The sequence below is a fragment of the Paenibacillus sp. JL3B1040 genome (genome assembly GCF_057063165.1).
Map to the genome: position 1 here is coordinate 5563873 of NZ_CM169317.1, position 230686 is coordinate 5794558.

At 53.0% G+C, this 230686-nt stretch carries 216 protein-coding genes, 4 pseudogenes and 1 riboswitch (2 of these 221 running past the window's edge); of the genes and pseudogenes, 85 read left to right on the forward strand and 135 right to left on the reverse strand.

Annotated features, from left to right (window positions below):
- From ACZF99_RS25490 to ACZF99_RS25510, 5 genes are all read right to left on the reverse strand, one after another.
- Nucleotides 1-269 carry the beginning of a Ger(x)C family spore germination protein gene (locus ACZF99_RS25490; RefSeq protein ID WP_483607667.1) on the reverse strand. The gene continues 967 nt to the left of window position 1, outside the view, so the window shows 269 of its 1236 coding nt (coding positions 1-269); its start codon is at nucleotides 267-269; the stop codon falls past the left edge of the window.
- Entirely contained in the window at nucleotides 266-1843 is a 1578-nt protein-coding gene (locus ACZF99_RS25495; RefSeq protein WP_483612978.1) for a spore germination protein, read from the reverse strand. Before ACZF99_RS25495 ends, ACZF99_RS25490 begins: the two co-directional genes overlap by 4 nt.
- Before the next feature lie 87 nt (nucleotides 1844-1930).
- Nucleotides 1931-3154 carry an MFS transporter gene (locus ACZF99_RS25500; RefSeq protein ID WP_483607668.1) on the reverse strand — a complete coding sequence of 408 codons (1224 nt, stop codon included), beginning with the start codon at nucleotides 3152-3154 and terminating at the stop codon, nucleotides 1931-1933.
- A gap of 4 nt (nucleotides 3155-3158) precedes the next feature.
- Entirely contained in the window at nucleotides 3159-4208 is a 1050-nt protein-coding gene (locus ACZF99_RS25505; protein ID WP_483607669.1) for an ROK family transcriptional regulator, read from the reverse strand.
- 150 nt (nucleotides 4209-4358) lie between these two features.
- A complete protein-coding gene (locus ACZF99_RS25510; RefSeq protein WP_483607670.1) occupies nucleotides 4359-4895 on the reverse strand; it encodes a hypothetical protein in 537 nt (178 codons plus the stop codon).
- 117 nt (nucleotides 4896-5012) lie between these two features.
- Here ACZF99_RS25510 and ACZF99_RS25515 point away from each other — a divergent pair, with 117 nt between their 5' ends.
- A complete protein-coding gene (locus tag ACZF99_RS25515) occupies nucleotides 5013-5930 on the forward strand; it encodes a phosphatidate cytidylyltransferase (RefSeq protein WP_483607671.1) in 918 nt (305 codons plus the stop codon).
- Nucleotides 5931-6220: 290 nt separating this feature from the next.
- Here ACZF99_RS25515 and ACZF99_RS25520 read toward each other — a convergent pair whose 3' ends face one another.
- The 4 genes from ACZF99_RS25520 to ACZF99_RS25535 form a co-directional block, all read right to left on the reverse strand.
- The gene (locus tag ACZF99_RS25520; RefSeq protein ID WP_483607672.1) at nucleotides 6221-7318 is read right to left on the reverse strand and encodes an MBL fold metallo-hydrolase; all 1098 of its coding nucleotides are present in this window, start codon (nucleotides 7316-7318) and stop codon (nucleotides 6221-6223) included.
- 444 nt (nucleotides 7319-7762) lie between these two features.
- Entirely contained in the window at nucleotides 7763-9253 is a 1491-nt protein-coding gene (locus ACZF99_RS25525) for a protein adenylyltransferase SelO (protein ID WP_483607673.1), read from the reverse strand.
- A gap of 62 nt (nucleotides 9254-9315) precedes the next feature.
- Nucleotides 9316-10482, reverse strand: a complete 1167-nt coding sequence (locus ACZF99_RS25530; RefSeq protein ID WP_483607674.1) for an MBL fold metallo-hydrolase — start codon at nucleotides 10480-10482, stop codon at nucleotides 9316-9318.
- An 82-nt stretch (nucleotides 10483-10564) separates the two neighbouring features.
- Entirely contained in the window at nucleotides 10565-11554 is a 990-nt protein-coding gene (locus ACZF99_RS25535; protein ID WP_483607675.1) for an SseB family protein, read from the reverse strand.
- A 129-nt stretch (nucleotides 11555-11683) separates the two neighbouring features.
- Between ACZF99_RS25535 and ACZF99_RS25540 the strand changes: the two genes are divergently transcribed.
- A complete protein-coding gene (locus tag ACZF99_RS25540; protein WP_483607676.1) occupies nucleotides 11684-13069 on the forward strand; it encodes a helix-turn-helix domain-containing protein in 1386 nt (461 codons plus the stop codon).
- 371 nt (nucleotides 13070-13440) lie between these two features.
- Here ACZF99_RS25540 and ACZF99_RS25545 read toward each other — a convergent pair whose 3' ends face one another.
- From ACZF99_RS25545 to ACZF99_RS25620, 16 genes are all read right to left on the reverse strand, one after another.
- Nucleotides 13441-13725 (reverse strand): hypothetical protein, encoded by a 285-nt coding sequence (locus ACZF99_RS25545; protein ID WP_483607677.1) that lies wholly within the window; start codon nucleotides 13723-13725, stop codon nucleotides 13441-13443.
- Between the two features lie 20 nt (nucleotides 13726-13745).
- Nucleotides 13746-15110 (reverse strand): tail fiber protein, encoded by a 1365-nt coding sequence (locus ACZF99_RS25550; RefSeq protein ID WP_483607678.1) that lies wholly within the window; start codon nucleotides 15108-15110, stop codon nucleotides 13746-13748.
- Nucleotides 15110-15397 carry a ketopantoate hydroxymethyltransferase gene (locus tag ACZF99_RS25555; RefSeq protein ID WP_483607679.1) on the reverse strand — a complete coding sequence of 96 codons (288 nt, stop codon included), beginning with the start codon at nucleotides 15395-15397 and terminating at the stop codon, nucleotides 15110-15112. Before ACZF99_RS25555 ends, ACZF99_RS25550 begins: the two co-directional genes overlap by 1 nt.
- Nucleotides 15394-15981, reverse strand: coding sequence for a putative phage tail protein (locus ACZF99_RS25560; RefSeq protein WP_483607680.1), 588 nt, complete (start codon nucleotides 15979-15981; stop codon nucleotides 15394-15396). Before ACZF99_RS25560 ends, ACZF99_RS25555 begins: the two co-directional genes overlap by 4 nt.
- Nucleotides 15974-17053 (reverse strand): baseplate J/gp47 family protein, encoded by a 1080-nt coding sequence (locus ACZF99_RS25565; protein WP_483607681.1) that lies wholly within the window; start codon nucleotides 17051-17053, stop codon nucleotides 15974-15976. Before ACZF99_RS25565 ends, ACZF99_RS25560 begins: the two co-directional genes overlap by 8 nt.
- The gene (locus tag ACZF99_RS25570; RefSeq protein ID WP_483607682.1) at nucleotides 17046-17444 is read right to left on the reverse strand and encodes a DUF2634 domain-containing protein; all 399 of its coding nucleotides are present in this window, start codon (nucleotides 17442-17444) and stop codon (nucleotides 17046-17048) included. The genes ACZF99_RS25565 and ACZF99_RS25570 overlap by 8 nt, the downstream gene beginning before the upstream one ends.
- Nucleotides 17441-17755, reverse strand: coding sequence for a DUF2577 domain-containing protein (locus tag ACZF99_RS25575; protein ID WP_483607683.1), 315 nt, complete (start codon nucleotides 17753-17755; stop codon nucleotides 17441-17443). Before ACZF99_RS25575 ends, ACZF99_RS25570 begins: the two co-directional genes overlap by 4 nt.
- Nucleotides 17756-17760: 5 nt before the next feature.
- Nucleotides 17761-18717, reverse strand: coding sequence for an XkdQ/YqbQ family protein (locus ACZF99_RS25580; protein ID WP_483607684.1), 957 nt, complete (start codon nucleotides 18715-18717; stop codon nucleotides 17761-17763).
- 15 nt (nucleotides 18718-18732) lie between these two features.
- Complete coding sequence (locus ACZF99_RS25585) at nucleotides 18733-19398, reverse strand: LysM peptidoglycan-binding domain-containing protein (RefSeq protein WP_483607685.1); 666 nt, start codon at nucleotides 19396-19398, stop codon at nucleotides 18733-18735.
- A complete protein-coding gene (locus ACZF99_RS25590) occupies nucleotides 19395-21467 on the reverse strand; it encodes a phage tail family protein (RefSeq protein ID WP_483607686.1) in 2073 nt (690 codons plus the stop codon). The genes ACZF99_RS25585 and ACZF99_RS25590 overlap by 4 nt, the downstream gene beginning before the upstream one ends.
- A 192-nt stretch (nucleotides 21468-21659) precedes the next feature.
- Nucleotides 21660-22079 (reverse strand): phage tail assembly chaperone, encoded by a 420-nt coding sequence (locus ACZF99_RS25595; protein ID WP_483607687.1) that lies wholly within the window; start codon nucleotides 22077-22079, stop codon nucleotides 21660-21662.
- A 35-nt stretch (nucleotides 22080-22114) separates the two neighbouring features.
- Nucleotides 22115-22591, reverse strand: a complete 477-nt coding sequence (locus tag ACZF99_RS25600; protein WP_483607688.1) for a phage tail tube protein — start codon at nucleotides 22589-22591, stop codon at nucleotides 22115-22117.
- A gap of 13 nt (nucleotides 22592-22604) precedes the next feature.
- Nucleotides 22605-23933, reverse strand: a complete 1329-nt coding sequence (locus ACZF99_RS25605; protein WP_483607689.1) for a phage tail sheath family protein — start codon at nucleotides 23931-23933, stop codon at nucleotides 22605-22607.
- Nucleotides 23926-24132 carry a hypothetical protein gene (locus ACZF99_RS25610; protein WP_483607690.1) on the reverse strand — a complete coding sequence of 69 codons (207 nt, stop codon included), beginning with the start codon at nucleotides 24130-24132 and terminating at the stop codon, nucleotides 23926-23928. Before ACZF99_RS25610 ends, ACZF99_RS25605 begins: the two co-directional genes overlap by 8 nt.
- Nucleotides 24122-24556 (reverse strand): phage tail terminator family protein, encoded by a 435-nt coding sequence (locus ACZF99_RS25615; RefSeq protein ID WP_483612980.1) that lies wholly within the window; start codon nucleotides 24554-24556, stop codon nucleotides 24122-24124. Before ACZF99_RS25615 ends, ACZF99_RS25610 begins: the two co-directional genes overlap by 11 nt.
- Nucleotides 24557-24936: 380 nt before the next feature.
- A complete protein-coding gene (locus ACZF99_RS25620) occupies nucleotides 24937-25107 on the reverse strand; it encodes a hypothetical protein (RefSeq protein WP_483607691.1) in 171 nt (56 codons plus the stop codon).
- Between the two features lie 96 nt (nucleotides 25108-25203).
- On the opposite strand from ACZF99_RS25620, the gene tatB reads away from it, so the two are divergent.
- Genes tatB through ACZF99_RS25640 form a run of 4 tightly spaced genes read left to right on the forward strand, consistent with a single transcriptional unit; the run spans nucleotide 25204 to nucleotide 28353 of the window.
- A complete protein-coding gene (tatB, locus tag ACZF99_RS25625) occupies nucleotides 25204-25494 on the forward strand; it encodes a Sec-independent protein translocase protein TatB (protein ID WP_483607692.1) in 291 nt (96 codons plus the stop codon).
- A 51-nt stretch (nucleotides 25495-25545) separates the two neighbouring features.
- Nucleotides 25546-25725, forward strand: a complete 180-nt coding sequence (gene tatA, locus ACZF99_RS25630) for a twin-arginine translocase TatA/TatE family subunit (RefSeq protein WP_483607693.1) — start codon at nucleotides 25546-25548, stop codon at nucleotides 25723-25725.
- A gap of 52 nt (nucleotides 25726-25777) precedes the next feature.
- Nucleotides 25778-26542, forward strand: coding sequence for a twin-arginine translocase subunit TatC (gene tatC / locus ACZF99_RS25635; protein WP_483607694.1), 765 nt, complete (start codon nucleotides 25778-25780; stop codon nucleotides 26540-26542).
- A gap of 47 nt (nucleotides 26543-26589) precedes the next feature.
- Entirely contained in the window at nucleotides 26590-28353 is a 1764-nt protein-coding gene (locus ACZF99_RS25640) for an FAD-dependent oxidoreductase (protein WP_483607695.1), read from the forward strand.
- Nucleotides 28354-28541: 188 nt separating this feature from the next.
- Here ACZF99_RS25640 and ACZF99_RS25645 read toward each other — a convergent pair whose 3' ends face one another.
- Both ACZF99_RS25645 and ACZF99_RS25650 read right to left on the reverse strand, forming a co-directional pair.
- The gene (locus ACZF99_RS25645) at nucleotides 28542-29243 is read right to left on the reverse strand and encodes a response regulator (protein WP_483607696.1); all 702 of its coding nucleotides are present in this window, start codon (nucleotides 29241-29243) and stop codon (nucleotides 28542-28544) included.
- A 17-nt stretch (nucleotides 29244-29260) separates the two neighbouring features.
- The gene (locus ACZF99_RS25650; protein ID WP_483607697.1) at nucleotides 29261-30787 is read right to left on the reverse strand and encodes a sensor histidine kinase; all 1527 of its coding nucleotides are present in this window, start codon (nucleotides 30785-30787) and stop codon (nucleotides 29261-29263) included.
- A gap of 227 nt (nucleotides 30788-31014) precedes the next feature.
- Here ACZF99_RS25650 and ACZF99_RS25655 point away from each other — a divergent pair, with 227 nt between their 5' ends.
- The 4 genes from ACZF99_RS25655 (at nucleotide 31015) to ACZF99_RS25670 (ending at nucleotide 35534) form a co-directional block, all read left to right on the forward strand.
- The gene (locus tag ACZF99_RS25655) at nucleotides 31015-32307 is read left to right on the forward strand and encodes an ABC transporter substrate-binding protein (RefSeq protein ID WP_483607698.1); all 1293 of its coding nucleotides are present in this window, start codon (nucleotides 31015-31017) and stop codon (nucleotides 32305-32307) included.
- 103 nt (nucleotides 32308-32410) lie between these two features.
- Complete coding sequence (locus ACZF99_RS25660) at nucleotides 32411-33301, forward strand: carbohydrate ABC transporter permease (protein WP_483607699.1); 891 nt, start codon at nucleotides 32411-32413, stop codon at nucleotides 33299-33301.
- Between the two features lie 18 nt (nucleotides 33302-33319).
- Nucleotides 33320-34153, forward strand: coding sequence for a carbohydrate ABC transporter permease (locus tag ACZF99_RS25665; protein ID WP_483607700.1), 834 nt, complete (start codon nucleotides 33320-33322; stop codon nucleotides 34151-34153).
- Between the two features lie 37 nt (nucleotides 34154-34190).
- Entirely contained in the window at nucleotides 34191-35534 is a 1344-nt protein-coding gene (locus tag ACZF99_RS25670) for a glycoside hydrolase family 5 protein (RefSeq protein WP_483607701.1), read from the forward strand.
- Nucleotides 35535-35589: 55 nt separating this feature from the next.
- Here ACZF99_RS25670 and ACZF99_RS25675 read toward each other — a convergent pair.
- A pseudogene (locus tag ACZF99_RS25675) lies at nucleotides 35590-36114 on the reverse strand (GrpB family protein); the annotation flags it as partial.
- Between the two features lie 302 nt (nucleotides 36115-36416).
- On the opposite strand from ACZF99_RS25675, the gene ACZF99_RS25680 reads away from it, so the two are divergent.
- Complete coding sequence (locus tag ACZF99_RS25680; protein WP_483607702.1) at nucleotides 36417-37184, forward strand: class I SAM-dependent methyltransferase; 768 nt, start codon at nucleotides 36417-36419, stop codon at nucleotides 37182-37184.
- 119 nt (nucleotides 37185-37303) lie between these two features.
- Here ACZF99_RS25680 and ACZF99_RS25685 read toward each other — a convergent pair whose 3' ends face one another.
- Nucleotides 37304-37753: an alpha/beta hydrolase fold domain-containing protein gene (locus tag ACZF99_RS25685; protein WP_483612983.1), complete on the reverse strand. Its 450-nt coding sequence runs from the start codon at nucleotides 37751-37753 to the stop codon at nucleotides 37304-37306.
- Nucleotides 37648-37923 carry a hypothetical protein gene (locus ACZF99_RS25690; protein WP_483607703.1) on the reverse strand — a complete coding sequence of 92 codons (276 nt, stop codon included), beginning with the start codon at nucleotides 37921-37923 and terminating at the stop codon, nucleotides 37648-37650. Before ACZF99_RS25690 ends, ACZF99_RS25685 begins: the two co-directional genes overlap by 106 nt.
- Nucleotides 37924-38121: 198 nt before the next feature.
- Here ACZF99_RS25690 and ACZF99_RS25695 point away from each other — a divergent pair, with 198 nt between their 5' ends.
- From ACZF99_RS25695 to ACZF99_RS25725, 7 genes and pseudogenes are all read left to right on the forward strand, one after another.
- Complete coding sequence (locus tag ACZF99_RS25695) at nucleotides 38122-38832, forward strand: lantibiotic protection ABC transporter ATP-binding protein (RefSeq protein ID WP_483607704.1); 711 nt, start codon at nucleotides 38122-38124, stop codon at nucleotides 38830-38832.
- Nucleotide 38833: 1 nt separating this feature from the next.
- The gene (locus ACZF99_RS25700) at nucleotides 38834-39565 is read left to right on the forward strand and encodes a lantibiotic immunity ABC transporter MutE/EpiE family permease subunit (protein ID WP_483607705.1); all 732 of its coding nucleotides are present in this window, start codon (nucleotides 38834-38836) and stop codon (nucleotides 39563-39565) included.
- A gap of 1 nt (nucleotide 39566) precedes the next feature.
- Nucleotides 39567-40325 (forward strand): lantibiotic immunity ABC transporter MutG family permease subunit, encoded by a 759-nt coding sequence (locus ACZF99_RS25705; RefSeq protein WP_483607706.1) that lies wholly within the window; start codon nucleotides 39567-39569, stop codon nucleotides 40323-40325.
- Nucleotides 40326-40354: 29 nt separating this feature from the next.
- Complete coding sequence (locus ACZF99_RS25710) at nucleotides 40355-41014, forward strand: response regulator transcription factor (protein ID WP_483607707.1); 660 nt, start codon at nucleotides 40355-40357, stop codon at nucleotides 41012-41014.
- Entirely contained in the window at nucleotides 41005-42396 is a 1392-nt protein-coding gene (locus tag ACZF99_RS25715; protein ID WP_483607708.1) for a HAMP domain-containing sensor histidine kinase, read from the forward strand. The genes ACZF99_RS25710 and ACZF99_RS25715 overlap by 10 nt, the downstream gene beginning before the upstream one ends.
- Nucleotides 42397-42581: 185 nt before the next feature.
- A pseudogene (locus tag ACZF99_RS25720) lies at nucleotides 42582-43040 on the forward strand (RICIN domain-containing protein); the annotation flags it as partial.
- A 69-nt stretch (nucleotides 43041-43109) separates the two neighbouring features.
- Nucleotides 43110-43682: pseudogene (locus tag ACZF99_RS25725) on the forward strand (pectate lyase); the annotation flags it as partial.
- Between the two features lie 172 nt (nucleotides 43683-43854).
- On the opposite strand, the gene ACZF99_RS25730 reads toward ACZF99_RS25725, so the two are convergent.
- On the reverse strand, nucleotides 43855-44730 hold the full coding sequence (locus tag ACZF99_RS25730; protein WP_483607709.1) for a LysR family transcriptional regulator: 876 nt from the start codon (nucleotides 44728-44730) through the stop codon (nucleotides 43855-43857).
- Between the two features lie 132 nt (nucleotides 44731-44862).
- On the opposite strand from ACZF99_RS25730, the gene ACZF99_RS25735 reads away from it, so the two are divergent.
- Nucleotides 44863-45852, forward strand: coding sequence for a zinc-binding dehydrogenase (locus ACZF99_RS25735; protein ID WP_483607710.1), 990 nt, complete (start codon nucleotides 44863-44865; stop codon nucleotides 45850-45852).
- A 321-nt stretch (nucleotides 45853-46173) separates the two neighbouring features.
- Here the strand turns inward: ACZF99_RS25735 and ACZF99_RS25740 are convergent, their stop codons facing one another.
- Both ACZF99_RS25740 and ACZF99_RS25745 read right to left on the reverse strand, forming a co-directional pair.
- Complete coding sequence (locus tag ACZF99_RS25740; protein WP_483607711.1) at nucleotides 46174-46437, reverse strand: hypothetical protein; 264 nt, start codon at nucleotides 46435-46437, stop codon at nucleotides 46174-46176.
- Nucleotides 46438-46654: 217 nt separating this feature from the next.
- Nucleotides 46655-48055: a helix-turn-helix domain-containing protein gene (locus tag ACZF99_RS25745; protein ID WP_483607712.1), complete on the reverse strand. Its 1401-nt coding sequence runs from the start codon at nucleotides 48053-48055 to the stop codon at nucleotides 46655-46657.
- Nucleotides 48056-48241: 186 nt separating this feature from the next.
- On the opposite strand from ACZF99_RS25745, the gene ACZF99_RS25750 reads away from it, so the two are divergent.
- The 3 genes from ACZF99_RS25750 to ACZF99_RS25760 all read left to right on the forward strand — a co-directional run bounded on the left by ACZF99_RS25750 (nucleotide 48242) and on the right by ACZF99_RS25760 (nucleotide 51937).
- Entirely contained in the window at nucleotides 48242-48586 is a 345-nt protein-coding gene (locus tag ACZF99_RS25750) for a helix-turn-helix domain-containing protein (protein WP_483607713.1), read from the forward strand.
- A gap of 226 nt (nucleotides 48587-48812) precedes the next feature.
- Nucleotides 48813-49652 carry a DNA adenine methylase gene (locus ACZF99_RS25755; RefSeq protein ID WP_483607714.1) on the forward strand — a complete coding sequence of 280 codons (840 nt, stop codon included), beginning with the start codon at nucleotides 48813-48815 and terminating at the stop codon, nucleotides 49650-49652.
- Nucleotides 49649-51937 (forward strand): DGQHR domain-containing protein, encoded by a 2289-nt coding sequence (locus ACZF99_RS25760; RefSeq protein ID WP_483607715.1) that lies wholly within the window; start codon nucleotides 49649-49651, stop codon nucleotides 51935-51937. Before ACZF99_RS25755 ends, ACZF99_RS25760 begins: the two co-directional genes overlap by 4 nt.
- 149 nt (nucleotides 51938-52086) lie before the next feature.
- On the opposite strand, the gene ACZF99_RS25765 is transcribed toward ACZF99_RS25760, so the two are convergent.
- Both ACZF99_RS25765 and ACZF99_RS25770 read right to left on the reverse strand, forming a co-directional pair.
- A complete protein-coding gene (locus ACZF99_RS25765) occupies nucleotides 52087-52365 on the reverse strand; it encodes a hypothetical protein (protein ID WP_483607716.1) in 279 nt (92 codons plus the stop codon).
- A gap of 12 nt (nucleotides 52366-52377) precedes the next feature.
- A complete protein-coding gene (locus tag ACZF99_RS25770) occupies nucleotides 52378-52710 on the reverse strand; it encodes a nucleotide pyrophosphohydrolase (RefSeq protein ID WP_483607717.1) in 333 nt (110 codons plus the stop codon).
- Nucleotides 52711-53016: 306 nt separating this feature from the next.
- Between ACZF99_RS25770 and ACZF99_RS25775 the strand changes: the two genes are divergently transcribed.
- Nucleotides 53017-53997, forward strand: a complete 981-nt coding sequence (locus ACZF99_RS25775; protein ID WP_483607718.1) for an Abi family protein — start codon at nucleotides 53017-53019, stop codon at nucleotides 53995-53997.
- A gap of 108 nt (nucleotides 53998-54105) precedes the next feature.
- Here ACZF99_RS25775 and ACZF99_RS25780 read toward each other — a convergent pair whose 3' ends face one another.
- Genes ACZF99_RS25780 through ACZF99_RS25790 form a run of 3 tightly spaced genes read right to left on the reverse strand, consistent with a single transcriptional unit; the run spans nucleotide 54106 to nucleotide 55744 of the window.
- Nucleotides 54106-54618: a DoxX family protein gene (locus tag ACZF99_RS25780; protein WP_483607719.1), complete on the reverse strand. Its 513-nt coding sequence runs from the start codon at nucleotides 54616-54618 to the stop codon at nucleotides 54106-54108.
- Between the two features lie 43 nt (nucleotides 54619-54661).
- Entirely contained in the window at nucleotides 54662-55123 is a 462-nt protein-coding gene (locus ACZF99_RS25785; RefSeq protein ID WP_483607720.1) for a DUF2269 family protein, read from the reverse strand.
- A 6-nt stretch (nucleotides 55124-55129) separates the two neighbouring features.
- Nucleotides 55130-55744 (reverse strand): TetR/AcrR family transcriptional regulator, encoded by a 615-nt coding sequence (locus tag ACZF99_RS25790; RefSeq protein ID WP_483607721.1) that lies wholly within the window; start codon nucleotides 55742-55744, stop codon nucleotides 55130-55132.
- A gap of 258 nt (nucleotides 55745-56002) precedes the next feature.
- On the opposite strand from ACZF99_RS25790, the gene ACZF99_RS25795 reads away from it, so the two are divergent.
- Nucleotides 56003-56659, forward strand: a complete 657-nt coding sequence (locus ACZF99_RS25795; protein ID WP_483607722.1) for a hypothetical protein — start codon at nucleotides 56003-56005, stop codon at nucleotides 56657-56659.
- Between the two features lie 536 nt (nucleotides 56660-57195).
- Nucleotides 57196-57714 carry a ClbS/DfsB family four-helix bundle protein gene (locus tag ACZF99_RS25800; protein WP_483607723.1) on the forward strand — a complete coding sequence of 173 codons (519 nt, stop codon included), beginning with the start codon at nucleotides 57196-57198 and terminating at the stop codon, nucleotides 57712-57714.
- 97 nt (nucleotides 57715-57811) lie between these two features.
- Here ACZF99_RS25800 and hprK read toward each other — a convergent pair whose 3' ends face one another.
- Together hprK and ACZF99_RS25810 are read right to left on the reverse strand one after the other, a co-directional pair.
- On the reverse strand, nucleotides 57812-58729 hold the full coding sequence (hprK, locus tag ACZF99_RS25805) for an HPr(Ser) kinase/phosphatase (RefSeq protein ID WP_483607724.1): 918 nt from the start codon (nucleotides 58727-58729) through the stop codon (nucleotides 57812-57814).
- A 19-nt stretch (nucleotides 58730-58748) separates the two neighbouring features.
- Nucleotides 58749-59543: an AAC(3) family N-acetyltransferase gene (locus ACZF99_RS25810; RefSeq protein WP_483607725.1), complete on the reverse strand. Its 795-nt coding sequence runs from the start codon at nucleotides 59541-59543 to the stop codon at nucleotides 58749-58751.
- Nucleotides 59544-59766: 223 nt separating this feature from the next.
- Here ACZF99_RS25810 and ACZF99_RS25815 point away from each other — a divergent pair, with 223 nt between their 5' ends.
- Genes ACZF99_RS25815 through ACZF99_RS25830 form a run of 4 tightly spaced genes read left to right on the forward strand, consistent with a single transcriptional unit; the run spans nucleotide 59767 to nucleotide 63741 of the window.
- The gene (locus tag ACZF99_RS25815; protein WP_483607726.1) at nucleotides 59767-60852 is read left to right on the forward strand and encodes an iron-siderophore ABC transporter substrate-binding protein; all 1086 of its coding nucleotides are present in this window, start codon (nucleotides 59767-59769) and stop codon (nucleotides 60850-60852) included.
- Nucleotides 60849-61886 (forward strand): FecCD family ABC transporter permease, encoded by a 1038-nt coding sequence (locus ACZF99_RS25820; RefSeq protein ID WP_483607727.1) that lies wholly within the window; start codon nucleotides 60849-60851, stop codon nucleotides 61884-61886. Before ACZF99_RS25815 ends, ACZF99_RS25820 begins: the two co-directional genes overlap by 4 nt.
- The gene (locus ACZF99_RS25825; protein ID WP_483607728.1) at nucleotides 61883-62914 is read left to right on the forward strand and encodes a FecCD family ABC transporter permease; all 1032 of its coding nucleotides are present in this window, start codon (nucleotides 61883-61885) and stop codon (nucleotides 62912-62914) included. The genes ACZF99_RS25820 and ACZF99_RS25825 overlap by 4 nt, the downstream gene beginning before the upstream one ends.
- Nucleotides 62914-63741, forward strand: a complete 828-nt coding sequence (locus ACZF99_RS25830) for an ABC transporter ATP-binding protein (protein ID WP_483607729.1) — start codon at nucleotides 62914-62916, stop codon at nucleotides 63739-63741. Before ACZF99_RS25825 ends, ACZF99_RS25830 begins: the two co-directional genes overlap by 1 nt.
- Here the strand turns inward: ACZF99_RS25830 and ACZF99_RS25835 are convergent.
- From ACZF99_RS25835 to ACZF99_RS25925, 19 genes are all read right to left on the reverse strand, one after another.
- The gene (locus ACZF99_RS25835; protein ID WP_483607730.1) at nucleotides 63725-64567 is read right to left on the reverse strand and encodes a sugar phosphate isomerase/epimerase family protein; all 843 of its coding nucleotides are present in this window, start codon (nucleotides 64565-64567) and stop codon (nucleotides 63725-63727) included. The genes ACZF99_RS25830 and ACZF99_RS25835 overlap by 17 nt on opposite strands.
- A 238-nt stretch (nucleotides 64568-64805) precedes the next feature.
- Nucleotides 64806-65708, reverse strand: coding sequence for a methyl-accepting chemotaxis protein (locus tag ACZF99_RS25840; protein WP_483607731.1), 903 nt, complete (start codon nucleotides 65706-65708; stop codon nucleotides 64806-64808).
- Nucleotides 65709-65946: 238 nt separating this feature from the next.
- Complete coding sequence (locus ACZF99_RS25845) at nucleotides 65947-67875, reverse strand: FAD-dependent oxidoreductase (RefSeq protein ID WP_483607732.1); 1929 nt, start codon at nucleotides 67873-67875, stop codon at nucleotides 65947-65949.
- Between the two features lie 314 nt (nucleotides 67876-68189).
- Complete coding sequence (locus ACZF99_RS25850; RefSeq protein WP_483607733.1) at nucleotides 68190-68987, reverse strand: MurR/RpiR family transcriptional regulator; 798 nt, start codon at nucleotides 68985-68987, stop codon at nucleotides 68190-68192.
- 15 nt (nucleotides 68988-69002) lie between these two features.
- Nucleotides 69003-69797: a MurR/RpiR family transcriptional regulator gene (locus tag ACZF99_RS25855; RefSeq protein ID WP_483607734.1), complete on the reverse strand. Its 795-nt coding sequence runs from the start codon at nucleotides 69795-69797 to the stop codon at nucleotides 69003-69005.
- Nucleotides 69798-69991: 194 nt separating this feature from the next.
- Nucleotides 69992-73105: an alpha-mannosidase gene (locus ACZF99_RS25860; RefSeq protein WP_483607735.1), complete on the reverse strand. Its 3114-nt coding sequence runs from the start codon at nucleotides 73103-73105 to the stop codon at nucleotides 69992-69994.
- Nucleotides 73106-73120: 15 nt separating this feature from the next.
- Nucleotides 73121-73372, reverse strand: a complete 252-nt coding sequence (locus ACZF99_RS25865; protein ID WP_483607736.1) for a NifU family protein — start codon at nucleotides 73370-73372, stop codon at nucleotides 73121-73123.
- A 35-nt stretch (nucleotides 73373-73407) separates the two neighbouring features.
- Entirely contained in the window at nucleotides 73408-74247 is an 840-nt protein-coding gene (locus tag ACZF99_RS25870) for a carbohydrate ABC transporter permease (protein WP_483607737.1), read from the reverse strand.
- Nucleotides 74248-74321: 74 nt separating this feature from the next.
- On the reverse strand, nucleotides 74322-75242 hold the full coding sequence (locus ACZF99_RS25875) for a carbohydrate ABC transporter permease (protein WP_483607738.1): 921 nt from the start codon (nucleotides 75240-75242) through the stop codon (nucleotides 74322-74324).
- 18 nt (nucleotides 75243-75260) lie between these two features.
- On the reverse strand, nucleotides 75261-76688 hold the full coding sequence (locus tag ACZF99_RS25880) for an extracellular solute-binding protein (RefSeq protein ID WP_483607739.1): 1428 nt from the start codon (nucleotides 76686-76688) through the stop codon (nucleotides 75261-75263).
- On the reverse strand, nucleotides 76615-76950 hold the full coding sequence (locus ACZF99_RS25885) for a hypothetical protein (protein WP_483607740.1): 336 nt from the start codon (nucleotides 76948-76950) through the stop codon (nucleotides 76615-76617). The genes ACZF99_RS25880 and ACZF99_RS25885 overlap by 74 nt, the downstream gene beginning before the upstream one ends.
- A 41-nt stretch (nucleotides 76951-76991) precedes the next feature.
- Nucleotides 76992-78140 (reverse strand): CdaR family transcriptional regulator, encoded by a 1149-nt coding sequence (locus ACZF99_RS25890; RefSeq protein WP_483607741.1) that lies wholly within the window; start codon nucleotides 78138-78140, stop codon nucleotides 76992-76994.
- 113 nt (nucleotides 78141-78253) lie between these two features.
- Complete coding sequence (gene dapA, locus ACZF99_RS25895; protein WP_483607742.1) at nucleotides 78254-79150, reverse strand: 4-hydroxy-tetrahydrodipicolinate synthase; 897 nt, start codon at nucleotides 79148-79150, stop codon at nucleotides 78254-78256.
- Nucleotides 79151-79421: 271 nt separating this feature from the next.
- Nucleotides 79422-80309 (reverse strand): 2-hydroxy-3-oxopropionate reductase, encoded by an 888-nt coding sequence (gene garR / locus ACZF99_RS25900; RefSeq protein ID WP_483607743.1) that lies wholly within the window; start codon nucleotides 80307-80309, stop codon nucleotides 79422-79424.
- A 43-nt stretch (nucleotides 80310-80352) separates the two neighbouring features.
- Nucleotides 80353-81720, reverse strand: coding sequence for a glucarate dehydratase (gene gudD / locus ACZF99_RS25905; RefSeq protein ID WP_483607744.1), 1368 nt, complete (start codon nucleotides 81718-81720; stop codon nucleotides 80353-80355).
- Between the two features lie 31 nt (nucleotides 81721-81751).
- Nucleotides 81752-82936, reverse strand: a complete 1185-nt coding sequence (locus ACZF99_RS25910; RefSeq protein ID WP_483607745.1) for a glycerate kinase family protein — start codon at nucleotides 82934-82936, stop codon at nucleotides 81752-81754.
- Between the two features lie 429 nt (nucleotides 82937-83365).
- Nucleotides 83366-85924, reverse strand: a complete 2559-nt coding sequence (locus ACZF99_RS25915) for an ABC transporter permease (protein WP_483607746.1) — start codon at nucleotides 85922-85924, stop codon at nucleotides 83366-83368.
- A gap of 3 nt (nucleotides 85925-85927) precedes the next feature.
- Nucleotides 85928-86629 carry an ABC transporter ATP-binding protein gene (locus tag ACZF99_RS25920; protein ID WP_483607747.1) on the reverse strand — a complete coding sequence of 234 codons (702 nt, stop codon included), beginning with the start codon at nucleotides 86627-86629 and terminating at the stop codon, nucleotides 85928-85930.
- Nucleotides 86630-86647: 18 nt separating this feature from the next.
- The gene (locus tag ACZF99_RS25925) at nucleotides 86648-87217 is read right to left on the reverse strand and encodes a TetR/AcrR family transcriptional regulator (RefSeq protein WP_483607748.1); all 570 of its coding nucleotides are present in this window, start codon (nucleotides 87215-87217) and stop codon (nucleotides 86648-86650) included.
- Nucleotides 87218-87405: 188 nt separating this feature from the next.
- Between ACZF99_RS25925 and ACZF99_RS25930 the strand changes: the two genes are divergently transcribed.
- The 3 genes from ACZF99_RS25930 (at nucleotide 87406) to ACZF99_RS25940 (ending at nucleotide 90971) form a co-directional block, all read left to right on the forward strand.
- Nucleotides 87406-88884, forward strand: coding sequence for a DHA2 family efflux MFS transporter permease subunit (locus tag ACZF99_RS25930; protein ID WP_483607749.1), 1479 nt, complete (start codon nucleotides 87406-87408; stop codon nucleotides 88882-88884).
- A gap of 236 nt (nucleotides 88885-89120) precedes the next feature.
- Complete coding sequence (locus tag ACZF99_RS25935; RefSeq protein WP_483607750.1) at nucleotides 89121-89981, forward strand: EAL domain-containing protein; 861 nt, start codon at nucleotides 89121-89123, stop codon at nucleotides 89979-89981.
- A 42-nt stretch (nucleotides 89982-90023) separates the two neighbouring features.
- Nucleotides 90024-90971: a GGDEF domain-containing protein gene (locus ACZF99_RS25940; RefSeq protein WP_483607751.1), complete on the forward strand. Its 948-nt coding sequence runs from the start codon at nucleotides 90024-90026 to the stop codon at nucleotides 90969-90971.
- A gap of 117 nt (nucleotides 90972-91088) precedes the next feature.
- Here ACZF99_RS25940 and ACZF99_RS25945 read toward each other — a convergent pair whose 3' ends face one another.
- The 8 genes from ACZF99_RS25945 to ACZF99_RS25980 form a co-directional block, all read right to left on the reverse strand.
- The gene (locus tag ACZF99_RS25945) at nucleotides 91089-91574 is read right to left on the reverse strand and encodes a pyridoxamine 5'-phosphate oxidase family protein (RefSeq protein WP_483607752.1); all 486 of its coding nucleotides are present in this window, start codon (nucleotides 91572-91574) and stop codon (nucleotides 91089-91091) included.
- A 231-nt stretch (nucleotides 91575-91805) separates the two neighbouring features.
- Nucleotides 91806-94190, reverse strand: a complete 2385-nt coding sequence (locus tag ACZF99_RS25950; RefSeq protein ID WP_483607753.1) for a phosphoketolase family protein — start codon at nucleotides 94188-94190, stop codon at nucleotides 91806-91808.
- Between the two features lie 74 nt (nucleotides 94191-94264).
- A complete protein-coding gene (locus ACZF99_RS25955) occupies nucleotides 94265-94732 on the reverse strand; it encodes a helix-turn-helix transcriptional regulator (RefSeq protein ID WP_483607754.1) in 468 nt (155 codons plus the stop codon).
- A 135-nt stretch (nucleotides 94733-94867) separates the two neighbouring features.
- Complete coding sequence (locus tag ACZF99_RS25960; protein WP_483607755.1) at nucleotides 94868-95596, reverse strand: GntR family transcriptional regulator; 729 nt, start codon at nucleotides 95594-95596, stop codon at nucleotides 94868-94870.
- A gap of 376 nt (nucleotides 95597-95972) precedes the next feature.
- Nucleotides 95973-96908, reverse strand: coding sequence for an SMI1/KNR4 family protein (locus ACZF99_RS25965; RefSeq protein ID WP_483607756.1), 936 nt, complete (start codon nucleotides 96906-96908; stop codon nucleotides 95973-95975).
- Nucleotides 96909-97003: 95 nt separating this feature from the next.
- Entirely contained in the window at nucleotides 97004-97927 is a 924-nt protein-coding gene (locus ACZF99_RS25970; RefSeq protein ID WP_483607757.1) for a PadR family transcriptional regulator, read from the reverse strand.
- Between the two features lie 66 nt (nucleotides 97928-97993).
- A complete protein-coding gene (locus ACZF99_RS25975; protein WP_483607758.1) occupies nucleotides 97994-99850 on the reverse strand; it encodes a heavy metal translocating P-type ATPase in 1857 nt (618 codons plus the stop codon).
- Nucleotides 99834-100073: a heavy-metal-associated domain-containing protein gene (locus tag ACZF99_RS25980; RefSeq protein WP_483607759.1), complete on the reverse strand. Its 240-nt coding sequence runs from the start codon at nucleotides 100071-100073 to the stop codon at nucleotides 99834-99836. The genes ACZF99_RS25975 and ACZF99_RS25980 overlap by 17 nt, the downstream gene beginning before the upstream one ends.
- A gap of 917 nt (nucleotides 100074-100990) precedes the next feature.
- Here ACZF99_RS25980 and ACZF99_RS25985 point away from each other — a divergent pair.
- The 8 genes from ACZF99_RS25985 (at nucleotide 100991) to ACZF99_RS26020 (ending at nucleotide 110037) form a co-directional block, all read left to right on the forward strand.
- Nucleotides 100991-102244, forward strand: coding sequence for a saccharopine dehydrogenase family protein (locus ACZF99_RS25985; protein WP_483607760.1), 1254 nt, complete (start codon nucleotides 100991-100993; stop codon nucleotides 102242-102244).
- 1 nt (nucleotide 102245) lies between these two features.
- Entirely contained in the window at nucleotides 102246-103373 is a 1128-nt protein-coding gene (gene nspC / locus ACZF99_RS25990) for a carboxynorspermidine decarboxylase (protein ID WP_483607761.1), read from the forward strand.
- Between the two features lie 241 nt (nucleotides 103374-103614).
- Complete coding sequence (locus tag ACZF99_RS25995; protein WP_483607762.1) at nucleotides 103615-107595, forward strand: carbohydrate-binding protein; 3981 nt, start codon at nucleotides 103615-103617, stop codon at nucleotides 107593-107595.
- Between the two features lie 117 nt (nucleotides 107596-107712).
- Nucleotides 107713-107961 (forward strand): spore gernimation protein GerQ, encoded by a 249-nt coding sequence (locus tag ACZF99_RS26000; RefSeq protein ID WP_483607763.1) that lies wholly within the window; start codon nucleotides 107713-107715, stop codon nucleotides 107959-107961.
- A 13-nt stretch (nucleotides 107962-107974) separates the two neighbouring features.
- Nucleotides 107975-108361 (forward strand): spore coat protein, encoded by a 387-nt coding sequence (locus ACZF99_RS26005; protein WP_483607764.1) that lies wholly within the window; start codon nucleotides 107975-107977, stop codon nucleotides 108359-108361.
- The gene (locus ACZF99_RS26010) at nucleotides 108358-109494 is read left to right on the forward strand and encodes a zinc-dependent alcohol dehydrogenase (protein ID WP_483607765.1); all 1137 of its coding nucleotides are present in this window, start codon (nucleotides 108358-108360) and stop codon (nucleotides 109492-109494) included. Before ACZF99_RS26005 ends, ACZF99_RS26010 begins: the two co-directional genes overlap by 4 nt.
- 31 nt (nucleotides 109495-109525) lie before the next feature.
- Nucleotides 109526-109744, forward strand: a complete 219-nt coding sequence (locus ACZF99_RS26015; RefSeq protein ID WP_483607766.1) for a hypothetical protein — start codon at nucleotides 109526-109528, stop codon at nucleotides 109742-109744.
- On the forward strand, nucleotides 109741-110037 hold the full coding sequence (locus ACZF99_RS26020) for a spore coat protein (RefSeq protein WP_068784184.1): 297 nt from the start codon (nucleotides 109741-109743) through the stop codon (nucleotides 110035-110037). Before ACZF99_RS26015 ends, ACZF99_RS26020 begins: the two co-directional genes overlap by 4 nt.
- A gap of 123 nt (nucleotides 110038-110160) precedes the next feature.
- Here ACZF99_RS26020 and ACZF99_RS26025 read toward each other — a convergent pair whose 3' ends face one another.
- The 4 genes from ACZF99_RS26025 to sfsA form a co-directional block, all read right to left on the reverse strand.
- Entirely contained in the window at nucleotides 110161-110832 is a 672-nt protein-coding gene (locus ACZF99_RS26025; protein ID WP_483607767.1) for a GNAT family N-acetyltransferase, read from the reverse strand.
- 18 nt (nucleotides 110833-110850) lie between these two features.
- Nucleotides 110851-111525 (reverse strand): GNAT family N-acetyltransferase, encoded by a 675-nt coding sequence (locus ACZF99_RS26030; RefSeq protein WP_483607768.1) that lies wholly within the window; start codon nucleotides 111523-111525, stop codon nucleotides 110851-110853.
- 42 nt (nucleotides 111526-111567) lie between these two features.
- A complete protein-coding gene (locus ACZF99_RS26035; protein WP_483607769.1) occupies nucleotides 111568-112425 on the reverse strand; it encodes a carbon-nitrogen hydrolase family protein in 858 nt (285 codons plus the stop codon).
- Between the two features lie 114 nt (nucleotides 112426-112539).
- Nucleotides 112540-113226: a DNA/RNA nuclease SfsA gene (sfsA, locus tag ACZF99_RS26040; protein WP_483607770.1), complete on the reverse strand. Its 687-nt coding sequence runs from the start codon at nucleotides 113224-113226 to the stop codon at nucleotides 112540-112542.
- A 284-nt stretch (nucleotides 113227-113510) separates the two neighbouring features.
- On the opposite strand from sfsA, the gene ACZF99_RS26045 reads away from it, so the two are divergent.
- Nucleotides 113511-114800 carry an NCS2 family permease gene (locus tag ACZF99_RS26045; protein ID WP_483607771.1) on the forward strand — a complete coding sequence of 430 codons (1290 nt, stop codon included), beginning with the start codon at nucleotides 113511-113513 and terminating at the stop codon, nucleotides 114798-114800.
- Between the two features lie 36 nt (nucleotides 114801-114836).
- Here ACZF99_RS26045 and ACZF99_RS26050 read toward each other — a convergent pair whose 3' ends face one another.
- Nucleotides 114837-115544 (reverse strand): MerR family DNA-binding transcriptional regulator, encoded by a 708-nt coding sequence (locus ACZF99_RS26050; protein ID WP_483607772.1) that lies wholly within the window; start codon nucleotides 115542-115544, stop codon nucleotides 114837-114839.
- Nucleotides 115545-115698: 154 nt separating this feature from the next.
- Between ACZF99_RS26050 and ACZF99_RS26055 the strand changes: the two genes are divergently transcribed.
- The gene (locus ACZF99_RS26055; protein WP_483607773.1) at nucleotides 115699-116592 is read left to right on the forward strand and encodes an alpha/beta fold hydrolase; all 894 of its coding nucleotides are present in this window, start codon (nucleotides 115699-115701) and stop codon (nucleotides 116590-116592) included.
- 51 nt (nucleotides 116593-116643) lie between these two features.
- On the opposite strand, the gene ACZF99_RS26060 is transcribed toward ACZF99_RS26055, so the two are convergent.
- On the reverse strand, nucleotides 116644-118152 hold the full coding sequence (locus ACZF99_RS26060; RefSeq protein WP_483607774.1) for a malate:quinone oxidoreductase: 1509 nt from the start codon (nucleotides 118150-118152) through the stop codon (nucleotides 116644-116646).
- A gap of 334 nt (nucleotides 118153-118486) precedes the next feature.
- Between ACZF99_RS26060 and ACZF99_RS26065 the strand changes: the two genes are divergently transcribed.
- Genes ACZF99_RS26065 through ACZF99_RS26075 form a run of 3 tightly spaced genes read left to right on the forward strand, consistent with a single transcriptional unit; the run spans nucleotide 118487 to nucleotide 120018 of the window.
- On the forward strand, nucleotides 118487-118969 hold the full coding sequence (locus ACZF99_RS26065) for a DUF2975 domain-containing protein (RefSeq protein WP_483607775.1): 483 nt from the start codon (nucleotides 118487-118489) through the stop codon (nucleotides 118967-118969).
- A gap of 13 nt (nucleotides 118970-118982) precedes the next feature.
- Nucleotides 118983-119195: a helix-turn-helix domain-containing protein gene (locus tag ACZF99_RS26070; protein WP_483607776.1), complete on the forward strand. Its 213-nt coding sequence runs from the start codon at nucleotides 118983-118985 to the stop codon at nucleotides 119193-119195.
- Nucleotides 119185-120018, forward strand: a complete 834-nt coding sequence (locus ACZF99_RS26075; protein ID WP_483607777.1) for a DUF817 domain-containing protein — start codon at nucleotides 119185-119187, stop codon at nucleotides 120016-120018. The genes ACZF99_RS26070 and ACZF99_RS26075 overlap by 11 nt, the downstream gene beginning before the upstream one ends.
- 46 nt (nucleotides 120019-120064) lie before the next feature.
- On the opposite strand, the gene ACZF99_RS26080 is transcribed toward ACZF99_RS26075, so the two are convergent.
- From ACZF99_RS26080 to ACZF99_RS26100, 5 genes are all read right to left on the reverse strand, one after another.
- Entirely contained in the window at nucleotides 120065-121444 is a 1380-nt protein-coding gene (locus tag ACZF99_RS26080) for an amino acid permease (protein WP_483607778.1), read from the reverse strand.
- A gap of 154 nt (nucleotides 121445-121598) precedes the next feature.
- A riboswitch (glycine riboswitch) is annotated at nucleotides 121599-121676 on the reverse strand.
- A gap of 133 nt (nucleotides 121677-121809) precedes the next feature.
- The gene (locus ACZF99_RS26085; protein ID WP_483607779.1) at nucleotides 121810-122586 is read right to left on the reverse strand and encodes a hypothetical protein; all 777 of its coding nucleotides are present in this window, start codon (nucleotides 122584-122586) and stop codon (nucleotides 121810-121812) included.
- A gap of 104 nt (nucleotides 122587-122690) precedes the next feature.
- Nucleotides 122691-123239: a DinB family protein gene (locus tag ACZF99_RS26090; protein WP_483607780.1), complete on the reverse strand. Its 549-nt coding sequence runs from the start codon at nucleotides 123237-123239 to the stop codon at nucleotides 122691-122693.
- A gap of 93 nt (nucleotides 123240-123332) precedes the next feature.
- Nucleotides 123333-124304 carry a helix-turn-helix transcriptional regulator gene (locus ACZF99_RS26095; protein WP_483607781.1) on the reverse strand — a complete coding sequence of 324 codons (972 nt, stop codon included), beginning with the start codon at nucleotides 124302-124304 and terminating at the stop codon, nucleotides 123333-123335.
- A 4-nt stretch (nucleotides 124305-124308) separates the two neighbouring features.
- On the reverse strand, nucleotides 124309-125034 hold the full coding sequence (locus tag ACZF99_RS26100) for a 3-ketoacyl-ACP reductase (protein ID WP_483607782.1): 726 nt from the start codon (nucleotides 125032-125034) through the stop codon (nucleotides 124309-124311).
- A 159-nt stretch (nucleotides 125035-125193) separates the two neighbouring features.
- On the opposite strand from ACZF99_RS26100, the gene ACZF99_RS26105 reads away from it, so the two are divergent.
- Both ACZF99_RS26105 and ACZF99_RS26110 read left to right on the forward strand, forming a co-directional pair.
- Nucleotides 125194-125568: a MerR family transcriptional regulator gene (locus tag ACZF99_RS26105; protein WP_483607783.1), complete on the forward strand. Its 375-nt coding sequence runs from the start codon at nucleotides 125194-125196 to the stop codon at nucleotides 125566-125568.
- Nucleotides 125565-126326: an SDR family oxidoreductase gene (locus ACZF99_RS26110; RefSeq protein ID WP_483607784.1), complete on the forward strand. Its 762-nt coding sequence runs from the start codon at nucleotides 125565-125567 to the stop codon at nucleotides 126324-126326. Before ACZF99_RS26105 ends, ACZF99_RS26110 begins: the two co-directional genes overlap by 4 nt.
- 95 nt (nucleotides 126327-126421) lie before the next feature.
- On the opposite strand, the gene ACZF99_RS26115 is transcribed toward ACZF99_RS26110, so the two are convergent.
- The 3 genes from ACZF99_RS26115 to ACZF99_RS26125 all read right to left on the reverse strand — a co-directional run bounded on the left by ACZF99_RS26115 (nucleotide 126422) and on the right by ACZF99_RS26125 (nucleotide 129467).
- The gene (locus ACZF99_RS26115) at nucleotides 126422-127819 is read right to left on the reverse strand and encodes an MATE family efflux transporter (RefSeq protein ID WP_483607785.1); all 1398 of its coding nucleotides are present in this window, start codon (nucleotides 127817-127819) and stop codon (nucleotides 126422-126424) included.
- A 191-nt stretch (nucleotides 127820-128010) separates the two neighbouring features.
- Nucleotides 128011-128436 carry an SRPBCC family protein gene (locus ACZF99_RS26120; protein ID WP_483607786.1) on the reverse strand — a complete coding sequence of 142 codons (426 nt, stop codon included), beginning with the start codon at nucleotides 128434-128436 and terminating at the stop codon, nucleotides 128011-128013.
- Nucleotides 128437-128510: 74 nt separating this feature from the next.
- Entirely contained in the window at nucleotides 128511-129467 is a 957-nt protein-coding gene (locus tag ACZF99_RS26125) for a sigma-70 family RNA polymerase sigma factor (RefSeq protein WP_483607787.1), read from the reverse strand.
- A 275-nt stretch (nucleotides 129468-129742) separates the two neighbouring features.
- Between ACZF99_RS26125 and ACZF99_RS26130 the strand changes: the two genes are divergently transcribed.
- Nucleotides 129743-132121: a glycoside hydrolase family 16 protein gene (locus ACZF99_RS26130; protein WP_483607788.1), complete on the forward strand. Its 2379-nt coding sequence runs from the start codon at nucleotides 129743-129745 to the stop codon at nucleotides 132119-132121.
- Nucleotides 132122-132346: 225 nt separating this feature from the next.
- Here the strand turns inward: ACZF99_RS26130 and ACZF99_RS26135 are convergent.
- The 3 genes from ACZF99_RS26135 to ACZF99_RS26145 all read right to left on the reverse strand — a co-directional run bounded on the left by ACZF99_RS26135 (nucleotide 132347) and on the right by ACZF99_RS26145 (nucleotide 135094).
- Nucleotides 132347-133704, reverse strand: a protein-coding gene (locus ACZF99_RS26135) for an IS1182 family transposase (RefSeq protein WP_483607789.1) whose coding sequence is annotated in 2 segments (ribosomal slippage) — nucleotides 132347-133137 and nucleotides 133137-133704 — 1359 coding nt in all. Because the reading frame shifts where the segments join, the coding sequence is not laid out codon by codon here.
- Between the two features lie 382 nt (nucleotides 133705-134086).
- Complete coding sequence (locus ACZF99_RS26140; protein ID WP_483607790.1) at nucleotides 134087-134587, reverse strand: phage tail protein; 501 nt, start codon at nucleotides 134585-134587, stop codon at nucleotides 134087-134089.
- Nucleotides 134588-134608: 21 nt separating this feature from the next.
- Entirely contained in the window at nucleotides 134609-135094 is a 486-nt protein-coding gene (locus ACZF99_RS26145; RefSeq protein WP_483607791.1) for a GyrI-like domain-containing protein, read from the reverse strand.
- Nucleotides 135095-135191: 97 nt separating this feature from the next.
- Here ACZF99_RS26145 and ACZF99_RS26150 point away from each other — a divergent pair, with 97 nt between their 5' ends.
- Nucleotides 135192-136166: a helix-turn-helix transcriptional regulator gene (locus ACZF99_RS26150; protein ID WP_483607792.1), complete on the forward strand. Its 975-nt coding sequence runs from the start codon at nucleotides 135192-135194 to the stop codon at nucleotides 136164-136166.
- A 74-nt stretch (nucleotides 136167-136240) separates the two neighbouring features.
- Here the strand turns inward: ACZF99_RS26150 and ACZF99_RS26155 are convergent, their stop codons facing one another.
- The 4 genes from ACZF99_RS26155 to ACZF99_RS26170 all read right to left on the reverse strand — a co-directional run bounded on the left by ACZF99_RS26155 (nucleotide 136241) and on the right by ACZF99_RS26170 (nucleotide 140620).
- Nucleotides 136241-137470 (reverse strand): endo-1,4-beta-xylanase, encoded by a 1230-nt coding sequence (locus ACZF99_RS26155; RefSeq protein WP_483612985.1) that lies wholly within the window; start codon nucleotides 137468-137470, stop codon nucleotides 136241-136243.
- 435 nt (nucleotides 137471-137905) lie between these two features.
- The gene (locus ACZF99_RS26160; protein ID WP_483607793.1) at nucleotides 137906-138571 is read right to left on the reverse strand and encodes a DUF4386 domain-containing protein; all 666 of its coding nucleotides are present in this window, start codon (nucleotides 138569-138571) and stop codon (nucleotides 137906-137908) included.
- A gap of 85 nt (nucleotides 138572-138656) precedes the next feature.
- Nucleotides 138657-138821 carry a response regulator transcription factor gene (locus tag ACZF99_RS26165; RefSeq protein ID WP_483607794.1) on the reverse strand — a complete coding sequence of 55 codons (165 nt, stop codon included), beginning with the start codon at nucleotides 138819-138821 and terminating at the stop codon, nucleotides 138657-138659.
- A 17-nt stretch (nucleotides 138822-138838) separates the two neighbouring features.
- Entirely contained in the window at nucleotides 138839-140620 is a 1782-nt protein-coding gene (locus tag ACZF99_RS26170) for a winged helix-turn-helix domain-containing protein (RefSeq protein WP_483607795.1), read from the reverse strand.
- Nucleotides 140621-140655: 35 nt separating this feature from the next.
- Here ACZF99_RS26170 and ACZF99_RS26175 point away from each other — a divergent pair, with 35 nt between their 5' ends.
- The gene (locus tag ACZF99_RS26175) at nucleotides 140656-140997 is read left to right on the forward strand and encodes a hypothetical protein (protein WP_483607796.1); all 342 of its coding nucleotides are present in this window, start codon (nucleotides 140656-140658) and stop codon (nucleotides 140995-140997) included.
- A gap of 124 nt (nucleotides 140998-141121) precedes the next feature.
- On the opposite strand, the gene ACZF99_RS26180 is transcribed toward ACZF99_RS26175, so the two are convergent.
- The 4 genes from ACZF99_RS26180 to ACZF99_RS26195 form a co-directional block, all read right to left on the reverse strand.
- The gene (locus ACZF99_RS26180) at nucleotides 141122-142021 is read right to left on the reverse strand and encodes a class I SAM-dependent methyltransferase (RefSeq protein ID WP_483607797.1); all 900 of its coding nucleotides are present in this window, start codon (nucleotides 142019-142021) and stop codon (nucleotides 141122-141124) included.
- A 56-nt stretch (nucleotides 142022-142077) separates the two neighbouring features.
- Nucleotides 142078-142512 carry a DinB family protein gene (locus ACZF99_RS26185; RefSeq protein ID WP_483607798.1) on the reverse strand — a complete coding sequence of 145 codons (435 nt, stop codon included), beginning with the start codon at nucleotides 142510-142512 and terminating at the stop codon, nucleotides 142078-142080.
- A 67-nt stretch (nucleotides 142513-142579) separates the two neighbouring features.
- On the reverse strand, nucleotides 142580-142981 hold the full coding sequence (locus tag ACZF99_RS26190; RefSeq protein ID WP_483607799.1) for an Rrf2 family transcriptional regulator: 402 nt from the start codon (nucleotides 142979-142981) through the stop codon (nucleotides 142580-142582).
- A gap of 78 nt (nucleotides 142982-143059) precedes the next feature.
- On the reverse strand, nucleotides 143060-143998 hold the full coding sequence (locus tag ACZF99_RS26195) for a VanZ family protein (RefSeq protein ID WP_483607800.1): 939 nt from the start codon (nucleotides 143996-143998) through the stop codon (nucleotides 143060-143062).
- Nucleotides 143999-144477: 479 nt separating this feature from the next.
- Between ACZF99_RS26195 and ACZF99_RS26200 the strand changes: the two genes are divergently transcribed.
- The 12 genes from ACZF99_RS26200 (at nucleotide 144478) to gtfA (ACZF99_RS26255) (ending at nucleotide 159201) form a co-directional block, all read left to right on the forward strand.
- Nucleotides 144478-145635 carry an iron-containing alcohol dehydrogenase gene (locus tag ACZF99_RS26200; protein WP_483607801.1) on the forward strand — a complete coding sequence of 386 codons (1158 nt, stop codon included), beginning with the start codon at nucleotides 144478-144480 and terminating at the stop codon, nucleotides 145633-145635.
- Between the two features lie 80 nt (nucleotides 145636-145715).
- Nucleotides 145716-147470 (forward strand): PrpR N-terminal domain-containing protein, encoded by a 1755-nt coding sequence (locus tag ACZF99_RS26205; RefSeq protein ID WP_483607802.1) that lies wholly within the window; start codon nucleotides 145716-145718, stop codon nucleotides 147468-147470.
- 69 nt (nucleotides 147471-147539) lie between these two features.
- Entirely contained in the window at nucleotides 147540-148904 is a 1365-nt protein-coding gene (locus ACZF99_RS26210) for a four-carbon acid sugar kinase family protein (RefSeq protein ID WP_483607803.1), read from the forward strand.
- Nucleotides 148901-149905, forward strand: a complete 1005-nt coding sequence (pdxA, locus tag ACZF99_RS26215) for a 4-hydroxythreonine-4-phosphate dehydrogenase PdxA (RefSeq protein WP_483607804.1) — start codon at nucleotides 148901-148903, stop codon at nucleotides 149903-149905. The genes ACZF99_RS26210 and pdxA overlap by 4 nt, the downstream gene beginning before the upstream one ends.
- Nucleotides 149906-149937: 32 nt before the next feature.
- Nucleotides 149938-150828: a 4-hydroxy-tetrahydrodipicolinate synthase gene (gene dapA, locus ACZF99_RS26220; protein WP_483607805.1), complete on the forward strand. Its 891-nt coding sequence runs from the start codon at nucleotides 149938-149940 to the stop codon at nucleotides 150826-150828.
- A gap of 183 nt (nucleotides 150829-151011) precedes the next feature.
- Nucleotides 151012-152586, forward strand: a complete 1575-nt coding sequence (locus ACZF99_RS26225) for an extracellular solute-binding protein (RefSeq protein WP_483607806.1) — start codon at nucleotides 151012-151014, stop codon at nucleotides 152584-152586.
- Between the two features lie 107 nt (nucleotides 152587-152693).
- Entirely contained in the window at nucleotides 152694-153635 is a 942-nt protein-coding gene (locus ACZF99_RS26230) for an ABC transporter permease (RefSeq protein WP_483607807.1), read from the forward strand.
- Between the two features lie 15 nt (nucleotides 153636-153650).
- Nucleotides 153651-154523 (forward strand): carbohydrate ABC transporter permease, encoded by an 873-nt coding sequence (locus tag ACZF99_RS26235; protein WP_483607808.1) that lies wholly within the window; start codon nucleotides 153651-153653, stop codon nucleotides 154521-154523.
- A 64-nt stretch (nucleotides 154524-154587) separates the two neighbouring features.
- A complete protein-coding gene (locus ACZF99_RS26240) occupies nucleotides 154588-155715 on the forward strand; it encodes a sialidase family protein (protein ID WP_483607809.1) in 1128 nt (375 codons plus the stop codon).
- Between the two features lie 164 nt (nucleotides 155716-155879).
- Nucleotides 155880-156680 carry an AraC family transcriptional regulator gene (locus ACZF99_RS26245; protein ID WP_483607810.1) on the forward strand — a complete coding sequence of 267 codons (801 nt, stop codon included), beginning with the start codon at nucleotides 155880-155882 and terminating at the stop codon, nucleotides 156678-156680.
- Between the two features lie 81 nt (nucleotides 156681-156761).
- A complete protein-coding gene (locus tag ACZF99_RS26250) occupies nucleotides 156762-157718 on the forward strand; it encodes a carbohydrate kinase family protein (RefSeq protein WP_483607811.1) in 957 nt (318 codons plus the stop codon).
- Nucleotides 157719-157731: 13 nt separating this feature from the next.
- Nucleotides 157732-159201 carry a sucrose phosphorylase gene (gene gtfA, locus ACZF99_RS26255; RefSeq protein ID WP_483607812.1) on the forward strand — a complete coding sequence of 490 codons (1470 nt, stop codon included), beginning with the start codon at nucleotides 157732-157734 and terminating at the stop codon, nucleotides 159199-159201.
- 75 nt (nucleotides 159202-159276) lie between these two features.
- Here gtfA (ACZF99_RS26255) and secA2 read toward each other — a convergent pair whose 3' ends face one another.
- The 4 genes from secA2 to ACZF99_RS26275 form a co-directional block, all read right to left on the reverse strand.
- Nucleotides 159277-161571, reverse strand: coding sequence for an accessory Sec system translocase SecA2 (gene secA2, locus ACZF99_RS26260; protein ID WP_483607813.1), 2295 nt, complete (start codon nucleotides 161569-161571; stop codon nucleotides 159277-159279).
- Between the two features lie 15 nt (nucleotides 161572-161586).
- Nucleotides 161587-162312, reverse strand: coding sequence for an ABC transporter permease (locus tag ACZF99_RS26265; protein ID WP_483607814.1), 726 nt, complete (start codon nucleotides 162310-162312; stop codon nucleotides 161587-161589).
- Nucleotides 162309-163154 (reverse strand): ABC transporter ATP-binding protein, encoded by an 846-nt coding sequence (locus ACZF99_RS26270; RefSeq protein WP_483612988.1) that lies wholly within the window; start codon nucleotides 163152-163154, stop codon nucleotides 162309-162311. The genes ACZF99_RS26265 and ACZF99_RS26270 overlap by 4 nt, the downstream gene beginning before the upstream one ends.
- 147 nt (nucleotides 163155-163301) lie before the next feature.
- Nucleotides 163302-164237, reverse strand: a complete 936-nt coding sequence (locus tag ACZF99_RS26275) for a LytTR family transcriptional regulator DNA-binding domain-containing protein (protein ID WP_483607815.1) — start codon at nucleotides 164235-164237, stop codon at nucleotides 163302-163304.
- A gap of 117 nt (nucleotides 164238-164354) precedes the next feature.
- Between ACZF99_RS26275 and ACZF99_RS26280 the strand changes: the two genes are divergently transcribed.
- Both ACZF99_RS26280 and ACZF99_RS26285 read left to right on the forward strand, forming a co-directional pair.
- Entirely contained in the window at nucleotides 164355-164693 is a 339-nt protein-coding gene (locus ACZF99_RS26280) for a hypothetical protein (protein WP_483607816.1), read from the forward strand.
- 327 nt (nucleotides 164694-165020) lie between these two features.
- Nucleotides 165021-165491: a pyridoxamine 5'-phosphate oxidase family protein gene (locus ACZF99_RS26285; protein WP_483607817.1), complete on the forward strand. Its 471-nt coding sequence runs from the start codon at nucleotides 165021-165023 to the stop codon at nucleotides 165489-165491.
- A 58-nt stretch (nucleotides 165492-165549) separates the two neighbouring features.
- On the opposite strand, the pseudogene ACZF99_RS26290 reads toward ACZF99_RS26285, so the two are convergent.
- Nucleotides 165550-166206: pseudogene (locus tag ACZF99_RS26290) on the reverse strand (class I tRNA ligase family protein); the annotation flags it as partial.
- Nucleotides 166184-167215: a hypothetical protein gene (locus ACZF99_RS26295; protein WP_483607818.1), complete on the reverse strand. Its 1032-nt coding sequence runs from the start codon at nucleotides 167213-167215 to the stop codon at nucleotides 166184-166186. The pseudogene ACZF99_RS26290 and the gene ACZF99_RS26295, both read right to left, overlap by 23 nt.
- A 117-nt stretch (nucleotides 167216-167332) precedes the next feature.
- On the opposite strand from ACZF99_RS26295, the gene ACZF99_RS26300 reads away from it, so the two are divergent.
- Nucleotides 167333-167710 (forward strand): hypothetical protein, encoded by a 378-nt coding sequence (locus tag ACZF99_RS26300; RefSeq protein ID WP_483607819.1) that lies wholly within the window; start codon nucleotides 167333-167335, stop codon nucleotides 167708-167710.
- Between the two features lie 44 nt (nucleotides 167711-167754).
- On the opposite strand, the gene ACZF99_RS26305 is transcribed toward ACZF99_RS26300, so the two are convergent.
- A complete protein-coding gene (locus tag ACZF99_RS26305) occupies nucleotides 167755-168810 on the reverse strand; it encodes an AraC family transcriptional regulator (protein ID WP_483607820.1) in 1056 nt (351 codons plus the stop codon).
- A 497-nt stretch (nucleotides 168811-169307) separates the two neighbouring features.
- Between ACZF99_RS26305 and ACZF99_RS26310 the strand changes: the two genes are divergently transcribed.
- Entirely contained in the window at nucleotides 169308-170153 is an 846-nt protein-coding gene (locus ACZF99_RS26310) for an alpha/beta hydrolase (protein ID WP_483607821.1), read from the forward strand.
- A gap of 117 nt (nucleotides 170154-170270) precedes the next feature.
- On the opposite strand, the gene ACZF99_RS26315 is transcribed toward ACZF99_RS26310, so the two are convergent.
- From ACZF99_RS26315 to ACZF99_RS26335, 5 genes are all read right to left on the reverse strand, one after another.
- The gene (locus tag ACZF99_RS26315; RefSeq protein WP_483607822.1) at nucleotides 170271-171080 is read right to left on the reverse strand and encodes a DUF4261 domain-containing protein; all 810 of its coding nucleotides are present in this window, start codon (nucleotides 171078-171080) and stop codon (nucleotides 170271-170273) included.
- Nucleotides 171081-171249: 169 nt separating this feature from the next.
- On the reverse strand, nucleotides 171250-171801 hold the full coding sequence (locus ACZF99_RS26320) for an NADAR family protein (RefSeq protein ID WP_483607823.1): 552 nt from the start codon (nucleotides 171799-171801) through the stop codon (nucleotides 171250-171252).
- A 3-nt stretch (nucleotides 171802-171804) separates the two neighbouring features.
- On the reverse strand, nucleotides 171805-172611 hold the full coding sequence (locus ACZF99_RS26325; protein ID WP_483607824.1) for an ABC transporter ATP-binding protein: 807 nt from the start codon (nucleotides 172609-172611) through the stop codon (nucleotides 171805-171807).
- A gap of 1 nt (nucleotide 172612) precedes the next feature.
- Nucleotides 172613-173236 carry a TetR/AcrR family transcriptional regulator gene (locus ACZF99_RS26330; protein ID WP_483607825.1) on the reverse strand — a complete coding sequence of 208 codons (624 nt, stop codon included), beginning with the start codon at nucleotides 173234-173236 and terminating at the stop codon, nucleotides 172613-172615.
- Nucleotides 173237-173500: 264 nt separating this feature from the next.
- Nucleotides 173501-174301, reverse strand: coding sequence for an SDR family NAD(P)-dependent oxidoreductase (locus tag ACZF99_RS26335; RefSeq protein ID WP_483607826.1), 801 nt, complete (start codon nucleotides 174299-174301; stop codon nucleotides 173501-173503).
- 307 nt (nucleotides 174302-174608) lie between these two features.
- On the opposite strand from ACZF99_RS26335, the gene ACZF99_RS26340 reads away from it, so the two are divergent.
- The 4 genes from ACZF99_RS26340 to ACZF99_RS26355 all read left to right on the forward strand — a co-directional run bounded on the left by ACZF99_RS26340 (nucleotide 174609) and on the right by ACZF99_RS26355 (nucleotide 177996).
- Entirely contained in the window at nucleotides 174609-175253 is a 645-nt protein-coding gene (locus ACZF99_RS26340) for a helix-turn-helix transcriptional regulator (RefSeq protein ID WP_483607827.1), read from the forward strand.
- Nucleotides 175254-175465: 212 nt separating this feature from the next.
- Nucleotides 175466-176419 carry an IS110 family RNA-guided transposase gene (locus tag ACZF99_RS26345; RefSeq protein WP_483606406.1) on the forward strand — a complete coding sequence of 318 codons (954 nt, stop codon included), beginning with the start codon at nucleotides 175466-175468 and terminating at the stop codon, nucleotides 176417-176419.
- Nucleotides 176413-176706: a hypothetical protein gene (locus ACZF99_RS26350; RefSeq protein ID WP_483606408.1), complete on the forward strand. Its 294-nt coding sequence runs from the start codon at nucleotides 176413-176415 to the stop codon at nucleotides 176704-176706. Before ACZF99_RS26345 ends, ACZF99_RS26350 begins: the two co-directional genes overlap by 7 nt.
- Before the next feature lie 378 nt (nucleotides 176707-177084).
- Nucleotides 177085-177996, forward strand: coding sequence for an SDR family oxidoreductase (locus tag ACZF99_RS26355; protein ID WP_483607828.1), 912 nt, complete (start codon nucleotides 177085-177087; stop codon nucleotides 177994-177996).
- 85 nt (nucleotides 177997-178081) lie between these two features.
- On the opposite strand, the gene ACZF99_RS26360 is transcribed toward ACZF99_RS26355, so the two are convergent.
- Nucleotides 178082-178732: a TetR/AcrR family transcriptional regulator gene (locus tag ACZF99_RS26360; RefSeq protein WP_483607829.1), complete on the reverse strand. Its 651-nt coding sequence runs from the start codon at nucleotides 178730-178732 to the stop codon at nucleotides 178082-178084.
- Nucleotides 178733-178859: 127 nt separating this feature from the next.
- Between ACZF99_RS26360 and ACZF99_RS26365 the strand changes: the two genes are divergently transcribed.
- On the forward strand, nucleotides 178860-179690 hold the full coding sequence (locus ACZF99_RS26365) for an oxidoreductase (RefSeq protein WP_483607830.1): 831 nt from the start codon (nucleotides 178860-178862) through the stop codon (nucleotides 179688-179690).
- Nucleotides 179691-179791: 101 nt separating this feature from the next.
- On the opposite strand, the gene rlmH is transcribed toward ACZF99_RS26365, so the two are convergent.
- Nucleotides 179792-180271: a 23S rRNA (pseudouridine(1915)-N(3))-methyltransferase RlmH gene (gene rlmH / locus ACZF99_RS26370; protein WP_483607831.1), complete on the reverse strand. Its 480-nt coding sequence runs from the start codon at nucleotides 180269-180271 to the stop codon at nucleotides 179792-179794.
- A gap of 322 nt (nucleotides 180272-180593) precedes the next feature.
- Here rlmH and ACZF99_RS26375 point away from each other — a divergent pair, with 322 nt between their 5' ends.
- Nucleotides 180594-181139: a TetR/AcrR family transcriptional regulator gene (locus tag ACZF99_RS26375; protein ID WP_483607832.1), complete on the forward strand. Its 546-nt coding sequence runs from the start codon at nucleotides 180594-180596 to the stop codon at nucleotides 181137-181139.
- Nucleotides 181140-181171: 32 nt separating this feature from the next.
- Nucleotides 181172-182047 carry a hypothetical protein gene (locus ACZF99_RS26380; protein WP_483607833.1) on the forward strand — a complete coding sequence of 292 codons (876 nt, stop codon included), beginning with the start codon at nucleotides 181172-181174 and terminating at the stop codon, nucleotides 182045-182047.
- Between the two features lie 12 nt (nucleotides 182048-182059).
- Here the strand turns inward: ACZF99_RS26380 and ACZF99_RS26385 are convergent, their stop codons facing one another.
- The 5 genes from ACZF99_RS26385 to ACZF99_RS26405 all read right to left on the reverse strand — a co-directional run bounded on the left by ACZF99_RS26385 (nucleotide 182060) and on the right by ACZF99_RS26405 (nucleotide 188649).
- Entirely contained in the window at nucleotides 182060-182227 is a 168-nt protein-coding gene (locus ACZF99_RS26385) for a CxxH/CxxC protein (RefSeq protein ID WP_248550894.1), read from the reverse strand.
- A 176-nt stretch (nucleotides 182228-182403) separates the two neighbouring features.
- Nucleotides 182404-183825 (reverse strand): CAP domain-containing protein, encoded by a 1422-nt coding sequence (locus ACZF99_RS26390; RefSeq protein WP_483607834.1) that lies wholly within the window; start codon nucleotides 183823-183825, stop codon nucleotides 182404-182406.
- Nucleotides 183826-183945: 120 nt separating this feature from the next.
- The gene (locus ACZF99_RS26395) at nucleotides 183946-185514 is read right to left on the reverse strand and encodes a CAP domain-containing protein (protein ID WP_483607835.1); all 1569 of its coding nucleotides are present in this window, start codon (nucleotides 185512-185514) and stop codon (nucleotides 183946-183948) included.
- Between the two features lie 68 nt (nucleotides 185515-185582).
- Nucleotides 185583-187274 (reverse strand): glycerol-3-phosphate dehydrogenase/oxidase, encoded by a 1692-nt coding sequence (locus ACZF99_RS26400; protein ID WP_483607837.1) that lies wholly within the window; start codon nucleotides 187272-187274, stop codon nucleotides 185583-185585.
- A 103-nt stretch (nucleotides 187275-187377) separates the two neighbouring features.
- Nucleotides 187378-188649 carry a S1C family serine protease gene (locus tag ACZF99_RS26405; RefSeq protein ID WP_483607839.1) on the reverse strand — a complete coding sequence of 424 codons (1272 nt, stop codon included), beginning with the start codon at nucleotides 188647-188649 and terminating at the stop codon, nucleotides 187378-187380.
- A gap of 389 nt (nucleotides 188650-189038) precedes the next feature.
- Between ACZF99_RS26405 and ACZF99_RS26410 the strand changes: the two genes are divergently transcribed.
- From ACZF99_RS26410 to ACZF99_RS26450, 9 genes are all read left to right on the forward strand, one after another.
- The gene (locus ACZF99_RS26410; protein WP_483607841.1) at nucleotides 189039-189248 is read left to right on the forward strand and encodes a hypothetical protein; all 210 of its coding nucleotides are present in this window, start codon (nucleotides 189039-189041) and stop codon (nucleotides 189246-189248) included.
- A gap of 212 nt (nucleotides 189249-189460) precedes the next feature.
- Nucleotides 189461-190471, forward strand: a complete 1011-nt coding sequence (locus ACZF99_RS26415) for a LacI family DNA-binding transcriptional regulator (protein ID WP_483607843.1) — start codon at nucleotides 189461-189463, stop codon at nucleotides 190469-190471.
- A 190-nt stretch (nucleotides 190472-190661) separates the two neighbouring features.
- The gene (locus ACZF99_RS26420) at nucleotides 190662-191966 is read left to right on the forward strand and encodes an ABC transporter substrate-binding protein (RefSeq protein WP_483607845.1); all 1305 of its coding nucleotides are present in this window, start codon (nucleotides 190662-190664) and stop codon (nucleotides 191964-191966) included.
- Nucleotides 191967-192084: 118 nt separating this feature from the next.
- On the forward strand, nucleotides 192085-192966 hold the full coding sequence (locus ACZF99_RS26425) for a carbohydrate ABC transporter permease (protein ID WP_483607847.1): 882 nt from the start codon (nucleotides 192085-192087) through the stop codon (nucleotides 192964-192966).
- Between the two features lie 25 nt (nucleotides 192967-192991).
- Nucleotides 192992-193831: a carbohydrate ABC transporter permease gene (locus tag ACZF99_RS26430; protein ID WP_483607849.1), complete on the forward strand. Its 840-nt coding sequence runs from the start codon at nucleotides 192992-192994 to the stop codon at nucleotides 193829-193831.
- A 21-nt stretch (nucleotides 193832-193852) separates the two neighbouring features.
- Nucleotides 193853-194950, forward strand: a complete 1098-nt coding sequence (locus ACZF99_RS26435; RefSeq protein WP_483607851.1) for a Gfo/Idh/MocA family protein — start codon at nucleotides 193853-193855, stop codon at nucleotides 194948-194950.
- A gap of 1 nt (nucleotide 194951) precedes the next feature.
- Nucleotides 194952-195911 carry a carbohydrate kinase family protein gene (locus ACZF99_RS26440; RefSeq protein WP_483607853.1) on the forward strand — a complete coding sequence of 320 codons (960 nt, stop codon included), beginning with the start codon at nucleotides 194952-194954 and terminating at the stop codon, nucleotides 195909-195911.
- 11 nt (nucleotides 195912-195922) lie between these two features.
- Complete coding sequence (gtfA, locus tag ACZF99_RS26445) at nucleotides 195923-197392, forward strand: sucrose phosphorylase (protein ID WP_483607855.1); 1470 nt, start codon at nucleotides 195923-195925, stop codon at nucleotides 197390-197392.
- 17 nt (nucleotides 197393-197409) lie between these two features.
- Nucleotides 197410-198387, forward strand: a complete 978-nt coding sequence (locus ACZF99_RS26450; RefSeq protein ID WP_483607857.1) for an aldo/keto reductase — start codon at nucleotides 197410-197412, stop codon at nucleotides 198385-198387.
- A 106-nt stretch (nucleotides 198388-198493) separates the two neighbouring features.
- Here ACZF99_RS26450 and ACZF99_RS26455 read toward each other — a convergent pair whose 3' ends face one another.
- The 3 genes from ACZF99_RS26455 to ACZF99_RS26465 are packed head-to-tail and all read right to left on the reverse strand — an operon-like array spanning nucleotide 198494 to nucleotide 201620.
- Nucleotides 198494-199339 (reverse strand): carbohydrate ABC transporter permease, encoded by an 846-nt coding sequence (locus ACZF99_RS26455; protein ID WP_483607859.1) that lies wholly within the window; start codon nucleotides 199337-199339, stop codon nucleotides 198494-198496.
- Nucleotide 199340: 1 nt separating this feature from the next.
- Complete coding sequence (locus ACZF99_RS26460) at nucleotides 199341-200231, reverse strand: carbohydrate ABC transporter permease (RefSeq protein WP_483607861.1); 891 nt, start codon at nucleotides 200229-200231, stop codon at nucleotides 199341-199343.
- 33 nt (nucleotides 200232-200264) lie between these two features.
- The gene (locus tag ACZF99_RS26465; RefSeq protein WP_483607863.1) at nucleotides 200265-201620 is read right to left on the reverse strand and encodes an ABC transporter substrate-binding protein; all 1356 of its coding nucleotides are present in this window, start codon (nucleotides 201618-201620) and stop codon (nucleotides 200265-200267) included.
- A 261-nt stretch (nucleotides 201621-201881) separates the two neighbouring features.
- Between ACZF99_RS26465 and ACZF99_RS26470 the strand changes: the two genes are divergently transcribed.
- Nucleotides 201882-202652, forward strand: a complete 771-nt coding sequence (locus tag ACZF99_RS26470; protein WP_483607865.1) for a response regulator transcription factor — start codon at nucleotides 201882-201884, stop codon at nucleotides 202650-202652.
- On the forward strand, nucleotides 202649-204421 hold the full coding sequence (locus tag ACZF99_RS26475) for a sensor histidine kinase (protein ID WP_483607867.1): 1773 nt from the start codon (nucleotides 202649-202651) through the stop codon (nucleotides 204419-204421). Before ACZF99_RS26470 ends, ACZF99_RS26475 begins: the two co-directional genes overlap by 4 nt.
- 19 nt (nucleotides 204422-204440) lie before the next feature.
- On the opposite strand, the gene ACZF99_RS26480 is transcribed toward ACZF99_RS26475, so the two are convergent.
- Nucleotides 204441-205322, reverse strand: coding sequence for a helix-turn-helix domain-containing protein (locus ACZF99_RS26480; protein ID WP_483607869.1), 882 nt, complete (start codon nucleotides 205320-205322; stop codon nucleotides 204441-204443).
- 140 nt (nucleotides 205323-205462) lie between these two features.
- Here ACZF99_RS26480 and ACZF99_RS26485 point away from each other — a divergent pair, with 140 nt between their 5' ends.
- Nucleotides 205463-206860 carry a family 4 glycosyl hydrolase gene (locus tag ACZF99_RS26485; protein ID WP_483607871.1) on the forward strand — a complete coding sequence of 466 codons (1398 nt, stop codon included), beginning with the start codon at nucleotides 205463-205465 and terminating at the stop codon, nucleotides 206858-206860.
- 777 nt (nucleotides 206861-207637) lie between these two features.
- Here the strand turns inward: ACZF99_RS26485 and ACZF99_RS26490 are convergent.
- The 20 genes from ACZF99_RS26490 to ACZF99_RS26585 form a co-directional block, all read right to left on the reverse strand.
- Nucleotides 207638-208444: an MBL fold metallo-hydrolase gene (locus tag ACZF99_RS26490; RefSeq protein ID WP_483607873.1), complete on the reverse strand. Its 807-nt coding sequence runs from the start codon at nucleotides 208442-208444 to the stop codon at nucleotides 207638-207640.
- 9 nt (nucleotides 208445-208453) lie between these two features.
- Entirely contained in the window at nucleotides 208454-209203 is a 750-nt protein-coding gene (yycI, locus tag ACZF99_RS26495; RefSeq protein ID WP_483607875.1) for a two-component system regulatory protein YycI, read from the reverse strand.
- 293 nt (nucleotides 209204-209496) lie between these two features.
- Nucleotides 209497-210924, reverse strand: a complete 1428-nt coding sequence (locus ACZF99_RS26500) for a YycH family regulatory protein (protein ID WP_483607877.1) — start codon at nucleotides 210922-210924, stop codon at nucleotides 209497-209499.
- On the reverse strand, nucleotides 210921-212744 hold the full coding sequence (gene walK / locus ACZF99_RS26505; protein WP_483607879.1) for a cell wall metabolism sensor histidine kinase WalK: 1824 nt from the start codon (nucleotides 212742-212744) through the stop codon (nucleotides 210921-210923). The genes ACZF99_RS26500 and walK overlap by 4 nt, the downstream gene beginning before the upstream one ends.
- 1 nt (nucleotide 212745) lies before the next feature.
- The gene (gene yycF, locus ACZF99_RS26510; protein ID WP_483607881.1) at nucleotides 212746-213459 is read right to left on the reverse strand and encodes a response regulator YycF; all 714 of its coding nucleotides are present in this window, start codon (nucleotides 213457-213459) and stop codon (nucleotides 212746-212748) included.
- Between the two features lie 172 nt (nucleotides 213460-213631).
- Nucleotides 213632-215185: a peptidoglycan DD-metalloendopeptidase family protein gene (locus ACZF99_RS26515; protein WP_483607883.1), complete on the reverse strand. Its 1554-nt coding sequence runs from the start codon at nucleotides 215183-215185 to the stop codon at nucleotides 213632-213634.
- A 237-nt stretch (nucleotides 215186-215422) separates the two neighbouring features.
- Nucleotides 215423-216133, reverse strand: coding sequence for a hypothetical protein (locus tag ACZF99_RS26520; RefSeq protein WP_483607885.1), 711 nt, complete (start codon nucleotides 216131-216133; stop codon nucleotides 215423-215425).
- A gap of 171 nt (nucleotides 216134-216304) precedes the next feature.
- On the reverse strand, nucleotides 216305-217591 hold the full coding sequence (locus ACZF99_RS26525) for an adenylosuccinate synthase (RefSeq protein ID WP_483607887.1): 1287 nt from the start codon (nucleotides 217589-217591) through the stop codon (nucleotides 216305-216307).
- Between the two features lie 366 nt (nucleotides 217592-217957).
- Complete coding sequence (gene dnaB, locus ACZF99_RS26530; RefSeq protein ID WP_483607889.1) at nucleotides 217958-219319, reverse strand: replicative DNA helicase; 1362 nt, start codon at nucleotides 219317-219319, stop codon at nucleotides 217958-217960.
- Nucleotide 219320: 1 nt separating this feature from the next.
- Nucleotides 219321-219764, reverse strand: a complete 444-nt coding sequence (rplI, locus tag ACZF99_RS26535) for a 50S ribosomal protein L9 (RefSeq protein ID WP_483607891.1) — start codon at nucleotides 219762-219764, stop codon at nucleotides 219321-219323.
- Nucleotides 219761-221743: a DHH family phosphoesterase gene (locus ACZF99_RS26540; protein WP_483607893.1), complete on the reverse strand. Its 1983-nt coding sequence runs from the start codon at nucleotides 221741-221743 to the stop codon at nucleotides 219761-219763. Before ACZF99_RS26540 ends, rplI begins: the two co-directional genes overlap by 4 nt.
- An 11-nt stretch (nucleotides 221744-221754) precedes the next feature.
- Nucleotides 221755-222675 carry a DUF2232 domain-containing protein gene (locus ACZF99_RS26545; protein ID WP_483607895.1) on the reverse strand — a complete coding sequence of 307 codons (921 nt, stop codon included), beginning with the start codon at nucleotides 222673-222675 and terminating at the stop codon, nucleotides 221755-221757.
- 6 nt (nucleotides 222676-222681) lie between these two features.
- A complete protein-coding gene (locus tag ACZF99_RS26550) occupies nucleotides 222682-222984 on the reverse strand; it encodes a MazG-like family protein (protein WP_248550913.1) in 303 nt (100 codons plus the stop codon).
- A gap of 167 nt (nucleotides 222985-223151) precedes the next feature.
- Entirely contained in the window at nucleotides 223152-223580 is a 429-nt protein-coding gene (locus ACZF99_RS26555; protein ID WP_483607897.1) for a CBS domain-containing protein, read from the reverse strand.
- A gap of 165 nt (nucleotides 223581-223745) precedes the next feature.
- On the reverse strand, nucleotides 223746-224846 hold the full coding sequence (locus ACZF99_RS26560) for an LCP family protein (RefSeq protein ID WP_483607899.1): 1101 nt from the start codon (nucleotides 224844-224846) through the stop codon (nucleotides 223746-223748).
- A gap of 1017 nt (nucleotides 224847-225863) precedes the next feature.
- The gene (locus ACZF99_RS26565) at nucleotides 225864-226826 is read right to left on the reverse strand and encodes an ABC transporter ATP-binding protein (protein WP_483607901.1); all 963 of its coding nucleotides are present in this window, start codon (nucleotides 226824-226826) and stop codon (nucleotides 225864-225866) included.
- Entirely contained in the window at nucleotides 226826-227812 is a 987-nt protein-coding gene (locus tag ACZF99_RS26570; protein ID WP_483607903.1) for an ABC transporter ATP-binding protein, read from the reverse strand. The genes ACZF99_RS26565 and ACZF99_RS26570 overlap by 1 nt, the downstream gene beginning before the upstream one ends.
- A 30-nt stretch (nucleotides 227813-227842) precedes the next feature.
- On the reverse strand, nucleotides 227843-228766 hold the full coding sequence (gene opp4C, locus ACZF99_RS26575) for an oligopeptide ABC transporter permease (RefSeq protein ID WP_483607905.1): 924 nt from the start codon (nucleotides 228764-228766) through the stop codon (nucleotides 227843-227845).
- A gap of 11 nt (nucleotides 228767-228777) precedes the next feature.
- The gene (locus tag ACZF99_RS26580) at nucleotides 228778-229740 is read right to left on the reverse strand and encodes an ABC transporter permease (protein WP_483607907.1); all 963 of its coding nucleotides are present in this window, start codon (nucleotides 229738-229740) and stop codon (nucleotides 228778-228780) included.
- Nucleotides 229741-229819: 79 nt separating this feature from the next.
- A protein-coding gene (locus ACZF99_RS26585; RefSeq protein WP_483607909.1) for an ABC transporter substrate-binding protein crosses the window boundary here: on the reverse strand, nucleotides 229820-230686 show its final stretch. 900 nt of this gene lie beyond the right edge of the window; the window shows 867 of its 1767 coding nt (coding positions 901-1767); its start codon lies off the right edge, out of view — the gene reads right to left on this strand; it ends in the stop codon at nucleotides 229820-229822.

Consider the following 230686-nt stretch of genomic DNA (forward strand, 5'->3'; position numbering starts at 1 on the left):
AGCGTGTCCTTCCCGATTCCGGTCGCGACGAAATAGGGCTTGCCTTGGCCGCCGCCCCCACCGCTGCCGCTGCTTCCCTGCGCGCTGCCGATCCGAGAAGGGACGATCACCTGGGCGCTGACCATCACCCCATCGTCCTGCGCCGCATCGAGACCCCAGGCCATTTCGAGGGCGAGGTCATTGACCTCCGAGCTATCCCAGCATCCCGTCGTCAGAATCAGCGGCAGAATGGCGAACAGGATCAGAACGCGTTGCCTTAATCTTCTCATTCGCGGGTCCCCCCTCGTTGCGGGCCCGGCCGCTGCCCCTCCGGCACACGCCGTTTGTTCCCCCCGGTGGACAGCACGGAGCGTTGGTGCATACTCCATCGGGGAGCGCGTATCCAAACATCCTTCATGTTCTCGGGAAACTGCGGCGATATTGGAGTCATATAGGGAATTCCGAACGAACGCAGGCCCAAGAGGTGGATCACGATGAGAAATATGCCTGCGGTAACGCCATACAAGCCCAAGGTTCCAGCTAAAATCAACATAGGAAAACGCAACAGCCGGAATGCCGTCCCGAGGTTGTATCGCGGAATCGCAAACGAGGCGATCCCGGTCGTGGCCACGATAATCACGACCGAAGCTGACACGATGCCGGCTTGAACGGAGGCTTGTCCGATGACCAGCGCGCCTACGATGCTAACCGCCGAACCGATCGGCTTCGGCAGGCGAATGCCCGCCTCGCGAAGACCTTCGAACATAAACTCCATCAGCAGCGTCTCGATCACCGTCGGAAACGGGACGCCTTCCCTGGCGGCCGCGACGCTGATCAGCAAATTCGTCGGAATCAGCTGCTGATGAAAGGTGGTTAGCGAGACGAACAGCGACGGCAAGAGCAGAGATACATTCAATAAGGCAAAGCGAATGAAACGAATAAACGTCGTATAGATCGAACGCTCGTAATAATCCTCCACGGCCTGTAAGCCGGCCCAAAGACTCATCGGAGCGATCAAGACAAACGGCGTGTTGTCGACGAAGATGGCGATTTTGCCCTCCAGCAGACTGGAACAAACGACGTCCGGCCGCTCCGTATTTTGAATCTGGGGAAAAGGAGACCACGGCGCGTCCTCTATGAATTCTTCGATATATCCCGATTCCAGCACGCCGTCAATTTGAATGCGGCGGATACGCTTGCGGACTTCGTCCAATACCGAATTCGAGGCAACGCCCTCAAGGTAAGCAATGACGATATCGGTCTTTGAGTACTCGCCAAGGGTGAGGGATTCCATCTTCAGCTTCTCGCTGCGGATCCGCCGGCGGATCAGACTGGTGTTCGTCCTCAGCGCTTCCGTAAATCCGTCCCTGGGACCACGAACGGACAACTCGGCGCTGGGCTCCTCGATCGCCCGCTTTTCGAACCCCTTCAGGCCGGCGAGCAGCGCCCGAGGTTCCCCGTCGATCAGCATGGCGATATCGCCTTTCAGAATGCCCTCCACGAGAACGCCGATCTTCTGGACCGGCTTAACCTGGGCGACGGCAACGAGCCTTTCCTCCAAAAAGGCCCCCAGCGATCCGGCGTTGGCGTTCTCCGCCCCGTCCGGCAAGCCTTCGAACATCATCGGCTTCAATACGACTTGATCCAGCGCATTCTCGTCGGTAAGACCGTCGACGTAGACCAGAAGCAGGCGGGCTTGCCCCGGAACCGCAACCGACCGAAACAGGATATCGGAACTGTTGGAGAAGATCTGCCGGAGGACCCGTTCGTTCGCGGAGAGCTCGGCTAACAGTTCATCGGCCCGATCGGAGCGAGTCGGGGCGCCCGAGTTGGTTTTCGGAACCGTTTTGTTTTTGGATTTCATCCGCATCGGTATCTTCATCTCTACTTCCCCCACTCGTGATGAGGTTAGTATTCCGGTTAAGCCGCCGATCATTCAAAATATGGCATGTTATTGCGGAGATACAGCCCTTTCCTGCGAGGCGCGGCTGCGCGCGTTCAGGAAGACGTTCAACCGCTCGGAGAACAGCCACATCACCGCAGTCGATAACAAGATGTACACCGGGAACACGCCGATCGTTGAGTGCGAAGCCAGGAACCCGAGCAGCGGCGGCATAAACGTGCTGCAGGTATAGGCGACGGCCATCTGGTAGCCCATGACGGTCTGGGATTGCCGTTTGCCAAAGCGGACCGGGGTTTCATGCAGCATACACGGATAAATCGGAGCAAGGCCCAGCCCGATGATCAGGAAGCCGGCCAGCGACAGAAACGCAGGCAACGGCAGCACCAGCAGCACCGCGCCAATCAGGGCCGTAACTTGCCCGGTGCGGATCATGACGCGGTTGCTGACTTTGAATGTGACAAACCCGGCGATAAAGCGGCCGACGGTAATACCGGCGAAATACATCGATACCCAACTGGCGGCCGTCCCCGCATCGATGCCCTTGATGCCGACGAGATAGCTGCTGCCCCACAAGCCCACCGTTGCCTCGACCCCGCAATAGAGCAGAAACGAAACAAGCGCCAGCTTGACGCCGGGGATTCGCAACGGTTTGACCGGACCGGCGTCCGGCTGCTCCGCTTCCCGTTCATTTATCTCTTCCTTCCGGGAATCGCCGGCGGCCTGGGCCACACGGTTCCAAAGCGGCAGCGTAAAGAACAAAATCACGACAAGCGCGAATTGAATGATCGACACCGTCAAATATCCGCTGCGCCAGTGGCCGCCGCCGGAGATGAACCCGGCCATGATGACCGGTCCCAGCGTCGCCCCGACACCCCAGAAGCAGTGCAGCCAGCTCATGTGATGCGCTTTGTAGTGCGCAGCCACGTAGTTGTTGAGCCCGGCGTCGACCGACCCGGCGCCCAAACCGAGCGGGATCGCACAGGCGCCCAGCCAGAACACCGACGGCGCGGCCGAATAGCCCAGCAAAGCGGCAGCCGTCATCAGGCAGCTGACCAGGGTCACCTTCCCGACGCCAAACCGGCGCAGCACGGTGCCGCTGGCCAGGCTGGACACGATCGTCCCTCCGGCCACGATCATAAACAATACGCCGGCGGTACCGAGCGGCGCGCCCAGGTCGCCCCGGATGATCGGCCAGGCCGAGCCTAGCAGCGAATCGGGCAGCCCCAAGCTGATGAAGGCCAAATAAATGATCAATAAAAAAAATGTCGCCATGTTTTTACGTCTCCTTCGCCGATCCAATGGATGAAATCATCAGGGATAATCCGAGATGCTGCAGCCCGTTCAAATAATCGCGCCGCCAATCGCTCATCATCAGCCGGGGCAGATGCTCGGCCGGAACGTATAGCGCGCTCTTCGCCTTGATCTCGTTCAGCAAGGACACACTGACTTCATCATGGCCAAACACAACGGTATGCGGGTTGATTAGCGCGGTGCATGCCGCGACCAGCCGGCTGACGGCGTCCGCGCCCGCAGCGCCGATCCTCGCCTTGCCGCCCCCCGATTGCGGCGGCCGCGGCTCCAAGGCTTGCCCGAAGTTCCGCTCCTCGTATTGCGGAACATAAGAAACCTCCCCCGAGAAGAAGGTGTTGCCCCGAACGACGTCGCCGTTGATCAGGATCCCCGCCCCAGGCCCGTTCTGGCCGAAATAGAGATAGACCAGCGACGGGTTGTCGCTCGTATCCAGGCCCTGATAATAACCCAGCACCGCGGCGTTCATATCGTTCTCCACAACGGTAGGTAGGCCGAAGCGCGCCTCCAGGTCGCTCTTGAGATCGAAGTTGTGGAACGCCTCGTACGCGGGGATATGGATAATGCGTCCCTGATTCACCGCGCCCGGAACCCCGATCGCCAGCGACCGGATCTTCGGAAAGCGACCGAGTTGCTCGCCGATCAGTGCGGCCAGGCTGTCGCCCGCGTCCCCCAGCACGTCGGGAGCGCAGCCCTCTTCCTTTATTTCCCCGCGGCAATTGTAAATGACGAAATTCGTTTCCGTCCGCTCCAGGAACACCGCCAGTCCCAGCATATACTCCGGATTGTACGCATATCGTTCCGCCCGTCTGCCGCCGCTGGAATCGTCCATGCCGACGAGAGCTACCTCCCCGGCCTCCTTCATGTCGGCCAGGAATTTGCTGACGGTCGGAAAACTGACGCCCAGCTTCCCGCTTAGCTCCGCCTTCGTTGCGCTTCCCATGGACAGCAGGGCGGAACGGATGCCGCTGCGGATCACCTGTTTCATCTCTTTGGGCGTAGCCGGCATCTCGCTCATCGAGGCGCCCCCCTCCTACTTTTTAAAGACATTTAATAAGTTACCAACAGGATACCACAGCCGAGCGGCGAGAGGAAGGGGGCGGGATTATTTTTCAGCATTCGGCGGCTTCGCCGCGATTCGATCCGTCCCCTCCGGGATCGGCTTAGCCTACGGCTCGTATTCGCTCAGCTTCCCTTCGTAGACGAGATGCAGCCGGTCGCACTGCCGAAAATCGTCCGGCGTTACCAGCGCGGGCAGCTTGTTCCACAGCTTGATCCCCGACCGCTCGAGGATTTCCGCGACGAATTGCGAGCAGAAATAGGAGTTGCTGAACTCGATGGGCTCTTGCAAAGCAATGCCGATCACGCCAAGGATGTTGTACAGAAACTTTTGCCGCTTGCGGATAAACAGCTGGAGCACGCGCTCCATTTTCTCCACCTCGCGCGGGGTGACCTTCAGCTCGTAAATGACGCAGGTCGTGTTCGGATATTTGCTGAACGTGCCGGTCTTGATGTCCTCTTTGACGAATCCTCCGTTGAGCGGGTTGTTCGGATGCTTCCGTCCGAAGCTGTACAGCTCCGACAGCTCCCGATTGAACGAGATCGAGGCATGATTGTAGGGCGCCCTCGTGTATCCCTTGATCATTTTGGTAAAGAGCGTCCCCGTATTCGTAAGCAAAATAAACACCGAGCGTTCCGCTGACATCGACGATATTCCCCTTATCCGCTGTAGGCGATTTGTAGACGATTTGTAGACTATTCCTCCATAATAACATATGATTCACTTGGTGGAATCTACCTCCTGAGGAAGTGGGGATTCGGCATGATAAACAATCTGCAATGGACGATGATCGTAATCCTCGCGGTCTTGGCGGTCATTCATTTCATCTGTTTCATACAGGACCGGAAGCACCCCGGTGAGGGGTACCCGGCCTTTCGGCAGCGCCTGCGCACCTGGTGGGGCATGTGGTTGATCCTCTGCCTGGCGACCCTGTTTAATCCGGTCGTATCGCTGTTGGCGGTGATGCTATTGTCTTTTTTCGCGCTAAAAGAATACTTCTCCATGATCCGTTCGCGCAAATCCGAGCGCCGGCTGTTCTTGTGGGCCTATCTGGCGATTCCGGCGCAGTTTTACTGGATCTGGATCGAGTGGTACGGCATGTTTATCGTGTTCATCCCGGTGTATGTGTTCCTGTTCCTGCCGCTCCCCCGCATGATCAACAAAGGAACGGCCGGATTCTTGCGCAGCGTGAGCCGGGTCCAGTGGGGACTGATGCTGATGGTGTTCGGTCTGAGTCATCTCGCCTTTTTCCCCTTCGCTACGCCGCAGTATGGCGCGGGCCTCGTCCTGTTCCTGGTCGTCCTGACCCAATTGAACGATATCGTCCAGTATGCGGCCTCGTCGTCCATCGGCAGACGCAAGGTCGTGCCGACGGCCAATCCGTTTGTGACGTGGGAGGGTTTCGTTTGCGCAATCGCGGTGACGTCCATCGCCGCTTCCCTTTTGGCCCCGGTCCTGACGCCGCTTGGTTCCTCGTTCGGGCTGTTCGCCGGAATGCTGATCGGGCTGGGCGGTTTTATCGGCAGCACCACCATCTCCGTGTTGAAGCGGGATTTGCTCATCGGCGACGACGACAAGGCGCAGGCGTTGAAGAAGAGCTATCTGAGCCTGGTCGACAGCCTGACGTATACCTCGCCGATCTTTTTTCATGTGACGCGCTATTTCTTTGATTTTATGTAAGTTCATGCGTATTGCTGTACATTTGCAATGTCTTTGGTGTCTCTCATGCTGCCTTTGCACGATTATCCCTTTCATTCAGGGGGGCCTGGGGCCGGAGTGAAGCGAGTTTTTCTCCAGTTCCCGGCGATCTGATCCAAGGGGATAATCGTGCAAAGTGTCCGGCCGGCGTATATCCCTCAATATTTATATCAAAAAAGCAGCCCCCTTCGAACGCAAATCGTCCTTAGGGAAGCCGCTTTGGGCCCCGTGCTTGCGGCATGGGTTGACAACTTCATAGATACGGTCGCCGGTCAAGCCCACCAGGCTGTCTTGGGGTAGGTCGGGCTCCCGATATAGACCGGCTCGCCGATTTTCGGCGTGGCGACGGGTACGCCCTGGCGTTCGGCTTCCGCGGTCGCGCGGCGGACCGGATCGTTCCAATCGTGCAGCGACAAGGTGAACGCCCCCCAATGGATGGGAAGAAGCAGGCTGCCCCGGACGTCCGAATGGGCCTGCACCGTCTGTTCGGGCAGCATATGGATGTCGCTCCAACGGGGATCGTATTGACCGCATTCCATCAAGGCCAGATCAAACGGCCCGTATTTTTCGCCGATCTGCCGGAAATGCGGGCCATACCCGCTGTCCCCGCTGAAGAACACCTTCCGCTCCGGCGAGGCGATTACCCAGGAGCACCACAACGTGCCGTCCCGGTTCGCAAGCCCCCGGCCCGAGAAATGGCGGGCCGGGGCGCAGACGAGCCGCAACCCGTTCCAATCGAGCTCCTCCCACCAATCATGCTCGCTGATGCGCTCCGGCGCCACGCCCCACCGCTCGAGGTGACTCCCCACGCCCAACGGGACGAAAAACCGCCCCACCTTATCCTTCAGCTTCTTGATCGTGCCGTAATCCAAATGATCGTAATGATCATGGGACAGGATCACCGCATCGATCTCCGGCAAGTCCTCCGGCTCAATCGGCAGCTGTCGACTATACCGCTTACCCCCGAACGGAGGGACCGGCGTGGGTGACGGGCCGAGCATCGGATCGAGCAGGAGGCGCTTGCCCCCGAGATGCAGCAGCAATGCCGAATGGCCCAGCCAAACGGCCATATCGCGGTCGAGGCTTTGGAGCGTCTGGCGGTCCGGCTTCACGACCGGGAGCGGCCGGTCGGGTCTCACCCGCGGATTCCCGCGCAGGTAATCCCGAAGCAGCGAAGCCATGTTGCCCGACGAAGGCTGGAACGACCGGGTGACCTCGGGATAGGCGAATTTTTGGCCCTGCCATTGGGGAGATTGCGCGTAACGCGCCCGTCTGGCGGGCGAAGCCTTCCCGCCGAAGGCCGGGTAGAGCCATAGAAACAGTATAATGCCAATGAAGAGAACCAAAACGATACCTAATGCTATATACATGTACAATACCGCCTTTTCTTGTATGAAGAGTGGATAATGGATGGATTCAAACAGAGTATACTGCATGGCGGGGGCATTGCCAAATGTAGACGTGCGGGGATTATGGGTAAATAGGACAAACTTGGTTTGATTATGGTATGATTTCAAAAAAAATAGACCGCCCACTCACCAAGGAAACGGTCTATTTCTGATCGTGCAGCACCAAGAATGCAGCCGAACGCCTATAGGCGTTATATCGTGTGCAAGGCCGAGGATGTTAGCCGCATCCTCGGCTTTCTGTTTCGATTCTTGGTTTTCTTTGTAGATAACCACATCCTGCCAAACTTATACAAGGCGCAGTCGAAGGATAGGCGGTTACCGCACCCAGGTCACGATATCGTCCGGCGCCTGCCGCGACTTCTCCAGGGTTGGCGAAAAAGTCGCCGGCCCACCGGGGATTCACGATTAAGTCCCGCAAAACGTGCGGTACGGCCGATCGCAGGCCGCCGGAGGCTCGGCGTATTCCGCTTGCTCCGGCATGTGGGCGAAGGGTTGCGCCAGCGCTTCCAGCAGGCGTTCCATCACGCTGTAATCGTCCCGGTCCACGGCGGCTTCAAGCGCTTCCTCCACCCGGTGGTTGCGCGGGATAACCGCCGGGTTGCTGCGGCGCATCAACTCGCGGACCGCTTCTTGGGGCTCGCTCTGTCCAGCGAGCCGCGCCTGCCACCGCTCCAGCCAACCCGACCATTCGGAGGTGCCGGCCATCGGCGGTTCTTCCAGCCGGCCAAAGGTCAAGGCGAGGAACGTGTTGGTATAATCGGCGCGGTGCTGGTGCATCAGATCGAGCAGGTCTTTGATGAGCGTCGCGTCCTCCGCCTGTTCGCCGAACAGGCCCAGCTTCGACCTCATCCCCTGCAGCCAAGCCGCTTCAAACTGTCCGGCGAAGCCCTGCAGCGCTTCCTCCGCAAGCCGGACGGCCTGCTCCTCCTCGTCGTGCAGCAGCGGCAGCAGGCTTTCGGCGAACCGGGACAGGTTCCATACCGCGATCGGCGGCTGATTGCCGTAGGCATAGCGGCCATGACGGTCGATGGAACTGAATACGGTCGCCGGATCATAGGCGTCCATAAAGGCGCAAGGCCCATAGTCGATCGTTTCGCCGCTCAGGGCCATGTTGTCGGTATTCATCACCCCGTGGATGAACCCGACGAGCTGCCACTGGGCGATCAGGGCGGCCTGGCGCCGGATCGCCTCCCGCAACAGCGCCAGGTAGCGTCCGGACTCGCCGGTGTCGGCGAGCTCGGCCAACTGCGGGTCATGGCGCTGGATCACGTAGTCGGCGAGCGTGCGGACATCCGCCGGCTCGCCGAATTGCGCGGCGTACTGGAACGTGCCGACGCGCACGTGGCTGGCGGCGACGCGGGCGAGAATCGCCCCGCGCAAGCCTTGTTCGCGGACCACCGTCTCGCCGGTGGTCACCACCGCCAGGCTGCGGGTCGTCGGAATGCCCAGCGCGTGCATCGCCTCGCTGATGATGTACTCCCGCAGCATCGGGCCCAGCGCGGCACGCCCGTCGCCGCCGCGCGAATACGGCGTCCGGCCGGAGCCCTTGAGCTGGATGTCGAAGCGATCGCCGCCAGGCGCGATCTGCTCGCCGAGCAGCAGGGCCCGGCCGTCCCCCAGCATCGTGAAATACCCGAACTGGTGGCCCGCGTAAGCCTGGGCCAGCGGCTCCGCCCCCGGCGGCAGACGGTTGCCGGCGAAGACGGCGACGTTCTCTTCGCTTCGCAGCGCCGCGGAGTCCAAGCCGAGCTGAGCCGCGAGCGGATCGTTCAGCACGACCAGCTTCGGCGATCGGACAGGCTTTGCCTCCTGGCGCGTGAAGAAGAACTCTGGCAAACGGGCATAGGTGTTATCGAAATTCCATCCGGTTTGCGGATTTTCGTTTGATTGACTCATCGGCTTCTCCTTCGTATCGGTTGTCGGTTTATCGTCCCGGCCGGGTCTCCCGCAGGACGTAATTACTTCATCGTGCTGGACGGGCGCGTGCCGCGAAACCCGGGCGCTTTACGCGACGAGCTTGCCGTTTTCCACCAGGCCTCCGTCGGATAATCGGACGCCCCGATTCGAACGGGTTCTCCGATTTTCGGCGTCGCCAGCGGAATCCCCCGCAGCTTGGATTCCTCGGTCAGCCGACGCACCGGATCGTACCAGCTGTGCATCGCCAGCGAAAACGCCCCCCAATGGATGGGGAGCAGCACGTTCCCCCTCACGTCCAGATGGGCCCGCGCCGTTTGCTCCGGCAGCAAGTGGACATCCCACCATCGGTCGTCATATTGCCCGCATTCCATGAACGTGAGGTCGAACGGTCCGTATTTTTCGCCGATTTCCTTGAAATGGGGTCCATACCCGCTATCCCCGCTAAAATAAACCCTCGACTCCGGCGTGGCGATAACCCAGGAGCACCATAATCCCCCGTTCTGGCTGAACAGCCCCCGACCGGAAAAATGCCGCGCCGGCGTGCAAGCCAACCGAACGCCTCCGATCTCCAGCTCATCCCACCAATCGTATTCGTCAATCTGTCCGGGGGCCACTCCCCAACGTTCCAAATGGCAGCGGATGCCCAGCGGCCCAATGAACCTCCCTACCCGATCCTTCAACTGCTTAATCGTCCCGTAATCCAAATGATCGTAATGATCGTGCGACAGGATGATGGCATCGATCGGCGGGAACTCGCCCAGATTGCCGAAGGGCAGCTCGCGATTGAATCTTTTTCCGCCCCCGATCGGTGACGAAGTGATGCCAAACATCGGGTCCAACAACAGACGCGTTCCTCCCGTTTGCAGCAGCAGGGTCGAATGGCCGAACCAGATGGCTGTATCCTCCCGAATCTCTTCGATCGTTTGCCGGCTCAACTTGACCTGAGGCAGAGGCCGATCCGGCTTCAACTGAGGTTTGCGCTGCACGTATTCGCGAAGCGCCGTAATCATGCTGCCCGGTGAAGGCTTGAACATTTTCGTCTCCAAGGGATATTCGAACTTCGATCCTTTATAATTCGGCGACTGCCGGTACCGCTTCATGTCATCGGGGGACGGCTTTCCGCCAAGGGGCGGGTACAGCCTCCGAAATATAACGAATCCGACGGCAAGGAGCAATGCCAGGCAGATCAGGACAAATATCCACGTCATCAGGCGGGACCGCCTCCTCTGAACGAATGGTTTCTATCCAGGAAGGTTGTGTCAAAAGCCGGCGGTTTATGCAATAGCCAATTTACCGTCGATGGCCTCGCTCCTGGCGATAAGCCTCGATCCGCTCCCGGTTGTTCGCGTCGATACGCAGCGAGAGACCCCGGCAATTGAGGACGATGCCGTCCATGTTTCCGGATACCGCCAACAGGTCGTCGTAGGTTGCAATATTGCTGCTCCAGGCCGTTTTATCGTATACTTTCTCGAACTCCGGCCAATCCGTAAACGCCGGGAGCCAAGCCGATCCGTCCTCCGCGCTTAGCACGCCGAACTGAATGACGGCCCCTTGCTTCAACGTCTTCCTGCCTTGCTCATCCGCGGGCGAGGGATCGGATTCCTTCAACTGCATGGGCAGCAAAAACTTCGCCCGCAGGAGTTCATCGAGCATCTCGGCTTCCAGCGCGTTCAGTTCCCTTCCCCGGGCCTCCTGATCGCCTGTCGGCGCATGCAGCGTCTGGAAGAACCGGATCATTGCCCGCTGCAGCCCCGGATTCGTCACGGGTATGCTGATCTCCGGCGTGCCGGTCCAATCCGGCGGCGGCAATACGTCGTCCCGGTTCAACTCGATATGATATTGCCCGTTGTCAACGAGGATCTTCGTCAGCCCCAGGATATGAAGCTGCCCGAACGTCTTCAGCACATCCTCCCCGCCGATCGGTTTCATCTCCAGCATTAAAAGCTGCTGCCGAAAATAATCCTCCGCGTTCGCGGCATACGTCTCCTGCGAGAACATCCACACCCGGTCTTCCCCGTCCACATACGGATATCCGTTCGCCCTGTCGTACGCGAGATACAGCGCGTCGGCATTCTTTATTTTTTCGTACAGCACGCCGGTAAACCCCTTGATCCGCTCGTCCAGATACACGTCCGGAAAAGCCTCCTCCGCCTTAAACCGCTTGGCGGCATGCACCAAAAAGATCAGCTCCTGGATCTCCAGTCCGCCGAGCTCCTCCTGCGAAATCTCCGGCGTTAACAGAAATCTCCGCCCGATCTCGTCCTTCCGTTCCTCGTTCATTGGCACCGCTCCGTTTCGCTTTTGTTTGTTTCAGTATAGCTTTGTTGGTGGGGGAGGGGAAGGAGCAAAGATAATTGACCACCATTCAAAAAATGGATATTATTGAAATATTATAAAGTTCGAAGGTCGGTGGTTAGTTTGAACTCGACAGCCACGATTACTACATTACTGAACGAGTACATGAAGCGGGAGAATTTGAGTCTAAGCCAATTCGCCAAACAAATCGGTTTAAATGCCGGATCGCTGAGCTATATTTTGAGTGGAAATAGAACCATGAACTGCGAGCAACTGGACCATATCACAGAAGGTATAGGTCTCCCTAAAGGCTATTTCTATGACCAATATTACGAAGAGGTAGTAGCCCCGGCCATCCCTAACTGGCGGAGAATCAAACCTTTTATATATAGCTGTGCGGAAGTCGGCAACCTCAATTGCATCCAAAAAACCGTTCAACTCTTGTTGGACAATCTTATGTATTCCCAATTTCTTTTTGAAGTAGCGGAGGATCTTTGCAACAACGGCAACAAGGATGCGGCTATTATTCTCTACGAAAATGTGGCGCTCAGTGAAAAAAGTCAACACTCGGAACGCTTAGCCCTTTGTCATTACCGTTTATTTATGTGCAAGCTTGCGAATAACCAGGAAAAGAACTATCAGGCAGCCATTCAATTTGAGCTATTCGTCGACCGATTGGATGAATATGATCAACTGGATGCGTTAAAGGATTTGGCGAACACCTATCGCTCATTACGCCGATGGGACAAGGTTGAGGAAATGGCCGAGAAGCTTAGGGAAAAGGCGGATTTCCAGTATAATAAAAGAACAAGATTTGATACCGGTCATAAACCATCCCGTCCTCTTTTCGTCTATTTGGCATACTCCTATCTATTGTTAGGGAATGTCTATGAAAACAAAGGGGATTTTGAAAAGACCCTCCAATGTATTGGAGAATACGCTGATCTCGGTTGGGTAACAGAAAATGATGAAGAGACTCTTTTCTGGAAAGAAAAATTTCTAAATTGGGCAAAAATCAACACGATAGTAACCAGGTTAACATCAGGCGACATAAGTGTACTTCCTACTTATATGGCATATATTGAATCCAATAAGGATGAACTCTTACTCTTTCTATTAAACGTCGTTGAAACTGCCAATCGTTATAACTTTGATGTTGATAATATTCTTCAACGTTTTGATCTATCGGTAGTGACCATAGAGGATTATTCCAACAACATTTATAGCCAAAAAACGATGAGAGAGCGTTTGGCTCGCTTTTATTATGAATTAGCGTACTACACCCTTTACAAGGGTAAGTATACTGATGGTTTTACCTTCTTGATAGGTTCCTTGGAAAAATCATTACTAATAAACGAAAAAAATTGTATAATTAAGTGTGTAGGTTTGTTTGAAAATTTCAGAGAGTACTGCGATCCTGAAGCTACTATCGCCTACCAAAAACTAATAGCAGAGGTGTACAAAAATGAAAAGAAAGCTGGTAACACTGCTGTTGGCTAGTTTCACACTGTTTGTGACTTATTATCCAATAATTGTTTCATTATTAGATCATCACGGAGAGGCATAAGTGTACATAGAAAGAGGGGGGAACCCCCCCCTCCCCGTAAGGCTATTTATGCGAAGCTAAAAAATGACACGCACAATTTGTCTTTCGGCATTTTCTGAAGTTCGTTCCACGTTTACTACTCCTGTTACAACTTTTTCAAGTTATACAACTGCAGTACCTGATCGACTATATATGCCCCGGTCATAATCAATCTGACCCGACCTCGATCAGTCCACTATCTTGTGTAAATTTAATGGTTTTTAACCCACCTCTTATTTCTGCGGCGCAACAGTGATCATCATCGTCAGTTTAGCAACTGCATTTTTTAAGTTTCATTTTCCAGTTTCTTTTGTTCCAAAGCAACTTTCTCTTTCTCCAATTTCTCTTTCTTTGGCTGTAAAGCGGTATCGAATTGTTCTTTAGTTACTTGCACTGCATTAGATGGCAGATCTTCCTCATTACCATCATAGGCTAAATAAACAACCTCGGTATTGTTTTCGGTGGTGATAAATGACCCTTGAATTTTGTTTAAGTCCAATCCGCCATATGTGTACTTGATTGAAAACCCATACTGCTCCTTGAATCCTTCTATCATTTTAATAAATTTCATCTTCACCATTCCCTTTGATATTAAAGTTCAATTAGTTGCTCATAAACGCCTTTTTTCAAACTGGCACTGAAGTAACTAAAACGATAGTTTGCTGATCCATCAGCAGCTTTAAGATAAGTAGCACCCCCCAAAATTTGTATAGCTATATCTACAAGTGCGTCTTTTACTGATGGGTTAAAATCTTCGATCAATTGTCCATATACATTGTAGATTTGATATCGGTTTAGAGCAGAATATAGGACTAATATTTTCCCATTTGGAATCATATTAACACTTGCTCTACTTTCTAGTAGGTTGACGGTATGGCTACCTAAAAGAGTCCCAGTTTCGGTACAACGACGTATAGTTAAATTTGAGCCAGATTTCACAAGATAAATAATCTCTCCGGCATAAATACAAAGTAAATTAGAAGAACTAAGCGAACCAAAATTAACATCAGTCACTTTAAATGTTGATAAAAGAGAATAACTCAAAAAAGTAGTCTTATCCAATTTAATTTTTGAAACATTATTTTCGTAAGCTACCCAAAAAATTAAGTTGTCAATATCCTCTGCTGCAAAAATCATTTTCACCATTGATGCAGCCGAAGCATAATCCTTGGCGCCAGTATAGGCAATTTGCGTAAAATTTCCTTTTGTTTTAATTTGATAAATTACATAAGAGTAATCATCATCTGGTGAACTTGTTGATACGTTAATAAACACGCCCTTATTAATGTCTCGTCCCGTGTTATTGTGATTATTCTTCCATATAGGTTCAAATGCAAATCTGCCTAATAAGAGCGATTTAGGTAAAGGCATCGCAGTTACTTTTCCAGATCCATTATGATAACCCGCTGGTATCACTTGATTAGCAATGCTTGGTGTGATAGTTACTGCACCTCGGTTGGGCATAGTGCCTGTAAACGGCCCGTTTTGGTTTGATGCCGTCTTGCCTGCCAGTAAATCCCCCGCCGTCGCATTCCCGGTTGCTTTGATGATCGCCGCCGTCTTCGCAATCAACGAATCCCAACTTTCTGAAGTGGATGCCGAAATGCCTTTGGCAACAAGCGCGGCAACCACTTCCGATTTCCGCTCATTGCCAAGCTGAAAAGCCTGATCTGCCCTGGTTTGCGCCGTAGCCGCCGCGCTATTGGCCGCATTCGCCGTGTTTTGTGCTGCCGTAGCTGCATCATATGCCACCTTGACTGCTTTCGGGGTAGCTGCTAAATTCTCGTTGCTGCTGTTCGCGTTGCTGGAGAGCTGCACGATCCCCGGGGTCGTCAGACTTGCCGGCGGAACCTCAATATTGTCCACCTCGGTGCGCAGCTCGTTGATTTCCTCGCCTATGGCGTTCAGGTCTTCCGGTTTTACTGTATCCGATAACGTCCAATCCGATTTCGCCATCAGTTCTTGACCTCCTTGATTTCCACTGTCTGCAGCATCAGCGTATCCGACGGCACCGGTACGTTTACCGCGTTGCTGGAGATGACGCCGTCGGTCTCGTCCCGCAGTTCGATTTGGTGAATCACCGGCAGCTCGGCTGCCGGGATAATATAATTAAGCGCCACGGTGGAGTCGGTCACCGCTTTTTGCTGAAACTCGGTAATTTCCAGCGATCCGTTCAATACCACCTTGGCGATGCGCGAATTGACGTATTCCGCGACCTCCCGCTTAAAAGGCGCCGTAATCATAACACTTGTACCCCCGTTCCCAACGTTGCAAACGGCCTTTCCCCTAACCGCCACGAACCGTCCAGCTTGTAGTTCCAGGCGATCCCGCGCCCCGTGATATGTTCTTCCAGCCCGATCCGGTCGTACAGTGCCGTATTTTGCTGGTAGACGATATTCGCGGGTTTGACCGTTTGCACCGTGTATTGGACTTCCTTGAATACATTGGCATTTTCGATGTTCGTGGTGACGTAGAGGATAAACCGCTCCGCGTCGACCGATACGATGGTCATGCCGGGACCGACCAGGCGGTCGAGCTGCTCCTGCAGCCAGCGCACCGTAAACGGCGGTTTCGTTCGGTAGCGGTTCAAGATCCGCTGCTTGCGAAAATCCAGCGTCTCCAAGCCCGGATCCGCCTGAATCCCCAGCATCCGCTCGCGGCGCTTGATCGCCTGAACGCCGGAGGTTAACACGAACTGGTCGTCAAACAGTTGCTCCACCGCCGCCTCCAGGCTGTCCAGCTCGGCGTCTTCGGTGCGGGCGAGCTGAATGAAATCCAACACTTCCCCGTAGTAGGACGGCAAATACGGCAGCACGCGATCAGGCATGAACGGTCACCGTCCCCATTAACGGGATTTCCTCGGCGGACAGCGTCAAGTTGCCCGTCGTCCCGTTCAGCAGCGTACTCGCCACATCAATGACGCCCGGCACGTTCAACATAGCCGCTTCAATCAATGCCACGCGCACGATGACTTGCTCCGATGCCGCCCAGCCCTGCCTAAGTCCCAGCAGGTACGCGGCAATCGCCTCCTCGATCGGCCCCTGCACCTGGCCGGCGGTGCTCCCCGCGTCCAGCGTGACGGTCGTCGCCACGTTGACGGGAACACCGCTAACGCCGGCGATCGTTACCGTATGTCCGATCGGCGCCGTGCCATAGCCTTTGCCTTGGTTGGCCGTCGGGTCCACCGCCGTTTGCACCTCGGAGATCAACGCTTCCGACGGCACGTTCCAATCGGAGGCGATTACGGTGCATTTCACCGTCCCGCCGCCGTTCCAGACCGGAAACACCTTGGTCGCCCCAACGCCATCTATACCGTTGACCGTCTGCTCGTAATCGGAGACATTCCCGCCAAAAGCCGGCTCGTTGACGGTCTCATAGTAGCGCGCCCGCAGCGCATCGTCGCTTTCTTCGTCTTCGCCGGGAACGATGACGTCGGCCAGCTCCGCCCGCACCAAGCCCGGCACATAATCGATCGGCAGCAAAGCGCCGAACTGCCGGTTCCCGGCCGCCCCCGCCGTTTCGCATTCGAGTACCCACTCTCCAATGCCGATCCGGCTAACCGCCGTATAATCAAGATCGTTCAACGAGAACCGGCTGCCCTCCGCCACATCGACCGGCACGTCCTGTGCACCGTAAAATCGCCCCTTACGGCGCGCCTTCGTGGCCGGCTGCCGCTCGATGCCGAACTCGGCCGTCCGCCGAGACAAATACTCGCCGCTGGCGGTGTCGGCAAACGCCAGATTAAAGCTTGTATCGAGCTCAATGTACATTTGCGCCAGCTCCGCCGCCGCGGGGGCGAGCGCGTCGTAGATCACGCTTCCTTCCCGTTTGTCGATCGTATCCGGCACCCGCTCCAGCATGCGGGATAAAATCGCTTCATAGGTCTGATGTTCATACATTTGCATTCACCTCCATGCGGAAATCGCCGTAAATGGAGTTCACCGTAAAGCTGACGTCCGCCTCGTCGCCCTGTACGCCAATCGCAAAATCGGCCACTTCCGAGATGCGGTCGTCCTGCAGCAGCGCTTCGCGAATCCGCCTCTGCAGCTCCGAGCGGACCAAGCCGGGGCTTGCTCCAATCAGTCCTTCCCGCTCAAAGCCGTAATCGCCCGTGTAAATCAGATGGGCGAACCGCTCCGTATGCAATATTTTGTAAACCGCCTGTTTCACCGCGTCCAACCCATCCGTCATGCCGTCCATCCGCCCTTGCCGCACATCGAGCTTGTACGTGCGGCCCGGCATCGCCACGGGGACCGTATCCGGCAACAGGCTCGCTCCCTGAGGAATCATCCGCTCACCACCTTGTCCCACACGACGTATTTCTGGCCGCCCTGCATGCGCAGCAGCAGCACGTTATCGCCGGCCGCCAGACCCTCGCGGATAACCGCCTTCGGGGCCGACGGCCCGGCGACTTCCGGCGGCCAATCCAACTCATAACGGGTCAGGTGGGCGGGGACCACCAAAAAATCCCGATCGATCGTAAAGCGCTGGTCGACTAGGATTTCAAGCGGAGCCGTATTCGTTACTTTGCCGAACAGCACGGCCACCGGGCTTGCGGCATCGACCGCCCCGGCGCCGAGCTGGCGGATTCTGTTCGCCAACCCCATCAAATCACCTTCAAATCTATGGAAATGGTATAATCCCCCCCACGAAATTGGTGGGAGCATTCGTCGATCAAAAAGTACTGGTCGATGCCCAGCGCGCCGATCTTCACCGCCACGTAACAGCCCGCCCGCACCTGCGGCTGGCCGAGCGCCTCCAGCTTCAGCCGCTTGGTTTCCCGATTTCTCAGCTTCTGAAGCTGATCCAGCAGTTTGCCGATCTGCGCGGCATTCTGGTTGTCGTCGACCTTGTCGTAATAAATGAGCCGGCCCCATTTGGCGATCGCCGCTTCATCCTTAGCCATATAAACATCGCGGTGCCCCGTAGTTTTGTTGTCTTGCACCAGCTTGAACTGGTTGTACGTGTCGCTGTCGATGCTTTGTTCAAACGAGTAGCCGTGAAGCAGGCTGTCGTCGCCGAGCTGCAGATCGAGCCGCATTTCCTCGGCGGCGTCGCGCACCGCCAGCGCCCCGAATTCATCGTAAAAGTTGTATATTTTCCCCGTATGGATCAACGTATGGTCAAACGCCTCCGAAATGAGATCCAGCAGCTTCTTCCCGTCCCCCACCAATGCGGGAATGACATACTTCGTATCGGCGATATGCCCCCATTTAAGGCCGACATCGCCGGCAATCCGTTTCACGACCGCGGCGGCGGTGATATTTTTGAACACGTACGTATCTTTGGCGTTCAAATAACGGATCTGGTCGTAGCACTTGACGGAGATTTCTTCGCCCTGTCCGCGATTCACGGTAAACACGTACCCGTAAAAAAGCGGACGATCCTCCCATTTGGCCCAAACGACATTGCCGTTCGCGGCCGTAATATTCGGGACGGCGACCATTCGGAAATCCAAACTGCTTGGCTGGGCGGCGCGAGAGGTTTTCCAGGTGGCCTCCGTCACCAGGCCGGAAATGTCCCACACGGTGCCCAGCTTATCGTCAAGCCAAATCTGCAGCAAGCGATTCACCTCTTCTCATGGCAGCTTCAACACCTTGCCCACCGGCAGCCGGCGCAGCTCGCTGTCTTGAATACCGTTGAGCTTCTGAATTTCCTTGTATCTGGCGCCGTTGCCCAGCACTTTTTGCGCGACCTTCCACAGGCTGTCGCCGGACACCAACGTATATGTCTTCGGCTGAACCCGGGGGTCGGGCCGGGTCGGAACGCCGCCCGCCGCGGCCTTGCCGCTCCCCTTCTGCCCGGTGAGTACTTTTTGCGGCGTGTAGTAACGGTATTCCTTCAATTTAAGGTCATAGCTGATATCGCCCACGGCCCCGCCCGATTCCGAGTATGTGAAGCTCTCGATGCTGACCGGTAAATTCAGATTGAGCGTTGAGCCGGTAAATACGAGATGCAGCGGCTTTTGATAGGAGAGCCAGCGTTCAATCGATTCATAATAATGGATCGGCTCCTGAAAAGACTCGGCTGCCCGCTCGCCGGCATATAGCGGTTGGGCCGGAAAAATCCCGGAAAACGAAATCTCCACCAGCTTGTGCCCCGTGAGCACATGGATTTCGCCAAGCCGGGAAATTTCGTACGTCTTGCTGTTCCCCGCTTGCGACACTTCGATTTTCTCCGGCAACACAGGAAAAAGAATGCTTTCTTCCCGATTGTTATAGAAAAGCTCCAACGAATAACTCATGCGTACACCCCCGCTGCGCTGGTGGCAATTTCCTCTTCCAGCATCTGCTCGATCTGCGTAACGATGCTGTGGATATCCGCTTCTTTGGCAACCGGCCCGGTGTTTACGGTGACGGTCGGCGTCAGCGTCGTAAAGTTCTGGATTGCCGTTACTTCCGCCAGTTCCCGCATCATCTTGAGATCCTCCGAGGAAATATCCACGGTTTCATTGATGCGATCCACGCTGCCGACATTCCCGACGCTGCCGATATTGGCGACATTCGCCCCTTGCCCCGCGGCCGATGTCATATTTTTACCCGGCGTCTTGCCGAAGCCGGACTTGGCTGAGTTCAGATTATTCGCCATCTTGTCGAACCCCTTCGCCCCGACGTCACGGCCATGATTAAAAGCACTGGCTACGTTTTTATATTCCATCCTGCCCAGACTAAAGACCTTGTCGGACTTGTCCGGAGGTTTTAAGCCGTCCAACTTACTTTTAAGCTTGTCGCTGAGCGCATGGATATTGGTCTCGTCAAACAGCTCCATTTGCTTTACATTCGTGCCAAACAGATTATTGAATCCTTCGATCAACTTGTTGATGCCTTTTAAAGCCCCGTTGATCGCTTGAAGGATCACGCTCATGAACCCGCCGGCAAAATCTTCGGCGGAACGCAGCATGTTGTACATATACCCGCCGAACGTCATCGCCAAATCGTAAATCAGCTTTTGGATGGCATAAACCGGGTCGATGAACAGATTCAACAAAAACTCCACGAAGCTGACCAGCAAGTTGTAGAGTAACGCGACCTGGTTGTGCAAATAGGCAAACAAGCCGTAAAACAGGCCAACGACAAACCCGACGATCTCCTGGGCGGACACCCCGAATTTCATCAGGACGGCCACGAGTATCCCGATCACGGCAATGATCAGCAGCACCGGCCAATAGGCGGCAAGCCAAGCGATCCCCTGTGCCACGATCGGCGCGACCATCGACCAGAGAAGCACCCCCATCAGAGCCAAGCCAGCGCCGATCCCGAGAAGGATCATGTTGGCAGAAGACCCGTTTGCGGTCAGCATCTCGAAAAACGAAGCCGCCCCTTGAACCAAGTCGCTTAAAAAAGTCCCCACGATGCTTAGCCCCGCTCCCAAGCCGCTGATGAAGTTTTTGAACGCATCGCTGTTGAAAACCGCAAGCATGGCGTCAAACATCGGACCGAGGGCGTTCAGGCCTTGACGGCCTATGGAACCGAGTTGGAAGTTCAAGGTGTCCACCGCCCGCTTCCACTTCACCGCCGGCGAGTCCATCATCGACTCCAAAGCGGCCTGCGTCATCTGCTGTTTGTTCAACAGCCCGTCCATCGCCGCGATCATTCCGCTTACGTCTCCCTGCTTAACCGCCGCTTGGACCGCGCCGTTATCCAACGCGGCTGCAGGAATCTGATAGTCCGAGCTTAAAGCCTTCGTATCGCCGGACAGCATTTGCGAAAGCGCGCCGGTCGCTCCCTCAAGACCCTTCCCGGGGTTTAGCTGCGAAAGCCGCATCGCCAGCAGGTTCAGCTTCTCCAACTGCGCGGGATCGGTCGTTTTCGTCATAAACTGCTGGGTGCCGGCCAGGGCGGCGTTGACGTTCTGCCCATACTTCAAGGCCTGGGCCGCCGTCCGGTCGAAAATCTGCTGACCCGCCGCCGGGCTTCCGGCCCGCAATGAAATTTGATCCAGCGCGGTTTGCTGCTTGGCTCCATCGCCGAGGATGCTACCGAGAAACGACTTGCCCGTTGCCGCAACTTTCTTCAAATCAATGTTCTTCAATGCCTGAACAAATTTGTTGCTCTTCTTGGCGGACTCATCCGCCGCTTGATTAAATTCTCGCTGGGCTTTCGTCGCCAGCATGATCTCCCGATGCGCCTGCATTTCGGAGGATATGACTTGCTGGATGGCCTTTACGAACGCCTGCATCGCCAATGCGCCGCGGTTCATCGCTTGCTCGGAGGCGTTCCAAACGGTGACCGTCCGCTCGGTCTGCTGAATGACTTGGGGAAGCATATTGCTCATCCCGTCGTACGCTTTGAGCATGGATGTTGCACTTGCCAAGGCTTCACCTTCTTTCCCGGCAGGAAATTCACTTTTTCTTCGCCGCTTTTTTCTCGGTTTTGATGATCTCTTGAATCATCGCAATGAGCGCCGCTTTTTGCTTCAGGCCCAGTGCGGCAAAATCCCACGGCATCAAGTTGAAGCGATTCAGAGCAAAGAGGGCGCAGACCGTTTCGCCGTCGCCCTCGTCGATCAGTTTTTTACTTCATCCGCCAGTTCGTTGACGCTTTTGTCGAAACCGTTAATTTCCTGCACCTTCTGCACGAGGGTGGCGTACTCGCCGGGGAGCAGCATTTTGCGGAGACATTGGTCCGCGCCCATCACCTGGTAGGATTGCTGAAGCTCGGCGTTTTTCAAATCCGGGAACACGACGCTGGCGACCGCCAGCTTGGCCAGATATTCGTCGGTGTTCGTCTCGAAGCTGACCATCCCTTTGTCCTTGACTTTGCGCTGGCAGGATTTGCGGATTGCCTCGTTCTCCTCCTCGGTCATGCTGCGGAGCCGCCATGGCACCGGCGCGCCTTGCTCGTCCTTAAAACGCTCGGACACGACGACTTCCTCCACCAGGCCGGCGGCGGCATTTTGCGCAAAAAAAGCAGATAAAGAGCTCATTCGTGAATCTCCTCCTGTTTCGGTTATTTATTGGATTAGTTGGTCGGCGCGACCGTATTAAACGATTCGATAATGTCGTAGTCCTCGAACGTAAACGGGATTTCCTCGTCGAGCATATCGTCGGCGGTGGCGTCGAATTTGGCGGCGATGATACTGTCGATGTTGCAGCCCCGCAGGAACACGGTTTGTTTGCCCGCGCCGCTGCCCGGCTGCTCGTTCGTAATCATCAGGTCGAACCAGAAATCGGTCCCGTTCTTCACGTAGTCCTTCATCAGATTGCGGAAAACCGAGGAAACGTAATAAATCGTCAGCGTGCCCGTGCCTTTCCAGCCGGCCGACCGCTGCGGCGTGCTCGTTCTGCCCAACGTCGGGACGTCCACCTTCGTCTTCTCGATCGTCGATTCCAGCGTTTTGGCGTAGAACAATTCCTCCGTCCGCCCGTTGACTTTCATGAACGCCTTGGCTTGTTTCCCGCTAACTGCATCTTTCACATTAAAAAAAGAACCTGCCATCGCTTCGTCCTCCTTAGTTGACCGTGACGGTCATGTAGATTTTTTCGATGCTGTCCACCGGCTGCACGTTCAGGTTGATGACGACGGCATCCCCGTCGATGCCGGGCAGCACTTCGAGATCGCTCTCCGCGTCAAAGTTCTGGATCGCCCCGATGCCCTGCAGGCCGTCCAGGTAGCTGAGCACCTCGCCTTTCAGCAAATTGCGGCCGTCCGCGTGATTGCCGATTTTCCCGATGTAGCTTGCCGTGAACGTGCGCTGAATGTCGCGCGCAATTGTGTCGAGCACCCGCACGACACGGTTTTTGCTGAAGTGCTTGGCTTTATCGGCCGTGAACGTAGTCAGCGTATTGATATCCTGCTGGATTTGCACCTTGCCGTTGGCTGCCGTCAGCACCAGTTCGCCGTTTTGCAGCGCCCGGATCATCTCGCTGTACGTGAATTTCGGCGATACATCGACCGCATTCGGAATTTCCGCATAGGTGAGCGATTCATTGATGGCCGCCGCCGCTTCCATCGCGGCGATTTCCCACAGCAGGTAAATCGGCTCCACCGTCAACCCGTCCTTCGTCACGACGCCGTTCTTCAGACTGATGACCCCTTCGTAGTCGGCTTGCGGGTAGTTATAGAGGACGGTGACGATCTTCTTGCCCTCCTGCTCACGCAGACGTTTCGTGTAGGCCACGGCCAACTGCTTCAGCGCCGCATCGTCGCTCGGCAAGCCCAGCACGTCGAACTCTTCCGCCTCCAAGACCGTCAATGCCTCGGTCCAGTCGCCGATGCCGCCGGTGCCTTCCTTGCCGCCTGCCAGCATCGTTCCCGCCGTTTCGGTCAGCTCGCCGCTGCCCGCGAATGTGACGAAGTCGTTACTCGCAAGTTCCTCGGCTGTGCCGACGGTTTGCGCGTCCACTTCTTCGCCTTCCAGCAGCGTGCGCACTTCGTAGGCGTTCGGCAGATCCACGCTGGCCTGTACGATGATCTGCAGGTCGTTGCCGCGCGTCCCGCCGTATTTGGCGGTCGCCGTCAAATTGCCGATCGCGGCGGTCGCTTGTACGGAACCCTTCGCGCCCAACCGGTAGATCAGCACCTTACTGGCGTGCGCCATCGCCGCTCCGATATGGCGAATTCGCGCGTCAGCCGCATGATAACCCAATAACTTCAGGGCGTTTTGCAAAAAGGATTCCGCCTCCAGCTTGATCACGCCGCCGGGGCCCCAAGGCAGCGGCGCCGGGAAAGCCGCCACCCCGCGCTCGCCGACCGTGCTTGCCGCACGGGGCGCCGATTTGAAATTGATGTACGTACCCGGAGATACTTTGTTTTGCGTTGTCCATGTGCCGTTAGCCATGTTCCTTCACTCCTCTTCGAATAAATGATTGTACCGCCTGCTCGGCCTGAGCCACCGTATAGAACGCCCCGTCCGCCAACGCGACGTGCAAAATGTCCTTCTCCACGCCATTGAAACGTTTGGCCGCGAGCAGTTGCGCCTTGGAAAACGTCCGTTCCGCCGGTTTTGCCGGCTTGTCCGCTTTCTTCTTAAACCCCATGCTTGATCTCCCCCTCCTGCCGGAGCGTCCCCATCTTCACCACTTCGCCGGCCGGCGACCAGACGATCTGGGTGAACGTCAGATCCAGGTGCAGCGTGCCGCCCTCCTTCCATTCGGCGCTCATGCCCGCTCCGGGGGTCAGCCCTGTGTCCGACGCGAAGTCGGCGAACAGTTCATAGAGCTGCTCCGCCATGTCATAAGCCGCCTCCCGCCGGCTTTCGCCGGAAGGGACAAACTGCACGCCGAGCGAATACGTCCGCTTGAAGCGGCGATTCAGCTCGCGGACCTGCTCCGACTTCGACAGCTCCACGAACAAGCTCGGCGCCGGCAAGGGTTCCGAGCTCCGCTCGGTGTAAACCGGCAGCTCCGGAAACCGGGCCGTGAGCGCGGCAGCCACGCGCCGCACCACGTCATTCAAGGTCATCTGCGTCAATTTCTCACCTGCCTTTGCTTGCTTTTGCTTTTCCCGCCCTTGTTCCAGGGACCACCCGACCGTCTCTTTTTTCGGCGAACCTCCGCTTGCCCACTGTTCGCACGCCCTTCCTCTATAGCGCCTACCTGGTTTCTTCAACCCATGCAAGGGGCCCGTCCGAAGCGATGACTGGCTGTAGGGTTCCTGAAACCGTCGAGAAAAAAGCAGGGCCGCGAAAGTCTCATTCACGGCTCTGCTTATGGATGAAGTTTTATCTTCTTCGACACTATCATTGTATCTCGGTTCGGCGGCCGCCATCGGCCTATATGCGGACAAGAGGAGGACAGTTAGCGGACAGGTATGCGGGGAGCAAAAAAGACTTTACTTAGGGCTCAACCCGAAAAACGGTGCTTCCTTTCAGCCATCCATAATTCAGAGATACTTAACTTTTCTAAAATAGCGCCATTTTCTTCCGCTATAGGTTCGCTTAGGTTTTTCAACGAAAATGCACTCTTCCCAACAATTTCACTGACCGCGGTCACTAATTCATTGAATAATGGCATCGATAGCTTTATAATGATGCTGTTTATATTAAATCCTTGGTTGTGAAAATTTTCACCACATTTCTTGTGAGGCTAGGGATGAAAGGAGGAACGCCAATGCCTAGAATTGGAATGAGCGAACTGTTGGTGATCCTGGTGATTGCTCTCATCGTCTTCGGGCCGTCGCGGCTGCCGGCGCTGGGGAGAATGCTGGGCCGAACGACGGGTAAGCTTAAGTCCTACGCCGGCACAATCACAGAGGAGCTGGAACAGTTGGACAAGGCTGCCGAAACGGGAGCTACGACCCAATCCACTCCATCGATGGCCACTGCAGCGGATCATGCACCCTCGTCCCCAGCAGCAAGCGCGGGAAAGGACGAGCAGGAACCCGGATCGCAGACGGCATAAGATAGGGCGTAGGAATGCCAAGAGGTGGTTGCTTGAAAGGAGGTGAACGTCATGGGGAAAATCGGCACGATGGAAATCATCATCATCGCTTCCATCGCCTTGCTCGTATTTGGTCCTACCAAACTGCCTCAGCTCGGCAAAGCGGTGGGCAAAACGATATCCAATTTCAAGCGGGGCGTAGCGGACTCCGGATTGGACGAAGCGAAAGAACCACAAGAGAACAATGCCTAAGCGCTTTGAGTCAGCGGTGCGTAATAAGCAAGGTAGAAAGGAAGGGCTGATTGTGAACCCCACTGATCCGGGCGAGGAGCAGCAGGAGACGATGTCGTTGGTCGAGCATCTCGGCGAGCTGCGTAAGCGACTCATCGTCGTAGTGATTTTTTTCCTGATCGCAACGCTTGTAAGCTTTCAGTTCGTCAACGGGATGGCCGACAAGCTGATGGAGCTGGGCAAAGAATATCGCTTCGTGTACCTGTCTCCGTCCGAGCTGTTCATGCAATTCATATGGCTGTCCGTGATCGCCGCGATCGTCCTGACGGCGCCGGTGATTCTGTACGAGCTATGGAAATTTATCTGTCCGGGATTAAAGAAACGGGAGAAAACCGCGATAGGCATGGCTTTGTTTACCGGCTTCTTCTTCTTCATCGCAGGGGCAGTATTCTCCTATTTTGTCATCATTCCCGTCATGCTGCGTTTTTTTATCAGTTCGTCAGCCGGCCTAAGGGTTGAACCGATGATATCCATCGCCAATTATATCGGATTTATCACCTCCAACATGCTGACCTTTGGACTGATTTTCGAGATGCCGGTGCTGGTCATGGCCTTAACTCAAATTGGGCTGCTGCAGCCAAAATGGCTCGCCAAGAATCGCGGAACCGTCATCGTGGTCATCTTTATACTCGCTGCGATCATTACGCCGCCCGACGCCATTTCGCTTACCATCGTGGCTGTGCCTATGGTTTTGCTGTATGAACTCAGTATCACGCTGGGACGAATCCTGCAGCGGGGCAAGCGGCAACGACAGATCGCGGAGACCGAAGCGGTTTAACGAGAAAGTTCATGCATTATTCCTGAGAGAAGCGAAAGGAGCAGAATATGGATTATCAAGAACAAGACCAACTCGATCACAATAACCAAATGGAACCCAAGAACGGCAAAACGGCAAAACCACGCAAAGGTGTAACGCGGCGGGACTTCATTAAAGGCGCGGCTGCAGGTGCGATGGGCCTTGCCACAATGGGCGTATTAAGCGCCTGCTTCGGAGGCAAGGAAGACAAAGCGGCGCCGCAAAACACGGACGCCAACAGTGCTGCAAGCGGCAGCGCAGAAGGAAGCAGCAAAATTGTCGTTGGCAACGCAGGCGGAGGCACGCCGGCCTGGATGACGCCGCCGGATCCGATTCCGTCCAGCAAAATCGTGAAAACACTCGACACGGAAGTGCTGGTTCTTGGTGCCGGTTACGCCGGCGTGGCCACGGCTTGCTCCGCGGCGGAGCGCGGCGTTAAAGTCACCGTTGTGGAGAAGAGCGCCCGTTGGAACGGTCGGGGCGGCGGCTCCGGCGTAGCCGATTCGCGGCTGATGCGGAAAATGGGACTGTCCATCGACAAAGAAGCCGCCCAAGCGGAATGGATCCGCACCTGCGGCAGCCGCGTTAATGAAGCGTTGGTTTCGTTATTCTTCAATCGCTCCGGCGATGCTATGGACTGGCTGCTGGATAAAGCAGAAGCCGACAATGCCATGGTCATGATCTGGGGCGGCTATTCCAAGAGCAAAATGTATCCCGACGAGCCCGGTTACCATATGATCATGGGCGGGGATCATGTTGCCGAGGGCGATTTTGCCTCCGTCGCTTTGTTATACAACGATTCCGTCAAAGCGGGCGCCGAATACGTCTTTAATGCGCCGGCCAAGCAGTTGGTTAAGGAAGGGGACAAAGTCGTAGGGGCCATTATCGAGACATCGGAGGGTTATGTGCGTTATAACGCCTCCAAAGGCGTGGTCATTGCGACAGGCGACATTGCCGCCGACCCGGATATGGTCGCTTACTATGCTCCAATCGCCCAGAAAGCCGTGGAGTCCCAATACACGCCGGTGGGTGTCAATACAGGAGACGGCCATAAGATGGGGCTTTGGGTAGGCGCCGAAATGCAGGACGGACCGTTCCCGACCATGATCCATCCGCAAGCTTATGCCTGGTTCCACGGGCCATTCATGTTCGTAAACAACGACGGCAAACGATTCTTTAACGAGGCAACCTGGGTTCAGGCCAAATCTTTGAACATCATGGCACAGAAATGCGGCAACGTAGCCTACTCTATATTCGATGCCAATTGGTTGCAGGATCTGGTGAAGGGACTTCCCGAAGGCGGGGGGATGTTCTGGGACAGCTTCCGGCCAGTCGGCGCCGAATTCGATACGAAGGAGCAGCAGAACACCCTTGATGGGTATATCAAGCAAGGACTTGCCTTCAAGGCCGACAGCTTGGAAGAGCTAGCCGATAAGATTGGGGTAAATAAGGAGAACTTCCTGGCGGAAGTAAAACACTATAACGAGCTTTGCGCAGCCGGCAAGGATACGGACTTCTATAAAGATTCCATCTTCCTGACCTCAGTGCAAAAAGCGCCCTTCTATGCCACAAAGGTTGGACCGGCCCTGTTATCCATTGTTGGCGGATTATCCGTTAACGACAAGCTGCAATGCCTGAATAAAGACGGAAATCCGATCGAAGGTCTATACGCGGTAGGCAATGCGTCCGGCAGCGCCTACGCCGTCGACTACCCGATCAACATTCCCGGCAACTCCCACGGCCGTTGCTTAACCTGGGGTTACGTGCTGGGCGAGCAGTTTGCCGCTCTCTAACACCTAAAACCTAGAACCAAATCCCTTAAGAGCAGGATGGCTTGGCAGAGCCGTCCTGCTTCTTTTTGTCGGCAAAGGCGCTAACAGAACCGATCCATCTTCACTTTAAACGATTTCTGACAAGGGATCAAATGAACCGGACGGGTCGCAAAAATGTGAACCGGGCAAGTAAACGCGAATGCGCCCTCCTATTCCTTCTTCCCTCTCCGCTGCGCCAAAATCTGCGGGATGTGCAGCTCGCGCAGGATGGGCACGATCTCCTGAACGCTGGTTTTCCCGAACTTCTTCAGGATGCTGTTGATCTGCGATTTGAGCGTCGAGGTCTCGACGTGCCGCAGCTTGCAGATTTCCTGGCGCGTGTAGCCCTTCATCAGGAGCTCCAGCACTTCCAGTTCCGTCGAGGTCAGCTGCGACAGAATATAAAAGTTGTGAAGCAGGCTGTCTTCGGTCTTCTTGATGCGCTGGAACTCGCGAGTGATTTTCCCCGCAATGTTGGCGTGGAGGGAGGGACGATCTTCGTACGCATCCTTGATCGCTTGCAAAATTGCGTCGGCGGGCATGTTCTTGAGCAAGTAGTTGGTAGCCCCGAGCTCGAAGGCGCGAAACACGGCTTCGTCCGTATCCATAACCGTCAACATCACCACTTTGACCTCCGGCATGTAATTTAGGATTTCCTCGGTCGCCCGAAGTCCCGCCTGCTTGTCTTCCAGCTCGATATCCATCAAGATTACGTCCGGCTTGTTCAACGCGGCCAGCATCGTGCCTTCATATCCGCTCGATGCGCTGCCCACGCATTCGAAGTCCTTATCCTTCGACAAGATCATCCGATACCGCTTGGCGATCAATGGATCATCCTCCACAATCAACACTTTGATTGCCGGTCTACTCATGTCGTTCCTCCTCTCCTTCAGCTTTTGGCTACCGACAGCAGCGGCAGAACGATTCGGAACGTACTGCCCTCGCCCGGCCGGCTCTCCGCATGGATTTTCCCGCCGTGGGCGGTAATGATCGAATGGCTGATGGACAACCCCATCCCCCAGTTGGTGGCCGTCGGTTTGGAGGAATAGAACGGCTTGAAGATTTGCCGCACCTGCTCCTCCGTCATGCCCGCCCCGTTATCCGAAATGGTTAGTTCCAGCCATTTGTTCCTCACGATCATTTCGATCGTCAGTCGTCTCGCCTTGTCGGGCACGTACTCCAGCGCATCCGCAGCATTGGACACGATATTTCCTATCGCTTGCGACAGATAATAGGGATCGGCCATAATCACGGGTTGCTTCACAGGCGGAGCATACCCCACCTGAATCTGCTTCAATTCGGACTGCATCTCTAGCAGCAGCTTGTCCAACAGCTCGGTCAAGGCGACCGGCTGCAGCTCGATTTTTGATTTCAGCGTTTGCTGGTGCACGGAATCCAGACGCTCATATACCTTGCGGCAGCGCTGCTCGATCACGCGGACTTCCGCGACCGCCTCGGGCGACTGCGTAAGCATGTTCTCCAGAAATTCAGCTTGCGCCATGATTGCCAGCAGCTCGTTTTTCATGTAATGGCTGAATACGCGGGAGGTCATCAGGGCGGAATCGATATTGGTGGAAATGACCGACTCCTGGTTTTTGATGCTGTTCTGGATGCGCGTATATTGATAGATACCGTACAAGCTGATCAGCAGGCACAGTCCCGCAATATAGGGAAGCAGCGTGTAGATGGACGGGTTCCCGACCAGGTTGATCGGCTTGTAGTGCACGAAATGAGCTGCCTTGGACACTTTGACGAGCACGTCCGGGGCCCAGTAGTTGATGTAATAATACGTCACCTGGACGGAGACGTAAGAAATCAGGATCATCGCGATATTGCTGCGGATTTGCCGTACTTTCGGCGCGTCGTATAGGGCATAAACCAGCAGCACGATACCAGCCGCAAGGTATAACGTGTTCAAGATGAAAGTAAATGCATGCAGCGTCTCGTACATCGACACGATGGCTTGGGAGCTCATGATCTCGGGATACAGCTTATAGTACAGGTTCGCGTAAAAAGAAGGATCGTATACGATCACCTGGATCAAACAAGGCACCGCCAGCCCCGCCAACAGCCATACCCCTCGCTGCAAATGCACGTGGAAGGCGAAATAGATCGCCGAGCACAAGCTTGCGTACACGAACACAACCGTAGAGAGATTCAGCAAGCGGATCAGGCTGAGTCGGGAAATCGGCAAAAACATAAATTGGTTCTGCAAATCGCGGCTGATGCCGAAGTAGTCTTCCAGGCTATAGTAATAGTACGCATCCTTGGACATGTATATAATGAGGCAGGAGACAACGACCAAATAGGAGAAGCCCATGAGCAGCATAAATAACGTGGCCTTGGTATAGCGCTGCTGTATCAGGCAGAAGACGGCGATGGCGATGAAGAGTATGAATACCAGGAAAATGAACAAAGCTTGTCCCCTCCCTCTTCGAAGTACTTCATTGTAGTCCAAGGCCCTCCGAATGTAAAGGTTGAAATTTCGTACAACCGTAGGGGCCCGGGCTGCGTTGGAGTACGCGGGAACCCCCCAATCGCATGGCTTCGCCGGTATGCCGCCGACGATAAAAGTTCAACCTTACGAGAATAGACTCACCCGCTTAGACTGTAAATATAACACAGACATAGGAGGGGTTAAGAATGATTCGAAAGCAAACCCGCATTGGTATCGCGGCAGCGCTCGCGCTGATGCTCACGCTGGTCGGCTGCGGCTCGGGCAGTGATGAAAGCGCCGACAAACCGAGCGAGTCCGATAAGGTCGTCCTCGACTACTACACCTGGACCGACGAGGCCGATTACATGCAAAAAATCGTCGACGCGTTCAACGCGCAAAACGGCGATATCGAAGTCAAAATGACCACCATCAGCAACGATGCCGACGAATACAACACGAAGATCATGAACAACTTGTCCGGCGGCTCCAAAATGGACGTCTACAGCATGAACGGAACCTCCAGCCTGGGGCTCTACGCTTCCAAGGGCCAATTGGTCGACCTGACCGAGCAAGTCAAAGCGGCCAATCTGGACGTCGGCGCTTACGGGCCCAGCTTCCAGGACATTAGCAACGTGCTGACTGAGGGCAAATACTACGCCCTCCCTTACCGCACCTCAGAGTACGCTTTGTTTTATAATAAGAAGCTGTTCGACGACGCCGGCGTCCCTTATCCCGAGCAAATAACCTGGAACGAATACGCCGAACTGGCCAAGAGCCTCACTAAAGGCGACGGGTCGGACAAGCAATGGGGCGGCTATTTTGCCGATTGGCTGGTTGCTCCGTTGGGCGCGCTGCAGGAAGGCGCCACGATCCTGGACGACGATCTGTCCCCGGTTACGAACTGGCTCGATTATTTGAACCGGCTCTACTACACGGACGGCTCCCATATGAGCTACAAGCAAATGAAGGCGGAAAGCATCGACTGGATCAAGCAATTCGAAAGCGGCAACGTCGCCATGCTCGTCAACGGCGAATGGACGCTCAACATGCTGAAGGCGGACATCGCCGCCGGCAAAACCGACATCGAGTTCGACATGGCCCCGCTGCCGCTGCCGGAAGGCATGAAGGATCCGATCACCGTAGGCGGCGTGAGCACCTTCATCGGCATCAACCCGAAAAGCGAATACGGCGACGCCGCGTTCAAATTCGTACAGTTCGTCGCCGGCGAGGAAGGCGAATCGATCATCGCCGAGTCGAGCGTGCTGCCGGCATACGCCAGCGACAAGACGAAGGCAGCGTTCCTGAACGCCACCGGAACCCAGGGCAGCGGCTACTTCTTCGAAGCAAACACGGTCGTCGAGAACCAGCCGGTTCCGCAAATCGACGAAGTGAACCGCGTCTACAACGAACAGCGCGACCTCTTCCTGTTCCAGGAGCAGGATGCGGCCACGGCGATCCAAAACTTCGCAAAGGAACGCCAATCCGTGCTGAACCGATGACCGCGTCGAGTTGGATATGGCAAGACTTTCGGCTTCCGCGATCCGTCACGGAGGCCGAGCCTCTTTTCGCGGGAGTTAAGACAACTTACAGGAGGTGGCCTTGATGATCAGCCAACGGCTGCGCGGCTTCAAGTCATACGTTCCGGGGACGTTATTCATCCTCCCGGCCTTCGTCTTGTTCGCGGTATTCATTTTTATTCCGTTAATCTATGGCCTGGGCATGAGCTTCACCGATTACGGCGGGTTTAACCTGAAGGCAAACTTCGTCGGTGCGGGCAATTACGCCAAGCTGTTCCATGACGATTATTTCCTGATTTCGCTCAAAAATAACATCATCTATACGCTCGTGTTCGTCCCGCTTACGGTGCTGCTCGCTTTGCTGTCCGCGGTCGCGTTGAACGGCGTGCGGCATTTGCGCAAATATTTGCGCATGGCGTTTTATTTTCCGCAGATCACATCCATGGTTTCGATCGCCATCGTGTGGGGCCTGCTGTTCAATCCGATGTCCGGACCGATCAACACGGTGCTGAAAGGGATCGGCATCGCGAATCCGCCGGAGTGGCTGATGTCTTCGCATTGGGCGCTGCTCGCGGTTATTCTCGTAGCCGTGTGGAAGAGCTTCGGCTACTATATGATCATCTTGCTGGCCGGTATCCAGGGCATCCCGGAGCATCTGTACGAATCCGCCAAACTCGACGGGGCCAACAAGTTCCAGCAGTTTGTGTACATTACCCTGCCAAGCTTGTCGCCTACCCTGTTCATGGTGCTGGTGCTGACGATCATCAACTCGTTCCAGGTGTTCGATCTGGTGTCCGTCATGACCGACGGGGGGCCGGGCCGCTCGACCAACGTGCTTGTCTTCCGCATTTACCAGGAAGCGTTCATCCATTACCGCATGGGCTACGCCGCAGCGATGTCAGCCGTGTTGTTCCTCATCATTATGGTCATATCCCTCATTCAATTCCGGATGGAAAAGAAATGGGTCACTTACTAGAAGGGGGGAGGACTTGATATGGCTACTCCGAATAAAGGCCGTCCGCTCTATTACGTTTTGCTTGCCGTCCTGGTGATCTGCTCGGTCGCCGCGTTGTTTCCGTTTCTCTGGATGATTTCGACCTCGCTGCGAACGGACGTCGACCTGTTCAAGAACCCGACGAATTGGATTCCGCAAACGTTGTATTTGGACAATTACCGGGAGGTATGGCAGGCCATTCCGTTCGGCCAATACGTGTTAAACACCGTGAAGCTGTCGGTGGTCATCACCGTCTTGCAGGTGCTGATCTGCTCTATGGCCGCTTACGCGTTCGCCAAGCTGAAGGTGCCGTTCAAAAGCGCCGTGTTCATCCTGTTCATGGCCAACCTGATGATGCCTTGGCAATCGATCATGGTGCCGCAGTTCGCCGTCGTCAGCCGACTCGGCTTGTACAACACGCACACCGGCTACATGCTGATCCAGTTGTTCAGCGGCTTTGGCATTTTCCTGATGCGCCAATTTTTCCTCAGCTTGCCGAACGAGTTGAACGAAGCTGCTCGCGTCGACGGCTACAGCGAATGGCGCATCTTCTGGAGAATCATGCTTCCGCTATCGGCGCCGGCGTTATCGACATTGACGATTTTTACGTTCACGTACATGTGGAACGACTATTTGGCGCCGTTGATTTATTTGAACGACGACGCCTTAAAGACGCTGCAGCTCGGCTTGAAGGCTTTCCAAACCGAGCATACGACGGATTACGGCCTGCTCATGGCCGGCACCGTTATTGCCACGATTCCGATGGTCGCGGTGTTCCTCGCCGGGGAACGGTTTTTTATCCAAAGCGTTGCGACAACGGGTATGAAAAACTAACATTATAAGGGATAGGAAGGGAAGGTGCTGATTCGTCATGACAACTTTGGACCATTATGTACAAGTATCAGGTGAGGACTTTGTCGCGGACGGGGAAAAGATCTTGTTCCGCGGCTTCGGCCTCGGCTCCTGGATGAACCTGGAGCATTTTATGATCGGACTGCCGGGAACGGATACGATGATCAAGCGGGCTTTTGCCGAGGTTTACGGCGAAGAACGGAGCCGGGCGTTTTTCGACCGCTTCCTGCTCGAGTTCGTCGACGACCGGGACTTCGAATTTCTGAAGCAACTGGGCGTGAACCATCTGCGTTTGCCGTTCAACTACAAATATTTTATCGATGACCAGCACCCGGAGGTGTTGAAGGAAGACGGCTTCAAGTATCTGGATCATGTCGTCGGCTTGTGCGAGAAGCACCAAATCTATGCGATCCTTGACCTGCACTCCGTGCCGGGCGGGCAGAACCCGGACTGGCATTGCGACACCGCCTCCGGTCTGCCGCTGTTCTGGGAATACGGCGCGCTGCGCGATACCGTGATCCGGCTATGGGGGCGTATTGCCCAACACTACAAGGACCAACCATGGGTAGCGGCCTACGACATCGTCAATGAGCCCTCCATGGTCACCAACGCGGAGGTGTTTAACGAGTTCTACCGCAAGGTGATCGCGGAAATCCGCAAATACGACGAGCGGCATATTATTTTCATTGAAGGCAATGCGTTTACGACCGACTTCTCGATGATCGATCCGATTGACGATCCGCAGGTGGCTTACGAGTTCCACTTCTATCCGTTTGTCGACGAACCGGCCGTGCTTACGCCTGAGATGGACCGCGCACGCCGCAAGGAGATCTTCGCGGAGGCGTTCGGCAAGCTCCTCGCGATTCGCGACAAATACAAGCGGCCCGTCTGGTGCGGCGAGCTGGGCCTCGTGTTCGAGCAAGAACAGATTGAGTTCCAGATGGAGATCATCGAAGACATGCTGGATCTGTGCGAGGCGAACGACGTATCCTGGGCGCTCTGGACGTATAAAGACGCCGCCACGATGGGCATCGTCTACCCGCGCGCCGACACGCCTTGGCGCCGGTTAACGGACGAAATCAAACAGGTGTGGAACCAGCATCAGGAGCAAGAGAAAGGCGAGGCCCTCGTCGACTATATGGCCGCGACTTATTTCAAGCCCATCTCCAAAGAGATGCGCTACCCGCTGCAATTCCGCATGCGTACGCTGATGCAGGTCATCTGCGTGGAGCAGAACCTGAAGCCGTTCCTTAAGAAGCGTTCCTGGGAGGAGATCGCGGAGCTTCCCGCCTCGTTCCATTGGGACCGGTGCGAGCATTGGGCGGAATTGGCCAGGCTGATTGAGAAGTATACGAGAGGCTAGGAGATTCACTGGCGATGCGAGGGGTATTCCTGCATCGCCATTTCTACTGGAGTTACTACTCCGCCGCGATCGCCCGGCTCATGATCTCCTGAACGATTGCGGTTTTAGCGTCGGCGTAGTGCTGCACGTGACGCCACACCTGCTGAGCCAAACTCCGCTTGACGCTGGCATAATTGTCACGGTCGGCGTCGTTGGCTCGCAACCAATCGCGAAAAAGCAGCATCCGTTCAATCTCGGACGCGCCTTCGCTGAACACGTGCAAATGGATGTCGGTTTCCGGTCCCTTGAACAACCGATGCTCGAACCACTCCGGTTCCCGTATCCGCAGAGTATACCCGGCCGCCTCCATAGCTGGAACATAGGACGGCTCGTCGGCCGAGTCCGCCACCACCAACAACATGTCTATGATAGGTTTGGCGCATAGCCCTGGCACCGAGGTCGAGCCGACATGCTCCACCCGCAATGCTTTGTTGCCTAGTATGGAACGCACCCGGTCTGCTTCCCGGTCGAAAAGTTCCGGCCAACGCGAATCATACTCGACGAGAGCGGTGGTTGCATTATGGGGTTTTCGCTCGCCTAACCTCCCCTACATATGTATGACCATTATAACAAATAGAGTCCCTCTTGGTTTTCGGCGGAGACTTAATGACTTGGTATAAATTCGCCATTGCCTTATAATGATTTGAGATTCCTAATATTTGGGAGGTCGTGAGCCGGATGCATAAATACAGCAATATCATATTGGACCGCAAGAAGAGGGAAAGTTTCAATGGGAGCGTTTATGATACCTACTCGTTTTTGCCTCGGATGGAGCTTCCCAACCGAAGTTATATTTTTTTGAAGAACGAAGTCGAGACGAGGGTGTGAAGGGGGAGGTTATTCATGGATTTGCGTCTGAAGTTTAATGAAGACGTTGTGAACTATGAGAAGATGCGCCCCACGTATGTGGAGGAGCTTTTTCAGGATGTGATTCGGTATTCAGACCTCAACCAGGGTAAGAGGGCCCTGGAAGTCGGCATCGGAACGGGCCAAGCCACCCTTCCTTTCTTGAACACCGGCTGCGAGATGACCGCCATCGAACTGGGGGAGGATTTGGCCAAGTTTTCAGCGGAGAAGTTTTCAAGGTTTCCTCAGTTCAACGTGATTCAGAGTGATTTTGAAAGCGTTAGATTGGAGCCTGAGCAATACGATTTAGTCTACTCCGCCACGGCGTTCCACTGGATCCCGCAAGAGATCGGATATCCCAAAGTGCATCAACTCTTGCGAAGCGGAGGCGTACTTGCGTTATTCTGGAATCGTCCGTTCCCGGCCCGGAAAGACGACCTGCATGAGGCCATGCAGCAAATCTATGCGAAATACGTCCCCTCCTCGAAAGAACCTAAGCCGCATACCGAACAGAAAAGCTTGGAAATGGTTCATACCCTTGAACAATACGGTTTCGTCAATGTGAACTTCAAATGGTATCATCAGAACCGAACCTTTGATGCGCCAGCCTACATCGCACTCCTCAATACGTATTCGGACCATCGGGCCTTCCCGGAGGAGCTACGCGTGCGCTTAGAGCAAGAGATGATCGAGGCTATCAACCATTACGGCGGAAAGGTCAACTTATACGATACCATCGATTTGTACTTAGCCAGGAAGCCGTAGCGGATTAGGGAAAGGAGGACGACATTTGAAGCGGAGAATGAAGGAGAACCTCCGCCGAAACATGAGATAGCGCACCTCCCTTTGAGAGGGGGTGCGCTGTCGAGTAAATCACCGGCAAATTAATTTCTATACACCCTGTCCAGTGCATCGAATATCATTTTTTCCGCTTCTTCAAACTGGTCATCGCGGCTCACTACAAAACCATGGCTGCTATCGGTCATTCTTCTTGCCGTAACGGATACACCTGCCTGTAATAACCTGTATGCATACTTTTCCGCATCTTCTCCACGGTAATCATCCCAACAAGTAATAATTATAGCTTCAGGTAATCCGATCAGCATTTCGTCCGGTGCAAAGATTGGAGACGCTGTGGGGTCCAGTCTGTAATCCTCGTCAATATAAGCGTCGTAATACAGTTGAGAAAGCCGCGCATACGCCGTCGGATCGAGATCCTTTTCTTCGTCTACAAAAGCACTGTCTCCTGATCCGAATCTGGATAATATACGTAAATATGGGTTTCCCCGTCGCGTGTCGGAACCATCATTTCCTCCGTCTTGCCGACCTTGAATTTGTTCATCAACGCTTCGCTGACTTTATCCTCATCGCTTCGCAACATTTTGATGAGCTGTTCCTGTTCCTTCGATAGCGTGGACGTACCCGCATAGACCGAAGGCACACTCAACAAGAAGGCCAACAACAGGATAGAAACACTTAATAGCTTCTTTTTCTTTCTAATCATTGATGAATCTCCCTCCTCCAATTTGTATCTTCCTGTACTGCATAAACCCATCTTATAGTACAGATCTAAACTGCCACATTAAAAGAAATAAACAATTCGTAAAATATCTCTGTATTAAAGGTAACCGCAATTCCTTATCAAATTCTTAGAATTGCTTTGTAAACTAGGTTCCAGTATGAAAGAAAAGGATGAAGAAACATGAACAACCCCCTTATTCTGCAGACTCGGAGCCTAAACAAAACGTTTGGAGGCCAGCAGGCGGTAAACAACGTCTCCCTGTCTATACAAGAGAACTCCGTATACGGATTGCTTGGTCCGAATGGCGCCGGAAAATCCACCTTGCTGAAAATGCTGACCGGTATGCTGCGCCCGACTTCCGGCGAGATTATATTCCAAGGGAAACCCTGGTCGCGGACGGACTTATCCCAAATCGGCGCCCTGATTGAGTCCCCTCCGCTTTACGAGAATTTAACGGCGAGAGAGAACCTTAGGGTTCGGACAACGCTCCTCGGCTTGCCAAACTCGCGCATTGATGAAGTTCTGCAAATCGTGGGATTGACCAACACCGGAAGAAAACGCTCCGGCCAGTTCTCCATGGGGATGAAGCAGCGGCTCGGCATCGCCATCGCCCTGCTTCACCACCCCAAGCTGTTAATTCTGGACGAGCCGACCAACGGCCTCGACCCTATTGGCATTCAGGAACTGCGCGAGCTGATTCGCTCTTTCCCGCAGCAGGGAATCACCGTTATTTTGTCCAGCCATGTGTTGTCCGAAGTGCAGCAAATCGCCGACCACATCGGCATCATCGCGGAGGGGGTTCTGGCTTATCAAGAGGCGGTAACCCCTGGCGAAGATTTAGAGTCCCTATTTATGCAAATTGCCCGCGAGCACCGCAAAGGAGGGGAATAAGATGACGGTCTGTATCCGTGCGGAATGGTTAAAAATCAAACGAACGTTTACGAAAAAGCTGATCTGGCTGGCTCCCCTCCTAACCTTGCTGCTGTGTGGCGGACTGATGGCCGGCCCCTTCTTTCAGATCGCCAGCTACAACTGGTGGTATACGATGCTGCTCCCCGGGGGACTTACACTGATGTGTGCCGGCGTCGTTCAGAAGGACGGGAAGAAGCTGAAATACCGTGCTGTACTGGGACTTCCTATTCCCCAGTACAACATCTGGCTCGGCAAAATCGGAGTTGCCGCAGGCATGCTCTTCGCCTCCATCCTCGTCCTGTTCATCGGCGTCACGCTCAGCGGTTTGGTTTTCCCGGCCGGTCTGACTTTGGCGGCCAGCGCTGCGGGCAGCTTGCTGCTCTTTCTCACTTTTCTCTGGCAGATCCCGCTCTGTCTGTACTTGACGGACCGGATCGGCCTGTTTGCGACCCTGATCTTGAACCTGCTGGGCAACGTAGCCTGCAACATCGTATTTGCCACCAAAGAAAGCTGGTGGTCGGTTCCTTACGCGATCCCCTCCCGGCTGATGTGCGCTACAATCGGCGTGCTTCCGAACGGGCTGCCCGTGCCGGACGGCAATGCACTGCTGGATCAAGGCGTCATCCTGCCGGGCGTCCTCATTACGCTTGGACTGTTCCTCATGCTGTCTTGGCTGACGACGCTGTCTTTTCGCAACCGGGAGGTCAAGTAATATGCTCTCGTACTCCCGCAGTCTCCGATCGGAGCTCATCAAACTGAGAAGACAACCGATGCTATGGGTGCATCTTCTCGTCCCGCTGGCGGGGCTGGGCATTTTCCTGGGTTACTTTGCTTATACTCCGTACTCGCCGGACGCTAAGGTCAGCGGCTATTTACAGGTGCTTGCCATCGCTTTTCCTACCCTGATTGGTGTGGTCTGCGCGATCGCCACCGATCAGGAGGCCGCCGCAGGCGGGTACCAGCAGCTGTTAACCTTGCCGAGCCGACTTGTCCCCCTTGCCAGCAAGCTGACCTTGCTTCTGATTTTGGGCTTTGGCAGTACGTTGTTGGCCTCCGTAGGATTCGGGGCGGGCTTCCTGTATCTGTTAAATCAGTCTCTTTATTCGCTTGAGTTCTACGTAAAGGCCGCTGGCATCTTGTTCGGTAGCTGCATTTTTCTCTATGCGCTGCATTTGTACGTGAGCCTGCGATTCGGCAAAGCCGCTTCCATCGGTTTAGGGATCTTGGGAAGCCTGACGGCGGCCCTGCTGCTCACCGGTCTCGGCGATCGGAACTGGATCTACATCCCCTACGCCTGGGCCGCCCGGTTTATCACCCTCTGGATGCAACACGAGAGCATGGGAGAGGGCGCCGTCTCGGCAGAACAATGGGTTCGGCCGGGGGTTCTCTTCTGCTTAAGCGGAACAGTCGCAGTCATGGTATTATTAGGAGGTTGGTTCCGGCGATGGGAAGGAATCAAGTCGCAGGAATAGAAGCGCTATGCAAAGGAAAGTGATATACCTTGGCCAACATACTTGCTGTTGACGATGATCCCGCCGTACTGGCCTTGCTTCGTAATATTTTGCAAAAAGAAGGTCATGTCGTCACGGCCCTCTCCACTCCATCCAAAGTACCGAGTCTGCAACTGGGCCAATACGACCTCATTCTGTTGGACGTGATGATGCCGGAGATGGACGGTTTCACCCTCTGCCGGCAAATCCGCGGCATGGTGGACTGTCCGATGCTGTTTCTGACCGCCAAGTCCATGGAGAATGATGTGGTGGAGGGCCTGGCCATCGGAGCGGACGATTATATCGTCAAGCCGTTTGGGGCAGGAGAGTTACGCGCGCGCATTGGCGCTCATCTCCGCCGGGAAAACCGGGAACGGCGCACCATACACTGTATCGGGGAAGTTCACTTTAACTTGTCGGGCAAGGAGATCCGCGTGCAAGATACCGTCATCCCGTTAACCAAAAGCGAATATGCCATCTGCGAGTTTTTGGCGTTAAACCGGGGGCAGGTGTTCTCGAAGGATCAGATCTATGAATCCGTTTTTGGATTCGACGGAGAAAGCGAGGCTTCCACCATTGTGGAGCATGTCAAGAATATCCGGGCGAAGCTGAGCAAAATGAATGCCACTCCGATCGAAACCGTATGGGGGATAGGATACCGATGGAAATAGCCCGCGTGAAGTCTGAGCCTAAATTAACCAAACTCCGTACGCTGTTCCTCAGATATTTGGCTGCCTTTTGTTTGGGAACGATCGGGATCGTCCTGTTGCTGGGCTTGACCTTGATGAGGCTGCTGAACACCGGAGCTGTTCTTCCGGCGAATTATGCCGAGAAGCAGGTGATGGAGGCCAAGAACCGGATCATGGAGGGGCAAAGGCCTCCGTTAAACACCTCGTCTGCCTTGTACAAATATGCGAAATATACGCTGGATGGGAGGCTGCTGGAACACAGTTTAACCGTCGAGCAAGGAAATGCGGCGTGGAAGCGGATGGAGGGGAGTCTGTCTTCGTATACCTATCCCTATTCCTATATGAAAGTCACCTATGGCGAAGAAGTCTATATTTTTCGATATTCCATTGTCGCCCGCTTTAGCAACGCTGCGCTGCGCCGCGTTCTGCCCGGTGTAGAAATGTCTTTTCTCGTCCTGTTCTGTGTCCTTTTTCTATTAGGAACCAGCTTGCTGGCCTCTTCGTTCGGTCGGAAGCTAGCTCGCAAAATGAACGGGCTGCAGGAAGCAACCCGGCGAATTCAGGAGCAAGAGCTGGACTTCTCGATGCAATACAGCGGGATTGCCGAGATTGACCGGGTGCTCCGGTCCGTGGATCAGATGAAGGATGCCCTGAAAAACTCGCTGGAGCAGCAATGGAACCTGGAGCGCAGCCGCCGGGCTCAAATCTCGGCGCTCGCCCATGATATTAAAACCCCGCTCACCATCGTTCGCGGCAATGTCGAGCTCCTCTCCGAAACGGATCAAACCGAGGAGCAACGGGAGTACACCGATTATATCGCCCATAGCGCCCGCCAGATGGAAGCTTATATCAAGACCTTGATCGAAATGACGAACACGGAGACTGCCGCTTCCTATCAGCCCGTCAACCTGGATCTGAAGGAGTTCATCCGCACGATCGAAGGGCAGGTGCAAGCCTTGGCTGCCGTCAAAGAGCTCTCCCCGGTCGTCGCTGCTCAGGGCTTGCCGGACAAGTTGTATGCCGATCCGGTCCTGTTGGAACGGGCTCTCATGAACATCCTTGTTAACGCCATGGATCACGCCCCGGTAAAGAGCAAGGTTACGTTATCGGTCGAAGCGGCGGACGATCGGATCCGATTCCGCGTGACCGACGAAGGTCCGGGCTTCTCGCCCGAAGCGCTCAAACACGCGGCCGAACAGTTCTACATGGGCGACCCGTCCCGCCAATCCAACGGCCACTACGGCATGGGCCTCTATATCACCGACTTTGTTGCCCGTTTGCATGGGGGCGAACTCCACATCGCCAATTCTAAGGTGACGGGCGGCGGTGAGGTGAGCATTGAAATCCCGCTGCGATTCTCGTGAAATCAATGATTTCGTGAACTTCAACGCGTACCGATTACACAATAATCATTTTATTGGATCTTGGCCAAATGCAATATACATAATTTACATTTTTGGCTAAAATAAACCTGATTTTAAATGAAAGGAGGAGCGTTAAACACATCTATTGAAAGCGCTTTATACTATTAATTTAAGGAGGGATTCAAATGAAGAAATGGTTCGCCTTGCTCACCGTTTTTGCGCTTATTCTGTCAGTGGCCTCATTCTCAGGAAAAGCGGAGGCCGCATCAGCGTCTCATCAAGGCTTATACAAAATTATTAATCGAAACAGCGGACAAGCCCTGGAAGTCTATAACTGGGCACATGAGAATGGCGCCACTGTGTCCCAATGGACCGATCTTGGCGGAGACAAGCAGTTGTGGCGGTTCGTCAGCGTCGGCGGTGGATATTATCAGATTATTAACGCCAACAGCGGCCGCGCTCTAGAAGTACACGAATGGTCGACCGCGGATGGCGGTAACATCGTGCAATGGCAAAATTTAAATAATACGAACCAACACTGGAAGCTGGAAGATAGCGGCGGATACGTGCAGTTGAAAAACCGTTTCAGCAATAAAGTGGTGGAAGTTTACGAATACTCCACGACCCCTGGAGCCAATATCGTGCAATGGACGGACCTTGAGGGGACAAACCAACAGTGGACGCTTGTTAAAATATCGCCTAATCCAACGACGGTCAACTCCACCATCGTAGTAGGCCAAGGACAGGTGTACGACGGAAAAGGAAGGACGTTTATTGCCGGTCCCGCTCTTGGCGACGGCAGCCAGGACGAGAACCAAAAGCCCGTCTTCCGATTGGAGGACGGCGCCACCCTGAAGAATGTTGTGTTAGGCTCGCCTGCTGCGGACGGCATCCATACGTACGGCAACGTTAATCTGTCCAATATCGTCTGGACCGATATCGGAGAGGACGCGCTCACGATTAAAGCGCCGGGTACCGTTACGCTAAACGGAGGCGCGGCCTATAACGGCAGCGACAAGGTGTTTCAGATTAATGCAGCGAGCACATTTAACCTGTATAATTTTGTTGCCAGTAACGCAGGCAAGCTGATTCGCCAGAATGGCGGCACCACATTTAAGGTCAACGTCTTCATCGACAGTTGCGACATCTCCAATATGGACGAAGCGATCTTTAGAACGGACAGCAGCACCAGCAACGTAACGATGACCAATACGCTCTACTCGAATGTCGGACAAAAATGGTACAATGTCCGGCATGTGACCGAAGCGAATAATACGGAATACTAGACTAGGCGTCTATCGGACTTTACAGTAAATCCTCTGACGGAGTGATGGACGTGGAAAGGCAATCCATCAGAAAAGCGACCTCTCGAGGTCGCTTTTCTGATGGTATTGGTGGTGTGGAGTCGAACCCCTGTCCGAAGGTAAATAATAGATATATTTATCTTTACCATTGTTTCTACCTGACTCCAAACGATTGCCGCTTCGTTTCAATAAATTGCACGAATCTTAACAGCGCACTAGAGTATACCGAGCCGTGTCTGTGCACAAACCATACCTCCAAATTCCGGTACTCTTCAGGTAAACGGTGGGAAGCGATTTTGCCTGCCTCTTCCGCTTTCGCAATCGACGATCGTGGCAGCATAGACACGCCAAGTCCCGAAGAAACCCCGTCCAGAATAACCGCTAAGGTTCCAAACTCCATAATCTGATAGGCGGTCAGGCCCGTCCCTCTCAGAAAGCTCTCTGCTTTTGCCCGATGCGTACAACCCACATCGAAAAACAACATCGGCTTCGAAAGCAACTCGTGCATGTCGCTTGTTCCCGGCTCCGAGATCAGCACCAACTCTTCTTCGAAAGCCGCTGCATGTTCTAGATCCGGATCGTCAACCGGACCATAGACAAACGCTCCATCAAGTTCGTCATTCAACACTTTTTGCACGAGCTCATGTGTAACACCCGTAGTGAGCGATAATTTCACATCCGGGTATTGTAATCGATATTCGGCCAATAGAGGGGTCAGATGAATGGCCGCGGTCGTCTCAATAGAACCTATCCGAAGAGGCCCTGCAGGATGGTCGTTGTATTGTGTCGTTTTCACGGCTTCGTCCAGCAGACTCAGTATTTTATCCGCATATTCCAGTAAATTCTCGCCAGCCGGAGTTAGCGTCATCCCTCGATTGGATCGCCGAAACAGAGGGACTCTCAGTTGAGCCTCGAGGTATTGAATACGAATCGTCACACTGGACTGTACGTAGTTCAACTTTTGCGCAGCCTTGGTAATGCTCCCCTCTCGAGCTACGGCTTGAAATATTCTTAAGTCTCCGCTTTCCATTTCGGCGTCACCTGCTTGGTATGATCAGTAATGATACTCACATTCGGTTTTGTTCATTTTACTGTATGATTCCCGCTCTGTACAATTCAATTATATTGATTCATCAAAATACGAATGACTGGAGGATTTAGGGTGAAAGCAATCGTACATGCCGGGATGAACGGCTTAAAGGGCTTGACATATGAAGATGTTATTGACAGACAGCCAGGCTTCGGTGAAGTAAAAATAAAGCTGAAAACGGCAGGGCTGAATCACCGAGACTTATTTCTCATGGCGGATCGAACAAATGAGGAGGCTCCCCTGATTCTCGGTTCTGACGGCGCGGGAAGGATTGAAGCGGTAGGTGAAGGCGTAACGAACCTTACCGTAGGTTCCGATGTAATCATTAATCCGTGTATCGGATGGGAATTCACCCACAATGTCCCGACCGTTCCGGCTATAGTAGGCGGACCTTCGGATGGTACGTTCGCCGAGTCTATCATCATCCCTGAACAAAACGCCGTCCGCAAACCCGCTTACTTGTCTTGGGAAGAAGCTGGAGTGTTGCCCCTGTCTGCCCTGACGGCCTATCGGGCGTTGTTCACGAGAGGCCGCTTACAGCGAGGCGAACATATCCTTATTCCGGGGATTGGTGGCGGTGTGGCCACCTATGCCATGCTTATGGCTTCAGCGGCGGGTGCACGCGTCAGTGTCACCTCACGCAGTCAAGCTAAAAGGCAAGCCGCTCTTGCATATGGGGCAGATCATGCCTTTGACAGTCATAGTGATTGGAAGGACGAGTTGAAAGGAGAAAAAGTGGATCTCATCCTGGACAGTATCGGGCCGGCTACGTTCCAACAGTACTTTGATATCATTAAGCCGAATGGCCGGATCGTCACGTTTGGCGCAAGCTCGGGCGACCGAATGGAATTGGCGGCACGATCCATCTTTTTCCCCCAAATCAGCATCATCGGCACCTCGATGGGAAGCAGCGAAGAGTTTATGGCTATGCTTCAATTTATGGAACTTCACTCGATACGCCCTATCATTGATAGTGTGTATCCTTTACATGACACCTTTCGCGCTTTTCAGCGAATGCAACAGGGCGAGCAATTGGGCAATATTGGGATAATTATCGATTGAGTCATTGGGTGGGGAAGTATTGCCTCCAGAGCGGGGGTGATGCTTATACAATTTTCGTTATCGGAAGTGCTTATGCTCGGCATGTTCGTGCTGGCTTTGCTCACTATCCGCATAAACGAAAATAACCCGCCCAGGTTAGCGCCAAGGGTGCGGGTTATTGATCCAAGCACTTTGGAGGTTTCCCACCCAAAATGTTGTGCGGGGAGTCGGATGGCCGTCCGGCTCCTTATTTCTATCCTAATCCTATCAAGGCTGTTTCATTCCTGCAATTTACGAGTTAACCCAGCGAATCAAGAATACCCGTTCCCTAAGCACCGACCTTCACGGTAAAAGAAGCACGAAAAGAAACGCGCTCACGGGAAGCGCAACTCCCACCAGAACAGCAATGTAGGGATATGGAGTTCTAAGGTAATCCTTAAACTCCCTTGCTTCTCGCTTCTTGAAATCCCGGAGATCCGCTTGCTGAACAAACGAATCGATCAGCTCGTTGGCTTCTTTCTCCTCATAACCTAAGAGCTGCTCCCAAAGCTGATCGTATTTTTTCTTTGCTTCATCCAGCAAGGGGCTTTGCTGCAGTTGAGCCATGTTTATCCACCTCTCAACAATTTCACTTCCCAAGATATGGCTTGATATAAGAAAAACCGATCTTATCTGCTCAAAGATAGGATCGGTTTCTATTGTACCACAAATGTATAATATTCCCTTTGTGATAAGTCACTCTTCCGTCTTTCAGCCCCCTAACCCATGAATCAAAGTCTGCACGATCGGACTGTTCCCAAACACCACTACAGCCATACAACCACTAAACACGATCCACGACAACACTCTTCTTCTCATAACTCTTTTCCACCTCACAGAATAGATATTTGTACTGCTCTTGAACCTCCCCGGACGCCTCATGCCTGAACTGCTCAAACAACCGTGCACAACGAATCAACATCGATTCATGGTTGAACCTCAAGGCAAGCTCCATTCCTTCCAAAAGCCGCCTGAACCCCATCTCATACCGCCGAGTGAGAAAATAGTAATGAGCCAGCTCCGACAAATAACGAACATACTGATCCGCCACGATCTGCGCGTTGTATTGGCCGAAACGACACCGACGTTCCTCATACGTCAGATGCTCCCGGAACCGATCCAGTAGAGCATCCACGCTCAACCCAAACCGGTTCGCCGCCTGCAAAATCCGGTACATCGCCGGAACGATCTCCTGCGTATTCGCCGCGATACACTCCGCATAATCCGTCAACACCTGTACCTCACCGGACAGTAAGCGATACAAATAGGCATTGGCCCGGCCCCAATCCCGAAACTGTTCCACCACCCGCCGCTCTTCTTCGTTCCCTTCCCCAATCCCCTGTAGAGCGCCGTCGCTGTACATAGCAACGTACTCCAATGCCCGAGCGTACTCTTGCCTGGCATCGCATACATTTGCCTTCAACAAATAGGCATACAGCAGATAAAAAAGCTCCGGCCGAGACGCCCCCTTGTCTACCTCCTCCTTCCGTTTTCGATTTACCCGTTGGTGGTATTGAATCGCCGCCTTCTGCTGCAGCTTCTCCGCGAGGGATTGAACTCGATCCCACCGATGCAAAGAAGCGTACACATCCGCCAAGTCCTTAACCGCATCCAACTGAACCCCCTCTTCCAATCGGTCTACATAGTCCTCGAACAACACGGCGGCACGTAAATTCTCCTCTTGATCCTCCCCGAGACGAATCGTAAACAAGCGATACCGGCTAAGCGCCAATCGCTCGGAATGTTGGTACTTCTCGCATTCGGCAACGCAGTGGTATAGCAGAGCGGCCGCCGTTCTTTTTCCCTCTCGAAAAAACTGCTCCGCCAAATCAAACAACAACGGCATATACGCCAACCGATCCGCCACCGCCTGCACCAGCCGCTCCAGGCAATTCAACTTGTCCAGCTCCGCGCACCGCCGGAGAAACGGCCCCAACCGCCGCCAATGCAGCGGCACGCCGCGCAAACATTCCCCTAAGTAAATTTCGTACAGCCCCCCTTCCTCTAGCCCCATTCCCTCCGTAATGAGATCCAAGTTATGTATGGAAATTTGCCGATACCCGCTCAACATCGCACTGATCGTCCCCGGATTGATACCGGAGATTTCCGAGAATTGCTGGAGCGTCATCTCCGTTCGCCTTAAATAGTTCTCCAACTCCTGTCTGACCGTGGTTGCAGGTTTCATGGGAATACCTCCTTTACAGACGGAAACCTACGCCAAGTAGCGATACAGAAACTGAGCGTTCATCCATATAAGCCCACTTTTGATTCTATTATACTACATATAAATAGTATTTTGTATATGAAAAACTATTTCTAATGCCCTGCATAATATTTTCCAAGTCACCTAAGCTAATACTGAGGTGATGAAATGGCAGAATTGCGCAATTTTCTAGGAAACCGAGTCCGAGCCATCCGAAATGCAAAAGGCCTCACCCAACAAAACTTGGCCGATTTGTCCGGTTTGGACTATAGATACATCGGAGCTATTGAACGGGGAGAACGGAATTTCTCTATCGATACCTTGGAGAAGGTCCTTGTAGCACTAAAAATTTCACTATTCGAGCTTGCTTATTTGGGTATAGAGCAGAGTGAAAAGGAATCTGCGCGCTGGGAAGCTGTTGACCAGTTCATTGCGAGTACTGAGGGATTGAGTGAGAAGCAGATCGAGATTTTGCGACGGGTGAATCAGGAGGTTTTGAGGGCGTTTAAATAGCCTTTTCACAGTCTTGCATCAAAGCATAATCAAATGACTCTATATAATATGAATCATTTGTGAGAAACTTTCCCAGAGCGAAATATCAGGGCCCTTATATATATCAAACTTCCCGTGTAATTTTAAAGCTATCATAAGAAGGATTAGTTACAAAAAGTGTCGAATTTTTTATATGACCTAATGCCTATTATTAGGATAAAAAATATATCGTTTGGAGTACACATTAATGCATAAATTCCCTACAATTGAATCAGCTAAGCCCTTTTTAAGATGGGCGGGCGGAAAATCATGGCTAATCAAATCTCTTGATTTAATTATAGGAGATACACAATTCAACTCCTACCACGAACCCTTTTTGGGAGGTGGATCCATATTCTTTGCCATATCACCACAAGGGCATTCTTATCTCTCTGATCTTAATAAGGAGCTGATTGAGACTTATCAAGCTTTAAAAGATAATCCATATCATATTATCGAGTTGTTGAGAACCTACCAAAATAATGAAGAGTTTTATTATTGGATCAGGAGCCAAATTCCAACTGACAAATTCCAACAGGCTGCTCGATTTATTTTTTTAAACCAGACCTCTTATAACGGAATATACCGTGTAAATCAACGTGGCGAATATAACGTTCCATTTGGACACCGTACAAAGAATTTTCTTGAAGAGGATAAACTAATTTTAGCAAGTAAGTATCTGAAGAAAGCTACTCTCACTCATGGCGACTTTACATGTAATAAAGACAAGATAACAGAAGGGGACTTAGTTTTTTTAGATCCTCCTTATACAGTTTCACATAATAACAATGGATTTATTAAATATAATCAAAAGCTATTCTCTCTGGATGATCAAAAAAGATTAAGTGATTTTATCGATTTTATAAAAGAGAAAGGAGCCTACTATATACTGACTAATGCTGCTCATCAAATAGTTTTTGAAATTTTTGAAAAAAATGATAGGTGTATAAAGTTAAGCCGCGCAAGTTTAATAGGTGGAGGTAACGCAAAACGTGAAAAAGTAACAGAAGTTATTTTTACAAATATTCCAAGGGGTGCGGATATATGAGTTTTAAAGAGAAGTTAGTATCCGGCAAGGAATTAATTGGTATAAAAAAAAGACGGGGACAAACCTATAACTTTTCAAAATTTGAACCAGAGCTCCAAGAAAAAAGAGAGAGCGAAGGCTGGATACTAGATAAGGCATTAAAGACCTCAGTACGAATGAAAAAGTTAAAGCCTATTGATGAACAATTTGAAGACGAGGTTTGGATTCTCTTTGCTAATTTAGGGTTTCAATATATGAATAAAGATCGCCACTTGGAAATTTCCTATGGCTCAAGTGAAATAGGCACCACTAAACAGATTGATGTTTTCGCAGTTGATGATGAAACTGTGTTATTTGTTGAATGTAAATGTGCACAGAGTGAAAAGAAAGGCGATTTTAAAAAAGACCTTGAAGCTATTTCTGGTTTTCGAAATGGTTTATACTCTCAGTCAAGAAAATTATTTCCCGGTAGAAAACCTAAGTATATTTTTGCAACAAAAAATTATGAAGTCACCGAAAATGATAAGATTAGAATGAAAGACCTTCAAATTCACCATTTCGACGAATCTGCCATCAAGTATTTTACTGAACTAACAAAACATCTTGGCGAATCGGCTAAATACCAACTATTAGGCAACTTGTTTCAAGGAACAAAGATCAGCGCAATGGAGAACAAGATCCCAGCCATTGAAGGTAGCATGGGTGGGAACAAATATTATTCTTTTTCTATTGAGCCTGAAAAACTCCTGAAGATTGCATATGTTTTACATCGGAACGAGGCTAATAACGATTTCATGCCCACATATCAAAGAATCATCAAAAAAAGCAGATTAAGTGAAATTCGTAAATTTATAAAAAAAGGTGGGTTTTTTCCAAACTCACTAATCATTAGTATCGATTCAAAAGATCTAAGGTTCGATATTGCCTCTCCCCAAGTCGAAAATTCTGTTTCACGTATTGGAATTCTACACTTACCACAATTATATCGTTCTGCTTACATAATTGATGGCCAGCATCGGTTATATGGCTATGCAGACACAAAATATGCAAGTACAAACTCTATTCCTGTTGTTGCATTTGTTAATCTCGAAAAAAGTAAGCAAGTTGAATTGTTTATGGAAATCAATGAAAATCAAAAATCCGTACCAAAAAATTTGCAAAATACACTTAATGCTGATCGCTTATGGGAATCTGAAGATTGGAATAAACAAAGACAAGCACTGCGATTGTTTATTGCCCAAAGGTTAGGCGAAGAACCAACATCTCCCCTCTACGGTCGGATTAAGATAGGTGAAAATGAAACTTCGTCAAAAAGTTATATTTCTATGGAAACCATCGATCTTGCACTTAAAGCGACAAATTTCTTTACCAAGTATAGTAAAGGCAATTCAATAATTAATAACGGAACATTTGATAAGGGGAATAACGATGCAACTCTAAAGATTTTTCTTCCATTCATTACCCAGTGCTTTAATTATTTTAAAGAAGGGGCACCAGAGGAATGGGAAAAAGACGAAAGTAATTCAAGTGTGTTAACAAATAATAATAGTATTAACGCAATAATTAGAATTATTAATGATGTTGTAAACCATCTCAAACCCTTAAAGCACATCGACCCAAAAAATGACTCTCCATCTGAAGTCGCTAGTGAAGTTGAATACTATCTTACTCCACTAATTAATCATTTTAATACAATTACTGACGAGGAGAGAAAAGAAATCAAAACTAACTACGGAAGCGGAGGGCCTCTAAAAGTTTGGAGAAACTATCAAAAAATTATAGCTGATGCAAGAGCTGATTTTAAACCCGAAGGTCTCTCTCAATGGATCAAAGATAATACGAAACAATTCAATTACGAATCTTATCAAATGATTCTTAGTCTTCAACATACAATTAAACAAAATTTTGAAACAAAATTGAAAGAGAAGTATGGTCAAAGATGGTTAACGGCAGGTCTTCCTTCCAAAGTTTATAAACAGGCTAATGCGGACATGGGTGCACAGAAATATGAATACAGCAAAAGTGGGATAGAAAAAGAAGTTAGTATCTGGGATTGCGTAACTATTGCGCAGTGTAAGGAGATAGCAACCTTTGGTCCTAACTGGACCGAATTATTTGAGTCTATATGCACCAGACCTGAAGAAACTAAAATGTCAGGAGGCAAGTCAGCAAAAACAGCATGGATAACAAGATTGGCGACTCTGTCAAACAACCATAATAAGGCTAATTATAGTGTTTCAGAGAATGATTACCTATTTATTAAATCATTGCATGATTGGCTTGTTGGTGTTCAAGTTTCTAGTTAGCTTTAGAAGATACAGTCTACCCCGTAATCAGTTTGATCTTGCATTTCCACACTGTTAGTGTACGCAATAATTAAAAATAATAGGCCCGTGATATAAGTCACAGGCCTATGCTTTTGAGTATGTTCCCAATTATATACTTAAATATTCAACTATATTAACAGCTTTTTGTCCTGCCCCGCCACGATGAAATCGATACGCTTGCTGGTCGCCGGGATGTTGTATTCAATCATGACGCCGCAATCGTCGGCAATATTGGAGTTTCGGATGACGCGTTCCATGAACTGCATGGAGTTGTTCCAGGCTCTTTTTTCGCCCAGGCTGGGTCTCATCCCCATCTTGTTCATAAAAGCTTGCTCAATCTCCACCGTAATCCGGTTGCGGTCCACCGACTCGCGGAACTGCAACGCATTGCTGCTATAAATAATCATGCTGCCGCACTCCTATAGCTCGTTATATTTCGTCATTTTCCCAAAAGACTTGTCCACCGGATATTTGGCGCCGTTCCGCCGCATTTTGTCCCGAATGATGTGTTCGATGTCGAGGTCCAGCGCATCGGCCAGATACACCGAGTAGATCAGCACGTCGGCCAGTTCGTCGGCGATGTCTTGTCTTTTCTGCGATACCGCGTCTTCGGACGATTTCCATTGGAAATTCTCCAACAGCTCGGATGCCTCCAGACTTAGCGAAATCGCCAAATCCTTCGGATTGTGGAATTGCCCCCAGTTCCGTTCCTCGCGAAAAGCGAGCAGCATCCGGATCAGCTCTTCATTCATGTTCGTGCTCCTATCTCTTTTGTAATAGAGTTTAAACCCGCGCGCAAACGGCGCAAAAAAGAGGCGGTCCTCCCCCTTGATCCGGGGCCCGCCTCTTGTCGTCTCTTGGTGTGGCCATGCTTTGGCCCATGGTTCAATCTTCCTACCTCCAACTTATTACGGAACGGGGGATTCGTCAAATTGGAGTACTTATTCTCTCACTTGTAGTACGGCTCAAGCACATATAATACTAAGCAACGAAGCAGGAACCTCTCATCCTCACTGACATTTTGTGGTATAATCTGGATGTGAGGGGGGAGTTGAATTGTGTCGAAAATTAAAAGTATAGATTCACTTATGAAATACCTTAGAGACAAACATCACATTGCAATTTCTGGTAGTCATCAAAAAAGAAGACTAAGAAATATCGGCTACTATCATGGTTACAAAGGTTATCGCTTTATAAATACACCTTCACGCAATATTGCATATACAGATTTTAATCAAGTTTTAGCGATTAATTCTTTTGACTTAGAGTTGAAATCAATTTTTTACCCTCACATCATGTTCATTGAAACAGTACTAAAAAATTATGTTCTTGAAGTAACCTTACAGCACTCAAATACTGAAAACTTTAATGAAATATTCGATAAATGTTTAACTTATTATAAGACTTTCTCAACCGGATCCGATGAATATAAGAAAGCGTTGAAAAAAAGGCTTGGGCTGCGAGAAAAAATTTATAACACTTTAACACGTGATTACACAAACAACAGACAAGTTGTTCAACATTTCTATCATAGAGACGAATCAGTCCCTATCTGGGCTATATTCGAAGTTATTAGTCTTGGGGAGTTTGGAAATTTCGTCTCTTGCTCAAATATCAACATTAAGAAGAACATCTCGATATCACTAAATTTGAACCAGTCTTGTGATGCCAACGGAAAACTAACTGAAAGCATTATCTATATTATAAAAGACTTAAGAAATTCAATTGCACATAATGATGTCGTATTTGATACAAGATTCAAGAGTAGTAATCCAAGTGGGTCTTTGTTAGCATGTCTACGACTGGACACTCAAATTACAAACATAAACTTCCATACTATAATTGATTATCTTATCCTTGTTATTTATCTCCTCAAAAACTTTCATGTTACCAAGACGGAATTAAACAAAGTTGTCAGTAAATTTGAGATCTTGATTAACAACTTTCGAACCCAGGTCCCAATAAGCATTTACAATCAAATCTTCCACACCGATACCAGAAATAAGCTGAATTTATTAAAGTCATTTATTGGCACTTGAAATATTTGCATCATTTATGCTCTAAGTGTATATTATATATAGAGAATAGCGGTGAATGTCTTCGGACTACACCTAAAGGAATCGGACGCGTCCGATTCCTTTTTTATTTTATTTATTATCGTGTTTTTGCAAAACTATAACCTCTCGAATCCCCTTTTGTGTTCGCCGCACAGATCGATGACGGAAGTAGAATACCATGATGGCAAGCGTCGCCGACAAAAAAACGATTTGCATCAACGTGCGAGGAAGCAAAGCTTGGTGCGCGTCCGTCGCCATGCCGGAAAGGGCGTAATATACATTGGCCGGGAACATGCAAATGAGGAGAAGCGAGAGGCCCCCCGCCGCCCAGATGACCGTCGGACGCCACAGCAACCCAATTGCTCCGGCCAATTCCAACACACCGGTGAGCGTAACAATAAAACCCGGGTAAGGCATAATGGGCGGCACCATATTTATAAGCTCCTCCCGCATCCCAATAAAATGTACCGTACCGGTCAATGCAAACATCGCTGCAACCCCGCCCCGAAGGGCAACGGGCCAAGCGCGCAGACGTTTGACTCCCGCAGCTCCCAGGGCTAGGATCGCCAGCGTCACAACGATAAGAGTGATCAGGGGTTCCATGTTGCAGACCTCCTTTAATTTTCAAATTTTGCAGACCCCGGTATTAGAAACCTTTCGTGACCATCAGATAAAGAATCCCCAGCGGCAGCAAAGTAGCCACCGTGCCGTAGACCGCCCAGTTCCGAGAAGCCTTATGATAGTCCGCCGGGACGCTGCCGCTCTCGATGCCGTCGGCGCTCAGGCGGATCATTTGGCGCTGCATTGGAATGAGGATGAGCAGCCAAATCAGCCCGGTCACGGCAAACAAACTCAAAGAGAAGGTCAGCCAATTCAGACCCGTCAAGGAGTAGCCCAAACTCCCCGTCATCATACCGCCGGTTAGGACGATCAGGGCAAGCCCGGGAATCGTAAAAACATAGTCGGCGATCATCACATTTTTAGCCGCATGGTGCATAATTCGCGGATTCCCGGTTCGATCGGCTCGAATTTTCCAAAATGCCGCCGTTACAATATTTCCAACCATCAGGAAGACACCGATCAAATGCAAGGTTAACCAAAATCCCACGTCCGCTCATCCTTTCTCTTCCCGTTTCTTGCCGGGGTTCAAAATGTCCGTCATCAGCGCGGTTAAGTCCTGCGCTTTAACAAAAGCTTGCACATTCGGAATTCTTGCGCGAAGTCGGAATCCGAGGGTCATCAGGGTGAACAACTCCGCTGTTTTGTCCGATTCAACCGTTTCGGGAATGACGCCGTGCTGCTGACCTGTTTCAATCCAAAGGCGAGATAGAATTACGGTTCGGTCGTAATACTGCTTCAAGGCCTCCGCAACCGCCGGATCTTCCTCTTTGCCGAACAAGTACACGAGCACTTTGTTGGTCACGTTCTGCGGATTTTCGTATTCGACAATACTGTCTTTGATTTTCTGCATCGGATCCTCAAAGTTCCGTCGCCCTTCCTCGATCTCATTCATGAAGCGTCTATTGGTTTCTTCAAGCCCTTCCTGCAGAAGCAGCACAAAGATATCATCCTTACTGTTGACGTAATGGAAAATGGCGCCTTTGGACAGGCCGGATCTGCCCATGATGTCCTGCATCGTAATCGAATGGCATCCCTTTTCCTGAAGCAACGCTTTGGTCGCATCGATCAGCCGTCTTAAAGTCCGTTGTCTGCGCTCCTCCTGTTTCAAAGTCAATCCTCCAGTCAACCCTTCAAATTTTATGTATTTTCATTATAAATACCGACCGTTGGTTTGTAAATAGTTTATTTTAACCCGTAGGGTGACTTCTCTAGAAAGATGAGACGCTCCTCGTTTAAGATAGTCTAAACAATTGGGGGGTATGGTTCGGCTCATATTGGATAAGATTGAAACATAAAATACTTGTAGATTAAGTTGCAGTTTAATTGTAATTTAACTTGCAGTTTGATATGCTAGGAGGGGAAATACATGAAGCAAGAAGGGGGGAGCCTCGTGACAACCATGGAGATTCGAAAACAAGCCCAGCTGCTTGTTCGAGAGATCGCACAAAAACCCGACCAAGAATTGATCACGATTGACGCAGGTTCTCTTAAAGGCCTCATTGGCTTAATGAGAGATTACGCCGTCCTTACCCACGTGACAAATTCGGACGCCGAAATTACGACAGTCGTGGATTCACTAGTTGACTATGTGGATATTAACGACAAGAAGGCGAGTCACCGAGCCGGAACCCCTACCTATCGAACCACGGATCTCGCCCGTATTTTTAGAGTTTCCGTCACTGCAATAAACAACTGGATCGATGAAGGACGCTTTATCGGATATCAACGACAACCGCGCAAACACGCGAGAATTCCGCACTTTACACCATTTCAGCATCGGGACGGAAGCGTGGAACCCTTGGGATTAGTTGTAGAAAGGTACACGCAACAGAAGCAGAAGCATGAGTCATTTGCCGATCAGGATGAAAAGGCTATGCTTCTAAATGAAATTGAATTTCTTCAACAAAAATACGGTGGGAAGAAATTTGATGAAGCTTTTAATTCTGAACATCTGACTAGCGAACAGGAAAGCGATGCCTCACGTTGGCGGTTCTACTTGGCGCGCCTGAAAGAACTTTCATGAGCCGTTATAGTGAATACGTCGAGAAGCACGTGCCTCGGCCTCCCCTTGTCCCCACCGATTGGGATTACGTGCGTCATGAGTTTGATGATATTATTGATGGTTCGATCATTGCAGGAAATAAGGAAGGACCCGAACGGTACCCCCAAGTCCGTAAAACCATCCAAATCAAATATGGCGGGGGTACCCTTCATGCATCTGAATACATACAAGATCGTAAAGGCGAAGCCCCTCGTGTGATTCGGTTTGAATATGATTGGCAGTATGACCCCGCTGACCCGAATGGCAGTTGGAAGTTCCATTACGATACTTACCATACGGAAGCGTACTGGCCAGCAACCAAGCACTTTCATCAGCATGACCAACCCACACCGCAAAAGACGAGTCATGGAAGGTTATCCAATTTCTCCTTCCGGGACATGTGCTCCGTACTGGAAACGATACGCGTAGCCTTAAGGGTATCCAAAAAATTGCCCTTACCTTAATTCTCTCTTCACAAACCCGCTATCTTATGAAGATCAATGGAGGAATCCAACGCCATGCAAGGATATGCCAATAAACATGCACTAATTTCCGAAATTCGGAAAACCGCTCAGCTCTTTATCGCAGAATTTGAGGGAATCCCCGAAACGGAGAAAGCTTTGCGATTGGAGGAAGTGGACCGCACGCCGCAGGAGATGATTGCCTATCAACTGGGATGGATTAACCTCATCCGGAGTTGGGATCGGGACGAGTTGGAAGGCAAAGAGGTCGTTACGCCTGCGCCCGGATATAAGTGGAATCAGTTGGGTGGCTTATATCAAAGCTTCTATCACCAGTATCAGGACCCCTCCTTGTCCCAACTCATGGAGTTGTTTAAGGCAACCGTCGATGAGCTGACGCCATGGCTTGAGGGGTTCAGCGACGAAGAATTGTTTGCGCCCGGAGGCAGAAATTGGGCGGCTTCGACCCCCTCCAACTGGCCCGTTTGGAAATGGGTCCACATCAATACCGTGGCGCCCTTTAAATCTTTTCGCAGCAAAATTCGCAAATGGAAAAAAGTCCGCTTGGCAAAGTAAACTTAACGGGGCTCACTAGCTCCAAGATCCGTGCATAACGTTAAAAACGCGATGTAGAGCGGATAGGGTTCGATGGAGACATAGGAGCCATCCGCCCCTACGGCTCCATCTCCCCCTCGATCCGCTTCATGAACTCCTCCGCGGCGCTGTAGCCCAACTGCTTCAGGTACCAGTTGTTGGCGGCGGCCTCGATCAGACCCGCAACGTCCCGGCCGGGCTGGAGCTGGATTTCGATATGCGGGATTTGGACGCCTAAGTATTCCGTAAACTGCGGCACCGTCTCCAGTTCATTGTTTAAGGCGTTTTCCTTCCACGGCACCAGCTCGATATCCAATACGATCCGCGTCTCATCCTGAAAAGCCCGGCGTCCGTACTGGCGCACCACGTTAATCAGCCCGATGCTGCGCAAGGCCAGGAATTCGCGCGTCGTTTCGTTATGGGTTCCGAGCAGCGTAGTCGGACTCAGCTTCTTCAGCACCACGATATCGTCCGCGACAAAGCGGTGCCCTCTGCGGATCAGCGTATGCGCCGTTTCGCTCTTGCCGATTCCCGACTTGCCGCGAAGCAGGATGCCGATCCCCGAGACGTTCACGCACACCCCGTGGATCGAGATCTCCGGAGCCAGCGCCTTGACCAGGAAACCGTCGAGCTTGGCGATAAATTCCGTCGCCGTCTCCTCCGTACGCAGCAGCGGAATGCCCTCCTGCTCGCAGTACAGCTCCAGATAAGGAATCTCCTGCTGCCCGGACGTCACGATAAAGCACGGCGGGTGATATTTAACGATGTTCCCGATATGCAGCTTGCGTTCCTCGACGCTTAACGTCAATAAGTAGTTGATTTCCTTCCGGCCGAGCACTTGTACCCGATTCATCGGAAAGAATTCGAAGTATCCCACAAATTCCAACCCCGGCCGATGCGCCCGGGGACGATCAATCTCGCGATCCATGCGCTCCTCGCCCGCGAGGACTTCCAATCGAAACGTGTCCACCAGCCTTTGTACGGTGATCGTCTTCATCTCGTTCTCCTCCTGTCATTTAATGATGCAAGTGGCTTCCCATCCATCGCCCCGGGTGCTTCAGCGGCTCGTTATCGGAGAACAAATCGGGCTCCTCCCTCAGCATTTCCGTAAGGACTTCCGCCACGGCGGCGGCATCGCAGATTCTAACCACCGCATCTCCCAGCGTCCCCTTGCGCATCGCGCCTCGATCCTCAAGAACTTCTTCGACTTTCCAAAAATGCTCCGACCAAGGCAGCCCGCAATGCCTGCGGGAAGGAACCGGAATCTCCGTGCCGTCCGGGGTGACCGTGTACAGCATCTCATGATCGTCGGTGAGCCTCCCCGGGATATCCACCCATTCCTCGACCCCGTGGATGAAGGTATTGCGTTTCAAATCGACCCCAACCAGCAAAATCGTCGCTTTGCGGTCCAGCAGCTTCCCCCACGAGGAGCCTCGGGCACAAGGCGTATCGAAAAGATGGTCATCCGCCGTAAACGCCTTGGCCTCCCGCCCCAACGCGGCCACCGAATGAGTAGGATGCCACGAGCGTACGACCCCCGGTCTTTGGCGGAAGAGCTCCGGCAGAATGCCGACGCAGACCGGCGAATGCTCTACCTCGAACCGGGGTTGATCCTTATTGATGTACGACCAGGTATGCGTAGGCAACACCAGCAATCCCTGCTCCATATACGCAGTAAAAGCATCCAAAACCGTATCCGCGCCGCCTTCGACCTCGCCCAAACTTTTCATGGAGGAATGGACCAGCACCGTTCCCGTACCGTCCAGGCCTAACGCCTCCAGTTGCTTTAGCAAACTCTCTTTCGTATGCATTTACTTTTCCCCCTCCATCAATTGTCGCACCTAAAATCACCCCAACGGTCGTTCTACTTCAACGTTAATATGAGATCGATATAAAGTCAAAAGGCCTGCTGACGCGATTTTTTCCATTTTATTATTGACACCCTCCAAGCGAGACGATATATTTAATGACATTGAGAATCATTATCAAATCAACCTTTGTAAGTACATCATACATAAAAGGATGGGGTTATACATGAACGCAACTCGCAAGCTCTCATTTAAATCACTAGTTTTTCCGGTTCTGCTGATCATCGCGTTGGTTGGCTGTTCCTCGAATCCAGCGGCGAATGAGCCGGCTTCCAATTCGGTTGCGGCAAACGGCTCCACGACTGCCGACACGACGGCGGCGGCTCTGGCGGAAACCTCCGAATACCCGATCGTGATCAAGCACGCGCTTGGCGAAGCCGTGATTGAGAAGAAGCCGGAGCGGATCGTGACGATTCAGTGGGCGAACCATGACGTAGCTCTTGCGCTGGGGGTGGTTCCCGTAGGCTTCTCGGCGGCGAACTTTGGCGTTCAGGACGACAGCGGACTGCTGCCTTGGACGGCGAAGAAGCTGAAGGAGCTTGGCGTAACGGATCCGAACGTGTTCCAGGATACGGACGGACTTGATTTTGAAGCGATTTCCGATGCGAATCCCGACGTTATTCTGGCCGCCTACTCCGGCATCACCCAGGAAGACTACGACACGCTGAGCCAAATCGCTCCGGTGGTCGCCTACCCGAATGCCCCTTGGGCCACCACTTGGCGCGAGCAAGTTATGCTTAATGCAACCGGCATGGGCATGGAAGCGGAAGGGGAACAGCTTATTAAAGACACCGAGGACATGGTGAAGGAGAAGCTGAGCCAATATCCGCAAATCGAAGGGAAGAAAGTCGTATGGGTCAACTTCTCGGCTAAAGATATGTCGCAATTGCATATTTATACGCCTGTCGACTCTCGCGTTGCTTTCTTGTATGAGCTGGGGATGACCTATCCGGAAAGTGTAACCCAACAAATCACGGATCCGTCGAGTTACTCCCTGAATTTGAGCGCGGAGAACGCCGGAGCCCTTAACGATGCCGACCTGATTGTGGGATATGGCAACGATGAATTGTACCAAGCGATTAAAGCCGATCCTTTGCTTGGCAAAATCCCTGCGGTCGCCAGAGGTTCCGTTGCGTTCATCGACAGCGACACGCCGCTCGTGGCTGCCGGAACTCCCAATCCGCTCTCGATCGCTTATACGATCGACGAATACTTGAAATTAATCGGCGCCGCTGCCGATAAGGTACAATGAGTCATTCCGAGCTAAAAAACAAACAACCTGCCTTGCACCTGCCGCGGTATTTTACCGCGGTTCTGGTGATTTGTCTGGCCTTGCTCGGCGTCTGCGTCATCGCCTCCTTGGTCCTCGGGTCCAAGGCCGTAAATGGACAAGCTTTAATCGACGGGTTGTTTCATCCGGATATCGATTCGTTTGATGCCAATATCGTACGCAAGCGCATTTCCCGAACCGTGTTCAGCTTGTTCTGCGGGGCGGCGCTTGGGGTAGCCGGGGCACTCATGCAATCGGTTACCCGCAATCCGCTGGCGGACCCGAGCATCCTGGGCGTCAACACCGGGGCCTCCCTGTTTGTGGTTTGCGGCATTGCGTTCTTGAACATCAGCACCGCGAATCAATATATTGGATTGGCTTTGGTCGGTTCCGCCATAACGGCGGTGTTCGTCTTTGGGATCGGTTCGATGGGGCGTGGCGGAGCCACGCCCATTAAGCTTGTTTTGGCGGGTGCCGCCACAAGTGCGGCGTTGTCCTCCCTGGTCACCGCCATCATGATCCCGCGCTCGTACGCCATGGACCAGTTCCGATTCTGGCAAGTGGGGAGTGTCGGATCCGGGACCTGGGGGGCCATTGGCGCATTTCTGCCGTTTCTGATCCTCGGTGTGCTGGTGGCCTTCCTGACGGCTCCCGCCTTGAATGCGCTGGCCCTGGGAGACGATGTGGCCACCGGACTTGGGGTTCGGACGGGAACCCTGCGGCTAATCGCGGCGCTTGCGGGTGTTCTGCTATGCGGTGTGACCACGGCGCTCGCCGGACCGATCGGTTTTATCGGCCTGCTATCGACTCACCTCGTCCGCCTGATTCTTGGGCCTGACCTGCGGCTGGTGATCCCGATGTCCGCCATTTCCGGAGCGATCATTTTAACCGTATCCGATGTTCTAGGCAGGCTGATCGGCAGCCCTGGGGAGCTTGAGGTCGGCGTAGTTACGGCATTTATCGGGGCACCTGTCCTTATCTTATTAGCGAAGAAAGCGAAAGTGCGTTCATTATGAGAGATCAAGCGCTTGAATTGATTATGGCGGGCCGGCGTCAAAGACGCCGCCGTTGGATGGTTGTCACCTGTCTTCTGGCCGTTTTGGCGATTGCCCTATGCTGCGCGATGCTCCTGCTGGGAAATACCATTTACCCGGTGAAGGAGGTTATCCGCGCACTTTTGGGAGAACAGCTCAAGGGCGTATCCTTCGCGGTGAACACGATACGCTTGCCGCGTATGCTGGCAGGGCTTTTCGCCGGATTTGCCTTCGGTATCGCCGGGTACACCTTCCAGACCATGCTGCGCAACCCCTTGGCCAACCCGAATGTTATCGGCATCACTTCGGGGTCCAGCGCGGCGGCGGTATTTTGCATCGTTGTGCTGCATGCCAGCGAAACGCTGGTTTCAGTCGCTTCCGTTCTTGCCGGGCTGGCTACGGTCACGATCATCTATCTGTTATCGAAAGGCAAATCCTTTTCCATCGGGCGTCTCATTCTGATCGGGATTGGGCTCCAAGCCATGCTGGATGCGGTGATCTCCTATCTGCTGCTCGTTGGCGCGCAGCAAGATATTCCCGCTGCGCTGAGATGGCTCACCGGAAGTCTAAACGGGTCGCAACTGCAGGAGCTGCCTCCTCTTGTGGCGGCGGTTCTCATTTTTGCGCCCGTCCTTATCCTGCTGGGCAAACCTCTGGATCTATTGGAACTCGGCGAACAATCGGCTACCTCCCTCGGCGTAGCCACAGATAAGACGCGGATCCTTCTGATCTTGAGCTCCGTCTTCATGCTTGCGATCGCCACCGCGACCACAGGGCCCATCGCCTTTGTCTCTTTCCTGGCAGGACCGATCGCGAGAAGGTTGACGGGAGCCGGCTTCTCCAACGTCCTTCCGGCAGGCTTCGTTGGCGTGAATTTGGTGTTGGCGGCGGATCTCGTCGGGCAATTCGCCTTTACGTACCGCTTCCCCGTGGGCATTATTACCGGACTGCTCGGAGCGCCGTATCTGATCTACTTGCTGATCCGGATGAATCGAAAGGGAGAATTGTAATGAAACCGACACATCTTTTTCAGGCTGAACAATTGGTTGCAGGGTATGAGAACAAGACGGTCATTCACGGGGTGGACCTGGTCATTCCCAGCCATCAAATCAGCGTGATGATCGGAGCCAACGGCTGCGGTAAGTCTACGCTGCTGAAGACGCTGGCCCGGCTGATCAAACCCGCTTCGGGCAGCATTACGCTCGACGGAAAACCGCTGGCGAAAATCCCGCCGAAGCCGCTGGCCCGCATTCTCGGGCTGCTACCGCAATCCCCCATCGTTCCGGAGGGCATTACTGTCGCGGATCTTGTGGGGCGGGGAAGGTTCCCGCATCAATCCCTGTTCGGCGGATGGACGAAAAAGGACTACGAGGCCGTAGCCGAGGCGATGCGGATTATGAATATCACGGAGTATGCCAACCATCATATTGATGAACTGTCGGGGGGCCAGCGTCAGCGCGTCTGGATTGCGATGGCTCTGGCGCAGCAGACCGACATCCTGTTTCTCGATGAACCAACCACGTTCCTGGATATTACGTATCAGGTCGAGATTCTCGATCTGCTCACCGATCTGAACCGGCAGCAGGGAACGACCATTGTGATGGTCCTTCATGATATCAATTTGTCCGCGCGGTATGCGGATCATATTTTTGCCCTTCATCAAGGGAGGCTGGTGGCCGAGGGCAAGCCGGAGGAGGTCATTACCAGCGAGCGGGTGAAGGAGATTTTCGGACTGGATTGCACGGTGATCAAAGACCCCGTATCGGGGTCTCCGCTTGTGGTGCCCAAAGGGCGTTATCATTTGAATGCCGCTTATGTTCCTAGCCCTGAATCGTAGGGTTCGCCGCCGCAGCTCGCCCCTCCCGCACAAACTGCGCGGCAGCGGCGCACTGCGCCTCCGTCACCGCCTCCAACGTCACGAAGCCGCGGGGTTTGTACTGCTCCAGCAGCTTCCAAAACAGCGGATAGTTCAGCTCCCCAAGCCCGGCGGCAGTTTCGAACAGCTCACCGTTCGCGCCGCGCCGCAAATCCTTGGCATGGGCGCTGACGATGCGCGGGCCAAACAGGTCGAAAGCCGTTTGAATCACTTCGTCCTGACGGGAAAAGTTACCGGCGTTCATTAAATTGCACGGATCAATGACGACGCCGACACAGGAGGACGGAAAGCGTTCCAGGGTTTGCGCCATCGTCTCCGGCGAATCGATCAAGTGCCCTTGAGCAGCTTCGAGGCCAATGGTTACGCCCCAGCGCTCCGCTTCCTCGACCAGCTCTTCCAGCGCGCGATGAAGGCGCTCCCAATATTCCGGGAGACGACTTGCATCCGCCGGCTTCCCCACCTCGGTCGCCACGATCGGCGCGCCGAAATACCGCGCATGGCGCAGATGCTCCTTGAACCGGTCCACATTATGCCGGTAACTCTCTTCATCCAAATCGATCAGGCTGGCATAGCAGCCCAGCACGGCGATCCGCACGCCCTGATCCGCGAATGCGCCGCCCACCTCGCAAGCCAAGCCCGGGCTTATTTTTCCCAGCGAAAAATCCACGTCCGAAACCGCTTTGGACAAAGCCAACTGCACATACGGAAAATCAAATGCGGCCACCTTCGCCGCCAGCTCCCGAAAGGGCCGTTTCCCGAGCAAATGCGCCAAAATCCCAACCGACATCAAACTCTCCTCCTTTGTTTGCTCATCCGGTACTCGTTATATAAGTTAAATTCGCCTCATGCTAGCAAATTCCTCTCCGCCTCTCCGTTAATTACTCGAAGGGAACGTCTGCACTCATTTCTAACCACGCAAAAAAGAGACGGCTCTCCCCCTTGAAGAAGGAATCCGCCTCTTGTCGTCTCTTGATTGGCCATGCTCTGGCCGTGGTTGAATCAGGATTTCGGGCCGAAGTCCGTGTTCAAATATTATCGGCCACGTTGCGCGCTTGTTCGTCCAACCTTTGCGCAATAGAAAAAATATCGTTGAAGTCTTCCATCGTCACCCGGATCTGTTGCTGGCTCTCCGCGATGGAGGACTGGACGCGCCCGGTGCCTTCGGAAATCTCGGTGATCTCCTTGGTGATACCGCCGATCGTGCCTTGAATCTTCGCCACGGATTCCGATACCTCGTTGGACAGCTTCCGCACTTCCGTCGCGACGACCTCAAACCCTCTGCCATGCTGGCCCGCGTGGGCCGCCTCGATGGCCGCGTTTAGGGCGAGCAGATGGGTTTGCGCGGCGATTTCGCGAATGGTATGCACAATCCCTTGGACCAACTTGGCCTGCTCCTGCAGTCCTTCCAAGGTTAGGGTGTTCTCTTCCGAAACTTCGGCGATCCGGTCTACGCTCAACAGCAATTCCCGACTCCGGCTGATCCCCTCTTCCGCACTCCGGTTCAAGGTTTGGGAAGTCGTCTCCAATTCCTTGACCACTTCGCTCAAAGTGAATTGGCGCGCCGTAATATCCGTCGCGATTTTGGAGACGCCGATGATCTCGGTTTCCGGTTCATTGTAGACCGGCATATAAGTGGCCTCCAGCCACACCGTTTCCCCGCGGGCATTTCTTCGCTCAATCTTATCCTGAAAGCTTTGTCCGGACAGCAGATCATCCCAGAACTGCTCATAAGCCGGCGAGTCGGCAAAGGTATCGAAGCAGAAATCCCGGTGCCGCAGGGTCAGGATTTCTTCAATTGAATACCCCATCGCATTGGCGAACACCTCGTTAACATAAGTCACCTTGCGATCGACGTCAAAACGGATCATCGCCAGATTCTTCTCCATCGCCCTCATGAGCAGCTCGTTCGTTACCGTTTGTGCATTCAACGTTCTCAACCCCCACTATATACAACCAGCGCGTGCGCGCAGCTTGGAATGGCAAAACCTAAAGCCTTAGTATACCCGCTCCTTCTATACAAAAAATAGACACCTCGCGTTTTGATGGCCCCTTCCGCGCCGATCCGCCATTTGGAGCAAGGATTCTCCCCGCCGCCGGCCAAAAAAAACAGCTGCAACACGTCCGGAATGAACGCTGCAGCTGCTTTGGGGCTGTATTTGTACTTGCCTATTCCATGCTCTCTGCCGCCGAATATCCGGCCAGACGCCCGGAGTTGAAGGCAAAGGATAAAGACAAGCCTTCATAGACGGGATAGGAATCTCCAAAGAGACCGCCCGCGTCACAGCCAACAGCATAAAGGCCGGGAATCGGTTTAAGTCGATCGGTAAGCACCTGCAGGGAGCTATTGACCCGAAGGCCGCCGATCGAGTCTTCCACGGTCGGTTGTGCTTTAATGGCGTAGAACGGTCCTTTTTCCACACTATACTTCAAGAACTTGGCATCCTTCAAAAACCGGGAATCCTTGCCGTCCTTCACGGCCTGGTTGTAATGCTGGGCGGCATCCTTCAGATTTGCGGCATCAACATCCAACGCCTTGGCCAAATCGTCCAACGTATCGGCCTTAAACGCTGCGCCGGCAGCGATCGTCTTATCCACGGCATCATAGAGGTCGGCGATCGGGGCCACTTTGCCTGTCGCATTCGCCGTATCCACGCCTAAGGCGATCATGAAGGTTCGCTCGAACGAGTTGGGGAGGTCGCTGCCTTTCTCCGATAGTTCCTTCATGGTTGCATCGTCCAGCACGACAAAGATTTCCCCGCCTTGAGCCAATAGAGCATTCCCCATCAAAGCATAATCATAGACGACACCTTCGTCGACGAACCGTTTCCCTTCGCGATTGATCCACATTAACGGCAGGTTCAACAAGGTTCCCGCCGAGCCCTGCCAGATTTCGGGATCACGGCTCGGGATCGAAGCGGAGTGAACCGCTACCGTGCCGATATTAAACTCGTCCGCCCCCGCACTCAGGGCCATTTGAATGCCGTCCCCTTTATTATTGGCATACGCCATCGACGTATAATCCGTGACGTTCAAGTATTTCCGCAGCATTTCGTCGTTGCCGGCGTATCCCCCCGTCGCCAGGATGACGCTGTTCGCGTGAACCGTAAGTTTGCCGCCGTCTTTTTTCTCGGAAATCACGCCCTTGACGGCACCGCTGTCATCCACGATCAATTCCTTGCCCGAGGTTTGGGTATAATAAGTACCGCCCATTTTCGTTATATGCTCATACATATTATCATAAGCCTTGTTTCGATCCACATATTTGTGATAGGTCGTCGGGATATCCGCATGCGCTTCCTGCGTGTTGGCAATCAACTGCGTATCCATGCCGTATCCTGCAAGCCAGCTAATGGTAGATCCCGATTGTTCCGAAATTTCTCTCGTCAAGTCGCCGTTGTTCAAATAATGAGTGTAGTTGTTCAAATATTGAAAGGCTTCTACCGCAGTTTCTTTATGCCCCGCGGCCTTTTGTTGGTCACTTTCAAAAGCCAGCAAGCCCTCCGCCAAGTAGCGGCCGGCACCGCCAACCGTGTCGCCCTTTTCTATGACCACGATCTTTTTTCCTTTTTCCAACGCGGCAAGCGCGGCGGCCGTACCTGAGGCACCGCCGCCAACAATGGCGATATCCGTGGTGATTTCCTCATCCACGCCTTGTTTCTCTTCCTTTGCCGCCGTCAATAAAGCCGCGGAATCTCCGCCGGCCTGGTCGACCGCAGCAGCTACGGCGTCAATCATCGCTTGGGAAGCGACGGATGCTCCCGAAATCGCATCGACATTCAGATGTTGGGCCGCGAGAATCTCGTCAGCAACCTTTTGCAACGCCACATCGCCCAGGCCCTCCGTTTCATGTTGTTCCACGATTTCAATCTTTTCTATTTTATCCTCCGAGAATGTCACCGCGAGTTTGACATCGCCGTTATTCCCTTTAGCGGATACCGTATAGGTCCCCGGTTTGTAGCCCTCTGCCTGTTCCGCTTTGTTCGATGCATTTTCCGCCTTCTCCGGACTGTTGCTCGAAAAACATGCGGAAAGCACCATTGCCATTGCTAAACACATAAGTGCCAGCTTCAAAGATGTCTTGCGTGTTACTCCCATTTCTTGATAACCTCCCTGTCCTGTTCTCTTGGAATGAAAGCTTGGCTAAGCCAACCTTCGGACTCAGTTTAGCTCAGGAAACGGCCTTTGAATATGCCTCTGTAAAAGTTGGATTCAGCATTCTTTGCTCAAGAATTCGTTCCATGCGCAGAACAAGTTGTTACTAGTTGCAGCGTTAAGTTTTCTATAATTGTGCAATGTTTCACATATACACTTTTACTCATGTGCATTATTTCACATATAAATAATAGGAGTGTCTCCCTTTTCTCGCCTGTTCCGTTTTTATAAATTTTGTTACACAGCTGAAACAAATGTTACGATTTCCCGTTCATTCTCCATGCATCCATGAGGCTTGCCAGCGTTTCAACGAGAAAAACCACCGGTAACTGCGAGGACATGGCCTCTTCCTCCACCGCCGCCCGGCCGCGGCTCTCGTCCGTTCGTTTCATCGCTTTGTGCTGGTTGTTAACTGGGTGCGCGTAATAACTGCGATACGGCAGATTCCACCGGCTCAGCTTAGCCAATGTGGAGTGGGCGCTAGGGGTAATCGTCAAACAGCTTCCCTGACTTTTGCGTATTTTACAAGCCAGATCAACGATGGGCTCCGATTCGCCGCTCACACTGATCAGCACATAGGCATCCTTCGTGAAATCGCGCAGGGCCTGGACATACCGGCTGTCCGCATACAGCGCATTCGAACCGGAAGCCGTAAAATACATGGCCGCATAATAGGCAATGCTTCCGGAAATTCCATCCCCTATACAGATGATTCGATCAAAAGCTCCTAAGGAGCCGGCCGCCTCCTTCAACTTCTCCTGATAGCCGGATGTGTGCACTTTCGCAAGAAAATCCCTAAACAATACAGTACTATCATCCGAATAATCCAGCGTTTGCGCCCGTTCAAGCTCTTGTTTGCAAGCGGCTTTGAAATCCGTAAACCCGCGGTAGTCCAGCTTGCGGCAAAACCTCAGAATACTGGGAGGGGAAGAATGCACCAAAGCGGCAAATTCCCGGATCGTCATGTACGGAATGAGGTCCATATGATTCTGTGTGTAGCGATAAATCTCCATTTCAATCTCATTGAGATACCTTAAATCCTTCGTAGCCAGCATCGTTATCCAGTCCCCCTATTCCATTAGCGGATCGGCCGAGGAATCAAGCCTTTGCCTCAAAGCCTTGGCGATCAATTCAATGACATATACCGTTGGCAGTTGGGTCGAAAGAACGTCAAGAACCGAGGGGGGGCTGTCCGGTTTCTGCCATGCCGTTTCCTGTATGCTCTTTGCGTAATACAAATTATAAGGAATGACGGCATCGGCGAATTGGGCCAGGGGGCAGTTTACACTATTCGTAATTAAGAGGGTGTGCCCGCCATCCTCATGGATTCTACGCATGATTTGTTCGGTCTCTTTGGATTCTCCGCTAACGCAAAAGATCATATAGTTATCCTCGGACAGACGCCGGGCTTGGGAAAGAAAATGATCGTCCAAATAAACGGAAAAGCAGCCGTTCGCCGAAAAGTAGGCCGAAGCGTAAGCCGCAATGCTCCCGGTCGGGCCAACGCCAATGCAAAACAATTTGTCCTTCAATTTTAATAACTTGACGGCTTTGTCCACTCTTTCCGTGAATGGCGGCGTCTTCACTTTAGCCAAGAAATCCTCGAATATGCTCACCTTGTCGTCGGCATACGATATTTTGACCTCCGCATGTTCCAAATATTGTTTATAACGAACTTTGAATTCCATAAAACCGTCGCAGCCGATTTTTTGGCAAAATCGGAGGATGCTTGTCGAAGAAGTCCCCACCTCTGCCGCCAATTCACGAATCGTCATGTAGGTCACTTTTTCTTGATGACTCAGAATATAATCGTACAGTTCCATCTCCATGGGATTGAATGACTTGATTTGTTGAATCGTAAACATGTCTGCTCCCCCTTTATACCGTAAATTATACCGGGTTTGCTAGGCCTAGGATGTTAAGTGCGTTCTAATAGGCAAAATATCTGTCTCTCTGCAGCCTAGTTCTGCTAATCCTGCTTGTTGCGGATTGCAATCCAAAAAAGAAAAACCTGTTGCTTCAGCAAGAAGCAACAGGTTTAGTTCTCCATGGGCGCGCTTTATTTCCGCGTTACCCGCACGCTAATGATTTGGTTGGGGGCATAAGCCAGCTCCAGGGTATCCTTGTCAAAAGGTACCGGCGTTCCCGCCTTCTCCATCAAATCGCACACATGTGCCGATTCAATCGCAAACGGCAGTTGAATCCGGGCCGTTCCGCGCGAGCCGTACACTTCCGCCAAGCGGAGAATGAGGTCGTCGCTGCCATCCTCGGCCAGCTTGAAGGCCTGAACTTTCAGCGCCGACGCGCTGTTCTTCAGCAAGGCGCCTTCGGCGACGGTCAGCTTGCGGCCGGAATACACCGGCGCGGGCCGGTTGAGCTGATAGGCGCTTTCCACCAGACCTTCGGCGATGCCGCTTGGCCCGTGCGGATAGATGGAGTACGTGAACACATGCGTCCCCCGATCGCTTGTCCGGTCGGGACGAATCGGGGCCTTCAGCAAACTGAGGCGAATGACGTTCTCCTCCACGTCGCAGCCGTATTTGCAATCGTTCAGGACGGATACGCCGAACAGGCCTTCCGACAGGTCCACCCATTTGTGACAAGGCACTTCGAAACGCGCCTGCTCCCAAGTCGTGTTCTTGTTATTCATCCGTTCCAGCACGCCCGCCGACGTATCGGTCGAGTACGTTCTCGCCTTGACGTTCACAGGGAACGCCACTTTGAGCAGTCTCTCCTTCTCCTGCCAGTCCACCCAGGTTTCGAAATCGACGCGAGGGCTGTTGGCATAAAGCCGGACGATTTGGACGGCACGGCTGTGGCTGAACGATTTCTCCATGCGGATCGCCGCGGAGATCGGGCCGTCTTCGACGACCGTAATGTTCGTCCATCCGTCATAATTGATTTGATGGTTTTTGTAAGTTTTTACGATATCCCAGGCATTGTACAGCCCCGGGCAGTCCTCGAACAATTGCCACTGGTTCAACAGCGCTCCCGGCGCGTTGACCTGGATCTGGCGGACTTTGTCGAACATTTCCACGATATTGCCTTCGGCATCGAAACGAACGGATACCCAGGCATTTTCAAGGCATTCGGCAGAAACCTTCAAATCGGCCGGCTTGTTCATCACGACGTCGGACGCTTGATATTCGCCCAGGCTGAACCCATCCAAATCAAGCTCGACGCAATACCGTTCGCCGCCTTCGACCGTGACCTGCTTTTGCACCGGATAGACTCGATTGTCCCGATCTACCACGGACGGCACGGTTACCGGCTGATCGAAATAGGAAACCGTCTGTTTGTCGGAGAAGGCATTCACCGCCACGAACTTGCCGCTGTCCGGTTTCGTAAGGGTATCCAGCGCTTTGACGTTCAAGGCGTGGAACTCCTCGTTCATCTCCCGATAGGTCCGAACCGCGTCGATGCCTACGGGATGCGTGTGGCTGCCCGGCAGAATGTCATGGAATTGGTTGAACAAGAGCTTCTTCCAAGGCACCGATAATTCTTCCTGAGTCACAACGATGCGGTCCGTCAGCAGCGCGGCGAGGGTCGAGACGGCTTCCGTTTGCTGCGCCAGGAATTCCCCTTTGCGGTTAAACCGCTTCAACTCGCCTTTCGTAGTAAACGTACCCCGATGCATTTCCAGATACAAATCGCCGTCCCATACCGGGAATTCGGAGGTGTCCGCAAAGACGGTGTCCAAATAGTCCTTGCCGGTCGTCAGGCGCATCTGCGGGATGCCGCCCATCTGCTGCTCGCGGAAATAATATTCCATCATTTCGTTGGTGATGCCGCTGCCGCCGTCGCCGTAACCGAACATTTGCAGGGATTCGTCGCAATAGGACTTGTCCTGGAACGCTTCCCAGCTTCCGATCAACTGATTCGGGTCCATCCAGCTGTTGAAGTGCACCGGAGGCACGCAGGCGCTGACTTCCGTCCCGTCCAGGCCCCGCCACAGAAAATTGTTGTGCGGGAACGTATTCGTATCGTTCCAGGTCGACATTTTGTTGGAGACGAAGTAATTCACGCCGCCCTGCTTCAAAATTTGCGGCATGATTGCGCTGTTGCCGAATACGTCAGGCAGCCAGGCGATATCGACGTCCACGCCAAATTCCTTCAGAAAATACTGCTTGCCGTACATAATTTGCCGCGCCAGGCTCTCCGCATTGACCAGATTGCAATCCGGCTCGACGTACATTGCGCCGACGATCTCCCAACGCCCTTCGGCCACGCGCCGTTTGACTTCCTCAAAGAGCGGCGGATAATACTTCTGCAGCATCTCGTAAGCCCAGGCCTGGGTATGGGAATACTTGAATTCCGGATAGCGGTCCATCAGACGCAATTGAATCAGAACGGTTCGGGCGTTCTTCTGAATCGTCTGCCCCATCGTCCAGTGATACGCCAGATCAAGATGAGAATGGGCTACGCAAGCCAGCTTGCCGTTCTTGCCGAAGCGTGCGCTTGGCTCAAAAACGTTGCGCTGGATGTATTCCCGGATAGCCGGCGCGGCCCGTCTGAATTCCTCGTCGTCGCCGCTCTCGAAGAACGGGAACAATTTCAGGATTTTCTCCACGTGACTGGCGTAGAACGACTTGGCGCCCTCTTCCATATAATCGGCATAGGCGCTCTGGTAAAGCATGTCCAGGTCGTATTTCAGACCCAGCATTTCTTCATCGATCACGACCAGGCACGGACGTTTGAACGTCTGAATGCAACCCTTCAGATTTCTGGCGACCCCCCGGTCGTCATCGGGCTTGGAGCGGGTGTAGCACTCGAGGATCATTTCATGCCGTTCGCCGGCCTTGGCCCGCTCCAGAAACGCGCACCAGCTGCGGTTCGGGTCCAGCCCGTCCACGTAACGCCCGTTGTCCTGGATGATTACCTCCGTCGCCGTGTACATGTACAGATACACTTTTTTGCCGTCCAGAGCCTCGGGAATCGTAAATTCGCATTTGAACATGCAGGTAACATCGGGTCCGCCCCATTTGTCCCCTTCCCGAATCGGATGGAACTCGTCCTCCCATACGTAAGCCTCCGGATGATATTCGCCGTTGCGTACCTGCCAGTTGTCCAAGGGATGCATTTCCTTGAAAATTCTTTGATCCACCTGCTCGAAAACGAGCTTGGACCATTTTTGCATCGTGACGCTTCTGCGCTCTACCGCGATGTGTGCCACTGCGTATCCTCCGTTCTATCTAGCGTAGTAAGGAATGTGTTTGTTGATTTTCACGCGAAAGTCGGTATGAAACCGCTTGGATACCCGCTCCCGGATCCACTCGTTCAATTCCGGATCACAGCATGGACAGGCGGCACAATCTCCGTAAGCGCCCAAAATAATCGTGCCGTCTTCAAAACCTTCAAAAATGATATCTCCGCCGTCCACCCGAGTTTTGGGACGGATTTCGTTCATAATGATGTCTTCGATCTGTTTGGCCAGTTCCATAACGCCTCTTCCTCCCCCATCGTTAGCTTGTCTCCTTATCCTTTGACCGCACCGGCCGTCATCGCCGAAACGATGAATCTCTGTAAAATGACAAAAATGATCAACGTCGGGAAAATACCGATCACCGCGGCGGCCGCCAAATAATGGGTCGTAATGGAATCCGCGGTGGATTGCAGGTTAACCAACCCCACCGAGATCGGATACATGCGGGAGTCGTTCAACAGGATGAACGGTACGATAAACTGGGCCCAGCTTTTTACCACGACCAAAATCACCACGGACACGATGCCGGGAACGACCAACGGAAGAATGGCCATGCACATCGTTTGAAATCTGTTGCATCCGTCGATCGCGGCCGCTTCGTCCAGCTCCTTCGGAACCGTATCGACATAGCCCTTGATGGACCATACGGCAAAAGGAAGCGCGACGGCGATGTAAACGAAAATCAGGCTGGCGTAGTTATTCAACAGCCCCAAACGGCTCAAATATTTATAGAGCGGAATCACCACGATCAAGGGCGAAATCATCTGAAAGAACAAAACGGCCAGCATGGTCGCTTTTTTGCCCCTGTAGTCGAATCTGGAAAAAGCGTAAGCTGCGGGCAAGCACAGAAGCAAAGTGCCGATTACCGTAGCCAAAACAATCAGCAGCGAGTTTTTCAAATAACCGAAAATATCCGTCTTCCAGAGGACGTATTTGTAATTGTCGAAATTGAACTGATTCGGCAGCAGCTTGGGAGGAGCGGCGAACAGCTCCGGCACCGTCTTGAACGACAAGGATACGAGCCAAAGGAACGGAAGCAAGAAGAAGATAGAGATCAGGATATACGCCAGGTACAACCCGATCGAAGCTTTGATTTTAGCGCTCTTGTTCATTATTCAATCTCCTAACATAGACCGTGTGTACCCGAAAGAAGCCCTTCGGATACACACGCCCGCGGATTAAGTATTCAGGTGTTTTCGCCGCCTCGTCTCAGGAACCAGAAGTAGAAGGCCGCCATCAATCCGTTGATCAACAGAAGAATCGTAGCGTAAGCCGAACCCGAGCCCAAATTCATATGCACGAAAATCTGATTATAGGCGGTTAAAGCCAGAACCTCCGTGGCATTGCCCGGACCGCCGGAAGTCAGCGACATGACCATGTCAAAGGTATTGAACGTCATGATAATGTTCAGAATCACATTGATCGAGATGACCGACATGATCGACGGAATGGTGACGTGAATCAATCTTTGCCAGGACGACGCCCCGTCGATATCGGCCGCTTCCAGGATATCCTTGGAGATCGTCTTCAGTCCGGAGTAGGAGAGAATCATGCTCTGGGCCGTGCCTCTCCAGATGTTGGCGATGATCGTGCAGACCAGCGCCGAGCCGGCGGCGGTCAGGAACGTCACGTTTTCGATGCCGACGGCGTGAAGCATGGAGGTCAAAATTCCGGATTCGGACTCGTTCAGGAAGATTTTCCAAATCACCCCGATAATGACGCCCGGAATGGCCCAGGCCAGCAAGGTGACCACCCTTACGAATACCGTGCCGCGAAGTTTCAGTTCCTCTCCTTTCACGATGGCGAGCGCAATCGCAAGCCCCAAAACCGTCTGACCGACGACGCTGAAGAAGACGAAGACAAAGGTTGTCCACAACGTTTGATAGACCTGTTTATCGCGAAAAATATCCATGTAAGAGCTGAACGTATAGGAATACTCTTTTCCCGTCAGCGATGCATCGGTAAAGCTGTAGCGGATCACCTCAAAGGCCGGATACACGAAGGTGACCAGCAACACCAGGACCAGCGGAGCAATCCATAAAAACGGTCCTTGGAGCAGTTTGCGCCCAGCTCCCCTTTTGGGTTGTTCTGTAGCGGTTTGAAGCATGCGTTTCACTCCCTGAAATTACTTGCCTGCTTTGTTGATGACATCCTGCAACGCTTTTTCCGCCGTTGCGGCGCCGGTCACGATATTGCCGATGGCTACCTGCAGTTCGCTCGAGAGCGTGGTGTACTCCGGTACCGGCGGCCGGCTTTGCGCTTGATCCAGATAGGACGCGAAGCTCTTATAGTACTCGTCCTCCGCAAAAGAAGGCGTGCTTTCGAATACCGAACGTTTGGTCGGGAGGAACCCTCCGATCTCGCACCACACTCCGGCGGCCGAAGCGTCCGAATACAGGCTCAGGACGAAATCCGCGGCCAGGTCGGCTTTCATTTTATCCTTGGCGAACACCACGTTGGTCCAGCCGCCCGCCGAGGAAGTGCTGGCATCGCCCGGGTTCACCACAGGCAGTTCGGCGACTCCCCATTTCTCCGCAAATTTGCCTGCGCCCATGATTTCCTTGAGCTGAGGTACAGCCGAGCTGGAAGCGATGAACATCGCGTATTTGTCGGTGGTCAGATCGCCGAACATGTTCGATTCCTTATCAAACTCCACGACTCTTTGCGGTGTCACGCCTTCCTTCACCGTATTCTCGAAGAACGAGAGGAAATTCAGCATCGCCGTTTTCGCTTCCCCGTCCTTGAAGGCCAGGCTATTGTCTTCGTTCAGCAGCGGGAAGCCCTGACTCCAATAAATGCCGAGATGGTTATTGACGGCGCCTTCATTGCGTCCGGCTACATAAATCAGGCCGGTCACGCCTTTATTGTTCTCCTGAACCTGCTTGGCCGTGCTGATCAGCTCGTCGACGGTTTTCGGCGGAGTGTCGATCAAATCTTTTCTGTAATACAAAGCGCGAACATCCGTCGTATACCAATCGCTGAGAATATCCGTGCCTTCCCCGCCCGGTTGCATCGTGCTGCGCATGAACGGGAAATAATCGTCGATCGAAATGCCCTTGGCTTCGAAAGCGTCGTTCAATGGCTGCGCGTATTCGGCGAATGTCGGCATCATGAACGAATCCACCGCGGCTACGTCCGGAGCGGTGCCTTCGGACAGCTTGAGCTGCAGCTTGGCCATATTGTCGCTCGAGTTGTTGGATGTACTGATCGGCGTAATTTTGACGTTGGGGTGTTCATCGATCCAGGCTTTCATTTTGTTGGTCAGGTATTCGACCCGGGCCGGCGATGTCGCTTCCAGCGACTGGCTCGGATTCGGCTGCCAGGTGATTTCGATTTCGGCGTTCTGATAGCCGATCAACTGCGGACTAATGAGCATCGGTCCCTCAGGAACCTTCTTGGTAATATCGCCGCCGTCGGCGGCCCCTTCCGTTGCCGGAGTATTGGACGGTGCATTGGATTCGGCGGCATTATTGTTATCTTTAGAGCCGCATCCGGTAAGCAAAACCGTAAATACCATCACTGCCGCCAGTAGACTTGAGAATGTCTTTTTCAAAGAATGTCCCTCCCGTTAATAAGTTCAATGAGACGCTTTCCGCAACCCCCGCTGGAATGAAAGCACTTCCACTCTTTTCTATAAGCATAGGCACGGACACGGGGATGAGCTCCTCCCCTTTGTTACCGATTTCATTTCCGCCAACCGCGCATCGAAGAGCGTGCTGCCGAGTACCGTCGGGTGTAAGCGTGCTTCCCGATAGATAAAATATATCATTCGGTTCCTGCAGCCACATCGTTTGCCTATCCAAAATCAGCGACATTTTTCGCGGGAAAATTGTACTACAGCACAACTTCGCTCCGTTTACTTCTGCAACTGCTCAAAAGTCAGCAGCATTTTGATTTTGACGAGGTCATTAAATTTGCGATAATCCATATGCAGCAGTTGCGAGATTTTGTCGAGCCGGTAAAACAGCGTGTTTCGATGCACATGAAGCAGGGCCGCTGTTTCTTTCACGTCCAGATTGCAGTCCATAAACGTCCGAAGCGTCTGTTTGTAGTCTTCGTTCAGTTGCCCGGACCATTTGTATTTCTGCATAAATTCCTTTTGCGTCGGCTGGGGGATCGTATCGAGATAAGGAATGATTCCCCAGTCATCGATGCAGGTCGCCTTGGGTTCCTGCGCAAATTTTCTGCTTAACCGGATACAGCAGCGCGCTTCATTATAAGATGCCTTATAACCCGCAAGACCCTTGCGAGGTTGTCCGACACCAATATAGTAACGATAGCCTAATTTTTTGAGATATTGCTCGATTTTGGAGTAGGTCGGTTTGTGCAGTTGCTCCGCCGTCGGAACCGCGATAAAAAACGTCCCGTCTTCGATATAGGCATAGAACGTCTGAAAACCGACAAGGGCTTTGAGACCGTTCAGAAATTGTTCCTTCCGCTCCTGGATTCCCTGTAGCAAGTCGCCGCCGGCCGTCTCTTCCGACCATTTCAGTTCCTCGATTTCCACCACGATCACGCTCCGCTCCAGGTTCAGCTCGATTTGGAGCGAACGGGCGGTCATGGTCAGCTTTTTTTCCCGAAGGTCATGGGGGGCAATCAATTCCATTATGAAGCCCTCCAGCGCCATTTTCCGGAAATGCAGCTGTTTGTTCATATGAATTTGTTCCAACAGAATCTCCACGTTCATTTTGATGATGGTTCCGAACTTGTACACTTCGGCCGGGTCGCCCGTAATCCCCACGACGCCCACCACGTTGTCCTGAAATTCAATGGGCAGATTGACCCCCGGCTTGGAGCCCGGCAGACTCCGGCACTCCTCCTCGCCGATCAATTGTTGGGTTTGCGTAGACAAGACCTGCAATGCGCCTTCATGCTGCTGGCCGATGCGGTCGGATTGCCCGCTGGCGACGATGATGCCTTGTTCATCCATGATGTTGACATTGAAGTCCATGACGGACATCAGTTGGCTTACAATCGGCAATGCCAGCTCGGTAGTAATTTTCATCAAGAATCCCCCCTGACAGCGATAGAAATGGCCGACTACGATAGCGTAGCCGGCCACCTCTGCTCATCATATCGCAGATTAAAGCTCATTGATATTAGTTTTTGGGTTGACGGCTAGACATACTCATCGCCAATCTCCTCCAAGATTCTGCGGATTTTATCCAGGTTTTCTTCAGAACAACTTGTATTGGGGAGTATGGGTTTTCCTGCCTGAAGGCCAATCAAATTGACGGCATCTTTGGTGGCCACGGGAAAACTGCCAAGGTTCCAGGCCGTCCGCAACGGCGCCAGCTTGTATTGCGCCTCCAAAGCGCCCGCAATATCGCCGGCCAAGTACTTGTCGTATATTTCCACAACCAGCTTAGGAACAACGTTAGCCGTGGAGGCCACGCAGCCGGCACCGCCGTAAACGAGCGTGCTTAAAATCATGATGTCCCTGCCGGACAGCACCTTGAATCCCTTGTCCCTTGTGCGACGGATATATTCTGCCGTCAGCGTCTGATCGCCGCTGCTGTCCTTCATGCCGACGATATTGGGGATCTCGGCAAGCCGCTCCAGCATCCCCGGCGTGATGTTATTGCCCACCTTGTCCGGATTGTTATACAGCAGGACAGGCAGCGATGTGGCCTCCGCGATCCTTTTGAAATGCTGGAGCAGTTCGTTCTCGTTCGGTGTCACGAACATGGGAGGCAAAATCGTAATGGCCTGAGCGCCAAGCTCTTCGTACAAACGAGCTTGCTTGACCCCCTCCCTTGTCGCAATCGCGGCGATGCCGGCATAAACCGGCACCCTCCCCGCGCTCTGCTCGACCGTGACGGCTACAACCCGTTCCAGATCCTCCGGGTCCAGGCCGAAGAACTCTCCATTGCTGCCCAGCGCAAGAATCCCGTGAACCCCTCCATCAATCACGTGGTCCACAATGCGGCGCAAGCCCGGCTCATCCAGGCGTTCCCGGTCATCGACCGGCGTTACGATCGGGGGAATCACCCCGCGTATAAAACGGGTATCCATAGCGGCATCTCCTTTTTAGTCAGCGTTCAAAAAGTCAGGTTATGAGCACCGAAGCGCGTAGCGCGACTTCGTAACGGACCGTAATGACCTTATTTGTCCATTTCCCGGCTATTTCCCGCCGTAACGGTCTCCAGAGACCCTATTGGGCTCTCATGGCGACCATTTAGCCGCTTTTGACCGAAATAAGGTCTCCTCGGTCCGTGATAGAATCGGAAACGGCCCAAAAGCGGGCCAATAGCGTTTCTGGTGTCCGTTAGCTTGCCGGAGGCTTTTAGCGTCTGACTTCCGTTTGGGCCAGCTTCTCGTAGTAACGAACCAGCGCGCCATGGTCAGCGGTTCCCAATCCGTCCACTTTGAGCGCATGCATCATTTCCAGCACCGACGCGGTAAGCGGCAGCGGCACGCCAATGCCGTGCGAAGTCTCCAGCGCATTGGTCAAATCCTTAATATGCAAATCGATCCGGAACCCCGGGTCGAACTTCCGATCCAGCATCAGCGGCGCTTTCGCTTCCATAACCGTGCTGCCGGCCAAGCCGCCGCGAATCGCCTCGAATACCAGCTCCGGTTCAACCCCGGCTTTATTGGCCAGGACCAGCGCTTCGGACAAGGCGGCAATGTTCAAGGCGACGATCACTTGATTCGCCAACTTGGTAATGTTGCCTGCGCCGACATCGCCGGTATGCACGACAGACCCCGCCATCGCTTTCAAGAGGTCATAATGCGCGTCGAACAGTTTCTTGTCCCCGCCCACCATGACGGACAGGGTGCCGTCGATCGCTTTCGGTTCTCCGCCGCTGACCGGAGCATCCAGGAAGGAGATGCCTCGCTCTTCGAGCGCTGCGGCGATTTCCCGGCTGACGAGCGGAGCGATGGAACTCATATCGATGATAACGGTGCCCCGCTTAGCCCCTTCGATCACCCCGTTCTCGCCAAGAATGACTTCCTTCACGTGCGGCGAGTTCGGCAGCATCGTAATCACGACTTCCGCTTGTCCGGCCACTTCCCGGGGAGAACCGGCAACAACCGCGCCAGCGGCCTTCAGTTCCTCCGACACCGCGGCATTCCGATCCATCACGACCAACGAATAGCCGGCTTTGATCAAATTCAAGCTCATCGGTTTTCCCATGATGCCAAGTCCGATAAATCCTACTTTTTTCATTGATAGACTCCTCCTCTTACCCTTCCAAAATAATAAATTACAATTAACGCACCATGCAGGGGCGCTTGTTGTCAAACTTCCAGCCCGGAATCAGGTACTGCATCGCCACCGCATCATCTCGGGAACCAAGTCCCATGCTTTGGTACAACCGGTTGGCTTTCAGGATCTGTTCCATGTCGATTTCCACGCCCAATCCCGGCCGATCCGGGACGTCCACCATGCCATCGACGATGGGCAAAGGCTCTTTCGTCAGGCGCTCTTCCCCTTCCTGCCAAATCCAATGGGTATCGATCGCCGTAATGACGCCCGGCGCCGCCGCCGCCACATGCGTGAACATCGCCAGCGAAATATCGAAATGATTATTGGAATGCGAGCCCCAGGTGAGCCCCCACTCATGGCAAAGCTGCGCCACGCGGACCGAACCCTGCATCGTCCAGAAATGCGGATCGGCCAGCGGAATGTCGACGGATTGCAAAGAAAGGGTGTGCCCTAACTGGCGCCAGTCCGTTGCGATCATATTCGTAGCCGTCGGAAGTCCCGTCTGTTTTCGGAACTCTGCCATGATCTCGCGTCCCGAGTATCCATCCTCCGCTCCGCAAGGATCCTCGGCATAGGCAAGCACATGCCCCTTGTCGCGGCATAGCCGAACGGCATCCTTCAGCAGCCATCCGCCGTTCGGGTCAAGGGTGATCCGCGCGTCGGGGAAGCGTTCGGCCAAGGCGGTGACCGCCTCGATTTCTTCTTCCCCGCGCAGAACCCCGCCCTTCAGCTTGAAATCGTTGAACCCGTATTTCTCATAAGCGGCTTCGGCCAAACGCACAACCGCTTCCGGCGTCATGGCTTCTTCGCGGCGAAGACGGTACCATGCTCCGCCCTTTTCACTAGGGGCGGCATAGGGGAGATCGGTTTTGTTCCTGTCGCCGATATAGAACAGGTACCCCAGCATCTCTACCTTTTTGCGCTGCTGTCCCTCGCCAAGCAACTCGGCCACGGGAACGCCGAGATATTTGCCGACCAGATCCAGCAATGCGGCTTCCACCGCCGTGACGGCATGGATGGCCACGCGAAGGTCGAAGGTTTGCAATCCCCGGCCGCCGGCGTCGCGGTCCTCGAAGGCGATCCGCATTCGATTCAGGATATAGTTGTATCTCCCGATCGACTGACCGACAACCAAGTCGCGCGAATCCTCCAGCGTTTGGCGTATGTTTTCCCCTCCGGGCACCTCGCCGACGCCGGTCTGGCCCGAGCTATCCTTCAAAATCACGATATTGCGCGTGAAATAGGGGCCGTGCGCACCGCTGAGATTCAGCAGCATGCTGTCCCGACCCGCCACAGGAATGACCGTCATATCCGTAATGATCGGCGTTCCCGTAGGTGAAGCCTGTTCCTGTTTAGATGCCTCGTTCATCATGGTAAGAGCCTCCGTGTTCAAAAATAATAGATTAGCGATCTGCTCCGACCTTAGGCAGACTCATGAAATTTCCGATTCCGTATTTCTCCGGAATGAGAATGGCCCGCAATACGGAGGAGACGGCATTGCGAATATTGGCAGGGGCTCTGCCGATGGCCTCCTCCAGCGTCATGGGAACCTGCGTCGCTCCGACAACCACATCGATGCCGAAGCCGTAGACTTCGAAAGCCTCCGCCGTAACGCCTCCGGATATGCAGATGACCGGCTTGTTGTACTTTTTGGACAGCTTGGCCACCCCGGCCGGCGTCTTCCCGAACACCGTCTGGGCGTCGGTTCGGCCTTCTCCGGTGAATACGAGGTCGGCATCCCGAACCACCTCGTCAAAATGCGCGGCCTCGAGCACAATATCGATGCCCCGGGCCATCTTCGCGTTCAGAAAAGCCATGAGTCCGGCGCCAAGTCCCCCGGCGGCTCCCGCTCCCGCTATATTTTCAATGTCGATGCCAAGCTGCTCCCGGATGATCGAAGCCAGATGCTTCAAGCCCGCGTCGAGCTTGACGACCATTTCCGGAGTGGCCCCCTTTTGCGGGCCGAAGACCTGGGCCGCTCCCTTCTCTCCGCATAACGGATTCGTCACGTCGCTGGCGATCGTTACCTCGCAACCCGCCACGGCCGGATGAACTCGACTCGTATCAATCGAGCGGATGCGATGAAGCTCCCCGCCGCCGAATCCGATCTCCTCTCCCGCTTCATCCAAGAAGCGGACCCCGAGCGCCTGGGCCATGCCGACGCCGCCATCATTGGTGGCGCTTCCGCCGATGCCGATCACCAGCTTCCGCACGCCGGCCTCAAGCGCCGCTTTAATGACTTGCCCTGTACCGTAAGTCGTCGCTAGCCACGGATTCAATCTATCTTTAGTCACGAGCGTAAGGCCCGATGCGGAAGCCATTTCCACCACGGCAGAGCGCCCTTCGTCATATATTCCGTACACCGCGGTTACCGGATCACCAAACGGACCGATGACCTCCAATTGGCGCGACTCCCCGCGGGTCACGCTGAGGATCGCCTCCACAGTGCCTTCCCCGCCATCGGCGATCGGAATTTTGCGCACCATCGCTTCGGGCAGCACCTCCAAAATGCCTTGCTCCATGCAATCCGCCACTTCTTTGGAGCTGAGACTCCCTTTGTAAGAGTCGGGCACGATTAAAATGTTCATCCTATCACTCCTACCGATCCTCTTTGCCTGAAAACGACCCGGCACCGATTTGCCATGGCCATCCTTGATGGCGCTTACATATGTGCTGGTTTCATTCCTTTTTCGGTCTCCCGTCATCACACGCATCCGGACCACCCCGCACTTCAATCATCTGCACGCTGGAAGATCGTTTCTTTGATGCGGTGCGAGGTACACTTGCTCATTTGCGGCATAGCTTAACTATACACTTCCGTCAACTTCTCGACATTGTTACCCGTCCACAATGTTACGGGCATTTTGTCGTCAAAAATTGGACGTTGGCACAACAGCGCGCTATCCTGCGTTAAAGTTTGCTTCACTGCAGGGGCTACTGGCGTTTCGCCTTCCACTACGCCAAGAAGGACCGCAGTTCATCCTGCGGTCCTTCTTGATTTTCCATTATTCTTGCTTTTATTCCACACTTTTTAGCGCTTCTACCATGTTAATGCGGTTAAGCGTGCGGTTTGTCATCCAATTGACGACGACGGCAAAGCAGAAGGTGATCATGGCTGAAATCAGATAGCTGACCGGCTCGATGTGCACGGCGAAATACATCGCCGGCATATTGAGCGCGGTGGTGAGGAATCCGCTGAGGACCCGACCGACCGGCAATCCAATGAGAATACCGATTAGCGTCAAGATCAGCGATTCCTTATTCACATATTGGTGCACTTCTTTATCATAGAAGCCCAGCACCTTAATGGTCGCAAGCTCCCGAACGCGTTCCGAGATATTCGTATTCGACAGCGTAAACAGCACCACAAACGCGAGTCCTCCCGCCATAACCGTGATTAACAATACTACCGCATTGATCAGATCGAAGCCGAAATCCGCCCTTAACGCGGCCGTGCTGACGGCGGAAAGCACGGAATCGTTCCGGAGAAGCGCCTCCGCATAAGCGGCCTGCTCCGTTTCGTCGACCGACAGATGCGCAAGCACGCCATTCGGAGCATACTTGCCGAACAGTTGCTCATACAGATTCTGCGTCATATATACGTTATTGCCCAAGTAATTCTGCACCACATCCGAGACGACCGTCTCGCGCTCCACAAGCCCCATATCTTGCAATGAAACGGAGCTGCCCGGTTTAAGACCCAGAATTCGCGCCGCATTCCGCGTGATCAAAATGCCGTCTTCACCTGGAGCGACCCGCTTGCCCTTCAGATTCTCGATGTGAATGTAATCGTTGAAAGCTGACTCGTCCGGGATCACCATCAACTGCACCTTTTCGCCATCCTCATCGGCATTGATCACCTTCACGCTCTCCATCCGCAAATTCAGAACGTCATCGATTCGGCTGTCGCCGGACATCTGCCGGACGAAGTCGTCGTTCGCCTCGTCTGCAAAAACGGCCATCAAATCATACTGGTAGATGTTCTCATACTGCTTTGGCGCCAAGTCCTCAATCGAATCTTTAATGGCAAAACCGCAGAGAATCAGGGCGGTGCAGCCCATAATTCCTCCCACCGTCATGAACAGACGCTTTTTGTACCGGAACAAATTCCGAACGGTCACCTTGTTCAGGAATTTAAGGCGGCTCCAGACCGCGGGGATGCGTTCCAAAAATACGCGGGACCCTGCACGCGGAGCCTTAGGGCGCATGAGCGCCGAAGGCATTTTGGCCAGTTCGCTGCGGCAGGCGAGCACCGTTGCGCCCAAGATCCCCAGGATAAACAGCAGGACGCCCCCCACGCCATAGGGCAGGTCAAAACGCAGATTAATATGAGGGAGGCTGTACAATTCCTCCATAATAATCGATACGAATTGAGGCATGAACACAAAGCCAAACAAATCACCCAAGATCCCGCCTAGCAGGCAAGCCATAAAAGCAAACAGCAGGTATTTGCGGTAGACGGCGCCGTTTCCGTAACCCAAGGCCTTGTAAGTCCCGATCAGTCCACGTTCTTCCTCTACCATCCGGGTCATTGCGGTAAGGCTCATGAGGATGGCCACAAGCAAAAAAATCACCGGGAATACTTTTCCGACCGCTTCGATGGAGGACAAATCGTTCGTCAGGCTGGAATAGCTGTCGATCGAGGTTCGGTCCTGGATGTACCAGCGGGTCATCTCCATCTTGTCCAGCTCCGCAAATTTCGCGTCCATGGGCGCCCCGGCGGCCTCGAGTTTCTTCCGCGCCTCCAGCATGACGGAATCATAACGCGCTTGTTCCCGCGGCGCTTTGATACGGTTTTCGATCTGACGGATGACGGTCCGGACCGTATACTCATATTCATCGGAGTAGCTGTCCATCTCCCGCGTTCCATCCAACACAAGATGTACCGCAGTAAAAATATCGCTGCTTGCGTCGGCGGCCGCGACAAAAAACGTATAGTCCGAGGATGCGGCAGCACGGAAAATATTCTTGGCGCCGCTTCCCTGGATGTCCATGGGGTCCAGCACCGCACCAACAACGGTGAACCTCGTATTGGCAAAGGCCGAAGTCTTCTCTTCCCCCAAGTTCATCTCCAGATCCCAATCTCCGCCGGGTTCGCCGTTGTCTTTCTCGGTTTCCTCATCCAGGGTCAAGGCGTTGCCGATGGATTTGCCGCTTTCGTCCAAGTATTTTTGGGTAACGGCGATCTCCCCTGCTTTGCTTGGCAAAGCTCCGTCCAGCAAGTAAGGTGCATTGAGCCCCCTCGGACTCAGCACGGTCATTTCCGCGCTCTTGCGGATTCCATCCACATCCGTGTGGACCGTCTCGCTGTATCCGCCTTCCGCGGTTTCGACGCCGTCTACTTGCGCCAAGGCCCGGACGTCTTCTTCCGTCAGCCCCAGCGTGGACAAGACCCGGATGTCGAACAACTTTTGCTCGTCATAAAATTGATCCGCCGAGTAGTACATATCGAGACAAGCCGCGTACAAGCCCGTCAGCATGGCCACACCCAGCGCCGTGATGAGCATAATGGACAAGAAACGTTTCCAACCCTTTTGAACGGAGCGCAAAATATCCTTGTAGTATGCTTTGTTCATGACTTACCACTCGATCTGCGCAATGGGTACAGGCTGCTCGTTTCGCGCAGTCTTTACAACCTTGCCGCTTCTGAAATGTATGACCCGATCGGCCATGGGGGCCAGCGCGGAGTTGTGCGTAATCAGAAGAACCGTGATACGCTCCCGGCGGCAGGTATCCTGCAATAGCTGCAAAATCTGCTTTCCGGTATTGTAATCCAGTGCACCTGTCGGTTCATCGCACAGCAGCAGCTTGGGATTCTTGGCAAGGGCGCGCGCGATGGATACGCGCTGCTGCTCGCCGCCGGACAACTGGGCGGGAAAATGGTTCATTCGATCCGCAAGCCCGACTTTAGCCAACGTTTCGCCCGCGTCAAGCGAACGCTCGCAAATCTGGGCGGCCAGTTCCACGTTCTCCAGTGCGGTCAAATTGGGCACCAGGTTATAGAATTGGAACACGAAGCCGATGTCCGTCCGGCGATACCCAACCAACTGCTTGGGGTTGTATTTGGAGACGACTTCACCGTCCACGATGACATCGCCCGACGTAGCGGTGTCCATTCCGCCCAAGATATTCAAGGCCGTCGTCTTGCCGGCGCCGGAAGCGCCCAAAATGACCGCAAACTCCCCTTGTTCGATCGAAAGGCTTGCCCCATCGAGCGCCCGGATGGCCACCCCTTCGGAATCGTATTCCTTAATCACCTGATTGAATTCGATATATGCCACCTGATTCTCTCCTTTACGCTAAACCTTGATGTTACCGTTCTTTCTATATATCTGGTTAATTTGGTTGGCTAGGTAGCTCGGACTATAAGGGGTACCTTCTTCGATCCACCACGAGACGATGCCTAGCGACGAGGCGGCAACGATCGGGATAGGAACCTGCTTCGCAGGATCCACCGATTTCCTCCGCTCCCGGCGAAGCGAAACGATATCGGTGAGGATCGCAAACAACCGATGGCGAAACTCTTTATTTTCCATTAATACCCGAAATAACGGCGCGTTCTCGTAGATCTGCTCCAAAAAGGAAACCAGCGGCGATGGGTTCTTGGACGGGCCGTTCTCGGTGAGCGGACGCATTCTTCGGGCCAACTCGTCCAGCACTTCCTTCGTCAACTGCTCCAGCAAATCTTCCACGTCACGGTAATGCAAATAAAACGTAGCCCGGTTTAATCCCGCACGACTCGCCAACCCCTGCACGGTGATTTTACGCGGATCCGCGTTCTCTTGCAGCAGCGCGATCAGCGCCTCCCTGAACATCCGTTTGGTTCGGGTGATCCGGGGATCCACCTTCTCTTCGCGATTAGTAGACATCTCATCTCTCCTTTGATGATCATCTTCCACATATTCGACATCTTCCTGTTTATATGTCGTTTAGTCTACATTTCTCCGTAAAGTGTAAATGGTCTTTTGCGCAGTTGCATGGTACTATTTTTTATCGACAGAATATCAATTACTCGACGACTCGTCAATTAGTTGACAGCCTCGAAAGGAGCACACCCTTGAATACCTCAACCCCGCAGGTGAATAAAAAAATCCTGATGCCCGTTCTGCTGCTGGGCTCATTCCTATCGATCTTGAACCAGACAATTCTCAATGTCGCCTTACCCGACTTGATGATGGAATTCGAGATTAACGCTACGACCGTTCAATGGCTGATTACCGGCTTCATGTTGGTGAACGGCATTCTCGTTCCGGTCACGGCGTTTCTGATGCAGCGGTTTACGACCCGGCAGTTGTTTGTCAGCTCCATGCTCCTGCTGCTCGTTGGCACGTTCATCAACGCCATTGCACCCAGCTTTCCGTTTCTTTTGACAGGGCGGCTGATTCAAGCGGCGGGCGCCGGCATTATCATGCCTTTGCTGATGATGGTCGTGCTGGTGGTGTTCCCCAGGGAAGGACGCGGAGCGGCCATGGGCCTCATCGGCCTCGCCATGATCGTTGCCCCCGCCATCGGCCCGACCTTGGCCGGCTTCGTCATCGAACACCTCTCCTGGCGGTGGATCTTTATCGGGATGCTGCCGCCGGTCGCGATCGTGATTCCGTTGGCCCTTAAATATTTGGTCAATGTCTCGGAGACCTCGAAGCCGAAGCTGGACCTCGTCAGCATGATCTACTCGACCGCGGGCTTTGGCGGCATCCTGTTTGGCTTCAGCAATGCGGGCAATCAAGGCTGGGGCAGCGCGGAAGTATTGTCCTGCTTAATCGTCGGCGGACTGTTTCTGGTCCTGTTCTGCCGGCGGCAATTGACCTCTTCCGCCCCGCTCATGAATTTAAGGGTGTTCCAAGACAAAATGTATACGATCACGACGATCATCAGCATTTTGATCATGATGGTTATGTACGCGGACATGATTTTGCTGCCGATGTACCTGCAAGCCAGCCGGGGGTTTTCGGTGCTGGAAACCGGTTTGCTTCTGTTGCCGGGAGCCTTGATCAATGCGTTATTGTCGCCGGTCTCCGGACGTTTACTGGATAGATTCGGAGTGAAGCCCATCGCGATCATCGGGCTGCTGTTTACGGTTCCCGCCGTCTGGGGAGTAACACATTTAACCGAAACGACGACGTACACCTATCTGGTCGTGCGCACGATCCTCTTGCGAATCGGTTTAAGCTTCCTGACGATGCCGCTCAATACGGCCGGACTGAATGCACTTCCAAAGCATTTGAATGCTCACGGTTCGGCCGTAACGAATACGGTCCGGCAAGTGGCGGGGGCGATGGGGACGGCATTGATCGTCACGATTTATACGGCAAGAACGAAAGTCCACGCCGCCGGATTGATGGAATCCGGCCAGGCGCTTTCCGAAGCTCAAGTGAAGGAGATGTCATCGATCCTCGGCACGAACGACGCTTATCTCTGCATGGCCGTCCTAAGCGTCTTGATTCTCGCCGTAACGATCTTCATACCGAACCGAAAGGGAGAAGCCGGCCCGAAAAAAATTAGTGAGACGGTATCACACCCCGTTGAAGAATCCTAAAGTGAAGGCGACCGGCCCCCATCTCCGGGCCCGGGCGCCTTTTTCGGGTTGGTTATGCCCTATCCCGGATATTCAATGAATTTATTCGATGTTCACGGGCTAAAACGAGTCAGATTTTACATCGCGTTAACGTGCCGTTTACGCCAAAATGCCCGGATCATGATACGATCGGACTATAGAGACAAGCCTTGCGAAGTCCCGGTCTCGATTATATGGGCCTAAAGGATGAATCCGACATGAAAACGCCGCTCTCTCCCTCCGAGGCGAATAGCGGTCTGTATCACTACATGACCTACTTTTACCGCGCCACACGGCTGTACTGGAAATCTTGCCGGAGGTTCCATGCCTTGCAGCGGATCATCCGGAACCAGACGCTGACGACGTATTTCCAGCCGATTCTGAACCTGCAGGAAGGAACCTGTCTCGGATATGAAGTGCTGAACCGTCCGCCGGTAACGCCCTTATTTCCCCATACCGAGTCTTTTTACGACTTCATCGGGCATACGGACCAAGTGTTTGCGTTCGAACGTTTTTGCCGCGACATCTCCTTCAACCGGTTCCGGCTCGCCCTGATCCGGTCGCGCAAACCCGTGGACACCCTCGTGTTCGTCAATATCCATCCGCAGGTGCTGTCGGACCCCGGTTACCGAAGCGGCGAAACGATCCAGCTATTGTCCCGGTACGGTTTATCGCCGCAGCAGGTCGTGTTCGAGTTGACCGAGAAACAGGCGGTTCATGACTATGTCGCCTTCGAACGCATTTTGTCGCATTACCGCTCCCAAGGATTTCGCATCGCGATCGACGATGCCGGCTCCGGCTATAACAGCCTGAAGGCAATCGTCAGCTTGAAGCCCGAATTCATCAAAATCGACAAGTCCCTGATCCGGCATCTTCACCTTCACCCCAATCAACAACGCATCGTGAAGCTGCTCCAGGAGTTTGCGGCCGAATCCGGCACGCACATCATCGCCGAGGGCATCGAGGAACCGGAAGAACTCGCGTTTCTTCAGCGGGAAGGAATCGAATACGGGCAAGGGTATGCGCTCGGCAAACCCGCTACGGAAATGGGAAACGACGTTTTACCGCAAAAGCCATAGGGGACTGCCATACCGGTACGGCAATGGCAGGTTGAGGGGGAGGTGTACGACTTGTTGACGAACATCGGCGAAATCGCGGAGACGATCCCGATCGTCGCGCCCGATACGAAATGCGGATTGGTCGACAATTTGTTTAAACAACATCCCCATCTGGAGGGCATTGCGGCGGTCGGCGAAGACAATAGTCCGGCGCTGTTGATGCGAGCCCGCTTTTACCAGTTGCTGGGCACTCAATATGGCTACCACATCTATATGGGCCGCCCCGTCAAGCTCGTTGTAAACCCTCGTCCGCTCGTCGTGGAATGGGACGAGCCGATTACGGAGGTCAGCATCCGCGCGATGAACCGGTCCGAGGAAGAACTGTACGACGGCGTTCTGGTCCTACGGGACGGCCGGCTGCACGGATTCGTCAGCATCCGCCGCCTGCTGCTGGAAGTGGCCAACATTCGGGCGGAGATGGCGAGCTTCCTTAACCCGCTGACCGGACTCCCCGGCAATCGGCTGATCGACGACCGCCTGCAGCAATCCTCCCGGCAAGAGCAATTCAGCGTCCTCTACATCGATCTCGATCATTTCAAATCCTACAACGACAGCTACGGCTTCAAAATGGGCGATGCGCTGATCCAAGCGACGGCCAATTTATTGCGCGAGCCGTTTTCCGGGCAGGGTTCCTTCCTCGGCCATATCGGCGGCGACGACTTCATCGCCATCTTGAACCATCACAATTATTCGTTCGCCTGCAGCAAAATCATCGATGGCTTTGAAGCCATGAAGAAGGATTACTACAGCAAAGAAGACCTGAAGAACAACTACGTCCTGGGCGAAGGGCGTTCCGGCGTCTACGGCCCGATTCCCCTCGTATCCATCTCCATCGCGGTGGTGACGAACCGAACCCGCAGCTTCGAGAGCATCGAGCACATCATTGAGGAAGCTACCCGAATGAAGAAAATCTGCAAATCCCGGCCCGGCAGCGTGAGCATCGCCAATTAGCCGTACGCCTTGGCCTGGCCCTTACTTCCTGCCTTTAGCTGCCCTTGGATATCAGTTAAGGCACGAGCCGCAGGAACCGATTGCCTGCTGCCCGTGCCTTGAATTTTCCGCACCGCCCTATAACTTCACCGTTTTGTTCAATTCGGTTTCCGTCTCATTTCCTGTCAACTGGGAGAACATACGCTTGATCATTTTGACGAGATTGCCGGTTTCCCAGTATTCCGCCGCTTCGGCTTTCACTTTGATCAGAATCAGATTCGGGTCGTCGCTGGTCGTGTGCAGGAATTTGGCGTAAGCGGGGTTCCAGAATTGCCGGATCTTCTCCCGGTCGTTGACCACTTCCGCGGTTCCGCGTACCGATACGTAGGAATCCCCCACGTACGACACGTTGACGTTTGAATGTTGCTTGAGCTGGGTGTATTTATCCGTCTCCTCTTTCGTCAGGAACCACAGATCGCCGTCGAATTCAACCTCTTGGGTTTTCATCGGACGCGACACCAGACCTTCCTGCGTGACGGTTGTCAGCATAGCGATGTCGATGCCTTTGATCAATTTCCGGACCGTCTCCACGGCTTCCCGGTGCGCAGCCTGGTCGTTTGTCATGACTAGTTCACTCCATATGGGTTATTGGGGGGCATGGCTCCCCTGTTAGGTTGAACCGATGACGGAAAAAATAAACAATGGCCAAGCGGCAACCTGCCGCCGGCTACTACATCCTTTTGTCGGCCTCTTAGCCGCCTATGCCGGTTCACCACCAGCAACAACGCCAGCAACACCACCAAAAAGCCCGCTCCCAAAAGGGGGCGGGCTTCCTCATTCTCCTTGCAACGCGGCTTATTTCAGCGGTTTCCAAACCCAGTTTTCCACTTCCGGCAGGTCGACGCCTTCCTCGCGGATGTAGGCATGGTGCTTCTTCACCATCGCGTCCATCTCGGCGGCAATCGAAGCGTATTGCTCCGCGTTCGGCAGGCTCAGTACCGCCTCCTTGACCAGGTCGAACCGGTCCATTTGGTTCACTACGCGCATATCGAACGGCGTTGTGATGTCGCCGTTTTCCCGGTACCCGTGGACATGCAGGTTATGGTTGCGGCGGTCGAAGAACAGGTCCTTGATCAGGCCTTCATAACCGTGGAACGCGAATACGACCGGCTTGTCTTTGGTGAAGAACGCGTCGAATTCGTCATCGGACAAGCCGCGCGGATCGAGCTTCCGGCTTCTCAGCTTCAGCAAATCGACCACATTGATGTAACGGATTTTCAACTCCGGCAATTTCTCATGCAACATGCTGATCGCAGCCAAGCTCTCCATCGTCGGCTCCGTGCCGGAGGAAGCCAACACGATGTCCGGCTCGCCGCCTTGATCGGTGCTGGCCCAATCGATGATTTTCAAGCCTTGATCCACCAGCTCTACGGCTTCATCGGCCGTAAACCATTGCGGGCGAGGATGTTTGGAGGAGACGACCAGATTGATCTTCTGACGATCGTTCAGAATTCGGTCAAACACGGCCAGCAGCGTATTGGCGTCCGCCGGCAAATACTCGCGGATAAACTCCGGCTTCTTGTCGGCCAGATGGCCGAGCAGGCCCGGATCCTGGTGCGTGTAGCCGTTGTGATCCTGCTGGAACACCGTCGACGTGGCCACGACGTTCAGGGACGGAATCTTCCCGCGCCAGCCATGATCGGTCGCTTTGCGCAACCATTTGAAGTGTTGGGTGATCATCGAATCGACGACACGCAGGAACGCTTCGTAGCTGGCGAAAAAGCCGTGGCGCCCGGTCAGCACGTACCCTTCGAGCAGGCCTTCCGCCTGATGCTCGGACAGCTGCGAATCGATGACGCGGCCGTAGGAAGCCAGAAATTCGTCGTTCGGCTCCTTCACGGCGTCGAGCCATTGGCGCTTGGTGACGTCGAACACCGGTCCAAGTCGGTTGGACATCGTTTCGTCCGGCCCGAAGATGCGGAAGTTCTTGTTCGCTTCGTTCAGCCGCACGACCTCGGCCACGTATTTGCCCAGCACGGACATGTCTTGGGCGACCACCTTGCCCGGTACGGAGTTATCCAGCGCGAAGTCCCGAAAATTCGGGAGACGCAAATCCTTCACCAGACGTCCGGCGTCGGTGACCGGATTTTTGCCCATGCGGCGGTTGCCCTTCGGCAAAATTTCGACGAGTTCGTCTTTCAAGCGGCCGTTCTCGTAGAACAGCTCCTCCGGACGGTAGCTCTTCATCCATTCCAGCAAAGCCGGAGCGTGCTGCATGTTCTTTTGGTCTACCGGAATCGGCACTTGGTGGGCACGGAACGAATTTTCGTTCGGCACGCCGCCCCATTCCTTCGGTCCCGTCCAGCCTTTCGGGGAACGGAATACCAGCATCGGCCATACCGGACGGGTAGCATCCCCGGTTTCGCGCGCATGCTTTTGGATGGCTTGGATTTTCTCGACGATCGTGTCCAGTGCTTTCGCCATCGCCGGATGCATCAACTCCGGATCTTCGCCTTCAACGAAAATCGGCTCCCAGCCCATGCCTTTGAAGTAAGCGGTCATTTCTTCATTCGTTTGGCGGGACAGGATCGTCGGGTTGCTGATCTTGAATCCGTTCAGGTGCAGAATCGGCAGCACGGCCCCGTCCGTGATCGGGTTGATGAATCGGTTGGAGAACCACGATGCCGCCAGCGGGCCGGTTTCGGCCTCCCCGTCGCCGACGACCACCGCCGAAATCAGGTTCGGATGGTCCAGAATCGCCCCCACGCCGTGGGAAAGCGAATACCCCAATTCCCCGCCTTCATGAATCGAACCCGGCGTTTCCGGCGCGGCATGAGACGCAACCCCGCCCGGGAAGGAGAACTGCTTGAACAACTTCTTCATCCCCTGGAGATCCTGCGTAATTTCCGGATAGATCTCCGTGTAGCTGCCGTCCAGGTAGGAGTTCGATACCATCACCTGCCCGCCGTGGCCCGGTCCTTCGATATAGAACATATCCAGATCGTATTTGCAGATAACCCGGTTGAGATGGGCGTAAATAAAGTTTTGCCCCGGAATGGTCCCCCAGTGTCCGATCGGCTTCACCTTCACGTCCGACTCCTTCAACGGTTTCAGCAGCAGCGGGTTGTCCTTCAGGTACAACTGCCCCACCGAGATATAGTTCGCAGCACGCCAATAAGCGTCCAGCTTGGCCAAATACGTTTTGGAGGAATAATCGACTTGCGACACCGTAAATGCCATTTCTTCCACTCCTTTGTGTTTGTCTGTTTCCGATTTCGTTCGACAATCCATATTGTGAATAATTTCACCTATAATTATATAATAGCGTCCTTTTTTAAAATTGATACGGTCCAATTATGTGAAATATTGAACATACTTTGAAAATTGACCGGTCCGCCGAATGAAAAAAGGCCGTCTCGTTCCGTTAAGAAACCGAGTCGTTGTGCTTCATTCGCCAGTCCCGGACTGAGGCTAACCAGCTTTCGCATGGCGGGTACCACGGCATTCCCCATCGTCCCTTCCATCGCCTTTAATAACGTATAGATCACCGACAAGTCATCGACCGAGAAATGCTGCCGCGTTAAGAAGAAACCGTTCATTAACTCGAACCCTCCATCCGCGCCGGAGAAAGATGCAACCGGGATGCCCGACTGATTAATCAGATCAACATCGCGATAGACGGTCCGTATCGATACTTCGAATTTCTCAGCCAGCTCCGCTGCGGTGACCCTTTTCTTGGCCATCAGTTCCAGCGTGATTCCAAGCAAACGATCCAATCTCATGCGGTCAGCCCCCTTGGGTCCGTAATGTACGATGATCTGTGTCCTAGGTTAAAAGAATAATCCTGACAACATGGTTGTCAGGATTAAATACGCAGAATGAAATTTGACTTCAATATTTTCCGGGCCGCTCCGGGCCTACCGCTCCTGCACCGAAACAAACGTATTGAATTTCGAATACTTGTAGTGGAGCCGCATATGGGAGAACTCAAACGGCGTGCCGTTATCCAGGAAGAAGATCCCCTCCATGATGCTGACCGGCTCGTGCGGGGCCAAATGGAGCAGCTCCTGGTCCTGCGGGTTGGACGGCTCGGCGAAGATCGACAGGAACGACTTGGTCACGGCCAGGTTCCGCGAATCCTCCAAATAGTTGAAGATCGAACCTTCGATAATCGTCTGGTTCAGGTCCTGCACGATTTTGATGGGGATATATCCCGTTTCGATCATAAACGGCTCCTCGTCGAACAGGCGCAGCCGAACGATTTTGTACACGAAATCATGCGGCTCCAGGAACAAATCGCGCTGCAGCTCCTCCGTCGGCGGAATCACCTCGAAGCTGAGCACCTTGACCTTCGGCTTCTTGCCGTGCATCTGGAAGTTGTCGGTGACCCCGAGATTCGAGCCTTCGTAGTTGAAGATCGATTCGTTTTTGATGTACAAGGGATTGATGAACGTGCCCGAACCGCGCTTCTTAAAAATAATGCCGTCATGCTCCATTTTCGTCAGCGCGCGCTTCACCGAGCTGCGGCTCACCTGGTAGGTTTCGCTCAGGCTGCGCTCGTCCGGCAATCTCATATTGGCAAACTGACCGGAGAAAATCTTGTTCTTCAGGTCGTCGATGATTTGTTTATAGACCAATTGTGTCATGGGGTACCTCTCTTCGAGTTTCATCTCTCTACTCATTTTACCCTTTTTTAGCGGTGCGGAGTAGTGATTCCCGTGCAAACATTGCGTCCGGTTGTCTCTCCATTACGGCTTTGCACCATTATCCCTTTCGTTAAGGGAGCAAGGTTTGGGGTTAGGGGAAGTGAAGCAGACCGGAGGGGAGAGGAGACAGAGCAACCGATCTGTTTCTCTGCGATCTGATCAAAAGGGATAATCATGCAAAGCATCCGAACAGTAAGTATTGACCAACGCCAAACCGGTTGCCGGCATAAAACAAGCCGCCCGGGTATGGGATCCAGGCGGCTTTAATCCGGACTTGCTTCACGATCAATGGCTCAATGGCTATCGCTGGCGAGGCTCACTTCTCGCTCGTCAATCCCCGAACGAACGCCTCGAAGTTGGGCGCCAGGCGAGTGACTTTCTTGCCTGCCTTCGCGACGTAAACGACCTCGGGCTCTCCGTCGTTGGCGGATTCGCGATAGTCGAGCATGACCACGCCGGTGTCGGACGGCGTATCGCAGAGGACGACGCCGAATTCGGGATACCCCTCCCGCTCGATGGTCGCGCGGCTTCCGGCCGCCCCGCACAGCGAATGCGGCTTCTCCCGCCCGATGCCCATGAGACCCAGAATTTCCACGGTCTCTCCGGATTCGCTCCGGAAGTACCGGCGCCGGGGGATGCCGCCATTATGTACTTTCATCAGGTTGACGTAAAAAGCCGGCAGTCGGAATACGAGCGACTCCTCCACGGACTCGATCAGCGCATCCGTTGGCGGTGCAGATACATATTTCTCCGCCGCAGGGTTCCCGTCGTCCCAGAAACCCGCCGCGTCGAAGTCACCTTCGAAAGCGACCGGCGCCGCCGCGGTTCGCTTGGCTTCCGCCTTCGTCGCTTCCGCTTCGGTCGATGCCGCGTCCGGCGCCGCATCCCCGGCATCGGCCCCGGCGGTCTTCTCCTCGATCCAGCTCAAGAACTCCAGCGTATCCTCGTCGCCCGGTTCCAGCCGATCGGCGTTCTCGAAAGCCGTCCGCGCTTCGTCGTACCGCTCCAAATAGTAATACGCCAAGCCGATGCGGTAATGCCATAGCGGGTCTTCCCGACCTTCCTCGGCAACGGTCAGAAACTGCTCGACCGCCTCGTCGTACCGCTCCAGATTGTTCAGCGCCCGCCCCAAATGGCTGACAAGCTCATAGTCTCTTTCCTCCGCCGGCACGTCCATGACGGCTTGAACGATCTGTTCATATTCATCTTCCTCATGCCAGGTCTGCAACTGCTCCAATAGTTCTTCTCTCATCGATTGGCCTCCCAAGCGCTTTGTCCATAAGCAAATTATACCATCTCTAGGACATGCATCACCAGCGAGGCTGAATACAGCGGCTGGAGCATAGATTAACTATACTCCGCCAACCATTCCACCGCTTCGGCTTGACCGGGAAATACGCGAAACGAGTTGGTTTTTCGGGACTCGGCCAACAAGTCCTTCATCCGGCCCTTGATCAAGCTTTCGTCGGAGACGATCACCGCCGTCTTAATCGAGAAGTTGACGAGCTTCTGCAGAATTTCCCCGGCGACCCTGGTTCTCAGTTGGAAAAAGTCCTCCGACAGCGCCTCGGCATAAATGGCGAGCCGCCCGGCGTTATGCTCGATGCAGACCTCGATCATGCGAATGACGTCCTCCCCGGAGCGGGCCGGCGGTTCGGCCGACGTTACGACAACGATGGTTTGGCCGTTCTTTTCTGCAAGTTCATAGTTCACAAGTTCCTCCCCTTCCTTCGGATGGCGAATCCCCAAATCCTCGCGCAGTTGGCGGATCCAATCGAGTTCGCTTCGGTATTGCTCCAGAACGCGGCCATGGATTTGATCCCATAGATACGCTTCCCTCGGCGTGCGGCGCGGCGAGAATTCGCCTCGGCGCAGGTTCTCCTCCTCCGCGGCGATCTTTAGGCTGATTTCCTGCTCGTACCCCGCAAGCAAGGCGTTCAGTTCGCTCGGGCCAAGCGAATCCGCCCAGGCAAGGCGGACCAGAAAAGTATTCCTGAACTCCGGCAGTTCGGGCGGGGAGAGCACCCAGGCCTTCAACTCCTCTCGCCCGGCGTCGGTGATCGTATAAATCTTCTTCGACGGCGCGCTGTCTTGGTGATGAACCTCGTTCGTCACCCAACCTTCCTCCAGCAGCTCGACCAGCGCTTTGTAAATTTGATTGTTGTTGCCCGACCAAGGCATGAACGGCGAATCCTGGATGATCTTCTTCAAATCGTAGCCGGTCAGGGACCGGGCGCTCAGCATTCCGAGAATTGCATAGTTGATCGACATCCGACTCACTCCTGTTTTCGTTAACCTATGTTAATAGTAACATATGTTTCTAAAAACGCAAGTGACTTAGGGACCCAAACCGCGTCCGCGCCGCGTCAGGCGAAGCGCGTTCAGAATCACCAGAAGCACGCTGAATTCATGGATAAACATGCCCGAGGCCAAATAAATATGCTCCGTTAATACGCCCGCCAGCAACAGAGCCACTACCGCCACGGCAAACCACAGGTTTTGCTTCATGTTGCGGACCGTACGTTTCGCCAGCCGGCGGGCGTAAACCAGTTTATCCAGCCGGTCGGTCATGATGACGGCATCCGCCGTTTCCATCGCGATGTCCGTTCCCGTCCCTCCCATCGCGATTCCGATGTCGGCGGCGGCAATGGCCGGGGCGTCATTAATGCCGTCGCCGAGCATGGCGACGCGGTACCCCTGGCGCTTCCATTCCTGGATGTGCGCCACCTTCTCGGCCGGAAGCAGCCCGGCGTACACCCGGTCGATCCCGACCCGGGCGGCAACATGGCGGGCGGCATGCCGGTTGTCGCCGGTCAGCATCAGCACCCGCTTTACGCCTTGCCGCTTCAGTCCCCGAATCGCCTCCTGCGCTTCGGGGCGCACCGGGTCGGCGATGGCAATGAAGCCGATCAGCGTCCCGTCGGCTGCCGCGAATACTACGGTATAGCCCTGCTTCTCTTGACGCTCCGCCTCCAACCGTGCCTCCCCGTTCATTGTGACGCCCAACCGTTCCAGCCAATCCCTTTTGCCGACCAGGACAATCTGCCCGCGAACCTTACCGCGAATCCCGTTTCCTTTGTGAACCTCCACCTGCTCCGGCCGCTCGAGACGCTCCCCCGGCCGCGCCTGCGCGGCGTTCACGATGGCTTGTCCAAGCGGATGCTCCGATACGGATTCTACCGCAGCCGCCAGCGCCATTAGCTCGTGTTCCCGGGTGCCGCCATAGGCGCGTACCGCAACGACGGCGGGTCTGCCTTCCGTCAATGTCCCCGTCTTATCGAATGCGACGACGTCGGCCTTCGCCAGATTTTCCAGAACCTCCCCGCCCTTAACCAGCAAGCCGTTCGCGGCTCCGTTCCCCAACCCGGCCACCATCGACACGGGAGCGGAGATCACCAGGGCACCCGGGCAAGCGATCACCAGAAAAGTCAGCGCCAGCTCGGGATTCCGCGAGACGAAGTAGACCAGAACCGCCAACAGCAGCATGCCCGGCGTATAGTAGGAGGCGAATTGGTCCAGGAATTTTTGCGTCTTCGCTTTGGACTCCTGCGCTTCTTCCACCAGCTCGATGATCTTGGCAAAAGTGGTATCTTCCCCAACCTGCTCGGCGATAACCTCAAGGTAGCCCGTATCCACGGTCGTTCCGCTGAACACGCGGTCGTGAACCCGCTTTGTGACGGGGATCGGCTCGCCGGTTATCGCCGCTTCGTTGACCAAGGCCCGACCGGAAGCGACCTGGCCGTCGACCGCAATTTTGCTGCCCGAAGGCAGCAGTACCCGGTCTCCCCGCGCCACTTCGGACGCGGGCACCTTGACCTGGGCGCCATCCCGAAGCACGATGGCCTCCGCTGGCGCCAGATCGATCAAGGCTTTCAAGGCGGAGCGCGTCTTTCCTATCGTAATCGCCTCCAAGTACGCCCCCAGCCGAAACAAAAAAGCCACCGCCGCGGCCTCGACGTATTCGCCCAAGATCACCGCCCCGATCATGGCAATCGTCACCAGCAGCTCGATGCTGAAGGTGCGCAGGCGGAGCGCTTGCAGCGCTTTGGCCGCGATGCTCCACCCGGAAATCGCCGCGGCCAGCAACAACGCCCCGCTCTGAGCCGCCTCCCATCCCGGGAGGTGGAACAACCCCGCCAGGACCAGCAGCAGTCCTGACGTCAACAGCGCCGCCGCTTTACGATGCCCGGCCACCGCCGTCCCCTCCTCCCGCAAGCACCGGATAACCCAGTTTCGCCAGCGTTTTTCTCAGCAGTTCCTCCTGTACCAGCTTCTCGTCAAACACGACCTTCACCTTGCTGGAGTGGAACAACACTTGGGCTTCTTCGACCCCCGGTTGCTTCGTCAGCACGCTTTCGATTTTCTTGATGCAGCTCGGGCAGGTAAGTTCTTCGACTTTCCATTTTACGGTGATCATTTTGGCAACTCCCCTTTCGGTTATCGATGGCTTCATCGTAACCCTGCTGCCAAAGGGATTCCTTGATTCGCGTCAAGTCGGGGACGAAGTAGGGATCAAGCCGTACGCCATCCTGCCGCGAAGGGCCGATGCGGGACACGGGATGACGCCAAGGTCATGTAACGCTTGTGACAAACGCTATTTGCGCCAAAATAGGGGGTTTCCAAATGTAACGCTTGCCTGACACCTTAATGGGGCGATTTTCTTGGTTGTGCCGCGATTTTCCCTCCCATAAGCGCGCTGACAAGCGTTAGAACGCGTAGCCTCCTCTTTTTCGCCAAATAAGGTTCAGGGCAAGCGTTAGCGCAAACAAACCGCACAGCATCGCGGTATCCGATATCCAAAATTTATTTTAAATAAGCTATTGCCCTTCGAATCAGTTCCTGCTAATATTAAGGAGCATGATTTTTGGAAAGGTTGTATTCAATATATCTTGAGTCTTTCCAAGCAGATAATTTTGACCACTTTCCTCAGGAGAGTTAAGGCCATACGGACAGCCGGGTCAAATGCCGATTGGCAACTTAGTTGCCTTATTGATTGAGTTAAAAGCTCAAATTTTATAAGTTGGTTACTTTACAACCAGTGCATATGCACATCAACTTGTGAAACGGTCAATAAGAGTGGTAAAGGCGAATTATTTGCTAAATAGACTCTGATCAAAGCATGATATATTGAATATTAAGACTTCCACTACGTGCGTTCGTACGATGGTTTCGTGCGACGATGCAGACGGGCGTTCGTCCGTCGTTATGGAGCTTTTCTTAATATTGACTATATCGGAAGCAAGTGATGCGCAAAGGTATGCGTGCATTCACTTGCTTTTTTTTACGTTTCACGCCCGCTATGCAAAAATTCAAAGAAGGTTAGGAGATGGAACAATGGGAAAAGCACTGATCATCGGCTGCGGCGGCGTCGCTTCCGTGGCCATCCACAAATGCGTTCAAAACAGCGAGGTTTTTGAAGAAATCTGCATCGCGAGCCGCACGAAGTCGAAATGCGACGCGCTGAAGGCGAAGCTGGACGGCGGCAAAACGAAAATCACGACGGCGCAGGTCGATGCCAACAATGTCGACGAGCTGATCGCGCTGATCAATGAGGTTAAGCCGGACGTGGTCATGAACCTGGCTTTGCCCTATCAGGATCTGACGATCATGGACGCCTGCCTGGCGACCAAGACGAACTACCTGGATACCGCCAACTATGAGCCGGAAGATACGGCGAAATTCGAATACAAGTGGCAGTGGGAATACCGCGAGCGTTTTGAAAAAGCCGGCATCACCGCCCTGCTGGGCAGCGGCTTTGACCCAGGCGTTACCGGCGTATTTTCCGCGTATGCCCTGAAACATTACTTCGACGAAATCGAGTACATCGACATCCTTGACTGCAATGCGGGCGACCACGGCTATCCGTTTGCGACGAATTTCAACCCGGAGATCAACATCCGCGAAGTATCCGCGAAGGGCAGCTACTGGGAGAACGGCGAATGGATCGAAACCGAGCCGATGGAGATCAAACGCGTTTACAACTTCCCGGAAATCGGGGAGAAGGATATGTACCTGCTGCACCATGAGGAAATCGAATCCCTGGCCCTCAATATTCCGGGCATCAAGCGGATCCGCTTCTTCATGACGTTTGGCCAAAGCTACCTGACGCACCTGAAATGCCTCGAGAACGTCGGCATGACCTCGATCGAGCCGATCGAATTCGAAGGCAAGCAAATCGTGCCGCTGCAGTTCCTGAAAGCCGTGCTGCCGGATCCGTCTTCGCTGGGACCGCGCACGAAGGGCAAAACGAACATCGGTTGTATTTTCAAAGGCAAAAAAGACGGTAAAGATAAGCTGTACTATGTATATAACGTGTGCGACCACGAAGAATGCTACAAGGAAGTCGGCTCCCAGGCCGTGGCTTACACGACCGGCGTACCGGCGATGATCGGCGCGATGCTGCTGATGAACGGCACCTGGAACAAACCGGGCGTTTACAACATCGAAGAGTTCGATCCGGATCCATTCATGGATGCGCTGAACAAGTGGGGCCTGCCTTGGCAAGAAAGCTTCAATCCGGAGCTGGTGGACGCGTTCCCGGAAGAGGAGACCTCCGCAGAGCGCAAAGAAACGGAGTACGTTAGATAATATGCGCTTCGAGGAACTGCCAACACCTTGTTATGTGGTCGACGAGAAACTTTTGGAGCAAAACCTGAAAATCCTGGCCGGCATTATGGAACGGACGGGCGCGAAGATCATTTTGGCGCAAAAAGCATTTTCGATGTACACGACCTACCCGCTGATCGGTCAGTATTTGAGCGGCACGGCGTCTAGCGGTTTGTATGAAGCCCGGCTCGGCCGCGAGGCGATGGGCAAGGAGAATCACGTCTTTGCCCCGGCCTACCGGGACGATCAGATGGACGAAATCATCGACCTCTGCGATCACGTGATCTTCAACTCGTTCTCCCAAGTGGAGAAATACCGGGACCGGGTGCTGGCGGCCGGCAAAAAAATCGGTCTGCGCATCAACCCGGAATGCTCTACGCAGGTGGGTCACGACATCTATAACCCTTGCGCGGTCGGCTCGCGGTTTGGCGTAACGATCGAGCATTTCCGTCCCGAGCTGCTGGATGGCGTATCCGGCCTTCATTTCCATACCTTGTGCCAGCAGAACTCGGACGATTTGGCGACGACGCTGGATGCGGTCGAGGCGAAGTTCGGACCGTGGCTGTCGCAAATGGAATGGATCAATTTCGGCGGCGGCCATCACATCACGCGCGAGGACTACGATATTCCGCTGCTTGAGGCGTGCATTCGTCGGATGCAGGACAAATACGGCCTTGAGGTGTATCTGGAGCCGGGCGAAGCCGTAGCGCTGAACGCCGGTTACCTGATCACGACCGTGCTGGACACGCTGAAGAACGGCATGGACATCGCTATCGTGGATGCTTCGGCTTCCTGCCATATGCCGGACGTGCTGGAGATGCCTTACCGTCCGCCGCTGTTTGGATCGGGCGAAGCCGGCGAGAAGCCTTACACCTATCGGCTGGGCGGGCCAACCTGCCTGTCCGGGGACAATATCGGCGACTACTCGTTCGACCAGCCGCTGAAGCCCGGCGACCGCCTGGTGTTCGGCGACATGGCCATCTACTCGATGGTGAAGAACACCACCTTCAACGGCATGCCGCTTCCCGCTCTCGTGCTGCAGCATAAAGACGGCGACTGCGAAATCCTGCATGAGTTTGGATATGAGGATTTCAAAATGCGGTTGGCGTAAACCATCGCTTGAACTCAAAGAGACTGCCCCGGTCATTAGACCTGCGGGCGGTCTCCTTTTTTCTGTCCAAATCCTTAATCCTGCACACCATTTCCATAGAAACACACCTTTATTTGGAAGTTAATCCTGAATTATGATGGGGTTGCGGTACCGAATTTCGCGAACGCGAATAGGGGGAATGCGCCTTTTTGTGACACCGCTTACATGGGTCAATCTTTTATTCCGAAAGGAGAATGAAATCGTGAAAAGCCACAGACGCATCATCGCCTGGATCTGTGTCATAACCCTGTTCACCGCAACCTTCTTCACCTCGGCTGGATGGACCGCTCCCGTCCGGGCGGCTGACGGCCCGAACCTGGCCGCGGGCAAGCCCGCGGCGGCATCAAGCCACGCCGACGTATACGCGGCTTCAAACGTAACCGACGGGAATGCCGCAACGTATTGGGAAAGTACGAATCACGCTTTTCCCGGGTGGGTTCAAGTTGACCTCGGCAGTGCCGTCCAGATCGATCGGGTCGTCCTGAAGCTGCCGTCCGGTTGGGAAAGCCGGTCGCAGACTTTATCCGTGCAAGGGAGCACGACCGGCTCGAGCTTCACGGATCTGAAAGCCTCGGCCAGCTACATGTTTAATCCGAACGCGGGCAATACGGTGGCGATCAACTTTACGGCCGCCAGCACGCGGTACGTGCGGATCCAGATCACGGCCAATTCCGTCTGGCCGGCAGGTCAGCTCTCCGAAGTGGAGGTGTACGGCGCTTCTCCGGCCGCGCCTTCCGCGATTCCGGGCAAGATCGAAGCGGAGAACTACAGCGCAATGAACGGCATCCAAACGGAACCCACCTCGGATACGGGCGGCGGGCTGAACGTCGGCTGGATTCATGTCGGGGATTGGCTGGATTATGACGTAAACGTCGTCAACGCCGGCACCTATACCGTCGAATACCGGGTTGCGAGCCATGCCGATACGGGCGCGATTCAGTTGCAATCCGGCGGAACGACGCTGGCAACGACCGCGGTGCCGAACACCGGCGGCTGGCAGAATTGGCAGACCGTGACGGCCCGCGTGACGCTAAATGCAGGGACGCAAACCCTGCGCGTCTATGCCAGCGGGCATGACTTCAATATCAATTGGATCAGGTTTACGCCCGAAACCGGCGGCGCGGATACGCAGCCGCCAACCGCTCCGGCCAACCTGGCGTTCACGCAGCCGACTTCCGGCTCCGTGAAGCTGACCTGGAGCGCCGCAACCGATAACGTTGGTGTTACCGGATACGACGTTTACGCCAACGGCCAGCTTCGCGGCAGCGTTAACGGATCGACGCTGACCTATACGGACACGCAACCCCCCGGCGTTACGGTGACCTATTACGTCGTCGCCAAGGATGCGGCCGGCAACGCGTCGACGCCGAGCAATCCCGTGACGCGGCCCGGCTCGGGCGGGGAAGACGGATCGAATCTTGCCCTAGGCAAGGCGATAACCGCTTCCTCGTCAACGTTCACCTTTGTTGCCGCCAACGCCAACGATAACGACACGACCACCTATTGGGAAGGCGACGGCCACCCGAGCACCCTCAGCGTGGACCTGGGAGCCAACGCCGATATTACGTCGATTGTTCTCAAGCTGAACCCTTCCAGCGAATGGGCGACGCGCACCCAAACGATCCAAGTGCTGGGACATGACCAGAACTCCACAAGCTTCACGAATCTGGTCTCGGCGGCTTCTTATACGTTTAATCCCGCTTCCCAGAACACCGTCACGATTCCGGTGAGCGCCACGGTAAGTCAGGTGCAGCTGCGATTTACGGCCAATTCCGGGGCGCCGGGCGGACAAGTCGCCGAATTCCAGATCATCGGGACGCCCGCACCCAATCCGGATCTGACCGTGACCGGCATCTCCTGGTCGCCGGCCACACCGGACGAGACGCAAGCCGTTACGCTGAACGCCATCGTTCGCAATGCGGGGACTGTCGCATCCGGAGCTACGGATGTGAACTTCTACTTGGGCAGCACTCTGGTCGGAACAGCTCCCGTCGGTGCGCTTGCTCCTGGCGCTGCGTCCACAATCTCCGCGAATATCGAGGCGAAAGAAGCCGGTTCTTACACCGTCACCGCCAAAGTGGATGAGCAGAACGCCGTCATCGAAACGAATGACGCCAACAACAGCTACACCCATCCCTCGCAGTTGACGATCGGCCAGGTGCAAAGCTCCGATCTGATCGCGACGGCGGCCTGGACGCCATCCAATCCGAGCGCGGGCAGCACCGTCACTTTTACCGTAAATCTGAAAAACCAGGGCACGATCGCCTCGGCCGGCGGCGCTCACGCCGTCACGCTGGAGTTGAAGAACGGCTCGGGGACGACCGTGCAGACGTATAACGGCTCCTACAACGGGTCCCTCGCGCCGGGAGCATCGGCTAACGTTGCCATGGGGACCTGGACGGCGGTAAACGGCAGCTATACGGTCACAACGACGGTAGCCGCAGATGCGAACGAAGTCGCCGTGAAACGAAGCAATAACACCGCCACCGCCAGCTTGTATTCCGGACGCGGCGCCCATATGCCGTTCACCGTCCTGGAGGCCGAGGCCTCCTCGAACAGCACCAACGGCACAAGGCTCGCGCCGAACTTTACGCCGGGCGACTTCGCCGGTGAAGCCTCCGGACGGTCGGCCGTTTATCTGGATGCCACGGGGGAGTACGTGGAATTTACGCTAACCTCGCCGGCCAACGCTTTCGTATTGCGTAATGCCGTCGCTGAGAATACCACCGGCACGATCAGCATTTATGCAAACGGGGTGGACAAAGGCGACTTTACCGTAACCTCCAAATTTTCTTATCTATATGCAACGCCTTCCACGCTCGGGCGGCTTGGCTACGATAACTCGGGCTCCAAGGCTTACTGGCTGTACGAAGATTCCCAGCTGTTGCTCGACCAAGTTTATCCGGCCGGAACCAAGATTCGAATCCAGAAGGACGCCGGGGACGTGCCGTGGATCTACGTGGACATGATTGAGACGGAAAACGTCGCTCCCCCTGCGTCGAATCCCGATCCCAGCAAATACGTTCAAGTTTCGGGCACCAAATCGATTGAGCAAGCGCTGAACGAATTCCGTCAGGATTCGTCCAAGATAGGGATTTTCATTCCCGCGGGAGAATGGACGATTTCCTCCAAGATCTTCTTATACGGCCGGGCGACGGAGATCATCGGCGCTGGTCCTTGGCACACCAAGCTGGTCGCTCCGCAAGACCAAACAAACACGGACGTTGGGTTCAATATCAGCTCCGCCGCCAACGGATCGACCATCAAGAACCTGTCCGCCTGGGGCAACTACATCTACCGTCAAGACGGCCCCGGCAAGTTCATTGACGGGAACGGCATGCAGAACGTGACGGTCGAGAACGTTTGGGCCGAGCATTTCGTCTGCCTGTACTGGGGCGTAAATTCCTCGTACAATACGTTCAAGAATAACCGGATTAAAAATATGTTCGCGGACGGCATCAACATGACCAACGGCTCCTCCTACAACGTGATCGACAACAACTATGCCCGCGGTACGGGTGACGACTCGTTTGCCTTGTTCAGCGCGATTGACGCCGGCGGCTCTTACAATGTGGGCAACAAATACACGAATCTCACCGCCGTCAACGTGCGCCGCGCCGCGGCTTTCGCCGTCTACGGCGGCCAGAACAACCTGTTCCAGAACCTGTACGGCGCCGATACGCTCACGTATCCCGGCGTGACAATCAGCAGCTTAAGCTTCGGCTATAATACGCTGGGCTTCGGCGATGAAGACACCGTGATTGACGGCGTTACGCTGGACCGTACCGGCGGGGATTTCTGGACCAGCGTCGGCGCGGACGACAAAATCAACGATTACCAGAATTTCGGCGCGATTTGGTTCTACGGCGGCGACCGCGACTTCAAAAACATTGTGGTGAAGAACGTGGACATTAACAACCCGGTGTATTTCGGCCTGATGTTCCAATCCAAGTCGCCGGAGAATCTGCCGATGCAGAACGTTCGTCTGGAAAATATTACAATAAATAGCCCGGCCCGGTACGGCATTAAGCTGGTCGTCAAAGCCGAAGACGGGCAAGGGCCCGTCGTCGGCGAAGCCCGCTTCACCAATGTCATAATAAATAACCCGGGCATCATGGCCATCTACGGCGAGAACCCATCGCCGAACTTCCGCGTCATCCGGGGACCGGGCAATAATTGGTGATTCCGATCGAGGCGGTGCCGGTTCATGACCGGTGCCGCCTTTTTTATTGTCCGGCAGCGGCATAACTCTACTGCTCCTGGGAAAGCTATCCCTTAAAAACAGGAGGTTGCCCGCCCCATGAATAAGCAGCAAGCTTTAGCGCTTCACGAATCCGTGGATCTCCACGAAATCCTTAATTTCAAGACGCTGTGCCTGGCGAAATCCAAGTTGATGCAAGGCCTTGTGTTCGACCAAGAGCTGAAGGACCTGATGCAAAAAGACGTGGAGCAAACGATTCAAGCCCTCCAGGATCTGCAAGCCTTGTATAGCCAGGTTCCTTTCCAAGTCCCCGTTCCCGAAAGCCGGCCCGAGCCGATAATTCAATAGAAGGAGAGCCGAGATGAACAACGATTACTTAGACCCGATTAACGCGCTGAATATGCCGGAAATCGCCGATATGACCTTCGCCACGGACTTCCTGATGCGGGCCAAGGAAGGCGTGCGCAATATCGCGATCGCCCTGACGGAGACCGCCTCGCCCGAAGCCCGGATTTTGCTGCGCAACTTGCTCAGGCAAGGCATCGCCATGCATCAGGAAATTACCGAACTGATGATGCGCAAAAAATGGTTCCACCCCTACGAATTGACCGAGCAATACCAGTTGGACCAGCTCTCGGCCAAGAATACCATCCTGATCGGACAAATGGATTTATTCCCTGCGGACACGCGGCGAATCGGCATGTTCGACCGGACGCCGGACGAGCATAGGGAGGAGAGCCAAGCATGAAGGCCGTAACCTATCAGGGACTAAAAAACGTAACCGTCAAAGAGGTACCGGATCCGAAAATCGAAAAGCCCGGCGACATGATCGTCAAAATCACCAGTACGGCGATTTGCGGTTCGGATCTTCATTTGATCCATGGGATGATCCCGAATTTACATGAGGACTATATCATCGGCCATGAACCGATGGGGGTCGTGGAGGAAGTCGGCCCCGAAGTGACCCATCTCAAGAAGGGGGATCGGGTCATTATCCCGTTTACGATCGCCTGCGGGGAATGTTTTTATTGCAAAAATCATTTGGAAAGCCAATGCGACAACGCCAACGAACACGGCGATATGGGCGCTTACTTCGGTTATTCCGGCAACACGGGCGGATACCCCGGCGGGCAGGCCGAGTATCTGCGCGTCCCCTATGCCAACTTCACCCACTTTAAAGTTCCGGAAAGCTGCGAGCAGCCGGACGAAAAGCTGTCCCTCATCTCCGACGCGATGCCGACGGCTTACTGGAGCGTGGATAACGCGGGGGTAAAGGAAGGGGACACCGTGATCGTACTCGGGTGCGGGCCGATCGGACTGCTTGCGCAAAAGTTCGCCTGGCTGAAGGGTGCGAAGCGGGTCATCGCCGTCGATTACGTGGACTACCGGCTGCAGCATGCCAAGCGGACGAACAAGGTGGAAACGGTCAATTTTGAACAATATGATCATGTCGGTTCGCATCTCAAAGAAATCACCCAAGGCGGCGCGGACGTCGTCATCGATGCGGTGGGCATGGACGGAAAAATGACCAACCTGGAGTTCCTGGCCAGCGGCTTGAAGCTGCAGGGGGGAGCCATGAGCGCCCTGGTAATCGCCTCTCAGGCGGTCCGCAAAGGCGGTACGATTCAAATTACCGGCGTGTACGGCGGCCGATACAACGGTTTTCCGCTCGGCGACATCATGCAGCGCAACGTGAACATCCGGTCCGGTCAAGCCCCGGTTATTCATTACATGCCGCAGATGTACGAGCTGATCTCTTCCGGCAAGGTTGATCCCGGCGACATCATCACCCATGTGATCCCGCTGGACGAAGCCAAACGCGGCTACGAAGTATTTGATACGAAAACCGACGCATGCATCAAAGTGATTTTGAAACCGTAACCTTTACGATACCCGAGCAGGAGGAAAAACCATGAATATAGCGAATCAAGCTTTGCACGAAACTTTGGAGGTCCATGAACTGGCCGCCTCCAAAACGATTGCCTTAACCAAAGCCAAAGCGATGCAGCTCTTGGTCTCGGACCCCGAGCTGAAGCAAATTTTGCAGCATGACGTTCAGGTTTCGACGCAGCAATTGCACGAGCTAAGCGGGCTTCTGTCCCCGGCTCCGGAGGGAGGGACAAGCCGATGAATCCGTTGCTGGAACGCTTGATGGGGTTGGATAAACTGACCGACGAAGTCGTGGCCATGGATTACTTGCTGAATGCGAAGACCTCCGTCCGAAACTACGCCATGGCCGTCACGGAGTGCGCCACGCCCGAGGTTCGGAACGTCTTGACCAAGCAGTTGGAGGAATCCATCGACGCCCACGAGATGATTATGGGCTACATGATGAAGCGCGGCTTCTATCAGCCCTACGAGGTTCAAGATCAAATCGGACGGGATCTGCAAAACATCGATATCGCGCTGAACATCCCTTCCTGAAGCAACGGGATGATATGAAAAAGTCGGTCAGGAGAGAGATTCCTGACCGACTTTTTGGGTCAACCGAGCAGATCCTGAACGAATTTTCGTTCAAAACGGCCCCAACCTGCAGGATTTGTGCTATTAAATCGGCAGCAGCTTGACGCGATCCTGCGCTTTTAAGGCTTCCACCATGTCGTACCACGCTTGCGGCTTGTTCGGCAGCACCGTGTAATATCGCTGCAGGAATTGCACGATCAGCGCCGTTTCCAGGCTATCGTCGCTGCTGTTCATCGGCAGGAAACAGAGGTCCAGCCCGCTGACCGCCTCTCCGTCATTGTTCCATGACGGATGCACGTACGGGAAATCCAGCCGCATGTAACCGAGGTGGGATAATACTTCGCGGCGAACGTACGGGTCCATCGGCTTCACGCCGCCGAATTCGTGATGCTCCACCCGGTAAGGATCGTAAATTTCCGCGAACATGCCGCGCAGCTTCTTCCCGTTTGCCTCCGCCAAAGCATGCAGATCACGCAGCCGATGATCCGCTAAGAACGGGCCAATGCCCAGCCCCGCTTGCCCGATGATCGTGAAGTCGGTCATCGCCACGTTAAAGTCCTCGTAGTAGCGGTACTCCGTCGCCCCAACGACCTGACCTTCGTGCACCGCGACGAACACGCGAATACCGGGGTCTTCCAGCGGTTCTTTCCATAGATCGAATTCCAGCACTTCTTCCGGCGGGAACACGTTTTGCATCAACTGATGCATCGATTTAAACAAAGGATCCTGGATATTCGTGATTCGGGTAAATTCCATAGCGTTCACGCCTCCTATTCATAATTGAGGTGGGAGGAACGGATTTCTCCATTCCATCAATGCGGCGGTATTCCGCGACTCCTCATCTTCCAGATAATCGGGTACAACCGTGACGGGCGTGCGGCCGCAGCGCAGCAGGAAGGTGATCACCGGATCCTTCAGCTCGCCGCTCACGACAGCGCTCAGATACTGCTCTGCCGTCATCTCCGCTGCGTGCTTATGGTAGCCAGGCATTCTTCCGCCGCCCAGCAATCGCTGGAGGCCCTGGTGAACCACCAGTTCATACATGGACAACATCAGCCACTTGCCCAGGCCCCATTGTCGATAAGCCGGACGCACGCCGATATCCACGACGTACAGCGTGTTCCCGTCAGGACGGTGGTTGCGGATGTACCCGTTGTCGGTAATCTCCGCCCAGGCGTGCTCCGGCTTACCGGGGTCGAAGTCGACCTTAAGCGCGGTCATGGAACCGGCCAGTTCCCCGTTCACTTCTACGCACAATGCGCCTTCCGGGAACAGCCGCACATGGTTGCTCAGCTGTTCCTCGTTCCACCATAACTCCGGAGGGAAGGGAGGCGGAAAGCTCTCTTGCTGAATGCGGATCAACCCCGGAAAATCCTTCTCCTCGTAGTTCCGTATCACGGCCGGCGCAGGCCGGCCCTGATCAAACACATACCATTCTTTGCGATACATCGCGCCTAGCCTCCCCGGACTGCTTGCGTTCTTCTAGGTTTTTTATTTCCAGTCGGTGTACAGATCCGTCCGCCGGTCCCGCCAGGTCGTGACAGAGCCTTTCTCGCGAACCTGATAGAGCAGCTCCAAATCCAGATCGGCGGTCACGATCATATCGTCGTTGATCTCGCCTTCTACCAGGATGCCGCGCGGCGGGAACGGAACGTCGTTTGGCGTGATTACCGCCGCCTGCCCGAAGTTGCCCCGCATGAAATCCACCGTCGGCAGCGAACCGACCGTCCCCGTGGTGACGATGTACACCTGGTTCTCGACCGCTCTCGCATGACAGCAGTAGCGGACCCGATGGAAGCCATGGCGGTCGTCCGTGCAGGATGGACAGAAAATGACGTCCGCGCCTTTGGCTCTAGCCATACGGACGATCTCCGGAAACTCGATGTCATAACAGGTCAACATGGCGATTTTGCCCTTCTCGGTTTCAAACACCTCCAAGCCGTCGCCCGGCGTCATGTTCCATTCGGTCACTTCGGTAGGAGTAATGTGCAGCTTGGCCTGCTCCGCGACTCTCCCGTCGGGATAAAACAGATGGGCCACGTTGTATAACCGATCGCCTTTGCGCAGCACATGCGTCCCGCCGATGATATGCATCCCGGTTTGCCGTGCCAACCCGCTGAACAGGGTGCGGTATTGCTCCGTAAAATCCGGCAGCTCCTGAATGGTCAGCGCTCGGCCGTCCGGTGATCCGATAGACATGAGCTGCGTGGTAAAAAACTCGGGAAACAGCACGAAGTCCGCGCTGAACTCCTCCGCGGTCTTGATATAATGTTCGGCCTGACGGGTGAACTCCTCAAAGCTGCCAATGGTGTGCAGATGATATTGGACAGCGGATACTCTTAGTTTCATGGGGGCTCCCCTTTCCTGTTTCGAAGTATGCCTAACCGGCGAAAAGTCCGCCTTCGTAAATTTCACCATAAAGTCAAGAATAATGCAATTCCAACCGCTTATTACGGACAAAATTCATAGATGGACCGGGAGGCTGCCACCCAGCACGATCTCCTGTTCCGTCACGGCGGCTTCATAAGCCAAAATCTGTACGCCTTGCCGGGAGGCCTCTTCCAGGGCGTCCGCAAATGCGGGGTCCATCTCGCGGTAAGGGGTAAACCCGTGGCAGCCCTTCATTTGCACTACGAACAGAACCGCTCCGGTGTATCCCGCTTGAACCGCCTCGGCCAGCTGCAACACATGTTTGGTTCCCCGCGCCGTCGGGGCGTCCGGGAACATCGCGAGGCCTCCCTGCTGAAGCGTAACGCCTTTGACCTCGATGAACCCTCGTTCCGCACCTTTCTCATAATAAAGGTCAAAGCGGGAATCCCCATACGTGACTTCCCGCTTCACGCAGGTGACCGGGCCAACCTCGGCGATCCGCCCCGCCTTCAGCGCTTCGAACGCCACCGGGTTGGGCGCTTGCGAATCCACGTTCACCCAGCTGCCGTCCCTGGCCGCCGCGATCAACGAATATTTCGTCTTCCGCTCGGGCCGGTCGGAAACTTCCAACAGGACTTTCGTATTCGGCAACAGGAGCTCCTTCAGCCGGCCGGTATTTTTCACGTGCACCCGTTCCACGGTGCCGTCCACCGCAACCTCAGCGATAAACCGGTTCACCCGCCGCTGCAGTCGCCCCTGTACAATGTCCCCGTACTTCATCTCTCTTCACTTCCCTCAGATTCTACCAAACAGCGATCATGCAGCCCATCCGGGATTTGGTCCCGCCGGCCAGCACATCGGTTCTCCTTGAGGTATAATAACATAGATTTTACACCGGAATAGGACGATTTCTAATGGATGAATCGATCAACCCCTAGGAACAACTTGTAAAAGGCAATCCGTCACGAACCGTGGTATAATAGCCTCTGGCATCAACGAAAGAAATCAAGTTCACTTCGTTTGATGCGGGTGGGAGAGGGAGATTTTGAAAGTGTGATTGATTCATGAAAGGAGTATTTAAGCTTAAGCAACACCAAACGAATGTGAGAAGAGAGCTTGTCGCAGGGTTGACCTCGTTTTTCTCCATCGTTTACATTATCGCCGTCAACGCCAGTATTCTGAAGGATGCGGGGATTCCGCTGGAGGCCGGCATTTTGGCCACCGTGCTGTCTTCGCTTGTCGGCTGTTTGTTGGTCGCGTTCGTGGCGAACGCGCCGCTAATTCTCGTCCCCGGCATGGGGATCAACGCCTTGTTCACGTATACGATTGTCGGTTCGATGGGACTCAGCTACCAGGAAGCCTTAGGCGCAACGGTGCTGGCGGGCATCCTGTTCGTCGTGGTCGCCTTTACGGGCTTGTCCTCCCTGATTTCCAGGGCGATTCCGGTTTCCCTGAAGGAATCCATTTCCGTGGGAATCGGTCTGTTCATTGCCTTCATCGGCTTGCAGAAGAGCGGCATCGTCACCGGCAACGCCAGCCACTTTGTGGCGCTCGGCGATCTGTCGGCACCGCTGGTTCTGGCTTCGATCCTCAACCTGGTCCTTACATTGTTCCTGTTCTTGAAGAAGGTTCCCGGGAATTTTCTTATCAGTATTATTGCAGGAACGTTGGTTGCCTGGTTGTTCGGGATCGTCGATTTGGGCTCGTTCGCCCCCGCGTCGATCTCGTTTCAGAGCTACGGCGACGTCTGGATGAGCGCGGACTTCCGTCATATGGCCAGCATTCCGTTCTTGACGGCCAGCTTCTCGCTGGTCCTGGTTCTGGTCTTCGAAAATATCGGGCTCGTCCACTCCCAAGTAGACGGGATGCTTCAGGCTCCGGCGAAAAACGGGAAATCGCTGAAAGCCGTATCGATATCCACAGTGGCCTGCGGCCTGTTGGGCACCAGCCCGACGGTCTCGACGGTCGAAACTGCGGCCGGCATTACCGCAGGCGGCAGAACCGGGTTAACCTCGGTAACGACCGGGTTGTTGTTTCTGGGCTCGTTGTTCTTCATGCCCTTGATCAAAATCATCCCGGACGCCGCCATCGCGCCGATCCTGATCATCATCGGCGGACTGATGCTGACGAATATCACGAGGATCGACTTCAGCGATTTTACCGAAGCGTTTCCCGCGTTTCTCGTGATTCTGATGATTCCTTTAACGTATAGCATTGTTGATGGGATCGCTTTTGGCTTTATCGCATATCCGCTGCTCAAGATGTTTTCGAAGAAACGGGAACAACTGTCGATCTCCATGTTCGTCATCTCGTTCCTGTTCCTGGCCAACTTCCTGCTGCAGTCGGTTTTATAGAACCGTAGTTCATGAACCCAAGTCGATCAGGATGTCCTATTCCTGACCGACTTCTTTTATATAAGCCATCAGCTTCGCGATTCCTTGATACTGGATCATGAGCTTCTGATTCAGTTTCTCGAGGGCAAGCCGAAAGGAACGGTCGACTTTGGACAAACGGAACAGTTCCAGGTCCTGCAAGATGTCGCGCAGGTTCTCGATATAATAAACCGTTTTGCGCAAACTGCTGATCACCAGGATCTTCCGCAATTCGGGTATGGAGTAGATACGATATCCGCTCACCGGGTGCCGCGTCGAGGTGATCAACCCCTCCTTCTCCCAGTGCCGAATCGCCGAGGGATTCACCCCCGCCAGCTCCGCCACCTTCCCGATCGTCATCGCATCGGTCAGCTTTCGATTTTTATAGGAACGGAAATCCGCTTGCCGGATCAGGGTTAACAGCTCTTCCACGCGTTGCTTCTCTTCCTGGACAAGAGACAGTTGATGGTTTAACAACCACAGCGCCTCCGTAACGCTGCCCTGTTTAATGTTCCGCATCACCTCATAAACTATAGGGATTTCGTACCCCGCCAACAACGAACGGATCGCAATAAACGCTTGAAGATGGGCAGTCGTGTAGATTCTATGGTTGCCCGCCGTTCGCAACACCTCCGGGATCAGCCCTTGTTCTTCGTATCTCCTCAACGTGGTTGTGCTTACCTTCAGCCGCTCCGCAATTTGTGAAGGCGTATAGCCCTCTTGCATATGCCCACTCTCCCTGATATAAAGTAAAACCTTGAAGTGTTACGTTAACATCATGCCGTTAAAACCATCATAACACCGGGTAATCTCGGCTCCAAACCGGAAGATTGCATGAATGTTATATGCTGAAGGTATCACATGTAAGGGAGCGATCTGAATGAATCCATCCAAGTTAGTCACCTTAGCCGACGGTTCGACATTGGAAGTCGGGCTCACCGGGAAACCCGGCGGCAAAATCATCATGCTGCCTATAGCCAAAAAATCCGTCTCCGGCCAAGAGGCGGAAAGTCTCAAAATGTGGGGCGTCGACCCCGAGTTGGGCAAGCACTTCGTGGAAGGCTTGTCCGAGCTGTTCCGGGTGCTGCATTTCGACTACGAAGGCCACCGGTTTCAGCATCCCCAGCCCGATCTTTTGACACCTGACAGCATAGCGCTCGATTTCTTGCAGATCGCCGACGAAATGCGGGTCGAGACGTTCAGCTACTACGGCTATTCCTGGTTAGCCCTGGCCGGCTTGCATCTGGCGATTCGGACAAATCGGCTGGAAAGCTTGATCATGGGAGGATTTCCGCCATATGAGGGACCCTACCGGGAAATGCTGACGGTCACCGCCAAAACCCATGAACAGGCGCTGCACCCCTCCCCGTCCCCTGAGGAACAAATGCAGGACTTCGGCAGCCCGGAAGAAATCCATTGGGATCAAGTTCAAGTGGCACTAGATCCGAAGCAAACGAAGCAATTTCTGACCCTATACCAGAGCTTGTCCGATTTCGACGACACCTCCGTACAGCAGAAATTAACGCTTCCGAGGCTGGCCTTCGCCGGCAAAGCGGACCGAATCGAGTATGGCGAGAATTTCGGGGGCGTAACCGTCGATATCGCGGGGCGATTACGCAAGAACGAACAAGCCTTGCGTCAGCTCGGCTGGGATGTGGCGCTTATACCGGGGAACGAGATGGACCACACGAAAGCCATGCAGCCCGAGACCGTACTGCCATTAATTAAACCTTGGTTGGCCGCGACCTTGTCGAACCAAATGAAAAAGAGCTAAGCGCGGGCCCTTAGGCCGCTTAGCTCCGTTTCAATAGATGAATGGATAAGCTTATGATACCGAAACGGTTTGTTGGGTTTTCGATAATCCAAGGGCCTGCGCGGTTGAACGATGAAGGGAACGGAATAGTTCCGGGTGCTCCGCCAGCGACAAGCCGTACGAAGGAATCATCTCTTTGAGCTTCGGCTTCCAGGCTTCAAGCTGCTGCGGGAAGCATCTCTCGATAACCTCCAGCATGACGTGCACTGCGGTTGAAGCCCCCGGGGAAGCGCCAAGCAAGGCGGCAATCGAGCCGTCGGCGGCGCTGACCACCTCGGTGCCGAACTGCAGCGTGCCTTTTCCGCCTTCCACCGTATCCTTGATCACTTGCACCCGCTGACCGGCAACGATCAGATCCCAATCCTCGCTCTTGGCCCCCGGGACAAAGTCCCGCAGCTCCTCCATGCGTTGTTCTTTGGACAACATGAGCTGCTGAACCAGGTATTTGGTTAAGGACAGCTCTTTCACCCCGGCCGCCAGCATCGTGAGAAGGTTATGCGGTTTAACGGAAGTGATGAGATCAAACATCGAGCCGGTCTTGAGGAACTTCGGCGAAAAGCCGGCAAACGGCCCGAACAACAGCGCCTTCCGGTTGTCGATGAACCGGGTGTCCAGATGCGGAACGGACATCGGCGGAGCCCCGACCGAAGCTTTGCCGTATACTTTGGCATGGTGCTGCTCGACGACTTTCGGATTGTTGCACACCATGAACAGTCCGCTGACCGGGAAGCCGCCGATCCGCTTCCCTTCCGGGATGCCGGATTTTTGCAATAAATGCAAGCTCCCGCCGCCGGCGCCGATGAAGACGAACCTGGCGGTATGGCGTTGGGACACGCCGCTATTCAAGTCCTTCACTTTCAATTCCCACAACCCGTCCGGCGTCCGCTTCAGCTGCTTCACGCTATGCTTGTAGCGGATGTCCACGCCCTGTTCCTTCAAATGATCCAACAGCATCCGCGTTAAGGTGCCGAAGTTCACGTCCGTCCCCGAATCGATCTTCGTTGCCGCGATCGGCTCGTAGTTCTTCCGTTCCTTCATCATCAACGGAACCCATTCTCTCAGTTGCCCCGGATCGTCGGAGAACTCCATCCCCTGGAACAAAGGATGCGCGGACAAGGCCTCGTAACGTCTTCTCAGAAATTCGACATTCTGCTCCCCGCGCACATAACTCATATGAGGCAGCGGCATGATGAAATCCTGCGGATTTCGAATCAGTTGGCGCTGAACCAGATAGGACCAGAACTGCCTGGAAACTTGGAACTGTTCATTCACCTTGACCGCTTTGCCAATATCGACGGTTCCGTCCGGCCGCTCGGTCGTATAGTTCAACTCGCACAGAGCGGCATGACCGGTTCCCGCATTATTCCATTCGTTCGAGCTTTCCTCCCCTGCCCGGGCAAGTTGTTCAAACACCTTAATGTTCCAGTCCGGCGCCAATTCTTTCAGCAGGGTCCCCAACGTCGCACTCATAATTCCGGCACCAATCAAAATAACGTCTGTACTTGTTTGTCCGTGATTCATGTTTACCGTCCCTTATGCCCTTATTTTGCTGAAAGGATGTAAGCGCTCTCGTTTTGTTCTCGCTACAAGTCTGGAGACGAGCTGGCCCACACCTTTTCCGTAATGATTGATTGATTTTAGTGTATCAACAATACTGAGGGATTGAAATATTTATTTCTTAGATATTAATAATTGATTTTTTTAAGCCATCCAAAAAGAACTTATCGGGTATGCCCGGTGAAATTATTCTTTTTCGATATATACATCCCATTTATTAATAAATATTTATTGATTATCGATAAAAAACGTGGTAAATTAACTTCGACACTAATCCTACGCGAGGTGCTATGTTGATATGAAACGTGAACAAAGCTCTACCCTTTTCTTAAGGGGCGTCGTTTTCCTGATGGGCATCGCGATCCTTGCCGTATGCGCGCTGGGGGTACCCGCGATAGCCAAAGATTTGGTGGAGTATTATCCGCCCTTCCTCTACCTGACCGTGCTCATTCCTATGTACGCATCGGCCATTCCTTTCTTCTTTGCGCTTTACCAGACGCTAAAGCTGCTAAGCTATATCGACAAGAATACCGCCTTCTCCGAAGCTTCGGTAAGGGCTCTAAAGAGCATTAGAAACTGCGCGGTCGCCATCTGTATTCTGTATACGGTCATCCTGCCGATCCTGTTCATCATTGCGGAGAAGGACGATGCGCCGGGACTCGCCGCGATCGGGCTGGTCATCTGTTTCGCTTCCCTCGTGATTGCCGTCTTTGCGGCCGTGCTTCAACGTCTCTTAAGAAATGCTATCGACATCAAATCGGAAAACGATTTAACGATCTGAGGTGAAGGAATCCATGCCCGTAATTATCAATCTTGACGTCATGCTGGCAAAACGGAAAATGAGCGTCACGGAGCTTTCGGAGAAGGTCGGCATCACGATGGCGAACCTGTCCATTTTGAAAAACGGGAAGGCCAAAGCCATTCGATTCTCCACTTTGGAGGCGATCTGCAAGGCGCTGGATTGCCAGCCCGGTGACATTATGGAGTACCGAAACGATGAGGAGTAGCCTGAGTCGATCTCTGAACAAAGGGGAGTTGCGCGTGGGTAACCGCCTTAAACGCCTTGAGCATGCCCTTCGGCAGTTGGTGCGCTTCGGCTGGCAGCAGGCGTTGTCCTGCGTGTTTCCCGTGGTGATTTTTGCATCGCTGGCTTTGACGCAGTGGCTTCCCTTTCCCTTCCTGCCGCGGTATGACTGGCTGCTGCTGATCTGCCTCGCCATGCAGGTCTGGATGGTACGGTTCGGACTGGAGACCCGCGACGAACTGAAGGTGATTACGGTCTTCCACTTGATCGGTTTGGCGCTGGAGATGTTCAAGGTTCATATGGGGTCCTGGTCCTACCCGGAGGAAGCCTGGACGAAAGTGAACGGCGTCCCTCTCTACAGCGGGTTTATGTATGCCAGTGTAGCCAGTTACCTGTGTCAAGCTTGGCGGCGTCTGAAAGTGGATCTGATCCGCTTTCCCCCGCTCTGGCTGGTCGTCCCGCTGGCCGCCTCGATTTATCTGAATTTCTTCACCCACCATTATTGGATCGATGTTCGCTGGGGGTTGTCGGCGCTGGTGCTGCTCGTCTTCTGGCGAACCTGGGTGACCTACGAGGTAGGCGGCAAGCCCTACCGGATGCCGTTATCCCTCTCCTTTGTGCTGATCGGCTTCTTTATCTGGGTCGCGGAAAACGTCGCCACGTTCTTCAGCGCCTGGAGGTATCCGAACCAATCCGACGGCTGGCACCTCGTCCGTCTTGGCAAGATCAGCTCCTGGCTTCTGCTCGTCATTATCAGCTTCCTGATCGTCGCCGCATTGAAGCGGGTGAAGGGGCGTCGGGAATAAGCAAAACCCCGCAAATTTGATTCGAGTTGCAAAGCTGGGACCGCCGTTAGAGATGGGTCTGCTCAAGGGGGACGTGAGTTGCCCGCTCCTTGCGTTTTCTTATCGCATGCAATCCGAACAGGAGAATGAACCACAGCGGCGTCAGCAACAGAGCCGGACGGGTCTCCTCCGCAAACAGCATGATCAGCAAAATGGCCGCAAACATCACGAGGACCGCATAATTGACAAATGGCGTAAACGGCGCCCTAAATGTCGACTTGACCTGCAGCTCCGGCCGCGTGCGCTTATAACGAATATGGCACACGAGCACCACGCCCCACACCCAAATAAAGCAAATGGCGCTAATCGTCGTCACGATGCCGAAAGCTTGCCCCGGAATCAGCTTGCTTAACAGCGCCCCTACGGAGATGACCAGCGTGGAAACCAGCAGCGCGTTGCCGGGCACATGGTTTTTGTTCAGTGTCGCCATCCCGGAGGGAGCCTGCTTGTTTTTGCTTAAATTATAGAGGATCCGGCTGGTCGAGAACATCCCGCTGTTACAAGCGGACGCGGCCGAAGTCAAGACGACGAAGTTAATGATCCCCGCGGCAACCGGAATGCCGACCAGACTAAACGTCTTCACGAACGGGCTCTCCGCCGGAGTCAGCCCCGTCCAGGGGTTAATGCACAAGAGGGCGATCAAGGCGCCAACGTAGAAGAACAAAATGCGCAGCGGAATTTTATTAATGGCCGACGGGATATTTTTCTCCGGATTGGACGTTTCCGCCGCCGACACCCCTACCAGCTCCACGCCGACATAAGCGAATACCACCATTTGGAAGGAGAGCAGGAAACCTTGGATTCCGTTCGGGAAGAGGCCGCCATGTCCCCAAATGTTCTTCGCCGACACGGTTCCCGCATCCGTCTTGAATCCGATGACCAGCAAAACGACGCCGAGGCCGATCAATACGAGAATCGTGACGACCTTGATTAAGGCAAACCAAAATTCCAATTCGCCGAAGTTCTTCACCGTCAACAGGTTAAGTCCCAGCAGGATGATCAAGCAGATGACCGCCGGAACCCATTGCGGGATATCGAACCAATACTGAACGTAAACCCCTACCGCAATCACATCGGCCATGGCCGTCATGATCCAGCAAAACCAATAGGTCCATCCGGTAACGAACGCGGCCCGCGGCCCCAGATAGTCTTCGGCAATGTCCGTAAACGATGAATAGCCGGCTTTGGACAACAGCAGCTCTCCCAACGCTCGCATCACAAAGAACACGGCAATCCCCACAAGGAGATAGGCAAAAATGATCGACGGCCCGGCCAGTTGAATCGCTTTGCCCGAACCAAGGAACAATCCCGTCCCAATCGTGCCGCCGATGGCGATCAACTGAACGTGCCGATTCGCTAAATCCCTTTTTAATTCCTGCTGCACCATACCTGATTCCCCCTTAAAGTCATGAGCTTCCTCATATGAAATAATGAACAAATTAGGCATAAAAAAAGAGACTGGATGCCCTCCAATCTCCGGAACGTAAAAAGAATAAATAGGACTTGGCATACTAGGCGAAACGCCTGCCAAATCGACGTATTTATACTCTTCTGTCCTTTTGCCTGAGATTGTGAACCCTTCGGCGCCGCGGAATCGCGGTCTCTCCAGAAGCTGCTCCGGCTATAGTGTGATCCATAGCCATCATAGCTTGCGAATGATTTAATTTTTCGATGGTAACAAGGAATGTGAATTATTTTTCAATATTAATCGCAATGAAATTTTTTGTCAACGAGATAGTTCCCCCGCTGCTTCTATCGGCAAGTTAGAATAGCCAATCGCCGTATCTCATCGCTTAATCTTCGATTGACTGGATACACTTCTTCTATGAAATTTAAAATACGAAGTGCCGATTCGGGAACATGATCGTATCCCTGTATCATGTCTCCTATGATTTCTGCAAAACGGGGGTACCTCCTCTCGAGCCGCCTCTCATTCCCGAATGGGTCGGGAAAATAGTCCACCTCTTGCTCCAGCAAATGGAGTACGGATAAAATCCTGTCCACTGCGTAACCTTGAACAAACCTCGTCGCGGATAGACACTCCCCCCTAGCATAGCGACCGAGCCCCACGTATAGATTGGTTAAGGCTTCATTCAAAGGAAAGTCTAAGGATTCCGCTTTGGGGCTGGGGACCGGGTTGGAAGGTTTCGCGATTGCCGTATTGGCATACATAGGGTCCTTCCATATGACCCGGCCTTCTGTATAGGTAGCGTTCGCCAACTCCCATTCCTCGAATACTGCATATTCCCCAAAAATACCGTCCTCGAACAGTACTTTATAGCCGATATCCGAATTCTTAAACGAATAGGCAAGAGGGTGTACATCCTCTAGCCAATCCAACCGGTCTATATATCTGTTCTTCTCCCCGGGCTTGACAATGACAAAAAAATCCAAATCCGAATATTCATCCAACCGTTCTGTCTCGACCCCAACGGAGCCAACTCCTAGTAACAGAAGAGCTCCCCCCTTGCGTTCGAGTGATTTGCCGATCTCGCCCAGCCGTTGCAACAGCAATTCTGTTCTCGACATTACGAATCCTCCCCTAATTTTGGAATGCAAAAAGGGTCCAACCCACTTCTCAGCGAGGTTGAACCCGAAGGTTGCATTGCCTTTATTTTCTTACAGCGAAATTATCACATCTTCTTGTTGCTGTCAATCGATTTCGCCTGCCGTTCCAGCAGGAAGAACAAATAATCCGTAGGGACCCCGGCATACCCTTGCTGCCGCAGCATCGCGGTCACGTTCCCCCGGTGATACGTCCCGTGATTGACCACATGCTGCAGAATGTCGGAGAACCGCGTATCCAGGCTGCCATACTTCGGGTGATGAATCGTTATCGCCTTGTCCGGGTCGGGCGTACGCCGCAGCAGATCGCGGAAGCGGTCGGCGACGCCGGCGAACAGCTGCCGTATCTCGCCTACGGACTTGCCTTTCGCTTCCTCCGACCAGATTGGCATTTTCGGAAAAATATCCTCGTTCGGAACCCCTTCAAGCACGGACAGATAGAGCTGGTCGAACAGGTAAATATGTCCCACCGCGTCCGCCACGGACGGGAATACGCTCGTCACTTCCGTGTGGAATACCTCCTCCGGAAGCTGCTCCAGATGAGAGAAAAGTCGGTCATTCGCCCAAACATGATAGGCCAAACATTGATCCGCCGATCTTTGCATGAATCTCTTCACGCTCCTTATCCTCGTTGTCGTTTAGCTGCCGCTCCCGCTGCAGCCGTGTCCCTATCGTATACCGGGTTCCATGACAAACGCTGTCAGCGAAGATCAATCGGTTTCATCCAAGTAATGTTTGGCGATGCCGGAGGCGGTTTCCTGAATTCGGCGTTTCAACTCCGGCGGTTCGAGTACTCGGATGGCCGTCCCGAACGTGATTAGATACTTCGGAAGGTACTTGTTCATCGTCGGAACGTCGAGCACAAAACGTGCCTCCCGATCGGTGCGTTCCGTCAAATAATGGCGAAGGTGCCAATGGCCGCACACCTCATTCAGCTTGTCCGGCAATCCTTCGATACGAACGCCGATCAGCGGCCCTTCCGCTTCCCGTCCCTGCTCGGACCGGTCACGGAAATAGTCGGATACCGAGAAGCCTTCCGGCTTTTCGAACCGCGCCTCGGTCGGCGTAAGCCGCGCGATGCGGTCCACGCGGAACGTCCGCATCGCTTGCGATCGATGGCAGAACGCCACCTCATACCATTCGTTTCGGTCAAACGCCAACCCGTACGGATCAATGTCGCGTTCTTCCTCCCGCTCCGTGTCGGCTTTGCGGTATAGGATGCGGACCGTTCGCCCCTCTTTCGATGCTTGCTCCAAGTCCCGCAATGCCTCGGTCAAGTAGGGAGCCCGCACCGGAGAGATCACGTCCAGGCCGCTCGTTTGCGCAGAAAGGTCCTGTCGCTGCTCTTCGTGCAGGCTGTTCTCCACCTTCTTCAACGCGCTTTCCAGTTCTTCCGTAAACGGATACCCTGCACCCTGGGCAAATTTATACGCGTCCACCAGCGCTTTTAGCTCTACCGTGTTGAAGAACAACGGCGTCTCTTTGAAGCTGTCCAGGATGTGTATGCCTCCGTCGTGGCCCGATTCCGCAACGACCGGCACACCGCTGGCGCATAAGGCATCGATATACCGGTACACGGTGCGGACGCTGATCTCCAGGTCGTCCGCGATCTGGGCCGCCGTCAGCTTCCTGCCGAAACGCAGCATCCATAACATGGACAACAGATTATCCCATTTGGCCATATCCTCAGAACGGATTCGTCGCAATAAAGCTGGCTGTCTTCACATAAACGCGTTGGCTGAGCTTCAATTGACCCACAATGAACTCCGCCAAATCTTCCGCTTGAATGAACTTGGATTCGTTGTTGTCCTTGATCAGGTTCAAGTCCAGTGCCAGATCGGTAGCCACCGTGCTCGGGGTTAACGCCGAAACCCGGATGTTGTTGCGGCGCACTTCTTGGGCAAGGGACTCGGTAAACCCGATCACGGCGAATTTTGAGGCGCTGTAGGCGCTCGAGGTCGCTGCACCGTTCAATCCGTTTGTCGAGGAGATGTTGATGATGTCTCCGCTATTTTTCTCGACCAATTGAGGCAAGACCGCTCGGGTCACGTAATAGGTGCCCAATACATTGGTATCGATCATGCCTTTCCATTCGGCCGGGTCCATCTCCAGCACCGTCCCAAACGTGGCAATCCCCGCGTTATTAATCAGAATATCCGCCGGACCCAGCTCGTTCTTCAACATTTCGACGGCCGTCTCCACTTGTTCCTTCGAGGCAATGTCGGCTGCCGCGTAAGCGACCTTGATCCCCATCCCTTCCAGCTCGGCGGCCACTTCCTTCAAGGTCGACTCCGTTCTTGCCATCAATCCGACGTTGACGCCTTCCTTCGCTAAGGCAACCGCCGTTGCTTTGCCGATTCCTCGGGCCGCTCCCGTGATGATCGCGACTTTTCCTTTTAAAGATTGTGCCATTTCCCTTGGCTCCTCTCTTTAGTGGTTTTACACTCCTTCCTCATTATACTGTAACCGGACGGGCTGGAGGAAATGCTAAAGGTGCACGTTGACTTAAACCATAGTTTAAGTCGTATCATAGTCATGTCGACAAGAAATATGAGAATCGGAGGCCTCCTAATGAATTATTATTCCATCGGCGAAGCATCAGCGACCTGCAACATACCGGAATCCACCTTGCGTTATTATGAGAAAAAAGGACTGCTGCCGTTTATCGAACGGGACAAAGCGGGCAGAAGGTTATTTTCGGAACGTCAATTGGCGCTTCTTCAAATCGTGATCTGCCTCAAGAACACCAACATGCCCATCAGCGGCATTAAGCAGTACATGGAATGGGTCGTCGAAGGGGATGCCTCCGCCAAGAATCGGCTCGATATGCTGGTGAAACACAAGCGGAAGGTGATGGATGAGATCGCTTTGATGAACGAGCACTTGCTGGAGATTGATGAGAAAATCGAACGTTATCGAAAACAACTTGAGGAGGAAAGAACATGAAACTTTCAGGAAATACGATATTGATTACCGGCGGCGGCTCCGGGATCGGGCGCGCCTTTGCGGAAAGATTTGTGGAAGCCGGAAATACCGTCATTATTTGCGGTCGGCGGGAAAGCGTACTGGAGCAAGCCCGGGAACAATTCCCCGGCTTAATCCCCCGGGTCTGCGACTTGGAGGTGGAACGTGAGCGTCTGGCGTTGTTCGATTGGGTGACGACAAACTATCCGGACGTGAATGTGCTGGTCAATAATGCCGGCATCCAGCTGCGCTACAACCTGCTCAAATCGGACGCAAGAGACCGCTGGCACGACTACAGCAAGGAGATTGCCACGAATATCGAGGCGCCCGTCCATTTGTCCATGTTGTTTGCTCCGTATTTTACCGCAAAAGAAACGGCTGCGATTCTTAACGTCACCTCCGGATTGGCGTTTACCCCCTTTGCCATTGCCCCGGTGTATTCGGCAACCAAAGCGGCGCTTCACTCTTTCACCGTCAGCTTAAGACATCAATTATCCGACACCTCGGTGGAAGTGATTGAAATTGCTCCGCCCGCAGTGAACACGGATCTCGGGGGCGCCGGACTGCATACGCACGGGGAACCGTTGGACGCCTTCACGGACGGCATTTTCAAAGGTTTGGCCGAGGGCAAGAAGGAAATCGGATACGGCTCATCGGCGGAGCGTATGCGTATGTCCCGGGATGAAGTCGACGAATACGCAGAGAAGCTGTATCAGGCCACGAAAGACTCCATTAAGTAATGAGGCTGATGCGCACATTGAAGAAGCCGCTTCCGGGTGAAGCGGCTTCCCATCCATCGAATCCGATTATAGCTGCGAAAATCCATACCTATTCGTTAGGCAGAAGCTCCGGCCCCGAGTCCGTCTTCTGTGGCGGAAACCGGCTTGACAAGCGCCTTCTTCTCCCAAGCCCGGCTTCTCCAGCGAAGCAGCATGAGGAGGCCGCGCAGCCATTCATCCACGGCAAACGCAATCCATACGCCAATCAAGCCAATCCCCCAGTGAACGCCCAGCAGATATGCCAGCGGAACTGAAACGCCCCACATCGAGCATACGCCCATCAGAACGGGGAAACGCGCATCCCCGGCCGCGCGCAGCGAATTGATGATAACCATATTGAAGGTCCGGCCGGGCTCCAGCACGATAGACAGCAGGAAGATGCTGGCTCCGGTTGCAATGATCGCGGGATCTTCCGTGAACATACCGATGAGGTCGTGGCGGAAGATCGAAGCCGCGCCGACAATGGCCAACGTCAACAGGAAGCTGATCCGTACGCTTTTTAACAGTCGCCTGTAGGCCGCCTTCATTTCACCCGCACCGACCATTTGGCCGACGATGATCTCCGTCCCCGCCCCGATCGACGCGGCCAGCGCCATAAAATAGTTCGAGATATTCATGACGTAAACATGCGTATTTAAAGCCGTGATGCCGATCATATTCACGAAACCGATGATCATAAGATACTGCGACTGCCAAGCGAGATGCTCGCCCGCCGCAGGCAACCCGACGCTTAAAATCTGCTTGGCATAGATCCCGTTCCAACTGACGTAATCCTTCCCGCGAATCGGCGCAGGAACCCGGCGGTACAAGATGAAGAGCAGCACGATGATGCCGATAAAACGGCTGACGACGGTCGATACGGCCGCGCCGGTAACGCCCATTTCCGGAAAGCCCAGGTTTCCGAAGATCAGCAAATAATTCCCGGTTACATGGAGGAGATTCACCCCCAAGGTCACGTACATCACGCTTTTGGTATTGCCGCTCGAACGGATCACCGACGAAACCGCGTAGGACAGCGCCTCGATCCACATAAAGCCGCCGATGATCTGCAAATAATGGCTTGCGATTCCAATCTGTTCCGGATTCAAGTTGAGCAGCCGCAGGAGCGACTCCCCGAAGCCAAAAAGGACGAGGCTGACGAGAATCCCGAAAATGAGGTTCATCGAGATCGCCAATGCCGAGACGCGGCTGGCCTCTTTCTCCCGCCCGGCGCCGATATACTGGGATACCGCAACGCTGGTCCCGATCCCGACAAAACCGAACATCAAAATGCAGAAATAAATGATTTCATTCGCCAAGCCCACCGCCCCTGTCGCCGTATCGGAGATCCGGCTCAGCATAAACACGTCCACGGTGCCTAACATCATTCTTAATACCGAATCGATGAATATGGGCCAGGTCACGGCAAAAAGGCTAAGTTTCTTCCACGAAGGGATACGATCCGATAGGGTCACGTTGAACAAGCTCCTACTAGGTCAGATTCTTGTGTCGCCTTCCCTAGTTTAGCGCCAACGGGCGATTACGTCTATGGAGATATTATCCCTTCCGTCCTCATGGTGGCGATATATTTCTTCTCCCGCGCGCAGGAGAATAAATTCGATATGCTTCCTTAACGAAAATAGGCGCCCGCTTGGGCGCCCGTTCCTTAGGATTCCTCCGCATACTTCTTGAAATTGTCCATGATCGCCTGCCAGCCGGCTTGCTGGAACTCCACCGGATGCGTGCTTTCGGCGTCAAACGTCTCCACGACCTTCGTATCCTGGCCTTCAGCGGCGAAGGTGATCTCCACCCGTCTCCCATCTCCCATTGTATACGAGATGAGTTCATGCGTTTTGACTTCATCATAAACGCCGCCAAAATCAAAACCCATGCTGCCGTCCTTCGCTTCCATTCGGGTCAGGAAGGTGCCGCCGGCCCGCAAATCGTTCTCCGCTTTTGGCGCATGCCAGTCGTCGGAAGCTTGATTCCACTTCGTAATGTGCTCCGGCTCCGTCCAATAACTCCAGACTTTGTCGATGGGGGCTTGAATCACCGCTTGAACGGTTACTTTCGTCGGTTGGTTGGTTTCCATTTTTTAAAGGCACCTCTTTCAATAGGATGGTTTGTTCACTTTACATCCCTATAGACGCAGCCCGAATTCGAAATTCATCGGTCCAATTGCTCCGGCAGCCCCAAACGGGAAAATAATTTTGCATTAATGAAATTTTGGACGTGGAGAATCTGACGATCCTTGGTTTCGAGGACATGAATCCCCCAAGGAACCAGGCGAGCGCCTTCCTTGCTTGGCATATACTGCGCAAGTGCCGGATACCCGCCGTTAACCTTGACCGGCACAAACCGGGAGCCCTCACAATGCCAGCGAGTAAGCGTAAAAAACTGCGACAAGTCTTCCCGGCCGCGCACCCACATCGGAAAGGGCGGCATGGACATGCAGCCCTCCTCGTGGAATAAGGCAACCAGCTTATCGATATCAAATTGCTCGAAGGCGTCCACATACCGTGACAACAGCTCTGGGTCCGGCTCGGTCTCCATCCGGCTAAGCTCGTCGGAACGGAGCCGGGTCCGGTTCATCGTCTCCCTGGCTCGCTGCAAAGCGCTGTTCACGGCCGCCGGCGACATCCCCAGCGTCTCCGCAATCTGCTTGGAGGACCAGTCGAAGACATCTTTCAGTATCAATACGGCTCGCTGACGGGGAGGCAGGGTTTGCAGGAGCGCGATGAAGCAGAGCTGCAGGGTATCCTTGCGGAGGAACGCCTCCTCGGGGCTCTCCCCAAAGTCGGGAGCAAGCCAGATCCAGGCGGAATCGGGCAACGTCTCCCGAGGTTCGATGATGGAACCCGCGGGATCGGACAAATCGACGGGAAGCACCCGTCGTTTGGCCTGCCTCAGTTTATCCAGACACAAGTTGGAGGCGATCCGATAAATCCACGTCTTAGGCGAGGATTCCTGCCGGAACGTGCTCCAGCTTTGCCAAACGCGGATATGGATCTCCTGAACCGCATCGTCCGCGTCATCGATGGATCCAAGCATTCGGTAGCAGAACGCGGTAAGCTCCGGCTTCATCTTTTCTAATAACTGCAGGTCCAGGGGGGTCCCGTCCATAGTAGCCTCCTTTGAGTAGTAAGATGGGTATGAAAATGCGACTTTTACTATATTCTTTTCCCAGCACCGAATCCCTGTCTGAAGCGCACGCTCTTCCGCGAATATTTTAAATTTTTGTTATTTTGCTTGCTTCCCTAAAAAATGTGCACCCCACCCGAAATCTGAAGCCTATTCATCAAATGCCCGAATTGGTAGAATGAAAGCGTTCTCCTATGTAAGTATTTTCCTATGCGTGCATAGGTTGGGAGAAACCCAAAAATTAAGGGAGGGTGTTTATGAAACAAGCTTACTTTACGGAGAGGCGGCTCGTTCGAAAGGCGTTTTGCTTATTCCTGGCGGTCATGATCGTGGCGGGTGTCAACCTGCTGCCGGCGCCGAAGGCGCAAGCGGCCGGAACAACGATAACCTCGATGAATTACTTCTCGGCGGCGGACGGGCCGATCATTACCAAATCGGGAGTCGGACAGGCCAGTTACGGCTTTGTCATGCCGATATTTAATGGCGGCTCTGCCTCCTGGAGCGAGGTGGTGCAAGATCTCGGCGTCAAAGTGAAAGTGAACGGCAGTTGGGTTGATATCGACAGCGTCGGCAGCTTTGTCTACAATCAAAACTGGGGCCACTGGCACGACAGCGGCTTTAACGGCTATTGGTTCGTGCTTTCCGCAACGACAGACATTCAATTGTACTCCAAGGCGAACGGGGTTACGCTTGACTATAAGCTTGTATTTCAAAACATCAACAAAACGACCATTACCGCGATGACGCCGACGCAAGGACCGGTCATCACAGCAGGGGTGACGGGCGGGGCCGGCTTCACCTATCCGGTCTTTAACCATGATCCGGCGATTCCGTATGCGGCGGTTGCCGATGATTTGAAGGTATACGTCAAGCCGGTGAACGGCAGCACCTGGATCGATATCGATAATAATGCGGCCAGCGGCTGGATTTATGACCAGAACTTCGGCCAATTCACCGATGGAGGCGGCGGTTACTGGTTTAACGTCACGGAGTCGATCAACGTCAAATTGGAATCGAAGACCTCGTTGGTGAACGTCGTATATACCATCCTCTTTAATGAACCCGTAAGAAACTCGTACGTTCTCACCCCTTTTGAGGGAACTACGTTCACCGCCAATGAGAGCGGTGCTATCGGCCTGCCTCTGCCTAAAATCGACGGGGGCGCCCCCATCGCCGGCGAGCTGGGGAATTTCGTTTACCAGATCAACCTCAACGGGCAATGGGTTGATTTAGCGGATTCCGGACAGAGCGGATTCGTCTACTCCGCGAACGGTTACAATAACCTGTCCAGCGCCAATCAATGGGGGTATTGGGTCGACTACATCTATGGGCTGTGGTTCCAGCCGATCCAGCAAGATATGCAAATCCGCATCGGATATCCCTTAAATGGGCAAAAGGGCGGTAACGTCGGCAATAACTTCGTCACTTACACATTGATCGGCAATCCGAATGCACCGCGGCCGGATGAAGGCGACCACGAGGATATTCCGCTCAGCACGCCAAGCGATCCGGCCATTGCGGGCATGACGCTTATCTGGCAGGATGAATTTGTCGGGTCCCAACTGGATACGAGCAAATGGAATTACGAACAGGGATATTACCTCAATGACGACCCGGGCACCTGGGGTTGGGGCAATGCGGAGCTGCAGCATTATACGAACAGCCCGCAAAACATCTTCGTCCAGGACGGGAAGCTCAATATCCGGGCCCTGAACGATCCCAAATCCTTCCCGCAGGATCCCAACCGTTACGCGCAGTACTCTTCCGGGAAGATCAACACCAAGGATCACTTCTCGCTCAAATACGGCAGAGTCGACTTCCGCGCGAAGCTGCCTACGGGCAACGGCATCTGGCCGGCCCTCTGGATGCTGCCGCAAGATTCAACCTACGGCACTTGGGCGGCTTCCGGCGAAATCGACGTCATGGAGGCCAGAGGGCGTCTGCCCGGCATGACATCCGGCGCGATTCACTTCGGCGGGCAATGGCCGGCCAATACGCATCTTTCGGGCGAATACCATTTCCCGTCCGGGCAAACCATCGCGAATGACTACCATGTTTATTCCGTCGTATGGGAAGAGGATAACATCAAATGGTACGTGGACGGCAAGTTCTTCTTCAAAGCGACCCGGGATCAATGGTATTCCACGGCGGCGCCAAACAATCCGAACGCTCCTTTCGATCAAGCCTTCTATCTTATTATGAACTTGGCGATCGGCGGGAACTTCGACGGCGGCATCGCCCCGGGTCCAAGCGATATCCCGGCAACGATGCAAGTCGATTATGTGCGTGTCTATAAAGATAACGGCAGCGGCGGCGGTCCGAATCCCGGGAACCCCGGCACGCCCTCTACGATCGTGATCGGCGATCAAGTGAAGGGATTGAAGAAGACCGGCGACAATCTGCTGTTTTATGTCAATGGCGCGACGTTCGCCGATCTGCACTATAAAATCAACAACGGCGTTCAACTGAATGTAGCCATGACCCCGGCGGGGAACGGCAACTATACCTATGCGGTCAACAACCTTAGCCAAGGGGATACCGTCGAATACTTCTTCACCTACAACCCCGGGCAAGGGGCACTGGATACCCCCTGGCAAACTTATATTCACGGGGTGACGCAGGGAACGCCGGAGTAGATCATCGGCAAGGCGGGTCAACTGCATTGCCATTCATCAATATCAAGGGGCTGTCCCCAAAGCTATCATGGCTGAGGGACAGCCCCTTTGACACGTGGAATAAGGTGATGAAATCACCTTATTCAGACTGTTGGCAAAGTCCAGATATTTTCGGGGCTTCTGCTTATGGATCCTGAATAAAACGAGTATTGAAAGCTGTAAGGAGTAAAAAAGGAAGATCGCCCTTCATCCCGCCCTCTTGGCCAGGATATTGGCGATCTTCTTTATGTTCTGGCAAGTTGCGGTCAGCAGCGCTTGTTGCTGTACTTTTTGGCGACCGCGGAAATGGCAATAGCGAAGCCCGTGGAGCTCTTTGGCGTCCGCGAAGCTTCGCTCTATGGTTTGATAGCGTAATCGGTACAAGTATTTACCGGACCTGCTCCTGCCGTTGGCACTGACCCATTCCTTGCTTAATTGCCAAACATGTCTCGTGATCACTTTCGTTTTATTTTTAGACTTGGTGCATTCCTTAAGCATGGGGCATCCGGCGCAATGTTTGGGATCGGATTTGTATTGACGATATCCTTCGCGGTCTGTGGTACTGTATTTCAACTCGTGCTTTTGAGGACAGAGGTACACGTTCTTCTCCGCATCATATTTGAAACGCCACTTCGCGATCATTCCTTTGACTGGCGTGAACGCTCTTCTGCCGATAACCGCGTAAATGTGTTTATCGTGAAGTTTCTTGCAAATGTACGAGGTGAAGTATCCTGCGTCAAGCGCGACGGCTTCCAGCGTTTTCTCGAATCCAAACTTCTGAACGACATGCTCCAAGCGGTTGATGTAAGGGACAGAATCATGGACATTGCCAGGAGTAATGTATACATCGGTGATGATGTTATACTTATGGTCAACGGTCTGATGATCCAGATAGAAGAAACCTTCTGGTTTGCCGTCGCGCACCATATAACCGCTGTCCGGATCGGTCGTGCTCACTTTGATCTCTTTTTGCTCTTGCACCTCCTTTCGGGGTTTTAAGGCTTTTTTCCGTTGGCCTCGCGATCGGCTCGGACGGCTTCATCCAATTCATCCACGTAGGCTTTGGTACTTTGGGCTACTTGTTCTTTGATGAACTTTTTTTTGTTGGCATTTGCTTTTAGATGCGTAGAGTCCGTAATGAGTACCCGGCCTGCCACCAGGCGATGCTTGATGGCCAGTAGTACCACTTCGTCGAATACTTTTTGCAGCACATCCCCTTCACGAAGACGCTCGCGGAAATAACTAAGCGTACTGTGATCTGGAACACGGTCGGTAAGACCAAGACCTAAAAACCAACGATACGCGTTGTTCGAGTGCACCTCCAGTTCCAGTTGCCGCTCGGAACGGATCCCAAACAGGTAGCCGATGAAAAGCATTTTGAACAGCATGACCGGATCGGCGGAAGGTCTGCCGTTATCTTCGCAATAGTAAGGACGGACGAGGTCAAGAATGAAGGAGAAGTCAATATATTTCTGGATTTTACGGAGAGGATGATTAGGCAAAACGAGATCCTCAATACAAACAAATTCATATTGATTTTGTACGTTGGGATTGGACCGGAGCATGTCTACCACCACCTAAATAGTATAGTTATATTATACCACATTAACGCGGTGATTGACTAAATATTTGCAATATAATATAAGCCTGTTGAAGGTTTTTCAACAGGCTGAATAAGGTGATGAAATCACCTTATTGGCTCCATTTCGCTCGGACGTAGCCGAAATAGCGTTATAAAATCATCTTATGCGCCGTGATTACGGCTGAAATCACCACTTTCCAGGCAAATAGGACGATAATATCACCTTATTTGCCCGATTTAAGCCTCCGCTAGCGAAATAAGGTGATTCATTCACCTTATTTCCCCAACTGCCAACGCCTATTCGCCGCTTCCGCACCGGTTACACCATCGTGCCCATCTTTTAAAAGACATAGAGAGGCAAGAACCTATATTGAAGAATTTGATTCAAGTGGTGGGGACGAATACTCGCCTTTAATCACAAAGAACGAGCCCCGGATCGTTCCGGCCAATTTGGACTTCTGCCGGGCGAATTTAAACTTCTTCTCCTCCAGCTCCTTGGGAACCTCCATCCCTTCGGACAGCTTAAACCCAACGGCCCGTTTCTTGGGGTCATCCAACGTGTACAGGACGTTGACCCCCAGACCATCCTCATAGAAGACGAAGGCCCACCGGATGTTCTCCACTTGGAACAGCGACGTTTCCAGCGGCTTGGCGGCAAACTCGATGCCGCGTTCCTCCTTCAGAATCCGGTTCACATAGTCCAGGGTTTCCTGGCTTTCACTGGCCGGTTCCACCGTAAACACATGTTTGTATTTGTTCATAAAATACCGTGCCTCATTGGCACGCAGCCCGGCGAGCGCCTCCGCTACAGGAGAGGATTCCAGGCCGACGGCGGATACATTTTTGAAATCAACGATATAGGACATGCTTGCCCCTCCTCTTCTTCTTTATTTTCGTACGACGGGAATCCACATTTCGCCTACGACGCGGCCGTTCTCCTGCTCCATCAATACCGTGGCATTGGGTCCTCCGACATAGGCGACATGACTCACTTCCGGCAACACTTGACCAAAGGCGATCCCGGCCAGCTGATTGCTTAATTCATCGGCCGTCGTCCCTTCCCCTTTTACGATCAAATATTCCCCCTTCGGGAATTGAATGACCCGGGAGCCTTCCGAAGCCGGCAGCGACTCTTGGCTCATCACGCCGGCGTAATACATCATCTTGTTATTGACCGCTTCATTTACGGCAAAAACGTAGTCGTTTTCGGCGATCGCTTTCAACCGATCGAGTCGGCCATCCTCGGTGACGGCTTGCCAGAAGTCCGATTTTTCCTTGTGGATGCCGGCATAGTCCGTGTAGTCGCTTTTCAATTCCGTGCCAAGTCCAAATACGGTAAAGCTGTCCTTCTCTTCCAAAACATAATTCGCCATGTTTCATCCCTGCCTTCTTTCAAATTTGTTTTCTGTGCTTGATGGGTTTATCATAACTTTAAACCATGTCAAAAAATGAACCTGTTTAGGAGCCCCTATGAAAAAAGTTGAACGCATTAACACGCTCATGCGGTATATCAACAACCGCTCCCACTTTACCATCACCGAACTGATGCGGGAATTCAACATCTCCCGTTCAACGGCGATCCGGGACATTCGGGAAATCGAAGCCTTGGGCATGCCGCTGGTCGCCGAAGTCGGGAGGGATGGCGGCTATTCCGTCATGCACAACTCGATCCTGCCCGCCGTGCGTTTTACCGATACCGAAGTCAAAGCCCTATTTATCGCCTTCATGGCCACCCGAAATGCCCAGCTTCCGTATCTCACGAGCCGTCGATCTTTAGCCGAAAAACTGCTGGGACTCATCTCCAAAAACCAGCAGGATGATCTCCTGCTCCTGGATGAAATCCTGCTGTTTGAAGGAACCAACCCGCATAATCCCGATCTGCTGGAGCTCACGGACCTCCCTCATCCGATGCTGGAGAAGTTGATCCGGAATCTGCTCCTCGACAGCTACTTATGGATTACCCTTGAAGAAGAGAAGGAAATCAGGTCTTATCCGATTTATCTCCTGCAGCTCTATCATGAAAAAAGCCTCTGGCTCATGGAGGTCTTCGACTTGCAGGAAGAGAAGAAGAAGCTGCTCGCCGTCGACCGGCTCACCCATGTCGAGCCCTATACCCCCAAGAAGATAATGAGCCGGAGAAAGATTCTCGAGTACCTTAGCAAGCAGGAGGAGGAGCCAAACCTTATTCTGGAACTGGGCCCCCGGGCCATCGCCCAATACAAAAAGTATCATCCCTTAAAAGCATTCATTTCCTACACGAATCCCTATCAAACCACCGCCATGCTGAGAATGGTTGTTCCCGTCGATCAGCCTGAGGAATTGTCGGAGACGTTGCATTGGCTGCTGTTCTTGGGTGAGGATGTGAAATTTAGTAAAGTGCCGGATGAAGTCATGGAAGGGTTGCGTCTAAGAGGGAGCTGGATGCTGGAGCTGGGGAATCGGTAAGGAAGCGACGGAAAGCTTAAGGCCGCCCTTGCGGGACGGCCTTTGCTTCGGCGGGGATATAAGTGGTAACCCTCTTAAGGCTCGATAATCAGCCGTTCCGGCTCCCCGTCCTTTTCGATTATAAAAGTAACTTTTGCGCCTCCACAAACCAGCTCATATTCTCCGAGGAACCCCTCGAAGGACACGGTCCCGTCCTCATCGGTGCGCGTCGTCACTTGCGTGGACCAGTCGCCTTTTATCCGCTGCTTCAGCACGCTGTAGGCCGGTTTCGGGGTGTTGTCCGCTCGGACGATTCCGGCGGGAGCGCCAAGCCAAGCCCCCTCATCGCTGAAATTCCAGGCGGTAATCGCCTCGACCAGAGGATGCCGGAACAAGATCGAATACATTTCCTCGACCTCTCGGGCCTGCCGATCTTCAAACTCCGGTGTCGAGGGCCATTCCGGAATCTGATAGTCGTTCAGATCTTCAATCTCGGCCGGCATGAGATGTCCGGAGATCAATGTATTTTCCGTAAAATGAATCGGAAGGCCGAAGTGAGAGAAGCGCTCCAGCACTTCCTCCAGCTTCTCGCGCCCCCAATACCCTTGATGCTGGTGCGACTGGATGCCGATGGCGTCGATTGGTATCCCCGCCTGTAAACATCCATCAATCAAGATTTCGTAGTTGATCGAGGTATTGAAGTCGTTTAATAATAACGTTGCGCCGGGGTTGCATTCCCGCCCTTGTGCAAACATTTCTTTAATGATACCAACGCGCCCCAGGTGCTTGCTGATCCGGGTAATCCCATTGTCGTATTTATCAAAAATCGGCATGATCACCACTTCATTGATGACATCCCACATGTCAATCAAGCCTTTGAAGTCGGTCACGTCCCGTTCGATTCGGTGCAGTTGCGCTTGCAGGATCTCCTCACGGCTCAAGTCGAGCAGCCACGGCGCCGTGACGGTGTGCCAGCAGAGCGGATGTCCTTTTACCGTTATATGTCTCTCCTTTAACCACCGGGCAGCGGCCTGCAGTTCTTTCGTCCGCGGCTTGCCTCTCTCCGGCTCGAATATCCCCCAATAAAAGGGGAGCGTAGCAAAGTTAAATACGCTTTGGAATAACTCCAGCTTCTGCTCCAGATGAACAAGCCGGTCCTCCGGCACAGTTCGATTGGCGAGCTCGATCACATCAAAAATTCCACAGCCAAACAGGAACTTATGGTTCGTTTGACGAATCGCAATCGCCTGCTCAGCAACGGGATTTCCGGACGCATCCACAAGCCGGATGGTTTTGTTTGCCATGCGATGGGCCAATGGGTTCATCTGCAAATCGTATGACCTCCTAGTCCGTTACAATTAATAGTAAGCGTTTTCATTCGTGTTTACGAATTTAATTGTACTAAACTTCACGGCACGGAAATACGGGCCGTTTAAAGCTCCTACCTTCGAAATTAAAGATCATGCTGCCAATCGGATGCAGCCGGAGATAGAAGCCTTGGTGCAATAGGGAAGCCCCCGCCTCCTTCATCTTTTAATCTGAGATTAAGACGAGGAAGCGTTGCGATTTGTGACAGGAGGGGGCATCAAATGGACAAGCTTTGCCGAGGCTCCCGCTTCACGGGGCATTCCAACCCCCCAACGTCTTGCGCAGTTGCCGGATATCTCTCCCTGGGGGCAAACCAACTAGCGTGCGTATTCCCGGCTGAAATGCGAAGGGCTTCCGCCTCCGGCAGCCTACACGGGATTGCGATATTTATGTTATTTGGCGGAAACCGGCGGATTTTGATGAAATCCCTTCACAATAAGCCATACCGGCAAGGCGATTTCAAAGATCGCTCCGGGGATGTAAAGAATTTCTCCGGGATCCAGGCCGGCAATGGACAGGGAGCTGCTTGCCAACAGAGCCGTATACCCGATAAGCCCGATCACGGACATCCATCGTGGAACCAGCTTCGATCGATAGAGAATAGAACAAAACAACAAGCTGCCTAAACTTAGCACAAGCATGGCCATATCAAACAGCATATCATGAGCCTGTACCGCCAATTCCCCTAGCGTTTGCAGATGGGAAACACCGGAAGCTTCCGCCAACACGGTCTGCTGGCTTAACGCAAGTAGGAGAAGCGGACCAACTAAACTGATGATCAGCAGTGCCGACTCCATGACCCGGGAAGCGAAGTACCCAAAGGCAAACGCCTCGTGATGTTTCTTTAACAACGGCTGCAGCAGCATGGCAATTCCTACAACCGCTATAGCGTTTAGCAGTTCCAAGAACCATCCGGTCATCACGCTCATTCGATTGGAATCAACACTTTCCAACAAGTCCGTCCGGTGCAAGATAGGGTCCAGAATCCCGCTCCCCGCCAAGAACGCCCCTGTCGATAATAAAAAGAATACCCCCACCATTCTCTCCACGCTTCTCATGCCGTATCCCCTCTCTTTGGCTAACTAATCGCAGTATAGCCCGGAAAGGAGCGTTTCTGTAGACACTTAAGTGTGGTTTTGGGGGTTATATCAAATCCAATTCGCGGGCGCGAGCGATTGCTTCGGTGCGCCGCTGCACATGGAGCTTCTCAAAAATCCTGCGGTTATGCCCTTTGACCGTATCCAGGGCCAAATAGAGCCTCTCGGCGATCTCCCGGTTGGAGTGCCCTTGGGCGATGAGCCGCAGCACTTCGATTTCGCGCTGGCTTAGCGGTTCGATCCGATTCGCTTTGATTCCGGTCTCGAGGATGCGTCGAACGCGGTCCAGCCCGGCTTGGGCCTCTTGCGTAGCCGGGTGCGGCAGGCCTCGGAATAATCTCCCCGCTGCTGGCAGGCGACGCCCAGCATCCAGGCGGACGCCGCCCGTGCCGGCAGATTATCCGGCCGTAAGTAGGCAAGCGCACGGCGGGATTGGGCAATCACCTGGTCCATTGCGTCCGCTGCACGCCTTCCTGCATCCCAGGAAGGCGTAATGAGTCCGACAAGCTCCTCCGTCTTGTCCTCCGCGTCCGACAGCTGCATCGCCTCTTCCGCCGCATGAAGATGGGAGTCAGCAATGTCGCGAGGATCCGTCAACATCAATGAAGCCAAGGTCGCACGAGTAGCCGCAATCCATCCGACGAGGTCACGCACGCCGGCGTCTTGCTCCCCCCCTTCCAATGCAGCCTCAGCCGCTTGGAGCTTTTGTTCAACGCCTGTCGGTTTACCGGAAATCAAAAGCGCCGAACCGTAATACACCCATAACTCCGGTCTCCCATCCAGCTCCTTGGAAGGCAACGATTCGAGCCAATCGAGCGTCAGCCTGGCCGCCCCCCTTAAATGCAGCGGCATCCCGCCGCCTTGAAGCAGGCGTGAGCTGCGTTCGATATCGCCGGCCTCTACGGCGTGATGAAAGGCTTCAATTTCAAAGCCATGGCTTTCATACCAGATGCTCGCGCGTTGGTGCAATTGGGAGATATCGCTCCCCTTCGTACTTTCGAGCAGCCGTCTGCGAAGGATGTCCGCAAACAAATGGTGATAGCGATACCACCGTCGTTCCGCATCCAGAGGAATGACAAATAAGTTTTTCCGATCCAGCTCCATTAACATGTCATGCCCGGAAACCCCAAGTTCCGGCATCATCTCCTCACATAATGATCCGCACATTCGATCGAGGAGGGAAGTTCGCCGCAAGAATTCCAGCATCGCTTGAGGCTGACGTTGCAGAACCTCTTCTGCTAAATAATCCAACACGAAAGGATGATTTCCCGTGAAAGACTGAAGCAGCCGCTCCGCCCCATGGTCTTCCTGTACAGAAATCGCAGCCAGGCGCAAGCCCGCAGCCCATCCCTCGGTACGCGATTGGAAATCGGCAATTTGGTCCATGGGAAGGTCTAACTCCAAAACACGGTTAAAGAGGTTTTCCGCCTCGGCAAGCGAAAATCGCAAATCGGTCGCGCGCAGCTCGGTTAATTGATCTCGTGCTCGCAGCCGCGGCAGAGGAAGGGCGGGATTCTCCCGGGAGGTGAGGACAAGGTGCATCTGCGGGGGAAGGTGATCCAGCAGGAAACCTAAGGCTTCGTTGACTTCTCTCGAGCTTGCCGCATGGTAATCATCCAGAACAAGGAGGAAAGGCGTCGGAAGGCTCGCCATTTCATGAAGAAGTGTCGTTAGGATCGACTCGGTGGATATGGATTGAGGTGAGCCGAGAATAGAATGCAAGCCTTCTCCGATTTTCTCCGGCAGGGTCTGAAGAGCGGCAATCATATACGTCAAAAAGCGCGTAAGATCGACATCCCCCTGCTCAAGTGAAAGCCAGGCGGCCGGTCGCCCGCAACAAGCTAACCACTCGCAGACTAGCGTCGTTTTGCCGTAGCCTGCCGGGGCAGAGATCAGGGTCAATTTGCGGTGCAAGCCCTTGTTCAGTTTGTCAATTAACCGCTTGCGGTCAACCATTCTCGTACGAGGCGCAGGAGTATATAATTTGGTGGCGTTTAGTAGGGTTGTCATAATTCCACGGACTTCGCCCCCATTTCATCAAAGCCATGATTCAATCGAAAGCTGTAAACGAACTAGAAGCCTTGCACATTCGCGTTTGGAAGACCTATAATCAATTCTCGTTCATAGCGGCTCTCATTCTGCTGCTCATCCAAGGAATCACCCTAACGGTTACCCGTCACTTTCAGATTTTTTCTTCCGCTTTATCGGTGGTTCTGGTCCTTCTTTTCTTGATAAAACAAACGATCGATGCCCGATTGGGAAGCAGGGCTGCTGAAAATGCGCTGGCGGCGGACTCCTTGGAACAAAAAAAGGATCATAAAAAAGTAGAAATGATCTCCGTCGGGATATTGCTGCTTTCCATCATGGGAATTTTCTTCATCCATTAAGCGGAGAAGCTTCGCTTGGCATTACTGTCGTGGCTGCGTCCCCTGATCGGGGAAGGAGATGGCGAGAACCTGCGCAATCTCCCGTACATAACCGATCAAGTTAGAGTCTGCGGCTCTTCGTGGATTACATCCGATCTTCCTTGCTGTACATATGCTCCCGTTGCAGATGAACAAGCACTTTGCCAAATCGGCCGCCTTGCCGGATATTCACCTGCTCGCCGGGATAACGCGCTTCCAAATGGCGGGAGACGATCTCGCGAACCTTCTCATCCACCGTGATCCCGTGCAGGTTCAACCACTTGAGCGTGTCATGGAATGCCGCATCTTTGGACACGGTCGTAGTTTTCATTTCCCGGGTAACCAGAAATTGATAAGAATACCCCTTAAGCAACAGGAGTTGGGCAAGGTAAAACATCTCCAAACGCTCCTCCTTGCGGGGGAAATCGCTGACAAGCGGCCATACCTCGTCGACCAGGCTGTGCTCTCTGGAACCCACCGCCAAGCTCATGTAACAGAACGATTTCGCGCAGCTCAACACCCTCTCTACACTCGCCCAATCGACAAGAACCGGGCACATGGAGACAAACACGAGATCAAAGGCTCGTTTCCATCCCTTTTCCTCCAAATCGATGTTTTCAAAGGGTTCGTGCACCACCTTGATCGACCCATTACTCATGCCCACACAATTTTGCCTGAGGAGCTGGACTAAGGGTTCCGAGGTTTCTACCGCCGTTACTTCCGCTCCCTGTTCCGCAAAAGGAACGGAAAATCCTCCCGACGCCGCACCGATATCCAAAATAGAGGATCCCGAAAACTCAACGCCCTGGTCCCGCATCCAGTCCATAATTCGCCTTGCTCTTCGCCGGCCTTCCTCACTGAACACTTCCTGATTAAACGACCCGGCTGAGGAGTCAAGCGAATGGGCCGGATCCATACCCGCCCTTTTCATCTTGTTAATGCTCGTATTTTGATCTTCCCTCCAGGCCGTTTCCCATACCGACGGATCAAACAGGTCCTTGCTCATGAAATGATCACCCACCCATTTCTCATTATTTTTTGTTTGAGTTTGTTTTAAGGACTTTAAAGATTGGCGAGATTCATTTTCGGGGGGATGTACCCGAGGATTCGGCCCATTTTTACAATTTGTCCTCTATGGTGAAATTCGTGGGTGATGGTGTGCGTAAACAGCCACAACTTGTTGGATTCCGAGTTGTCGCTCTGATACTCCTTCAGAAATTCAACAACCAGGGCATCCGTTTTCCGGAATACTCCACGCATTTTCTCCACATCGCCAATAGACTCCGGGTTTAATTTGGGAAGTGATTTACCAAGGGCGCGATTTCCCAACCAAACCCGATAACAATCCGCAACATGAGCATGCAGACTCCGAATGGACCCCCCTCCCAAGACTTCGATTTCCTTCACATAATCCGTGGGGGACATAGCTTCGCAGTAGCGAAACAACGATTCCCTTGTGCGTTGGATTAAGGCATACTGGCTTTTGAATACCTCCATCTTCTTGGCCTCCTATTATCACCTTTAAAGATATCTATTATCTATAATTAGCCTATAAAAAGACCGGTTATATCACAAGATTTAAATCCTTCACCAGGTCCGACATCTTCTGGTTTCTCAACTGTTCCTCCATCTTCTCTTCCGCCGACAACACCACCTTCTGAATCGGACAGTTGGGTCCATGTTCAAAGCTGCAATCGAATAACGACGCAGTGCCTTCAATGGCATGAATAATATCCAAGAACGAAATATCTTCCCAATTTCGTTTAAGTCGATATCCCCCATTGACGCCCGTTGCCGATTCAATCATACCCGCCTTCACCAGCTTGGTGAGGATTTTGGACAAATAGGTTGGCGACACCTTCTGCCGCTCAGCCAGCTGCTGCACCCCTATTGGCTTCTGCGGAGTCGCCGCAGCGAGAAAAAGCATGATATGAAGAGCATAATCGGTTGCCTTTGAGTATTTCATCTGGAGTCACCTCAATTAGGGATTTCACATATCCATATTAACCATTATTATCTGTTACGTCAAATCGAGCTTTAATGCTCATTTCCAAGGATAGGCCATCTCTCGATATCCCACATCCCACAGGGTTACATTTCCCTCCGTGGTGATTGTAAGCTCGTTTGCCTCCTGCAGAAAAACGGAGCTCTCATCCGGCTCATGGCGCCCGGCTTCCGCATATACGGACAGCACCTCCTGTCCATCGACAGTAATCTTGATGCTGCCCAGGGAGTCCAGATGATCCGGAACCCCATAGTTAAAGAAAAGATACAACTCCTTCTTATCGCCCAGCTTATGCGTGTACGTTTCTTTGTTTTTGCCCTCGCTACCGTACACATTATACTGAGGCTGCACCTCTTGACCTCCAATTTTAAGCGGGGCAGGCTTGGTACCTGTTCCCGGAACCCCGGTACCTTCCTCCCATGCATTGATCGCCACAAAGGGGCCCATTTCCTTTGTGAACACTTGATCAAGGACTCCAAAGACTCCCCACACTCCAATCAACAAGACAATGCCGGAAATGCCCGCTAGGGCGATATTTCTCGCGACATTCTTCGTACGAAAACCCAGTTTGTACGCCCCGAATCCGATGGCAGCACCCGATGAATTCTGTATGACGTCATTTATGTCGAAGCTGCCGAGCAAGGTAAATGCCTGAATGGCCTCGAGCACGAGTATCGACAGGAGGAACAGCGACATAAAACGAACAAAGCGGATCCGATATAGCAACGGAATGAGTACACCGAAAGGAATGAAGGCCGCGACGTTCCCAAAACCCACAAAGTCCATCTGCGTAGGATGCAGAAGATCGGATAGATCGGGCAGCCTAAAAAAACTGTCCGGCAGAAACATGAAGGTGTATTCGGAGGTTTGATCGGCCTTCCCCGCTCTGCCGAAGGCAAAAAACAAAAAGTAAAGAATAAACAGGGTATAGAGTATAGTGAGGACAACAATTATTTTGCGCTTTTGTTTCAAATGCATGGCCTTTCCTCCACGTAAAGAACTTTATCGCACCGGATTGTACGGCCTGAATTGATTGAAAACTTGCCGTTATTTATAATACGGTTCACCGCACTGTCTGTAACGGCAAGTTTGAAGGCCTCCCTTTACTGCCCGTTAATGTCTGCCTCTAAACCGATCTATCGCCTTCTCGGTCACCGGCTCGAAGAGGTTAAGAATCATCCCTTCCTAATTTATCTCTTTTACAATTGCATGTCCAATTATAAAAAAGCGCTACTGACAACGCGATGTCAGTAGCGTCAGTGTATTTTCATAACTAACCACTCGCAAACAGATGTTTTTGACGATGAGGACTAAAGTAAACACTATATTATTGATGCATATTGCAACAATAATTAAATTTGTTTGGAGCAAAAACAATAAAATGTTGTAATACAGCAACACTATGCTATACTTAATTCGATAGCTGATGTATTAAGACATCCAGAGGAGAAGATAAAATGGAACAATATTTCTTTCAAACGGCTCGCCGCATTATCGCGGGCTGCGGCTCCTTAGAGCGGATTGCAGATCATCTGCAGAAGCTGGGGTCTTTAAAATCGGTGTTGCTTGTATCCCAACCCTTTCTTCAAAGCAGCGGCACGCTGGACGAAGTTACCCGTCTCTTGAATAACGGCGGAATCGCCGTCCATTGGAATACCGATGTGAAGCCGGAGCCGACGATTGCCCAACTGGAGGAGCTCTACAATGCAATTGCCGAGGTTCCTTGCGATGCTATCATCGGGATCGGCGGAGGCAGTGTGCTGGATGTTGTAAAATTGCTGTCTGTGATGAAAACCAATCGCCTTTCTGTCCGGGAAATGCTGGGGACCGATCTGATCCCGAATCCAGGCATTCCGACGGTGCTGATACCTACCACCTCGGGCACGGGCTCGGAAGTGACGCCGAACGCCATTGTGACTTTGCCGGAAGAAGAGCTGAAAATCGGCGTTGTCAGCAGCTACTTGCTGCCCGCGCTAGTTATTTTGGACCCGCTGCTCACGCTGGGTTTGCCGCGCGATATTACGGCTTCGACGGGCATGGACGCCTTCACCCACGCGCTGGAATCGTTCATTTCCAATAAAGCCAACCGTTTCAGCGACATGTTTGCGCTTGAGTCCATCCGCAATATTTCGGCAAGCCTTCTGCAAGCCTATCACCACGGAGACGACCGCAAAGCGCGGGAGGAGATGCTGATCGGTTCCATGTACGGCGGAATGGCATTGACCAGCGCCGGGACGGCAGCCGTGCATGCTTTGGCTTATCCGATCGGCGGGAAATTCCACGTGCCGCACGGAGTGGCCAATTCCATGCTTTTGCCGCATGTGATGGAATTTAATTTCGATGCGATTGTGGAACGGCTGGCTCTCGTTGCCGAGGCGATGGGACTTCAATCAGGAGCGGGGAGACAGCGCGACGCGGAGCGGGTCATTGAGCAAATCCGGCTATGGACGCAAGAGATGGAGATTCCTCAGGATTTGACGTTCTTCGGGGCGACACGCGAGGACATTCCCGAGCTTTCGGTTGCGGCTTCGCAGGTTACCCGACTGATGGGCAATAACCCGAAAGGGATGACGCTGGAGGATATCGGGGCCGTTTACGGCAAGCTATTCCATTAAGGATGGCTGGGTTATAATGACACTAAAAGTTCAAAAGACGACTTTTTGAACAACCTCTAAAAACAAGGATGAATGTTCGTATGAAAATTAAAACAATCGTCATTGCTCCTTACCCGGGGTTATCCGAATTAACGTTGAGCTTACAACCGGAGCTGCCGGAATTTGAAATTGTCGTGGAGCACGGAGATCTGTCGAGGGTGTTGCCGCTGATCGGCCGCATTCATACGGAAGGCTATGATGTCATTATTAGCCGAGGTGGAACGGCTAAGCTGCTGCAGAAGCATTCCTACCTGCCGGTCGTCGAAATCCCCGTTTCCGGATTCGACATCTTGCGGATCCTAACGCTGGTCAAAGAATACAACGCCAAATGCGAAATGATTGGATTTCCCAATGTCATCGAAGGTTTTATGTCGGTATCCAGCTTGATGGAGGTTGATATCTCCTACACGGTGATCCATCAGGAGCAGGAAGTCGGCGCTGCCCTGGCAGACGCCAAGGCTAGAGGCATCCAGGTGGTCATCGGCGATAGCATCACGGTCAAAATGGCGGCGGAGAGCGGGCTGCAAGGCGTGCTAATCACCTCCGGCAAAGAATCTTTAATGGAAGCGTTCTCGCGGGCGGGCCAGCTCTACAAATCGGCCGAGAAGCTGAAGACAAAAAACGAAATGTACGAGGCGATGCTGAGCAAACTGCAGGGCGGATATGCGGCCGCGGACCAAGGCGGTAAGCTGGAATTCGCCAACCCTTCGTTCAAGCGGATGCTCAAGCTGCCGGAGACGGCGGATACGCTGTATACCTTGTATCCGGGTCTGCGCGAAATGCTCAGGGACGTCGGCCGGGGTGCGGATTATGACCGAGTCACAGCCGTTTATGAGCCGGAGCAGGGGTTGTATCTACGGGCGCAAAGGCTGCCTGCCGAGGAAGATCGCCGGTTGTATATGCTGCACGCTACGGAGGAAGAGCCGGAGCGCAGCGGCCTTACGGCCAGTTACCTTCTAGCGGAAGCCCCCTTTTTCTTTCACCAAGAGGAAAGCGGGCCAGAGATGAGTTTTCCGGCTTATCCCGCAGCCGTATTCGGCGAGAAAGGCAGCGGGCGCAAACGTTACGTCATCAACGCCGCGCTCTCCGAATCCAGAGAAGGCATTCTGTATCTCAACATCCGCAGATCGTCGGAAGAGGTCTTGAAGGCCATGATGGAGTTGATGCTGTATGGCGGCGGTCGCGTCACCGCCATAGAGGGGGCGGAATTGCTGTCCGCCAAGCAACAGAGAGAACTGGCCGAGTTCGTGAACAAGCGCAAGATGAAGGCGGTATTTCTGTTTGACCGGAACCCGGAGACGCTGGCGATGGAGGAACGCCTGGCCGGTAAGCTGCTGCGCAGTTTTCAAAACCGGAGCACCTCGCTTCCGGCCCTGCGGGATACGCCATGGCTGGAGCGCAGCATCCGCACCTGCCTGATCTGGACGAACGAACGGCAGGGCAAGCAGATTGTCGGCATCCGGGGAGAAGTGATGGAGGCGCTTCTTGCGCATCCTTGGCAAGGTAATTTTACCGAGTTGCGCACGGTGATGGACCTCTTTGTAGCGACGGCGGAAGGGCCGTTCATTGAACAGGAGGCGCTGGCGATGCTGGAGGAGGGAAGCCGAAAAGCCCGCAACAAGTGGGTCCCGGCACCCGGCAAGGAAGAGCTGAACCTGCGTCAACCGCTGGAGGACATTGAACGTGACATCATCCGGACCGTGCTGGAGCAGGAGGGCATGAACCAGTCGCTGGCCGCCAAGCGGCTTGGAATCAACCGCTCGACCCTCTGGCGCAAACTAAAAGAGAAAGAATAACAGCAGTTGCTTCCGGAGCAGTGTTCAGCCGTACGGTAGTGATTGCTGTTGTATGGAGGGGGATAGAAAATGAACATTGCCGTTATCGCGGATGATTTGACCGGGGCGAACGATACGGGAGTGCAAATGGCCCGACAAGGCCTGGCCACTTCCGTACTGCTTGAACTGAAGACGGGCGGCGGGAAGCGGGAGGCCGTTGTGTTTGATACCGACAGTCGCTCTCTTCCTCCCTTGGAGGCTTATCAGAAAGTGAAAGATGTGTGCCTGTTTCTGGGACGCGGCGGAGAGGCTTCCTCTCCGGTCATCTACAAAAAGTTCGATTCCACGCTTCGCGGAAATATTGGCAGCGAGCTGGACGCCGTTTATGAAACCCTGCAGCCCGATTTTATTGTTATCGCCCCTTCTTTTCCCAGGGCCGGGCGCACGCTGACAGGCGGAATGATGTACGTGAACGGGAGGCCGCTGCACGAGACCGAGATGGCTTATGATCCCAAGCACCCCGCAACGGAATCGGCGTTCTCCGCCATTCTTGAACGACAAAGCCGCTATCCTTATGCCCTGATTTCACTGGAGTTACTAAGAGGAGAGCGGACTCGGCTGGATGAACGGATTGCCGGCTATCGTCGGTCCGGCATTCCCTATCTGGTGTTTGATGCGGAGCGGGAAGAAGATTTGAGCTTGATCGCTTCGTTGTTTCCCGAAGGACCGGGACGTCCGAAGGTCGTATGGGCCGGATCCGCGGGTTTGGCCGGTGCCTTGACGGCACAAATGATGCGCAGCATGAACGAAGCCTCGGACCAAGCGGGGGTTGCACTGGAGGAGCCTGTGCGAAAAGAAGCGAAACCCATAAATAATGCCGTGTATTATGATCAGAATTGTGTGATTGTCGTCGTTGGCAGCGTGAACCCGTGGTCGCGCCGCCAATTAACGGAACTGGTGAAAGAAGAAAATGTCTATGCGATCACCGTTGATTCGGATAAGCTGCTTTTTCCCGGCTCGTCCGGGATGGAATTGGACCGGGTCCGGGATCTCGCCATCAACGTCATTTCCCGGGAGGGAAAACATGTGGCGCTCTATACCTCGGGCGATCCGGACGAAGTTGAACGAGTCCGCAAGCTTGGGATGGACAGCGGCCTGAACGCTACGGAAGTGGGCGAGCGCATCAGCGCGGAGCTTGGGCGGCTGGCTGCCGAGATTATCACCGAATGCGGAATCCGCCATATGGTGCTAACTGGCGGCGATACCGCGAAGCAGGTCTGCCGCCATTTAAGAGATGTCGAGATCACGCTCATCGATGAGGTGGAGAATGGGGTTCCGCTCGGGCGGACGCCGGGCGAATCCGGAAGATATATCATTACAAAAGCAGGGGCTTTCGGAAGCGATCAGGTTCTGGTCCGCTCCGTGAATGCACTCCAGAAAGGTGTGACATCATGAAACCGATTATTGCCATTACGATGGGAGATGCGGCAGGTATTGGTCCCGAGATTATTGTGAAGGCGTTATCGCACCCTCACATTTACGAAGTATGCCGGCCCGTAGTTATCGGGGATACTGAAATTTTGAAGCGGGCCGCCGCCGTCTCCGGTCGGGATGAAATGGACATTCGTTCCGTCGAGAAAGCCTCGGATGCGGAGTTCCGGCACGGCATCATTGACTGTATCGATCTGAAGCTGCTGCCGGAGGCCGTGCCTTTTGGGCAATTGTCCGCGGCGGCGGGAAATGCGGCGTTCCACTATATCGCCAAGGCCGTTGAACTCGCCAAGGCCGGTGAAGTCGCGGCCATCTGTACCGCTCCGCTAAATAAGGAAGCGTTGCACAAGGGAGGGCATCTCTATCCCGGACATACCGAAATTTTGGCCAAGCTGACGGAAACGGAAGATTTCTCGATGATGTTATCCACGGATCGCCTTAAGGTGATTCACTTGACCACTCATGTGGGCTTAATTCAAGCGGTAGAGATGATTACGCCGAAGCGGACGTACGAGGTGCTGAAGCTCGCGGATCAAGTGCTGCGAACCGCGGGGAACGCGAATCCGCGAATCGCCCTGTGCGGCATCAATCCCCATGCGGGAGAGAACGGTTTGTTCGGCAACGGGGAGGAAGAAGAGAAGCTGCTTCCGGCCGTAGAGAAAGCGCAGGCGGAAGGGATGAATGTTTATGGCCCGGCCCCGGCAGACACGCTTTTCTATCGAGCCATGCGGGGAGATTTCGATATCGTCGTCGCCTGCTACCATGACCAAGGGCACACGCCGGTCAAGGTTCTGGGCATTGAAGCCGGCGTCAACATTACCGTGGGCTTGAAGGGAGGCATCATCCGTACTTCCGTGGATCACGGCACGGCTTTCGATATTGCCGGAACCGGCCTTGCGGATGAGCAAAGCATGCTGGAGGCGATCCGCTCCGCGGTTGAGCTTGCCCCGAAGCAAACGATTTAAGAACCGTTGAAATAACAGGAAGGGTGAGGACAATGTTGGATGCGAAGGGGATTATCCCCGCCATGGTCACTCCGCTGAATCAGCGGGAGGAAATCGACGAGCAAGCGCTGCGCGGGATGGTGAACCGGTATATTGACGCGGGAGTGCATGGACTTTTTTGCCTGGGGACCAACGGCGAATTTTTCAATCTTTCTTTTGAAGAAAAACTGGAGGTCGCGCAAATCGTTATCGATGAGACGCGCGGCCGCGTGCCCGTATATGCCGGGGCGGGCTGTGCCGGAACGGGCGAAACCCGCCGCCTGGCGCAAAGACTGGAACAAGCGGGAGCGGATGCGCTTTCCGTAATTACGCCCTACTTTCTGACTTACACGCAGGCGGAGCTGCAATACCATTTTGAAGCCGTGGCAGGAGATACGGCGCTGCCCCTCGTGTTGTACACCATTCCGGCCCGTACCGGCAACACGCTCAGCGTGCAAACGGTGGCCAAATTGGCGGAGTTGCCAAATGTGGCCGGCATCAAGGACAGCAGCGGCAGCTTCGATAACATTTTGCAGTTGATCGACCGCACGCCGGCATCCTTCTCCGTGCTTGCCGGAACGGATTCGCTCATCCTGTCCACGCTCATGGCCGGCGGTACGGGAGCGATTGCGGCGACCGCCAATATTTTCCCGGCCGAAGTAGTGGCGATTTACGAACATTGGCGCCGCGGCGAATATGAGCAGGCAGAGCAGGCGCAACGCGTCCTCCGCGATCTGCGGGCGGCCTTTGCCCTGGGCACCTTGCCTTCCGTGCTGAAAGCGGTGCTGGACGAGATCGGCCTGTCAGCCGGTCCGGCTCGGCGGCCCGTGGCTCCGTTAACCCCTCAGGCGCTGGAGGAAGTCCGCCGGATGGTTGCCGCTTACACCAAGAAAGGCTTATTGTGAATTTCATAGCCTAATTATTGCAAATTGCAACTCATTTTAAAAATAAGTAGCACAAAAAAGATTTCGTGCGCAATTTTCCATGAGTTATAGCTATTTTTGCATTAATATTCTACTTGGCTCGTGAGATACTAGGCATAGAGACAATTCAAAATCTCAAATCACACGAATGAGGGGGAACACATGTTGAGAAAAAAGAAAGCGTTTAACTTGGTCTTTGCCGCTTTGCTTACGGCAGGGACTGTACTGGCCGGATGCTCGTCAAACGCCAACACGAACACATCTAGCGGCGGAAACGGGAGCGCGGAAGGAAGCACCAGCAGTTTTTCTTATTTGATGCATGATAAATTTGTTAACTGGCTGCACGAGAACAAGTGGTATCCGTACGTGGAGGAAGCGACCGGCACGACCGTCGAATTTGTCCCCGGCGGTTCCAACGACGATGAGTACTACGCTTCCGTCGACCAAAAAATCATTAGCCGCACTTTCCCTGATTCGGGCATCGTCTCCGTTTCGCAGGCAACCGTCTACGGCGCCCAAGGCGCGTTTGTCGATCTGGCTCCTTACATCGATAAATTCGGGCCAAATATCAAACGCTATATCGAAGAGAATCCGACTTATCAAAAACTGATTACCAATGAACAAGGACAAATCTTTGGATTGGTTTCCGAGGCTCCGCGGTTTGCGGACTTTATCTTCTACCGCGCCGACCACTTCGAGAAGGCCGGCATTACCACAGTGCCGCAGACGATTGATGAACTGACCGATGTTATGCGCAAATTGAAAGCGCATTACGGCAAAGACGACAAGAACTACTATCCGATGGTCGGCCGTGAAGGATACATCCGCTTCCAGAGCGCGTTCAATGCGGCCGCCAACTACGATGACGGCGTATCCAGAGGGGTGTATGGCAACGGCAAAACCGGTACGGACCTGTACTCCGAAGGGTACAAGAAAATGGTCGAATGGTACAAAACCTTATATGATGAAGGTTTGATCGACCCCGAATGGGTAGCGGGTTCCGGCACGGAGGAAAGCTGGGAGTCGAAAATGCTGACGGGACAAGGAACCATCAGCTATGACTACCTGACTCGTCCATCCTGGTTCTTGGACAATGGCGGACCGGAGAACGATCCGGATTATAGTATTGCCATCTTGCCTTATCTGAAAGATCTGAACGGCAATCCTTCCGTGCAGACGACAGAAACCCAGTACAACATCTTAAGAGCGATGGTTGTTAACAAAGACAGTGAAGACAAAGCGGAAACGATCATCAAATTCCTGGATTATCTCTATTCCGACGAAGGCCAAACGCTCGTATCGTGGGGCGTTGAAGGCGAAAGCTATGAAGAAGTGCGCGGAGAGAAGCAGTATATCGTAAACTTCTCGGAGCAGGAAGCAACGCCTGCCGGCGAACCGCGCTGGTCCTTCCTTAACGACCGTCTCACTTTCGTCAAGCCGATGGATAACGACGCGTTCTACTCCTGGAACACCGATCTTGTACGTAAGGCCGCACACGAACTGTTCAACGATGTCAACTTGAAAACCGGCGTACAGGTGACCTACACAGCGGATCAGGCCAAACAATTGGCTGACCTTTCCGCCAAAGTCAACGAGGCGGTTACCTCCGGCGTAACGCAATTCGTCACCGGCAAACGCCCGATGAGCGAATGGGACGCCTTCCTCGGCGAAATGGAAGCGGCTGGATACAAGGACATCGTCGCAATCCAGCAAGAGGCTTACGACGCAATGTATAAATAAACGGCAGTTACCGACCGCGCCATCCTCCCGTAGGACGGCGCGGCTCCTAAATACAGGGTACAAATACAGATAAAATGGTGGTGGAGAAAGTGATAACAAGCGAAAGAATGACGAAGCTTCCCCAGAAAACAAGGATGCGCCGTTTTCTCGCCTATTTGAATACGAACAAGTTGCTGCTGCTCATGCTGTTGCCCGGTTTGATCAGCCTGGTCTTGTTCAAACTGGCTCCGCTGGGCGGCATGATTATCGCTTTTCAAGATTTCAGCGCCTTCCGCGGAGTGACGGGCAGTCCCTTTGTCGGTCTGGAACATTTTCAACGTATCTTTGAGGACCCTTATATTTGGACCCTCGTCAAAAACACGGTCATTCTCGCCTTCTATTCCCTTTTATTCACGTTTCCCATTCCGATTCTGTTTGCCCTGCTGCTGAACGAGGTACGGGTCCGCTGGATCAAAGGAAGCGTGCAATCGCTGAGCTTTTTGCCATACTTTATTTCTTCGGCTGTCATGGTCAGCATTCTGTACACGCTGCTCTCGCCTTCAACCGGCCTTGTGAATGACATTCTCAACCGCTTTGGCCTGGATACGATCTATTTCATGGCCGAACCGGGATGGTTCCGCACCAACTATGTATTGCTTCAGGTATGGCAGACCTTCGGTTATTCGGCCATCGTGTATATTGCCGCAATGGCGGCTATTGATCCTTCGGTTTATGAATCGGCTTCGCTGGACGGCGCCAGTCGCTTTCAGCAAATGCTTCACATCACGCTGCCTTCCCTTAAGCCGACGATTGCCATCATGCTGATTATCAGCGTCGGCAACATTTTTACGGTCGATCTGGACCGGATTTTGCTCATGTACAATCAAAGCGTCTATGAGACGGCCGACGTCATTCAGACATATGTATACCGCCTGGCCTTCGCCAGCACGGGATTCCCGGAATACAGCTACGGCACGGCGGTCAATCTGCTGAAATCCGTTGTCGCTTACGTTCTGGTTGTCGGCACCAACAAGTTGTCCACTAAATATTCCGATACGCGACTATTCTGAGAAAGGAGTGGGATGATGAGAACGAAGATCAGTCTGTTTGACATCTGCAACAATCTATTTCTGCTATTGATCGCTCTTGTCTGCACGTACCCTTTCCTGTATATATTCTTTTTATCTATCAGTGACGGAAGAAGCATTGCCGCAGGGGACGTTGTGTTCTTTCCGAAGAACCCGAACCTGGAGGCATATCAATATATTTTGACGAATCCAAGCCTCGGGATTTTCAAGGGGCTGCTGAATTCGGGCATCTATACGGCAGTCGGCACGGTTGTTGCGCTACTGCTGACGTATATGACGGCTTATGTCCTGTCCCGCAAGCAGATTAAAGGTCGTTTTCTGATCATGAGCTTGTTCGTATTTACCTGGGTATTCGAAGCGGGAATTATTCCGGCCTACGTGGTCCTGAATAAGCTGGGCTTCGTGGACAACTGGCTGGTCATGATCATTCCCAACGCGATCAATGTGCAGTTTCTGATCATTACCAAGACCTTCCTGGATGGTCTGCCCCCTGAACTGGAGGAAGCGGCCAAAATCGACGGCGCCAACGATTTCCAAATTATGAGCCGCGTCTATCTTGCCGTTTCCAAACCGATCCTGGCCACCATCGGCGTCTTCTACGCCGTGTTTATTTGGAACCAATACCTGATGCCGGTCATTTATTTGCAAAATCCCGACTTGCAGACGATCCAGGTGATGCTGAAAAGGCTGGTCATCAGTTCGGGCGATTCCAATACGGCATTCCGCACGATCATCCAGGACGGCATTATGCTGAATCCCGGCAATCTGAAGGCCGCCGCGATCTTTGTCGCGATGGTGCCAATCGTGCTGATCTATCCGTTCGTCCAGAAGTACTTCCAGAAAGGAATTCTGATCGGCTCCGTGAAGTAAGCTTGCCTTGCCTTCCGGAAGCCGACCGACCATTTCCCAATTTTACAAACAAAAGGAGCGCGCTATGTTAAACCATCCAATGATCGAATTAAATGACCTGACGGAGGACGGAAAGCTGTATTTCAACCGCCGCCTTGGACTGGTGGAATCCCTTTTACCCTGCGATTTCGAAACAAGCCATGCCTGTGACCTGCAGGAGCTGCCTAACGGCGATTTGCTCTGCGTCTGGTTTGCCGGCTCGGACGAAGGCAACTCGGATGTCAGCATCGTGATGTCCCGTCTGAATGCAGGGGCCGACGCCTGGACCCCCGCGGTGCGAATTTCCGACGATAACGGCTTTAGCGAGCAAAATCCGTCGCTGTTCCTTCATCCGAACGGCGAGTTGTGGGTCATGTACACGGCCCAGCGGGCCCGTACGGCCACCGAGCCGCCGGAGTTCAATCTGCAGTACACCTCCAAGATTTACCGCAAGGTATCCAAGGACAACGGATATACCTGGGGCCAGGCGGAAGTGATGTTTCCGCGGGAAGGCTCGTTCTGCCGCCAGAAAATCCAGATCCTCTCCAGCGGAAGATGGATCTTTGAGAACTGGATCTGCTTCAATGACGACACCCGCAACGGCAGTGATATTACCGTCATGAACATCTCCGACGATGAAGGCGCCACGTGGCGCAGCGTTGAGGTTCCCGGCAGCCGCGGTCGCGTGCATTGCAACGTGATCGAGATGGAGCCCGGTAAGCTGATCGGACTCTTCCGCAGCCGTGCGGCGGACAATATATACTATGCGAAATCGGACGACAACGGAGAAACCTGGACGGAACCGGTGCGGACCGAACTGCCGAACAACAACTCCAGCATTTCCGCCATCAAGCTGGCCAGCGGCAGACTCGCCATCATCTACAATGATTTGCGCTTCAACGACAAGCCGGATATTACCGTTTGGCCGTTTGAACGTTGCCCGGTTACGGTGGCGATTTCGGAGGACGAAGGCAGAACGTGGCCGTACCGCCGCCACGTGGAGACCGGTGAAGGCTTCAGCGGCCACAAAAACTTAATCCGCAACCGCCGCTACGAGTATCCCTGCATGATGCAGGCTGCGGACGGAACTCTGCACGCGGCCTATTCCTTCGGCAACCGCCGCACGATGAAGTTCGTCTCCTTTACGGAGCAGTGGGTGATCGGCGCGGAATAACCGGGGGCCGACCGGTTCAGCCCCTTTGGGGCTTTTTCCGCTCAATTGACAAAGAAAAAGCGGTGCGGTACAGTGAGATAACCTAAATTTACGGCGACTTTTTGGGGTGGACAGAGATGGAAGATCACATCGTACAGCATTTTCACTCACCGACAAAAACACAAATGGATCAGTCCCCTTACATTACTTGGGCAGGCCACCGGAAGTGCGGCAAAGACCATGTCGTAGGCCCGCGCGTTCTTGAGAACTACAAGATGGTGTTCGTCCTCAGCGGCAAAGGTTATTTAACCCAGGGCGACCACGTCAATAAAATGCTGAACCCGGGGGATATGTTTATTCTGATTCCCCGGGAGAAGCATTTTTACTATGCCGACCCGGAGGATCCGTGGGAAATCATGTGGGTTTCCTTCAACGGCCAGCCTATCCCTTACTATCTGAGCCTGATGGGTCTGGATATCAATCATTGCTGCCTGGCTGGTATTACGACGCATACCATCATTAATAAAATGCTGCTGCTGATCCAGGAGCTCCCGGAAGCGAAGGACGGACAACTGCTGTGCATCAGCTATCTGCTGCATATTTTTCACCTGGTGGAACAGGGCGCGAAACATTACGGCGAAACCGGGCTGCGGACAGGATCCGAGAGCGTGGTGCAGCAGGCCGTGCTTTTTATCGAGCAAAATTATTACATGCATCTTGATGTGGATATGCTGTGCAAGCACGTCAACTACAGCCGCTCCTACCTATCCCGGCACTTCAAGCGGATCACCGGGATGTCCATCCCGGAGTATATCAGCAAAATCCGCATTCAGAACGCCAAGGTGCTGCTGCAGGAGACCGACCTCAACATTCAGGAGATTTCGGCTTCCGTCGGCATTTCGGATTCCCTTTATTTCTCCAAGCTGTTTAAAAATGTAACGGGGACCTCTCCCATGTTCTACAAGAAACATAACCAGGGGCGCTGACCCATAGCCGATGGGTACGTTCTACTGTTTAAACGCCGGCCGCCAGTACCGGAATAACCGAAAAGGAATGGGGGAATTCCCATGTTTGATTTCGAGCGAAGCATAGAGTTTGAAGAGAAAGACCTGGATCTATTAACGGTCGGGGAATTGCTGGTGGATATGATCTCGGAGGATTACGGCGATTCCTTTGACAACGGCGGCTACCGCCGCTATTTCGGGGGCTCGCCGGCCAACATCGCGATGAATACGCAGCGGCTGGGCATCCGGCCGCTTGTGGCTTGCGCGGTGGGGACGGATGGGCTTGGGCAATTTCTGGTGGAGCATTTAAGAAGAGCCGGGATGGATACAAGCTACGTACAACAGGTGAACATGGCAACCAGCCTGGTGCTCGTGACCAAGAGCCAGTCCACGCCGATCCCGATCTTCCACCGGGGCGCCGACTACCGGCTCACCTACACCGAGGAACTGCACACCGCCCTGCTTCGAACAAAAATCGTCCATTTCTCCTGCTGGCCGTTGTCCCGGCAGCCGTCAAGAGCCGCGGTGGAACTGATGATCCGGGACGCCCGCCGGAACGGGGTTCTCGTCTGCTTCGATCCTAACTACCATCCGGCGCTATGGGCGGAAGGCGAGGACGGGGTGAAGTATGTCCAATCTATCCTCCCCCTTGTCGACATCGCCAAGCCGTCGGAAGACGATGCCGAGCGGCTGTTCGGAAAAGACACTCCGGAGAATCAGATCCGGAAGTTTCTCGATCGGGGCGTGAAGCTGGTCATTCTGACCTTGGGCAAGAACGGGGCGCTGGTCTCCAACGGACAGGAGACCGTGAAATTCCCTACGCTGGCTACGCAAGTAACGGACACGACCGGGGCGGGAGATGCTTTCTGGTCCGGCTTTTATGCGGCGCTCATCAAGGGGTACCCGCTTCGGCAAGCGCTGAAATTTGGGCTGGCGGTCAGCGCGTATAAGCTGCAATATACGGGAGCGGTCGTAGAACTGCCGGCGCTTGAAGCTTTCAAAACGAAGTACCAAATCTAGGAGGGCGAGAGAAATGGCCGTTCGCAACCAAGTGCAACTGATTACTTATCCCGACTCGCTGGGCGGGAGCCTGCAAGCCTTAAACCGTGTGCTGAATGAGTATTTTCCGGATATCTTCAAGGGCGGCGTTCACATCCTCCCCCCTTTTCCCTCCTCGGGAGACCGGGGATTCGCTCCGCTTACTTATTTTGAGATTGAACCTGCCTTCGGTTCCTGGGAAGACATCAAGGCGATCGGAGCAAAACATGATGTGCTGCTGGATGTAATGGTCAATCATATTTCCCGGCAGTCGGCGTATTTTCAGGATTTCCTGAAACGGGGCAAGCGTTCCCCTTACGCGGATTTGTTCCTGACCGTGGACAAAATCTGGCCGGACGGACAACCCGTTCAAGCCGATATCGACAAAATGTTTCTCCGTCGTCCCTTGCCGTACTCTACGTTCACGATCGAGGAAACGGGAGAAGAGGAGAAAGTGTGGACGACGTTCGGCAAAACCGATCCTTCGGAGCAAATCGATCTCGACGTTCACTCGGATCAGGCCAAACGTCTGCTGACCGATATCTTTGAGAACTTCCGCAACAACAACGTCAAGATTGTACGGCTGGATGCCGTGGGCTACATCATCAAGAAGCTGGGGACGAGCTGCTTCTTCGTCGAGCCGGAGATTTACGGCTTTTTGGACTGGATCAAGGAGCTGGCCGATTCGCTGGAGATCGAGCTACTGCCGGAGGTTCATTCCCACTACAGCATTCAATATAAACTGGCGGAGCACGGTTTCTGGATTTATGATTTCATCTTGCCTTATCGCATCCTCGATACGCTCGTCAACAAAAATGCGGAAGCGCTGAAGGAATACCTGACTACGCGTCCCGCAAAGCAGTTCACGATGCTGGACTGCCATGACGGCATTCCCGTCAAACCCGATCTCGACGGATTGATCGACACGAAGGAAGCGCGCAGCCTGGTCGATACTTGTCTTGAACGCGGCGCCAATCTAAGCTTGATCGTCTCCGACGAGCATAAAGCCGAAGATGGATTCGATGTGCATCAGATCCGCTGCTCCTACTATTCCGTGCTGAACAACGATGATGACGCTTATCTGGCGGCTCGGGCCATTCAGTTCTTCACTCCGGGCATCCCGCAGGTGTATTATGTCGGACTGTTGGCCGGAGAGAATGACGAAGAAGGGGTTCGCCGCACAGGAGAAGGACGGGAGATCAACCGTCATAATTTCAGTATGGACGAGATTGAGCAGGCGCTTGGCAAAAGCACCGTCTGGCGCTTGCTTGCGCTGATCCGGTTCCGCAACGAATACGACGCCTTTAACGGCGAATTCCGCGTGCTGGAATCGGCGAGTCATGAGGTTCGGCTGGAGTGGGCCAAGGGGGAGCTGCGCTGCACGCTTCACATTGATCTGAACACGAACCGGACGATCATTGATTATTTGGATGCGGAAGGGATGAAGGTGCAGTACGAGGTGTAGGGAAAGGCTGTCCGAAACGGCAAATTTTAAGGGTCATCCTTTGTGGGATGGCCCTTTTTTGGATACTCGGTTACCTCAAAATTCGGACCACCCGAATACCGGTCTCAACATCTTGCGCATCCAATAAGCGAGTACCGTCCCTGCGCCCCATGTGCTGGGATTCTGCAAGTACTCCATGTATTGATCGTTGATGATATAAGTCCGAGTGGTAGTAGGGTTCTTCAGCCCGAACTTTTCCCACACCGCCGGATCGTTCGAACCTCCGAGCCGCTCAAGCATTTTCGCCGACTCCCGATTTATTTTATCCGGAAGCTGCTCGAAGGCTTGGATGATTTGCGCATGAAATTCGTCGATCGGATGCCGGTCAACCAGGCTCGTCAAATGGATGCTTTCGCGAATGTAAGAAGCGTATTCCAGATGGTCCGCCCAGAACCTGTCGATATAATAAAGCCGTACTCGCTGCTCCGAAGGACTCACCTTCATCTCGCCTTTCAAAAGGCCGAGCCGCATCTCATATAGGATACGCCGCTGTTCCTCCACCATATCCGAATAACGGTTCAACTCCTGGCGGATCTGGAAGTTCTGACCCATGATCACGCGCTGAATATGCGTAATTTTGCCGCGGAGCACCGACTCTTCGAGGGGCTCATCCTGCCGAAGCCTGCGATAGGCGCGCGGAATCGCTTGATCGATGCCGAACCGAAGCAACAACTCGTCTTCCAGGCTTACGAAAAAGACGGAAGTCCCCGGGTCGCCTTGGCGCCCGGCACGCCCACGCAACTGGTCGTCGATCCGCATGCTCTCGTGCACATGTGTGCCAATGACGTACAACCCACCCAGCTTGGCGACAGCTTCCGCTTGCGTGGGGTTACCGCCGCCGAGTCGAATATCGACGCCGCGTCCCGCCATATTCGTAGATACCGTCACGGCGCCGATTTCTCCGGCTTTGCCGATGATCTCGGCTTCTTTCGCATCGTTCTTGGCATTCAGAACATGGCAAGGGATGCCGAGAGCCACTAGCTTCTCCGCCAGCCTATCAGACTCCCCGACGCTTGACGTACCGATGAGAATCGGACGTCCCGTCCGATGAACGGACGAGATTTCTTGGACAAGCGCCTTGAATTTGGCTTCTTTATGGGTATAGATCCGGTGCGGATGGTCGATCCGTAGGTTGGGCCGGTTGGGCGGGATGGGCACGACCTGCAGCGCATAGATCGCTTCGAATTCCATGGCGGAAACCTGCGCGGTCGCCGTCATTCCGCAAATCTTCGGATACAGGCTAAGGAAGTGCTGAAGGGTGATCGTCCCGAGTATTTTCCCCCCGGCTACAGGTTGGAGCCCTTCTTTGACCGCAAGCGCAGCCTGCAGCCCCTGCGGCAAATGCCGGTTCTCCGCCACGCGGCCGGTATATTCGTCGATCAGTTCGATTTGACCGTTCCGGGCGATGTAATCGACGTCTTTTTTCAATAATGCTTCCGCATGCAACGCGCAATTTAACGACGACAACAACTCACTATTATAGCTATCGTACAAATTGCCGCATCCCAACAGTTCTTCCGCTTTCGCAGCACCCGCTTCATTCAAATAAACATTCCGCTGGAACTCGTCGAAGTCATAATGCTCCGCTTGCTTGAGCTGTCGAGCCACTTCGGTGATACGATGGCCGTCGCTCTCGGAGTCGCCCGCCTCGCCGGCGATGACCAGCGGCACCCGCGCCTCATCCAGAAGCAGCGAATCCGCTTCGTCCACGATGACGTAGTGGAAAGGACGATGCACGGTATCGGCTTCGCTTAGTGCGATCGTGTCGCGTAAATAGTCGAAGCCCGCCTCTTTGGCTGTCACATAAGTAATATCCGCAGCGTACGCCTCCCGTTTCTCGGACAAGCTCATACCCGCTTGTACCGATCGCACCGTTAACCCGAGAAAACGATAGATCGGGCCCATCCACTCCGCATCCCGGTTGGCCAAATAATCGTTAAACGTCAGCACATGAACGCCTTTCCCGGTCAGCGCATGAAGATAGGCAGGCATTACGGCAGAGAGCGTTTTTCCTTCGCCGGTTTGCTGCTCGATCAAATATCCCTCGTGCAGAGCGATGGCCGCCATGATCTGCACATCGTAGGGCCGTAATCCGACCGTCCTCTTCGCTGCTTCGCAGACTAGCGCATAGGCGTCGACAACCAGCTTGTCTAAAGACGCCCCCGATTTTGCTTCTTGTCGCAGTCGGAGGGATTCCGCTTGGAGCTGCCCATCGTCCCACGCCCCCAAATTCCGTTCTCGGATAAGCTCCGCTTTGTCCCGATAGCCTTTCAGCCTACGTCGGGTATCGCAGTCTTTGAATTCTTGCATGAACTTGACGGCTAACTTCATCAGCGCTTGCCCCTCCTACTCATCCTTTAACCGGCGTTGATACAAAACGACAGATACGATCGTAAGTACAACCGTCCAGGCCAAAGTAATGAGGAGGGGTTTTAATACATCCCCCGTCGTATAGCTAACATCGCTTAAACGCAGCAAGTGCACAAGCTGACTGCTCGGTACGTAATCCAGCGCTTTGAAGATCGGATAATCATCCTCCAGAAACACTCCCCAAGGCGCCCCGGTGAATACGAATGCTACAGGAAGTATGGATAACGAGGCATCCAGCAGCGTCCTGGAGAATAAGCCGCAGATCGTTCCGGCCGCGATGTAGAGAATCAGCGAAAGAACAACGACTGCCGCAAAAGCCCCTATATGGGCCGGCTTATAACCGAATATATACGTAGAAATAGCCAGATCGACAGCCGACATGACAAAGACCAGACTGCTCTTGCCAATTAAAACATCCAGGGTCGTGGCCGGTGTCATCATTAAGGATCTTAACGTGTTGCGCTCCTTCTCTTCCGCAAACAAGCAGGCTTGAGCAAAACAGGTCAGCATTACAAACGAAAGATTAAGAACGGTAGCGAAAGTCCCGGCCACGGAAGCTAAGGGCAAAGACGAATCTACCCCCCGAATCAGAAGGGCGAGAACAATCGGAATAATCAACATGATGGAGACCGCATAATTGCGTGAAAACTCTTTGTAGTCCTTCACAAAGATCGCCCGCACACGTTTGAATGATAGGCTCATTGTAGCTCACTTCCCGTCATTTTTATAAAAATATCACCCAAACTTGGCTCTTTGGTCTCCAGTCGATCAATGAGCCCTCGTTTCATCCAATCGGCGATCTGATCGGCCGTGCCCCCATCGATCGGAAGCTCGCAGGCTTCCCCATGGATGAACTCAACACGAACTACGTTTTCCCGATGCTGTTTTTTAAGTTCCTTGGGCGAACCGATCGCTTGAATTTCCCCTTGATACAATATCGCGACACGGTTACACATCAACTCCGCCTCGTTCATATCATGCGTCGTTAGGAAAATCGTTGTCCCCTTCTCATTTAAGTAGCGTAAGCCTTTATAAATATGTGCCGAGTTTACGGGGTCCAAAGCCGAAGTCGGCTCATCCAGAAACAATAGCTCCGGCTCATGAATGACCGCGCAGGCCAACATCACACGCTGACGCATCCCTTTCGACAAGCGATTGATTTTCTTCTTGCTCTCCCCGCTTAAATTAACAAACTGCAGCACCTGATCAATCGAAGACCTCGGAAGATCATACAACCTGCGATACAGCTCCAGATTTTCTTCAATCGTTAATCGCTCATATAAGCCGCTGTTATCCGTCAAAATGCCAAAACGCATCTTCTGTGCGGACTGCCGCAACAACGCCGCCGGCTGATTAAACACACGGGCTTGCCCGCTTGTCGGATTGAATTGGGCCGTTAAAATCTTGATTAAGGTCGTTTTTCCCGAGCCGCTCGGACCGAGGAACCCAAAGATTTCTCCCTTCGGTATAGAAAAGGACACGTCGGACAACGCATCCTTAGTTCCGAATCGCTTTCGAATCCGTTCGACTTGAATCACATTCATGAACATCACTTCCTTTGGGTTGATGCCTTTAGCATATAAGGATTGCTTGCTTCCAGCCATCAAATCCCGCCGAAATGTAGCCGTTCCCGCCTGAACGGTACCCTGGAATACTTGATTGGATCGAAATGACCCCGGCAATGGGATATTTTAAATGTGAAGAAGGGCCTTTAATTCCTGCAATTTGGAACGGGATAAAGGAACCACCGCGTCCTCCCCCGTATTTAATCGCAGACTGTAGCTATTCTTCGTCCATGTAATAATCTCTCTGACTTTTTGCAGGTTAACGATGTAGGACCGATGGCATCTGAAAAATCCGAAATGGTTCAATCTCTGCTCCAGTTCGGTGAGCGTCAGGGCACAGACATAATTTTCTCCACCTACATGGACGAGGATCGAGCCGTCCAAACTTTCGATGTAATCGACTTCAGGCGGATCGAATAAAATCACCTTGTCATTTCTTTTCGTAGAAATTTTTTGCAAGGTAATATTGGCCCGATCCTGTTCCGGCTCTTCCGGTTGGCCTTCTTCCGAATCCCGAATATCCAGTGGATGGAAGCCCAATTCGTTCAATCGATAAATGGCGTCACAGGAAATCATGGCATCCTCTAAATTCGCGGTTAAAATTAAAATTCGCTTCTCTTTCGAAAGGTCATCCAAAATCCGTTTAAATTGACGGCGATCCTCTTCTTCCAAGTAAAAATAGGGCTCCTCCAGGACAAGTGTAGGCTGATGCGCAAAAAAGACGCGCAGCAGAGTAACATACGTCCTTTTCGATGAGCTTAGATTCTTGACTCTTGTCTTTCGTTCTTCCTTCAAAGCAAAATAATCCAATAACCGCGCGACCCGGTCTTGCCGCTCCGTTACATGGACCAGAAAAGTAATCAGCTCTTCCACCGTTAAATGCAAGTACTCGTTCTGCCCCGCTCGAAATAAATAATATCGGGCAGGATCCTCCAATTGACTCATTAAAAGCTGCTTTCGCTTCAAGTCCGTGATAATGCCGACCGATAGGTTCAATGTCATATTGAATTCGATCTTCGGCAGAAGTAATTTCCCATTGTCATAAATTGGTTGAAAAAGCATGCCGTCCTCCTAGTCCGTGCCGCTGCAGGATATGCTGCAGGATATATATAATTATTATACTGAAACGGCATGGCTTCGCTAAGCAGGAAGTATTTTTTTGACGGGAGAGGGTTGGAGATGGTTATACCTAAGAAAATCGTTTGGCTTTGTATATTTGTTCTCACGGTTACAATGACATCCTGTAGTAATAAACAGCCATTAACTTTAGAAAAAGTGATCGAATTATCCCATAAAGGACAAGAACTTTCATGGGATGATTTTGAACGTTATGACAGTAAGGAAATAGGCAGCGGTCTTTATATTTTGCGTTATGAGATCGATGAAACCTATTCTCTTCTTATTGGTGGAAACAGCCCAAAGCATAAACCTGCATATATTAGATTGGTCAAAGCCGATCATTCGGAAAAAGCGATCGACATCAGAGAGAGTCATGTAGAGGAGTTTATTTCGAAGTAATTAATTTTGCCACCTAAGACCATTCCTTTCATTATTGAGCCTGATTTATCGACATGGTCTTGTTGGTCATACCCTCGATCCCTTCACCCGTATAGCGGGTGGTTATTTGTTTCGCACGCTTCGCGTACTCAACTGGCTTAAGCCATTAACAAAAAGAACAGCCTGCTGCTGTCCTCTCTGGTTATCTGCCTTAGAAGCATGTGAACGAGTTTCCGATTCAGATACCAGAGTTTCTCGCTATTTTAGCGTACTTTTCTTCACATGCAAAAAGATTTTACAATGATAAGCTAAATAATGCCTTATTACACTTTTTAAGGAGGTAATAAAATGAGCAAGTACGACGAAGCCATGAAGCTACTGGAAGATCAAGTGGGCAACAAGGACTGCCTGATCTCTCTATCCACCATCGCGTTGGAACCGGGCGCCTATGGCAAATGCCGTCCCGCGGCCCGCATTGTGGACGCCTATTATGAGGACGGCGCGTTCTACACCGTCACCTACGCGACCTCAAACAAGATGCAGCAGATCGCCCAAAACCCCGAAGTCGCCATTTGTATCATCGTCGAAAACTTTACGGCCGATGGTATCGGTGAAAACCTGGGATGGGTGTGTGACGAGAAAAACGCGGTGATGATGACAAAGCTGCGCACAATATTCGCCGAGTGGTATAACGAAGCCAATAACGACGAAGATCCTAACACGTGCCTGCTACGCATTCGCCTGACCAAGGGGCTGTGGAATGACGCCCACAAAGGGATCAGAAATGAGATTGATTTTGTCAATAAGACGGCAAATTAAGGGGTCTATGATGTTTCTATATTTTACATAACAAAGGGAGTGTCCGCACACTCCCTATTTCTCGCTTCAATTGCACCCATGGTTTTTGTTCATCAAAATATTTGTTAGCTTGACGAACGTAAGTGAAAATCAATTCAATCGCTTCTTTTAGACGGCCTTCTTCAATACGGGCTCCAGCATCTCGATACAAATCTTCAGTTGCCCTTTTCCATTCCTCACTTAGTGCTCCTGAAGGAATACGTCCTCCAAAGGATTTGTCGATAAAGGCCAACGTCCGATTAACGAAGTTTCCGAACGCGCCAAGCAACTCCCCATTGTGACTGTGAATGAATTCTCGCCAGGAAAAATCCGTGTCCCGCTTCTCTGGTCCGTTTGCGATCAGAAAGTAGCGGATGGAGTCCGGCTGGTACCTCTTCAGAATGTCCGGCACCCAAACTGCCCAATTACGGCTTGTGGAGAATTTTTTTCCTTCTAATGTCATGTACTCGCATGAGATTATACGATCCGGTAAATGCAGCCCTCCTACTCCCAAGAGCACAGCTGGCCAAATCAGGGTATGAAAAGGGATGTTGTCCTTTCCATGAATATAATACGCGGTTAGATCCTTCTCTTCGTCCGACCAAAAGGATTCCCAATTGCCGCCAGTCTGCCTCGCCCATTGTTTGCTTGCGGACAGATAACCGCTGACGGCCTCAAGCCAAACGTAGATTTTCTTGGTAGTTATTGTAAGGAAGACAATTGTCCAGCAGCGGCAGGTCTTTCACATCTTCATAGGCATCCTCCAATCGCCAAAATTCTCGATAGGCATAATCCTTGAACCCGCTCAGATCCTCTTTCCCAAAATAGGATGCCGCATACTCCTTACCCCGTAAGGGGATGTTATCTACTCTCGATGGCTCAATATCTTTGGCAATCCAGCTTAAGTCCTCGGAATAAAGGTTATTGCCATAAGGCTCCTGTAATTGATTGGCCATACAAGGGACGGATTGGGTAGCATAGTCCATGCCATCAAGCCCGGTATGGGCTGAGCCGTAAATGCCCATGATGCTCTCGCTGCCCAACTTTTCAAATTCGCGGATAAAGTTTTCGGTCATTTTGTTTTCCCGATATACGTCGTCCTCTTTGCTGTAAAACAAACGACCTTGCTGGATCGCTTCTACTGTTAACGTATACGCTTCCGATTCGGACAGATCGTTTGCCTCAAGGTACGATAAGAATCGGTTCCCGGTAGTATCATATTGATGCCCCACGTCTGTGCCATGGAAAATCGTGTCGGGACACTCGCTTTTTATTTTTTGGTAGAATGCTTTGGTAGATGGATTGTGGCTTGCCGTTCCCTTCCAGTCATTATAAATCTCCTCCAAAATATCGTCATTGTCCGCCTGCATCCAAAGATTCAAATATTCAGCGGTAAAATAGGACAACTCGACAAACAGGTGTCTCATACCCTCGTTATGATAGTAGTTCGACCACAATTCAAATTCCTTATCGATAATCTTGTTATTGCCGTGTGTTTCGCCGTACAGATAAATGCTGCCGGAGGCTTGCGTCACCACAGCGGTTTCTTCGGTCGGTCGCGCGGACGGATTTGCCGTTTTATCCGGGGAAGAATTGCTGCAAGCGGCAAGGCTTACGGCTACAAGGGCAACGACCAGGACAAGCAGCAAAGGATATAGGCGCATCATTCTTACTTTGAATTGGCAGGTGAGTTTATTGTCGTCCATAAGCAAGGATCAACCTCTCATGTTCATTGATAAATCCATGATATGGTATCCTACAAATAAAAGCTATACTACCAATCCGTTATAGGAGAAAGCATCCTTCGGGAGGGAGGCAGGAAGATGAACGTCATTCTGTGGATACTCGGTTCGATCGCCACAGCCGCAATCCTTTTCGTGGCGGCAGTGGGAACTTATGCGGTGCTGAAGGGACGAGGCAACGGACTGGACACCAGGCGGGACGAGAACGGCAACCTGATCCTGCTCGATACGCCCAGCATGCGTATCGGTGCCGCCTCCGCGTACGACCAGACGATCGAGATGGAGAAGCGGGGACACGTGAACTCCGACGGCATGAGTTGGAATGACCGCTGGCTGGGTACAATCCGTTCGATCCGGAAAAATACTGAGAATCCGGAGTGGTACGTCCAATATATTATTGAGCAGCGGCGCAAGGAGGGGCTTCCGGAGCTCGAAGGGGTCGACGAAGCTTGGCCATGAGACGCTTTACGGGCTATCGACGAACTATACTACGGGTCTCTTTTTTAATTCCCCGTACCCTTTCTCCGGTAATCGGATGGAGTGCAGCCAAATTCTCTTTCGAATAGGCTGTAAAAATGGGTTCGATTTGTAAAGCCAAGTTGTTGGCATATCTTGTGTATGTGTTGATTGGTGTTGCACAGGATGGAGGCGGCTTCCCGCATACAAACCTTCGTGTTATATTCCGGGATGGTATAACCGTAGTGTTTTTTGAATACCCGGTTGATGTACTCGCTGTTGTAATTCAATCTCTCCGCTAATTGAAGCTTGGTCATTCTCCGCTTGTTTTTATCCAATATTTGTTTTGCTGAAAATGCAAGCGAAAACCCCTCATCAAAGCCTAGGTCAATATATTCGGGCTCATAATATTCCGGATCCACCAAGTTGCTGAACAAGCGAAAAATCAATCCACGTATAAACAATTGATAGCCCGGCCGCTTATTCTCAAACTCCTTGCGGATCTCCTCGATGATCTCGTATAAAGGCGATAATCTTGTCCTGTCGGTGTATCTGGCAACAATAAAATCCTTGCTGTGCTGTGAGGCATCTCTCAGCACTTTGCTGAAAAACCTCGTAAACAATATAGAGTTCGGTAAACTCATTCCTTCTTCCCTCGGCCAGTTCAATAGATAGTCCGGCATTAGAGCCAAATAAAAGACTTTCGCTTCGGGCATGAAATGCTCCGCATGGCGGGTAGAACGGTTTAATAGACATACATCCCATTTGTTAAATTGGCATAATTGAGATTCTATCTGCATTTCAAATTCGTCCGAAGCGATCAACATCAACTCAAAATAATCATGCTTATGCAGCTTGCTTTTGAGGGGAGAGAGAGAACGAAGGTGGGTATCAAAAATGATAGACACGGTAGGCCGGTAACTGTAAGAGTCCCTGCGCCCTTTCCCTTGGGGAGAAAAATAGACCTCCTGCAATTCAACAGGATTATTGCCTACAATTACATCCGGCAACGAATTCTGATAAATTTTGTCTTGAATTTTCATACCGTAGACATGGCCAAACGAGTGTTCTATTTCGATGTAATTCTTGCGATCATTTTCCATAGCGCTCTCCAAAAAGTGTAATTTTAATACACAAAACCATCCACCTAACAGAAAAATGATACACGCATGATGTTAAGATGATAAAGCAAGTTTGAGTTCTTGGCAATCATTTTAAATAGAGGAAGGTGAAAAATAGCGATTGCGGATTAACTTTAAACTTTTACTAAAAAGGTGGTTTCTATGGAAAAGGGCATAACACTGAAATACCATACCACCAAGTCGGAACGTAGCAGCTATTGGTTGTATTATTTGGGACAAAATCTTTTTTGGTTTGTAAGCGGTCTCACTTTTACGGGGGTGGCTGCTCTGGCAATGTTGCCGGAAACAAATGATTCTACAAGCTCCGCGACAAAGATGTACAGATCATGGCGCAATACAATAATGGCGAAATAACAAAGGAAGAAGCAGACGGTCAGCTTGCTGAAAAATATGGTCCCGCAGCGGCATTGACCAGGATAACGATTGACAATACCGTTTAAAGAAAGGTGGATATTAAAATGATCGTTAAATTCAATTTTCTCTCTAAGGCATTGATGAAGCAAACAAATGTAACCATGATCCTCCCCTCCTGGACGTTATTTGATGAAGTTAAAGGTAAAGCCGAAAGCTACCTGCCGGGTAGCAAATTTCAAGTCCTGTATTTGTTCCATGGCGGTACAGGGGATGATTCCGATTATGTGAACTTCACCAACATCGTACGATATGCCGAGGATCATAAGATAGCCGTGATTATGCCTTGCGGTTACAACTCAGGATATGAGAATTCGGCAGAAGATGCCTTGCCATGGCCTAGTCGCTATTGGGATTATATCTTCGAAGAATTGCCGCGCGTTTGTGCCTCTATGTTTCCTATATCCACCAAACGCGAGGACACCTTTGTGGCGGGGCTTTCAATGGGTTCTATGGCTGCAACAAAGTGGGCCGTTTATGGAGCCGAGCGTTGCAGCGCAGCACTAGTGATGTCAGGCGGCGGGATGGATACGGCTTCGATCATGTCTGCGGTCAATCAGGATAACAATGGCGACACGAACTTCGATGTTGATGTAGAGAAGCTGTCCGCACGAGGAATACGCTTGGCAGATCCAGACAGTGAGCTATTTCAAACTGCCAAACGAAACGCACAGGAAGGCAAACCGTTGCCAAAGATATTTATGACCTGCGGCGGAGATGATTTTATCCGAGTGTTCGCGAGTGCCAGCCGGGACCTACTTCAGGAATATGGTTATGACGTTGAGTATGACGAAGTCCCGGGTTACGCGCATGAATGGGATTTTTGGGATTTGTCTTTGCGCAAAGCACTCAATGAATGGCTGCCAATTTGTCATGACGTCATTTTAAAGTAAAGCATACTTGCAAGAAAAAACGCCCGTAAGGAGACGTGCGTCTTCCACGGGCAGTTTTTGCAATCCTATGCTACTATTGCGTGCAATTTGGAGTGTTTGGTCCTACGTCGGCCTAATTTATTCTCGTTCTCCTGCCGCATACTCGCCTGGACAGATGTCCATCACTTCTCTGGAAGGCTGGATCAATGCCATTTCGAATCTGCAAGGCCAATGCACCTCGGGCGCCATCTCCCCGTTCTGCAAGCCGGCGATCGTCTCGCCGTCGTTCACCGGCACATCCGCTTCAAACAAGTAGGCTGCAACAGCGAATGCATGCCGTGACACGTCGTTCGGATCCAGGGTATGAAAATGATACTGGACATCCGGAAGTCCAAGTGCAAAAAGGCCAAGCGAATCGACCAAGCTATCTTCGGTCCCTTGAATGGTAAAATAGCGGATATTCATGCCGAACTGCAAGAACCTCGCGGCTCCTTCGTAAGGATTATTCGCAATTTCGGCCGGATGCAGCAATTTCCCGCTCGATGGAATCCAAATCGCTTTGCAGGTTGGGAACAGGCTAATGGCGACCTCCAGCCAATCCGCCAGCAAGGCGCTGCGCGATTTATAGTCCAGCCCCGCCGCCATGAAGTCGCTGATCAGCAGCTTATAGCGGCATTTATGCAGGACCTCCTCCGCATCCGGCATCGTCCAAAACTGGGTGCGCTCCAAGTCGGTAATCGTCTCCGGTTGAAAAGGAGTCACATCGGCCATCATCACCTGAGCTGGCAGTTCTCCCTCCTTGTAGGCTACTTTATAAGCCTCTACGGCAAACGAGGACAAGGCGTCGGCTGACGACACGGTATCCGTTTTTCCACATCGGGTTTCGATCGCGTTCCGGATGGCCTCCGCATTCGGTCGTTCCGTCTCCTCCTCAAACAACAAATACATTTGAAACAACCGCTGAAACTCACTTTTTTCGTCTAAATTTTGCTGAAGTACGCGTTCGCTCTCCATATCTCCTCTACCACTCCGTTCGTATGTCGTTCTCCTCTACTATAGAGATTTCCGTATGGTTCACGCAAGTCCGGATAGGAAATTAGTTCCAAGCTCGGATCTACTATCTATGCAACAAATCATCCCGCGCTTCAGTCAGCGCGAACCCTAGCAGGTTTCGGCCTCGCCACTTCAAGGGATTCTCCGCATCCGGATTGGACTGACCCATACCGATCCCCCAAATGCGATCCCGCGGGCTGGCTTCAACGAGGATGCGGTTCTTCGTCGACTTAAGATAATCGCCAAGCTCCGGATTCTGCGAAAACTTGGCCAAGCTGGCTCTTTTGACGATGCCGTAGCATTCCTTGTCCCAGGTATCCTTATCAAAGTTTCGGACCACGCGCCCATAAGCCTTCATCTCCTTGGGATGCTTGGCCGTAAGGATCGACTCCAGCATTTCGTGGTCTCCGAACAGCCTTGCCTTCTCAGCCATCATAAACTGCTCGGCACAGGAATACTCCGTCCCCTCTACCCTGAACGGGCACATCCACCACTGGCTGAAGCAGCTTTTGTCGACGCTCCCGTCCTTAGGCGGCGTATGACCCCAAAAAAATATAAACTTGAATGTTTTTCCACCGGTATACGCTTTTCTTAGCTCATCGAGATTGTAAATCATCCGTTATTCCTCCAGTTTTCTACGATATAAGCGAGATGGCCGATGTCCCACATTTTCGGTGTAATGATCGGTCTCCGCCACGAGATTGGCCACCTTACGCCGAAAGGCCGCCTTCAATAGCTCTTTATCCGCCAGAACCGGTGTCGGATTGATCGACGCTTCCACGATTTCCCCGCTTCGCAGTTTAAATACCTTATTCGCCATATCGGCTATTGCAGTATTGTGAGTGATCATTAAAATGGTAGTGCCGTATCTCTTGTTTATGTTCTGCAAGAGTTGCAAAATATTTCGGGACGTAACGTAATCCAGCGCTCCGGTCGGCTCATCGCAAAGTAACAGCTTCGGATTCTTAATAATCGCTCTTGCAATGGAAACCCGTTGTTGTTCGCCGCCGCTCAACTCCCTGGGGAATCGGTGTTTTTTATCCTGCATGCCAACTGACGTCAAAATCTCATCTATATTTAAACTGGATTTACTAATATTGGAGACTGTTTCGATATTTTCTCCCACTGTAAGATTAGGAACGAGATTATAGAACTGGAAGACGAAACCGATGTGCTCACGTCGATAATCGGTCAACTTTTGGTCGTTCAAGAGGTTTACCTCAACCTCATCCACAATAACCCTGCCGCTGTCACCGCGATCAATACCGCCGATGATGTTCATCAGCGTAGATTTTCCTGAGCCTGACGGCCCGAGAATGACACCGACTTCCCCTTTTCCAAGCCTCATTTCGATTCCTTTCAGAATTTCTGTTACAACAAGCCCGGATGTATAGCTCTTCTTTAAGTTTGAAATTGTAACATACATATTACCTTCCCTCCCTTTTATAGAAACAACTTTGTAGTATCTCCATATAGTCATCCCATTCCCTTAGGAAATCCGTATCGACATCTTTAAAGGAAGCCACTGTATTTCTTTTTTCCTCAGCAAAACCAAGCGCCGTCCAATTGATGATATCCATTGCCTTTTTGATATCAATGTCATCACGGAACTTGGTCATGTCTACATTGTCGTAAATCTTTTCAAAGCTTCTTCCGATAAAATTCTTACCGGCTTTATCAATTTCCGACTTCACTTCTGCGGACATCTCGTCAGCTGCCGATTTTAAGAAAAAGAAGGCTTGCGGATATGTGCTGTAAATCTGAAATTTTATTAGCCCTATTTCCCCTACTCTTTTAAAGAAATCCCGTTCATTCAAATCGATTTCCCCGAGTTTCTTTTCAATTACCTCGATCACATTTTGAAGCAAGAACAAATACAATTCTTTCTTGTTGTTAAAATAGTTGAATAACGACCCTTTGGATATTTGGGCTTTTTTGATAATCTCATTCGTAGAAGCCCTTTCATACCCACTTCGTGCAAACTCTTCAATTGCTGCATTAATTATCTGTTCCCGTTTCTTCGGCTCTAGGCTATAAAATTGTGAATTCATGATCATCACTTCTTTTCTTTATTAGTATATCGAATCAATTGACCACTTTGGTCATTTCTTATTCTACATGAAATGACCAAAGTGGTCAATTGCGAAGATTGAGATGTTTATTGACACTTAGGCCCCTCCGCATAGACAAAACCACTCCTGCTGACAATGGAGTGGTCTTATTATAGAGCTTATATTGTCATTTATAATGTTCTCCGCATTTACTGTTGGTGATCTTCAAGTGGATCGAGACTCTAAGTCTAGAACCGGATCACGCTATCCGTGCCTTTTTGGTTTTGACATACGTTCCATGATCAAAGCCACCCTGCGCCTGCTGAAAAGTCGGATCATTAGAGCCATAAAGTAATTGCTACGGCCATCGATGATATAGCTGCGCCCCTGGTCAATTCCGCGGAATCCGGCCTGTACAACCTTTTCCGGGGTCGAGAGCTTCTGACCTGCTCCCATCTCCTCGCTGCCGACCGCATCGAAAAATCCCGTCTCTGTTGCACCTGGACACAGTGCGAGCACGCGAACGCCTCTCCCGCGCGTTTCCGCCCATAGCGCCTCGCAGAAGGACAATACAAATGCTTTGGTAGCCCCATAAACGGCTGAATAAGCACAAGGCATGAACGCGGCCATCGATGCCACGTTAACGATGACTCCGTCCTTTCGCCTCAGCATATCGGGCAGCAACCGATGCGTAAGATCGACTAACGCAGCCGTGTTCAGCATGATCTCCTCCTGCTCGCGCTCCGGGTCTATTTCTTCGAAACGGCCATAGGTGCCAACGCCTGCGTTGTTGATGAGAATATCGACCGACAAGCCCAGTTCGGATATTTGTTCGACCAGTTGACGCGGGGCATTCGCTTTGGACAAATCGCAAGCGAGCGCATAAGCCTGTACGCCGTACTGGCGGCTGATTTCCCTTGCCATTGCATCCAGTTTGTCCTTGGAGCGCGCTGCCAGAACGACATGACAGCCTCGTGCCGCCAGTTCTTTGGCATACGCTTTCCCGATTCCGGATGAAGCACCGGTGACTACAGCCAGCTTGTTTCTATATGCATACTTATTCAAGAATCAAAGCCTCCTATCGATAGCACTGTACTGTTGTAAATTATCTTAATCGTACTATCGGCAGGAGGGGTTAGCCACAGTATGTCTATCCTATTAACGGGAGTAACAGCATCGGTACTCGTTATGGTTCTCTTTGGTGGCAACGAGACCTTAACAGAGATTATAATGATCGTATACGAAGAGCTTTGAGTCCATTTGGTTAATTACGATACGTATTCCTCCATATAAGTAATTAGAGGTGAGTTACTTGAAAACAAATCGTGTCTCATCCGCATTGGGTGAGTTCATAAAATCGCGCAGAGAACGCTTGCAGCCTTCAGAGGCAGGGATCCAGCCGCTGCCCGGACGAAGACGCACTCCGGGACTTCGAAGAGAAGAAGTCTCTTATCTTGCCAATATAAGCGCGACTTACTATGCCTGGCTGGAGCAAGGCAAGGAGGTGAATCCTTCGCCGGAAGTGCTGTTAAGTATCAGCAAAGCGCTTCAGCTTGACGAAGACGAGCAGAAGCATCTATTCGATCTGGCCAATGTAGATGTGGCGAGCGTCGTCACAGTGCCAAATAACGGTGGGCCGGATGCGGGAGTTTTGCAAAAAATCGTAGATCAACTTTATTATCCTTCTTTTATCACGGACGAAGGTACGGACGTTATCGCTTGGAATCGGTCAGCGGAACTGATCGTAGCCGATTTCGGCAGTCTGCCGGACAACGAACGGAATATGATGGACATTATGTTTTTAAAGCCGGATTACCGCAACAGACTGGTGAATTGGGAAGCCACTGCCCGTTACTCTGTAGCCGTTCTGCGGGCAGGCTTCGATCTTTACAAGAACAACCCGTTATATATGGAACGGTTTGAACGCTTAACGCGGGAAAGCGTGGAGTTCGTACATTTCTGGGAGCTATATGAAATCAAACAAAACTTTCATGACCGTCCCGGTCACAGGCTATGATGAAAATTTCGTCGTAGCCTTTTTTCTTTCCTTCTTGCATACTTAAATTACCAGCACAAGTTCCAGGCTTTTTGCGGTGGATCTTACCCCGAAAACAAAACTGAATGGACAACCTTCGAAGCACAGGCTATTGGACCGAGAGTCCGGATAAAAAAATTTCATGATTCAGGTTGTCCCGCTGGTTCATAAATCCCGTAAAGGAGTTGAGTCTCATGATGGAAGCCATTCTCGAACGGTGTGCCGGTCTGGATGTCCATCAAGAAACGGTTGTCGCCTGCGTGTTATTCGGGACACTAGATCAGTCTCCCAAGATGGAGATTCGTACGTTCGGAACGATGACTGACGAATTGCTTTCTCTTGGCGAGTGGCTAACGGACATGCAGTGCACGCATGTCGCCATGGAAAGTACGGGCGTTTTCTGGAAACCCGTGTGGAACGTCCTCGAAGCCTTTGAACTCGAACTGTTACTTGCGAATGCCCATCACATTAAGAATCTACCCGGTCGGAAGACTGACATGAAGGACGCCGAATGGATCGCTAAGCTTTTGCGTTGCGGATTGATTGAAGGAAGTTTCGTACCGCCGATCGCAATCCGGGAATTGCGCGATCTGACTCGTTATCGCAAGAAGCTTGTTCACGATGCCACCGCAGAGAAGAATCGAATCCATAAGCTTCTCCAAGATGCCAACGTCAAACTGACGACGCATATGTCAGATATCTTCGGTACATCCGGACGCATTCTACTGCAGAAGGTCGTTGACGGTGAGGTCATCACTCTGTCGTTCCTAGAGCAGCACATGAAAGGAACACTCAAGCATAAATCCCCGAAGCTTCTTCAATCCCTAAACAGCAGACTTCGCAAGCATCATCGGGATCTCATTCGCATGTCTTGGAACCATCTCTTGTTCATCGAACAGTCCATTAAAGATGTAGAGCAAGAAATTCGAGAACGCCTTGCTACAAAACAGGAAGCAGTGGATCTTCTTGTGACCATCCCCGGCGTTAACGAACAAGCGGCCTCCATCATTCTTGCTGAGATTGGCACTGACATGAGCCAATTTAAGAATGAACACAGTCTCTCCGCATGGGCCGGTGTAAGTCCGGGAAACCATGAAAGTGCGGGTAAAAAAAACGGCAACGAGCCCGATCCGGAAACAGCATGTTAAAAGCTGTGCTATGCGAATGTGCGTGGGCTGCTTCCATGACACGAAACACACGATTGTCTGCAAGGTACTGGTCGTGGGTGAAACGCCTCGGCAAGAAGAAAGCCCTAGTTGCACTTGGTCATACGTTGTTACGCATTATCTACCACATGTTGCTCCACAAACGTCCTTATTTGGAGATTGGCCCTGATTACTTGGACCGCTATAAATCCGAGAGTCATAAGCGCAAACAATCTTTAATGATTAAGCAGCTTGAAGCTGAAGGTTACATTGTGACTCGTACTGCATAACATCCGTATCTACCACCCCTCTAGGACTGCCGAATCGGTAGCCCTACTTTGTTGTGCATATTTTCGGCGTTCTCACCCACTTTGATTTTCATAAAAAAACGCGTAGCCACCGCTTTATTCCGTGTTCCTGACGCACAGGAAATGGAGTTCGAGCTCCATTCCGCGGCTCTAATCGATAATGACCCGGGACTGCACTGGTGTTTCTTTGTTCCGGTGCCCGGTTCAGGTACGGAGGAGAGATTATTACGTTTACTTGAGCAGGACAGGCAGCTCCCGTAGACTGTTACTCCTGTTAATAGAATAGACGTGCTGTGGCTAGCACCCTCCAGTTGTTTGTATGATTCAGTGGAAGAAGACAACGATTGGAGGGTATTTAGTATGCAAACTTGGTTCATTACAGGAGCGTCAGGAGGCTTGGCTTCACGTATAACTCGCCGGTTGCTGGATAGGGGGGACCGTGTAGCCGCAACGGTACGCAAGCCGGGTGTGCTGGATGATCTGCAGGCACAGTATGGCTCTGGGCTATGGCAGGCTAATTTAGATCTGACAAACCCTCAACAAATTGCTAAAGTCGTGGAACGTGCATTTTCAGAACTGGGCACGATCGATGTGTTTGTCAATAATGCAGCCTATGGCTTGTATGGCGCAGTCGAAGAAGCAAGCGACAGACAAATTGAGCAGCAGTTTATGACCAATGTACTTGGCTCCCTGCGTGCAGCGCGTGCAGTCCTGCCCTTTTTCCGCAAGCAGGGCGGCGGTCACATGGTACAGATTTCGAGTATGGCGGGTCATTATTCTATTCCGGGTATGGGACTGTATTGCTCTTCGAAATGGGCCGTCGAAGGAGCCTTTGAAGCGCTAGCTAAGGAAGTGGCTCCGTTCAATATTAAGGCTACTATGGTGGAGCCCGGCGGAATCCGAACGAATTTCATTACAAGCAACGCCGTATTCGGCGAGCGGATGGACGAATACCGGGATACGGAGGCGGGCCGATTCGTTAGCCTGATGAAGGGAGAACTGCCTGGTATAGATATGAGCATGTTCAATCAAATGGTTGTCGGCGATCCGGATAAAATGGCGCAGCAGATTATCCGTCGTGTCGACCAGGGAGAGGGTCCGATACGTATGGCGTTGGGCAGTGACGCCTATAAGCAAATCCGGGCAGCCCTGCTGGACAGACTGGCTGCTCTGGAAGCACAGAAAGAACTGGCTTACTCCACTGATTCAGATGATGTGATGAGCGGATACCCGACAACGGGGACTGGCGCCGTTACCGGGGATAATGTGTAAGAACAATAAGTAGTTATACATCCATTTTATCCTGCCCACAGCATACCTTTTCCACTATAAAATTTGAATTTAACACTTCAGTTTCTCACTTTAATTTGCTGTTCAAATAACTTGCCGTGTAGGCTACGAATTCAGAAACGTCGTCAACAAAGTCAAAAGACTCATAAGGGATTCCGGCTTGCTCCATAGCTTGTTTTTGGATCGGTGCCGGCGATGTATAAGGAAATAAACCTATCACGTAATAGGATTGCAACTGAAAGAATTTATCAATGGTTTTATCATCCCATGCGGGAAAAACGATTTTAAGTACATCATTCGCCTCGGACATTATATTAAGATACTGTTTTTTAAAATCAACAAGCTTTTCGAGAGAAACATTTCTCTCAATCATCGTAAAGAGAATAGAAATAAGCTTTAAAAACCTTTGATGCCGGTACAAAACTTGTGCCCATTGGTGCGAAAAACCTTGAATATCGCGAGTCATTTCAGTGACAAAAGTCCCTCGTATGTCTTCTAACCAATCTGTGAATTCATCCAGAGCTACCAAAAGATAAATTTCCTCTTTTGAAGAGATATATTTATATAGATTACCGCGCGTAAATGTGGTTTCATTAGCAATTTTGGCCAGTTCAATTTTATGGAATTGCTCTGTATCAAGTAGCTTAATCGCTGCATTTTTAATCTGCTCCACTCTGATCTTTCGTTGCTCATCATTTCTTACTCGATCAAATTCCATCCTTAGTACCCCCTTCGAAAAAATTATAGCATATATAACTTGCGTAACCTTCAATAACAATTTATAATAACTGTAAATTAACGTGACGTCACGTTACTTAAAAAACGCAAATCCGGAAAGGGATGGCATGTACATGAATAAGCCAAAAGTTGTTTTGGTCACAGGAGCATCGGCAGGCATAGGTAAAGCCACAGTGGAGTTGCTTTTACGAGAAGGATTTATTGTATATGGGGCCGCCAGACGCGTCGAACAAATGAGAGATATTGAATCCAAAGGTGCGCGAATTATAGCAATGGATGTAACCGACGATGTATCCATGATCAATGGTGTAAACCAAATCATGAAGGAACAAGGCAGAATCGACGTTTTATTCAATAATGCAGGATATGGTTCCTATGGGACGGTCGAAGATGTACCACTGGAGGAAGCACGACGCCAATTTGAAGTGAACCTTTTTGGATTGAGTCGTCTAACGCAATTGGTTCTTCCCGTGATGAGAAAGCAAAAATCAGGGAAGATCATCAATACTTCATCAGCTGGCGGCAAGGTTTATACGCTGCTCGGTGCCTGGTACCATGCAGCCAAACATGCCCTGGAAGGGTTCTCCGATTGTCTGCGCCTGGAAGTCAAGCCGTTCGGTATTGATGTCATTATTATTGAGCCAGGGGCTACTGAAAGTGAATGGTCAAAGATTGTATTCCAACATGTGCAGAAAACTTCCGGGAATACTGAATACAGTAAAATAGCCCATGCTTTTATAAAAACATTTGAAAAGCTAGAAAAATCGAGTACTGTTTATCCTCCTGATCGTGTCGCACGATTGGTATCAGAAGCGATCCGATCGAAAAAACCAAAAACAAGATATGTGGCAGGCAATGCCCGTCCCGTATTATTCATGCGGAAAGTCTTGTCGGATAAAATGTTTGATCGTATTCTCAATCGAACATTTGGGATATGATCGCTTGACGGTTCTCCGAGGATTTCTTGTTTCGTTCAAGCAGAATATGTGAGTATCTCTCAATGCCCTGACCAAATCGTATGGTTAGGCATATCCTCGTCCTACTTGTGATACGGTTCCCCCCGATTAATCTTCACCGCGCGGTAAATCTGCTCGGTGAGCACCAGGCGCATGAGCTGATGGGGCAGCGTCATGCGCCCGAACGACAGCCGTTGCTGCGCACGGCGGAGCACCCCATCGGCGAGCCCGTGGCTGCCGCCGATGACGAACACGACATGGCTCGTCCCGTAGGTGCCGAGCTGATCGAGACAGGCGGCCAACTCCTCCGAGCTCCAGAGCTGACCGCCGATCGCGAGCGCGATGACATGCGCATCGCTCTTGATCTGCGCGAGGATGCGTTCGCCCTCGCGCTCCTTCACGCCGATGAGCTCCGCCTCGCTCATCGTCTCCGGCGCCTTCTCGTCGGGCACCTCCACAATTTGAAATTTGACGTAAGGCGCCAGGCGCTTTGCGTACTCCGCAATACCCTGCACCAGATATTTTTCCTTCAATTTGCCGACAGCAATGATCTGAATCAGCAATCGCAAGCCCTCCAATTACGCCGTTTGGCATCAGCCCTGCCGGTGTTGCACAGCCCGCAAGGACCCGCCGCCGCGTGATTTTTGACATCTTTCAAAATCTTTTGCGTTTACCTGCAAAATAACACACAATTCCACCATACTTGCCTTGACGCGAATGCCGTTTCAGTTTAGTTTAAATTTAACATCGTTCAAATATTGAACACTGTTCAACGTTATACCCAATAATGATCATCCGGAGGGGATCACGATCGGCACGCCAGAACGTAAAGCACGCGAGAAAAAAGAGAAACGCGAAAAAATCCTTCAAGCCGCTGCAGAAATCATGAAAACCGAAGGCGCCAACGCCATCTCCGTTCGCAAAATCGCTGACAGAATCGAGTATTCTCCTGCTATCGTTTACCATTATTTTAAAGATAAAGAGGAAATCATCAACCAAATCATCATGAGCACATACCGGGAACTCGCCGAAAAGTTGTCCGCCTCTCTATCCATCACAGGTTCCCCTGAAGAAAAATTGAAAGCAAGCATCCGGACCTACATCGAACTGACGACCGGGATGGCGGACGAATATAAAGTCACGATGCTGAGCGAATCGCCGGTAATCCTGGAACACACCTCCGTGTTGTTTCAAGGGGCCTCCGCTGTCCGCCCTGCACTGGGAATGCTGCATCGGTGCCTGCGGGAATTCTTGCATGAACAAGGCCAGCCCATCGAGGATCACCAGGTTGAGCTTACCGCACAAGTTATTTGGGCATCGATGTTTGGCCTTATCCTAAGACTAATCGCGGAGAAAGTAGGAGAAGAACAGAAGCAGCGGCTGATCGATCGTTTTTTGGAATTCACGCTCCGTACCTTGCAAAGTCAATAACCGCAACAACCATCAAATTGGGAGGGTTTGTCATGAAATTTCGGAAGGAAATGACTTTTCTGGTCCTGCTGATCATGGCGTTGTCTTTTGCGGCGGCCATCACGGGGATTTGTTCAAGCGGCGGCCCCGGCAGGCATGAATTCACGTCCATTCGCGGCGAAACCGTTGAGATTTATGGCGAAGGGTTATACCGGAACGATTCCGTATCCATGGCGTCGCAAGCCATAGCCCAGGATGTCGTCACCATTCTGCTGGGCATCCCGCTGTTGGCCGTTTCCCTTACGTTATCAAGAAAAGGCCGGCTTAAAGGCAAGCTCCTGCTCGCGGGAACGCTGGCCTATTTTCTGTATACCTACGCGTCCTATTCATTCACATCGATGTCCAACGACCTGTTTCTGATCGATGTCGGACTGATGTCCCTGAGTTTTTTCGCTTTCGTCCTCGCCATGAGATCCCTGGATCTGAAACTATTGCAGCAAAGCTTCAGCCCCAAGCTTCCGGTCCGAACAGTCGGCGGATTTCTGCTCTTTATCGCAACCGCGATCGGGCTCATGTGGCTGGGGAGAATCGCACCTTCGGTTTTCGGCGGCTCCGCTCCCGTCGGGTTGGAGCATTACACGACATTGGTCATTCAAGCCCTGGATCTGGGTTTTGTCGTCCCGGCGGCGGTACTTTCCGGCCTTTGGCTACTGCAGCGAAAACCGTTGGGACTGCTGCTATCGTCGATCATCTGCATCAAAGCCGTAACGATGCTGACCGCGCTCACGGCCATGATCATCGGCCAACTGGCGGCCGGCATCACCATGGCAGCGGCGGAAATCCTCCTGTTCCCGGCGTTTAATCTAATAAGCATCGCTGTTCTGATACTCGTCATGAAACATATTCAAGAGCCTAAGGTTACGGCCTGATCGCCCTTACCCTTACACCACCAAAAACCGCGCCTCGCGGTCGCATTCCTGACATTTCACCGGCGGCTCCCAGTCAATAAACTTGGTGTGCTCCAAATCCACCACATCGGGGGCCTCCTCAAACTCATCCACGAACATATCGATGGCCAGTTCCACATGATCTTTGCATACGACGTACATAGTCAAAAGCATCCTTTCTCTGCGCCGCACTCCCGCGGCCGGGTTGCGTATTAACAGGTTGTCCTTTATCTTTTCTACCATACTCCGCGCAAAAAAGGAACCGCCCCGGTCACATCCGGCAGACGGTTCCTGTTCCTTCCCGACCCAGCCCCAGCGATCCGGCTCATCCGGCCGGGTTACAGCGGCGTATAGAAGTTTTGCGTATAATACGTATCGTAATCGCTGTTGTCCATTCCGTCCACGGCGCCAACCCCCAGCATTGTAAACGCCGGCTCCAGCATATTCTCCCGGTGGCCCCAAGAATTGAGCCAGCCGTAATGCCCGTCGATCGCATCCAGGTAGCCGGCGGCGATATTTTCGCCCCAAGCCCGGAACTGCGGAATGCCGCGAGCCATCATGCGGTCGCCCGCCGACTTGCCTTCCGGATTATCATGCTCAAAATAATTCCGTTCCGCCATATCCCGACTATGCGAGCGGGCCACCTCAGCCACGGAATCGCTCCAGCTCAGTACACTGAGGCCTTTTTGCACGCGGAACGCATTGGTCAGGTCAAAAATCTCCCGCTCCGTCGCCTTCAGCGATTCCGGCGTAGACGGCTTGTACACATGGGTCTCCGCAAATTTCTTGTCCATCAGCAGCACCCCGTCCACGCGGTTCTTCTCGTGCTTGTCCAGATACAGATTGATGTACAATCCTCTGGGCGTATAGGTTTCCACATACTCCCGCGACGGATGCTCGCTCTTGTCCCAAATGGCGCTCAGGCTGCTCCGCAACCGCTCCAGCCCTTTCTCCGCCTCAGCCTCAAACCGCCATTCTTCATGATTGCCGAACAAGCAGAGCACCTTGCCGTTCGCGACACCAACCTGCGTATAGTGCTTGTAATCCTTATTATAGATGTACCATTCCATTCCGAAATTGGTCGCGTCCGTGCGCGCCGGTTCGCCAAGCAGCTCGATCACGCGGTCCGCCGAATCGCCGATCCCCACGCCCTGCAGTTGGATCTCCGGCTTGATCAAATCCGGGCTCGTTGCCTTCGGCAGCGTCAGCTTCAGCCGGTACAGGAACGTCTGCGCTTCCGCCCGCGACACCGCATCCTTCGGCGCGAAGCCCTGTACGCCGGCACCGCTTTTCCCTTGGGCCAAGCCTTGGGCAAGCACCCACTGAACCGCCTCATCCTCGTTCAAGCTCTGCCCGTAAAAAGCCGCCATCAAGCGAGCCACCGACCCGCGCGTGATCGGTTCGTTCGGCTTATCGCTCACCGGCCAGGTTAATTCGAACGCCAAGTCGTAATACGGCGTATACCAAGACTCTTGCCCGTTGGCCGCGCCCAGTTTGATCTCCGGATAAGCCCGCACCAGCATGCTCAGGAACTCCGCCTCCGTCACCGACTGAGCCGGGCGGAACGTCCCGTCCGGATATCCGTCCGTCACGCCGTTGCTTTTCGCCCACATGACCTTGTCATACGCCCAATGGGAGGCCGGGACATCCGTAAATTCCGCACCCGCCGCCTGCACCGCCGATCCCGCGGCCAGCCAGGCCGCTCCCAATCCCGCGAGAATCGCCAATCCGCGAATTCCGCGCTTCCACCCGATCTTCATGAACCTCTGCCCTCTTTCATCGATATCCTAGCTTGCTCTTTTGGATGTAGTTCGACAAAAAAAGATAAATCCCTTGTTCCTACATGAGCATCCCAGGATCTGTTAGTGGTGCTTTTGCTTTTATATCGGCGTGTAAAAATTCTGCGTATAATAAATTCCGCTGTCCCCGCCATCGGCCACACCGACACCGAGGTACTTAAAAGAAGCGTTTAACATATTCGTCCGGTGGCCCATGGAATTGACCCAGCCGTAATGCGCATCAATCGCATCGGTGAACCCAACGGCGATATTTTCGCCCCAAATCGACAATAACCCTGTGCCCTGCGCCTTCATACGATCACCGGCCGAGGTCCCTTCCGGACTGCGATGGTCAAAATAGTTCCGTTTCGCCATATCCTCGCTATGCAGCCGCGCCGCCTTCGCCGCCTTGTCACTCCAGGAGACCGCTTTTGTCCCTTTGGCCACCCGGAACGTGTTCGCCAGATCCAAGACCTGCCGTTCCGTCGCCTGAAGTGCCGTTTTCCCCGGAACCGCCAACCGGTAAGTGCCATCAAACTCCTTGTCGATGACGAGCACCCCGTCTACCCGCTTCGCCTCATACTTATCCACATACAGATAGATGGCCTTGCCCTCCGCTTGGTAACCGACAAAATAATCCGCATCGTTCACCGGTTTGCCCCACAGCTTGTCCGCCGCAGCCGTCGTTCGCAACCCATCCAGGCCGCGGGTATCGCCGGTCGCAAATTGCCACCCCTTCCCATTGGAAAAGAGCGCGACAACCCGGCCATCCTTAACCCCGATTTGAGCGTAACGCGCAGCGTCTTTATTGTAGACGTACCACAGCATGCCGGCGGCCGCTTCGTCCTGGCGGTCAGGCTCTCCCAAGAGTCGAATGACCTGATCCGCGGAATCCCCGATCGCGATTCCCTGCAGCCGCATCCCGCTCATCTCCTGAGCGGCAGTTCCTCCCGCTTCTGCGGGCGAAGTTGGCGATTCCTGCCCCGTTCCTGAAGAAGGCTGACCGGGAGCTGCGGGTACAACGCGGTCGTTCTCCATACCCGCCAGTACCGGCTTCTCCTTCAACGTGATCCCTTCCGCCGACACCTCCGGCACCATCTGCTTCAACCGATACAAGAACGTCTGCGCCTCAGCCCGGGACAGCACATCCTTCGGAGCGTAGCCGTCCAGCCCGTCACCGCCCTGCTTACCTTTGGCCAGCCCTTGTTCCAACACAAACCGAACCGCCTCCGTCTCGCCCAAGGCTTGTCCGTGGGTGGCCGCAAGCAGCTGTGCCACCTGCCCCCGCGTCACCTGTCGGGTCGGTGCCTTGTACACCGGCCAATTCCACGCATTCGCCACACTATAATAAGGCCCATACCAAGGCTCCCCTGCCTGTGGGCCCGGGAGCGCAATTTCTGGATAAACCCTCAGCAGCATCGCCAAAAATTCCGCTTCCGTCACCGTCTGCGCAGGCCGGAAGCTTCCGTCCGGATAGCCGTCCGATACCCCATTCGCCTTGGACCACATCACCGTGTCATACGCCCAATGCGAGCGCGGCACATCCTTAAAGGCCGATACCTCCGCGCGGACCTGCCCCGTTGCAAGCAGCCCGTTCCCGGCCAAGACCACACTAACGATGCCGATCACCGCCAGCCTTCCGATTCGTTTGTTCCCATTCATCAACGTCATCCCCATCCTCTCTTCTTAGATGAAAAAAAGCAACGTTCATGAATTCGACAAAAAACCCTTCAATTCCTTTAAATTTTAAGTTTCTCTTGGGGGGTCTCGGCCTCCTCCGGAAGGACCGCCTCCGCCAGTACCTGCTCCAACTCCTCCGCCCGCTGCCGCTTCACTTCCTCCGGCCAGCCATAATACCGGGCCATCTCGGCGACGACCGGCGCCTTCCAGCGTCGCACCCAAGCGATGTCAAACATCAAAGCCCCCGTTCTCCGCGCAAAAAAATCCACCGGTGTCATCGCCATCTCCGCTTCCAGGGCATATTGGAGCGGAACCGCCACCTCCAGCGGGAGGCGGAGATAACCGGCCGAGGCGGCCAAAACCATCAGCCGATCCACGTTGGTTCCGTATCGGGCCGCCCACTTGGCGGCAAGCGCCTGCGGGATGCCGCGCTCCGCCGCCTCCTTCACTTTTTGCGCCGCGAAGCCGGGCAGTCGCTGCGAGCCACCTGCCTGCCCGCCGGCAATCGGCAGCGTCCGGGTGGAGCAGGGCGCAAAGCGCAGGCCGGATTCCCGCTTCAGCTTGGCGGCCACGCGATCAACGACCAGCTCCGCCATCTTGCGGTAGCCGGTCAGCTTGCCGCCGGCAATCGTGATCAAACCGGACGGCGACTCCCAAATTTCATCCTTGCGGGAAATTTCCGAAGGCGATTTGCCTTCCTCATAGATGAGCGGCCGCACGCCGGCCCAGCTGGACTCCACATCCTCCGCCGTGATGGCCAGCCCGGGAAACATCCCGTTAACCGCATCCAGGATATAATCGCGGTCCGCCTCCGTCAGGCGCGGACGGGCAAGCTCGCCGTGATACACCGTGTCCGTCGTGCCCACGTAGGTTTTGCCGTCGCGCGGAATCGCGAACACCATGCGGCCGTCCGGCGTATCAAAATACACCGCCTGCCGCAGCGGGAACCGCCCCTGATCGAACACCAGGTGCACGCCTTTGGTCAGTTGCAGCATTTTGCCCTGCTTTGACCCGTCCAGCTCGCGCAGCGCGTCCACCCACGGGCCCGCCGCGTTGACGATCTTGCGGGCGCGCAGTTCATACGTCCGCCCGCCGTCCACATCCGCGACCTCGGCGCCAATCAGCCGCCCGTCTTCGTACCGGAACCCGGTCACCTTGGCATAGTTGACCGCCATCGCTCCGCGGGCTGCCGCTTCCTTGAGCACCTCGAGCGTTAGCCGGGCGTCGTCCGTGCGGTACTCCACGTAGTACCCGCCGCCCAGCAGACCGTCCCGCTTCAGCAGCGGCTCCTTCGCCAGCGTCTCCGCCGCCGTCAGCATACTGCGCCGCTCTGCGCGTTTCACCCCTGCGAGGAAGTCGTATATGCGCAGCCCCAGCGACGTGCTGAACCGGCCGAACGTCCCGCCCCGATAGATTGGCAGCAGCATCCGTTCCGGCGTAGTGACATGCGGGCCGTTCTCGTACACAATCGTCCGCTCTCGCCCCACCTCCGCTACGACGCCGATCTCCAACTGCTTCAGATAACGCAGGCCGCCATGCACCAGCTTCGTCGAACGGCTTGACGTCCCGGCCGCAAAATCCTGCATCTCTACAAGGCCAACCCGCATCCCCCGCGCCGCTGCATCCAGAGCGATTCCGGCCCCGGTAATCCCGCCGCCCACGACCAGCAGATCCAGCGGTTTGGCCGGGTTCGCCATTTGCTCCAGCAGGTGCTGCCGATCCTTGCCCGAAAATCGATAGGTTGCGCCCATCCCAATCCTCCTTCGTTTTCCCGCAAAAAAAGAGACCCCGACCCAATCCAGTCGTTTCTGTCTACGGCTGTCCTGTCTTCGGAATCTCTCCTGCGAAAGTTGTTTATTTGTCTTCGTCCAATCCTTGTTCGATCTCCGCTTCGGACGGTTTATCGGCCAGCTTCAGGGTTGCCTTCTCCAGCTTGCCCTCCCGGTAATACGTGACCTCCAAGTCATCGCCAATCTTCTTGTTCTCATACAGATACCGGCGCAATTCCAACGTCGATTTGATCGGTTGCTTATCGAGCTGGGTGATCACGTCATTTAGTTTCAGACCGGCATCCAGCGCCGGGCCGTGGGCCTCAAGAACGATGACGCCGGCCTTGACATGGCTCGGCAGGTTGAGATCCTGACGCTGCTCGTCGGTGATGGGCGAAAAACGGTTATTCAGGTCCAACGTATACACGCCCATATATGGACGAACGACCTTACCGTGCAGCAATAGATCGTCGACCGTCTTCATCACCTCGTTGACCGGGATGGCAAAGCCCAGTCCCTCCACACCGGTATCGGAAATCTTCATCGTATTGATCCCGATCAGCCGGCCGTTCAAATCGACCAGCGCCCCGCCGCTGTTGCCCTCGTTGATCGCCGCGTCCATCTGGATCACTTCCTGCTCCCAGTCGTACACGCCGTCCTGGTTCAGCGACACCGGAATCATCCGGCTGGTATAACTTACGATCCCGGAGGTCAACGTCCCCCCAAGCCCCAGCGGATTGCCGACCGCGATAACCGTCTGCCCGGCCCGCAGCTTCTGCGAGTCTCCCAGTTCAATGACCGTGTCGATGCCTTGACCTTCGATTTTAAGTACGGCGATATCGTTGATGGAGTCTTGGCCGACAACCTCCGCCTCGCGCGAGACGCCGTCGCTCGATACAATCTCCAGATCGCTTGCACCGCTGATGACATGCGTATTCGTTATAATAAAGGCCTTGCCCTTTTCTTTCTTAAAAACCACACCCGAACCCAGCACCGCCTGCTCCGGATCGCCGTCCGACAATTCGCCGTGATTGAGGATGCTCACCACAGCGGGTGCGACCTTAGCCGCCGCCGAGATGATCCGGTCATAGGGATCGCCGGTATCCGAGAGCAAAACGGTGCTGCCGGTTGCGACATGGCGGGTCGATGAGGAAGGAAGTCCCGTAATAAAACTGAATAACAGCACGGCCACCACCGCGCTAAGAACGGAAGAGATTAATGAGATCTGCAGCGTGGACAGCACCGGCCGGTGCTTCCGCGGACCTCCGCGCCAGCGCCGCAGGCCGCCGCCTTCGGACAAGCGCACGCGCCGCCCCGAAACCTTGGTGGAATAAAAGTCATCGTCAAACCATCCCATCTCTATTCTCCCCCTCCATCATGCCTTCCCAAAACGTCCTCGGCATCGCACACCATGCCATCCGCCTTAGGCAAAGGTCCCCTTCAACTTTATGCCGCGAAGGCAAAGCCATATTCATGCGTTTCCTTATATTTATTAACGTCATGAACCGAAGTTAGGTTGCCAGAATTTTGAGAAGTTTGCCGCTTTTTTTCTGAAAATCGGAATGTTTGACCTCATCCATGACTACACTATATTAAAGCGATAGATTGATAGATTTATTTTACCATATTTTGATGGCCCAGAAGCAGAATTTGATCAGGGAATTAACGGGATATTTGCAGTCCTCCCATCGCCCCCATCCCACCCGCAGGCCGGAGGACGATAAACCTATAATAAGGAGGTAAATTATGGACTCCCATTACTCGACGCCGATGAACGAAGTGAATGTGCTCGCCAAGCTGGCGGATATGAAGGAAGAGCATTATCATCAACTGGTGACCCTAAGCGCCCTCATGGAGCTGCTCATCGAGAAGGGGCTATTGACCCGCGAGGAAATTGAGAAAAAAGCGCTGGAGATCGACGGCTTCCTCACCCCGCCTCCGTACCCCACCGTGTAAGTCAAAACTAATCATAACTGGAATTAACCCTAAGGCTCTCGCCATGAAGCGAACTTGTTTCGTTGGATGCGCTTATGAAGTTTGCGGCTTTAGAGCAACGCGTCAAGACTCAAGGAGCCCGCAAATGAATTAATGTTGAATTTATGTTAATATTTTTGTAAGTATCATACGACCCAGTAATATTGAGTTAGTAGTTTCTAGGAGTGGTTATCATGTCCGTTACGATTGAAGATATTGCCAAAGAGGCCCAGGTCTCGGTCGCAACCGTTTCAAGAGTTATCAATAATTCCAAAGCGGTTAGTCCTGAACTGAAAAAAAGAGTAAATGATGTCATTCAAAAAAGAAACTTCAAGCCGAATTCCCTGGCAAGAGGTTTGATTATGAAGAAAACCAACATCATCGGAATTGTCGTTCCGGACATTTCCAACCCGGTATTCGGGGCATTAACCAGGGGAATCAACAGCTTCTGCCAGCAGAAGGGATATACTTTAATGGTCTGTGAATCCGGAGGGCAACAAGAGAAGGAAATGGAATTGCTCGGAGTACTCGCGGACAAGAAAGTTGACGGAGTATTGTTTGCGGGTGTGGACGTAAATGCTGCCTTGGTCGAAGCTATGAAAAGAAAAAGATACCCGATCGTCCTGGTTACTCAGGAAGCCTCGACAGGAGAAGAGGTCATTCACACGGTCACTCATGACAACATCAGGGCGACATATGATGCGATATCCTTCTTGGTTGAAAACGGGCATCAAAAAATAGCCCTGATTTGCGGGCCGGAAAACGATTATTCCTCCGGACAAAAGCGTTTAAAAGGATATAAACTGGCTTTGAAAGAGCAGAATATAGAAGTTCCGGATTCTTATATAGAACACGGAGATTTTTCTTTCGATTCCGGGTATGAATGCATGAGAAGAATTTATGAAGAAAACAATGCACTGCCAACCGCGGTCATGGTTTGCAATGATGCTATGGCGATCGGGGCTATACGCTATTTGAAAACGGTCAAAGTTTCAGTACCTGCCGATATTTCCATTATGGGTTTTGACGACTCGGATTTTGCTCGGTACATTAGTCCCGAATTGACAACGGTTCGAATCTCTTATTTCGATGAGGGGCTTAAAGCGGTCAAAACGCTTTTCAAGCTGATTAATCAGCAAAATGTTCCGATCACCCAATTTGTCCCTCACAAAATTATTAGAAGAATCAGTGTAAAAAAAATATAGTGAGGCATTGATTTTGAATCATTCGCAGGGTATAATGAACTCACATCAGGAAAACGTTTTCCTGATGTGAGTTTTAAAAACTAAAAATAATGATAAGGAGGAATCTGGAAATAGTAGATTGTTTTTTGGAATTTAGGAAAAGGTTTTCCTGTATTGAGATTAAGGACATTAAACTAGAGGGGGTTATTTCATGAACCTGTTAAAAGCAAAGAAAATTGGGATGCCGTTGATTGCGAGTACCCTTGCTCTTTCGCTGGCCGCTTGCGGAGGAGTCTCGACTTCGACGAACTCAGGGGCAAACTCAGCGGAAACCAACGAACCGGTTACCATTACGTTTTCGTTTGACCAAGGGATCGGGCAACCGGCGCAAACGCTTGTCGATGAATACAACGAAAGCCAGGACAAGTATGTTGTCAAAACGAAGGTCTTACCGCAGGATGCTAATGTTGTCCACGATGACTTTGTCAATAAACTGGCCTCGGGCGACACAAGCGTGGACGTGATGGCTTTGGACGTTGTTTATGTGGCGGAGTTTGCGGCAGCCGATTGGTTAACCGATCTAACGCCGTATTTCGACCAGGCGACGCAAGACAAATATTTACCGGGCACCATTCAAACGGCAACGTACAACGATAAGCTTGTCGCGTTTCCATGGTTCACAAATGCAAGCGCTCTCTTCTATCGCAAAGATGTCCTGGATCAATTGGGCGTAGAACCGCCAACAACGTACCAAGGTTGGATCGATCTCCAGAGCAAAGTCCAGGGCGTGAACGAGGTTCAATACACGGGAGTTTTCCAGGCGGCTCTATCCGAAGCGCTGGTTTGCAACTGGGTTGAGTATGTGGCGAACAACGGCGGAGAAATTTTGGACGCTTCGGGCAAACCGGTAGTCAACTCGGAAAATAATATCGAAGCGACCCAAATCATGCTGGATATGGTCAAAAACTACGCACCTGAAGGCGTAACGACCTATAACGAGCCGGAAAGCGAACAAGTATTCCTGGACGGCAAAGCGTTGTTTATCCGGGATTGGTCCGGTTTCTGGAGCCAGGCCAATAAAGAAGGCTCCAAAGTTAAAGACAAAGTGGGCGTTACCGCGTTGCCGATCGGTCCAAAAGGTACGGAATCCCATTCCACCCTCGGCGGCCTGAACCTGGTCATTAATAAATTCATCGATGATAAGCATAAAGAAGCTGCCGTCGATTTCATCAAGTATTTGACCAGTGAAAGCGTTCAGAAGAAGATGAACCTGATTGCGGCTCAACCGCCGGTTCTAAAATCCGTATATCTGGATCCCGAAGTGCTGGAAGTGAATCCGTTTTATGCCGACTTCTACGACATTATTATGAACGGCAAAGCCAGACCGATGTCTCCGAAATACGCTAGAGTATCCGATTCGATTCAACGTAATATCCATGCTGCATTATCCGAGCACATCGACATAAATACGGCTTTGGAGACCATTCAAAGTGATCTCGAAGCGTTAAGCGAATAAAGAAATTGAAGAGGACATGGACTGCAAAAGATACATGTTGAACTGGACGAGCTCCCCTGTTTATGAACCGTTCAATTTGTATTGCAGTCCATGAGCCATCAGAAGGAGTAATCGAGGGATGAAGAGTTTGCAAACCAAGGAAACCAGAGATGCCTGGCTGATGATGCTCCCTGCGTTAGTCGTCTTATTGGTCATTGCGGTCTATCCGATCTTAAGAACATTTTGGTTGAGCCTTCATGAAATGGTATTAACGGACCCCGGCTCGGGATATCCGTTTATCGGATTTAAGAATTACGTTGATATATTTCGGGATAAACGAGCGGGAGCTTCCATCTTATTCACTTTCAAATTTACGATCGCCACCGTTATTTTGGAATTGATCGTCGGTTTTGCAGCGGCGATGATCATGAATAAAACATTCAAAGGCAGAGGTTTGGTAAGAGCGGCTATTCTTATTCCATGGGCGATTCCGACTACCGTATCCGCCCTGATGTGGAAATTTATATATAATGACCAGTACGGTTTGTTTAATGATATCCTTTCCAAGCTCGGCTTAATCGACGGATACAAAGCTTGGCTAAGCACGGAAGGCGGCACTTTCATGGCTCTGGTGATTGCGGATGTCTGGAAGACGGCTCCGTTCATGGCGCTGCTAATTTTAGCGGGGCTCCAGATGATTCCAGGAGATTTGTACGAATCGGCAAAAATCGATGGCGCCAATGCGGTTCAGTCGTTTTTCAAAATAACGTTGCCTATGGTAAGAAGCACCGTGCTTGTCGCCCTCTTGTTCAGAACGATCGATGCCTTCCGGGTCTTCGATTTGGTGTCCGTCATGACCGGCGGCGCCAACGGATCGGAAAGCGTATCGATGTATGCTTATGCGCATTTGATGAAATTCCTGAACTTCGGATACGGTTCGGCGGTATCGGTTCTCATCTTCCTGTTCGTCTTCGCCATCAGCCTAATTTACATGAAATCCATCAGCAAAGATCTTGCATGATGCATCCGGAGAGGAGGGAAATCCAGTGGATCTTAAAGCATCTCGCACCTTAAAGTCTACTCTATTTTACGTGCTGGTTGTACTCTTCTTGGCTTTTGTTCTGTTGCCCTACCTATGGCAATTTTTAACTTCATTTAAGCCTCTGGCGGAGATCTCGGCCATACCGGCCAAATGGATACCCAGCACCGTCAATCTTGATTATTACTTTAATGTCTTCCAGAAACACCCGTTTGCCAGATATTTATTGAACAGTGCGATCGTCTCCACCACGACGATGATCGTATGTATATTCATCGGGGCTTCGGCGTCCTATGCCCTGGCCAGATTACGTTTTAAAGGAAAAAAAGTCGTCCTGCTGTCCATTTTGTCGATTTCCATGTTTCCGACGATTTCGACGGTAAGCCCGCTATTTCTGATTCTGAAGAACATGAATTTGTTGAATACGTATGCCGGGTTGGTTATCCCTTATACGACATTCGCTTTGCCCTTCTCCATCTGGCTGCTGACGAATTTCTTCGGACAATTGCCAAAAGGCTTCGAAGAAGCGGCGACCATCGATGGTTGTTCCAGACTGCAGACCTTTATCAAAATTATGCTGCCGCTGATCAAACCCGCGACCTTCTCGGTGGGCCTGTTGGTCTTCATCAACTCCTGGAACGAGTATATCTACAGTTTGACGTTTATGACGGACGACCTCATGAGAACGGTACCGGTCGGAATCGCTCTGTTCCCCAGCAATTATGAACTCCCGTGGGGCGACATGGCGGCCGCGTCGATTGTCGTTACGGTTCCGCTCATTGCTTTGGTGCTAGTGTTCCAGCAGAAAATCATTGCCGGGTTGACCACGGGAGGAATTAAAGGGTAAATCGCCAAGAGGAGAATAAAAATGAGCAAAATCAGATTTGGACTTATAGGCTCGGGTTGGAGGGCCGAATTTTATATTCGGATTGCCAAAGCTCTTCCCGAAAAATTCGAATTAACCGGGGTCGTTATACGAAATCGGGAGAAAGGAGAACGATTCGCTGCAGAATTCGGGGTAAATGTCGTACATTCGCTCGAAGAATTGGTGAAGAGCCAGCCCGATTATGTTGTATTATCCGTCAAAAGAGGATTTGTCACCGGTTATTTGGTGGAATTGTTTAAACAGCGGATTCCCGTATTGTGCGAGACCCCACCGGGGGAGACGATCCAGGAACTGGAGGAGTTATGGAAGCAAGCGGTCCATTACAACGCTAAGCTGCAGATTGCTGAACAATATTTTGTACAGCCGCTGTATGCCGCTTGGCTAAAGGTCATTCGGGACGGCAAGCTGGGGGAAATCAGCAACATAAACATATCGTCCCTGCATGGATATCACGGCGTCAGCATCATCCGAAAGTTTTTAAATCTAGGCTACGAAAATTGCACGATCAGCGGGAAAAGGTTTTCCTTTGAAGTGACTGAAACCTATGGCCGTGAAGGAATGGCTTATGACGGGGAAACCTTTTTCTGTAACAGAGACCGTTTGACGTTGGAGTTTGACCATGGGAAAGTCGCCTTTTTTGACTTCTCGGATCCGGCGCAATACCACTCCTTCATCCGAACCCGTCAGTTAACCGTGCAGGGGGTGCGGGGCGAAATCGATGACCTGACCATTCGTTATCTTGCGTCCGGCAACGTGCCGGTGACACAACAATTAAACCGTATTGACTTGGGGAAATACGGTAACCAAGAGTGGTCTCACTATGGAATTATGCTGGGCGAAGAGTTCGTCTATAAGAACCCGTTTTCGAACGTTCGCTTGAACGACGATGAAATCGCCGTGGCCACCTGCATGGACCGAATGAGCGAGTATTTGGCCACCGGGGTTGATTTCTATTCCTTGAAAGAAGCGCTGCAAGATACTTACATTGCTTTGGCGATGGACGAAGCGCTTAGGCAACCGAATCGGGAAGTCAAGACTTCGACAAGAATATGGGCTCAGCAAACGGATTCGGAGGGCTGACATGTTGATCTTTGATCAAAAAATTGAGCTTCAAGACCGTAGTAACGATTTGTTCATGGCAGGAGAAATTTTAATTGATATGATATCCGCGCAATATAGCGACGATTTTACCAGTGGCACTTATCATCGGTTTTTTGGCGGATCTCCCTCCAATATAGCAGTGAACGCGAAGAAACTGGGAATTCGGGCGGTTATCGCTTCGGCGGTGGGAGAAGACGGCTTTGGCTCCTACCTGATCCATGAATTGGAAACGGCCGGAATCAATACAAACTGTGTCCAGAGGATAGACAAGAGCCCCACGAGCATGGTTGTCGTAACCAAAAGCCGCGCCACGCCGACACCTATATTTTATCGAGGCGCGGATTATCGTCTGTCTTATACCAACCGGATTGAAGAGGCTTTGGTAAACTCCAAAATCGTTCATTTTTCTTGTTGGCCCCTATCGAGGAGACCAGCGAGGGATACGATCGAGAAAGTGATCTCCAAAGCCCGAATGAATCGAATATTGGTTTGCTTTGATCCAAACTATCATCCGATGTTATGGGAAGAGGGCGAGGATGGCGTCCAATACGTAAAGTCACTCATCGGGAAGGTGGATATCGTTAAACCTTCCGAAGACGATGCGGAAAGATTGTTTGGAAAACAAACTCATGAACAATATTTGAATATGTTCTTGAAACTGGGCGTTAAGCTTGTGATTCTCACCATGGGAAAAGACGGCGCCATGGTTTCAAACGGTACGGAGATCGTCCGCTTTAAGACCTTGGCTACGGAGGTTGCGGATACGACGGGAGCGGGAGACGCTTTCTGGTCGGGATTTTACGCGGCGATTGTAAAGGGATATACGATCCGCCAAGCCTTGTCTTTAGGTTTTGCGGTTAGCGCCTTCAAATTGAAATACATCGGTGCCACCGTCGATTTGCCGAGACTGGAAGAGATACAAGCGATATATGGACTATAGGAGGATTTCATATGGCGGTAAAAAATCAAGTCCAACTGATCACATATCCCGATTCGTTGGGAGGTGATCTAAAGGCGCTTCATCGCGTTCTTGCCATGCATTTTGCCGATGTTTTCAAAGGAGGCGTGCATATCCTACCGCCGTTTCCTTCTTCGGGCGACCGGGGGTTTGCTCCGCTGACGTATCTGGACATCGATCCGAACTTCGGCACCTGGGATGACATGAAGAGGATCGGCGATAATTTCGACGTATTGGTCGACTTGATGGTGAATCATATTTCGCAGCAGTCGACCTATTTTCAGGACTTTCTCAACCACGGCCGCAAATCCGAGTACGTTGATATGTTTATTACGCTGAATAAGATTTGGGGGGACGGGAATCCGGTAGAAGCGGATATCGAAAAAATGTTTCTGCGTAGACCGAAGCCGTATTCGACGTTCACCATCAAAGAGACAGGGGAAGAAGAAGTGGTATGGACAACATTCGGGAAATCCGACCCTTCCGAACAAATCGATTTGGATGTGAACTCGCCGAAGGTCAAGCAGTGGTTTACCGACTTGTTCGCCCATTTCAAACAACATCGGGTGAAAATTGTCCGGCTTGACGCGGTCGGTTATGTCATCAAAAAAATGGGGACGAGCTGCTTCTTCGTGGAGCCGGAAATCTATGGTTTCCTCGAATGGATCAAAGCGCTTGCCGACTCCATGGGGATTGAACTGTTGCCCGAAGTGCACGCTCATTACGAGATTCAGTATAAACTTGCGGAACGCGGCTATTGGATTTACGACTTCATCCTGCCGTATCGGATATTGGAGACGCTCCTTACCAAATCCGGCGACTCTTTAAAGCAATATCTGAGAACTCGGCCGCATAAGCAGTTTACGATGCTCGATTGCCATGACGGCATTCCTGTCAAGCCGGATCTGGATGATTTGATCGACACCAAGGAAGCCAAACAACTGGTGGATACCTGCCTGGAAAGAGGCGCGAATCTTAGCCTGATCTTATCTGACGAGCACAAAGCCGCGGACGGTTTCGATGTTCATCAGATCAGATGCTCGTACTACTCGGTGCTCAATCATGACGATGATGCCTATCTGGCGGCCCGCGCCCTGCAGTTCTTTACGCCCGGCGTGCCTCAGGTCTATTATGTCGGGCTATTGGCCGGAGAGAATGATCTTGAAAATGTCATGAAAACCGGGGAAGGCCGGGAAATCAACCGCCACAACTTCACCCTTGGCGAAATCGAACAAGCGGTGAAAAAAACGGTGGTGCAAAGACTGCTGAAGCTGATCCGGTTTCGCAATGATTACGCGGCATTTGACGGGGAGTTCGAAGTTTTGGATACCGCCGCGGACGAAGTTCGGCTGGCTTGGCGGAAAGATGACAAGCGATGCACCTTGATCGTAGACCTTAATAGCAGTCGGTCGGTCATCGACTATGTGGACGAGAACGGGGCTATTCAACAATACTTTATATAACAGAGGATGTGCTTGAGATGACAGTATTGCCAATTCACAATCACGGTTTGAACGCAAGCCGGCTTATTTTGGGATGTATGGGGCTCGGCGGAGGCTGGAGCCGGGATCCGATCCAAGCCGAACATGTAAAGCAAGCGCACGAAGCGGTGGAAACCGCTTTGGCCAACGGTATTCATATGTTTGATCATGCGGATATTTATGCATTTGGCAAGGCCGAAACGGTCTTTGGTCAAGTATTGACGGAAAAACCGAACTTAAGGGAAAAGATGATCATTCAATCGAAGCTGGGGATTCGCTTCCCGGATGAAGCCGCCGGAATTCCGGCGCGGTATGATTTTTCGAAGGAATACATTTTGGAGAGCGTAGACGGCATTCTATCCAGACTGGGCATTGACTACCTGGACGTCCTGCTCCTGCATCGCCCGGATGCGCTGATGGATGCGCGGGAAGTGACGGAAGCCTTCCATCAATTGAAAGCGTCCGGAAAAGCCCGTTATTTCGGGGTTTCCAATATGAGCGCCGGACAGATTCGTCTGTTGCAGCAGCATTTCAGCGAAAAATTGGTCGTCAATCAGCTGGAACTGAGCCTGCACAAGATCGGTTGGCTTGAAACCGGCGTCCATGTGAATCAGGATGCGGCGCGAAACAATATTTTTCCCGAAGGTACGCTGGAATATTGCCAGACGGAGAACATTCAACTGCAAGCTTGGGGTTCGCTGGCCAAAGGGTTGTACTCGGGCGCCGACCTTCAGGACGCAAACGAGCAAGTAAGAAGTACGGCGGCGCTTGTGAGTCGGTTGGCCGAAGAGAAACAAACTTCGCGGGAGGCGATTGTGCTTGCTTGGTTGATGAAGCATCCCGCCGCCATCCAGCCGGTCATCGGAACTACCTCCCCTTCCCGAATTCAGGCTTGCGCGGAAGCGGAAAACGTTCAGCTAAGCCGTGACGAATGGTACTCCTTGTACGTCAGCTCCCGCGGGATAAGCTTGCCATAATTGACTGCATAGGTCTTTTATAAGGCGCGGCCTGTGAAAGGCTCCCCATACAGGCAAAATTCCGTTGCCGTATGGGGAGTTTTTCGAAGCGAAGTCAGCGCGGCCCCTACCCCTTCAACCCCGTCGTCGAGATGCCCTCGACAAAGTATTTCTGGGCAAAGAAGAACAGCAGGATGCACGGCACGATGCTGACGACCGACATCGCGATGACCTGGTTCCAGGAGACGGCCGAGGAGGCGTCCAGGGATAAGCGCAGCCCCAGCGATACGGTAAATTTCCGTACGCTGCTAATGTAGATGATCGAGTTGAAGAAGTCGTTCCACGTCCACATGAACTGGAAGATCCCCACCGAGAAGATCGCCGGCTTACACAGCGGCAGCAGCACCCGGGTCAACACCGTAAACGAGTTGCACCCGTCGATCGTCGCCGCTTCGTCCAGGTCCCGCGGCAAGCCGCGGATGAACTGGATCATCAGGTAGACGAAAAACGCGCTTGTCGCAAAGGCCGCCGGGACGATGAACGGCAGGTACGAATCCAGCCACCCCAGCTTATTAAACAAAATGTAGCGGGGAATCATGATCGAAGCGTTCGGCAGCATCAAGGTGGCGATCATGATGGAGAACAGCAGCGTCTTCAGCGGGAACTGGAAACGAGCAAACCCGTACGCCACAACCACGCTCGAAAGGATCGTAAACAACACGGTCGGCACAACCAGGATAAACGTGTTGGCGAAGAAATCCTGGAACCCGTATTGGCCCGTGCCCTGCCAGCCCAGCGCGTACGCGTCCCACACGTAGCTGCTCGGCAGCAGCTTGGTGGAGCCGAAAATATCGGCATTCGTCTTGAACGAGGAGGCGAACAGCCACAAGAGCGGATAAACCATGATGAAACCCAATGCAATCAGAAACAAGTAATTCGGCCACGATCTTTTTAACGTTCCGCCTGCTCTCATGTCATCGCCCCCCATCCTCGTAATGCACCCAACTGCCCGAACTCTTGAAAATAACCGCCGTCACGCCCATGATGATCAGGAACAGCACCCAGGACAACGCCGATGCATACCCCATATTGAAGAAGGTAAAAGCTTCCTCGTACAGCTTGAGCGCGTACAAGTATGTTGATTTCAGCGGTCCGCCGCCGGTAATGACAAACGCCCCGGTGAACTCCTGGAACGCATTGACCATCTGCATGACCAGGTTGAACAACACGATCGGCGTAAGCAGCGGCACGGTGATTTTGAAGAACATCCGCGTTTTCGAAGCGCCGTCGATCGATCCGGCTTCGTACAATTCGCTCGGAATCTGCTGGATGCCGGCCAGAAACAGCACCATCGAAGAGCCGAACTGCCAAACGGTCAGCAGGCCAAGCGTATACAGGGCAACGTCCGGACTCCCCAGCCAATCGACCGGGCCCAGATGAAGCCGGGCCAACAGGGCGTTGACGACGCCTTCCTTCATGAACAGAAAGCGCCACAGAACGGAGACCGCCACGCTCCCCCCCAGAATGGAGGGGAGATAATATACCGTGCGGAAGAAGTTGATGCCTTTCAGCTTCGCGCTTAGCAGCATGGCGATAAACAAAGCGAAAGCCAGCTTGACCGGGACGGCCAGCACGACGTAAATGCCGGTGACCTTCAGCGACTGATAGAACTCCGGGTCCCCCGTGAAAATCTTGACGTAATTGTCCCACCCGGTCCAAACTGGGGCGCTGACCATGTTGTAATTCGTAAACGAGTAATAAAATGAAGACAAGAACGGATACAACTGGAGCAGCAGCAACCCGATGATCCATGGCGAAATGTACAGCAGTCCGACATACTGATAGTTCCGTTTGCGTTTGATCATGGCGGACCCCTCCCCTCCTACCGTAAAACCTGTTTATTGGGTACGGTCTTTGATTTCGGCCAATTTGGACGTTAAGCTGGCGATCAGCTCGTCGGCGGCCTGTTCCGGCGTCGCTTTGTTATAGCTCACCTTCTGAATGACATCCTCCAGGATTTTGGAGACCTCCGAGTTGTTGGAGATGCTGTTATCCACAAGCCCCGCGTTCTCCAGCCCCAGTTCAACCGCATTCGTGATCACCGCATCGATTTTACCCGCTTCCACGGCGGCCTGCTGCGAAGATTTCACTGGCGGAATCGAGCGGACCCCGCCCAAAATGACCGCCGCTTCCGGATCGGTCATCAACCAATCGAGGAATTTCACGGCCTCTTCTTGATGTTGGCTCTTCTTGCTGACAGCGATCAGCTGGGACGGACGGACGACCACGCCGGTGTTTTTGGCATCCTTGGCGATCGCCGGCAGCGCCGTCACGATTTCGGTTCCCTCCGGAAGTACCGTTTTCAACGTTGGCAGGGTACTGCTCATCGAAGTAGTCATCGGCATTTCCTGATTGATCCACTTCGGGTTCTGGTCGAGCTTGCCGAAGAACAAATCGGCTTCGCCAATCGGTTGATACACGCCGGCATCCATTGCTTTCTGCAGCCATTCGAAGCTGGCCGCGGCGTCCTCTTTCGTAAAGCCGACCGTGTAATCGTCTTTGATCCATTGCTCGCCCGTACGCTGCTTCAGCATCGTGCGAAAATCTTGGGTTAACGCCGCATGGTCGGCCAGCAGCAGGTATTTGCCGCTATCGGCCTCATGCAGTTTCTTGCCATGCTCATAAAGCGCATCCCAATCCCATTGAATATCCGTCGGGATGCCAAGCTGGTCGGCCAGCGTCTTGTTGATGATCAAGCAGTAGGCGTTGACACCAGTCGGCACCGCCACCAGCTTGCCGTCATAAACGCCGAAGTTGTCCAGAAATGTCGGGTCGAACCCGGTGGCATCGAAATCCCCCGTCGTCTTCAGATCAACGAAGAAGTCCCCTTTCGTCACCAGCTCTTGCACCCACGGCAGGTCCAACTGAATAATGTCGGCCGAAGTGCCGCTGGTCAGTTGGGTTTTGATCTTTTGCTCGTACCCGTCAAAGCCCTGGTACTCCGCTTCGATCGTGACGTTTGGCGCGATTTTCTTGTACGCCTCGATCGCCTCCAGCGTAGCCGCATGGCGGTCCTCGCCGCCCCACCAGCTGAAGCGCAAGGTCACCTGCTCGCCCGCGGCCCCGCCCTTTTCGGAATTTCCATTATTGCCGGAAGGAACCGCCTTGTCGTTTCCCCCGGAAGAACAGCCGTTCAAGAGCGCAAGAAGGAGTGCCATGGCCAGGCCAAGCGACCACATCTTTTTTCTTCTCATCATTCATTCTCCCCTTTAACAACCATAAATTTGTAAGCGCTTTTAGTATAAAGTCGAATCCCGTCGCCCGATAAGGTAGCTGCTCTTAGAAAAAGGTATCATTTTTCGCGCAATTTTCGCCCAAGGTATCCTCAAATTGTAAAAAGAATCGTTTTTTCAGCTATTTTCACGCTAGTGTTAAATCGCTTACAATCATTTTCCAGCGATCTGCTATAATTGGTGTAAGCCGTTACATTTAATTCATAGGAGCCGGGTGAGAGAATGTACAACCTGTTGATTGTGGATGACGAAGCGGAAACGCGCGAAGCGCTGTCGAGTTATTTTCCGTGGAACGAAGTGGGTTTCCAGGTCGTTGGTCAGGCGAATAACGGGCGGGAGGCGCTCCGGTTGATCGCCGAAGGCGAACGTGTCGATATCGTGCTGACCGACATCAAAATGCCGGTCATGTCCGGGGTCGAGCTGGCCGAGCAGTTGTACAACCACCAGCGTCATATCAAAATGGTCTTTCTCAGCGGCTACCGGGATTTCGAATATGCCCAGCAAGCCCTGCATTACCGGGTCAAGAACTACGTGCTCAAGCCAGCCAAATACCACGTACTCCTGGACGTCTTCGGTAAAATCAAGGAGGAGATGGATGCGGAAGCGGCTGCGGAGAAGCCGGGATCCGAGCCGGCGCCGAATTTGGCCCCATCCCTTGGCCAAGGGAGCGAAAGCCTGATCATTCAGAAAATTAAAGAATACGTCAAAACCAACTATAAAGACGCCTCGCTCGAGGAAGCGGCCCGGCTCGTGCACATGAACGCCAACTACCTGAGTTTTTTCTTCAAGCAGAAGACCGGGCAGAATTTCTCTGACTACCTGCTGCAAAAGAAGATGGAGACGGCCGTCAGCCTGCTCCGGGACGTGAGCTACAAAACCTACGAAATCAGCGAAATGGTCGGCTACAGTAACGCCAAAAACTTTACGCGAACGTTCAAAAGCTATTATGGCCTGACGCCCAGCGAATACCGGAACGGCGCCGCAAGCTTATGAGGGAAAAGTACTTCGTCAAGCAGCTTACGGCTTTCCTTGTTCCGCTGCTCGTGCCTATCGTCCTGCTCGGCTCGCTGTCCTTCCTGACCGCGCAGCATGATATCAAAAAGGACATCAACCAGAACAGCAGCTTTCTGCTCCACCAGTCGCAAACCCAGCTGGAAATGATCCTGAACGAGCTCGATACGCTGTATCTGGCGCTGTACGACAATACGGCGATTTTCAACGAGGTGTCGGCCGTGCTGAAAAATCCGTATTACACTTACGAAAGTTCGGTCTCATACCGGATCATCTCCAGCTACCTGAACGGGTTCACCAGCTCCAAGCCGTACATCCAGTCCTTTTACCTGTACGTCGACAACCCCTATCAACGCTTTTTATCGTCGGTGGGCGGGCTGGTGACGTTGGATCATTTTTACGATACCGCCTGGTACGAGGCCTTTATGGACTATTCAGGCTTGCCCGCCAAGTGGACTTCGCGCCGATCCGTCAAATTCTACGACTTCGAGTCGGACGCGACGCCGATCGTCACTTTCTATAACGTCCTGGTGCCGCAGAAGATCGCTATCATTTTGAACATCCGGCCGAAGTATATCGAGAGCATTTTGGACGACATCACGAAATACCCGGATCAGCAATTATTCGTACTGGACGAAGAGAACCACGTGATTTTCTCCAACCGCCACGGCGGGCGGCTGCAGGAGACGGAGATTCTGACGATCGCCGGCAATCCGGCGTCTTTCTTCGATATGGACACGCCGCAGGGCAAGGTGAATGTGACCAAGGTCGAGTCCGAACGGTACAAGTGGAAATACGTGTCGGTCATCCCCCACCGCGAGCTCTACAAAACGCCGACGCGTATTTTGAACTATACCCTGGTGTTCGTCGCCGTCTCGGTTGCCTGCGGATTCGCGTTGACCTATTACCTGATCCGCCGCAACTACAAGCAGCTCAATATGATCCGAACGCTGATCAAATCCGCCGACGACAACCGCGTGCCGCTGAAGCCGCCTTTGAAAGTAAGGGACGAATACTCCTACATCATCCGGAACATGATCACGCATTTCATCGAGCACCGGTACATCAAAACCCAACTGCTGGAGAAAAAATACCGCCTTCAGGTCATGGAGCTGCTTGCGCTGCAATCGCAGATCAATCCGCATTTCCTGTACAATACGCTTCATTCGGTGTACTGGGAGTCCGTTGCCCTGACCGGCAAACCGAACAAAGCCAGCGAAATGATCGAGGACTTGTCCGACATCCTCTCCTACTCGTTCAGCGACCCGACCAAAGTCGTCACCTGGGGCGAAGAAATCGCCAACACCGTCAGTTACGTGAATATTCAGCGAAAAAGGTACAACAACAAGTTCGACGTCCGGTTCGACTATGAGGAGGAAATTACCCGTCTGTACACGATCAAGCTGGTCTTGCAGCCTTTGGTCGAGAACAGCATCTATCACGGCATCAAGGAAAAAGACGGACAAGGCCTGATTAAGGTGAAGTTCAAACGAGGGAAGGATCAACTGAGCATTACCGTGATCGACAATGGCTGCGGCATCCCGCCGGAAGAGTTGAGCGAGCTCACCCGGCGGCTGTATTCCGACGAGGAGCGGACCGAACATGTCGGTCTGTACAACACGTGCAAGCGGTTAAGACTGACCTACGAGAACGAATTTACCTTCCGGATACGCAGCAAGCCGGGATTTGGCACGATGGTGGAGTTGACCGTGCCCGCTATCGAGAAGCGGCCACCGGCCGAACGCGAGTGAGGGCTGGCGAACCGCCCATTTACCGCGCCCGGTTGTTTCCGTTAAACATCCGCTGCTCCCGCCGATAGACTTGCGGCGACACGAGCTTGGCCTTCTTGAACACGCGGCCGAAGTGGGTCACGCTTTGATAACCGACGCGGTACGCGATGTCGGTCACGGGCAGCTCCGTCTCGCGCAGCAGCGCGCAGGCTTCCTCAATGCGGACGCGGTTGATGTAGGCGACCAGCGTCAGCCCCGTGACCCGGGGGAAAATATGGCTGAGGTAATACGGGCTGAGATGAAAGCGGCCGGCCAGTTCGCCCAGGCTGAGGTTCTCATCGTAGTGCGCGTTGATGTACCGGGCCACTTCGGCGATTTCCCGGTAAGAGCGCTTGCCGCCCCCCTCTTCCCCATCGTGGCTCGGCCGTCCCTTCGCCATGCGGAGCAGGGTGAGCAGCAGTTCGGCCAGCAGCAATCGGCAGTAATCCTCGTAACCGCTGACCTGCTGCTTCTGCTCCGTCAGCAGCCGCGCCAGCAGCGGCTGCACGAGTTGCTGCTCCTCGGCGTTTAACCGCAGGACCGGGTATTTTTCGAAGAGTTGCTCCAACTCTTCTACCCTTCCCGGTAGCAGCGTGCTCACCGCCTCCGTGCGGAAGTTCACCAGCAGCCGCTCGTGGGGCTGCGACAGCTTCCCCGAAGGCGATGTTTTGTGCAGCGCATTGATCGGGACCAGCACCAGGTCACCCGCGCAAATGCGGTAGATTTGATCTTTGATGAAATAACACCGTTCCCCGGACACGAGATAATAAATTTCCCAAGCATCGTGAAAATGCTGCCCCTCCATCGAGAACCGTCCCGGCTGCTTGGCCGCCTCGATGAACAGCGCCCGGCGAATCGGTTCCAATTGTCCCTCCATCGTCATTTCGCTTCCCTCCCTTACAACCCCCGTCTCAAGACAGCAAAAAATGTAGAGTAACGGTCCAAATCAACAAAATTCGTGCGGTAACTTTTCTATTTTTGCTCTATGTTTATTGTAACATCATTCAAGGGAGTGAACGAGAAATGCAAGAAGCAACAACGGTCAAAAATTTAAAAATTGCTTATATCGGCGGCGGCTCACGCGGCTGGGCCTGGGGATTGATGAGCGATTTGGCTTTGGAACCGGCGCTTTCGGGGCATGTAGCTTTATACGATATCGACTATCCGGCGGCTCAAGCGAATGAGACGATTGGTAACCGCTTACAGGACCATCCCGATGCGGTGGGACGCTGGCGCTACGAGGCCGTGAAGACATTGCCGGAGGCGTTGAAGGGCGCCGACTTCGTGATCATCTCCATCCTGCCCGGAACGTTCGAGGAAATGCGGTCGGACGTGCATGCGCCGGAAGCCTACGGCGTCTACCAGTCCGTCGGCGACACCGTCGGCCCGGGCGGCGCGATTCGCGCGCTGCGCAGCATTCCGATGTACGTGGAGATCGCCGAAGCGATCCGTGACCACGCGCCGAACGCTTGGGTCATCAACTACACGAACCCGATGAGCGTGCTGACCCGCACCCTGTACAAGGTGTTCCCGGGCATCAAAGCCTTTGGCTGCTGCCATGAGGTCTTCGGCACCCAGGAGCTGCTCGCCGAAATGTTGCAGGACATGGAGGGGCTAACCGATGTCCGCCGTCAGGATATCGAAGTGAACGTGCTGGGGATCAATCATTTCACCTGGCTGGACCGGGCTTCCTACCGCGGCACCGACCTGTTTCCGATCTACCGGGCTTTTACCGAGAAGTATGCCGAAGAAGGCTTTAGCGCGCATGGGCAAAAAGACCACTGGATGAACAACAGCTTTACGTCGGCGAATCGCATCCATTTCGACCTGTTCCGCCGCTTCGGGCTGATCGCCGCCGCCGGTGACCGCCATCTGGCCGAATTCATGCCGAATACCTGGTACTTGAGCAGCCCCGAGCACGTGAAGCAGTGGAAATTCGGCCTGACGACCGTTGCCTGGCGGATCGACAACCTGCAGAAGCTGCGCGAACGCAGCCGTAGGCTCGTCTCCGGCGAAGAGACGTTCTCGCTCAAATCCAGCGGCGAGGAAGGCATCGCCATGCTGCGCAGCTTGACCGGCGCCAGCGCCCCGCTGATCACTAACGTCAACCTGCCGAACCGCGGCCAGATGGCCTCGCTGCCGCTCGGCGCCGTCGTCGAGACGAACGCCGTGTTCGGCGCGGACAGCGTCCAGCCGGTGCTGGCGGGCAGCCTGCCGGAGGACATCAACAATCTCGTTACCCGTCACGTCTATAACCAGGAAGCCATTCTCAAGGCGGCCATTACCAAAGACCGCGATCTGGCCTTCCGCGCTTTCATGAACGACCCGCTGCTCTCCGGCCTCACGCCGGACCAAGCGGAGGAGCTGTTCACGACGATGCTGAACAACACCAAGGCGTATTTGCCGGGGTGGGAATTGTAGATCGGATAGGAGGCTACCCATTAGTTGGGTAGCCGACCTTCCACACCACCGTAGGTACCATTCGGTACACGGCGGTTCAACCGCTTAAGAATGCAATTGACGTAAACGCTCTGCAGGCCGATTCGCCGGATCCATCTGGTTTGAGGATTTCCTTGCGCCGTACCGGACTTGGCCTGCAGCTTCCTTCACGATACTTTTGCAGAAGCTCGTCTCTGTGTTCCCGCAGCCACGGCAACGCCGCCTCGACACGACGGTCATCCCATCGATCCCAGGCGCTCCGTGGTTGCGCTTGACCTGCTTGTACGCCCGGGCTTCTAACTGCAGCAGAGGATCGACTTGTTGGAAATTGCCATGCTAATTGGAAATTTTCCACTTCAATCTGTTCCATTTAGACCATCGGCAGACGCTAAGTGGATTTTCTACACCCAAATTGTGGGGATTTCCCTGTAAACGGCTATAAATAGGCAAAATAAGTGGAGGATTTCCAACTAGTTCCCTCAATATTTCACTTTTCGCTCGAAATAGATGTGCTTTTTCCACTTCGTCTTGCCTCCTAGCCGTCCGATGCCACTCGATTGGAACGCTACTTCCCTCCTCCACCCTACCGCATACCATGCCCAATCTTCTCCCTCTACCAACGTGTGCAATGAACTAGTAGCTACTTTTTGCACGATTTATTGAAAAATAAGGCCGGATCGTTCTACTCATTATCGCCCATGCCGGGCGCACAACAAAAAAGACCGCACGGGAGTTCGGCATCCCCGGCAGCCTTTCCACCTACCGCTCGCTCAACACATCCCACGGCGTTGGCCGGTCGTAATATGTTTCGCAGAGCTTGAACTCGCTGTCCCTGAAGAAGCAGCCGCGGTCCTCCATAGCTTCGCGTACGGACATCTTGGCCAAGTCGAGCATATTGTGCTCGCGGCTGAGATGGGCCAGATATGTCCGCTTCAGGCGGCCGTTCAGGATCTCGCTCATCAGCTCCCCGGTCGCGTCGTTGGACAGGTGGCCCAGATCGCCGAGAATGCGCCGCTTGATGTTCCACGGGTAACGTCCCATCCGCAGCATCTCGATATCGTGGTTCGCCTCGAGCACCAGCACGTCGGCGTCACAGATCGCTTCCTTCACCTTGTCGCTGGCGTACCCGAGGTCGGTGCAGACGCTCAGCTTCTCCTTGCCGTCGTAGAAGTTGTAGCCCACCGGCTCGGCGGCGTCATGCGAGATGGCGAACGACTCCACGCGGAGCGAGCCGAAATCGCGGGTTTCCCCGGTGCCCAGAATACAGCGCTGGTCATCCGCGAGATTTCCGATCGCTTTTTCCATAGCCGCCCACGTTTTCTCGTTCGCATAGATCGGCAGATTGTATTTTCGCGCCACCGCACCTAAGCCCTTGATATGGTCCGAATGCTCATGCGTGACGAGAATGCCCGTCAGCTCCGCTCCGGTCACCCCGCGCTCCATCATCAACTCGTCGATGCGTTTGGCGCTGAAGCCGGCATCGATCATGAGCGTCACTTCCCCGTTCGCAACGAGCGTTGCATTGCCTGTCGAACCACTCGACAGCACCGAAAATTGGATCCCCATAATCTCCCATTACTCCTTCGTCTTCTCTGTGTTCGGACTGATGACATCGCCGCTGATCCCTTGCACGTAATACTCCTTGCCGCTCTCCAGCATAAAGCGCCATGCCGGTACGGCCGGCAGATGGGCGTCCGAATCGAACACCTCGCCGTAATAGCCCAGCTCGACCTCGGTCACGACCGAGCCTTCCGGCAGAAAGTTCTCGATCAGGTTGCCGAGCGCCTTCGAGGCCGAGAGCACGCGCTGCGGCTTCTCCTCCTCCGGATAGCTGATCTCGATCGCCCGGCGCTGGTACGAAATGATCTTCTGATTGCTACCCAACAGCTTAAGCTCGATTTTGAAAAGCGGCCATTTCCCGTCGACCAGCGGATGCAGCACAAACACGTCCGAGCTGCTTACCGCTTCGTCATACCGGTAATCGCCGAGATCCGGCAGGCTGTCCTTCAGCGCGGCCGCCAAATCCCGCGGCGAAAAAATCAGCCTGCTGTCGACCGGCACCGGCAGGTCGGTCATTTTGCCGGTTTGCGCATCTTCCACAAACCGATAGGCGATCTTCGGCAGCTCCGGCGTTTCCGACGGTATTTTGGCGAGCACGCGAATGTTCTTCTCTTCCATCGCCAGTTGCGTATTATATTCCAGGGCGGTGATATCCAGGTTGGAGTCGGCCTGCTCGCGCAGATCGTTCCACAGCTGATAACTCAGCACCAGATTCAGCAGCAAAAAAGCGTAAATCATCACATTCTTCGCCCGACCCCAATCCATGATTCATCCCCCTTTCGTTCGGATTTAGCCACCATCGTTTACCGTAACGGACCGTAGTAACGTTAATGCTGTATTTCCCGGCGATTTCCCAGCCTACCGGACTCCAGAGACCTTATTCGCACCCTATGGCAACAAATTGCGATCGCCCTAGCCAAATAACGTCTCCTGGGTCTGTTAGCGCGAGGAACCCAACAACTTTGGATCAATAACGTCACCTGAGTCCGTTAGAAGTGACTTGGAGCGCGGAAGAAGCTATTAGGCTACTAAGGTTACTCCTTTGCATTTGCAACAGTTTACCTACCAGCGTCAGTATCAGCGTTAGCACCAATACCAGTACCAGCACCAGCACTAGTACCCGTACCTGTACCAGCATCACTTTCGGCGCGGGTCCCCTCATCCGTACCCGCACCCACCTTCTCCACCGCCCCCAGGCTCAGCACCCGGGTTGCGCCGTTGCTGAGTTCGACGACCCACGTCGGCTTCAGCAGCAGGCCCTTGTCGGTGAGCGACGGCAGGTACGCCGGATACAAGCTGGCGATGCGCGCCTCCGCCTTCAGCGCCGCAATGCTCTCCCGCAGCGCCTTGCCGCCCGGCAGGGTAACGACCTTCTTCTCCCAACTGCCGCCGGAACCGTATATCAAGGACCGCTCATAGCCGGTGATCGTGCCTTGGCGCATTTCAAGCGTGATCGCCCCGTAATGGAACGTCGGCAGATCGATGATCGGAAAGGCGCCAAACTGTCCGGTCCCGTAATACTGCTGAAACACCACCCGCTGCTGGTCTTCCTCGATGCCGTCGCTCGTTTGCTCCAATCGGTATTTCCCGTTCCAGCCCCCGTGCTGGTTGACGAAATCAATCGCGGACAGCACGTTCTTGCTCGGGCTGTTCTCGCCTGCCGATGGAGCGGCCGGATCGGTGTAGTTGATCCAGTTCCGGTTTTGCTTGACCTGGAGGCTGCGTTTACTGTCCGTGTATATTTCGGAGCCGTCTTTTTCCCGGATATAGCGGGTGATGCTCGGGTCAAAGAACAAGCTCTGCATCTGCTCCGTCGTATACAACCCGATGTTCAAGCCGGTTTCAACCAGATCGATCGGCTCCTCGGGGATATAATAGCCATCGGTCAAAGTATACGGCACCCAATCCTTGCCGAAATCGACCTGCTGCTGCACGTCCTGCACCGTCAAGTCGGCTTTGGTCGCTTCGTACACGACGTCGCCGCGCGAGCTGAAGAAGAAGACGCGCACCTGGTCATCGGCTCCCGTGTTATAAATCAGCAGCCGGTTGACGTTTTCCGCGTCGAACAGCGGATCCGGCTCAATCTGCATCACTTTCTGCAGCAGCTCGACCGGAACGCCCCCGCCGAATACCAGCTCAACGCCGATATCCTTGGCGCGAATGTCCGACCAGTTGATATTGTCAATGTCGTACCGCTGAAACCCGTCGAACTGACGGCCCTTCAGCCGGTTGTAGATCAAATTGTAGAACGTCGAGTCCGGGTAAAATACGGTGTGCCGCTCTTCGCCCATATGCACGGCGATTTGCGCCGGGAAGAGCAGCGCATCCGCCTCCAGGGTCGTCCCCATGTTCTCCGTGCGGATGTAGTCGCTCTCCGATTTAACCACCGGATTGCTCCCCGGCAATTGATAGATCAGAAAATAACTCTGCACCAGGCTGCACGCGACCAGCAAGGCCAGCGCCAGCGATTTAACCCTCTCCTTCACTGCGCTTCGCCTCCTTGCTTCTCGGCCGGCAATGTAAAGGTAACCTTGGTGCCTTTACCGAATTCCGACTGCAGGGATATGGTCCCGCCGTGGGCCCGCACAATTTCCCGGGCAATGGACAAGCCCAAGCCCGTCCCGCCCATATTCCGCGAACGCGCCTTATCGACGCGGTAAAAACGTTCAAAAATCCGGTCCAGATCCTTCTTCGGAATCCCGATCCCGTTATCCTGCACCGAAATCGCCAACTGACGGTCTTCGGTCAAGCGCGCTTCCAGCGTGATGGCGCCGCCCTCCGGCGTATACTTCATCGCATTGGAGATCAGGTTGTCCAGCACCTGGTCGATCTGGTCGCGATCGATCCAGGCCGCGTCCACGTCGCTGGCGATAAACAGCGTAGGCTTGATCCCCTTCTCCTGCATTTGAAAAGAAAACCGGTCGGCCACCTCCTCCAGCATCTCCATTACATTCGTCGGCTGCTTGCGCAACTGAGCTTCCTGGGAATCGAAGCGCGACAGATGCAGCAAATCGGTGACGAGGCGGATCATCCGCTCGGTCTGGTTCTGGATGACGGACACGAACCGCGGCCCGAGCTCCGGATCCTCCAGCGCGCCGTCCTCCAGCGCCTCCGTGTAACTTTTGATCGTCGTCAGCGGCGTTCGCAGCTCGTGCGACACGTTGGCCACGAACTCCCGCCGCGACGCCTCCAGCTTCTCCTGCTCGGTAACGTCCTGAAGCACGGCAATCGTACCGATGATCCCGATTTCCCGCCGATGAATGGGCGTAAACGTCACCCGGATCAGGAAGACGTCGCCGTCCGGCCCGGTATTTTCGAGAATCGTCGAGTGCATCGTGCCTTGCTCCAGCACATCCCTCTCCTCATCCGGCAGATGCAGCAGCGACATGATATCGGCCCGATCAAGAGTCGTATCCGGCGTCCCCAGCATCTCGCTGGCGCGCCGGTTCATCAGGATCACCCGGCCGGTCTCATCCGTCGCGATCACCCCGTCGCTCATGTTCGTGAGAATCGAAGCGAGCTTCTCCTTCTCTTCCTCGTTCTGCGCCAGCGCATCGCGCAGCCGGCTGGTCATGTAGTTGAACGCCTTGCTGAGCTGCCCGATCTCGTCGTTGCCGAGCACGGGCATCTTCTGGTGGAACTCCCCTTCGGCTACCGCGGTTGCGCGCCGGGTCAGCTCCTTAATCGGCGACGTGATCGTATGGGCCAAAATGACGCCGAGCACCGCCGTCAACCCCAGCGCCAACAAGATCCCGGAGATAAAAATATTATTAATCCGCTCCATCGTACTGTACAACTCGCTCATCGACGCCGCGATGTAAATGGCGCCGACGATTTTCCCGCCGCTGACCACCGGTTTGGCGACAACCTTCTTGCGGACGTTATCCTCATCGATGATGTATTCCTCATTGTCGCGAATGCCCTGCAGGGCCCGGCTCACGACCGTTTGCGTATTCTTCGTGCCGACGTAATCGGCATGCGACGGCTTGGACGTCGTCAGTACCTTGCCGCTCGCATCGAGCACCTGAATCTCCGCCCCGCCGATATTAAACAGGTTGTTGACCAGCACGCGCAGGTTGTCCAGCGATTCCTCCGCCGACTCTCCGGTCACGCCCAGGTTTTGCGCCGCCAGTACGGAGAGCAGCTCCGCCCGCTCCTGCAGCTCCTTGGTGAAGTTGCTGGTCAGCGAGGTTTTCATCGCGCTCACGAAATACACCCCGATCAGCTGCATCGCGATCAGGATCAGCAGCACGTAAATGATGATCAGTTTGGCCTGGATCGTGCGGAAAAAGGAGGGCAGATTCATCCTAGAGTCCACCCGCCTTGGAGCTCCGCATCATATACCCCAAACCCCGCCGCGTCAAAATGTACTCCGGCTTGCTCGGATCCTTCTCGATCTTCTCGCGCAGCCGGCGAATCGTCACGTCCACCGTGCGGACGTCGCCGAAATACTCGAAGCCCCATACCGCTTGCAGCAGGTGTTCGCGAGTCATGACTTTGCCGGCGTTCTTGACCAGGTAATGCACAAGCTCGAACTCCCGGTGCGTCAGGTCCAGCGGTTCGCCGTTCTTATGGACCGTGTACATGTCCGTGTCGATGAACAGTTCGAACAAGCTGATGCCCTGCTTCGCTTCCTCCGCGCCTTCGGCCGCCGCCTTCTGCTGACGACGCATCTGCGCCTTGACCCGGGCCAGCAACTCGCGTGTGCTGAACGGCTTGGTCACGTAGTCGTCGGCGCCCAGCTCCAGCCCCAGCACCTTGTCGATCTCCCCGTCCTTGGCCGTCAGCATGATGATCGGCGTTTCGAGCTTCGCCCGTACCTCCCGGCACACGTCCATCCCGTCTTTGCCGGGCAGCATCAAATCGAGCAGGATCAGGTCCGGTTGTTCGGAGAACGCCAGCCGGGTCGCTTCGATCCCGTCAAAAGCGAGCACAACCTCGTACCCTTCTTTTTCCAAGTTGAATTTCAAAATATCCGCAATGGGTTTCTCGTCATCCACGACCAGAATTTTTCCTTGCATGAATCAGGTCACCCCAACTTTCAGCCATGGGCTTTTGCTCCCTCTATCTTACCATATCCGACGCCGCATCAGCTATCCGCGGATCCGGTAACGATTGACAGCACGCCAGTTGGGGTAAATAAGGGGAGAGACAAAAAAAAGCCCGCCTCCCTCACGGGCTGCGGGAATAGCCTTATAGATATTTCATCGGGTTCTGAACGCTCCCGTTCTTGTGGATTTCGAAATGCAGATGCGTGCCGGTCGAGCGCCCGGTGCTGCCCATGACGCCGATTTTATCGCCCTTCTCGACGACTTGGCCTTTCTTTACGCTGATCTTGCTCAGATGGCCGTACAACGTTTCATAACCGTTCTTGTGGTCGATGATGATCACGTTGCCGTAACCCGTCTTCGTCCCAACAAACGAAACCACCCCGTCATCGGCGGCGAGAATGTTGCGCTTCGAGGACACGAGGTCGATCCCTTTATGCGTACGCCCCCATCGCTCGCCATAGCTGCTGGTCATCTTGGCGCTGGCGACCGGCCAGGCGAACTGCCCAGTTCCTTCGCCCAGCACGACCTTCGTGCCGCGCACAACGATTTTCGGCGCCGATTTCTTCGTCACCTCTTGGCCTAACCATTCTTCATCCACGACCAAGCCGTTTTCTTTCGTGATCCGGTACTCCATCGTTTTCAGACCGCTGGCGCCCGGCGAAATTACCTTGGTCTCCCCGGCCCGCATGCTGGCGTTCGTCTTGACGATCACTTGCGGTTCGGTGACGATCTCCTCCGTTACGTGCTCCACCGTGCGAACCGTCAGCGCCGGTTGGAACGCCTTCACGTTCAGCAGCGTTCCAATCTGCAGCGTCAGCTCTTCAACCCCCGGGTTATTCGCGAACAATTCCTCCTGAGACACATCAAAACGAGCCGCGATCGACGAGATCGTGTCCCCTTCCTGTACCTCATATTGAATCGCTGCTTCATCCCCTTGGAGGATCTTCCGCACGGCTTCCTCGGAGCTTATCACCTTGTTGGGATCCGATTTGACCTCACCCTGCGCCACGTTTTCGGCAATCTCCACCGTTTCCAGCGTCGAGCTGGAAGCCTTCGTTTTGGCCCCTGCCGACGCACTTCCGCCGGTCCGTTTCACTTTGACGGCCAGCGTGCTGGCGGCCACGTCCGGTTCCGGCGCATATTGCGCTTTGACCCGCTCCAGAACTTCCCGGGCCGCCGCCTGATCCTTCACGACGGCGATCACTTTGCCGTCCACCTTCAGCTCCACGCCTTTGGCATAGCCGGTTAGCATGCCGTACAACTCGTTCAGCGTCGATTCGGCAGCGACCTCAGCTTTGTAGGCTTGCTCCGGTTTGGTGGTGATGACCTCGGTATTGACCGCCATCTCCACCTCCGGATATTTCTGTTTATATTCCTGCTCTTTGCGTTCAATCAGAGCTTTTAATTGCGATTCGCTCGCGATCGTGCCAATTTCCTTCCCGCCAACGTATACCCGGTAATACGATACCGTATTCGCCTTAACATATTGTTGCCCTGCCAAATAGACCGTACCGGCGATCAATACGACGGCGGCCCCGGTCAGGGCGATCTTGCGGGATTTAAGAAGATTGGGCCATCCTCGCCCGCTCTCCGGTTCGGATATCTCTGAATCGTTTTCCGGGCGGCTGTGTTGCTCTTGCGTCTGAGAAGCGTCACCGCGCCACAGCTGCCAATGTTTTCCCGTAAAACCTTTCATACCGATCTCCTTTATTAATCGACTCGATTCGACTTAAAATAGTTTCAAAATTTTAACCTTTTGCCGCTATTGTTTACTTTAACACAGCGGGGCAACGGTTTTCAACCTTCGGCCCAAATGCAAATAACCCGCTTACGAAGCGGGTTCTCGCGATGTTCGCGGCATCCGGGCCAACTTTTTAAATTTACAATCCTGTGAATGATAACGCTGACATTGCCTAAAATGAGCAATTTGGCGTTATTTTTTTAACAATTCCATAACCTTGGCGTATTCCGTCTTGTCCAAATGCTTGGACAGCATTTGCTCGATGTTGATCATTTCCGCCTCGGTCAGTCCGCCTTCCAAGGCGACGGTCAATATTTGCATGTCCTCCTGCGGCAGCTTCTTCATGAGGATCGCAAAAATCTCCTCCTTCTGCTGGTCGGGCAGTTCTTGCTTCTTGGCCACGAGATCGTCCGGTGTAACCACCACCTTCTGGTCCTCGCCCAAGGCCTCACCGCCACTCATCCCGCCCATAACCGGCAACGCGTCCTCCGGCGCATCCGTATCGGCATCCGTTTCGTTTACTCCCGTACCGTTACCGTCGGCCGGGTTCCCGCCGTTTTCCGTCGCCGGTCCATCAGAGGTTCCATTGCTCGACCCGCCGCGGCCGGACGCGCCGTCCGATTCATCCCCGGCCTTACCCGAATTGGTGTCGGTGACGGAGTCGCTGCCGTTTTGATCGCCTTGTCCCTCCGCTTGGTCTACGTGGCCCGCAGCGCCGCCGAACCCCAGCATCCCCTTCACGATCCCGCCAAAGCCGGGGGCCTGCCCGGTCATCGGAAGGTTATAACTGCTCATTAACGATTGGATGTACGAATTGACGATGTATCCCGTCGTTGCAACGGTCAATAAGCTGACCGCTACGATCGTTACGCATAATTTCAAGATCCATCCGAGCCATTTCATCGTTTTGTCCTCCTACCGCCTAAGAATCTAGTCTCTCAACCACCAGTATGGACGGCGAAACGAGATTTCAACCTTGGCTAAGGGCCAAAACCGGAAAAAGAAGCCGCCGGCAGAGCGATGTTCCCATCCTCTATCAGCGGCTCGGTTATAGCGATATCGTCTATGATTTGCTTATTCGTAAATCGGCAGCACTTGGTTGGTTTGGCTGCGGTTGCGGCCTACCGAGAAAATCGCGATCGGCACGCCGGTGAGCTCGGACACGCGACGGACGTAATTGCGCGTCGTCTCCGGGAGATCCTCCAGCGTTTTCGCGCCGGAAATGTCCTCCGACCAGCCCGGCATTTCTTCATACACCGCTTCGCATTCGGCGAGCATTTTCAGGCTGGCCGGGTAGTGGGTGATGATCTCGCCGCGGTACTTATAACCGGTGCAGATCTTCACGGTTTTCAGCCCGGTCAGCACGTCCAGGGAGTTGAGGGACAGGCCCGTCAACCCGCTGACGCGGCGCGTATGGCGGACAACGACGCTGTCGAACCAGCCCACCCGGCGCGGACGGCCGGTTACCGTGCCGTATTCGTGGCCGGTTTCGCGGATCATGTCGCCCACTTCATCGAACAGCTCGGTCGGGAACGGACCGTCGCCGACACGGGTCGTGTACGCCTTGGCCACGCCGATGATCTGATGGATTTTCGTAGGCCCCACGCCGCTGCCGTTGCAGACCCCGCCTGCCGACGGATTGGACGACGTCACGAACGGATAGGTGCCTTGGTCGATGTCGAGCATAACGCCTTGCGCCCCTTCGAACAATACCTTCTCGCCCGCATCGATCGCCTCGTTCAAGATCACGGACGTATCGGCTACGTAAGGCCGAATGATTTCCGCATACTCCAGGTACTGCTGCAACACTTCCTCCACGTCGAGCGGCTGCCCGCCGTAGACGGTCTCGATCAGATGGTTCTTCTCCTTCATGATCTGACGCAGCTTGCTCTCGAACTCCTCCGCATCCAGCAAATCGGCGATCCGAATGCCGCTGCGGGCGGCTTTATCCATATAAGCCGGTCCGATCCCCTTGCGGGTTGTCCCGATCTTGTTGTCACCCTTACGTTCTTCCTCCAAAGTGTCCAGCACCAAATGATACGGCAAAATGACATGCGCCCGGTCGCTGATGACCAGGTTTTTCGCGCTGAATCCGTTCTCTTCCACGTAGTGGATCTCCTCGATCAACGCGGCCGGGTTAATCACCACGCCATTCCCGATGACACAACGTTTATTTTGATTGAAGATGCCTGACGGAATCAAGGTGAGTTTGTACTTCTTGCCGTCGATAAGAATGGTGTGACCGGCGTTGTTACCGCCTTGATAACGGGCCACCACATCGGCGCTTTCCGCCAAGAAATCCGTGATTTTTCCTTTACCTTCGTCTCCCCATTGCGTTCCTACAACGACTACCGTTGACATGTACATTCCCCCGCCCGGTGCGTCAAGCACCTGTATTTGAACATTGCAAAAGACAGCCTTCCGATTGCTTCCTGCAAACCTTAGGCCGACGTGACATTTCATCTTGTTGTACGCGACTAACAAACGCGAGCTGACGTCAAACCGCGGTCGATCTATTGCTTTAACGCAGCAATACCAGTTTAACAGTCTCTATTTTCAAAGTCAAATTGAAAAGCGAACGATAATTCTATCTATTTTTACAAATGTTCGGAATTACTAAATGGAACGCAGCAAAAAAGGGCGACGCATTCCGTCAGCCCTTAGAATTCGGTACTTCATGTTGATTTAAAATGAGTCCTGGTTTGTGGTCCGGAATGCCGCACCGTGTCAACCCGCAAAGGCATCGGCGTGCGCCCGCTCATAATTGGCGAACTTATTGAAGTTCTTCAGGAACACCAGCTCGACCGTCCCGACCGGGCCATTCCGCTGTTTGGCGATAATGATTTCGATGATGTTCTTCTTCTCCGTCTCCTGGTTGTAGTAATCGTCCCGGTACAGAAACGCCACAATATCGGCGTCCTGCTCGATGGAACCGGATTCCCGAAGGTCGGACATCATCGGCCGCTTGTCCTGTCGCTGCTCGACGCCCCGGCTTAACTGGGACAAGGCGATGACCGGCACTTCCAGCTCCCGGCCGATCTGCTTGAGCGTCCGGGAAATTTCCGAGACCTCCTGCTGCCGGTTCTCGCCGGGTTTGCCCCGGCCCTGAATCAGTTGCAGGTAGTCGATCACGATCATGCCCAGGCCGCGTTCCTTCTTGAGCCGTCGGCATTTCGCCCGGATATCGGCCACCGTGATCCCCGGGGTGTCGTCGATATAAATCTCCGCTTCCGACAAGGCGGCAATGCCCATCGTCAGCTTCGACCAATCGTCATCGCTCTTGAAATCCCCGGTCCGCATGACGCTGGCGTCGAGATTCGCTTCGGCGCAGATCATCCGCTGAACCAGTTGGGCCGCGGACATCTCCAAACTGAAGATCGCCACGGTCTCCTTGGCGCGTACCGCCACGTTCTGTGCGATATTCAGGGCGAACGCCGTTTTACCTACGGAAGGGCGCGCGGCTACAATAATCAAGTCGCTGCGCTGGAATCCCGCCGTCATCCGGTCCAAATCGACGAACCCGGACGGAATCCCGGTGGTCGTTCCGCGGTTCTGATGCAGCATCTCGACGCGTTCGAACACTTCCATCAGCACGTCGCGAATGGCGATGAACCCGCTGCCCGAGCGGCGGTTGGAGATCTCCAAAATGCGCCGTTCGGCATCGCTGAGCATGTCGGCCACGTCTTCGCCGCCGGTATAACCGTCGCTGACGATTTGCGTCGCCGTACGGATCAACCGCCGCAGCATCGATTTCTCTTCGATGATCCGCGCGTAATAATCCACGTTGGCCGCCGTCGGCACGGCATGGGCCAGCTTGGCCAAGTAGCTGACGCCGCCGATCTCTTCGAGCTCGCCGCGGTCCTTCAGCCTGGCGGTCAACGTGACGAGGTCGATCGGCTTGCCTTCCTCGCCCAACTGAACCATCGCTTCAAAGATCAATTGATGGGGCTTATCGTAAAAATCCTCGGTCCGCACCCGCTCCATCGCGGAAATGAGCGCTTCCGACTGCAGCAGTACCGCCCCGAGTACCGCCTGCTCGGCTTCCAGGTTTTGCGGGGGGATCCGGTCAAAAAACAGATCTCCGCTCATCTTATTCCTCCGTGACGTGAACCTTAAGCGTCGATTTCACTTCCGGATGAAGCTTCACCGGCACCTGCGTGACGCCCAGCGTCCGGATCGGATCGTGCATTTCGATTTTACGTTTATCCAGCTTTATGCCGAGCTTCTCCAGCGCTTCCGCGACTTGCTTGCTGGTAATCGCGCCGAACAGACGACCGCCTTCGCCGGCTTTCGCTTTCAGCTGTACAGTCATTTCCTCCAGCTTCTTGCCGAGCTGGACCGCCTCTTCCTTCTCCTGGGCTTTGCGCTTCAGCTCGGCAGCCGTTTGCTGCTCCAAGGTCTTTACGTTGCCCTCCGTCGCCGGACGAACCAGCCCGCGCGGCATCAGGAAGTTTTGTGCGTAGCCTTCCGAAACGTCCTTAATTTCCCCTTTTTTCCCTTGGCCTTTGACATCCTTCAAAAAGATCACTTTCATTCGAACAACCCCTCTTCCTTCTCTATTTCATCCAGGACGGCGAGCAGCTTCTTCTCCGCTTCCGCCTGGGTTCCTTCCAATTGTACGGCCGCATTCGTCAAATGACCGCCGCCGCCGAGCCGCTCCATGACCACCTGCACGTTCATGCTCCCGAGCGATCGGGCGCTGATCCCGATCAGGCCGTCCGGCCGCTCGCTGATCACGAACGAGGCGAGTACGCCGGTCATATTCAGCAGCGTATCCGCCACCTGGGCAATCAGCAGTTGGGGAATCTTGCGGTTCGGTTCCGTCACCGCCAAGGCGATATGCCCATGGATCATGCGGGCATGCTTAATGATGTCGGCCTTGGCGATGTACTCCTGCAGGTCTTCCTTCAGCAATCGCTGCACCATCACGGTGTCCGCCCCGTTGCGGCGAAGGAACGCGGCGGCTTCAAACGTCCGCGAGCCGGTATGGAGCGCGAAATGCTTCGTATCGACGGTGATGCCCGCGAGCAGCGTCGTCGCCTCCAGCGGGCTGAGCTCCACCTTCTCGTGAATGTACTGCAGCAGCTCGGTGACGAGCTCGCAGGCCGAGGAGGCGTAAGGCTCCAGATAGACGAGCACCGCATCGGCCACGAATTCCTCGCCGCGGCGGTGGTGGTCGACCACAACCACTCGGCTCGCTTGCTCCACCAGCCGCGGCTCCATCGTGATCGAGGCCTTATGCGTATCGACCAGCACAAGCAGCGTGTGCTCGGTCATCAAATTCATGGCCTGCTCCGGGGAAATAAACCGCCGGACCAAGGCCTCTTCTTTGCCGATGCGCTCCATCAGGCGCTCGATGCCCGGGTTCGAGCCATCCAGCACGATGTGGGCCTCGACCTTGTACATATCGGCGGCCTTCAGCACGCCGATGGAGGCGCCGATCACGTCGAGGTCCGGCACGCGATGGCCCATGATGATGACGCGGTCGCTCTCCTGCATCAAATCGCGCAGGGCATGCGCGATGACGCGGGCGCGAACGCGCGTCCGCTTCTCTATGGCGCCGGATTTGCCGCCATAGAAGGACAACCGCTGACCGGCCTTGACGGCGGCCTGGTCGCCCCCGCGGCCGAGCGCCATATCCAAGCTGGACTGGGCGAGTTCGCCCAGCTCGCTGAAGCGCTCGGCGCCGAAAGCGAGGCCGATGCTAAGCGTAATCGGCACCTTCAGGTCCGCGGTGATTTCGCGGACCTCGTCCAGGATGACGAACCGGCTTTGCTCCAGTTCGTCCAGCGATTTCTGATTCAGGATCATCAGATATCGCTCGGAGGACAGCCGCCGCAGATAAACGCGGTACTGTTTGGCCCATTCCGTAATCGCCGTCGCCACGCGGGCGATCAAGGCGGTTCGCTGCTGATCGTCCATGCCTTGGGTCGCTTCGTCCAGATTGTCCAGCAACACGATGCCCAGCGCGGCGCGTTCATCTTCGTACCGGCTGCGCAGCACCGCCAGCTCCGTCATATCGTGAATGTAAATCAGACGTTCGTTGGCGTCGACGGTTAGCTCGTAGTAACGCTCCCCAACCTTCGTTTCCACGGTTGTCCGGGTGCCGCTCCCGTCCTTCTTGTCGCGGCTTGGCACGGGAAGCTGCGGCAGCAGCTCGGTCAACGGCTGACCCACGACGGACTCCTTGCCGTACATGCCGGCCACGAAATGGTTATGCCATTCCACCGTCCGCTCCTCGCTGTACAGCATCAGACCGAAAGGCAGCTTACTGACGGCCTCGCCTTCCACCCGTTTGATCCGATAGTTCAAATCGGTCACGTAGCGGATCAGCTCTTTGCGGAACTGCCGCTCCGCCCGCAGCATGCTGTAAGTCAACACGCCGACAAGACATAAGCAAACCAGCCCCAAAATCCAGTTAAAGTAGGAGACGAAGATGACGAGCAGCAACTGAAGCATGAACATCCATACAGTCTGGTAACCGTACCAACGTTTTTGCAATATATTCGGCATGCCTTCTCACCCTATCGTCTTGATCTCGTAATCATGTCACGTAGCGGAAAAGCAATGTCCAAAATCCCCACGATCCACAGCGGCGGAATAAACAGCATCGCCACGATGAGCAGAATCGGAATGACCGGATTCCACCTGCGATGATAGGCCGCAAAGAAGAAAAAGCTTGCCGTTTGCACCATGAAGAAAAATTGCAGCAGCGGCATCAAATTCAGCAGGATCGTGCCCATGAACCCTTGCTGTACGGCTTCTCCGCCGAACCACTGCAACAGCACGCCAATCAGATAATACCAAATCAGCGAACGCGGCAGCCGCCAATCGCGGATCGGCGGCAGCTTCGGTACCGCATGCCCCAAGCTGGACAACGTCGGCCGGGAAACAGCGTGGGCCACCGCTGCGATCAGGAGCGAGCAGACGATCATCGTGAACGGAATTACCCGCACCGTCAGGCTGGAAAATTGCTGGCTCATCTCCGGCGACCAGACGATGCCGCCCGCCAGCGGGCTGTCGGCGACGTTTGTGAACGGGGCCATGGCCGAGTTGACCAGGTCCTCGATCGCGGTGGTCAGGTTGAAATCGAAGAAGACCGTGCTGATCAGAAGGATCAGCAGAAACTCCAGCAGAATCGTGCCGGCTCCCGCCATCACCGTGCGGATGGCCGGGCTTCTTTTCTTATATAAATAGCCCATCACGATCGAAGGAATGATAAAATACAGGGCCTGCAGCAAAATGACCGGTCCGAAGATCAGCGAAGCCGCCAGCCAGACCGCCGCCACGTGCACGAGAAACGCCCTTGTCGATAAGGTGGTGTACAGCAAGATGCCCGGAACGATGAGCACAAACATCGTAATCACGGTAAGCGGAGTAGCAAGTGATAGCAGAAGCAGCAAATATGCGGCGCTCCAAGCCACCGATGTCCAGCGTAACTTCAAATGGGTTCACCTCTTACGCATATGTTCTTCCAGGGTAGAGATATCTTGATACCAGTCCTCGAGCTGGTGACCCTCCTGTTTATGTTTTTTCAGTTTTTCCAAGATGCTGTCATCCATATCCCGATAGGATACACCTAGTCTTCGTCCCAGAATATAACTGCTGACAATCAGACTGGCAAGACTGTCCGTTACCCGTGTCGTGCTGCCTTCCCATAATGCCTTAAACAAACGGGATACGTGATCGACTACTTCCGTTTTGAGCCATTCAATCACCTTGGCACGTTTGGCCACATCCATTTCCCTTTGCATGGCGGACAGCTTCCACCCTCCTATAAGTTTTGTGGGCAAGGCTTCCACGAGAGAGCATCGCACAAAACTCGCTTCGGAAGCACTACTTCAAAGCTTTATTCTTCATTATAGCATATAGCAAACGCGACAATGGACGCAAACCGTAGCTTCATCCAACGTTCTTTCGATCACAGATTCGACGGTGATGCGTCCTTGGTCACGAATTTCTCGCAATATTCAATGATTTGGCTGCGCCGGACGATCCCGATGAACCGGCCCCGGTCATCCACCACCGGCACGAAGTTCTGCACCTTCGCCAGATTGATCAAATCCTCCATGTCGGCGTCGATTCGCACGGGCTTGATGTCCATTTTGAGCGGAACATCCTTGAGCAGAAATTTTGAAGCGGTCTCAAAACTGATTTTGCCGTTCGAATTCTTCATATGCCAGAGCAAATCACCTTCGGTCACTGTGCCGACGTACGCGCCGTCCCGGTCGATGATCGGCACCGCCGTATAACGGTGAAACTCCATACGCTCCAACGTTTGCCGCAAAGTGGAATCCAACGTCACGGTCACTACGTCATTTTTCGGAAGCAAAAAAAACGCTATATTCATGAGAACAAAATCCTCCCCATCCTTCATTCAGACTCCCCTATTTGTTACGTTTCGAAACGGGATATGTTCCGGCCTATCGCGTGAAATCGGCAGCCGGAATACCGGACTGCCGAGAGCTGAAGGAATTCTATAAAGCGGTCTAATCTAACCTATGATGCCCCAAGATCACTCATTCTTGTTACCTTGTTCGTTTGTTGCCGCCCCCTGCGCGCCATTTGGCTCCGCTTCAGTCTTCGCGGCATCACGGGATTCCGGCGTAATCAGCGCGCTTGCCTCCGTCTCCGGATTGAGCCAACTGCCGATCATCTCTTGGGCAAAGTCGACGTCCTCTTCGTTCGCCTTGTCATAATAAATGCCGTTTAGCCGCATGCCTTTGCCCATGATTGTAAACCCGCTGATTTGCGGAGAAGTATCGCCCAACAGCACCTGCTTGGATAAATCGATGATTTGGCCGGGCGGCAGGTCCGTTTTAAAATTATCGCCCATTACGTTTATCAATTCAGGAATTTTTGTCACTTGGTTCAGCTTTAACATCCGATCGACCATGGCGTTCAGAAACTCCTGATGCCGCTTCGTCCGGTTAAAACCGCTATCCTCGCGGTAACGGACGAAGTTCAGCGCCTCCGTACCGTCGTACAGCGGCTTGCCCGCCTTAATCGTAAACTTCTCATGATCGGCTTGCTTATTGACGATATCTTGGGTGATTGGCAGCTCCACGCCCCCAAGCGCATCTACGATATCCCGCACGCCCTGAAAATTGATAGCCGCATAATAGTCGACCGGATAGCCGATGAAATGCTCCACCGTGTCCTTGGCCATTTTCTCTCCGCCGAAGGCATAGGCATGGTTGATTTTGTCTTCCTTATCCCTGCCGACTATCTCCGTATAAGTGTCGCGGGGGATCGAGATCAGCAGCACCTTCGCATCCTCCGGCCGGATCACCGCGTAAATCATCGTATCCGAACGGGCCGGCTCGTTGCTTCGCTGATCCACGCCGAGCAACAGCGCGCTAAACGGCTCCATTTTCTCTTTCTGCGGCTGCACCGGTTGAGCTTCTTCCCCTTCCAGCGGAGAATACGAGCGTTCCAGCGTCTCCTCGACTTTGCCCGACAGAAACAGATCAAAAGCCATCACGGCAAGCGGCTTACGGAACAAATACCCTCCTGCCCCCACCGCCAATAAGACGACCAGCGTGATCATCGCAATTTTCATTTTTCTACGACCGCTCTTCGGGTTTTTCACTTGCTTCTTCTGTCGTTCGACCATTGATTTACGCCTCCATCGACAATCTGGTTAAATTCGCATCGATCCATCTATAATTCCACCGCGAATCTGCTCTTTCGATCCTTCTCTATCTATCATCCGGATAACAACTCTACCGCTTCGTACTATAACACATTGGGGAATTCGGGTTCAACAAAGCTGAATTTATCTAGATCGATTACCCGGCAATAAGTTTGGCCAGACGTCGACTCTGGGTTAAGACAAAAAAAGCCCGCTCTCTTAATTAGAGGCAGGACTCGATAAGCCATTAGAATCAAGAACATTCAGATTATCAGTTGTTTTATGAGCAAAGTGTGCTAAACAAAGCAATTTATTTAAAGATGGCTGTGATGGTCAGGTTGAGCAGAAACAGTTGTAGTATTAATTGATACAGTGGATAGAGCAAAAAGAAGTGATGCAAGAGTGAATACAATAATCTTCTTCATACTAACCCTCCTTTCAAATAAAATTACAAGATTCATCAAACAACATAATGTTGATTTATGTTCCCTCCCTCAGAAATCAATGCTTTCAGTTCTTATCTCGTTCTCTTTTTAAAACTAGTCAAGTGCGATACACGGAGAACGAATTCCGTCAGGGCAAGTAACACGGACCATGAATTCCGTTAGGGCAATAGGCAGGTGGAGGAGGGGGATTACCACCAGGAATGTCCTTACCGCCCCCCCTACCATCTGCTAGAGCAGTACTAGATGCTGATAAAATCATAACGGCTGCAATAATGATAGAAAAAAACTTTCTCATATTCACACCTCCAATTAATATAATTGAATATTCCTACTAATAGAATATTATATGAATATAATACATTGATTTTACATATTTAGCAATATATTCAAATAGAAGTATGACTGTTTTTTTATGTTGCAAGCTCTTGCCTTACTGTTGGGAATGAAGACATAGTCTTATTAGAATTTGTGCCTAACGCGGTTCTCTGTTTTGCAGAGCCCAACCTACTACTTGTAAATTGATGTAGAGATATAATAAACAATTGTATTACCACTAAACCAAGTGACAAGCAACAAAGTGATCGTTCCCTTTGTTGCGATACTCCGGCACCTTCTGCATGCAAATATCCGTAGCAATCGGGCAACGCGTATGGAACTTGCAACCGGAAGGTGGATTGGCTGGGCTTGGAATATCACCTTGAAGGACGATCCGCTCCCGCTTCAGCGTTGGGTCCGGGACCGGAATTGCGGACATTAGCGCCTTCGTGTAAGGATGCAGCGGGTTCCGGAATAGTTCCTGTGTACTGGCTTGCTCCACCATGGAGCCAAGATACATCACCCCAACACGATTACACAGATGTTCCACCACACTGAGATCGTGCGAAATAAATAAGTAGGTAATTTGTTTCTCCTTCCGTAAATCGCTTAGGAGATTGATGATTTGCGCTTGAATTGACACGTCCAGCGCGGATACCGGTTCATCGGCCACAATAAAGTCCGGTTCCATAATGAGCGCGCGGGCAATTCCGATTCGCTGCCGCTGTCCGCCGGAGAACTCATGCGGATATCGGTCGTAATGATAACTGGCCAACCCGCAAATTTCCATCGTCTCCAGGACACGCTTCTTTACCTCTTGGCGGTTGGTCATCCCATGATCGAACAACGCTTCGCCGATCGCCTCGCCAACCTTGATCCTCGGGTTCAATGAACTGAACGGATCTTGGAAGACAATTTGCATTTTCGGCCGCAGTTTGCGAAGTTCGTCTTTGGACAATTCATATATCTCCTGACCTTGATACACTACCCGGCCACTGGTCTTATCATTGAGGCGCAGCAATGTTCGTCCGATCGTGCTTTTACCGCAGCCGGATTCGCCGACTAGCCCGAAGGATTCGCCTCGTTCAATTTGAAAGGATACGTCATCAACCGCTTTAACATAACCGACCGTACGTTGAAATACGCCGCCAGTGATTGGGAAATACTTCTTCAGCCGTTCGACTTCAATTAATGTACTCATCAGACTTCCCTCTCTTCCTCATACAGCCAACAAGCGGTCTTATGCATATTATCGCCGTGGGCCCGGAAAGGCGGTTGCTGCTGCTTGCAGATTTCCATGCAAAACTCACATCGATCGTGAAAGTGGCAGTTGTCTCCCAATTCAATCGGATTGGGCACCTGACCCGGAATAGAATACAATCTTTCCTGGGACTGCCCAATAACTGGCTTTGCCTTCAACAATCCCTTGGTGTAAGGGTGCTGAGGATCCTTAAACAACTCCAACACCGGGGCTTCCTCAATGACTTTTCCGGCGTACATCACAACCACATAATCAGCCATCTCGGCGACCACCCCGAGATCATGAGTAATCAGCATGATGGCCGTTCCAAGTTTCTTTTTGATTTCACGCATCAAGTCCAGAATCTGGGCTTGGATGGTTACATCCAGCGCAGTTGTTGGTTCATCGGCGATTAATAGCTTCGGGTTGCAGCTGAGCGCGATCGCAATCATGATGCGCTGACGCATCCCGCCGCTTAATTCATGCGGATAAGCGTCGAAGATCTGCTCTGCCCGCGGAATTCCTACGAGCTCAATCAGTTCAATGGCCCGTTTCTTCGCCTCCTTTCGGTCCAACAGCAGATGCAACATGAGTGGCTCTGTGATCTGATCCCCGATCGTCAGCACCGGATTCAAGGACGACATCGGTTCCTGAAAAATGATAGAAATTTCCTTCCCTCGAATTCGTCCTATTTCCCTTTTGCTGAGCTTCAGCAAATCCTTGTCCTCATATATGATCTCCCCACCGGCAATCACGCCATGGGGGCCTTCAATTAAACGCATGAGCGACATCGCCGTTACGCTTTTGCCGCACCCGGATTCGCCTACAACGCCTACCGTTTCTCCCTCGCGAATGGAGAAGCTTACTTGATCGACAGCTTTGACAACGCCGGCCGAAGTATGAAAATGAGTTTCCAAGTTGCGGAATTGCACAAGATCTTTAGCCATACTCGCATCTCCTTATTTTGCGTTTCCGGTTTATCTCTTCATCTTGGGATCAAGGGCATCGCGCAGCCCGTCACCAATGAGATTAATCGCTACCGTCGTAATTAGAATACACATCCCCGGCGGTATCCAGAGCCAAGGACGTTTCCGAAAGTCAATCAAATTATTGGCATCCGAAATCAAGTTCCCCCAAGACGGTGTGGGGGGGATAACCCCGAGACCAAGGAAACTCAGTGATGATTCATACAAAATGGCGCTCGCAACGCTCAAAGTTGCCGTCACGATGATAATCGGAATCGTGTTAGGAAGAAGATGACGGAATATTTTGCGGCGGTCCCGGAGTCCTAAAGCCTCGGTCGCCAACATAAATTCCTGTTCCCGCAAAGTAAGGATTTGTCCCCGAACCAACCTGGCCAACGTTGTCCAACTCAATAGGCCGATAATAAACATCAAATAATAAATCCTTGAAGGCGGAGGAACCTTTAAGTCTGACATGACGGCTCCAAGAATGATCAGAATCGGCAGCGTGGGTAGTGACATAAAGATATCGGCCACCCGCATGATAAGCGTGTCTACCTTTTTCCGATAGAATCCTGCCAGAGCCCCCAGGACCCCGCCGATAATAACGGTAATCACCGTCGCAACAATCCCTACCAATAGAGAGATTCTCCCTGCCAGCATAACCCGCAGCAAAATATCGCGGCCAAGCTTATCCGTCCCAAACCAATGAGCCGAGGACGGTGGCAGATTTTTGTCGACTAAAGAGTAATCATATAAGTTATATGGTGAAAAAAACGGACCGATAAAACAGATCAGGAACATCAATACCAGGATCACGAGTCCGCCCAAGGCCAGCTTGTTGCGGTTAAAACGCCGCACCGCCATCCGCCAAGGCGATTCCGATACCATGGCCGATGCTGCCGGTTTCTTCGTCAGTGTAGCGATTTCCGTGGCCATTTGATCTCCTCCTACTTCAAGCGAATTCGCGGATCAGCCAAACCATACAGGACGTCCGACAGTAAATTCCCCAGTAAAGTCAAAACGGCTAACAATATCGTAAACCCGAGCATAAACGGATAATCCCTCATATTAATGGAGTTCAAATAGATATGTCCGATACCGGGCCAAACAAAAATTTGCTCGGTGATGATCGCTCCGCCAAATAAGGCGGGCAACTCAAAACCCAACAACGTGATGGCCGGAATCATGGCATTGCGCAACGCATGTTTGAAGATGACCGTGCTTTCCTTCAACCCTTTGGCACGCGCGGTCCGAATATAGTCCTGGCGGATGACTTCAAGCATGCTGGTACGAAAATATCGGGTCAAACTCCCCGTGCTTAGCATCGTCAACACCATCACCGGAAGGAATCCGTGCTTGAGAACATCCACTATATGATCCCAACCACCCGCTTTGGAACCGGCGGTAATCATTCCCCCGACTGGGAACCACCCTAACGTTAGGGCAAAAATACGAATTAATAAAAGTCCAATAAAAAAAGACGGAAGCGACATACAAAAAAAGACGATTAAGGTAATCAATTTGTCAAAAAACGAGTACTGAAATTTTGCTGAAAACACGCCGGTAAACACGGCAATAGTCCAGCTAAGAACCAAACTGGCGAAGGCGATAATGAACGAATTCCATACATATTCGTTCACAACCTCCATCACAGGCTTTTTATGCTGAAATGAATCCCCCATATTACCAACCAGCATATTTTTGGCCCAAGTAACGTAACGTAGGTACTCCGGCTGATCTAAACCATAGATCGCCCGCAACTGATCCGCTCTTTCGTCTGTCATATTAGGGTTGTTCAAGGCGGTGATATAATCGCCCGGGATTAAGGCGGAAATGGCATAAACGATGATAGTTATACCGATCAGCGTGGGGATCATTTGCAACAATCTTCGGATAATGTACGTTCTCATCGGACTTCCCCCTGATTTATGGATGCGGGCATACCCGGCCGTTGGCCGGGTATTTCCGCTGGGTTGACTTCATTCAGGCTTATTGGGCGATTTGCACTTGGTACAAGCTGAACGGAAAGTCTTTATATGGGGAAACGTCGAATCCATCGAGACGGCCATTGATCGCCAGCATATTCTTTCTTTGGTACATCAAAATTACCGGTACATCCTTGTTCAATTCTTGGTACATCTCTTTATAGATTTGCTTGCGCTCCTCAATATCAAGTGTCTTCTTACCTTTAGCCATCAGTTCGTCTACTTTCGGATTAGAATAACCGTAGTCATTTTGCGAACCGTTCGTAATATAAACTGTATTGTCTGGGTCAGGAGTTAACCCCCATGCAGCAAAGTACATATCGAAATCCCCGGTATTGGATTTATCCATGATCGCGTTGAAATCTAAGGTTTCAGCAGCGATTTCGATACCCAGTTCTTTATAATTTTGCGTCATGATCGGAAGCAGGGCTTCTACTACCGGATTATCAGCCGTTGCCGAGAAATTGATTTTGAATACTTCGCCGTCTTTCTCGCGTTGGCCTTTGCTGTTCAGTTTCCATCCGGCTTCATCAAGCAGTTGTTTTGCTTTATCCAAACTAAAGTCGTAGGGTTCGATATTTTCCGACGTGAATGCCCAGGATACCGTGGATTCCGGAATGTTGATCACATCGGCATAAGGACCATAGATGCCCTCTACGATTTCCTTGCGATTTAGCCCGTATACCAGTGCCTTACGAACTTTCACGTCCTGGAATTTCGATAACTTGTGGTTAAATGCTATATAGCCGTACCCGTTGTTAGGGAGTAAACTAATATCCACAAAACCCATGGCTTTCAAAGCTTCCACGTTATCTTCGGAAACAGATACGCCCTCTTCCATATCGGTTTCGCCTTGTTGCAGCATTGGTAA

Coding starts and splice junctions, on each gene's coding strand:
- ACZF99_RS25495 (WP_483612978.1), bottom strand. CDS start 1,843: ATGAAATCCAAAAACAAAACGGTTCCGAAAACCAACTCGGGCGCCCCG.
- ACZF99_RS25500 (WP_483607668.1), bottom strand. CDS start 3,154: ATGGCGACATTTTTTTTATTGATCATTTATTTGGCCTTCATCAGCTTG.
- ACZF99_RS25505 (WP_483607669.1), bottom strand. CDS start 4,208: ATGAGCGAGATGCCGGCTACGCCCAAAGAGATGAAACAGGTGATCCGC.
- ACZF99_RS25510 (WP_483607670.1), bottom strand. CDS start 4,895: ATGTCAGCGGAACGCTCGGTGTTTATTTTGCTTACGAATACGGGGACG.
- ACZF99_RS25515 (WP_483607671.1), top strand. CDS start 5,013: ATGATAAACAATCTGCAATGGACGATGATCGTAATCCTCGCGGTCTTG.
- ACZF99_RS25520 (WP_483607672.1), bottom strand. CDS start 7,318: ATGTATATAGCATTAGGTATCGTTTTGGTTCTCTTCATTGGCATTATA.
- ACZF99_RS25525 (WP_483607673.1), bottom strand. CDS start 9,253: ATGAGTCAATCAAACGAAAATCCGCAAACCGGATGGAATTTCGATAAC.
- ACZF99_RS25530 (WP_483607674.1), bottom strand. CDS start 10,482: ATGACGTGGATATTTGTCCTGATCTGCCTGGCATTGCTCCTTGCCGTC.
- ACZF99_RS25535 (WP_483607675.1), bottom strand. CDS start 11,554: ATGAACGAGGAACGGAAGGACGAGATCGGGCGGAGATTTCTGTTAACG.
- ACZF99_RS25545 (WP_483607677.1), bottom strand. CDS start 13,725: ATGAAATTTATTAAAATGATAGAAGGATTCAAGGAGCAGTATGGGTTT.
- ACZF99_RS25550 (WP_483607678.1), bottom strand. CDS start 15,110: ATGGCGAAATCGGATTGGACGTTATCGGATACAGTAAAACCGGAAGAC.
- ACZF99_RS25555 (WP_483607679.1), bottom strand. CDS start 15,397: ATGATTACGGCGCCTTTTAAGCGGGAGGTCGCGGAATACGTCAATTCG.
- ACZF99_RS25560 (WP_483607680.1), bottom strand. CDS start 15,981: ATGCCTGATCGCGTGCTGCCGTATTTGCCGTCCTACTACGGGGAAGTG.
- ACZF99_RS25565 (WP_483607681.1), bottom strand. CDS start 17,053: ATGTATGAACATCAGACCTATGAAGCGATTTTATCCCGCATGCTGGAG.
- ACZF99_RS25570 (WP_483607682.1), bottom strand. CDS start 17,444: ATGATTCCTCAGGGAGCGAGCCTGTTGCCGGATACGGTCCCCGTGGCG.
- ACZF99_RS25585 (WP_483607685.1), bottom strand. CDS start 19,398: ATGAGTTATTCGTTGGAGCTTTTCTATAACAATCGGGAAGAAAGCATT.
- ACZF99_RS25595 (WP_483607687.1), bottom strand. CDS start 22,079: ATGAGCTCTTTATCTGCTTTTTTTGCGCAAAATGCCGCCGCCGGCCTG.
- ACZF99_RS25600 (WP_483607688.1), bottom strand. CDS start 22,591: ATGGCAGGTTCTTTTTTTAATGTGAAAGATGCAGTTAGCGGGAAACAA.
- ACZF99_RS25605 (WP_483607689.1), bottom strand. CDS start 23,933: ATGGCTAACGGCACATGGACAACGCAAAACAAAGTATCTCCGGGTACG.
- ACZF99_RS25610 (WP_483607690.1), bottom strand. CDS start 24,132: ATGGGGTTTAAGAAGAAAGCGGACAAGCCGGCAAAACCGGCGGAACGG.
- ACZF99_RS25615 (WP_483612980.1), bottom strand. CDS start 24,556: ATGACCTTGAATGACGTGGTGCGGCGCGTGGCTGCCGCGCTCACGGCC.
- ACZF99_RS25620 (WP_483607691.1), bottom strand. CDS start 25,107: ATGCCATTATTCAATGAATTAGTGACCGCGGTCAGTGAAATTGTTGGG.
- tatB (WP_483607692.1), top strand. CDS start 25,204: ATGCCTAGAATTGGAATGAGCGAACTGTTGGTGATCCTGGTGATTGCT.
- tatA (WP_483607693.1), top strand. CDS start 25,546: ATGGGGAAAATCGGCACGATGGAAATCATCATCATCGCTTCCATCGCC.
- ACZF99_RS25640 (WP_483607695.1), top strand. CDS start 26,590: ATGGATTATCAAGAACAAGACCAACTCGATCACAATAACCAAATGGAA.
- ACZF99_RS25645 (WP_483607696.1), bottom strand. CDS start 29,243: ATGAGTAGACCGGCAATCAAAGTGTTGATTGTGGAGGATGATCCATTG.
- ACZF99_RS25655 (WP_483607698.1), top strand. CDS start 31,015: ATGATTCGAAAGCAAACCCGCATTGGTATCGCGGCAGCGCTCGCGCTG.
- ACZF99_RS25660 (WP_483607699.1), top strand. CDS start 32,411: ATGATCAGCCAACGGCTGCGCGGCTTCAAGTCATACGTTCCGGGGACG.
- ACZF99_RS25665 (WP_483607700.1), top strand. CDS start 33,320: ATGGCTACTCCGAATAAAGGCCGTCCGCTCTATTACGTTTTGCTTGCC.
- ACZF99_RS25670 (WP_483607701.1), top strand. CDS start 34,191: ATGACAACTTTGGACCATTATGTACAAGTATCAGGTGAGGACTTTGTC.
- ACZF99_RS25680 (WP_483607702.1), top strand. CDS start 36,417: ATGGATTTGCGTCTGAAGTTTAATGAAGACGTTGTGAACTATGAGAAG.
- ACZF99_RS25690 (WP_483607703.1), bottom strand. CDS start 37,923: ATGATTAGAAAGAAAAAGAAGCTATTAAGTGTTTCTATCCTGTTGTTG.
- ACZF99_RS25695 (WP_483607704.1), top strand. CDS start 38,122: ATGAACAACCCCCTTATTCTGCAGACTCGGAGCCTAAACAAAACGTTT.
- ACZF99_RS25700 (WP_483607705.1), top strand. CDS start 38,834: ATGACGGTCTGTATCCGTGCGGAATGGTTAAAAATCAAACGAACGTTT.
- ACZF99_RS25705 (WP_483607706.1), top strand. CDS start 39,567: ATGCTCTCGTACTCCCGCAGTCTCCGATCGGAGCTCATCAAACTGAGA.
- ACZF99_RS25715 (WP_483607708.1), top strand. CDS start 41,005: ATGGAAATAGCCCGCGTGAAGTCTGAGCCTAAATTAACCAAACTCCGT.
- ACZF99_RS25730 (WP_483607709.1), bottom strand. CDS start 44,730: ATGGAAAGCGGAGACTTAAGAATATTTCAAGCCGTAGCTCGAGAGGGG.
- ACZF99_RS25740 (WP_483607711.1), bottom strand. CDS start 46,437: ATGGCTCAACTGCAGCAAAGCCCCTTGCTGGATGAAGCAAAGAAAAAA.
- ACZF99_RS25745 (WP_483607712.1), bottom strand. CDS start 48,055: ATGAAACCTGCAACCACGGTCAGACAGGAGTTGGAGAACTATTTAAGG.
- ACZF99_RS25750 (WP_483607713.1), top strand. CDS start 48,242: ATGGCAGAATTGCGCAATTTTCTAGGAAACCGAGTCCGAGCCATCCGA.
- ACZF99_RS25755 (WP_483607714.1), top strand. CDS start 48,813: ATGCATAAATTCCCTACAATTGAATCAGCTAAGCCCTTTTTAAGATGG.
- ACZF99_RS25760 (WP_483607715.1), top strand. CDS start 49,649: ATGAGTTTTAAAGAGAAGTTAGTATCCGGCAAGGAATTAATTGGTATA.
- ACZF99_RS25765 (WP_483607716.1), bottom strand. CDS start 52,365: ATGATTATTTATAGCAGCAATGCGTTGCAGTTCCGCGAGTCGGTGGAC.
- ACZF99_RS25770 (WP_483607717.1), bottom strand. CDS start 52,710: ATGAATGAAGAGCTGATCCGGATGCTGCTCGCTTTTCGCGAGGAACGG.
- ACZF99_RS25780 (WP_483607719.1), bottom strand. CDS start 54,618: ATGGAACCCCTGATCACTCTTATCGTTGTGACGCTGGCGATCCTAGCC.
- ACZF99_RS25795 (WP_483607722.1), top strand. CDS start 56,003: ATGAAGCAAGAAGGGGGGAGCCTCGTGACAACCATGGAGATTCGAAAA.
- ACZF99_RS25800 (WP_483607723.1), top strand. CDS start 57,196: ATGCAAGGATATGCCAATAAACATGCACTAATTTCCGAAATTCGGAAA.
- hprK (WP_483607724.1), bottom strand. CDS start 58,729: ATGAAGACGATCACCGTACAAAGGCTGGTGGACACGTTTCGATTGGAA.
- ACZF99_RS25810 (WP_483607725.1), bottom strand. CDS start 59,543: ATGCATACGAAAGAGAGTTTGCTAAAGCAACTGGAGGCGTTAGGCCTG.
- ACZF99_RS25815 (WP_483607726.1), top strand. CDS start 59,767: ATGAACGCAACTCGCAAGCTCTCATTTAAATCACTAGTTTTTCCGGTT.
- ACZF99_RS25820 (WP_483607727.1), top strand. CDS start 60,849: ATGAGTCATTCCGAGCTAAAAAACAAACAACCTGCCTTGCACCTGCCG.
- ACZF99_RS25825 (WP_483607728.1), top strand. CDS start 61,883: ATGAGAGATCAAGCGCTTGAATTGATTATGGCGGGCCGGCGTCAAAGA.
- ACZF99_RS25830 (WP_483607729.1), top strand. CDS start 62,914: ATGAAACCGACACATCTTTTTCAGGCTGAACAATTGGTTGCAGGGTAT.
- ACZF99_RS25835 (WP_483607730.1), bottom strand. CDS start 64,567: ATGTCGGTTGGGATTTTGGCGCATTTGCTCGGGAAACGGCCCTTTCGG.
- ACZF99_RS25845 (WP_483607732.1), bottom strand. CDS start 67,875: ATGGGAGTAACACGCAAGACATCTTTGAAGCTGGCACTTATGTGTTTA.
- ACZF99_RS25850 (WP_483607733.1), bottom strand. CDS start 68,987: ATGCTGGCTACGAAGGATTTAAGGTATCTCAATGAGATTGAAATGGAG.
- ACZF99_RS25855 (WP_483607734.1), bottom strand. CDS start 69,797: ATGTTTACGATTCAACAAATCAAGTCATTCAATCCCATGGAGATGGAA.
- ACZF99_RS25865 (WP_483607736.1), bottom strand. CDS start 73,372: ATGGAACTGGCCAAACAGATCGAAGACATCATTATGAACGAAATCCGT.
- ACZF99_RS25870 (WP_483607737.1), bottom strand. CDS start 74,247: ATGAACAAGAGCGCTAAAATCAAAGCTTCGATCGGGTTGTACCTGGCG.
- ACZF99_RS25875 (WP_483607738.1), bottom strand. CDS start 75,242: ATGCTTCAAACCGCTACAGAACAACCCAAAAGGGGAGCTGGGCGCAAA.
- ACZF99_RS25885 (WP_483607740.1), bottom strand. CDS start 76,950: ATGTCGCTGATTTTGGATAGGCAAACGATGTGGCTGCAGGAACCGAAT.
- ACZF99_RS25890 (WP_483607741.1), bottom strand. CDS start 78,140: ATGAAAATTACTACCGAGCTGGCATTGCCGATTGTAAGCCAACTGATG.
- dapA (WP_483607742.1), bottom strand. CDS start 79,150: ATGGATACCCGTTTTATACGCGGGGTGATTCCCCCGATCGTAACGCCG.
- garR (WP_483607743.1), bottom strand. CDS start 80,309: ATGAAAAAAGTAGGATTTATCGGACTTGGCATCATGGGAAAACCGATG.
- gudD (WP_483607744.1), bottom strand. CDS start 81,720: ATGATGAACGAGGCATCTAAACAGGAACAGGCTTCACCTACGGGAACG.
- ACZF99_RS25910 (WP_483607745.1), bottom strand. CDS start 82,936: ATGAACATTTTAATCGTGCCCGACTCTTACAAAGGGAGTCTCAGCTCC.
- ACZF99_RS25915 (WP_483607746.1), bottom strand. CDS start 85,924: ATGAACAAAGCATACTACAAGGATATTTTGCGCTCCGTTCAAAAGGGT.
- ACZF99_RS25925 (WP_483607748.1), bottom strand. CDS start 87,217: ATGTCTACTAATCGCGAAGAGAAGGTGGATCCCCGGATCACCCGAACC.
- ACZF99_RS25935 (WP_483607750.1), top strand. CDS start 89,121: ATGAAAACGCCGCTCTCTCCCTCCGAGGCGAATAGCGGTCTGTATCAC.
- ACZF99_RS25945 (WP_483607752.1), bottom strand. CDS start 91,574: ATGACAAACGACCAGGCTGCGCACCGGGAAGCCGTGGAGACGGTCCGG.
- ACZF99_RS25950 (WP_483607753.1), bottom strand. CDS start 94,190: ATGGCATTTACGGTGTCGCAAGTCGATTATTCCTCCAAAACGTATTTG.
- ACZF99_RS25955 (WP_483607754.1), bottom strand. CDS start 94,732: ATGAGATTGGATCGTTTGCTTGGAATCACGCTGGAACTGATGGCCAAG.
- ACZF99_RS25960 (WP_483607755.1), bottom strand. CDS start 95,596: ATGACACAATTGGTCTATAAACAAATCATCGACGACCTGAAGAACAAG.
- ACZF99_RS25965 (WP_483607756.1), bottom strand. CDS start 96,908: ATGAGAGAAGAACTATTGGAGCAGTTGCAGACCTGGCATGAGGAAGAT.
- ACZF99_RS25970 (WP_483607757.1), bottom strand. CDS start 97,927: ATGTCGATCAACTATGCAATTCTCGGAATGCTGAGCGCCCGGTCCCTG.
- ACZF99_RS25980 (WP_483607759.1), bottom strand. CDS start 100,073: ATGATCACCGTAAAATGGAAAGTCGAAGAACTTACCTGCCCGAGCTGC.
- ACZF99_RS25985 (WP_483607760.1), top strand. CDS start 100,991: ATGGGAAAAGCACTGATCATCGGCTGCGGCGGCGTCGCTTCCGTGGCC.
- nspC (WP_483607761.1), top strand. CDS start 102,246: ATGCGCTTCGAGGAACTGCCAACACCTTGTTATGTGGTCGACGAGAAA.
- ACZF99_RS26000 (WP_483607763.1), top strand. CDS start 107,713: ATGAATAAGCAGCAAGCTTTAGCGCTTCACGAATCCGTGGATCTCCAC.
- ACZF99_RS26005 (WP_483607764.1), top strand. CDS start 107,975: ATGAACAACGATTACTTAGACCCGATTAACGCGCTGAATATGCCGGAA.
- ACZF99_RS26010 (WP_483607765.1), top strand. CDS start 108,358: ATGAAGGCCGTAACCTATCAGGGACTAAAAAACGTAACCGTCAAAGAG.
- ACZF99_RS26015 (WP_483607766.1), top strand. CDS start 109,526: ATGAATATAGCGAATCAAGCTTTGCACGAAACTTTGGAGGTCCATGAA.
- ACZF99_RS26020 (WP_068784184.1), top strand. CDS start 109,741: ATGAATCCGTTGCTGGAACGCTTGATGGGGTTGGATAAACTGACCGAC.
- ACZF99_RS26025 (WP_483607767.1), bottom strand. CDS start 110,832: ATGGAATTTACCCGAATCACGAATATCCAGGATCCTTTGTTTAAATCG.
- ACZF99_RS26030 (WP_483607768.1), bottom strand. CDS start 111,525: ATGTATCGCAAAGAATGGTATGTGTTTGATCAGGGCCGGCCTGCGCCG.
- ACZF99_RS26035 (WP_483607769.1), bottom strand. CDS start 112,425: ATGAAACTAAGAGTATCCGCTGTCCAATATCATCTGCACACCATTGGC.
- sfsA (WP_483607770.1), bottom strand. CDS start 113,226: ATGAAGTACGGGGACATTGTACAGGGGCGACTGCAGCGGCGGGTGAAC.
- ACZF99_RS26045 (WP_483607771.1), top strand. CDS start 113,511: ATGAAAGGAGTATTTAAGCTTAAGCAACACCAAACGAATGTGAGAAGA.
- ACZF99_RS26050 (WP_483607772.1), bottom strand. CDS start 115,544: ATGCAAGAGGGCTATACGCCTTCACAAATTGCGGAGCGGCTGAAGGTA.
- ACZF99_RS26055 (WP_483607773.1), top strand. CDS start 115,699: ATGAATCCATCCAAGTTAGTCACCTTAGCCGACGGTTCGACATTGGAA.
- ACZF99_RS26060 (WP_483607774.1), bottom strand. CDS start 118,152: ATGAATCACGGACAAACAAGTACAGACGTTATTTTGATTGGTGCCGGA.
- ACZF99_RS26065 (WP_483607775.1), top strand. CDS start 118,487: ATGAAACGTGAACAAAGCTCTACCCTTTTCTTAAGGGGCGTCGTTTTC.
- ACZF99_RS26070 (WP_483607776.1), top strand. CDS start 118,983: ATGCCCGTAATTATCAATCTTGACGTCATGCTGGCAAAACGGAAAATG.
- ACZF99_RS26075 (WP_483607777.1), top strand. CDS start 119,185: ATGAGGAGTAGCCTGAGTCGATCTCTGAACAAAGGGGAGTTGCGCGTG.
- ACZF99_RS26080 (WP_483607778.1), bottom strand. CDS start 121,444: ATGGTGCAGCAGGAATTAAAAAGGGATTTAGCGAATCGGCACGTTCAG.
- ACZF99_RS26085 (WP_483607779.1), bottom strand. CDS start 122,586: ATGTCGAGAACAGAATTGCTGTTGCAACGGCTGGGCGAGATCGGCAAA.
- ACZF99_RS26095 (WP_483607781.1), bottom strand. CDS start 124,304: ATGGCCAAATGGGATAATCTGTTGTCCATGTTATGGATGCTGCGTTTC.
- ACZF99_RS26100 (WP_483607782.1), bottom strand. CDS start 125,034: ATGGCACAATCTTTAAAAGGAAAAGTCGCGATCATCACGGGAGCGGCC.
- ACZF99_RS26105 (WP_483607783.1), top strand. CDS start 125,194: ATGAATTATTATTCCATCGGCGAAGCATCAGCGACCTGCAACATACCG.
- ACZF99_RS26110 (WP_483607784.1), top strand. CDS start 125,565: ATGAAACTTTCAGGAAATACGATATTGATTACCGGCGGCGGCTCCGGG.
- ACZF99_RS26120 (WP_483607786.1), bottom strand. CDS start 128,436: ATGGAAACCAACCAACCGACGAAAGTAACCGTTCAAGCGGTGATTCAA.
- ACZF99_RS26125 (WP_483607787.1), bottom strand. CDS start 129,467: ATGGACGGGACCCCCCTGGACCTGCAGTTATTAGAAAAGATGAAGCCG.
- ACZF99_RS26130 (WP_483607788.1), top strand. CDS start 129,743: ATGAAACAAGCTTACTTTACGGAGAGGCGGCTCGTTCGAAAGGCGTTT.
- ACZF99_RS26140 (WP_483607790.1), bottom strand. CDS start 134,587: ATGTCCTATATCGTTGATTTCAAAAATGTATCCGCCGTCGGCCTGGAA.
- ACZF99_RS26145 (WP_483607791.1), bottom strand. CDS start 135,094: ATGGCGAATTATGTTTTGGAAGAGAAGGACAGCTTTACCGTATTTGGA.
- ACZF99_RS26150 (WP_483607792.1), top strand. CDS start 135,192: ATGAAAAAAGTTGAACGCATTAACACGCTCATGCGGTATATCAACAAC.
- ACZF99_RS26155 (WP_483612985.1), bottom strand. CDS start 137,470: ATGAACCCATTGGCCCATCGCATGGCAAACAAAACCATCCGGCTTGTG.
- ACZF99_RS26160 (WP_483607793.1), bottom strand. CDS start 138,571: ATGAGAAGCGTGGAGAGAATGGTGGGGGTATTCTTTTTATTATCGACA.
- ACZF99_RS26170 (WP_483607795.1), bottom strand. CDS start 140,620: ATGACAACCCTACTAAACGCCACCAAATTATATACTCCTGCGCCTCGT.
- ACZF99_RS26175 (WP_483607796.1), top strand. CDS start 140,656: ATGATTCAATCGAAAGCTGTAAACGAACTAGAAGCCTTGCACATTCGC.
- ACZF99_RS26180 (WP_483607797.1), bottom strand. CDS start 142,021: ATGAGCAAGGACCTGTTTGATCCGTCGGTATGGGAAACGGCCTGGAGG.
- ACZF99_RS26185 (WP_483607798.1), bottom strand. CDS start 142,512: ATGGAGGTATTCAAAAGCCAGTATGCCTTAATCCAACGCACAAGGGAA.
- ACZF99_RS26190 (WP_483607799.1), bottom strand. CDS start 142,981: ATGAAATACTCAAAGGCAACCGATTATGCTCTTCATATCATGCTTTTT.
- ACZF99_RS26195 (WP_483607800.1), bottom strand. CDS start 143,998: ATGCATTTGAAACAAAAGCGCAAAATAATTGTTGTCCTCACTATACTC.
- ACZF99_RS26200 (WP_483607801.1), top strand. CDS start 144,478: ATGGAACAATATTTCTTTCAAACGGCTCGCCGCATTATCGCGGGCTGC.
- ACZF99_RS26205 (WP_483607802.1), top strand. CDS start 145,716: ATGAAAATTAAAACAATCGTCATTGCTCCTTACCCGGGGTTATCCGAA.
- ACZF99_RS26210 (WP_483607803.1), top strand. CDS start 147,540: ATGAACATTGCCGTTATCGCGGATGATTTGACCGGGGCGAACGATACG.
- pdxA (WP_483607804.1), top strand. CDS start 148,901: ATGAAACCGATTATTGCCATTACGATGGGAGATGCGGCAGGTATTGGT.
- dapA (WP_483607805.1), top strand. CDS start 149,938: ATGTTGGATGCGAAGGGGATTATCCCCGCCATGGTCACTCCGCTGAAT.
- ACZF99_RS26230 (WP_483607807.1), top strand. CDS start 152,694: ATGACGAAGCTTCCCCAGAAAACAAGGATGCGCCGTTTTCTCGCCTAT.
- ACZF99_RS26235 (WP_483607808.1), top strand. CDS start 153,651: ATGAGAACGAAGATCAGTCTGTTTGACATCTGCAACAATCTATTTCTG.
- ACZF99_RS26240 (WP_483607809.1), top strand. CDS start 154,588: ATGTTAAACCATCCAATGATCGAATTAAATGACCTGACGGAGGACGGA.
- ACZF99_RS26245 (WP_483607810.1), top strand. CDS start 155,880: ATGGATCAGTCCCCTTACATTACTTGGGCAGGCCACCGGAAGTGCGGC.
- ACZF99_RS26250 (WP_483607811.1), top strand. CDS start 156,762: ATGTTTGATTTCGAGCGAAGCATAGAGTTTGAAGAGAAAGACCTGGAT.
- gtfA (WP_483607812.1), top strand. CDS start 157,732: ATGGCCGTTCGCAACCAAGTGCAACTGATTACTTATCCCGACTCGCTG.
- secA2 (WP_483607813.1), bottom strand. CDS start 161,571: ATGAAGTTAGCCGTCAAGTTCATGCAAGAATTCAAAGACTGCGATACC.
- ACZF99_RS26265 (WP_483607814.1), bottom strand. CDS start 162,312: ATGAGCCTATCATTCAAACGTGTGCGGGCGATCTTTGTGAAGGACTAC.
- ACZF99_RS26270 (WP_483612988.1), bottom strand. CDS start 163,154: ATGAATGTGATTCAAGTCGAACGGATTCGAAAGCGATTCGGAACTAAG.
- ACZF99_RS26275 (WP_483607815.1), bottom strand. CDS start 164,237: ATGCTTTTTCAACCAATTTATGACAATGGGAAATTACTTCTGCCGAAG.
- ACZF99_RS26280 (WP_483607816.1), top strand. CDS start 164,355: ATGGTTATACCTAAGAAAATCGTTTGGCTTTGTATATTTGTTCTCACG.
- ACZF99_RS26285 (WP_483607817.1), top strand. CDS start 165,021: ATGAGCAAGTACGACGAAGCCATGAAGCTACTGGAAGATCAAGTGGGC.
- ACZF99_RS26295 (WP_483607818.1), bottom strand. CDS start 167,215: ATGGACGACAATAAACTCACCTGCCAATTCAAAGTAAGAATGATGCGC.
- ACZF99_RS26300 (WP_483607819.1), top strand. CDS start 167,333: ATGAACGTCATTCTGTGGATACTCGGTTCGATCGCCACAGCCGCAATC.
- ACZF99_RS26305 (WP_483607820.1), bottom strand. CDS start 168,810: ATGGAAAATGATCGCAAGAATTACATCGAAATAGAACACTCGTTTGGC.
- ACZF99_RS26310 (WP_483607821.1), top strand. CDS start 169,308: ATGATCGTTAAATTCAATTTTCTCTCTAAGGCATTGATGAAGCAAACA.
- ACZF99_RS26315 (WP_483607822.1), bottom strand. CDS start 171,080: ATGTATTTGTTGTTTGAGGAGGAGACGGAACGACCGAATGCGGAGGCC.
- ACZF99_RS26320 (WP_483607823.1), bottom strand. CDS start 171,801: ATGATTTACAATCTCGATGAGCTAAGAAAAGCGTATACCGGTGGAAAA.
- ACZF99_RS26325 (WP_483607824.1), bottom strand. CDS start 172,611: ATGTATGTTACAATTTCAAACTTAAAGAAGAGCTATACATCCGGGCTT.
- ACZF99_RS26330 (WP_483607825.1), bottom strand. CDS start 173,236: ATGAATTCACAATTTTATAGCCTAGAGCCGAAGAAACGGGAACAGATA.
- ACZF99_RS26345 (WP_483606406.1), top strand. CDS start 175,466: ATGATGGAAGCCATTCTCGAACGGTGTGCCGGTCTGGATGTCCATCAA.
- ACZF99_RS26350 (WP_483606408.1), top strand. CDS start 176,413: ATGTTAAAAGCTGTGCTATGCGAATGTGCGTGGGCTGCTTCCATGACA.
- ACZF99_RS26355 (WP_483607828.1), top strand. CDS start 177,085: ATGCAAACTTGGTTCATTACAGGAGCGTCAGGAGGCTTGGCTTCACGT.
- ACZF99_RS26360 (WP_483607829.1), bottom strand. CDS start 178,732: ATGGAATTTGATCGAGTAAGAAATGATGAGCAACGAAAGATCAGAGTG.
- ACZF99_RS26365 (WP_483607830.1), top strand. CDS start 178,860: ATGTACATGAATAAGCCAAAAGTTGTTTTGGTCACAGGAGCATCGGCA.
- ACZF99_RS26375 (WP_483607832.1), top strand. CDS start 180,594: ATGAAAACCGAAGGCGCCAACGCCATCTCCGTTCGCAAAATCGCTGAC.
- ACZF99_RS26380 (WP_483607833.1), top strand. CDS start 181,172: ATGAAATTTCGGAAGGAAATGACTTTTCTGGTCCTGCTGATCATGGCG.
- ACZF99_RS26385 (WP_248550894.1), bottom strand. CDS start 182,227: ATGTACGTCGTATGCAAAGATCATGTGGAACTGGCCATCGATATGTTC.
- ACZF99_RS26390 (WP_483607834.1), bottom strand. CDS start 183,825: ATGAAGATCGGGTGGAAGCGCGGAATTCGCGGATTGGCGATTCTCGCG.
- ACZF99_RS26395 (WP_483607835.1), bottom strand. CDS start 185,514: ATGACGTTGATGAATGGGAACAAACGAATCGGAAGGCTGGCGGTGATC.
- ACZF99_RS26400 (WP_483607837.1), bottom strand. CDS start 187,274: ATGGGCGCAACCTATCGATTTTCGGGCAAGGATCGGCAGCACCTGCTG.
- ACZF99_RS26405 (WP_483607839.1), bottom strand. CDS start 188,649: ATGGGATGGTTTGACGATGACTTTTATTCCACCAAGGTTTCGGGGCGG.
- ACZF99_RS26410 (WP_483607841.1), top strand. CDS start 189,039: ATGGACTCCCATTACTCGACGCCGATGAACGAAGTGAATGTGCTCGCC.
- ACZF99_RS26415 (WP_483607843.1), top strand. CDS start 189,461: ATGTCCGTTACGATTGAAGATATTGCCAAAGAGGCCCAGGTCTCGGTC.
- ACZF99_RS26420 (WP_483607845.1), top strand. CDS start 190,662: ATGAACCTGTTAAAAGCAAAGAAAATTGGGATGCCGTTGATTGCGAGT.
- ACZF99_RS26425 (WP_483607847.1), top strand. CDS start 192,085: ATGAAGAGTTTGCAAACCAAGGAAACCAGAGATGCCTGGCTGATGATG.
- ACZF99_RS26435 (WP_483607851.1), top strand. CDS start 193,853: ATGAGCAAAATCAGATTTGGACTTATAGGCTCGGGTTGGAGGGCCGAA.
- ACZF99_RS26440 (WP_483607853.1), top strand. CDS start 194,952: ATGTTGATCTTTGATCAAAAAATTGAGCTTCAAGACCGTAGTAACGAT.
- gtfA (WP_483607855.1), top strand. CDS start 195,923: ATGGCGGTAAAAAATCAAGTCCAACTGATCACATATCCCGATTCGTTG.
- ACZF99_RS26450 (WP_483607857.1), top strand. CDS start 197,410: ATGACAGTATTGCCAATTCACAATCACGGTTTGAACGCAAGCCGGCTT.
- ACZF99_RS26455 (WP_483607859.1), bottom strand. CDS start 199,339: ATGAGAGCAGGCGGAACGTTAAAAAGATCGTGGCCGAATTACTTGTTT.
- ACZF99_RS26460 (WP_483607861.1), bottom strand. CDS start 200,231: ATGATCAAACGCAAACGGAACTATCAGTATGTCGGACTGCTGTACATT.
- ACZF99_RS26465 (WP_483607863.1), bottom strand. CDS start 201,620: ATGAGAAGAAAAAAGATGTGGTCGCTTGGCCTGGCCATGGCACTCCTT.
- ACZF99_RS26470 (WP_483607865.1), top strand. CDS start 201,882: ATGTACAACCTGTTGATTGTGGATGACGAAGCGGAAACGCGCGAAGCG.
- ACZF99_RS26475 (WP_483607867.1), top strand. CDS start 202,649: ATGAGGGAAAAGTACTTCGTCAAGCAGCTTACGGCTTTCCTTGTTCCG.
- ACZF99_RS26480 (WP_483607869.1), bottom strand. CDS start 205,322: ATGACGATGGAGGGACAATTGGAACCGATTCGCCGGGCGCTGTTCATC.
- ACZF99_RS26485 (WP_483607871.1), top strand. CDS start 205,463: ATGCAAGAAGCAACAACGGTCAAAAATTTAAAAATTGCTTATATCGGC.
- ACZF99_RS26490 (WP_483607873.1), bottom strand. CDS start 208,444: ATGGGGATCCAATTTTCGGTGCTGTCGAGTGGTTCGACAGGCAATGCA.
- yycI (WP_483607875.1), bottom strand. CDS start 209,203: ATGGATTGGGGTCGGGCGAAGAATGTGATGATTTACGCTTTTTTGCTG.
- walK (WP_483607879.1), bottom strand. CDS start 212,744: ATGAATCTGCCCTCCTTTTTCCGCACGATCCAGGCCAAACTGATCATC.
- yycF (WP_483607881.1), bottom strand. CDS start 213,459: ATGCAAGGAAAAATTCTGGTCGTGGATGACGAGAAACCCATTGCGGAT.
- ACZF99_RS26515 (WP_483607883.1), bottom strand. CDS start 215,185: ATGAAAGGTTTTACGGGAAAACATTGGCAGCTGTGGCGCGGTGACGCT.
- ACZF99_RS26520 (WP_483607885.1), bottom strand. CDS start 216,133: ATGAAATGGCTCGGATGGATCTTGAAATTATGCGTAACGATCGTAGCG.
- ACZF99_RS26525 (WP_483607887.1), bottom strand. CDS start 217,591: ATGTCAACGGTAGTCGTTGTAGGAACGCAATGGGGAGACGAAGGTAAA.
- dnaB (WP_483607889.1), bottom strand. CDS start 219,319: ATGAGCGGAGATCTGTTTTTTGACCGGATCCCCCCGCAAAACCTGGAA.
- rplI (WP_483607891.1), bottom strand. CDS start 219,764: ATGAAAGTGATCTTTTTGAAGGATGTCAAAGGCCAAGGGAAAAAAGGG.
- ACZF99_RS26540 (WP_483607893.1), bottom strand. CDS start 221,743: ATGCCGAATATATTGCAAAAACGTTGGTACGGTTACCAGACTGTATGG.
- ACZF99_RS26550 (WP_248550913.1), bottom strand. CDS start 222,984: ATGCAAAGGGAAATGGATGTGGCCAAACGTGCCAAGGTGATTGAATGG.
- ACZF99_RS26555 (WP_483607897.1), bottom strand. CDS start 223,580: ATGAATATAGCGTTTTTTTTGCTTCCGAAAAATGACGTAGTGACCGTG.
- ACZF99_RS26560 (WP_483607899.1), bottom strand. CDS start 224,846: ATGGTCGAACGACAGAAGAAGCAAGTGAAAAACCCGAAGAGCGGTCGT.
- ACZF99_RS26565 (WP_483607901.1), bottom strand. CDS start 226,826: ATGAGTACATTAATTGAAGTCGAACGGCTGAAGAAGTATTTCCCAATC.
- ACZF99_RS26570 (WP_483607903.1), bottom strand. CDS start 227,812: ATGGCTAAAGATCTTGTGCAATTCCGCAACTTGGAAACTCATTTTCAT.
- opp4C (WP_483607905.1), bottom strand. CDS start 228,766: ATGGCCACGGAAATCGCTACACTGACGAAGAAACCGGCAGCATCGGCC.
- ACZF99_RS26580 (WP_483607907.1), bottom strand. CDS start 229,740: ATGAGAACGTACATTATCCGAAGATTGTTGCAAATGATCCCCACGCTG.